177 protein-coding genes and 1 riboswitch (2 of these 178 only partly in view) are annotated in these 230,686 nt (G+C 47.0%); of the genes, 152 read left to right on the top strand and 25 right to left on the bottom strand.

The genetic code is table 11. The annotated features are described in order from the left end of the window. From C170_RS18635 to C170_RS18545, 19 genes are all read left to right on the top strand, one after another. Positions 1-393, top strand: the 3' end of a protein-coding gene (locus C170_RS18635; protein WP_036612804.1) for a winged helix-turn-helix transcriptional regulator. The gene continues 414 nt to the left of window position 1, outside the view; only the last 393 of its 807 coding nucleotides appear in the window; the start codon falls outside the window, past its left edge; its stop codon occupies positions 391-393. A 288-nt stretch (positions 394-681) separates the two neighbouring features. Next, positions 682-2,145 carry a catalase gene (locus C170_RS18630; RefSeq protein ID WP_036612802.1) on the top strand — a complete coding sequence of 488 codons (1,464 nt, stop codon included), beginning with the start codon at positions 682-684 and terminating at the stop codon, positions 2,143-2,145. A 208-nt stretch (positions 2,146-2,353) separates the two neighbouring features. Further along, positions 2,354-2,770: a BlaI/MecI/CopY family transcriptional regulator gene (locus tag C170_RS18625; protein ID WP_036612800.1), complete on the top strand. Its 417-nt coding sequence runs from the start codon at positions 2,354-2,356 to the stop codon at positions 2,768-2,770. A 1-nt stretch (position 2,771) separates the two neighbouring features. Beyond that, on the top strand, positions 2,772-3,632 hold the full coding sequence (locus tag C170_RS18620; RefSeq protein WP_036612798.1) for a M56 family metallopeptidase: 861 nt from the start codon (positions 2,772-2,774) through the stop codon (positions 3,630-3,632). A gap of 50 nt (positions 3,633-3,682) precedes the next feature. Continuing rightward, positions 3,683-4,096 (top strand): DoxX family protein, encoded by a 414-nt coding sequence (locus C170_RS18615; RefSeq protein WP_100528505.1) that lies wholly within the window; start codon positions 3,683-3,685, stop codon positions 4,094-4,096. A 296-nt stretch (positions 4,097-4,392) separates the two neighbouring features. Next, positions 4,393-5,094 carry a pirin family protein gene (locus C170_RS18610; protein WP_036612794.1) on the top strand — a complete coding sequence of 234 codons (702 nt, stop codon included), beginning with the start codon at positions 4,393-4,395 and terminating at the stop codon, positions 5,092-5,094. Between the two features lie 44 nt (positions 5,095-5,138). Then, positions 5,139-5,474 carry a hypothetical protein gene (locus C170_RS18605; RefSeq protein WP_036612792.1) on the top strand — a complete coding sequence of 112 codons (336 nt, stop codon included), beginning with the start codon at positions 5,139-5,141 and terminating at the stop codon, positions 5,472-5,474. 174 nt (positions 5,475-5,648) lie between these two features. Next, entirely contained in the window at positions 5,649-7,244 is a 1,596-nt protein-coding gene (locus tag C170_RS18600) for a spore germination protein (RefSeq protein ID WP_051447282.1), read from the top strand. A gap of 4 nt (positions 7,245-7,248) precedes the next feature. Continuing rightward, the gene (locus C170_RS18595) at positions 7,249-8,448 is read left to right on the top strand and encodes a Ger(x)C family spore germination protein (protein ID WP_051447281.1); all 1,200 of its coding nucleotides are present in this window, start codon (positions 7,249-7,251) and stop codon (positions 8,446-8,448) included. Beyond that, positions 8,441-8,662 (top strand): hypothetical protein, encoded by a 222-nt coding sequence (locus tag C170_RS30845; RefSeq protein WP_036612790.1) that lies wholly within the window; start codon positions 8,441-8,443, stop codon positions 8,660-8,662. The genes C170_RS18595 and C170_RS30845 overlap by 8 nt, the downstream gene beginning before the upstream one ends. Positions 8,663-8,718: 56 nt before the next feature. Beyond that, positions 8,719-9,921, top strand: coding sequence for a GerAB/ArcD/ProY family transporter (locus C170_RS18585; protein WP_051447280.1), 1,203 nt, complete (start codon positions 8,719-8,721; stop codon positions 9,919-9,921). 130 nt (positions 9,922-10,051) lie between these two features. Beyond that, positions 10,052-10,882: a uroporphyrinogen-III synthase gene (locus C170_RS18580; RefSeq protein ID WP_036612788.1), complete on the top strand. Its 831-nt coding sequence runs from the start codon at positions 10,052-10,054 to the stop codon at positions 10,880-10,882. A gap of 205 nt (positions 10,883-11,087) precedes the next feature. Beyond that, entirely contained in the window at positions 11,088-12,587 is a 1,500-nt protein-coding gene (locus C170_RS18575; RefSeq protein ID WP_036612785.1) for a cobyrinate a,c-diamide synthase, read from the top strand. Between the two features lie 178 nt (positions 12,588-12,765). Continuing rightward, positions 12,766-13,488 carry an SDR family oxidoreductase gene (locus tag C170_RS18570; RefSeq protein ID WP_235200797.1) on the top strand — a complete coding sequence of 241 codons (723 nt, stop codon included), beginning with the start codon at positions 12,766-12,768 and terminating at the stop codon, positions 13,486-13,488. A 43-nt stretch (positions 13,489-13,531) separates the two neighbouring features. Further along, a complete protein-coding gene (locus tag C170_RS18565) occupies positions 13,532-14,170 on the top strand; it encodes a ThuA domain-containing protein (RefSeq protein ID WP_036612782.1) in 639 nt (212 codons plus the stop codon). A gap of 72 nt (positions 14,171-14,242) precedes the next feature. Further along, positions 14,243-14,623 (top strand): phasin family protein, encoded by a 381-nt coding sequence (locus C170_RS18560; protein ID WP_036612779.1) that lies wholly within the window; start codon positions 14,243-14,245, stop codon positions 14,621-14,623. Beyond that, positions 14,624-16,294 carry an ABC1 kinase family protein gene (locus C170_RS18555; protein WP_036612776.1) on the top strand — a complete coding sequence of 557 codons (1,671 nt, stop codon included), beginning with the start codon at positions 14,624-14,626 and terminating at the stop codon, positions 16,292-16,294. A gap of 518 nt (positions 16,295-16,812) precedes the next feature. Next, positions 16,813-18,264 carry a SulP family inorganic anion transporter gene (locus tag C170_RS18550; protein ID WP_036612773.1) on the top strand — a complete coding sequence of 484 codons (1,452 nt, stop codon included), beginning with the start codon at positions 16,813-16,815 and terminating at the stop codon, positions 18,262-18,264. Between the two features lie 1,415 nt (positions 18,265-19,679). Further along, the gene (locus C170_RS18545) at positions 19,680-21,290 is read left to right on the top strand and encodes a DEAD/DEAH box helicase (protein ID WP_036612770.1); all 1,611 of its coding nucleotides are present in this window, start codon (positions 19,680-19,682) and stop codon (positions 21,288-21,290) included. Between the two features lie 492 nt (positions 21,291-21,782). Here C170_RS18545 and C170_RS18540 read toward each other — a convergent pair whose 3' ends face one another. After that, on the bottom strand, positions 21,783-22,715 hold the full coding sequence (locus C170_RS18540; protein ID WP_036612767.1) for a hypothetical protein: 933 nt from the start codon (positions 22,713-22,715) through the stop codon (positions 21,783-21,785). Positions 22,716-22,717: 2 nt separating this feature from the next. Further along, positions 22,718-22,861, bottom strand: a complete 144-nt coding sequence (locus C170_RS30840; protein WP_155985097.1) for a hypothetical protein — start codon at positions 22,859-22,861, stop codon at positions 22,718-22,720. Between the two features lie 262 nt (positions 22,862-23,123). Between C170_RS30840 and C170_RS18535 the strand changes: the two genes are divergently transcribed. The 24 genes from C170_RS18535 to C170_RS18425 all read left to right on the top strand — a co-directional run bounded on the left by C170_RS18535 (position 23,124) and on the right by C170_RS18425 (position 60,346). Next, the gene (locus C170_RS18535; RefSeq protein ID WP_036612764.1) at positions 23,124-24,917 is read left to right on the top strand and encodes a vWA domain-containing protein; all 1,794 of its coding nucleotides are present in this window, start codon (positions 23,124-23,126) and stop codon (positions 24,915-24,917) included. 299 nt (positions 24,918-25,216) lie between these two features. Further along, positions 25,217-28,606 carry a tubulin-like doman-containing protein gene (locus C170_RS18530; protein WP_036612761.1) on the top strand — a complete coding sequence of 1,130 codons (3,390 nt, stop codon included), beginning with the start codon at positions 25,217-25,219 and terminating at the stop codon, positions 28,604-28,606. Position 28,607: 1 nt separating this feature from the next. After that, on the top strand, positions 28,608-31,055 hold the full coding sequence (locus tag C170_RS18525) for a transcription initiation factor TFIID (protein WP_081745980.1): 2,448 nt from the start codon (positions 28,608-28,610) through the stop codon (positions 31,053-31,055). An 85-nt stretch (positions 31,056-31,140) separates the two neighbouring features. Continuing rightward, positions 31,141-32,424 carry a vWA domain-containing protein gene (locus C170_RS18520; protein ID WP_036612758.1) on the top strand — a complete coding sequence of 428 codons (1,284 nt, stop codon included), beginning with the start codon at positions 31,141-31,143 and terminating at the stop codon, positions 32,422-32,424. A 19-nt stretch (positions 32,425-32,443) separates the two neighbouring features. Next, positions 32,444-33,091, top strand: coding sequence for a hypothetical protein (locus C170_RS18515; protein WP_036612754.1), 648 nt, complete (start codon positions 32,444-32,446; stop codon positions 33,089-33,091). Positions 33,092-33,181: 90 nt separating this feature from the next. After that, entirely contained in the window at positions 33,182-34,441 is a 1,260-nt protein-coding gene (locus C170_RS18510) for a TRAFAC clade GTPase domain-containing protein (protein ID WP_024632789.1), read from the top strand. Then, the gene (locus tag C170_RS18505; RefSeq protein WP_051447278.1) at positions 34,438-37,644 is read left to right on the top strand and encodes a GAP1-N2 domain-containing protein; all 3,207 of its coding nucleotides are present in this window, start codon (positions 34,438-34,440) and stop codon (positions 37,642-37,644) included. The genes C170_RS18510 and C170_RS18505 overlap by 4 nt, the downstream gene beginning before the upstream one ends. Positions 37,645-38,132: 488 nt before the next feature. Further along, on the top strand, positions 38,133-39,017 hold the full coding sequence (locus tag C170_RS18500; RefSeq protein WP_036612750.1) for an ABC transporter ATP-binding protein: 885 nt from the start codon (positions 38,133-38,135) through the stop codon (positions 39,015-39,017). 239 nt (positions 39,018-39,256) lie between these two features. Then, positions 39,257-39,736 (top strand): glutathione peroxidase, encoded by a 480-nt coding sequence (locus tag C170_RS18495; RefSeq protein WP_036612747.1) that lies wholly within the window; start codon positions 39,257-39,259, stop codon positions 39,734-39,736. Between the two features lie 484 nt (positions 39,737-40,220). Beyond that, on the top strand, positions 40,221-41,582 hold the full coding sequence (locus tag C170_RS18490; RefSeq protein WP_036612744.1) for an FAD-dependent oxidoreductase: 1,362 nt from the start codon (positions 40,221-40,223) through the stop codon (positions 41,580-41,582). Between the two features lie 378 nt (positions 41,583-41,960). Then, positions 41,961-42,812 carry a formate/nitrite transporter family protein gene (locus C170_RS18485; RefSeq protein WP_036612741.1) on the top strand — a complete coding sequence of 284 codons (852 nt, stop codon included), beginning with the start codon at positions 41,961-41,963 and terminating at the stop codon, positions 42,810-42,812. Positions 42,813-43,237: 425 nt separating this feature from the next. Beyond that, the gene (locus tag C170_RS18480) at positions 43,238-45,301 is read left to right on the top strand and encodes a molybdopterin-containing oxidoreductase family protein (protein ID WP_155985096.1); all 2,064 of its coding nucleotides are present in this window, start codon (positions 43,238-43,240) and stop codon (positions 45,299-45,301) included. Between the two features lie 339 nt (positions 45,302-45,640). Continuing rightward, positions 45,641-46,516, top strand: coding sequence for a hypothetical protein (locus C170_RS18475; RefSeq protein ID WP_036612735.1), 876 nt, complete (start codon positions 45,641-45,643; stop codon positions 46,514-46,516). A 12-nt stretch (positions 46,517-46,528) separates the two neighbouring features. Then, positions 46,529-46,741, top strand: coding sequence for a hypothetical protein (locus tag C170_RS18470; RefSeq protein WP_036612733.1), 213 nt, complete (start codon positions 46,529-46,531; stop codon positions 46,739-46,741). 213 nt (positions 46,742-46,954) lie between these two features. Then, a complete protein-coding gene (locus C170_RS31175; protein ID WP_179086528.1) occupies positions 46,955-47,104 on the top strand; it encodes a hypothetical protein in 150 nt (49 codons plus the stop codon). A 192-nt stretch (positions 47,105-47,296) separates the two neighbouring features. Then, positions 47,297-48,520 (top strand): MFS transporter, encoded by a 1,224-nt coding sequence (locus C170_RS18465; protein WP_036613073.1) that lies wholly within the window; start codon positions 47,297-47,299, stop codon positions 48,518-48,520. A gap of 210 nt (positions 48,521-48,730) precedes the next feature. Next, positions 48,731-49,645, top strand: a complete 915-nt coding sequence (locus tag C170_RS18460; protein WP_036612732.1) for a class I SAM-dependent methyltransferase — start codon at positions 48,731-48,733, stop codon at positions 49,643-49,645. A 267-nt stretch (positions 49,646-49,912) separates the two neighbouring features. After that, a complete protein-coding gene (locus C170_RS18455; protein WP_036612729.1) occupies positions 49,913-51,460 on the top strand; it encodes a response regulator in 1,548 nt (515 codons plus the stop codon). Between the two features lie 441 nt (positions 51,461-51,901). Then, entirely contained in the window at positions 51,902-52,867 is a 966-nt protein-coding gene (locus C170_RS18450; protein WP_051447277.1) for an ABC transporter permease, read from the top strand. A 15-nt stretch (positions 52,868-52,882) separates the two neighbouring features. Further along, a complete protein-coding gene (locus C170_RS18445; RefSeq protein ID WP_036612724.1) occupies positions 52,883-53,752 on the top strand; it encodes a carbohydrate ABC transporter permease in 870 nt (289 codons plus the stop codon). Positions 53,753-53,779: 27 nt separating this feature from the next. Then, entirely contained in the window at positions 53,780-55,429 is a 1,650-nt protein-coding gene (locus tag C170_RS18440; protein ID WP_036612721.1) for an extracellular solute-binding protein, read from the top strand. 92 nt (positions 55,430-55,521) lie between these two features. Continuing rightward, the gene (locus C170_RS18435; protein ID WP_036612718.1) at positions 55,522-57,279 is read left to right on the top strand and encodes a sensor histidine kinase; all 1,758 of its coding nucleotides are present in this window, start codon (positions 55,522-55,524) and stop codon (positions 57,277-57,279) included. Continuing rightward, the gene (locus tag C170_RS18430) at positions 57,276-58,568 is read left to right on the top strand and encodes an ABC transporter substrate-binding protein (protein ID WP_036612715.1); all 1,293 of its coding nucleotides are present in this window, start codon (positions 57,276-57,278) and stop codon (positions 58,566-58,568) included. Before C170_RS18435 ends, C170_RS18430 begins: the two co-directional genes overlap by 4 nt. 197 nt (positions 58,569-58,765) lie before the next feature. Then, on the top strand, positions 58,766-60,346 hold the full coding sequence (locus tag C170_RS18425) for a hypothetical protein (protein ID WP_036612713.1): 1,581 nt from the start codon (positions 58,766-58,768) through the stop codon (positions 60,344-60,346). 52 nt (positions 60,347-60,398) lie between these two features. Here the strand turns inward: C170_RS18425 and C170_RS18420 are convergent, their stop codons facing one another. From C170_RS18420 to C170_RS18410, 3 genes are all read right to left on the bottom strand, one after another. Then, positions 60,399-62,111 (bottom strand): ABC transporter ATP-binding protein, encoded by a 1,713-nt coding sequence (locus C170_RS18420; protein WP_036612711.1) that lies wholly within the window; start codon positions 62,109-62,111, stop codon positions 60,399-60,401. Positions 62,112-62,189: 78 nt separating this feature from the next. After that, a complete protein-coding gene (locus tag C170_RS18415) occupies positions 62,190-63,218 on the bottom strand; it encodes an iron-hydroxamate ABC transporter substrate-binding protein (protein ID WP_036612709.1) in 1,029 nt (342 codons plus the stop codon). A 110-nt stretch (positions 63,219-63,328) separates the two neighbouring features. Beyond that, complete coding sequence (locus tag C170_RS18410; protein WP_036612707.1) at positions 63,329-64,975, bottom strand: AraC family transcriptional regulator; 1,647 nt, start codon at positions 64,973-64,975, stop codon at positions 63,329-63,331. A 529-nt stretch (positions 64,976-65,504) separates the two neighbouring features. Here C170_RS18410 and C170_RS18405 point away from each other — a divergent pair. Both C170_RS18405 and C170_RS18400 read left to right on the top strand, forming a co-directional pair. Then, on the top strand, positions 65,505-66,494 hold the full coding sequence (locus tag C170_RS18405; RefSeq protein ID WP_036612705.1) for a LacI family DNA-binding transcriptional regulator: 990 nt from the start codon (positions 65,505-65,507) through the stop codon (positions 66,492-66,494). 161 nt (positions 66,495-66,655) lie between these two features. Then, on the top strand, positions 66,656-70,048 hold the full coding sequence (locus tag C170_RS18400) for a GH36-type glycosyl hydrolase domain-containing protein (protein WP_036612703.1): 3,393 nt from the start codon (positions 66,656-66,658) through the stop codon (positions 70,046-70,048). 79 nt (positions 70,049-70,127) lie between these two features. On the opposite strand, the gene C170_RS18395 is transcribed toward C170_RS18400, so the two are convergent. After that, positions 70,128-71,327 (bottom strand): methyltransferase domain-containing protein, encoded by a 1,200-nt coding sequence (locus C170_RS18395; protein ID WP_051447276.1) that lies wholly within the window; start codon positions 71,325-71,327, stop codon positions 70,128-70,130. Positions 71,328-71,594: 267 nt separating this feature from the next. Between C170_RS18395 and C170_RS18390 the strand changes: the two genes are divergently transcribed. After that, positions 71,595-72,095, top strand: a complete 501-nt coding sequence (locus C170_RS18390; protein ID WP_036612701.1) for a GNAT family N-acetyltransferase — start codon at positions 71,595-71,597, stop codon at positions 72,093-72,095. Between the two features lie 26 nt (positions 72,096-72,121). Further along, a complete protein-coding gene (locus C170_RS18385; protein ID WP_036612699.1) occupies positions 72,122-72,910 on the top strand; it encodes an SDR family oxidoreductase in 789 nt (262 codons plus the stop codon). A 112-nt stretch (positions 72,911-73,022) separates the two neighbouring features. Here C170_RS18385 and C170_RS18380 read toward each other — a convergent pair whose 3' ends face one another. Together C170_RS18380 and C170_RS30475 are read right to left on the bottom strand one after the other, a co-directional pair. After that, positions 73,023-73,571: a GNAT family N-acetyltransferase gene (locus tag C170_RS18380; protein ID WP_036612698.1), complete on the bottom strand. Its 549-nt coding sequence runs from the start codon at positions 73,569-73,571 to the stop codon at positions 73,023-73,025. Between the two features lie 127 nt (positions 73,572-73,698). Then, on the bottom strand, positions 73,699-73,941 hold the full coding sequence (locus tag C170_RS30475; protein ID WP_244988428.1) for a DUF2164 domain-containing protein: 243 nt from the start codon (positions 73,939-73,941) through the stop codon (positions 73,699-73,701). Positions 73,942-74,221: 280 nt separating this feature from the next. Between C170_RS30475 and C170_RS18370 the strand changes: the two genes are divergently transcribed. Both C170_RS18370 and C170_RS18365 read left to right on the top strand, forming a co-directional pair. After that, positions 74,222-75,955 (top strand): glutamine--tRNA ligase/YqeY domain fusion protein, encoded by a 1,734-nt coding sequence (locus C170_RS18370; RefSeq protein WP_036612693.1) that lies wholly within the window; start codon positions 74,222-74,224, stop codon positions 75,953-75,955. Between the two features lie 261 nt (positions 75,956-76,216). Next, positions 76,217-76,774 (top strand): stalk domain-containing protein, encoded by a 558-nt coding sequence (locus C170_RS18365; protein ID WP_036612690.1) that lies wholly within the window; start codon positions 76,217-76,219, stop codon positions 76,772-76,774. 187 nt (positions 76,775-76,961) lie between these two features. Here the strand turns inward: C170_RS18365 and C170_RS18360 are convergent, their stop codons facing one another. Beyond that, positions 76,962-78,155, bottom strand: a complete 1,194-nt coding sequence (locus C170_RS18360; protein WP_036612688.1) for an MFS transporter — start codon at positions 78,153-78,155, stop codon at positions 76,962-76,964. Positions 78,156-78,318: 163 nt separating this feature from the next. Between C170_RS18360 and mobA the strand changes: the two genes are divergently transcribed. Next, complete coding sequence (gene mobA, locus C170_RS18355) at positions 78,319-78,948, top strand: molybdenum cofactor guanylyltransferase (RefSeq protein WP_051447275.1); 630 nt, start codon at positions 78,319-78,321, stop codon at positions 78,946-78,948. Here mobA and C170_RS18350 read toward each other — a convergent pair. Continuing rightward, positions 78,918-79,892 carry an AraC family transcriptional regulator gene (locus tag C170_RS18350; RefSeq protein WP_327196646.1) on the bottom strand — a complete coding sequence of 325 codons (975 nt, stop codon included), beginning with the start codon at positions 79,890-79,892 and terminating at the stop codon, positions 78,918-78,920. The two genes, mobA and C170_RS18350, sit on opposite strands and share 31 nt — an antisense overlap. A gap of 245 nt (positions 79,893-80,137) precedes the next feature. Between C170_RS18350 and C170_RS18345 the strand changes: the two genes are divergently transcribed. The 6 genes from C170_RS18345 to C170_RS18320 all read left to right on the top strand — a co-directional run bounded on the left by C170_RS18345 (position 80,138) and on the right by C170_RS18320 (position 88,644). Further along, on the top strand, positions 80,138-82,141 hold the full coding sequence (locus C170_RS18345; protein ID WP_036612686.1) for a beta-galactosidase: 2,004 nt from the start codon (positions 80,138-80,140) through the stop codon (positions 82,139-82,141). A gap of 290 nt (positions 82,142-82,431) precedes the next feature. Continuing rightward, positions 82,432-84,222 (top strand): sensor histidine kinase, encoded by a 1,791-nt coding sequence (locus C170_RS18340; protein WP_036612684.1) that lies wholly within the window; start codon positions 82,432-82,434, stop codon positions 84,220-84,222. Continuing rightward, on the top strand, positions 84,219-85,328 hold the full coding sequence (locus C170_RS18335; RefSeq protein ID WP_235200796.1) for a response regulator: 1,110 nt from the start codon (positions 84,219-84,221) through the stop codon (positions 85,326-85,328). Before C170_RS18340 ends, C170_RS18335 begins: the two co-directional genes overlap by 4 nt. 147 nt (positions 85,329-85,475) lie before the next feature. Further along, complete coding sequence (locus C170_RS18330; protein ID WP_036612682.1) at positions 85,476-86,756, top strand: ABC transporter substrate-binding protein; 1,281 nt, start codon at positions 85,476-85,478, stop codon at positions 86,754-86,756. A 179-nt stretch (positions 86,757-86,935) separates the two neighbouring features. Continuing rightward, a complete protein-coding gene (locus C170_RS18325) occupies positions 86,936-87,820 on the top strand; it encodes a carbohydrate ABC transporter permease (protein ID WP_036612679.1) in 885 nt (294 codons plus the stop codon). Beyond that, positions 87,817-88,644 (top strand): carbohydrate ABC transporter permease, encoded by an 828-nt coding sequence (locus C170_RS18320; RefSeq protein WP_036612676.1) that lies wholly within the window; start codon positions 87,817-87,819, stop codon positions 88,642-88,644. The genes C170_RS18325 and C170_RS18320 overlap by 4 nt, the downstream gene beginning before the upstream one ends. 156 nt (positions 88,645-88,800) lie before the next feature. Here the strand turns inward: C170_RS18320 and C170_RS18315 are convergent, their stop codons facing one another. Then, on the bottom strand, positions 88,801-90,294 hold the full coding sequence (locus C170_RS18315; protein WP_036612673.1) for an aminotransferase-like domain-containing protein: 1,494 nt from the start codon (positions 90,292-90,294) through the stop codon (positions 88,801-88,803). Between the two features lie 135 nt (positions 90,295-90,429). Between C170_RS18315 and C170_RS18310 the strand changes: the two genes are divergently transcribed. Next, entirely contained in the window at positions 90,430-91,038 is a 609-nt protein-coding gene (locus C170_RS18310) for a LysE/ArgO family amino acid transporter (RefSeq protein ID WP_036612671.1), read from the top strand. A gap of 212 nt (positions 91,039-91,250) precedes the next feature. Here the strand turns inward: C170_RS18310 and C170_RS31575 are convergent, their stop codons facing one another. The 3 genes from C170_RS31575 to C170_RS18295 form a co-directional block, all read right to left on the bottom strand. Further along, positions 91,251-92,087 carry a methyl-accepting chemotaxis protein gene (locus C170_RS31575; RefSeq protein WP_036612668.1) on the bottom strand — a complete coding sequence of 279 codons (837 nt, stop codon included), beginning with the start codon at positions 92,085-92,087 and terminating at the stop codon, positions 91,251-91,253. Positions 92,088-92,463: 376 nt separating this feature from the next. After that, positions 92,464-93,465 carry a GTP 3',8-cyclase MoaA gene (moaA, locus tag C170_RS18300; RefSeq protein ID WP_036612663.1) on the bottom strand — a complete coding sequence of 334 codons (1,002 nt, stop codon included), beginning with the start codon at positions 93,463-93,465 and terminating at the stop codon, positions 92,464-92,466. A 119-nt stretch (positions 93,466-93,584) separates the two neighbouring features. Continuing rightward, complete coding sequence (locus C170_RS18295; protein ID WP_327196645.1) at positions 93,585-95,810, bottom strand: methyl-accepting chemotaxis protein; 2,226 nt, start codon at positions 95,808-95,810, stop codon at positions 93,585-93,587. Between the two features lie 364 nt (positions 95,811-96,174). Between C170_RS18295 and C170_RS18290 the strand changes: the two genes are divergently transcribed. The 11 genes from C170_RS18290 (at position 96,175) to C170_RS18240 (ending at position 108,058) form a co-directional block, all read left to right on the top strand. After that, positions 96,175-96,999, top strand: a complete 825-nt coding sequence (locus C170_RS18290; RefSeq protein WP_051447273.1) for an ABC transporter ATP-binding protein — start codon at positions 96,175-96,177, stop codon at positions 96,997-96,999. Continuing rightward, positions 96,971-97,792 (top strand): ABC transporter permease, encoded by an 822-nt coding sequence (locus C170_RS18285; RefSeq protein WP_235200795.1) that lies wholly within the window; start codon positions 96,971-96,973, stop codon positions 97,790-97,792. Before C170_RS18290 ends, C170_RS18285 begins: the two co-directional genes overlap by 29 nt. Next, positions 97,789-98,727, top strand: a complete 939-nt coding sequence (locus C170_RS18280; RefSeq protein ID WP_051447272.1) for an ABC transporter permease — start codon at positions 97,789-97,791, stop codon at positions 98,725-98,727. Before C170_RS18285 ends, C170_RS18280 begins: the two co-directional genes overlap by 4 nt. A gap of 144 nt (positions 98,728-98,871) precedes the next feature. Then, positions 98,872-99,936, top strand: a complete 1,065-nt coding sequence (locus C170_RS18275; RefSeq protein ID WP_036612655.1) for an ABC transporter substrate-binding protein — start codon at positions 98,872-98,874, stop codon at positions 99,934-99,936. Positions 99,937-99,957: 21 nt separating this feature from the next. Beyond that, positions 99,958-101,331, top strand: coding sequence for an aspartate aminotransferase family protein (locus C170_RS18270; RefSeq protein WP_036612653.1), 1,374 nt, complete (start codon positions 99,958-99,960; stop codon positions 101,329-101,331). A 97-nt stretch (positions 101,332-101,428) separates the two neighbouring features. Then, entirely contained in the window at positions 101,429-102,718 is a 1,290-nt protein-coding gene (locus tag C170_RS18265) for a M20 family metallo-hydrolase (RefSeq protein WP_036612651.1), read from the top strand. A gap of 4 nt (positions 102,719-102,722) precedes the next feature. Next, positions 102,723-103,604 (top strand): nitrilase-related carbon-nitrogen hydrolase, encoded by an 882-nt coding sequence (locus C170_RS18260; RefSeq protein WP_036612648.1) that lies wholly within the window; start codon positions 102,723-102,725, stop codon positions 103,602-103,604. A gap of 49 nt (positions 103,605-103,653) precedes the next feature. Then, positions 103,654-105,021 carry an NAD(P)-dependent oxidoreductase gene (locus C170_RS18255; RefSeq protein ID WP_036612645.1) on the top strand — a complete coding sequence of 456 codons (1,368 nt, stop codon included), beginning with the start codon at positions 103,654-103,656 and terminating at the stop codon, positions 105,019-105,021. A gap of 72 nt (positions 105,022-105,093) precedes the next feature. After that, the gene (gene preA / locus C170_RS18250; RefSeq protein ID WP_036612641.1) at positions 105,094-106,389 is read left to right on the top strand and encodes an NAD-dependent dihydropyrimidine dehydrogenase subunit PreA; all 1,296 of its coding nucleotides are present in this window, start codon (positions 105,094-105,096) and stop codon (positions 106,387-106,389) included. After that, positions 106,386-107,831, top strand: a complete 1,446-nt coding sequence (gene hydA, locus C170_RS18245; protein WP_036612638.1) for a dihydropyrimidinase — start codon at positions 106,386-106,388, stop codon at positions 107,829-107,831. Before preA ends, hydA begins: the two co-directional genes overlap by 4 nt. After that, on the top strand, positions 107,831-108,058 hold the full coding sequence (locus tag C170_RS18240; RefSeq protein ID WP_036612635.1) for a hypothetical protein: 228 nt from the start codon (positions 107,831-107,833) through the stop codon (positions 108,056-108,058). Before hydA ends, C170_RS18240 begins: the two co-directional genes overlap by 1 nt. 16 nt (positions 108,059-108,074) lie before the next feature. Here C170_RS18240 and C170_RS18235 read toward each other — a convergent pair whose 3' ends face one another. The 8 genes from C170_RS18235 to C170_RS18205 all read right to left on the bottom strand — a co-directional run bounded on the left by C170_RS18235 (position 108,075) and on the right by C170_RS18205 (position 117,791). Then, positions 108,075-109,751: a PucR family transcriptional regulator gene (locus C170_RS18235; RefSeq protein WP_036612632.1), complete on the bottom strand. Its 1,677-nt coding sequence runs from the start codon at positions 109,749-109,751 to the stop codon at positions 108,075-108,077. 339 nt (positions 109,752-110,090) lie between these two features. Next, positions 110,091-113,315, bottom strand: a complete 3,225-nt coding sequence (locus C170_RS18230) for an efflux RND transporter permease subunit (RefSeq protein WP_036612629.1) — start codon at positions 113,313-113,315, stop codon at positions 110,091-110,093. Between the two features lie 33 nt (positions 113,316-113,348). Further along, the gene (locus C170_RS18225; RefSeq protein WP_036612627.1) at positions 113,349-114,296 is read right to left on the bottom strand and encodes a TetR/AcrR family transcriptional regulator; all 948 of its coding nucleotides are present in this window, start codon (positions 114,294-114,296) and stop codon (positions 113,349-113,351) included. A 214-nt stretch (positions 114,297-114,510) separates the two neighbouring features. After that, positions 114,511-114,642 (bottom strand): hypothetical protein, encoded by a 132-nt coding sequence (locus C170_RS31515; RefSeq protein WP_268748587.1) that lies wholly within the window; start codon positions 114,640-114,642, stop codon positions 114,511-114,513. Positions 114,643-114,913: 271 nt separating this feature from the next. After that, positions 114,914-115,228: a DMT family transporter gene (locus tag C170_RS18220; protein ID WP_017691901.1), complete on the bottom strand. Its 315-nt coding sequence runs from the start codon at positions 115,226-115,228 to the stop codon at positions 114,914-114,916. Continuing rightward, positions 115,228-115,569, bottom strand: a complete 342-nt coding sequence (locus C170_RS18215; RefSeq protein ID WP_036612625.1) for a DMT family transporter — start codon at positions 115,567-115,569, stop codon at positions 115,228-115,230. Before C170_RS18215 ends, C170_RS18220 begins: the two co-directional genes overlap by 1 nt. Further along, entirely contained in the window at positions 115,566-116,189 is a 624-nt protein-coding gene (locus C170_RS18210) for a TetR/AcrR family transcriptional regulator (protein WP_036612623.1), read from the bottom strand. Before C170_RS18210 ends, C170_RS18215 begins: the two co-directional genes overlap by 4 nt. A gap of 126 nt (positions 116,190-116,315) precedes the next feature. Beyond that, the gene (locus C170_RS18205; RefSeq protein WP_036612621.1) at positions 116,316-117,791 is read right to left on the bottom strand and encodes a phospholipase D family protein; all 1,476 of its coding nucleotides are present in this window, start codon (positions 117,789-117,791) and stop codon (positions 116,316-116,318) included. A 267-nt stretch (positions 117,792-118,058) separates the two neighbouring features. On the opposite strand from C170_RS18205, the gene C170_RS18200 reads away from it, so the two are divergent. The 10 genes from C170_RS18200 (at position 118,059) to C170_RS18155 (ending at position 132,607) form a co-directional block, all read left to right on the top strand. Next, positions 118,059-119,003, top strand: a complete 945-nt coding sequence (locus C170_RS18200; RefSeq protein ID WP_036612617.1) for a MerR family transcriptional regulator — start codon at positions 118,059-118,061, stop codon at positions 119,001-119,003. A gap of 264 nt (positions 119,004-119,267) precedes the next feature. Further along, positions 119,268-120,818, top strand: coding sequence for a phytoene desaturase family protein (locus C170_RS18195; RefSeq protein ID WP_036612615.1), 1,551 nt, complete (start codon positions 119,268-119,270; stop codon positions 120,816-120,818). Then, on the top strand, positions 120,815-122,278 hold the full coding sequence (locus tag C170_RS18190; RefSeq protein WP_017691907.1) for a phytoene desaturase family protein: 1,464 nt from the start codon (positions 120,815-120,817) through the stop codon (positions 122,276-122,278). Before C170_RS18195 ends, C170_RS18190 begins: the two co-directional genes overlap by 4 nt. Further along, on the top strand, positions 122,275-123,147 hold the full coding sequence (locus tag C170_RS18185; protein ID WP_036612612.1) for a phytoene/squalene synthase family protein: 873 nt from the start codon (positions 122,275-122,277) through the stop codon (positions 123,145-123,147). Before C170_RS18190 ends, C170_RS18185 begins: the two co-directional genes overlap by 4 nt. Then, complete coding sequence (locus C170_RS18180) at positions 123,147-123,914, top strand: carotenoid biosynthesis protein (protein ID WP_036612610.1); 768 nt, start codon at positions 123,147-123,149, stop codon at positions 123,912-123,914. The genes C170_RS18185 and C170_RS18180 overlap by 1 nt, the downstream gene beginning before the upstream one ends. Beyond that, entirely contained in the window at positions 123,883-124,644 is a 762-nt protein-coding gene (locus C170_RS18175) for a lysophospholipid acyltransferase family protein (RefSeq protein ID WP_036612609.1), read from the top strand. The genes C170_RS18180 and C170_RS18175 overlap by 32 nt, the downstream gene beginning before the upstream one ends. Before the next feature lies 1 nt (position 124,645). Next, complete coding sequence (locus C170_RS18170; RefSeq protein WP_036612608.1) at positions 124,646-125,794, top strand: glycosyltransferase; 1,149 nt, start codon at positions 124,646-124,648, stop codon at positions 125,792-125,794. Beyond that, positions 125,791-127,272 (top strand): phytoene desaturase family protein, encoded by a 1,482-nt coding sequence (locus tag C170_RS18165; RefSeq protein WP_036612606.1) that lies wholly within the window; start codon positions 125,791-125,793, stop codon positions 127,270-127,272. The genes C170_RS18170 and C170_RS18165 overlap by 4 nt, the downstream gene beginning before the upstream one ends. 334 nt (positions 127,273-127,606) lie before the next feature. Further along, on the top strand, positions 127,607-128,674 hold the full coding sequence (gene fni, locus C170_RS18160) for a type 2 isopentenyl-diphosphate Delta-isomerase (protein WP_036612604.1): 1,068 nt from the start codon (positions 127,607-127,609) through the stop codon (positions 128,672-128,674). Positions 128,675-129,358: 684 nt separating this feature from the next. After that, positions 129,359-132,607, top strand: coding sequence for an S-layer homology domain-containing protein (locus tag C170_RS18155; protein WP_036612601.1), 3,249 nt, complete (start codon positions 129,359-129,361; stop codon positions 132,605-132,607). Positions 132,608-132,735: 128 nt separating this feature from the next. Here the strand turns inward: C170_RS18155 and C170_RS18150 are convergent, their stop codons facing one another. Next, positions 132,736-133,170, bottom strand: a complete 435-nt coding sequence (locus C170_RS18150; RefSeq protein ID WP_036612598.1) for a hypothetical protein — start codon at positions 133,168-133,170, stop codon at positions 132,736-132,738. A gap of 213 nt (positions 133,171-133,383) precedes the next feature. Between C170_RS18150 and C170_RS18145 the strand changes: the two genes are divergently transcribed. Both C170_RS18145 and ychF read left to right on the top strand, forming a co-directional pair. Continuing rightward, positions 133,384-133,854 carry a GNAT family N-acetyltransferase gene (locus C170_RS18145; protein ID WP_036612595.1) on the top strand — a complete coding sequence of 157 codons (471 nt, stop codon included), beginning with the start codon at positions 133,384-133,386 and terminating at the stop codon, positions 133,852-133,854. Between the two features lie 192 nt (positions 133,855-134,046). Continuing rightward, positions 134,047-135,147, top strand: a complete 1,101-nt coding sequence (ychF, locus tag C170_RS18140) for a redox-regulated ATPase YchF (protein ID WP_017691917.1) — start codon at positions 134,047-134,049, stop codon at positions 135,145-135,147. Between the two features lie 139 nt (positions 135,148-135,286). Here the strand turns inward: ychF and C170_RS18135 are convergent, their stop codons facing one another. Further along, positions 135,287-136,141: a carbon-nitrogen hydrolase family protein gene (locus C170_RS18135; RefSeq protein WP_051447271.1), complete on the bottom strand. Its 855-nt coding sequence runs from the start codon at positions 136,139-136,141 to the stop codon at positions 135,287-135,289. A gap of 521 nt (positions 136,142-136,662) precedes the next feature. On the opposite strand from C170_RS18135, the gene prfA reads away from it, so the two are divergent. From prfA to C170_RS17780, 71 genes are all read left to right on the top strand, one after another. Continuing rightward, positions 136,663-137,730, top strand: coding sequence for a peptide chain release factor 1 (gene prfA / locus C170_RS18130; RefSeq protein ID WP_017691918.1), 1,068 nt, complete (start codon positions 136,663-136,665; stop codon positions 137,728-137,730). A 24-nt stretch (positions 137,731-137,754) separates the two neighbouring features. After that, positions 137,755-138,639, top strand: coding sequence for a peptide chain release factor N(5)-glutamine methyltransferase (prmC, locus tag C170_RS18125; RefSeq protein ID WP_081745989.1), 885 nt, complete (start codon positions 137,755-137,757; stop codon positions 138,637-138,639). A gap of 85 nt (positions 138,640-138,724) precedes the next feature. Next, positions 138,725-139,945: an FtsW/RodA/SpoVE family cell cycle protein gene (locus tag C170_RS18120; protein ID WP_036612586.1), complete on the top strand. Its 1,221-nt coding sequence runs from the start codon at positions 138,725-138,727 to the stop codon at positions 139,943-139,945. Between the two features lie 270 nt (positions 139,946-140,215). Further along, complete coding sequence (locus C170_RS18115; RefSeq protein WP_036612584.1) at positions 140,216-141,436, top strand: FtsW/RodA/SpoVE family cell cycle protein; 1,221 nt, start codon at positions 140,216-140,218, stop codon at positions 141,434-141,436. A gap of 256 nt (positions 141,437-141,692) precedes the next feature. Further along, positions 141,693-142,352: a stage II sporulation protein R gene (spoIIR, locus tag C170_RS18110; RefSeq protein WP_036612581.1), complete on the top strand. Its 660-nt coding sequence runs from the start codon at positions 141,693-141,695 to the stop codon at positions 142,350-142,352. Positions 142,353-142,821: 469 nt separating this feature from the next. After that, positions 142,822-143,994: an L-threonylcarbamoyladenylate synthase gene (locus tag C170_RS18105; RefSeq protein ID WP_442789464.1), complete on the top strand. Its 1,173-nt coding sequence runs from the start codon at positions 142,822-142,824 to the stop codon at positions 143,992-143,994. Positions 143,995-144,169: 175 nt separating this feature from the next. Further along, entirely contained in the window at positions 144,170-144,730 is a 561-nt protein-coding gene (locus tag C170_RS18100; protein WP_036612576.1) for a manganese efflux pump MntP, read from the top strand. 58 nt (positions 144,731-144,788) lie between these two features. Next, the gene (locus C170_RS18095; protein ID WP_036612575.1) at positions 144,789-145,361 is read left to right on the top strand and encodes a low molecular weight protein arginine phosphatase; all 573 of its coding nucleotides are present in this window, start codon (positions 144,789-144,791) and stop codon (positions 145,359-145,361) included. Between the two features lie 96 nt (positions 145,362-145,457). After that, positions 145,458-145,539, top strand: a riboswitch (ZMP/ZTP riboswitch). A 141-nt stretch (positions 145,540-145,680) separates the two neighbouring features. Beyond that, positions 145,681-146,274 carry a TIGR01440 family protein gene (locus C170_RS18090; RefSeq protein WP_036612573.1) on the top strand — a complete coding sequence of 198 codons (594 nt, stop codon included), beginning with the start codon at positions 145,681-145,683 and terminating at the stop codon, positions 146,272-146,274. A 217-nt stretch (positions 146,275-146,491) separates the two neighbouring features. Beyond that, the gene (glyA, locus tag C170_RS18085) at positions 146,492-147,739 is read left to right on the top strand and encodes a serine hydroxymethyltransferase (RefSeq protein ID WP_164783303.1); all 1,248 of its coding nucleotides are present in this window, start codon (positions 146,492-146,494) and stop codon (positions 147,737-147,739) included. 429 nt (positions 147,740-148,168) lie between these two features. After that, entirely contained in the window at positions 148,169-148,798 is a 630-nt protein-coding gene (upp, locus tag C170_RS18080) for a uracil phosphoribosyltransferase (RefSeq protein WP_017691929.1), read from the top strand. Between the two features lie 223 nt (positions 148,799-149,021). Further along, on the top strand, positions 149,022-150,179 hold the full coding sequence (wecB, locus tag C170_RS18075; RefSeq protein ID WP_036612570.1) for a non-hydrolyzing UDP-N-acetylglucosamine 2-epimerase: 1,158 nt from the start codon (positions 149,022-149,024) through the stop codon (positions 150,177-150,179). 185 nt (positions 150,180-150,364) lie between these two features. Continuing rightward, on the top strand, positions 150,365-150,619 hold the full coding sequence (locus C170_RS18070) for an AtpZ/AtpI family protein (RefSeq protein WP_017691931.1): 255 nt from the start codon (positions 150,365-150,367) through the stop codon (positions 150,617-150,619). Continuing rightward, positions 150,612-150,989 (top strand): ATP synthase subunit I, encoded by a 378-nt coding sequence (locus C170_RS18065; protein WP_017691932.1) that lies wholly within the window; start codon positions 150,612-150,614, stop codon positions 150,987-150,989. Before C170_RS18070 ends, C170_RS18065 begins: the two co-directional genes overlap by 8 nt. 45 nt (positions 150,990-151,034) lie before the next feature. Beyond that, the gene (gene atpB / locus C170_RS18060) at positions 151,035-151,853 is read left to right on the top strand and encodes a F0F1 ATP synthase subunit A (RefSeq protein ID WP_017691933.1); all 819 of its coding nucleotides are present in this window, start codon (positions 151,035-151,037) and stop codon (positions 151,851-151,853) included. A gap of 78 nt (positions 151,854-151,931) precedes the next feature. Then, positions 151,932-152,156, top strand: coding sequence for a F0F1 ATP synthase subunit C (atpE, locus tag C170_RS18055; RefSeq protein ID WP_017691934.1), 225 nt, complete (start codon positions 151,932-151,934; stop codon positions 152,154-152,156). Between the two features lie 113 nt (positions 152,157-152,269). Beyond that, the gene (gene atpF, locus C170_RS18050) at positions 152,270-152,758 is read left to right on the top strand and encodes a F0F1 ATP synthase subunit B (RefSeq protein WP_036612568.1); all 489 of its coding nucleotides are present in this window, start codon (positions 152,270-152,272) and stop codon (positions 152,756-152,758) included. Further along, a complete protein-coding gene (locus tag C170_RS18045; protein WP_036612565.1) occupies positions 152,755-153,303 on the top strand; it encodes a F0F1 ATP synthase subunit delta in 549 nt (182 codons plus the stop codon). The genes atpF and C170_RS18045 overlap by 4 nt, the downstream gene beginning before the upstream one ends. A gap of 16 nt (positions 153,304-153,319) precedes the next feature. Then, on the top strand, positions 153,320-154,834 hold the full coding sequence (atpA, locus tag C170_RS18040; protein WP_036612563.1) for a F0F1 ATP synthase subunit alpha: 1,515 nt from the start codon (positions 153,320-153,322) through the stop codon (positions 154,832-154,834). A gap of 169 nt (positions 154,835-155,003) precedes the next feature. Beyond that, positions 155,004-155,876, top strand: coding sequence for an ATP synthase F1 subunit gamma (atpG, locus tag C170_RS18035; protein ID WP_036612560.1), 873 nt, complete (start codon positions 155,004-155,006; stop codon positions 155,874-155,876). A 95-nt stretch (positions 155,877-155,971) separates the two neighbouring features. Beyond that, on the top strand, positions 155,972-157,375 hold the full coding sequence (gene atpD / locus C170_RS18030) for a F0F1 ATP synthase subunit beta (RefSeq protein ID WP_036612557.1): 1,404 nt from the start codon (positions 155,972-155,974) through the stop codon (positions 157,373-157,375). A gap of 60 nt (positions 157,376-157,435) precedes the next feature. Further along, complete coding sequence (locus tag C170_RS18025) at positions 157,436-157,840, top strand: F0F1 ATP synthase subunit epsilon (RefSeq protein WP_036612555.1); 405 nt, start codon at positions 157,436-157,438, stop codon at positions 157,838-157,840. Between the two features lie 606 nt (positions 157,841-158,446). Then, positions 158,447-158,704 carry a DUF1146 family protein gene (locus C170_RS18020; RefSeq protein WP_017691941.1) on the top strand — a complete coding sequence of 86 codons (258 nt, stop codon included), beginning with the start codon at positions 158,447-158,449 and terminating at the stop codon, positions 158,702-158,704. A gap of 522 nt (positions 158,705-159,226) precedes the next feature. Continuing rightward, a complete protein-coding gene (gene murA / locus C170_RS18015; RefSeq protein ID WP_017691942.1) occupies positions 159,227-160,573 on the top strand; it encodes a UDP-N-acetylglucosamine 1-carboxyvinyltransferase in 1,347 nt (448 codons plus the stop codon). 467 nt (positions 160,574-161,040) lie between these two features. After that, complete coding sequence (spoIID, locus tag C170_RS18010; protein ID WP_036612551.1) at positions 161,041-162,381, top strand: stage II sporulation protein D; 1,341 nt, start codon at positions 161,041-161,043, stop codon at positions 162,379-162,381. A gap of 1,038 nt (positions 162,382-163,419) precedes the next feature. Next, positions 163,420-164,160, top strand: a complete 741-nt coding sequence (locus C170_RS18005) for a M23 family metallopeptidase (protein WP_036612548.1) — start codon at positions 163,420-163,422, stop codon at positions 164,158-164,160. A gap of 170 nt (positions 164,161-164,330) precedes the next feature. Further along, positions 164,331-164,618, top strand: coding sequence for a sporulation transcriptional regulator SpoIIID (gene spoIIID / locus C170_RS18000; protein ID WP_024632710.1), 288 nt, complete (start codon positions 164,331-164,333; stop codon positions 164,616-164,618). Positions 164,619-164,837: 219 nt separating this feature from the next. Further along, on the top strand, positions 164,838-165,836 hold the full coding sequence (locus C170_RS17995) for a rod shape-determining protein (RefSeq protein WP_036612542.1): 999 nt from the start codon (positions 164,838-164,840) through the stop codon (positions 165,834-165,836). A gap of 102 nt (positions 165,837-165,938) precedes the next feature. Then, the gene (locus C170_RS17990) at positions 165,939-166,823 is read left to right on the top strand and encodes a flagellar hook-basal body protein (protein WP_036612540.1); all 885 of its coding nucleotides are present in this window, start codon (positions 165,939-165,941) and stop codon (positions 166,821-166,823) included. A 533-nt stretch (positions 166,824-167,356) separates the two neighbouring features. Next, a complete protein-coding gene (locus tag C170_RS17985; RefSeq protein ID WP_036612538.1) occupies positions 167,357-168,196 on the top strand; it encodes a flagellar hook-basal body protein in 840 nt (279 codons plus the stop codon). 12 nt (positions 168,197-168,208) lie between these two features. After that, on the top strand, positions 168,209-168,433 hold the full coding sequence (locus C170_RS17980; protein ID WP_017691949.1) for a DNA-directed RNA polymerase subunit beta: 225 nt from the start codon (positions 168,209-168,211) through the stop codon (positions 168,431-168,433). 484 nt (positions 168,434-168,917) lie between these two features. After that, positions 168,918-169,349 (top strand): 3-hydroxyacyl-ACP dehydratase FabZ, encoded by a 432-nt coding sequence (fabZ, locus tag C170_RS17975; RefSeq protein WP_036613058.1) that lies wholly within the window; start codon positions 168,918-168,920, stop codon positions 169,347-169,349. A 111-nt stretch (positions 169,350-169,460) separates the two neighbouring features. Then, positions 169,461-171,182, top strand: a complete 1,722-nt coding sequence (locus C170_RS17970; protein WP_036612532.1) for a phospho-sugar mutase — start codon at positions 169,461-169,463, stop codon at positions 171,180-171,182. A 217-nt stretch (positions 171,183-171,399) separates the two neighbouring features. Beyond that, positions 171,400-173,421 carry a DUF5693 family protein gene (locus C170_RS17965; protein WP_017691953.1) on the top strand — a complete coding sequence of 674 codons (2,022 nt, stop codon included), beginning with the start codon at positions 171,400-171,402 and terminating at the stop codon, positions 173,419-173,421. Further along, a complete protein-coding gene (gene csaB / locus C170_RS17960) occupies positions 173,397-174,578 on the top strand; it encodes a polysaccharide pyruvyl transferase CsaB (protein ID WP_036612527.1) in 1,182 nt (393 codons plus the stop codon). Before C170_RS17965 ends, csaB begins: the two co-directional genes overlap by 25 nt. A gap of 7 nt (positions 174,579-174,585) precedes the next feature. Continuing rightward, entirely contained in the window at positions 174,586-175,347 is a 762-nt protein-coding gene (locus C170_RS17955; protein WP_036612525.1) for a WecB/TagA/CpsF family glycosyltransferase, read from the top strand. Positions 175,348-175,764: 417 nt separating this feature from the next. Then, positions 175,765-176,892, top strand: a complete 1,128-nt coding sequence (locus C170_RS17950) for a glycosyltransferase family 4 protein (protein ID WP_036612523.1) — start codon at positions 175,765-175,767, stop codon at positions 176,890-176,892. Positions 176,893-177,057: 165 nt separating this feature from the next. Next, the gene (locus C170_RS17945; RefSeq protein WP_036612521.1) at positions 177,058-180,951 is read left to right on the top strand and encodes an S-layer homology domain-containing protein; all 3,894 of its coding nucleotides are present in this window, start codon (positions 177,058-177,060) and stop codon (positions 180,949-180,951) included. A 206-nt stretch (positions 180,952-181,157) separates the two neighbouring features. Next, positions 181,158-181,499 (top strand): hypothetical protein, encoded by a 342-nt coding sequence (locus C170_RS17940; RefSeq protein ID WP_036612519.1) that lies wholly within the window; start codon positions 181,158-181,160, stop codon positions 181,497-181,499. Positions 181,500-182,017: 518 nt separating this feature from the next. Next, the gene (locus tag C170_RS30165; RefSeq protein ID WP_051447270.1) at positions 182,018-185,587 is read left to right on the top strand and encodes an S-layer homology domain-containing protein; all 3,570 of its coding nucleotides are present in this window, start codon (positions 182,018-182,020) and stop codon (positions 185,585-185,587) included. Between the two features lie 131 nt (positions 185,588-185,718). After that, positions 185,719-188,367 carry a hypothetical protein gene (locus tag C170_RS17930; protein WP_036612516.1) on the top strand — a complete coding sequence of 883 codons (2,649 nt, stop codon included), beginning with the start codon at positions 185,719-185,721 and terminating at the stop codon, positions 188,365-188,367. Positions 188,368-188,502: 135 nt separating this feature from the next. Continuing rightward, complete coding sequence (locus C170_RS17925) at positions 188,503-189,096, top strand: hypothetical protein (protein WP_036612513.1); 594 nt, start codon at positions 188,503-188,505, stop codon at positions 189,094-189,096. Positions 189,097-189,244: 148 nt separating this feature from the next. Then, positions 189,245-189,517: an alpha/beta-type small acid-soluble spore protein gene (locus C170_RS17920; RefSeq protein WP_017691962.1), complete on the top strand. Its 273-nt coding sequence runs from the start codon at positions 189,245-189,247 to the stop codon at positions 189,515-189,517. 255 nt (positions 189,518-189,772) lie between these two features. Next, positions 189,773-190,975, top strand: coding sequence for a methionine adenosyltransferase (gene metK, locus C170_RS17915; protein WP_036612510.1), 1,203 nt, complete (start codon positions 189,773-189,775; stop codon positions 190,973-190,975). 209 nt (positions 190,976-191,184) lie between these two features. Further along, on the top strand, positions 191,185-194,976 hold the full coding sequence (locus C170_RS30160) for an S-layer homology domain-containing protein (RefSeq protein WP_051447269.1): 3,792 nt from the start codon (positions 191,185-191,187) through the stop codon (positions 194,974-194,976). Between the two features lie 116 nt (positions 194,977-195,092). Next, entirely contained in the window at positions 195,093-196,319 is a 1,227-nt protein-coding gene (locus C170_RS17905) for a stalk domain-containing protein (RefSeq protein WP_036612506.1), read from the top strand. A 231-nt stretch (positions 196,320-196,550) separates the two neighbouring features. Next, a complete protein-coding gene (locus C170_RS17900; protein ID WP_036612503.1) occupies positions 196,551-199,274 on the top strand; it encodes a stalk domain-containing protein in 2,724 nt (907 codons plus the stop codon). A gap of 47 nt (positions 199,275-199,321) precedes the next feature. Next, complete coding sequence (locus tag C170_RS17895; RefSeq protein ID WP_036612500.1) at positions 199,322-200,482, top strand: sensor histidine kinase; 1,161 nt, start codon at positions 199,322-199,324, stop codon at positions 200,480-200,482. A 7-nt stretch (positions 200,483-200,489) separates the two neighbouring features. Next, positions 200,490-201,212 carry a response regulator transcription factor gene (locus C170_RS17890; protein ID WP_026081439.1) on the top strand — a complete coding sequence of 241 codons (723 nt, stop codon included), beginning with the start codon at positions 200,490-200,492 and terminating at the stop codon, positions 201,210-201,212. 357 nt (positions 201,213-201,569) lie between these two features. Continuing rightward, complete coding sequence (locus C170_RS17885; RefSeq protein WP_036612497.1) at positions 201,570-201,947, top strand: hypothetical protein; 378 nt, start codon at positions 201,570-201,572, stop codon at positions 201,945-201,947. A gap of 456 nt (positions 201,948-202,403) precedes the next feature. Beyond that, entirely contained in the window at positions 202,404-204,293 is a 1,890-nt protein-coding gene (locus C170_RS17880; RefSeq protein WP_036612494.1) for a helicase-related protein, read from the top strand. A 66-nt stretch (positions 204,294-204,359) separates the two neighbouring features. Then, positions 204,360-205,256, top strand: coding sequence for a ComF family protein (locus C170_RS17875; protein ID WP_051447268.1), 897 nt, complete (start codon positions 204,360-204,362; stop codon positions 205,254-205,256). A gap of 317 nt (positions 205,257-205,573) precedes the next feature. Continuing rightward, positions 205,574-210,085, top strand: coding sequence for a fibronectin type III domain-containing protein (locus C170_RS17870; protein WP_036612489.1), 4,512 nt, complete (start codon positions 205,574-205,576; stop codon positions 210,083-210,085). A gap of 149 nt (positions 210,086-210,234) precedes the next feature. Next, positions 210,235-210,639 (top strand): TIGR03826 family flagellar region protein, encoded by a 405-nt coding sequence (locus tag C170_RS17865; protein WP_036612486.1) that lies wholly within the window; start codon positions 210,235-210,237, stop codon positions 210,637-210,639. Positions 210,640-210,815: 176 nt separating this feature from the next. Next, entirely contained in the window at positions 210,816-211,100 is a 285-nt protein-coding gene (flgM, locus tag C170_RS17860; protein WP_036612484.1) for a flagellar biosynthesis anti-sigma factor FlgM, read from the top strand. A gap of 11 nt (positions 211,101-211,111) precedes the next feature. Continuing rightward, on the top strand, positions 211,112-211,615 hold the full coding sequence (locus C170_RS17855; RefSeq protein WP_036612481.1) for a flagellar protein FlgN: 504 nt from the start codon (positions 211,112-211,114) through the stop codon (positions 211,613-211,615). A 19-nt stretch (positions 211,616-211,634) separates the two neighbouring features. Further along, positions 211,635-213,188, top strand: coding sequence for a flagellar hook-associated protein FlgK (gene flgK, locus C170_RS17850; protein ID WP_036612479.1), 1,554 nt, complete (start codon positions 211,635-211,637; stop codon positions 213,186-213,188). Positions 213,189-213,207: 19 nt separating this feature from the next. Continuing rightward, entirely contained in the window at positions 213,208-214,128 is a 921-nt protein-coding gene (gene flgL / locus C170_RS17845) for a flagellar hook-associated protein FlgL (RefSeq protein ID WP_036612477.1), read from the top strand. A gap of 17 nt (positions 214,129-214,145) precedes the next feature. Next, complete coding sequence (locus C170_RS17840) at positions 214,146-214,715, top strand: DUF6470 family protein (RefSeq protein ID WP_036612475.1); 570 nt, start codon at positions 214,146-214,148, stop codon at positions 214,713-214,715. Positions 214,716-214,820: 105 nt separating this feature from the next. Then, entirely contained in the window at positions 214,821-215,249 is a 429-nt protein-coding gene (fliW, locus tag C170_RS17835; RefSeq protein WP_036612473.1) for a flagellar assembly protein FliW, read from the top strand. After that, a complete protein-coding gene (csrA, locus tag C170_RS17830; RefSeq protein WP_036612471.1) occupies positions 215,250-215,495 on the top strand; it encodes a carbon storage regulator CsrA in 246 nt (81 codons plus the stop codon). Positions 215,496-215,639: 144 nt separating this feature from the next. Next, entirely contained in the window at positions 215,640-217,277 is a 1,638-nt protein-coding gene (locus C170_RS17825; RefSeq protein WP_036612468.1) for a flagellin N-terminal helical domain-containing protein, read from the top strand. A gap of 130 nt (positions 217,278-217,407) precedes the next feature. After that, complete coding sequence (locus tag C170_RS17820) at positions 217,408-217,797, top strand: flagellar protein FlaG (RefSeq protein WP_036612465.1); 390 nt, start codon at positions 217,408-217,410, stop codon at positions 217,795-217,797. 15 nt (positions 217,798-217,812) lie between these two features. Continuing rightward, on the top strand, positions 217,813-219,387 hold the full coding sequence (gene fliD / locus C170_RS17815) for a flagellar filament capping protein FliD (RefSeq protein WP_036612463.1): 1,575 nt from the start codon (positions 217,813-217,815) through the stop codon (positions 219,385-219,387). 28 nt (positions 219,388-219,415) lie between these two features. Next, positions 219,416-219,808, top strand: coding sequence for a flagellar export chaperone FliS (gene fliS, locus C170_RS17810; RefSeq protein ID WP_036612461.1), 393 nt, complete (start codon positions 219,416-219,418; stop codon positions 219,806-219,808). After that, on the top strand, positions 219,801-220,136 hold the full coding sequence (locus C170_RS17805; protein ID WP_036612458.1) for a flagellar protein FliT: 336 nt from the start codon (positions 219,801-219,803) through the stop codon (positions 220,134-220,136). Before fliS ends, C170_RS17805 begins: the two co-directional genes overlap by 8 nt. A 523-nt stretch (positions 220,137-220,659) precedes the next feature. Next, positions 220,660-220,857 carry a cold shock domain-containing protein gene (locus C170_RS17800; protein WP_024631599.1) on the top strand — a complete coding sequence of 66 codons (198 nt, stop codon included), beginning with the start codon at positions 220,660-220,662 and terminating at the stop codon, positions 220,855-220,857. A 420-nt stretch (positions 220,858-221,277) separates the two neighbouring features. Beyond that, entirely contained in the window at positions 221,278-221,841 is a 564-nt protein-coding gene (hpf, locus tag C170_RS17795) for a ribosome hibernation-promoting factor, HPF/YfiA family (RefSeq protein WP_017691993.1), read from the top strand. A 981-nt stretch (positions 221,842-222,822) separates the two neighbouring features. After that, entirely contained in the window at positions 222,823-225,327 is a 2,505-nt protein-coding gene (gene secA / locus C170_RS17790) for a preprotein translocase subunit SecA (protein ID WP_036612455.1), read from the top strand. Between the two features lie 242 nt (positions 225,328-225,569). Further along, a protein-coding gene (gene prfB / locus C170_RS17785; protein ID WP_155985092.1) for a peptide chain release factor 2 occupies positions 225,570-226,683 on the top strand; the annotation gives its coding sequence in 2 pieces (ribosomal slippage) (positions 225,570-225,641 and positions 225,643-226,683; 1,113 coding nt in all). 132 nt (positions 226,684-226,815) lie between these two features. After that, the gene (locus C170_RS17780) at positions 226,816-227,724 is read left to right on the top strand and encodes a YitT family protein (RefSeq protein WP_036612451.1); all 909 of its coding nucleotides are present in this window, start codon (positions 226,816-226,818) and stop codon (positions 227,722-227,724) included. A 280-nt stretch (positions 227,725-228,004) separates the two neighbouring features. Here C170_RS17780 and cls read toward each other — a convergent pair whose 3' ends face one another. Next, positions 228,005-229,453, bottom strand: a complete 1,449-nt coding sequence (gene cls / locus C170_RS17775) for a cardiolipin synthase (protein ID WP_036612449.1) — start codon at positions 229,451-229,453, stop codon at positions 228,005-228,007. 330 nt (positions 229,454-229,783) lie between these two features. Between cls and argC the strand changes: the two genes are divergently transcribed. Next, positions 229,784-230,686 carry the 5' portion of an N-acetyl-gamma-glutamyl-phosphate reductase gene (argC, locus tag C170_RS17770; protein WP_036612448.1) on the top strand. It continues 147 nt past the right edge of the window, so the window shows 903 of its 1,050 coding nt (coding positions 1-903); the start codon lies at positions 229,784-229,786; its stop codon lies beyond the right edge, outside the window.

Raw genomic sequence — 230,686 nt, 5'->3', positions numbered from 1 at the left:
CCTGCACGCCCGCAGGAAGCACTTTACCGAGTGCAGCGCATGATTGGCAACAGCCCTGCTCTGCCCAACCGTGGTTTTTTGCCTGAGGAAGGGCACCGTATCGGATTCAAAGATCTGTGGCTCGATCGTGAACGGATGAGTGTACAGCGCGATAATAACCGGATTCATCTAACCAAGACCGAATATGATCTGTTACTCAAGCTGATTGATGCCAAAGGTGCAGTCATTTCCCGTGAGGAAATGCTCAGCGATATCTGGGAGACGGACTTTACGGGTGGAAGTAATGTGGTCGATGTTCATATCAAAAGCTTGCGCAAAAAATTGGGCGATAATGCGTCTTCGCCGCAATATATTGTAACAGTAAGAGGAGTGGGCTACCGCCTGGCGGATTAGTCCGCTTTTTTTTGCCCAAATTTTATCTTTCACTTCATGCTTTTTCGGGTACTACCTAATAGAGAGGCAGATCAGAATCATTCCCTTAAAACATGTTCATAGTTCATTCATGAATGTTGAAGAACCTCATCTTAATCTCATGTGAACCTCATGCAAGAGTAGAGTGGGACATGTTAGAATCAATTTAACAGTTAGATCAAGTCTAAATGTATATTTAAACCGAAGCCGAATATGATTTTAATAGTAGATATATAACAGCCGTGAGACCCATTAGAGGAGGACGACATGATGACAGAACGTATGACAACGAATCAGGGAGCACCTGTAGGTGACAACCAGAATTCCCGCACAGCAGGCAGAAGAGGGCCGACACTGCTTGAAGACTACCATCTCATTGAGAAAATAGCCCACTTTGACCGTGAACGTATTCCCGAAAGAGTCGTACATGCGAGAGGTGCCGGAGCTCATGGTGTATTCACGCTGGAGCAGAGTATGAAGGCTTATACAACAGCTGACTTCCTACAAGATCCAGGTACGGAGACGGATGTGCTGGTTCGTTTTTCAACCGTTATTCATGGTACGGGATCACCAGAGACTGCACGAGATCCACGTGGATTTTCCGTCAAATTTTACACACGGGAAGGCAACTATGATATTGTCGGTAATCATCTGCCCGTTTTCTTCATTCGTGATGCGATGAAGTTCCCTGATATGGTGCATTCCTTGAAGCCGGCTCCGGATACAAACATTCAGGAACCTGCCCGATATTGGGACTTTATGACCCTCTCACCGGAATCAACACATATGATGACCTGGTTGTTCTCTGATCTGGGCACACCAGCAAGTTATCGGGAGATGGATGGTTTCAGCGTACATGCTTTCAAATGGATTAATGCACAGGGACAGGTCCACTATGTGAAATACAAATGGGAGTCTGCACAAGGCGTGCGAGGCTTCTCTCGTCAGGAAGCTGCCGAGGTACAAGGACAGGACTTTAATCATGCTACCCGGGACCTGCATGAACATATCAAGAACGGGCAATACCCGCAGTGGAAGCTTCAGGTACAGCTCTTGAAGCCGGAGCAAATGGATGATTTTTCTTTTGATCCTCTCGATCCAACCAAAACATGGCCTGAAGATGTATTGCCGTTCCATACGGTAGGAACCATGACCCTGAATCGGAATCCACAAAACTTCTTTGCTGAAGTGGAGCAGGCGGCCTTTTCTCCTAGTGCGCTTGTACCCGGAATTGAGCCTTCCGAAGACAAATTGTTGCAAGGACGCCTATTCTCCTATCCAGATACACAGCGTCACCGGCTTGGACCGAACTATTTGCAAATTCCGGTGAATTGCCCGTACGCACCCGTTCGTAATCATCAGCGTGATGGACTCATGAATGTGAATCAGGACCCAACTCCGGTGAACTATGAACCCAACAGTTCAGGAAACAGCCCGCAAGAAGATCCGGCATACCGGGACAGTCAGGTTCCGTTGCAAGGGCATGTTACAAGAGAGAAAATCGAGAAGACGGATGATTATACGCAGTCAGGGGAGCTTTTCCGTTCATTTACTCCTGTAGAGCAACAACATTTGCTTGATAATCTGATCAATGACCTTAAGGGCGTATCTGTTGATATTCAAATGCGTGCCCTGTGCCACTTCTTCCGAGCGGATGGACAGCTTGGCGGACGTTTGGCTCATGGACTCGGCGTGGATATTTCTGCACATATGCCGTCACAGGATGGAAAATAAAGTACAGTTTGACCATGTTCTACAACATCATACGGACTAATATTCGTTGAAGACCGGGCAGAGCCGCGAACGTGCGGAACTCCCGGTCTTTGGCCTTTTTTACTGAAATGGAAAACAAATTTACAAATCATTTACATAAAATAGCTGACATAGAGGTTGACTTCTCATTTGATGGCACTACAATGGGTAGTGTGAGGGGTGTCAGAAAATGAGAATACACAATTTCAAAGTGGGTGAGCGTGGGCTCAACCGATTTTTCGGTCCGCTGGAAGCCAAGATTATGGACATTTTATGGGCTCATCCTGGCAGTAGCATCCGTGAAGTGCAGACCGCACTTGAACAAGACAAAGACGTCAATTTTAATACAGTCATGACCGTGATGAACCGGCTCGTAGACAAGGGACTTCTCGGAAAGTCACAAAAGGGCAGAACATCTTTGTACCAACCGGTACAGAGCAAGGAGGAGTTTATGAACGACCAATCCAAGGAACTGTCACATGAGTTGGTGGATGAATTCGGAGCTTTGGCATTGAATCATATGCTGGATGCGCTGGACGAAGCAGATGCGGGTCTGATTGAACGCTTGGAACAGAAGATCAAACAATGGAAAAAGGATAGCGATTAAGATGTGGAAGACCCGCTCGAAACTTTTGTTTACCGTCGGGTTTGGCATTCCGTTACTCGTGTTCATACAGATGTTCATGTACGCGATGTACAAAATTTTTGGCTGGGATATCCCGTTTAACCTGCTCTGGCTCTGCAATCATTGGATGAGTCGACTGGGATGGTTATCCGTGGGACATTTCCTGCTGGCACTGGTATTGCTGACATTTGCGGGAACAGGTTGGTTGTTAATGGTGCGTATGATGAAAACCAGAGCAGCCGTACGTAAGCTTCGCTCCATGGAGGTGCGTGCATTGTCTCGCGAACTGGAGTCCAAGTATCACCATCTCGGACAGCCGGGATTCATTGTGGTGGACAAGCATTCTCCGGTTGCATTTACAATTGGTTTATGGAGACCTTGCATCGTACTCTCCACGGGACTTCTGACGATGCTGGATGCAGAAGAGGAGACTGCAGTTGTGTACCACGAAGTCCATCATCTGTGGCACCGTGACCCACTGAAGACAACACTGTTATCGGTATTTGCAATCATGATGCCGTACATTCCCGTATTGAAGCATACTTCGAAACATTACAATATTGTGAGAGAAATTCTGGCAGACAATGAGGCCATTGAGCGTACAGGCAATGTGGCAGGCATTGGCAGTGCTTTGCTCAAGTTGCTCCGTGCTTGTCCTGAACCTTGGGGGGCGAAAGAACTGACCGTTCAATCCTCATTTGCGGATACGTCGGTGAATGTCCGAATTTCACGTCTGCTGGACCCGGAACAGGACGTGACGCTGAGGTTGCCACGTTATGCTGTTCTGATGTCGGCTACTGTTTTTCTATTGCTGTCTATCTTGTTTGTTTGGTCCATCGGATAGATTAATTGGGCTACATGTGAAGTCGAATATAATGAGGAAGGAAGATGAACATGAATAATAAAAGTGTAGAGATTGGATTACTTTTCTCAAGGATTATGATCGGTTTGATCTTTGTATTGCACGGCTGGAGTAAATTCGAAGGTGGAATCAGCGGTACGGTAGGTTTTTTCGAAAGCATTGGTATTCCCGGATTTCTTGCATCCGTTGTAGCCATCATTGAGTTGGTAGGTGGTGCAGCGATGATTCTGGGTCTGGGAACACGTGTGTTTGCTGCCCTGTTTGCCATCGTGATGGTTGGCGTTCTGTTTACAGCCAAAGTGGGTGAGCCGTTCCTGAGTGGTACCGAGTTAGATTACCTGCTGCTGGCGGGTTCCCTGACACTGCTATTCACAGGAAGCCGCCTCCTGGCCGTGGATTATCTGTTCTCCAGACAGGGGAACGCTCGCCAGAATGTGAGTGCTTGAATTGACTAACGATCGCTAAAAAATAATGAAGTGCAGGATGAGTCCTGTAACGAGGTTCTTTATTGGCCAGGCCGGTTCGGGAATTGATTTGCGAACCGGGCTGATCAGTAGAGAACTTTTTTCGAAATATAGGGAGTTATGTTATTTCACCATCCTTCTCTATATTTCTTCGGAATGAAACACGCTGAGCCGCTAGAGGACGCGACAGCCGTTTCACCTTGTTTGGACGACATGCCTATGGTTTGTTACAATGAGAATAAGTATGCTACTAAGAAAAAATAAGGAGGATGCATTTTATGATTAACGTCATTCCATCCGATGCCCGCTCCAGCTTCGATCGAGGCTGGCTCCGTGGTAGTCACAGCTTTTCTTTCGGAGAATACCAAGACCCGGAGAATACGGCGTTTGGACCGATGCGGGTAGCGAACGACGATGTGATTGCGCCTGGTCGCGGTTTTGGAGCTCACCCGCATAGTGATATGGAGATTGTATCGATCGTACTGAACGGCAAGTTGCGACATGAAGATAATCTGGGCAATGTAGCCGTTACAGGCTTTGGTGGTATCCAGCGGATGTCAGCAGGCAGTGGCATGATTCATACCGAACATAATGCATCCGATACCGAAGAAGTACGTTTGCTTCAGCTCTGGTTCATGCCACAGACAAAAGGGTTGGAGCCCTCCTATGAGACGACATCATTTGATCCAGCGGCATTGGCAGGAGCACTCGTGCCGATTGTATCCCCAGATGGGGGACCAAGAGTTGCGACCATTCATCAGGATATGACGATCTACCTTGGCCGATTAGCCAAAGACGAAACGTTAACCTTTAATCAGGATGCAGGCCGCCGAATGTACATTTTCTCCATCGAAGGCAAGCTGGGATTGGATGGAGAGTACCTGTTGAACGAAGGCGACACGGCTCGTGTGGAACAGCGGGATTCAATCGAACTGCAAGGAAACGAAGATACGTTCTATATGATTATTGATTTGCCGTAGATGGCTGATGAAATGAACTCCAAGATGAAGGAGGATATACACGTATGGCGCAACAGGAATGGTTTATGGTTAAACATGCGGTGACCGGACGAGGATTAGCTAATAGCAAAACAGATTCCCTGTCCTATCGGTTCCAACAGGAGGGTACAAGTTTCATATTTACCGTTACGGGTCTGGACGAGCAGATTGTGGAACAGATTATGGAGCTTAGACAGGAACTGAATGTATTCCGTTTTGTCCAACGCAAGGATCAGCCCCTTTTGAAACACTGGTACTACGTAGATGGTGAACGGGTAGTATACGACAGGGAGAGTCACACGCTAAGCATCTATGCGAAGTCGGAGATTCGTTATGTGCCTGAAGATTATTTTGCGGATTAACTTATAAGTACCTATAGAACTTGGAACATCTCAGAGGTCTCTGTTAAATACAGAGGCCTTTTTGCTGTCTAAAAACTCAGAGAATTTAATCGTAATTTTGCAAAAAAGACCACATAATTCCCTGCTGTCTGGCACAAGCTACCTTGTATAAAAACAAGAACGGAGGGGCGGCATATGGCAGACAAAACATCTGGGAAAGACAAGTCCGGACAACCGGGACGAGCTTCAGAAGAAAAAAAACATATTCCTTTGGGACTGCCGTCCCCGCCTTTTCTTCGGCAGCCAATTAGTGCAGTACATGAAACTCAGATTAAGGCGGTAAAGGAGATATTCTCCGATTGTTCTGATGTGGTTTTTCGCAACGTCATGATTACGCCTGAAGTGAAAGGACTTCTCGTCTATATTGAAGGTATTGTCAATTCGGCTGATATCCAGGAACACATGCTGCGACCGATTATTCGAGGGCTGGTGCAGCAGCGAACAGATGAACCTGATGTTCCACTGGATGATACAACCGTTGAGCTAACACAGGTGAAGCGAGTGGATACCTGGGCTGCTGCGACAGAAGGGGTGCTGGCATCCTCTGCCCTTCTGGTGGTCGACGGAAGTAACAAAGCCTGGATGTTCAATGTCAAAGGTGGAGTCAGACGTGGTGTGGAGGAACCGCAGACAGAATCCGTGATTCGGGGACCGCGGGAGGGATTTACGGAAACGCTCCGTGTGAATACGGCCTTATTGCGGTTCAAGCTGAAAACACCTGCTCTCAAGATGGTGAGTATGACCCTTGGAACAGACACCAAGACAGATATTGTGCTGACCTACCTGGAAGGTATTGCCGATCCAAAAACGATTCAAGATGTTAAGAAACGTCTGGAAAAAATCAATATTGATGGCATCCTGGAGACGGGTTATATCGAGGAATTGATTGAAGATCATCCGTATTCCCCTTTTCCTCAGATGCACTACTCGGAGCGGCCGGATACCGTTGCAGGCAATCTGTTGGAAGGACGCTTTGCCATTATGGTAGATGGAACCCCATTCTCGCTGATTGCTCCAGTCACGATGTGGCAGATGCTGCAAGCCAGCGAGGATTATTACGAGCGATTCTTCATCAGTAATCTGGTGCGGTGGATTCGCTTCCTATTCGTAGCCATCGCTCTGTTCCTGCCAGCCTTGTATATTTCTATTACAACATTTCATCAGGACATGCTGCCAACTACGCTGATTCTAAGTATCGCAGGTGCCCGGGAAGCCATTCCTTTTCCAGCTTTGGTTGAGGCGCTCATTATGGAGCTGTCGTTCGAAGCTCTCCGGGAAGCGGGGGTCAGGTTACCCAAAACAGTGGGTCAGGCTGTCAGTATCCTCGGTGCACTTGTGATCGGACAGGCCGCAGTTCAAGCGGGGATTGTATCCGCACCGATGGTTATTATCGTATCCATGACAGGAATAGCTTCCTTCACGATCCCGCGATTTAACTTCGCGATTACGGTGCGTCTACTCCGATTTCCGATCATGTTACTGGCAGGTATGCTTGGACTATATGGCATCGTCATCGGCTTGGTTCTGATCTCGGTACATCTGACACAGATGACTTCGTTCGGTGTCCCATATCTCTCCGGTCTTAGCCCGTACAGTAAAACAGATACCAAAGACATTCTCATTCGTGTGCCATGGTGGAAAATGATCAATCGTCCTTCTACGGTACATCGGGATCAGAAACGGATGACCGAAAAGATCAACGGTTCCCCTGAAGCTGAGGAAGGGTGGTGAACCCATGCAGTTCATATATAAGTACCGGGCAGTGATAGCGCTGTTGTTATGTACCACTTTTATTTCAGGTTGCTGGGATCGTAAGGAGATTAACGATGTTGCCTTTGTGATTGGTATTGCTGTCGATAAGGAGGGGGACAATTACAGATCCAGTCTTCAGATTGCTCTGCCGGGACAATCCGGTTCTTCCGGTAGTGAGGGAGGCGGAGGCGGCACGAGTGGGGATAAATCCTGGTTCATGTTATCCAATACAGCCAAATCATTGCATGGTACGTCTATTGAAGGTCAAAAGGAACTCTCACGAACAATCTATTATGCGCATCGCCGTACGATGCTTATTGGTGAGGAGCTTGCCCGGGATGGCGTGGCCTCCATGCTTGATCTGTTTACGCGGTATCCGCTGAACCGATTCTCTGCATTGCCAGTGGTCACAAAAGGTGCAGCATATGAGGTCATGGATACGGATGCACCTATAGAGAAGTTTCCATCCGAGATGGTGCGGGAACTGTGCTTCCTCAATATGCGTAATCCACGTTCACTTAAAACGTTTATAGATGCCATTCTGAGTGAAGGTGTCGATCCATTCCTGCCGGTCGCTTCGAAAGTGAGCAATGTTCCAAAAGGGTGGAAGGACGCCAAAACAAACATCAAGCTGGATGGATTGGCCATCTTCAAGAAAGATAAGTTGGTTGGCATGATTGACAAAGCTCCAGCTGATGCGCTCATTCTTGCTATGGGCGAAGCCAATGCGCCGGAGATTATGGTTAAAGCTCCTGGCGGAGATGGAGATATGTTCATCAAGTTGAACGAGAACAACGCTTCACTACATCCCAGTATCAAGGCTGATAAGGTCACCGTGAATATTGAATTATATGCCAAGGGAGTTCTCGTAGATAACGAATCCAATTATGGTGACCGACGTGAGAATGAGATTCAGAAGATAAATGAAGCCATTCACGAGAAAATAAAATTGGATATCGAGGAAGGTGTCCGGTTGGTTCAGGGAAAATATCATGCGGACATTCTTGGAATCGGTCGATCCATTCATCAACATCTGCCGGCCAAGTGGGACACGATGAAGGATCGCTGGGATGACATATACCCTGAAGTCGAGGTGACGGTTACTCCCCATGTCATTATTGAAAACGTTGGGGTGAGCAATAAACCAATTGGCGTCGGAGAGGATGAAGTTGTACATGATTAAACCACTCTTATTTACCTTCCTGGCCATGGTAATCGTGGTCATTTTGATGGATTTCAGACATTTAAAACAGGCAGCTGCCATTAATCGCTGGCTATCCTATAGTTTGATAGCAGTGGCTACAGGCATTTGGTTCTATGTGACTAATCTAAGCAAAACCTTATTTGTGTCGGTATGGATAAGCCACGTTATCCAGCGCTTACTGCCACTGCCCTAGGTTGTGGACAGGATGCATTAAGTTTGCGAGATCGCGAGAGGGAAAGGAGGTATATCATGAATCAGAGAGTGACACACCGTCAGATGATCCTGCTCGTGCTGCTGCTCAGTATTTCAGGAACGTTAATTCAGCCTCACGCGCAAGCTATCTACTATGCGGAACAACACGCTTATCTCTCGTATATACCTGTAGTCGTAGTGATGCTTGCATCCATGTGGATGTTAAGTCGGGTCCAGCGGAGATTTCCGGATCAGGATCTATTTCAAGCCCTTGCTGGGCGATTCCCCTTTTTGGGAAGGCTCGCAGGATTGATGTACATTTTGTTTTTTTTCTTTGTGTTTGCGAGGGATATCCGGTTAACGGGGGATTATATCAGCATAACTTTGTTAGAGACCACGCCCATCTCCATCATTGTGTTATCTCTGATCGTTATGGGAGTTTTTATCGTTAGAGGTGGGCTCGGCTCCTTAATCGGTATGTCGGAGTTGTATGTGACATTGTTTCTCTTAAACTCCGTGATTGTGCCTTTCATGCTCATTCAACAGATCAATATGGATAATTTGATGCCGTATTTTCACGTTGATGTTACGGGAGTGGGCAAGGGGAGTTGGTACATATTTTCGTTTTACGGAGAGATGATTGCATTACCTTTTGTTATCAAGGGCAGTGATTTTCGATATAAATCGGTTGTGTCAGGTATTATCCTCTCTGCACTCCTGATGATGTTAATCCTTGTGGAGACTATTACCTCCATTGGAGTTCCTATCGCTTCAAGGTTGGTGTATCCCTCCTATGAACTGGCAAGACAATTGCAAATCAGTGATTTCTTGGATCGGTTTGACCTTGCGCTGGCAGCGGCAACCTTGCCTACTATGATTACGAAGATTGCATTTGACCTGTACTTTGTCTGCTGGGGATTGAAGCGAATCATTCCGAACGTATCGGGGAAGGTATTGACAGGCCCGATTGCCCTTGTCGGATTTGTCTGTGCATTCTGGTTCTTCCGAAATGCCATTCAGCTCAATCGTTTTACTCGAGAATGGACATGGATTGCCATTGTTTTTGAAGTACTGTTCCCTATCGTGCTGTTTCTTTTCCTTCGTCCTCGCAAAAAGGATAAAAAAGAATCTACCCAACAGAGAGCGGGAGACCAGCCAAAGAAAGAGAAGCATGAGCCGGAACAAAAATCGGCTGATTCGGAGAAGGACGGAGAGAAAAGACGGAAAGATTCTCATGGCGGAGAACTCCAGCCTTCCTGATACATCCCATCAAAAATCCTTATAGATGAACGGGCAAAAAGAGGGAGAGTACAGTTTCCCTCCACAGAAGTACCCTGTATACTGTAGTCAGACTGATGAACATTCGGCTGAACTAACGGGGGGAACATGAATGGCTCAACATTTGGCAGGTGTGCGTGTAGCATTGACAGGACCACGAAAATCGAAAGAAATGTCCATACTGGTTGAAAAAATGGGTGGAATCCCGCTTGTGCGACCGGCACAGGGGACCGTATTCCTGGATGATCGGAGTATCAGGGATGGGCTGGTATCTTGGATCTCAGACCCGCCAGACTGGGCGGTGTTAACTACGGGTATGGGATTGGATGCATTATTTGAAATGGCTGAGGATATGGAAGTGGCGGGAAAATTACTGGATGTATTATCGGAATCCTCAATTGCGGCAAGGGGATACAAGACGGTGAATGCGCTCAAAAAGCGCAAGTTAACACCGCTGGTACGAGATGATGACGGTAGCACGGACGGGCTCATTCGAGAATTCACCCCACATGATCTCGCAGGGAAAAAGGTTATGTTGCAACTTCATGGGGAGACAGCTCCCAAGCTCGTTGCATGGTTGGAAGAACAAGGTGCCATCGTCAGACAAGTGCTTCCTTACCGCCATGTACCGCCAGAAGAGGCAGAGTTGGAACAGTTATTAAATGAAATTCTAAATTTCGAAGTAGATGCTGTTGCGTTCACAAGTGGACCGCAGGTTAGGTTTCTGACGCAATATGCGGCCTCCCAGGACAAGCTTGAGCCGATGCTTGCAGCCTTCAGACGAGGTGTAATTCCTGCGTCTGTAGGTAAAGTTACCGCAAACTCCATGCGTGAAGAAGGCATTGAGGCACTGGTCATTCCGGAGGAAGAGAAGATGGGAGCACTCATCGTTGAGCTTGGACGTTACTTTGCAGCAGGGCGTGCGGCCAAGATTAGAGATTAGTGGCCTACTTTTAGATCAGTTCGACAAAAGCTTTTGGCGTCGCTTCATGAATAAAGAGTGTGCATTAAGCTTAACCGCATCGCTATATGATGCGGTTTTGTTTAGATTATAGAATTTATACGTTACAACTAAAACACGAATGTACATCCTTGATAGTGCTTCGATCAGAGGCTTTTGTTATCTCGAAGAAAAGGTGGAAATGACGATGACCATTTCAATCCGTAACGCCAGACCCCGACTGATCATTGCAGGCAACGGAAGTGGTGCAGGGAAAACGACAGTAACCTTAGGGCTAATGAGAGCACTCGCTCAGCGTGGCTTGAGTGTACAAGGGTTCAAATGCGGCCCGGACTATATTGATCCGACATATCATACCGCCGTCACGGGCAGACCGTCACGTAATCTGGATGCATGGATGACATCGCCTGAGTATGTGAGAGATACGTTCGAGAAGGCATCGGCGGGGCATGATATTTCTATTATAGAAGGCGTTATGGGCCTCTACGATGGCAAAGATCCGCTCAGCAATACAGGCTCAACTGCAGAGATTGCTCTAGTGACCCAGACTCCTGTGATCCTGGTTGTGGACGTACGCAGCATGGCTCGCAGTGCGGCCGCGATTGTACTGGGTTTTCAACAGCTGGAGCCTGAATTACATATTGCCGGAGTGATCGTCAACCGTTGTGGAAGTGCGGGTCATTATACCATTGTGAAAAAAGCCATTGAGCAGATGTGCGGCATTCCGGTGGTTGGCTGGCTGAAGCGGGACGAGGACATGTCCATCCCTGAGAGACATCTTGGACTTTTACCTGCCATTGAGCGGGGTGAATTGAAACCATTATTTCAGCGGGCTGCCGATGTGCTGATGGAAGGCACCGATCTGGATCTTCTTCTGGAGCTGGCGACAAGCGCCCCACCTTTGAATGAAGAAGAAGTGATTCCTGCAACTACTGCCCAAGCTGATTCGGCTAATGCTGAATCAGGCTCGAATTACGATCCACTTTCCAATTCAGTGATCCATGTTAATAATCGACATGTATCATATGTGATGCAGCCTGTCATTGCCGTTGCGCGCGATGCGGCATTTAATTTCTATTATCCCGATAATCTGGAATTGCTCGAAGCGGCCGGGGCTCGATTACATTACTTCAGTCCACTCGCTGGCGAAAGTATTCCAACAGATGTGGATGGCATCTATTTGGGTGGCGGGTTTCCAGAGGAGTTTGCAGCAGAGATTGCCGGTAACCAAGATTTATTGGAAGGACTTCGACGCGCAGCACAATCCAACATGCCTTTATTTGCCGAGTGTGGTGGTTACATGGTGCTTGGAGAAACGTTGACCGACCGAGAGGGAGTTACTTTCGACATGGCGGGCATTATCCCCGCACAGGTGCAGATGCAGAAGAAGCGCGCTGCGCTTGGCTACCGTGAAGCGAGTAGCGTTCAGGATTCCTTTTTACTGAAAAAGGGTGAAGTACTTCGAGGTCATGAATTTCATTATTCGACAATGACCTATCGTGATGAAGAAACGATTCCTTATGCGTATGAGACCAAGGGGATGCGTGGCTTGAAGCAAGAGGGATATGCCGCAGGCAACATCGTGGCGGGGTATACGCACGTTCATCTGGGCTCTTATCCGGCAGCTGCTCGAAGATGGGTGGAACATTGTTTAGCCTATCGGCAGGAGCGAGATATGCAGAGATAATAACAGCTATTTATAGCTCAAATAGATAGCTGAATTCAATAAGCAAAATGGCTCTAATCTCGCTTTTACCTCCTGAGTCTTTGGTCGTGAAGTTGGCAATCCTATTCTGAATTAAAGGTTTTCAGATGAATATGTGGAATGAATAAAAGACAGAATCATTATGCGAGGGAGGGACATCATGATGAGAACCGTATGTGTAACGGGAGCTGCTCGGGGATTGGGATTGGCTTTGACGGCACAGATGCTGAAGAGAGGGTATCTCGTGTATGCGGCCGGTCTGGACGTGGAAGATTCCGAGGGGATTCGTATGCTTGCAGAAGGATATCCTGACCATCTGCGCGCCATCGAACTGGATATCGCGGACGACCTGTCGGTAGCTCTGTTCACGGAGACATTGAAGCTGGATACGAATCATTTGGATATGCTGATCAATAATGCGGCTATACTAGGAAGTATTACGGATCATATCCGCGGGCCGTTGAATATGGCGGAGATGGCTGAAGTATTTAATGTGAACACCTTAGGTTCACTGCGTGTGACTCATTCCCTGTTACCCCTCCTTCTTCAAGGACAGGTCAAGCTGATTGTTGATATCTCTTCCGAGGCTGGAAGTATAGAGCAATGCAGTCGGGATGGGTGGTATGCCTATTGTATGTCCAAAGCTGCTTTGAACATGCAGGCCCGTCTTGTGCACAATGGTCTGAAGGATGAAGGCGGACAAGTGATGCTTGTGCATCCCGGTTGGGTACAGAGTTATATGAGGGGCGAATTGGATGTTGCTGCGGATCTCACGCCCGAGCAATCTGCACAGCATATCGCAGTACTTATCGACCGCCATAAACAGTTTAAAGGAGATCAGCCCGCATATGTGGACTACAAGGGAGAGAAGCTCCCCTGGTAGTTGGTTTTATACAGTGAGGTGAACAAGAAAGGAGATTAATTGAATGGATCATCGTAAAAAAGCATTACTACTTGGCGATTATACACATCCGGATTGGCACCCGCTTCAGGGGGTGGATGCGGAGATAAGCCGAATTTTCCATGATACTATGACTGTGCAGTGCAGTGAGAATCGGAATATGCTGCTGCAAGAAAATATAACCGGGTTTGATGTATGTATCTCATACATGGACGATTGGAAGGGTAAAGTCTCTCCACAGCAGACAGCAGGTTTGTTGTCCTATGTAAGTAATGGGGGGGGACTGGTCATTATACATAACGGCATTTCGCTCCAAAATCGTTATGAGCTCAAACAGATGATCGGTGCCAAGTTCCTGCATCATCCGGCGTATACACCGCTTGAATTCACTGTAACGGCGGAAAGCCATCCCGTGACGGAGGGCATCTCGAATTTCACAATGGAAGAAGAGCCTTATCAGTTCGAATTTGGTTCTTTTGCCGAAACGAAAATATTGCTTGAATATCAATCCGAAGAAGGACCAAAGCCTGCGGTTTGGGCTCATCGATATGGTGTTGGGCGTATTGTTTATCTGATGCCGGGTCACCATGTGCCGTCTTTTGCACACGAAACGTACCGCAAGTTACTTCTGCAAGCAGGCAAATGGGCTGCGCGTTACGTCTGATCGGACTGACATTTTTGCGTGCAGAGTATAAGGGGTATAATATAGAGATCAACGAAGAGGAGGATGACAAAAATGAGCGATTTGTTCAAAAAGGCGATCTCGTTAGGGCTTGGTCTTACTGTCGTAAGCAAAGAAAAAATTGAGAAAACCGTGGATGATTTGGTCAAGCGCGGGGAACTTGCGCCCGGTGAATCCAAAGCTTTGGTTGAACGTCTACTGGAACGGGGCGATGAAGAGCAAGGCCAGTTCAAGAGAGTGATTCAAGAACAGGTCAAGCGTGTGCTTCAGGAAGCTGGTGTGGCATCCGAAAGTGATGTAACCAGTCTGGAACAGCGCGTTGCCGTTCTGGAGAAAAAACTTGCCGAACTGGGCCACTCACCACAGCTTCAACCTGATGAATCCCCAGCTCCACTTGAAGTTCCTCCTCCTCTCAAAGGAAACGAGATCGAGTAGATGGCAGTGCGAATCAAACATGTCGGCAGATACCGTGAAATTGCCATGGCGCTAGTGCGTCATGGCTTCGGTTATATGGTCGAGGAGCTGGGTTTGTTCCAGTTGCTGGCTCTGCCCAGACGGTGGATGTCGCGTGAAGCACACACCACCAAAACGCTGAGTGAACGTATTAGGCTTGTGCTGCAGGAGCTGGGGCCAGCTTTCGTTAAGCTGGGGCAACTCGCAAGCACAAGGGCAGATCTGTTGCCTGAGTCTGTCATTCGTGAGCTGGTGAAGTTACAGGATCAGGTCCCGCCGTTCTCTTCCGAGACGGCACGGGGTATTTTGGAACAGGAATTGGATACACCGCTGGAGGAGATCTTTTCCCGGTTCGAGGATACCCCTGTAGCTGCGGCCAGCATTGGACAGGTGCATCTGGGCAAACTTCAAAGCGGTGAATTGGTAGCCATCAAGATTCAGCGGCCGGGCATATCGCGTATTGTGCAGCGTGACCTGGATATTTTGCGTGAGCTGACAGCCATGGCCGAGAAGCGCTGGGACTGGGTGAAGCAATATCAGATTCCGCAAATGGTCGAAGAATATGCTCAGGCGTTGATGGCCGAGCTGGATTATACGGTCGAAGGCCGAAATACGGAAAAGATTGCACAGCAGTACCAACAGGACAACAAGGTGAAAATCCCGGCAATTTACTGGGATCAGACTTCGTCCCGTGTGCTCACTATGGAGTATATCGAAGGTATCAAACTCAATGATCGTGAAGAACTGGTCAGACGCGGTCATGATCTGAATAACATTGCCGAGCGACTGGTGGATTCATTATTGAATCAGATCTTTATTCAGGGTTTCTTTCACGCTGACCCACATCCAGGCAATCTGATGGTATTAAAGGATGGACGTCTTGCTTTTATAGACTTCGGTATGGTGGGCAGTCTGAGTGATGAGATGAAACAACAGCTCGCTTCGCTTATTATTGGGTTAATGCGCAAAGATACCGACAGTATGATCCGGGCGATTGAGAAACTCGGCATGATGCCAGATGACATGGACCTGCGTGGTCTTCATGTGGATTTGGACAAGTTGCGTACCAAATATTACGATATTCCCTTTTCCAAGATTAGTGTGGGTCAGGCGTTGAATGATTTGTTCGGCGTAGCTCAGAGGCACCGGGTTGTCATGCCTGCGGATATTCTGCTGCTCGGTAAATCGTTGCTAACGATGGAAGGTGTAATCGAACATCTCGATCCTACCCTGAGCATTGTAGATATGGCCGAGCCTTTTGGGCGGAAGCTGATCAAGGAACGTTTTAGCGCAGGAAGAATCAAGAATCGGTTGTTCCGCAGTGCGGCTGATATGGCAGAGAGTGTCATTGGTCTGCCAGGGCAGTTAAGGCAATTATCATCCATTATTAGCAAAGGCAAGCTGAGGCTGGAGATTAGTGTCCCTGAACTGGATGCACTCATGCGCAGAATGGATCAGATTAGTAATCGGCTGTCTTTCAGTATTGTGTTACTTGCCTTCTGTATCATTATGGTGGGCCTGATTATCGGTTCGTCGATCAGTCATCAGTCCACGATGCTGTGGGATATTCCGGTCATTGAGATTGGTTTCCTGGTGGCGATTCTAATGGTGGCTTTCCTGCTCTATTCGATATTCAAATCGGGAAGGTTCTAGCAACGGCATTACATCACAAGAATACCCGTAAAGAGACTTTCTTCAAAGGATCTTTGCGGGTTATTTTTTGTGAATAGAGAATTGGTGAGTAAATTATAGAAAGATTAAGATAATAGAAGAAAAGGTTCTGTTTTTTCGCCTTAACTGTATTAGTACATATCCGGTCCTGTGACTATAATAATAGGTCAGTACATTAACGGACCCGGTTTTTCTGAGAGGGGAAAACCTATTGGCATCAGGATCAGCTCCTGATGTCGCACGAGTAAGACAACTGAGGCAGTAATGGAACACCAGCGGTACACACTGGAACGGAAAAGACATGAGTGCATATTAACCCTTCAAAGCAATATGGATGGTAAATAATGATGCAACTCAGGGATGAGCATAGGTGAATGACGCGGAGAGGAATCCGTTGTTTTGTGCTGTCCTGGGTAGATGGTTAGTGTGAACGGCTTCCGTTACTGTTCAGCGGGATTGTCCATTATAAGGAATACACGTAGGAGGAACGGCAAGAACATATGAATACTTTAAAACAACAATGGTTTGGCAACATTCGCGGAGACGTGCTGGCAGGCATTACGGTAGCGCTGGCGTTAATTCCGGAAGCCATTGCGTTCTCCATCATTGCGGGTGTTGATCCGATGGTCGGATTATACGCTTCGATTACGATTGCGATTGTGATCTCGATTGCTGGTGGAAGACCAGGCATGATCTCGGCGGCAACCGGTGCCATGGCGGTACTGATGGTTGGACTCGTCAAGGATTATGGCGTGGAATATCTTTTTGCGGCGACGATTTTGACGGGCATTATCCAGTTTCTACTGGGCATATTTAAGGTTGGACGGTTTATTACGTTTGTGCCTCATTCGGTACTGACCGGATTCGTTAACGCACTGGCTATACTCATCTTTATGGCGCAGTTAACCCACTTCACGGGAGCGAACTGGATTATGTATGCGATGGTAGCGGGCACGCTGGCGATCGTTTATATTTTGCCACGGTTTTTCAAAGGCATTCCAGCTCCACTGATTGCAATCGTCGTGATGACGATTATTACCGTGGTGTTCCATCTGGACGTAAGAACGGTAGGCAATATGGGAAATATAACGAGCACTCTGCCGATGTTCCACTTGCCAAATATTGCGTGGACTTGGGACACGCTGATTATTCTGTTGCCTTATTCATTCACCATGGCACTGGTTGGTTTGCTGGAATCCCTGCTGACTGCAACCATCGTGGATGAGATGACCGAGACCAAGAGCAGCAAGAATCGTGAAGTGCGTGGTCAGGGTATTGCGAATTTTGTTAACGGTTTGTTTGGCGGCATGGGCGGCTGTGCGATGATTGGGCAGTCGGTCATTAATGTGAAATCTGGTGGACGTGGAAGATTATCCACGTTTACTGCGGGTGCGTTTCTCGCGATTCTGTTGCTGCTGTTTAGCGGTGTGGTGAAACAGGTACCGATGGGTGCGCTCGTTGGTGTGATGTTTATGGTGTGTATCGGAACATTCGACTGGAGTTCTATCAAAAATATAACTCGCGTGCCGCGCGCGGAAGCCTTTGTCATGATCGTGACGGTGGCAATTGTGGTCTATACCCACGATCTGTCGATCGGGGTTATGGTCGGCGTTGTGCTCAGTGTGCTGCATTTTGGCTGGAAACAGACCAAGATTCGCGTACAGGCGAGCCAGGAACAAGGGCAGAAAGTATATCGGGTTCACGGACCATTCTTCTTTGGCTCTTCGTCCCGCTTTGTAGATGAGTTCGATGCAGAGGCCGATCCGAAGGAAATCACGATTGATTTCGGAGGTTCACATATCTGGGATAACACTGCGGTTGTGGCTATCGGCAAATTGAAGTTCAAATACGCGAAGCTAGGCAAAACCGTGCACCTGCGCGGGTTAAACGAGGAAAGCTCCCGTATTCTTGAACGGAGTGGATTTGCTACAGCTGGAGGGCACGGTTCGTAACTTGGTTGCAACGAAGGTTGTTGTCCAAAGGTGCAATGTCTGACTATAGTTACGCGGACAAGGTGAAAAATGAACGGTTTAGTAAATCTGGAATTAAGGATCTAAACAAGTAATGAAGTTATGAGGGCTACTGTCCTAAAGTAGTGGTGAGCAGACATGTGACAGCCCTGTGTAGTAGATAACATAAAAAGATACTTTCTATCAACGGCGCACTTTTTCCTAAAATAAATTGGGGAGAGGGCGTCGTTGTTTTTATTAGAGTGTGTGGTGTGTACAGTGAAGAAGAGAACAGAAAAAGAACGAAGAAGAAGAAGAAGAAGAAATAGTTCTAATGGTGGTAGTGGTAGTTCTAGTAGAAGTTGTAGTAGTAGTTCTAGTAGAAGTATAGGTAGTGCTTGTTGTTGTTGTTGTTCCTAGTTCTAGTATTTGTAGTTGGTGTTCTGGTTCTAGTATATGTTGTTATTGCTGTAGCTGATGTTACTGTGTTGATGCTTGTGTCCTCCCTATGTGTAAACTCTAACGAACCTGGCGCGTCTTATATGGAACTATTTCATGTTTTCGTTATTCTAACGAATCTTAGACATCTTATTTTGCTGATTCCACCTATACTGATGCCGTTTCCCCGGTATTTCCGAGTAATAAGGTGACTGGAGTTCGTTAAAAAATCCAAACGGCTTTAATTGGCGTAATAGGGTGTCCTGGATTCGTTAGAATTAGTGGTAAGTGGGGGGCGATCGTTGGAGCTATTTTCGAACCGCGAGAGATCTTGATCTCAATGTACGGAGTTATGTGAGGTACTCTTTCAATTCCTGAAACTTTTGCAAAATAGCTTCCTTTTGATCTGTTTCAGAATATCCTGTACAACAATTTATAGAATCATAGCAGCTATCTCAATCTCAACGAAATCTCTAAACTATCCAAGGATTATGAACATAACGATCCAATACATCTTTCTCAAGGAGCGCCATCAGACACTGTAGCCCGCATAACCTCCGCCTGACCATGTGCAGTTCAATCCTCAACCCCATTCTACAGAGTCAGGGTCATACTTCGAGCTAGCGCTTTAGCTTACTCCACTCATCATCATTCTCAGAGGGGCTCCTATAGTTACTCTCAAAACCAACCTCACACACTCTCTCATAACCGTCCTCAAACTCACTTGGTCGATACAAGTTACGCTGATCTTGGGGTTTTGTGCTACAAGTTGGGGGTGTAACGCTGTATCCCCTTTTGTTTTGCTTGACTAACGTGTAAACTACAGGGTATGGAGAAGAAGAGCAACGAGTGGATTGCTTTTTAAAAAATTCATTTCATAATCATGATTGATATAAGGAAAACTAGTCTTGATGGCAGATACTGATACTAAGGTCATTATGAAATGGACTTATCTAAATGAATATACAGAGGTGTAACGATTGGCAAACTTTGAACAACTGGGCATTCGCCCGGAATGGTGCGAGATCCTGAAACATCAGGGCATCGCCGTGCCGACTCCGGTACAGGAGCGTTCGATTCCGGTACTGTTGGGTGGACGCGATATTATCGCTGAGGCACAGACAGGGACAGGGAAAACGCTGGCATTTTTGCTGCCGATTATTCAGAAAATTAACGTATCCGACCGTTCTCCGCAAGCGCTGATTATCGCGCCTACGCGTGAGCTTGCGCTGCAAATTACGGAAGAAGCGAAGAAGCTCACGGCAAATGACGATAAACTGCACGTGCTTGCCGTATACGGTGGGCAGGATGTGGATAAACAACTGCGTAAATTGCAGAACGGTACCCAGATCGTTATTGGTACACCGGGTCGTCTGCTGGATCACCTGCGCCGTGGCACGTTGAAGCTGGATAATGTGAAAAAACTGGTGCTGGATGAAGCCGACCAAATGTTGCACATGGGCTTCCTGGACGATGTGGAGACGATTCTTAGTGAGCTGCCACACAAACGTCAGACCATGCTGTTCTCAGCAACGATGCCAAAGGGCATACGCAACCTGGCGAAGACCTACATGAAAGATCCGGAAGATGTGAAGGTATCTTCCCAATCTGTTATCCCGATCAAACAGATTCGCCAGCAGGTGCTGGAATGTACGGATCGCGGCAAGCTTGAAGCGCTTCGCGGCATGATTGATACGTATCGCCCATACTTGGCGATTATTTTCTGCCGGACCAAGCGTCGTGCATCCAAGCTGAACCAAGATCTGCGTGAAGCAGGTTATGCAAGTGATGAACTTCATGGAGATCTGTCCCAATCCAAGCGTGAGAACGTTATGAAAGCGTTCCGCGATGCCAAACTGCAAGTACTCGTTGCTACAGATGTAGCTGCACGTGGACTTGATGTTGAAGGCGTTACGCATGTATTTAACTACGATATGCCGCATGATGCGGAAAGTTATATTCACCGGATTGGTCGTACGGGCCGTGCAGGCGGTACAGGTCTTGCTGTAACGTTTGCAACAGAGCACGACAGACCGGAACTTGCACGTATTGAACAAGGGATCGACCAGAAGCTGTCCCGTATCCAGTGGACGAGCGAAGGTCCAATTGCTTCAACTGGAGCAGCTAGACGTTCAATCAACGGTCAAGGGGATGACGAACGTTCAGGTGGACGCTCTTCCGGAACTGGCAGTGCTCGTCGCGGTGCAGGCCGTAACGATCGCAGAGATGGCGGACGTGGTTCCCGCGGCGGCGAAGGTGGTCGTAGCGGTGGCCGCAGTGGTGACGAGCGCAGCGCAGGCCGTGGTTCCGCACGCACCAGCGACAGCAGTCGCGGTGCAGCAGGCCAAGGTGGACGCGGTGCGGGTCGCAGTGGCGACGAGCGTAGCGCAGGGCGTGGTTCCGCGCGCAGCAGCGACAGCAGTCGCGGTGCAGTGGGCCAAGGCGGACGCGGTGCAGCTAGCAGCGGCTGGGCTGGCCGTAGTGCCGACAAGCGCACCTCCGGGCGCAGCAGCGAAGGCTCTCGCCGTCCGGAATCCGCAGGACGCGGACCGGCGAAGGGCGACCGTCGCGATTCTCGTCGCGGACGGTAAAGCCTTGGCGCAAGCGGCGATGCAGCCGCACTTGCGCAGGCACCATGCCATGCCACAGGGTTTGGCATGGCACATATGAGAGGATTCGGGTACACATGTACCGAACCCTCAGATCAAGGGTCGCGACGGAACCACGTCGCGGCCCTTTTTCACCAGGACAGATGCTCATTTCCGCTTATTCTTTTTGTCATCTGTGAGTGCCTGTTTGCGTGCCTACTTGATCCATGGAAGATGCCATTTAGGTATTCCCCATGTAGTTTTTCCTTTTTTTCGTGTACTGCGTTTAGCACGTGGCAGACTGCCATAAAATTCAAAACACCTCATCCTAGACCTAAGGATGGGGTGTTTTTGGATTAATTCTTATATCATTAGAAGCATAACCTTCGATCTGTGGTGCTGACGCGCATGCAGGGATGGATGAAATTGCATTCGTCTATATTACAGGGAGTGAGTTTGCACTAAACTACGTTTTTCTTTCTCAATATATCATCCCTACAGCTGAACATCTGCATATTGATCCCGATATTTCTCGTTATAAACCCGACCTACCGACTCTGCCAATCCCCCTCGTGCCTTGCTCGGATAGCGTTCAATCGTGTGATAAAGTCTCATGAAGCGATCCTTGGGCATAAAGCGGGCGTAGCGGGTAATAAGACTAGGGAATAACTCAATATATTTGCTCTTGCGCACGGCAGCAGCAGCTACGGCTGTAAGTATCTGAATTCCATTGTGGAGCTGTAAAATGTTCACTTCATAGGTCGCGATATAACGAATCGCATCTTCACGGATCAAATCCGGCTTAAGCCGAGCAATCTCACCAATATATTCAGCCAGCAGCCGCTCGAAGCTGCGTAAGAGCAAGGGCTTGAGCTGCAGATCCATATCACTGCGTAGGACAAAGGATTGTAACAGCGCAACCTGCTGCAGTCGAATCCGGTCATTGTAGACGAGTGAGCCGATCTCGCGGAGCATCTCATAGGCAAGTGCTTCATCCTGTTTTCGAGCTTCGGCGACCAGAGCCCAATTGCGGTTAATACCCTGGCGGATGAGTTCCTCATCCTGTTGTAACGTGCGCTTCAACTCGCGCTGCTGCTCTACCTCGAATGAACGTTTCTGCATGAAGATCAGTAAGGCCAGAAGCAGCAGGGAAACGCTGGCTGCCGCCATGGTCTGATCTATGGTCTCACCGAAATAGGTAGCAGCTACACCGAACAATATCGTAATGAACAAGTCGCGTGCAATCCGGCGTTTTACACGGGAAGTTGCCTTCGCTTGAACGGAATTCAAGGTACCCCGGCCACAGGCCGTGCACTCCTCTTCCCACAGGCAGGTGTACTGTCCACAACGTGAGCAGACTTGCAACTTTTCATAGGCATAGGTCGTTCGATGAAATGGTCTTATGGATACAACTAGTTTAGTACTCATGCTCAATCACGCTCACCATTCAGAATAGTGTAGAGGGTACGATCCATGTCTTCGCGGGAGATTGGTTTCCGCCGATGAAGCTGGAGTGCAGTTACCTTTATAATGACAAAAAGAAACAATATGGCGAGGCATCCGTATGTAACCATAATCCGTTCCCTTCTATGGCTTGGTGAACAAGCGCTGTTATATTGCAGTTTGCTGGCAATAACTATATCATATTTCCATAGTTGGTACTTTTGTGCCAGTTCAAGGCATGAAATCGTCGATTTTTGTCAGTCATTACAAAACTGTAACTCAAGATAGGGGTGCTTTTCAGAATTTGTTAGTAGACTGTTAAGATTTCCTTAAGGCTTGACGCCTATAATAAACTATTCCCATTTTAATCTCAAACGTGAAGGAGTACACCCAATGCTGCGGACACGCAAAATACGCTGGCTCAGCGGAACGATGGTTCTGCTGGCAATTCTAACGCTACTGTTACCTCAAGCGTTGCTGCCACAAGCTGCAGCGGCTCAGGCACAGACGAGCGGAATCGATGCGGTACTTGTAGCCGATGTAAGTAATTCGATGAATACAAGTGACCGTGACAAGATCAGTAATGAAGCCATGAAAATGTTTATTGATATGCTGCCCGTCCAGGGGGACAAGGTAGGGATTGTCGCTTATACCGATCAGGTGGAGCGGGAAAAGGCTATGCTGGAGATTCAGTCCGATGCGGACAAGAGCAGCCTGAAAGATTTTATTGATCAGCTCGGCCGGGGGCCATATACCGATGTCTCAGTTGGTGTCGCCGAAGCCGTCAACATACTGAATCATGGTGCAGACCCATCCCACTCGCCGATGATCGTGCTGCTGGCGGATGGCAACAATGACTTTAACAAAACCAAAGGCCGTACACAGGCACAATCCGACGCTGATCTGGCGAAATCCGTGAAGGAAGCACAGGATCAGGGTATCCCGGTATATACGATTGGACTTAACGCCGATGGCAAGCTGAACAAGGATGCACTCGCAGACCTGGCCAAGCAGACCGGAGGCAAGTCATTCATTACCGATACGCCGGATGATCTGCCACAGATTCTGAGTGAGATTTTCGCCGATCATGCCAAACTGAATGTCGTGAAGCTACCCTCTGTAACGGGAAACGGCAGTTATCAGGAAGTTACCGTGAACGTGCCAAACGACAGTGTATTGGAAGCAAACATTTCGATCATGTCTTCGAAGCCGGTGGAAGTGCAATTGACGGACCCTTCCGGACAAGCCGTGGATCTGAACTCGGATGCAGCCAAGCTCTCGACGTCGAAGAGTTATTCACTCGTGAAGCTGTTGAAACCCCAAGAAGGAGACTGGAAACTTCGGGTAAAAGGGGCTCCGAAAGACAGCATCGATATCAACCTGTTGTTCAACTATGATCTTCAGCTCGTTGTGGACCCAATTAAGACCAAGTCCTATACCAAAGGGGATAAGGTTGATCTTGCAGCCAAACTGGAGAATGGAGGTCAGCCGCTTCAGGATAATGACCTGTATAAGGATATGAAGGCGACGCTGGTTGTGAAAGATGTGGATACAGGTAAAAGCGAGGAACAACCGCTGGAAAACACAGGTTCTGGTTTTGCCGGAACGTTTGAAGTACCAGACAATCATAACTATGAATTAGTATTCCGTGCGGAAGAAGACAGCTTCTACCGTGAAAGTGAGCCAATCACGATCAACGCGAGTGGAGCAGCCGGAAGTGGATCTCAACCAACAACGTCAGTCGGTGAACAGGACAAGCCGTTTCCTTGGTTGCCTGTCATCCTGGGTGTTATAGCTCTGATTGTGGTTGGTGTTGGTGCCTGGTTCCTGATGGGCTGGCTGAAACGAAAAAATCGGGGATTTGTAGGTCAGATGGTCGTGGAGATTCGTGATGAGAACACGGGAGACAAGTCCTATCCACAATATAAAAAGTTGGTATCCTTCCGGGGCAGATTCCATCTGCATCAGTTGTTGCAACTGGACCCTGAGCTGAAGGAAACCGAAAAATATGTATTTACGCCCAGCAATGGGGATCGAATTATAATCCGTAACACCGCAGGCGGTACGCTGGAGAAATCCGGTCGTGCAGTCGATGCAAGCTCAGGCGTTGAACTGAAGAACGGTGACCGACTGAGCATCCCGCTGCAACAGGCGGACAAGACCATTTTAATTGAGTATCTGGTGTAAGATGATTGTTTGGTTTAAAAGGAATGAAAATTTGAGTTGGATATAATTGTTTACACGAGAACGGAGAGGACAGAAAAAAGCTGGAGAAGCGAAGCGTTCGCCTAAAAGCTTTCTGAAAGAAAGCTACATCGGAAGCATACGCTATACCCAGATGTTCACCTTTGGAAAATAGAATCAAAAAATCTGGGTATAACAGCGATCGGAAGGTTGTTCTGTCAACGGAGTGGCAAGTGTAAATATTCTTTAGTTTGAATTATATAGATTGAAGCATACGTGCGTTAATCTAAGGAGGACATGGAATGAAACCGATTGTTAGAGAACATATTCAGCAACTGGATGTATCACTTGGCGGAGGTATTGTCAGTGAGAAGATCAGAGTTGATACGATTGATAACCCCATTTTGATTATCGGTCTGGGAGGAACGGGAATTGACGCGCTGCTGCGCCTCAAATATCAGATCAACCGTCGTTTCAAGCTGCCACAGGACCCGGTATCCAAGAAAAAAATGGACAAGCCGGACAATGTGGAGTTTCTGGCTTTTGAGACAAACGAACAGGATCGTGCCAAAAAGTATAAAGGGATCGGACTTGATCCGATCAATGAATTCGTTTTGCTGTCCAATGCCGAGATTGGCGGACTTCTACAAAACCGCAGCGTGCTGGAGCCTTATATTACGGACTGGCTGTCTCCCGAACTGAGCATTACGGACGGCATGAACGGCGCCGCAGGTGTGCGTCAGGCTGGACGTCTGCTCCTGTTCACCAAGATTAATCAGGTCGTACAGGCTATCGACAAAAAGATCAAAACCTTATCCGTAGGCACCAACAAAAAACTGATGGTGTTCCTGCTGACAGGTCTGTCCGGCGGTACAGGCAGCGGCTGTTTCCTCGATATTTCCTATATCGTGCGCGGTATTATCGAACGGGATCACGGCTCTGCCGGGATTGACCGCGTCAATACACTTGGATACCTGTTCACGCCAGACGTGAACCTGTCCAACAAAAGCTTAAGCGAACACACTCGCGAATACATTCGCAAGAATGGATATGCTGCGCTCAAAGAGCTGGATTATTGGATGAACGTGGATAGCCGCGGTGAGCGATTTACACAGAAGTACGGCAATATTTTAACAGTTAACTCACCACTGCCGCCATTTAACCTGTGTCATCTGATCTCTGCGACGAACACCGAAGGCAAACTGCTGGAGAACGCCTACGATTACTGCATGAACGTCACGGCCGAGAACATTACCAACTTCATGGCAAGTGAGGAGAAGCAGTCTGGTGAGGAGTTTGCGATCCATGACTATATCAGCAACATTCGCACAAACATTGCACAGATGAACAAGGTGTACCCGGCTAACTATGATTACAACATCATCGGTGCATCTTCGGCTGTCCTGCCGATTGAAGAGATGACCACTTATCTGGCGTATCGGATGTTCGATAAAATGAACACCATGTTCTCCAAAGCACCAAACCAGGAGGATACCGAGAAGTTTGCCCGCAAGCTGGGTATTGATCTCGAAAGTGTGGTCAAGTCCTTTGAAGCACGCGTGCCAGAGCCGCTACCTGGTTATCAGAACAGCGAGCGTTTATCCTATGGCAACGTGGTGAAATCACAGGTCGTGAATATGGATACCGAGCTGGAGCAGAACTTCCTGGCTCGTGCTCGTGAAGAATATATCAAGGCGAAGAAACAACTGCCTGGTGAGATTGCGGGTCAGTTCACCGAACAGATCCGGCGTATGTTTTTGCATCCCGAACAAGGTCCGTTTTATGTCTCTCGTCTGATTTATACGGAAAAAGGTTTCTGTGTACTGAAGATGATTCAGTCGTACATCGAAACGCTGCGTGAGAATGCCTTCCGCATTCCTCGTGATATTGAAGCAGCTCAGGAGCAGTCCGAAGAGAAACTGGGCGATGCGAAGAGTGCTTTTGTCTCCAAAGAGAAGAAAAAGAATGCTTATATTGAAGCAAAAATTCATGAGTACTGGCTACACGCCGACGTGGAACGCAACGATCAGATGATCGAGTTCTATGAAGATCTGTATGAGTTGCTGAACCATGAGAACAGCCGCATTTATAACGTATTTACCGAAACGCTGAATGCCCTTAGCTCGATATTCGCCAAGAACGGTGATCTGCTGACACGTGGCGAAGAACAAGCCGATCACAAAGGCAACAAAACATATTACTGGAACGTTGTAAGTGTACCCGATATCGTCAGTGTGGTGGACGGGCTGTTGGATAAGCGTGATACAGATGATCTGATCCGTGACTTCTCTCGTGAATTGCTGGAAAACTCCAGCCAATGGGTGAAAGAAAACGAGATTGATATCGTCAGCTCCATCTCCGACTTCCTGAGTGAGAAATTCGGTGATCTGATTACCCGTTCCATGGAAGATTTCCTGGTAATCAAATATGGTCAGGATGAGTCGGTTGAGAAATTCGTGGAACGTTTCATTGCTGGCAAGCTGGATGATGAGGCCGTTCCGGTGTTTAATCTGAGCAACAGTACGGGCAGTCTGCATTTCCCTTCATGGGGATTTGTATCGGTGCCGGCACAGGCGCCAGGCATTCTGAAAGGGATTCGCAATTATCAGAACAATGCCGTAGGCAAGTCTCATTTTACCGTGAAGGAAAGTGAAGTGCGTAACCGGATCTTCTGGCTGAATACCCGCAACGGGGTACCGCTCTTTGTGTATACTCCGCTCAAGGTATATGAGGAAAGCTATGAACGTACCATTTTGGACAAAGAAGGCATTGGTCGACACTTGGTACAAACGGAGAAAAACAACTGGACCTATCTGCCGTCTCCGATTCCGGAGAAATCATGGGGAGATGTGTACGAGAACGCCCGCGTGAAGCAGTATAACGCCCGTGTGCGTAACGAATTTGAGCAGGCGCTTGGATACAACATTGTGACAGCCAAATCGATTGATGAGAATACAAGCAATCGGTATGCGATTGTGACAACAGAAGCGTTTGATTTGTCTGCCAAACTGGGAGCCTACGACATGCGTCTCACGTCCACCACGCCGAACCTCGGCGAAGTGAAGCGGGCGGTGATCGAGCTAAAACGACTGCAATCCGAAGGGTTGCCACGTGTGGGAGTTAAGGATATTTTCGGCAGTATTAATGAAGATATGGCCAAAGAAAACCTGGTACGCTCTCCGCAGCTGATCGCGCGCGTACGTGAGGAACTGGCAAAGATGAATGCCATCTCGGCAAAAGTCGCCGAACTCGAAGGCATTCTTGCCCAGTACCAGGACGAAGAGCAATGGTATGACCGCTTCATCGAAGCGTTATATACCGATACCATCGTCAAAAAAGGTGCCCTCTACGTCTATGACCGTGACCCGGAAGAAGACGCATGGGAGCCGTTCGCAAACCTGATGAAGAGCCGTAACTTTGCCGAGTATGAAGTGTTTGGCAACTTCCGCGGTCTGGCGGAGAAGGATCGCAGTACATTGCTGCGCAAAGCCTCCCGCCGCGATAACGATCTCACGGCTTCAGAAGATATCACCCCACTGCTGACAAAGCTGGATGATCTGGCTGCGCTGTTCATGGAATCACGTGATCGTCTGGAATATGAGCGGGTAGAACTGGCTAACGGAGAAGACATCTATCAGTTCTACAGAACGATGTCGTCCAAGCTGAACGACATTCGCAGAAGGCTGAAGTAAGATGGCGGCCGGGATGGAGTTCAATTCGAACAATACCCTGAAGCGTGATCTGGAGAAGTATGCAGCGCAGTATGCAATAGAGCAGGAGCGTCAAGGCAGCCTGGGTGATGGACGCAGCAGTATCCATTACCCGGCGCTGTTCCTGTTTGTGGGTGATCTGGTTGCACCTGCAGTGTCTGCTGTGCAGGAGATCAATCGGCTGAAATGGGATAACGGAGACGGTGTGGTCTACGTTCAGATTGGTACAGAAGATCAGAAAGAGCATCCAGGTGAAAAGAGGAATATTGGCTCGTCCGATGATGGGCAGGTGACTTGTCACCGCTTGCCTCTGTCCGCTGGGCAGACGGAGCGACCGTCCAAAACACGGCGCAAGGATGTACACCGCAGTTTCCACGAATCGGATCAGGCGCTCTACGATCTGAATCGTACGCTTCGTCGGGTCAGTAACCGAATTGCCGAATATGGACGGTTATACTCGTCATTTGATCGGATTTACGTTACGGTGGTAACCAGAGCGGATGATCCGTTGAATGTATTGTTGCCAGAGCTCACCAAGCTGACGGAGACCATTTTGTCCCAAGCCTTCAAGTCGGTGCAGACGGATCTGCATGTATTGGTCAGCGAGATGGAACAGGTGAATTCCTTCGGGTATGCCAGCGCAGCAGGCCTCGCTTTTCTGCGGGAACTGGATTATATGCAGTCCTTGGACTACAGGTTCAGCGGTAAACTGTTGGTGACGGAGGATGGGATCTCCATTCCGGTTACACATCCCGCGTCACCGTTGTTTGATCTGGTATATCTGTTGTCCGACAAAAATGAGCGTGGAACCGGCGTTCCCGGTGGCTGGATCGAAAATGCCGAGATCATCTGCCGTATCTGCCTGCTGAAGAACAGGAAGCAGGATGTGGATCACTCGGGTAGCGTTTCAAGCACGGGAGCGAACACGTACAACAATACATCTTTTAAAAACAATATTCGTACCACCTCTGATCAGCATGGTTATGCCAGCGCGGGTTTTGCCGAGATCAGGCGGCCAAACAAGCCGATTGCCCTGACGGTGTTATATCACCTGTATCGATATCTGCTCGCACGCATGCGGCAAGAGCCGGATTGGAGCATTAAGGACAAGCTCGCTTTCTTTGGACTGGACGCGGCTTCGGTGGAACGCAAAGTCGAAGGCTTGCTGCCCAATGAAGATCTGGTTAGTGGCATGAGTGGCATCATGACGCATAACGTCAGTTTCTCTGATCTGAAGCCGCTCTCCCTACGTGAAGCGGAGAGAGCGTTGTTTGGACAAGGAGCTGAAGCGTACTTCCGCGATAACGTTGTCCGTCTTGTCGAAGAGCGTGTGCGCGAGCGCAGCTCTAACGGTTCCCTGCGCCGTCAGGCTGAACATTCCCGCGCGGAGCATCCAGAGGTTGGTTACTTCCAGTGGGCGGCCTGGAGTGACAGTGAGCCTGGTAGTGTACGTGAAGCGCTGCTCGGACTGATTCGGGATAAATCGATGCAGCTTGAATCGGCACGTGCTCTGCTGGAGCAACGTCAGCAAGAGCGAGTGGAAGATCAGTCGTTCAAACGAGCGTTGTTCCGTGATAAACAGAATGTACGCAATCTGATTGACTGCATGCTGGAGCGAGTGTATGTACCAAAGGTAGAATTACTGCGACTGGAAAATGAATTACATCTGCTGCGCATCTACGATACGGAGATGGAAGAACTTCATCGTTTTAGTCGCCACGTCACAGCAACACTTGAAGCGCTGGAACGCACACTGCGAGAGACAGCTGCCCAAAGTATCGCCGCTGCGGATGAATACATCGGCCAGAACGTGATGGAGTACTACGGCAAAGTGACGGAAGAGCTAATCATCGACCTGGAAGCCAAGCGCGGACGGGATGTATGGTTTGAGGACCGTTACATGGGAGACATGAACCGGCTTGCCACGGAAGGGGATGACCATCTGCTGAAACGGCTGATGGAGGTATGTCACTCGTTGCTGCTTACGGCAGAGCCGTTGCAATTGCCATTTGAAGAAGAGCTGTTGCAGCGTGCTAACGTTACGATTGCCTACGGAGATAAAGATGTATTAACCCGCGATGATCTGTTCCGCAGGTTGTACCACACGCTGGAGGATCAGGCGGTTGTTCGGGTCCGGGTATTCGATTATACGCAGGAACATCGATATGAAGAGAAGTATTTCTTTGGTGACCATCATAGTGCTTTCATGGACTACGCGGCACATGCCGAAGAGACGTCACGTATCTACAAGTTGGGTGTGGTGTACGAAGAACGCAGTAGTGGCGTGGAGAAGCTGAATCTGATGGGCGGTTTCCATCTGGAGGATCTCATGGTGTATCGGAACGGCAAGGTATATTATGACTCGTACACGGAGAATGGCTATGAACTTCACCCTGCTGGTCTGGTGGAAAAGTTGTCACCCATTCGTTAAGACGCCGGCGGTGTCCTGACACCCCGCACCAATCTTGTATTAACTCAGCCTGTTTACGGCTGGTATGGAAAGGATGCATGTAGACATGCAGCGAAAAATCAATCTTCTCCTGGTCCTGTTCAGCCTGATTGGCGGGGCAGTGGGCTTTGCGGTAGGAGAAATCATGCTGCGTCAATGGCTTGGAGAGATGCCACGTCTGTTGCTGATGGGATTATACTTTGGCGTACTGGCGCTGAGCGTTGGATTGTTCTGTTTGATCGCAGAGATGATCTCACCCAAGCTGAATGGCGCTTCATGGAAGCTCCGGTATCTGGGACTGTCGTGGAAATTGCTTGTTCCGGCAACACTGGCTCTGTTATTTGTTGTTGGACTCGCCCTGCAATTGTTGTATCAGATCAATCCGGGCGGTGTGAAGCAAGTGAAGGACATCGTACTGATGATCGATAACTCGGGCAGCATGAGCGAGACAGATCCGGATAACGGACGCTTTGAAGCAGCCAAGACACTGATCAGCCAAATGGAGAGTGACAAACAGGTAGCTGTCATTACGTTTGATGACCAACCGCAGTTGTTACAGCCGTTTATTGCGCTGGATAGTGAAGCGGCCAAGAATGAGGTTTATAGCAAAATCGATGGCATTGTCACAACTTCGGGCGGCACCAATTTTGATGCCGTGCTGCGGGAAGGCATGGAACAGATTCAGGGCAAACAGGACACGAAACGCGGTACAGTGGTCATCTTGTTATCTGATGGCTTCAGTGAAGCGGATACGGCAGATATTTTGTCCCAATATACCAGTGAACAGATTTCTATTAATACAGTTGGCCTAAGCCTGGTGGACCCATCAGGTACGGATTTGCTACGTAATATTGCCCAGCAAACGGGTGGCATGTACTATGATGTACCGGATTCCGGTGGTCTGAATCTGGCATTCCAGCAGATCTACGATACGATTGATGAACGGACGCTGGTAACGGAGCGTACAGGCATGATGGAGCATAGCGTTTATCTGGCGATTTTCCGTGTAGCAGCAGTGTTACTGATTGGGGTGGCGCTGGGTGTGTCACTCGGACTCGTGTTTGATAACCGTCATCTCGCGCTCAGCTTTGGTATAGGCGGTGCGGTGTCGGGTCTACTGGCAGGGCTTCTGCTGGAGTGGGGACTCGACGGTTCGAACGTGGGGGATACATTCGTACGTCTTGGTGCGATGCTCATTTTGTCTGGCGTATTGACCCTCTTCTCCTGGATTGTTCCGATTAAGGAGAACACGCCGCGGAAGAGCAGGGGTCGTCGTGAAGCTGGTGGCGGAACTTCTTCAGCTGAAGGATTCGGTCAGAGACCAAGAGATACACGCAGCAAAGGATTCTAACGTCGGGAGGTCAATGGAAATGCGGTTTATGGATGCAGACCCTTCGACACCCTTGATTCGAAAACTGACACTTGCGGTGGACGAAGGGCGTTGTACACTTCGCTGGCTCTGGCCGGAACGGGTAGAAGCTGTGTATGTGGAACGGCTGGAGCTGGATATGATGAGCGATGATCGTACCGGGGAAGAGCCTGCACAGGGCAAGCTGAAGCTGTACACGAGAGAGGAATATAAGGCGAGCAATGGTTACACGGATCGGATTACAGGTTTTGGTGCCATCAAGTACACCGTGTATGTGTGTCAGATGGAGGAAGAGGGACCTGTACTGATCCGTCAACGAGACGAGGACAACATGGTGATTGCAAGCGCAGGGAAGGCGGATATCCGCTTTTCCATTCGCTACAAGAGCGGTTTTTTTCAGAAACGAAAAAGTGTATTGATCACCGTCACAGCGGAAGTACCTGTTCCAAAGGAAGCCCTCTGTTATGTTCGCAAACAGGGCGGGGTTCCGCTGAATAAGGAAGATGGTACGGTGTACCCTTTTGTGAGTGATTTTGCTCCCGGAAGAAATGAGATGCCGCCCGTTGAAGTTGCCAAGGATGATTATGTGCGATTATTCTTCACGGACGGACCGAAATATGGAGCCGCCTATCGGCTTATATCAGACTAGATAGTTGGACTAGCGATTGGGAGGTTACTCTGTCATCGTAGTGCAAGTGTAAATCACCTTAGTCTGACTGATCAGGGGAGGGGAGTGGCTATGAGCTTTTTTAGTCGGTTTTTGAAGAGACAACAGCCGGAGGAACGTCCGCTGTTTTACGATATTGTATGCCCTTATTGTTTCAGCAAGTTTTCACCGGAAGAGGTGGTGTTCCGCGCCGCCCATCACCGCGATGATGATGAGGACTACGCACTCGGGGAAGATGCGAAGTTGAATCGGTATCGTGAAAGGTTCGGACTCGACACGGTATTTGATATGGAGGCCGTATTGGCACCTCATGATGTACCGGAGGAACATCGTATTTATTCCGATAACATCGTGATGGGTCTGAACGATCGATACGGTGTCGTTACACGCCGCCGGTTGTGTCCGCAATGTCATAACGAGCTACCTGTTACGGCTGGTAAAGCACCGAGCAACATCATTTCCATTATTGGTGCGTCCCAGGTGGGGAAATCCGTCTACATGACTTCATTAATTCATACATTGCAGCATTATACAGCGGATCATTTTGACGCGGCTTGCATGCCATTGAATGCGGAGATTAGCCGCCGGTTCCGTGCGGATTATGAAGAACCGTTGTTCGAACGGGGCGATCTGCTGGATTCCACACAGAAGGAAAAGTTGCAGGAGCCGTTTATCTTCCAGTTTGTGTTCAAGGACGAAGATAAAGCGCCGCTGACTCTAGTTTTCTTTGACGTTGCAGGTGAAGGTATGGTGGAGCAGGACTATCTCGGACTTCATGGGCAGCACATCAAGAACTCGGCAGGTATCCTGTTTATGGTGGACCCGCTTCAAATTCGTTCGATTCGGGACAAAATCCGCATTAACCTGGGCAACGAGCCAGGAGAGTGGACACCACGATACGATGAGCCACGTGACGTGGTACTGACGATGTTTGGAGATTTTATCGCGTATCAGGATAAAGCCAAGACCAATATTCCAACGGCCGTTGTGCTCACCAAAAGCGACATGCTGCATTCCCTCAAGGATGAAGAGGGCGATTATATCAAATCCAACAGTAATGTCTTCCGCAACATGGTGCACCGCGATTGGTTCGACTTAACCGAGTTCGAGAATATCGATGGAGAGATCCGGCGTTTTATCGAGAAGGTGGATCGTCCGTTCAAGGGCACGATGGATGTGTACTTCAAGGATACAGCCTATTTCGCAGTCTCTGCGCTGGGCAGCAATCCGGTGGATATGAAATTGCAGGGTGTGGTTAGCCCCATCCGCGTGGATGAACCCTTCCTGTGGCTGCTGTACAAGCTGAAGTACATTGAGGGGAGAGTGGGATGATGCGTTCTTCCGTAACCCCGCCCATTGAACAACAGTTGTATACCCGAGAGCGGCGCGGGGTGTTTCGCACAACGGAGGGGTTTGATACGGTTGCGGCATCGCCGGGACTAGACCCTTCTTTTATCAAAAAAGTGCTTCACCCCTACTGTGTCTATGACGCTCCAGCGGAGCTAACAGGCCGTAGCGAGAAGGACGAGACGAAGTTTCCGGCTGCCATTCACCTGCTTCATCTGGAGAGTGGGGAGACAATCCTTGGGCAAAATGTGTACCAGTCTGCGGATTTCACCGGGCTGCGCAGTGCCTTTTTTGCACATAATTACGTCTTGTCTCCCGAACGCTCGGAAGAGCAGATGAAACAAGGCGGCTGGCTGGATGCCGTGTTCGCCACGTCCTATGACATCGAACAAGGTACAGTTCTGCCAGCACTTGCTGAATTGCCTATATCACCTAGGAGCGGACAGGGTGGGGTGACCGATGCTGGCGTAGGATCACCCACCCAAGTGCTGAGCACCTTGAAGATGAACGAAGTGCTGTTCAAGCGCCTGCTCTATGCGGTAATGCAGTCTGTAGCGACACGCAGAAAAGTATACATTGCTCTGGACCTTCCCGCAGAGGAAGTGACCGCAGGGGCCAAAGGATTGTTACGTTTGCTGTACACGGCTTTACCATACGCATTCCGGCGGCAGCTGGGATTCATGACGTTTGCCAAGGAGCCACAGGCCAAGAAGGGCATCCACGTCCAGTTTGTTGAGCGAGGAACGTTACGTCCGAAAGACCGGAATACGGAGAAGGATTTCACCTTTGATCTCGTATCAGGCAGAGTGACACATGCGGATGCATCTGTGGCGAAGTTACCTTATGCAGAGTTCGCTTGGGCCTTATTGCAGGAACCTGCGGCGGCGGATGCGTTCTATACGTTTGCGGATGAAATGTTGTCCGGCATGGAACCTGGGCGGGAACTTTCCATTGAAGCCTATGGCGAACTTGCGGTGTTCTACGGTCTTGAACAAGGCATGGAAGACCTGTATCTGGATAACAAAAGTCATGTCCTGAGTGGCTTGCTGACCTATTTGAAGCCGGATGGTGGATTACAGCAACGTTCCCGTCTGAACGAGCTGTTCCTGACCTTGCTCAGCAGGGAACTGGACAGCGTGAAGCGTGAGAACGTACCCGAAGAAGACGTCGCAGCTCGCATTGGCGAATATTTCAGTGTTGCCGCGCCCGTGGTGCAATCCCGGATAGTGGACTATTTTATCTACGGTGTGAATAATGCCCGCGCCCAGAAGCGTATGCGTGCTGTGCAGGAATTGTATGCTGTGCTGGATCGGGATCCGCAGCTGAATCGGGCTTTCTTTGATAAAGTGCTGGCCAATGAATCGCTCACTAAGCTGTTGTTCGAGCCTTATCTGGACAATCAGCTGAAACGCACGGAATCGGCAGCGAACGTTGTGGAAGTGATCCGAAGATGGGTTACGTCCCATCCATCTGCGATCCACTACAGCTTCTTGCAGGAGCGGACAGCCAATGAGCTGCGTGAACGGTTATGTTCTGCGCCTAATCCGGTACAGTCTGCGAATGAAGCCCTCCAGCGTGTTAACATACTGGATCGGGTATCCGCTGATGTCACCTATGATACAGGCATTACGGCACGAATTGGTCAATCTGAAGCTACATCCCGTCCTAATCACAAAGGGGGATCTCCGTCTGCCAGTCAAGATCCGGCATATCAGGAGGAGTTAACCCGCCTTGCAGACAAGCTTGCTTATGTCATTAACCTGTTTATGATTCAGGATCTGGATCTGGAACGGGTTAACCGTGAACAGCTATTAAGCATTGATATTTTGCAGCATGGCAATGAGGTTCGGGATTGGGCGGCACGTCAGGGTTCTGATGTATCTGCTCGAACGAACATGATGCTGGCTGCGAGAGTGTGGCTTAGTGGCGAGGGGAATGAAGAAGAGGCATTGGAGGCACTTTCCCTGGCAGAACGCAATGAACTTCAACGCTGGACGCGTCGCTGGCTTGGAGGAGAGCTGCAGGCTCATCCGGGGATTGCGGCATATGAAGCTTTGCCGATGGCTTTTTATCGGGGAGGAAGCGGCAGTAACCGACTGGATTATCCTGGCCTGATTGAATTCATCCGCACCAATGCAAGTCGTGCTGAAGGGCTGTATCCATTCTTCGAATGGTCAGGAGATCATCGGATGTTTGTCCGGGGTTCCAATGCGCATAAAGGATATGCGGATGCCATCGTGGCGTATTTCAAAGCCCATGACCGTGAAGCTTTCAAGTCGAAGTCAGCTTTCAAACCGTATTACGTGAGAGCCAGCAAGACAATGAAGCCGGTCTATGACCGTGCGAAGACGGAATTGTCCTCTCCACTGGTGCGGATGCTAACGGGTAAAAGGAAAAATCTGTTTGGATTAATCCTCTTGATCCTGGTTCTTGGTATTGCTGGCGGTACATATGCATGGATGAAAGATTCTGTAGAGCCGCCAGCGGCATCCCCTCCATCTACCCAGGAGCCTGTCATACCGGCTGAACCTGAGGTACAGCTCGCGGAGCAGATTGCTTATATGATTCCTGCGAGTGACCAGGAGGGTACGCAATCACAGGCTCAACTGGTGATCCGTTTCAGGAATGATACGGGAAGCACTGAGTTTGAGCAAGGCAAACTTCAATTGACGCTGAAGGATGATAGCACTCAGGAGTTGGATGCTACAGGTAAGTGGGAGAGCTTTAATCGGAATGAGGAGCCAGATAACCAAGTTCCTTCCGATGGTGGTTCAGGAAGTACTTCCGAAGGAAGCACGGATGGTTCTTCAGCGGGAAACATAGAGCAGACGGAGGATGGCGATCAGCAGGCCGATCCTTCAACATCGGGTGATTCCACTTCAGATCCTGCTACTGATACAACAACGGATACAGGGACGAATGCACCGTCTAATGCTGGGAGTGGAGACACGGATCAAGGTACGGATGCCGATCAAGCTACTGGTTCCACATCGCCTGACACATCTGTATCCAATGAACAGGATGCGAACACTCCTGCACAGATGTCTATTGGAGAGGTAGATCGTCTCTATCCGTATGGATTGCAGATCGATCTTCCAGCTAATATGGATGCCGACAGCATTGTCAGTGTGAAGAGTACGCAGGGCAGTATGACGGTGATCCAATTGATGCCTCAGCCGAAGCTGTAAGTTATTTTATATGAGCATGTTGCATAGATTCATTAAGTGTCTTTTGATCCAATAATGAAAAAAGCTGACTTCATACCTTATTAAACGAGCGTATGTGAGATGACCTTGAACTTTAGATTTCAAGGTCATCTTTTTTTTATTTGATATGGCGGATATAGCAAACACATTAAAAAAACTCGCACATTCACAATTCAGACACAAAATTTGCGATTCAAGAGTTTGAAAGACAGTCAGAAGTGATAAAGTGCGCGGAATGAATGAGAAAAGATCTCATGTGTACTTGGGAAAAGAGCAGGATTTCTGCTACAGAAAGACCAAATAAAGCACGAAAAGAGAAGAAAATTTGGTTTTTTATGTTGACAAATGATAATGATTATCAGTATCTTTAGTGTAGAAGATATTTGCGTCGGAAATCACAGAATTACAATTTCGTTTTTGTTGTCATAGCCGGATTACATAACCGGGATAAATGAGAGAGGGATGATCGCATGTTTCGTCTGGAGACGACCAAGCTGGATATCGCTTATGAGGAAAGACTAATTGTAGAGGATCTGAATATTCAGATTCCCCAAGGAAAAATTACAGCACTTGTTGGAGCCAATGGTTCAGGGAAGTCAACCATCCTGAAAACGATGGCACGTATTATGGCTCCAAAAGCAGGTAATGTATTGCTCGACGGGAAGTCCATCCATAAACAGTCCACGCGTGAAGTTGCCAAGCAACTTGCGATTTTGCCACAGAATCCAACAGCCCCTGAAGGTCTTACCGTTACTGAATTGGTATCGTATGGTCGCTTTCCTTATCAAAAAGGATTTGGCTCCATGCGTGCGGAAGACAAACGTATGATTGAATGGGCTATCGAAGTGACAGCCATGACTGAATTCCATGATCGTCCGATTGATCAACTGTCCGGTGGACAGCGTCAACGTGCCTGGATTGCCATGGCACTTGCACAAGAAACAGATATCCTTTTCCTGGACGAGCCGACTACATTCCTGGATATGGCTCACCAGCTCGAAGTATTGCAATTACTGGAGCAACTGAATGCGACAGCCAACCGTACCATTGTTATGGTTGTGCATGACTTGAATCATGCTTCCCGCTACGCACATCACATGATTGGTATCAAAAAAGGTAAAGCCATCGCTCATGGTTCACCTGTGGAAGTTATGAACTCAGATGTACTTCGTGAAGTATTCAACATTGAAGCAGATATCGTGATTGATCCGCGTTCCGGTGTACCGCTCTGCTTGCCTTACGCTCTTGCAGGCGAACGCCAGCAATCGAAGACGCCAGAGCAGCTGGTCATGAACAGTGCGATGGTTCATGCTGGAGGACGGGCAGAACCACGTGTTCAAGCGACAGGAAGTTAACGAAATGGACCATATGTGGTCCTTACATTATAGAATGAAGCCGCTGTGCGCTATCGCACGCGGCTCTTTTGCATTCATGGGGGATTTGCAATGCATGGGAGCAAAGGGGACGGGTAGACCCTGGATTTGGTAATCGCATCGGATCAGGTCTATAATAATAAGACAGGCTGTGAGTTCATTGGTTATGCCAACATGCTCGCAACAGCCCAAACCAACATATGTCATGGGAGGAATCAGTCATGTCCGTATATTCATATCAGGCGGTAACCACCGCGAACCAAGAAGTCTCACTGGATCTGTATCAAGGTAAGGTATTGGTCATTGCCAATACAGCCAGCAAGTGTGGGCTGACCCCGCAATACGGTGAATTGCAAAAGCTTTATGATCGTTATCGTGATCAAGGCTTGGTTGTACTGGGTTTCCCTTGTAACCAGTTTGGAGGGCAGGAGCCAGGTACAAGTGAGGAAGCGGAATCATTTTGCCAGATTAACTATGGTGTGAATTTCCCGGTGTTTGCCAAGGTAGATGTGAATGGTGAGGGCACTCATCCCCTGTTCCAATACCTGAAGGAGCAACAACCAGGCATAGGCGAAACAAGCGACATCCAATGGAACTTCACCAAGTTCCTTGTTAACCGTGAAGGTGAAGTGGTAGGTCGTGTTGAACCGAAAGAATCTCCGGAGACAATGATTGCAGATATCGAGAAATTGCTCGGTTAATACAAGAACGTTTGAGAAGCCTGTCCTTGCATAAGCAAGGATGGGCTTCTTTGATTATTTTATATACGCAGATTTATTCTCTTCACAGGTAGGAGTTGGATCCATGAAATCAACTCTGTAATGAAAATTGAAGCCATTTATTCTTTGTATAAGTCAAACATGAAGGCAGGAGACGCCTCTACTTTATACGTCCACACTGCGTTCATACAGGGATCACGGAAGCCATTACATAGCATAAACCCGCCCAAATCCGGGGACAATGAAATCAATACAATGAAGGGAAGAAAGGCTTAAATACAGGGAAATGACCTCCTTCGACAAATTTTTTTTGCTCAACCTATTGCAATGTGAAAAATATCACATTATAATGAATGTATAAAGTGAAATAAATCACATACACAGTTTCGAACAAGAAGTGAAATGTTTCACAACCATAACAACCTTATATTCAAACTCATTTATATATTTCGAGGAGGAACTTTTAATGAAAATCGCAGTTATCGGATGTACACACGCAGGAACCGCAGCCATCGTAAATACCGCCAAATTGTACCCGGATGCTACCATCACGGTGTATGAGCGCAATGACAATATCTCCTTCCTATCTTGTGGCATTGCGCTCTACGTAGGTGGGGTTGTGAAAGACCCTGACGGTTTGTTCTATTCTTCGCCTAATCAACTGGCAGAGCTTGGTGTTGAAACCAAGATGCTTCATGAAGTAACAGCAGTAGATGCCAAGGGCCATACCCTTCAGGCTAAAAACCTGCAAACCGGGGAAGAATTTGAAGATACGTTTGACAAACTGATCGTGACAACGGGGTCATGGCCTGTCGTTCCGAAGCTTGAAGGCATCGAGATGGACAACATTTTACTTTGCAAAAACTACAATCATTCCAACACGATTATTGAAAAAGCCAAAGATGCCAAACGTGTTACCGTTGTAGGTGCAGGATATATCGGCGTAGAACTGGTTGAGGCTTTCCAGATGAACGGCAAGGAAGTTACCCTGATCGACAGTGTGGACCGTATTTTGAACAAATACTTGGACCCTGAATTCACGGATGCGATTGAAGATACGTTGACTGGACGCGGCATCAAGCTGGCTCTTGGTCAAACGGTACAGAAGTTTACTGGTGAAGATGGCAAAGTAACTAAGGTGATCACGTCCAAAGGAGAGTTCGAAACCGATCTGGTTATTCTGTGCATTGGTTTCCGTCCAAATACAGAGCTGCTCAAAGGCCAAGTGGATATGCTGCCAAACGGCGCAATCATCGTGGATAAATATATGCAAACGAGTCAAAAAGACGTCTTCGCTGCGGGTGACAGCTGTGCTATTCATTACAACCCAACAGGCAAAGCAGCGTACATTCCACTGGCAACCAACGCCGTGCGGATGGGTACACTTGTAGCCCGTAACCTAGTTCGTCCTACAACACCGTATATGGGTACACAAGGCACATCGGGTATCAAAATTTATGAGCAAAATATCGCGGGTACAGGGATGACGGAAATGTCTGCGGCTGACGAAGGCCTGATTGTTGAATCTGTCGTACTGGAAGACAGCTACCGTCCGGAGTTTATGCCAACGGCTGAGAAACTGTTGCTTAAAGTGGTATATGAGCAGGCTACTCGTCGGATCGTTGGAGCACAGGTGATGTCTCAGGTTGATCTGACCCAATCGATTAATACGATCTCGGTCTGCATCCAAAATAACATGACCGTAGATGAGCTGGCCTTCATCGACTTCTTCTTCCAGCCACATTACAACAAACCATGGAACTTCCTGAACACGGCTGGTCTGCAAGCACTGCCTCCAATAGAAGTAAAAGCACCAGCAATGGTGTAAGGAAGCAGAATAGATGGTTGAACAGAGGGCATGATAAACGCCATACAAAGATAAGTCATGCTTGTCCGTAAATAAGAGGAGTACAATAACTGCCAAGATTACGAAACAAGGCGGACGATTATAAAGGAAAGAGAAGACTGGCGAGTATATCGTCAGTCTTCTTTTTTTTTTGTTTTAGCTACAAAAGGGCTTACTACACTCTTGCTGTCATAACTATTCCAAGACACTCTTAAAGTATCTTTTTAAGTAACATTGTGATAATTTGCACAAAGTTATGTTTAGGACCGAGATACAATTAGGATGTGGTATTCAACGCATAACTAATGAATTTCAGATGGTTTTATCCAATGATGAACAATGAAGGAGAGGATGAATGATATGGCAGCAAAAACACCTCTTGAGGTTGCACAATATACGGCGCAAACAGGCAAGAAGAAGGCTCAATATCCGGTGTCTTCTGTACTGGTGCTTAGTTTTCTGGCAGGGGCTTTTATTGCGCTGGGTTTTCTATTGGATATTCGGGTAATTGCTTCTGCACCAGCAGAGTGGGGGAGTCTGGTCAATCTGATTGGAGCAGCAGTGTTCCCGGTTGGATTAATCTTGGTACTCATAGGTGGTGGCGAGCTGCTGACGGGCAACATGATGGCAGTTCCACTTGCAACGATTGCACGAAAATTATCTGTGGGTAGTATGTTGAAAAATCTAACCTTAGTGACGATTGGTAATTTTGTTGGAGCTTTGTTTGTCGCGTACGCGTTTGGACATGTGCTTGGTCTGACCGGAGAGGGTGTATATCTGGCAAAAGTAGTGGATATGGCTGGGCATAAGCTGCATGACGGCTTCCTGCAAGCTTTCATCTCTGGCATCGGCTGTAACTGGCTGGTCGCGCTGGCCGTGTGGTTATCTTATGCTTCGGATACGATGAGTGGCAAGGTACTGGGCATTTGGTTTCCAACGATGGCATTTGTGGCGATTGGATTCCAGCACGTTGTGGCCAATATGTTCCTCATCCCGGCGGCAATCTTTGAAGGACATTATTCATGGGGTCAATATGTGATGAATTTCATTCCGGTATGGCTCGGGAATCTTACTGGAGGTGCTCTGTTTGTTGCTGCAGCCTATTGGGTGGTGTACCTGCGCCAAGCTGAGCCAAAAGTGAAACCGGAGGTAGCAACGTCGATCGAACCTATGGAGACGGAGGCTAGAGTGATGTTGAGCAAACAAGCATAGCGGGCACAGCGAGGCATGTATACACGTATATTAGAAGTGAAGACGATTCTGATCTTGCTCGGATCATGGCGAATATGCTGTGACGGAGCAGGGCGGGATCGTTTTTTTGTATGGGGTCTTTGTTGGAGTTTAACGCAAAATAAATTCGCCATGACAAGGTTCGGGGGAACGAAACCTGTTCATGGCGAATTTCGGGAGTGGTCCATGATATGGCATGAGGAGGAAGTGGGGAAACACTAGCCTAATGCCTTATTTTTAATTTACCCCTGAATTCTGAAGTTGAATCAAACTCAAAAACATTTTTTTGAAAATAATTTAAAGCCGCTATAGCGGCGAATATGAAGCAAAAACATACTGTTCTCTTTACGCGATAACCTCGAAGAAGATATGATATAGGGATAGCTTTTAAAGAGGGGAGCCTTACGATGATCGATCAGGAGAATGGTATATTTGCGGCGGTGTGCCCGCTCGACTGTCCGGATACTTGTGGTCTGTTATTACATAAAGAGAACGGCAAAATTGTGAAGGTGGCAGGCAATCCGGATCATCCCATAACCAAGGGTGCCATCTGTAATAAAGTTAGAAATATGACTGAGCGGGTGTATCACCCCGAGCGTCTACAATATCCGATGAGACGTGTAGGAGCCAAAGGTGAAGGCAAGTTTGAACGAATCAGTTGGGATGAAGCGATTCGTGAGATTACGACCAAATTCACTGCATTGTCCGAAACCTACGGCCCGGAGAGCATCCTGCCCTACAGCTTTTACGGTAACATGGGCATTCTCGGCGTAGACGGCATGGACCGACGTTTCTTCAATGCGCTTGGTGCGAGTGTACTGGAGCAGACGATCTGTAACTCTGCTGGAAATACGGGCTGGAAATATACGATGGGTGCCAACCGGGGAACGGTGCCGGAAGATACGGAGCATGCGGATCTCATCCTGGTGTGGGGCGGCAATATCGTCAGTACAAATATGCACCAGGTCGTTTTGGCGGAGAAAGCCCGTAAGAAAGGCGCCAAGATTGTCGTCATCGACGTTCATCGCAATCGTACCGCCCAATGGGGCGACTGGTTTATTCCGCTGTATCCGGGCACGGACAGCGCACTGGCGCTGGGTTTGATGCATGTGCTATTCGAACGGGGACTAACGGATGAAGCGTTTATGCAAAAGTATACGGTGGGTCATGAGGCACTGCGTGATCATGTCCGCAGTTACACCCCTGAACGTGTTGCACGCATTACGGGCGTGCCGGAGGAAACCATTGTGGAGCTGGCCGAACTATACGGCAACGCACAGGCAGCCCATATTCACATCGGCAATGGCCTCCAGCACCATGATAATGGGGGAATGAACGTGCGTAGCGTTGCATGTCTGCCTGCTATTACAGGGCAATGGCTGAAGCAAGGCGGCGGTGCCGTTCGCACCAACAGCTACGCGAGCACAAATAGCGATGCGCTCGAACGTCCGGAGCTGCGGCAGAATCCGGAGCCGCGAGTGGTGAACATGAACCGGATTGGTGAAGCGTTGCTGGAAGCAGAGCAGCCAATCCGGGCGATGATGGTCTACTGCAGCAATCCACTGGTGGTGGCACCGGATACCGAGCGGGTGGAGCGAGGTTTTGCACGGGAAGATCTATTCACGGTTGTGCATGATCTGTTCATGACGGATACGGCGAAATATGCAGATATCGTCTTGCCAGCCACATCTTCATTTGAAGCGACGGACCTGTACACCTCTTATTGGCATCAGTACGTTCATCTGCAAGAGCCGGTGATTGCACCGATTGGGGAGAGCAAGAGCAATGTGGAACTGTTCTCACTGCTTGGGCAGGCTATGGGGTACGATCCTGCAATCTTCGGAGAAACGCCGGAACAGATGATTGAGGACGCACTTCAGGGCACAGGCAACCCCTACATGAATGGGGTCACGTTGGAAGGACTGAAGGAACATCGATTCGTGAAGCTGGATATGACGCCATATGCTGCATATCTGGATCAGCTGCCCACACCTTCAGGCAAAATTGAATTGTATTCCGAGACGATGGAACAGAGAGGGCTTCCGCCGCTCCCTACCTATAGTGCTCTGGTTGAAGGATATGATGGGGAGCATCCGGCTGGACCTGCCGATACGTATCCATTGATGTTCCTGTCGCCGCCAAACCATAATTTCCTGAACTCCACCTTTGGCAATTCAGCCAAACATCAGCGTTTGGAGAAGATGCCTCTATTGCAAATGCACCCGGAGGACGCCGCTCGCAGACAGGTGGAAGACGGCGATGCCGTGATCGTATGGAATGATCGTGGACGCATCGAACTTACCGCCAAGGTAAGTGAAGCTATGTTGCCGGGAACCGTCATCAGCCAAGGCTTATGGTGGGATGGTGACGGGAAGAAGCAGCGGGCGAATTCACTGACGTCCAATCGGTTGTCGGACATGGGTAACGGTGCTACCTTCTTCTCGGCCACTGTTGAAGTGAAGCGTCAATGAGTGTGCTTGCAGCGTGATTTTTTTGAGGTAAGATGAACAACTCCAATGGCCTTTGCACTGACTGTTATGCTGTCAGAGTAAAGGCCTATTTTTATAAGAAGCTGTACTTTAAATGTGTTAAAAATAGTATACGATAGGGCGATAGGTTCTTTGTCAGGTGTATTAATTTATTAGTGCCTAAAGTTAAATATAAGTAAATAGACCTAATCTCCCGAAATAATGTAGTTAATTTGTATTAATATTCTAAAAAAGGGTTCCATTATATCCTCTGTATGTCATACTTGAACCAGTAAATGGATTATTTCTTGTTATCTATTTAACTTAATAAGGAGGTATATAATGAAAAGAATTGCTTTAATTACTTCTCTGACACTGATGTTAACATTAGTACTTTCAACCTTTTCTGCTAACACTTACGCTGATAATGGTGGGGTAGAAGATGATCAAATTAAAGAATTGAACTATAATTATTCTGATCAGGACGGGTTAATTGATATTGACGCGAGCTATGAAGAGACTAAAACAGGAGAGGTAATAGATTTTAATATAAAAGAAGAAAACGGAATACGTACTGTTAAGCATTTTATAGACAATAAACTCGTAGCTGAAGCCATTTACGATATAAGTTCTGACGAAATAGTAACTACTACGGCGGATGGTGAGGTCGTTACACAAAAAGCAAGTGAAATGATTAGTGAGTCAGATGGTAATGCACTTTCTAATGAATATGATAATCAAATCACAGGAGCGGTAGAAACACAAAGCGCTGTTTTGAATGCTTCTCCAGGTTTTAACTTTGTTAAGCAAAAGTATAATACGGCTTGGAAGCAATACGGTTCTATATATCAAAAGCAATCTGTTCTGCAAGATAAGCATTATAAGCTGAATATATCCGCTGGGACTGCTATAGCAACGGTAATTACAATAATAGATATTTATTATACTAAGGGTAAGTTCACTACCTTCTTGAAGGCAATGGGGATCACGATTCTAGGAGTTACAGTTGATTCAATGATTGGTGCCATGGATGCAACTAGATATTTAACACAAGTGGAAGTCTATTCTCAGGGTATGCTAGGATTGGCCTCAGAGAGATATATAGTAAAAGCTACGTTTAATGGCAAAACAGCACAGGTGAATGATGGCGGGGATGAAAGAACTTATGATGAATTAATTGATATCGGGGTATATAATGTAGTACTCCAGAAGCTATAAAGGAATGATGATATGAAGCAATTAACCGAATACGAGGCAGCGAAGAGAGATATCATTATGTCCATTGTTTATATTATTGGTGTCTTAATATTATTTTATATGGCGTTAGAGGCCTCTTTAGTGGTGGCAATTATCATTTGTATGCCTCTTGAAATTGCTTTTATAATTAGATTAATTCATGAAGTCAAAAAGTTTAAAAAGTTAAAAAAAAATGATGCACCTTAGTGGGATTTCTGTGGGATGTATGTTAAAAATAATAAAAAATTTCTTAATGAACTAGTTATACCCTGTTGAGTAGAATTTAAGTTAAAACCTTTGCTTCCAGCGCGTATCGATATTCAGTCGGTGCGCGTTGTTTGAGTTAGGCCTAAAATTCAAATCTACGTTTCTGACATGAATATTAAATACAAGGTCATTTAATGATTTTTTTGTGAAGCCATGTTGCCGGGAACTGTCATCAGCCAAGGCTTATGGTGGGATGGTGACGGGAAGAAGCAACGGGCGAATTCACTGACGTCCAATCGGTTGTCGGACATGGGTAACGGTGCTACCTTCTTCTCGACCACTGTTGAAGTGAAGCGTCAATGAGTGTGCTTGCAGCATGATTTTTTTGAGGTAAGATGAACAAAGGCTAGAATTTGAGCAGGATTATAGTGCAATAGATGTAACACTTCATAAAACCTTCGCTCTGGCTGGTTATGGTTATGCCGTCAGGGCAAAGGTCTATTTTTTATGGCTATTTGTATGTGCAGAGGTACTAAGGAGAATGAACTAGAGATGATGAGATGGCTGGATAACTATCCAAAAGAAGTGAGAATATTTTTATTAGCAAGTCTGGTTAACGCAACCGGCAGTGCACTGATGTGGCCGCTGACCACCATGTATGTGTTTGATGAACTTGAACGAACGATGGCCAACGCCGGTTTTGTGATCCTCATTCAGTCCCTGGGTGGCATCTTTGGACAATTGCTTGGTGGTTCGTTGTACCATCGGGTGGGCGTGAAGAAGCTGATCATTGGTTCACTGGCGCTTAATGCGTTAGGTTTGTTTGCGTTGCCGTGGATTAGTGCGTATTGGGTCGTATTTATATGTGCCATGGGCTGGATTGGGCTGTTCAGTTCATTGTCGCTGCCAGCGATTCAAGCCTTTATTGGCTTCCGGTTTGCGGAGCGACGCGGTGAATTATTCAATATTATCTATGTGGCGAACAATATCGGGGTGGCGATTGGTACGGCGCTGAGTGGTTTCCTGGCTGACTTTTCCTATCACCTCAGCTTTGTACTGAACGGAGTGACCTCAGCCGGGTTTGCGATTTTCTTCTGGTATTATCTATCGCGGGTTGAACCAGATCAGGGGGAAGTGCATCTGACGAAACGCAAAACCGTTCCCGATGGGCCGGGCGTCTGGGCATTGCTGGGTAATACCCGATTATATCTGTTTATGAGCTTGGGCGTGCTCTTCCTGTTATTTGGCAACTCCATCTGGAACACAGGTGTGTCCCCGTATATCATTTCTGAGGGTATGGAAAAAAGAATGTACGGTCTGCTCTGGACCCTGAACGGGGTGCTGATCTTTGTGGGCCAACCTTTTACCAGCTGGGTGAAACGGACCATGGCCCGTACCTCCACTGCCCAGATGACGGCGAGTGCGGTATTCTATGGCATGGCCTACATTGTGATGATTACCATGTACAGCTATCCAGGCATGGTGCTTGCAATGGTACTTGCCACGTTTGGAGAGATGTTGATCTCCCCTGCAACGCCTGCCTTCATATCGGAGCATGCTGGCAGGGCGGCACCTTTTTACATCGGGATATCGGGTGGAATCGGTGCGGTTGGACGGGTTATCGGGCCCTATGCGATGGGGGTCATGTATGACAAACAGGGACTTATTCCTGTAGCGTGGCTGGCAACAGGCACAGCAGCTATTGCGGTACTTGGTTTTGTACTGCACGCAGTGTTGAACCGTAATCGCGAAGTAAAGGAGTATGGGATGGACGCCTAGCCTTTTTGGGCTGAGTCGTATGATGAAGGGAGAGGACAGGTTAGAGTGGAGGAGAAAAGAAAGCTACTTTAACCTGTCAGATTATCCCTTAGATTTATATTGACAAAAAAATCTTTTTATGCTATAATTTACATATAAAAACATTCTGTATATAATAAGGTTCTCCTGGCCAGGGAGAATCTTATTTTTGTTTGTACGGGAGGATGAAATATGAAGCAAAATGAGTCTAGCATCACATCCTTGATTTCAGCTTTTGGTCGAGCCTATCACTGTCAGTACGACACACCTCTTATTTTCGATGACTATATAGCCAAAGAGCTTATCACTCCTCAAGAGTTTGCGGATATCCGTGAGAATATGATTCAAGGCATCCATTTTTTTAACCCGGAGATGGCTCATCTGATCAAGGACGAACCGGATGAAATACTGAGGTGGATTGTACAGACCCAACTTTCCCCAACTCCCTTGGCTCGTGCCGCATATTGCGAACGGGTGCTGCTTCATGAAGTGGCATTGGGTAGCACACAATATGTAATTCTTGGGGCCGGTCTGGATACGTTTGCGTTTAGGTATCCGGAATTAAAGGATAGACTGAACATCATTGAAGTGGATATCCCAGCCACACAGCAATTCAAACGTAGTCGGCTGTCGTCCGCGAAACTACCTATTCCATCCAATCTGCACTTTGTAGCTATGGATTTGACCGATAAGGATTCCCTTATAACGCTCGTGACTGAAGAGTTAAGCAGCGAGAAATCCTTTGTGAGTTTACTTGGCGTCTCTTTTTACTTGACCAAAGAAGACTTGTCCCGGTTGTTACAAGTGTTGTTTACGAAACTGCCTTCCGGGAGTTCAATTGTTTTTGACTACGCTGACGAACATCTTTTTGATACAAAGGGCATATCTAATCGAGTGGACCATATGATCCAGATGGCTGCGGCTGGCGGTGAGCCGATGAAATCCGGGTACACATATGTGGAGATGGAGGCCTTGCTTGATGAAGCGGGGTTGCTGATCTATGAGCATCTGACTCCAGAGGCGATTCAGGAACAGTTTTTCCAGGATCGAACCGATCATCTAAGGGCATTTGAAACGATACATTTTATTCACGCGGTAAAAAAATAAATCGATCCGGGTATGTATGGTCACTTATATAGCCCACATTTGCAAACCAAACAACCTTCATCCTGAGTCAGGGTGAGGGTTGTTTGGTTAGAACGAAGGATCAACATAGACCATGATTCGGTAGTCAATATTTTCGCATATGATACAACTGTTCAGATATCCGACTTGTTATGCTTCAATTCCATGTCATTCAACGTTCTTCCCTCTATTTGTGCATAATGCCCATATAATAGAATGGAACTGGTTAAAGGCAGGGGGATGCATACGATGTACAAGGTTTTGTTGGTCGATGATGAATTTATGATCTCGGACGGGATCTCCAGTGTCGTGAACTGGTCCCGATTAGGAACAGAACTGATCGGCATTGCTCAAGATGGGTTGGAAGCGCTTGCTTCAATTGAGCGGCAACGTCCGAATATCATCATCTCGGACATTCGCATGCCGGGCATGGATGGATTACAGCTGGTTGAAGCTGTGGCGGAAAAGTATCAGGATATCTCGTTTATCATGCTCACGGGTTTTACGGAATTTGAATATGCGAAGACGGCTATGCATTATGGGGTAAAGCACTATTTGCTCAAACCCTGTAGTGAAGAGCATCTTGTACAGGCTATTAGTGAATTGGTCAGTGAGAAGCGGGATTTGACCGATCAGGAGCGTTTTGTACAGTCAATCCAATATAATCTGGAGCGTGTACTGCCCCATGCCAAGGAATATTTTCTGAAAGAGCTGGTGACCAACAGAACGTATGGGGCCAAGGAGTGGAAATATTTCGAGGAATTGTTCGATGTACAATTTCAGGATCAACGTGTGCGATTGCTGTTGGTAGAGATTGAGGGGGATCATGAGTATTTGCACTTGTTCGCCGTGAAGAACATTGCCGAGGATATTTTTCATAATCCGATTTTAAGCACCACGGTTGGAGGTCATGTGTTACTGATGATGGAGGACAAGTTGTCTGAAACACAGTTGTTCCATAATATTGATGAGATTCGCGCCACATTTACCCGATATTATCATGATGATCTCACGATTGCGCTGAGCGAACCAGGGGATCTTCCACAGGCACGACAATTGTACATGCAGACGCTGGTGTATCTCAATTACCGCTTTTACCTGGGTGAGGGCAGTCTCATTATGGAGCGGGATGTCTACTCTCCCGGGGAGCGCACTCTTCCCGAATTTGAATATGATCCAGAGCGGATAGCTACTGCAATCAAGGCTGGACACTGGCAGGAAGTTGGAACAGAACTGAACCGGATGTTTCAGTTGCTTGCCAGCTTACGATATGATATATCCCAAACGAAGTCCTATCTTATTCAGATGTTTATGGAAATCATTCGGCTCAGCGGCTCTGCCGAGATGAAAAGGTATATGGACCAATTGCCAGGCATGATTGAATCCAGCACCTTACATTCTTTTCAACAGTTTCTGCTGGCCGTCGCCAAGGAAATCACGCTGCGTCGCTACGAACAACATCGCTCCAGACAATCGCAGATGGTAGGCAGTGTGAAGCAGATCGTGGAGAAGCGCTACAGGGACGAAACACTGACACTTCAGTCCATCGCCGGGGAAATATACATGAACCCGGATTACATTGGCAAAATGTTCAAAAAAGAAACTGGAGAGAAATTTACGAACTATGTGTTAAGTTACCGCATCCGTAGAGCATTGGAGCTTCTGGAGCAGGATGGGAGCTACACCGTATCTTCGATTGCCGAACAGACAGGGTTTGGCTCCAACTGGCCGTATTTCAGTAAAATGTTCAAGAAATACACGGGATTCTCTCCTTCCGAGTATAAAAAAGTACCTTAGGACAGCGCTGCTGTCGCTTCTACAGCATTGAACTGAACATTTACACGAAAACGGAGAGGACAGAAATAACACGAAGAAGCGGAGCGTTCGCCTAAAAGCTTTCTAAAAGAAAGCTACATCGTAAGCATATGCTATCCCCGGATTTTCCCTTTAGAAAAGGGAATCATAAAAATCTGGGGATAACAGCGATCAGAGGGTTGTTCTGTCATCGGAGTGGCAAGTGTAAATATTCTTTAGCTCGATTGATATAGATAGCAACCTCTACATCTAATCTGTGATCGGGCCCTGTACGCCATTCATCGGCAGCAGGGTCTTTTTTTGTCGGACGAAACTCGGTTTTGAACATCCATTTAACGGAAATGAGCATGGGAAGAAATGGCGCTCGATTCTATCATTAGAAGTGTCATGTTAAGTAATGAACATCGAGTGGAGGTTGAGTGAATGGAGCTGAATCGAAGCCGGGGGATCGAACCTGGGCGTTTGAAGCCAGCTGGCAAATGGAGTTCGGTGAGAAAGGAGCTTGTCCGCAACAGATACGTGTATCTGATGCTCGTTCCTGTTGTAGCCTATTATCTGATCTTCAGCTATGGGCCGATGTACGGGCTGCTGATGGCATTTCAGGAATCCTACAGCCCGGTCAAAGGAATATTGGCAGGCGAATGGGTCGGTTTTGACAATTTCACCATGTTTTTTGAAAGTTATTATTTCTGGCGCCTGATTAAGAACACACTGATTTTGAGTTTTTACAGTATTGTGTTTGGTTTCCCGGCTCCGATTATTCTGGCCCTGTTACTGAATGAAGTACGGAAAAAGTGGTTCAGAAGCACGGTGCAGACGATCAGTTACATGCCCCATTTCATCTCGGTTGTTGTCGTGGTAGGAATGTTGAAAACGTTCTCATCTCTGGACGGTGGGTTATTTAATGTCATTCGTGACTTTTTCGATCTGCAGCCGATTATGTTTTTGGCGGAAAAAGATATGTTCCGTCCGATGTACATCCTGTCGAACATATGGCAGGGCGCAGGCTGGGCCTCGATTATCTTTTTGGCAGCGCTCAGCGGGATTGATCCTCAGTTGTATGAGGCTTCCAAAATTGACGGTGCAGGCCGCTGGAGACAGCTGTTACATATTACACTACCGGGCATTATGCCAACCATTGTGATCATGTTAATTCTGCGTATGGGGGCGGTGATGAACGCTGATTTTCAGAAAATATTGCTGATGCAAACGGCCCCGACCTATGAGACATCGGATGTCATCTCCACCTTTGTCTATCGATCCGGTATTTTGGAGGGCAACTATACGTATTCAACCGCTATCGGACTATTTAACGGCGTCATTAATTTCGCGCTACTTATTATCGCGAACGCGATCAGCAGAAAGCTTAACTCAACCAGTCTCTGGTAATTGGAAGGTGAAGCGATGAAACAGTCTATAGGGGAACGACTTTTTGATGTATTCAATACACTGCTACTCGTGGTGATCATGATTTTATGTTTTTACCCGATGCTGTACGTGTTCAATTCTTCAATCAGTGATCCGGATCAGATGCTGCGTTCCCGGTCACTCATGCTCATTCCTGAAGGCTTCCAGCTGGGAGCGTACAAGTCGGTATTTCAGGATACTCGCATCTATACAGGATATATGAACACCTTGTTCTATGTTGTGGTGGGTACAGCCATCAATCTGCTCATGACTTCGCTGGCTGCCTATGGGTTATCACGGAGTGATCTGATGGGCAGAAAAACGTTGATGAAATTAATTACGTTCACGATGTTTTTTGGCGGGGGCATGATCCCGACGTTCCTGCTGATTCAGAATCTGGGAATGGTGGATACTCGTTTCGCGCTTATTATTCCGGGTGCCATCAGTACGTTCTATTTCCTCATTATGAAAACAAACTTTGAGGGCATTCCCATCAGTCTGATCGAATCGGCGAAGCTTGATGGCGCCAATGACTTTCTGATTCTGTTCCGAATTGTACTGCCTTTGTCAAAGCCAATCCTGGCGGTCATGATGCTGTATTATGCGGTTGACCATTGGAATGATTATGTCGGACCGATGCTCTACCTGCGCAGTCAGGAGCTATATCCGATCCAGATTATTATGCGTGATATTCTGATCAGCAGCAGTACAGAGGCCATGGGCGCTGGCGCCGATACAGGCTTCGCCATTGGGGAGAACATCAAATATGCGACGATTATTATCTCTACGCTGCCAATTATGCTGGTATATCCGTTCATCCAACGTTATTTTGTTCAGGGCGCTCTAATCGGTGCTGTGAAACAATAAAAAATGTATCCTATGGAGGCGAATTACGTGAAAAAAAGAATGGGGTCCATCCTGTTATCATCGCTACTTACCATGTCTTTACTGGCGGGTTGTACGGGTGATAACGAACCAGGTAACGCAGAGCCAGCGGAGGGAACAGAACCTGCGGTTCAGGCGTTGACCGAGATTCCGCTACCGATTACAAGTGAGCCCTTTACCATTAACTACTGGCGCGCCAATGATGCCAAACTGACAGCTTCCTTGAACAATTTTGGCGATATGGCGGCTTATAAGGAAAAGGAGAAGCTGACGGGCATCCAAGTGAAGTTCACACATCCTCCGCTTGGACAACAGCGTGACCAGTTCAATCTGCTGATCTCCACGAAGGAGCTTCCGGACGTCATTTATTATAACTGGGCGGATGCGGTTGGCGGACCGGAAAAAATGATCAAGGATGGTCGAATCATTCGATTGAACGAACTGATCGACAGTTATGCACCGAACTTAAAGCGGATTATTGAATCCGATCCGGATGTGAAGAAGCAGATTGCACTCGACGATGGCACGATCTATATGTTCCCGCTGCTGAAGCTGGATGCACTGAAGCTGAATGCCACTTCCGGTTTAATTATGCGCCAGGATTGGCTTGATAAATTAAATCTCCAAGTGCCTACCAACATCGATGAGTGGTATACGGTGCTTAAGGCATTTAAGGAACAGGACCCTAACGGCAACGGCAAGCCAGATGAGCTACCATTCACCGGAAACTGGGGACCGGGTAACCTGACCAAGCTCCATGATTTTGCCGCGGCATTTGGTGTAATTGGTGGTTTCCAGATGAATGGAGACAAGGTGGAGTTTGGACCGATTCAGCCGGGCTACCGTGATTTCTTGGAGACCATGGCCAAGTGGTACAAAGAAGGGCTGATTGATCCCGAGATCATGACCAATGACGGTAAAGCTTTCGATTACAAGGTCACCAGCAATCTGGCAGGCGCATATCAGGGTGGTGTGTTCAGCGGCATGGGGAAATACTTCAATCTGATGAGAGATACGGATCCGAACTTTAACGTGACGGGTGTACCATGGCCTGTATCTCCGGATGGAACTTCGTATGCGACATTTAATCTGGACGCTAAAGTGTTGTCTTATGGTGAGGCTATTACGGCTTCCGCAGACGAAGACAAATTGAAATATATTGTTCAGTGGATGGACTACAACTATAGCGAAGAGGGTAGTGATCTGTTCAACTTTGGTATCGAAAATGACAGCTATGTTCGTGACGGGGAAGGTGTCAAATTCACAGATACCATCATTGATAATCCGAACGGTCTAACGTATGACCAGGCACTGGCTTCCTATGCCTTATCCATTATGGACGGTCCAATCAATCAGGATAGTCGTTATCTGGATGCATTATTATTTGACGATGGACAGCGTGCGGCAAATGCGGAATGGATGAAAGCAAGCTCAGCATTAACGCTTCCTCCAATTCGTTTGTCAACAGATGAGGTGACCACAAGTACATCCATCATGAGTCAGGTGAATACGTATTTGAATGAGACGATGACTGCCATTATTAGCGGACAGAAGCCGATCACCGAATTTGACAAGATGGCCGAAACAATCAAGAGCATGGATATTGACCGGGCGATTGAGGTTCATCAGGCTGCGTATGATCGATATCAGTCCAAATAATACGTGAGAAATCGAGCGCTAAAACTTTGGGGAAACCTTTCTGTATGTGATATACCTAGTAGTATCACGTGGTTCAAAGGAGCGCTTTGGTCATGACAGCCTACCGCAAACTCAGCATCAAAATGAAAATGTTTCTGATGATTATGTTCATGATGGCGTTTATCATCATCCTGGCGTTTGGGTCCTTGTACTATACGTACTCGGTGTATGACAAACAGCTGTTTGATAAGTCGTCCCGACTTCTGAACCTTTCTTCGTCTACAGTGGATGTTGAACTTCAGAAGTTGGAAGCGTTATCATTAAACATGATCTCCGATACGCAGATTCAAAGAGCTTTGAAGTCGTTGTTGGATGACAATAGCGCATATTCAAGTTTTATTGAACGAAAAAAGATCACGGATCGGTTATGGGAGCATATCAGTGGGGCTGCACGATATGTGCAGTCCGTTCATCTGATTGATTCCAGGGGAAGAGTGAATAAATATGGCGAGACACTAACCGTATCCCAGGAAAAATATGATCGGATGATTGCGGCTGCGGAGCAGGCCAATGGTGCAGTGCGCTGGTTATACCCGGATGACGATGACCCGATGCTGGTTATGGTCCGTCAGGTGCGAGCCTACGAACCGATGACTCTGGAACCGGTAGGCATACTGTTTCTGCGTATTAATATCGAGCGACTCGTTGAGGAGTATGCGGGCATCGATAGCCAGGACAGTGACATTATTTTAAAAGCAGGCAGTGATGTGGTGTATCCTTATCGCCAGCTTCCAGAAGCGGTGTCCGCCGGACTGAATCCACTTCCAGGCAGTGGGGGATATGAGATCAAGAATCTGGATGGGAGGGAGATATTTCTTTCCCAGAAGAAATCCGCATACACCGGCTGGGTTTACTACAATATGGCCTCTTATGATGAAATTTTTGAGCGTATTATATGGTTGAAAAATATACTGATCGTCGTTTATCTTATCGCCATTCTGGTTGTTCTCGCGCTTGGTATGGTGTTCGCACGCAGTCTGACAAGGCCGATTAGGCAGCTCATCAGTCAGATGAAGGAAGTGCAGTATGGGGATCTGGAGAACATAGACGCCAATCTGTCCATTCCAACGCACCAGCACATGGATGAACTGGGATTGTTACAACGTACGTACCGACTGATGATTACACATATTAATACATTGATCAAAGAAAATTATGCAAGCCAGCTGGTCATTAAAGAAACGGAGTTTAAGGCGCTGCAGGCGCAGATCAATCCCCACTTTTTGTATAATGCACTGGATTCGATCCATTGGCTGGCCAAAAAGAACAGACAGGAGCAAATCTCCAGTATGGTGCTATCACTTGGGTATTTGCTGCGTTCCTCCATCAGCTTCAAGCAAAATATCATTACTATTGCCGAAGAGCTGGAGATCGTCAATCATTATATCACCATTCAAACCTACCGTTTCCGGCAGCGGCTGGATTTCCGTATGGATGTGCCTGCTTCTTATCTGGGGTGTGCCATTCCCAAGTTAACCCTACAGCCATTACTGGAGAATGCCATTCAATATGGTCTGGAACCACAGGTTGGATCATGTCTGATTCGAGTGTATGCCGAGATATCAGGTGGCAAGCTGGCCCTTATCGTGGAGGATCACGGTCCCGGCATGGAACCTGAATATGTGGAACAAGTGCTGCGCGGAGAAGTGAAAACCAGAGGTACAGGTATTGGTCTGCTGAATATCAGGGAGCGGGTACGTCTGGCTTTTGGCGAAGAATATGATGTTTTGCTGGAGAGCAAGCCGGGGCTTGGAACGAGAGTAACGGTGCTGCTGCCACCCCCATCACCAGGTAAGGAGGAGAGGCTATGAGAAGATTATGGCGAACCATAGGCATGATCTGTCTTATGCTGACTCTTCCTGGCTGCGTGAACCAGTTGGATCAAAGGCCAGGCATGATTGTGGACGAAGAGCCGATAACGCTGCGAATCGCATGGTGGGGCGGGGAGTTCCGCAACAATGCAACGATAGCTGTTATTAACCTGTATGAGAAGTTGAATCCACATGTAAACATTGAATACGAATATAGCAGTTTCAACGAATACTGGAGAAAACTTGCCCCACATGCAGCAGGCAATGCGTTGCCCGACATTATCCAGATGGACATCTCCTATCTGTCCCAGTACAGTTCGCTGCAACTGTTGGAGGATATGACACCGTACATGCAGAGTGGGCTAATCGACACGACATATATTGAGAAGGAACAGCTGGAGAGTGGTAGCCTGAATGGAAAAACCTATGGTCTCAGTTTGGGGGTTAACGCCATGCTCAGTATCTATGATCCGGAAGTGTTGAAGGCCAATGATATTGAATTGCCAACGGATACGTGGACATGGGCGGATTTTGACCGGATGGGCGAGCAATTGCTGGGGAAAGGCATCTATTTGGGAACCTATTTCACGCCGGAACAGTTTTTCGCGTATTACTTGAGACAGTACGGTTCCAAGCTGTACGCCGAGGATGGCGAGAGGTTGGGTTATGAGGATGATGGACTGTTTATTGATTACTTTGGCAGGATGCAGCAGCTCGCGGAGAAAAAGCTTATTTTTGCACCGGATATCTGGACATCCGACATTGGCAAACCCGACAACGACCCGTTTTATCTGGGAGAGGCTTTGTTTAGCTGGGGGTATTCCAACCAATTTATCAGTACCGCTCAGCGTTATGGCAAACCCTTAACCATATCCCCGATGCCTGGGCCAAATAGCCAGGATGGGTTGTACTTGAAACCAGGCATGTTTTTCTCCATGGCGGGCAATTCCAGGCATAAGGAGGAAGCTGCCAAGTTCATCAACTTTTTTGTGAATGATTTGGATGCCAATCTGCTGCTCAAAGGAGAGCGGGGGGTGCCTGTCTCATCCAGTGTCAAAGAGCGGATGAAACTGGTGGTTGAACCGGAACTGGCGCAGGTGTTTGACTATATTGATTGGGTTGCGGATAACAGCACTCAGATGGACCCGCCTGATCCTGTAGGTGCGCCAGAGGTCACTGCGGTGTTACGTGAGTTGTACGATCTCTTGTTGTTTGGCAAAATTACGCCTGAGCAGGCGGCGAAGGATTTCCGTGAGCGGGCGAACGCCATTCTGGGTGGGAAGTTATAAGAATGGACTAGATCATATATGTATTTAATGGACTTGGGGCTGTTGTCGTTCACAAGCTCAACCTTCATTCTACTCGGGTGAGGGTTTTTGTTATGGAATGGTGTATATTTCCTCTAGTATAATGAAAATGGGTAGTTGTCCTATCTGTAGATTAGATAGATTCTATCCATATATTAATGGATGAGGAGTGTCAGGACATGTCCATACATCAGATAGGTCACAAGGTGTCTTTTGCCGATATGAAAACGAAGTTGCCTCAGGAGAGCTGGATGTACACTCAGAATGAAGCGCACAACGGTGAATTTGAAGCCGAGGAAGTATGGTTACATTCTGGTGATCTTCATATCAGTGAACTGTTGTTGGATGAAGGACCTTTTTTGATCTTGGTTGAAGGAAATCTGACAGTGGATCGTTATATTGGAAATACAAGTTCCGACGCGGCCAGTTCAAATCTGGTTGTACTTGGGAATCTCATAACGCCCTATATGATCGTGGGTGGGCAGGAAATATATATTACAGGTAATCTCTATGTGGAGGATATGTTCTGGGGGGATTATAACCATGGAGAATTGACAGTGAGAGGGAATGTAGAAGGTGGATTGCTGGTAAGTACCGATCAATATACGATTCAGGTTCAAGGACAGCGTAATGTGAAGCGTCAGCTTGAAGAATGGGAGGATCTCGGACCATGGCGGGGCTTTGACATGTTGGCGTTATTGGTTCCTGAATGTGTGATTGATGAAGATACAGAGCCGTTTCCTTGGCGAGAAGAAATGTTAAAGAGGCTGCAGCAAGGACAACCTGTAATCAACCGAAAGTACATTCATGCTGATGAATCAGAGCCAGATGTGCCGGATTGGTTCGAAGATCATCGAATTACCGCTGAGAACATAGAGCGTCTTACTCATCCATCTTTGTTGCCTGTAAGAGAGGAGGATGAGTTACTGAACAGCTATGAATTTTGGTTGGACGAGCAATTTTGCCGAGTATCGGTCTATGGAGATGAGTATACGGAGGGGTATTTCCGCAGTCTGTATTTTCAGGATGACCACAATTGTGCATTGTTGCTTAAGATGGAGCCATCAGATCAAGGTTCCAACTCTCCTGATAAACATCTCGTACAACCGGGTGAACCTGTCTGGATGATCTCAGGAGCATATCGTTATCTAAACAATGAGAAGTCGGAATGGAACGTATTTTCGGAGAACTCACCTGCTGATATTCAGCAGTTAAGCGAGCAAGGATGGAGCACCTTGTTGCAGTCTGTATCGAATTATCAGTATGCCCGTTCCTTAATTTCGCACCAACTGATCCACGATTTATTAGCACTGCCTGTCGTGGAGCCATATGACGATTATTATGATGATGATCGGCACGGGCTGTGGATTGGAGAGTTATATTATGCATTTCGACAAGCAGGTCAGATGTCTGATGGTGTTCCCCAGCCAGCTATGCTACGTATTGGAAGAGAGTATGTGGATGCTCAAGGGGAGACGCAGGTGGAGAAATACTATTATACCCTGCACCAACATGCGGACGGCTCGGAAAGTGTGTTGATCGAATACTCGGCTCAGAAGGACGAGGATGAGGAAGAAGAATCGGTGTTGCTTGAACTTCATTATATAGGCGGCTCTCAATTACTACATGCCGTTCAATTGCTCGAACGTGGACGCCAAGTGCTCATTCAAGCAAATGAGGACTTACTGAATGGGGAGCCGCCGTACGCTGCTGAATCATTTGCGAAGCGATTCTGGAAATCAAAAGGATACCTGAAATGAATAAAACAACCTTCACCTCTAGTTTTGAGGGAAGGTTGTTTTGTCGTTGTATTTACCCAAACTGGGCTTGATGTAGTCGGCTGTACGAGCCTTTACGTGCGAGCAGTTCTTCATGGCTTCCTTGTTCAGCGACACTGCCGTTCTCCACCACCACGATACGATCGGCGTGTCTAATGGTCGCCAGTCGATGGGCAATCACCAATGTCGTACGGCCTTGAGCCAGCTCGGACAACGCCAGTTGAATGGCAGCTTCCGTCTCGGTATCAAGGGCAGAAGTGGCTTCATCCAGAATGAGAATGGGCGGGTTTTTCAGGATCATTCTTGCGATGGATAAACGTTGCTTCTGTCCGCCGGACAATTTCACGCCACGTTCACCGATCATGGTATCGAGTCCATCTGGCTGGGACTGTACCAGCTCTTCCAGTTGGGCCCTGCGAATGGCTTGCCAGATTTCTTCATCGGAAGCATTCAGTTTGCCGTATGCAATATTTTCTCGAATCGTTCCATCAAACAGGAAAATATCCTGCTGCACAATCCCAATATGGGAGCGCAGTGATTCCAGTGTCATGTCCTTCACCGGAATGCCATCAATGGAGATATGTCCTGCATCCACATCGTAGAAACGTGGGATCAGACTGCATAACGTCGTTTTACCTCCGCCCGAAGGTCCAACCAAAGCAACCGTCTGGCCTGCTTGAATATCCAGATTAACCTGAGACAGCGTAGGTTTGTGTTCTCCATAAGAAAAGGTAACGTTATGGAAAGCAATATCACCTTTGACATCCGGAATCGGTTTTGCCTGGGGTGTATCTTCTACATCCGGTACGGCCTCAAGCAACTCCAGGTAACGTCTGAATCCGGCGATGCCTTTGGGGTACGTCTCGATGACGGAGTTAATCTTCTCGATCGGTCCAAGGAATACATTGGATAACATCACAAAAGCGATGAATTCCCCGTAGGTCATACTGCCTTGAATGACAAACCAGGTTCCACATACCAGTACAAACAGGGATACAAATTTCATCAGAATGAAGCTAAGTGAAGAGTTCCAAGCCATAATGCGGTAGGTGATCAGTTTAGTGAGTCTGAAACGTTCGTTGTTCTCGACGAAACGTCCTACTTCATGTTTTTCATTGGCAAAAGCTTGTACCACACGGATGCCGCTCACATTGTTCTCGACCCGTGCATTATAATCGGCGATATCCGCAAACATGCGCTTGAACGCCTTGGACATTTTGCGACTGAAATACAGCGACAGATAGATCATCAGCGGCACAATGATGAACGTCATCACAGCGAGCTGCCAGTTGATCCCCAACATAATCCCGAAAGCTCCGGCGAGTGTCATGAGGGCAATGAACAGGTCCTCGGGTCCATGATGCGCAATCTCACCAATATCCATCAGATCGTTGGTCATGCGGGAGACCAGATGCCCGGTCTTATTGTTATCGAAGAAGCGGAAGGACTGCTTCTGAACACGCTGGAACAGTTCACGCCGCATATCGGATTCGATGTTAATGCCGAGCTTGTGGCCCCAATAGGTCACTGCATAATGGAAAAAGGAACTGAGCAGGTAGATGCCGAGCAACCCGACACACGCCGCTAAGATCATGGACCAATTGCCAGCCGGAAGCAGTTGATCGACCACCCGGTTCACGGCAAGTGGAAAGGCCAGCTCCAGCAGAGCGGCAGCGATGGCACAGGAGAAGTCCAAGATAAAGAGTCTTTTGTAAGGACGATAATAAGACATAAAACGGCGAAGCATATGTAAGTCCTCCTCGATATCACACAAATGCCCGAGCAGGATCATTAGCCTGTCCGGACACCTGTATTCATGCTTATGTTATTTGCGGTTTTGCTCTGCACGTTCTACGATCATATCGGCGAATTCCTCAGCCTGACCTTGAATCGCAATCGGGTCGAAGTACCAGTAACGGTCTTCCAACAATTCGTACACCTGATTGTTTTTCACAGCCGGCAGGGATTGCCAGATGGAATCACCTTGGTAATTTTTAGTGTTCTCTCCAACGGTTAAGAAGATATGATCCCCTGCATAATCACCAACAACTTCACGCGAAATTTCTTTCCATTGGGTATCACCCATCAGTTCTTTTTTGGTGATTTCGAGTGGGGCAAGTTGCAAAGCACTGTAAACCGCTTGTCCTCCTCGACCAAAATTGTCTCCATATCCATAATAACTCTTGTCGGATACTTCAAGGATGGAGAAGGTTTCCTCCGGTTTAATGACTGTTTTCACCTTAGCGCGAGCGGCTTCAATCCGTTCATCGTACGTTTTCAGCCATGCTTCGGCTTCTTCGGATTTGTTCATCAGCTCCCCGAATCCCCGGATTTCATCATATACATTGGTGAATGTACCATAAGGAATCACTACGGTAGGTGCGATTTTTTGATAACTCTCAATTTCGCTGGCCTGATCAGAGTAGGTAATGATCAGATCCGGGTTCATGGCAATGACTTTCTCCATGGATACCGCCGCTCGATCACCGATACTTTCGATGCCCTCCACCTGATCTGCATAGAACGGGTTTTCCAAATAATATTGAACAGCACCAACGGGTTTCACACCCAGTGCGAGCAGATCACTTACGTACATATCGGTAACGATTCGTTTCGGTTCAGCCGGAATCTCAACATCCCCGCTTAATGACTTGTAGATCCGTGTAGCGTTTGAATTGTCTGAACCGGACGACGTGTCTGTGTTCGTCTCGGAAGAGGCTGTTGTTGTTTCGGTTCCCGCTGCCGATGTCTGTTCAGTGGCAGTCGAGCCTGTTCTGCTGCTACATGCAGCCAGAATCATAATGATGGCGAGCATAAGCAGCAAGCCGGAAAAGCGTTTTTTTGCAGCAAACATATTTGTGTTCCCCCTGTGTATAATCAATAATGATTATTATTCTCATTAATAACATAGAGGAAGATGTGATATTTGTACATGGACAACTATGATCACTACTGCATGGACAATTATGATGTGAGATGACGCATGATATGCTGCAACTGCTCCATAACGGACAAGGGATCAAATCCATAGAACATGTCGGCATCAATCTCGTATACACGTCCTTCACGAACGGCGGAGAGGGTACCCCAAGATTCCTGATTTAGCAAGTTATCCAGCATTTCTCGTTCGGCAGGTTCCTCAGGGAAGGCGACAAACATGTGATCTGCGGCATACAAGTGAATCTCGGACAACGGAACATGAACGTACCCCGTAAGTAACTGTCCATCCTGCTCCATACGTGAGGGTGGAGTGAAGCCCAGCGATTGATACAGTACATGAGAAGCTCTGCCCCAGCCATGACCATAGATATAAGCCCCTTCATCTCCAATCATAAACATGCAAACGGCGGACCCTCGTGTTCCTTCCATCTGTTGGTCCAACGTATGATTGGCTTCTTGCTCAAGTTGATGATATTGATCTAACAACGCTTGTGCATTGGACTCAAGCCCGGTAATTCGACCCAAAAGAAGAAGCTGCTCCTGCCAATCGAGTTCCTCAAAAGGCATCAGAATGGTCGGTGCGATCAGACGTAGTTCATCGGAAGCGGGATGCGGTGCATACCCGATAATGACATCAGGCTGAGCGTGTGCAATCAGATCCGTATGTCTAACCAGCTCATATTCGGAATGTCGCTCAAATGGTTCATGACCATCATGATCATGTTCCCCCAGTTTTTCTTCCATCCAGCTGGCGACGGCGCCCATGTGGGGAGTATGGCCCAGTGCCAGAAGTGAGGCTGTATAATTGTAAGTCAAAGATACAATCTTCTTGGGCATTTTTCGGTAGTGTGTTGGTGCTGATCCAACCATCTGTTTGAATTTGCGGCTCAGATAGAAGGTGTCCCTGTAGCCTGTCAGTTGTGCAATTTCCTGTAGCGTAGGGTTCGCGAACAACAGATGTTCTTGAGCCATCCTGATTCTGAGACGGGTCACATATTCAACAAACGTAAGACCTGTATGTTTCTTGAACTCCCGTGAAAAATGCTCAGGACTCACATTTGCATCCCTAGCCAATTGTTCGCGGGTCAGCGGATGGGTATACATCTGATGGATATGTCTAAGCACGGCATCAAGCCAGGAGTGATCTTCATGAGCATAATGAGTCACATGATCCCGCAAAATATCCAGTAACTCATAGAAAAGCATATGTGGCCTAAAGGGGCTGGAATCACGGCCTGCCGTACTGGCTTGAACCAGCTCTACTGCCCTGTCGGTGAGAGTACGACTCGCAATGGGAACTGGTATCCCGAACGGCCAGAACAGCTGTTCATTTTCAGTGGAATCAAAAGCAATAGCAATGCCCTGTACTGGCGACAGGGAGCCGCGTTTGTTCTCGTGCTGAAGCAGGGTTCCAGCTTGTCGAACGACTGCAGAGCCTGCATTTAATGTCAGTTTACCCTCTGCACTGATCAGCCTGGCCTGGCCAGCAGTAATGACGTATAACACATGAAGAGTGCTCCACATCTCATCTATGCGGGAGAATGCCTCGCGGTCGTGAAGCTGCACCAGATGGCACAGCTTGAAGAGGGCAACAGGTACGGACTGAATCTTCTGCAAGGAAATGGGACGGGACAGCGATTTTTTATGGTAAATAGGCTTGGAAATATTCATTTGATAACTGTCTCCTTACATAAGTCAGCAGGGACAGTATTCGTCTCATGCCCCTGGTGTACTGGCGTAATTCTCGGATCTCGACTATTATGCAGTATATACTATAAACGGAGTGACGTGGATGGACAGATTGAACAAATCAACTTTTTATTTGAAAAATAGATAAAGTGGTTGAAATCGCTATCAACACCGACTATAATGAAAATGTCGAAACGTTTCAATCTGGCGTTTACTGCCAGTTTCATTGTATTAGGCACGAACTGTTTATAGAGCGCCAGATTGAAAGACGTGTCATGACCATCACTAATGGTATGGATTGGAACGGGACGCATTCAACCGTGGCCCCATAAGGATGGGAACGAGGATTTTTTTTGAGAACACCTCGAAACGTTTCGATTGACATCCATCGCTATGATATGTATAAAGATTAATAAACGATAATGAAGGATTTAGTGGTTGTTCTAACCATGTATCGTATAGAATGTAGATAACCTTGAATTTGTTTTAGTTTAGAAGGAGCGAACGTGGAATGGCAACGATTAAGGATGTGGCAAAGCTGGCAGGTGTAGCACTCTCGACTGCTTCCTATGCGCTGAGCGGGGATAGCAAGGTTAGTGCCAAGACCAAGGCTAAAGTGCTTGAGGCAGCACGAGAACTGAATTACCGCAAGAACGGCTTTGCCATGGACCTGAAACGGAGCCGGACAAACACGATAGCTTTGATCTTGACCGATCTGTCGGGCCCATATTACTCGGAATTGATCCGTAGTGTACAGGATGTAGCCCTCGCGAACGGGTATGACCTGATTGCGTGCAGCTCCATGGGTGGACGGGATTCAACGGCAGTGCGATTTTTGCGTGAAAAAAGAGTAGATGGAGCCATCATTCTGGCGCATAACATCCATGATGATATTCTGGTGGAATCTGCCGGTCATCGTTTTCCGATCATTGTGATGGATCGTCAACTGTCGAGCGACCACCTGGTCAACGTGCTGGTGGATGGAGAGCAGGGCGGTTACCTTGCTACCCGCCACCTGATTCAGGCAGGACATCAGAAGATTGCTTATATCAGTGGTCCATCCAACTCGTATGACAACGCGCTCCGTTACCAAGGGTATCTGCGAGCGATGCGGGAAGCGGGGCTTGAAGAAAAGTCCAAATGGCGTCTGAACGGTAATTTTGTACGTGAGGGCGGATACAGTGCAACCAAAATGATGATCATGCAGGGCGAGCTTCCCTCAGCGGTATTTTACGGTAACGATGAGATGGCGATTGGTGGCTTGAAAGCATTGGAAGAGCGTGGTGTATCGGTGCCGAATGATATTTCTGTGATCGGTTTTGATGATATTCAGTTGTCCGAATATGTGCATCCACCGCTGACAACGATACGCCAGCCGAAGCATGAAGCCGGGTCGCTCGCCGGACATCTGTTATTCCAGATGCTCAATGGCGAAGCGGTTGACCCTTCATATACGTTAACGATTAATATGATCGAGCGAAGCTCTGTACGTTCGGTTTAGACCGAGTCTGAACAACAAAGAACTGCCTGCATGCTGAAGTGAAAGTTTAATGATGGGGTTATCGTCCGGACGGGCTGTAAAAAGCCGGTTTGAAGAGGCCCCTATTCTTTTTCAGATTTATCGAAACGTTTCGATTTTAACTAATTCAAGGAGTGAACCTTATGACAACGATGATTAATGAACCGATCCGGTTAAGTGCCGGAGAGTTATCCTTTACCTTTTTGAACAGTGGCGACCTATACCAGGCTACATCCGGTACAACGATGTTAAACCAGTTGCTCAGCAACCAGATTGATGGATCATTGAACAACCTGTATCTGCGTGTACATGAGGGAGAGAATATCAGCTCGTTCCCGTTGCTCGGTGTACATTCGAACAGCAAGGTGATTACAAGCAAGGCACAATCCAGCAACCAGTTGATCTGGGAGGGAACAGTCCAGCTGGAAGGTAGCGAAAAAGGCATTGGCTATCAGGTCGTATTTACGGCTACACCTCAAGGTGTATGGTTCTGGGATGTGAAGCTCACAGGACAACAACATAACGTAGACGTGGTATACGGACAGGATGTTGGGCTTGCAGATCCAGGTGCGGTACGCAGCAATGAAGCTTATCTGTCACAATACATTGACCATACGGTGTTTGAAGATGAAGCGAAAGGTTATGTGGTGTGTTCCCGTCAAAACCAGCCTCAGGGCGGCGTATTTCCTTATATGCAACAAGGTTCCATGACCAAAGCAGTCGGTTACTCCACAGATGGATTCCAATTCTTCGGTCTGTCGTACAAGGAAACGAATCAACCAGAGAGCTTGAATCGCCCAACGCTGGCGAATGAGACGTATCAGTATGAATTTGCCTACACGGCGCTGCAATCTGAACTGCTGAATCTGAACGGAGAAGCACAGGTAGTCTTTTATGGACTAGCGAAGCCTAATCATGCCGAAGGAATCTCTGCACTGGAATTCGGAGATGAAGTTACAGCAGCATGGAATGAAGTACAGGCTCTGACTGTGGAAAACGGCGATACGTTGGAACAGGTGAAACTGTCCTCCTTCCTGGGTGAACCACTGGTTACGCTTGATCTGACACAAGATGAGATTCATGATCTGTTCCCTGATCGTCATCAGGAAGAGCACAGCGGTGAGAAACTGTTATCCTTCTTCACAGGCAGCTATGAACATATCGTTCTGAAAGCAAAAGAATTGCTCGTAGAGCGTCCGCACGGTCACATATTGATGAGTGGTGGCAACGTGCAACTTGGAGCACAGGTTATTACGACAACATCGTATATGTACGGTATTTTTAACTCACAACTCGTTATTGGTAACACCAATTTTAATAAAATGATCAGTAATGCTCGCAATGCATTAAACGTGCCGAAAACGGCGGGACAACGCATTTATGTGGAAATGGACGGACAATATCGTCTGCTGACGATGCCTTCCCTGTTCGAGATTGGCTTCAACTATGTACGTTGGATCTACAAAACGGAATCCGATACGATCATCGTGACGAACTATACAGGGGCACATACTACCGAAGTGAGCATGAACGTACGCTCCACAAGTGGCACAGCATACCGTTACCTGGTAACAAACCAGATTACGATGAATGTGAATGAATACGAGTATCCACTGCATATGACGCAGGATGGCGATACTTTGATCTTCAAGGCTGATCCACAAGCGATTAGTGCAGGGACGTACCCAGATCTGCAATACCGCATGTTGGTGGATGGCGCAGCTGTGAATGTAGGGGACGAAACGTTGCTGGCAAGTGGTATCCGCAGTGGTTCCGCATCACTGGTTACGCTTAGTCTGGAAGCAAGTGCTGAATGGACGCTGAAGGTACAAGGGGTATTGGAAGGCCAAGCGGACAGCGGAGTGGTAGCAGGTTCAAGTCTTACGTTTGAAGAGGAAGTGCAGGCATACCGCGAGTTCTTCGCAGGTGTGATGAACGGGTTCCGTTTGTCCCGTGGCGAAGGTCAGAGTGCAGAGGATCTGTTCAAAGTAAATGCGCTGGCTTGGTGGTACACCCACAACATGCTGGTTCACTACTCCGTGCCTCACGGTTTGGAGCAGTATGGCGGCGCGGCTTGGGGTACACGGGATGTGTGCCAAGGTCCGGTGGAGTACTTTATGGCTACGCAAAAATATGAGCAAGTTCGCGATATCATCAAAATGGTCTACACTCACCAATACGAAGATGATGGCAACTGGCCGCAATGGTTCATGTTTGATAAATACTTTGCGATTCAACAGGAAGAGAGCCATGGCGATATCATCGTATGGCCGTTGAAAGTATTGGCGGACTACCTGACAGCGACTCGCGACTATGCAATCCTGGATGAGAAAGTACCTTATACCGTCAAGCATAGCTTCGGGTTCACGGAAGAGACGGCAACTGTACTGGATCACGCGAAAAAAGAGATTGAATATATCCGTTCGCACTTCCTGCACGATACGTTCCTGTCTTCCTACGGCGATGGTGACTGGGATGATACGCTCCAACCAGCCAATGCACAGTTGAAGCAATACATGGTGAGCAGTTGGACGGTGGCATTGACGTATCAGTCCGTGAATGTGCTCTCGCAAGCGCTGAAATTCAAGGATGCGGACTTTGCACAGGAGCTTGACATGCTGGCTCAAGGCATCCGTGAGGACTTTAACCGTTACATGCTGGGCACAGATGTGATTCCAGGTTTTGTATACATGGAAGAAGCGGACCAAGCGAAGCTGATGCTTCATCCAACAGACACAGAGACAGGCATTCAATATCGACTGTTGCCAATGACGCGCAGCATGATCGGTGAATTGCTGAATGCGGAGCAAGCAGAATCGCATTATGCCTTGATCCGTGAGCAGTTCCTATGCCCGGATGGCGTGCGTCTGATGAATCGTCCAGCTCAATATGCTGGTGGTGTAAGCACACACTTCAAACGTGCAGAGCAAGCGTCCAACTTCGGACGTGAGATTGGTTTGCAATATGTGCACGCCCATATCCGTTACGTGGAAGCGATGGCGAAGCTGGGTAAGACAGATCAGGTGTGGAATGGTCTCGCGATGATCAACCCGGTTGGTATCGGCGAGGTTGTACCTAACGCGGAGATTCGCCAAGCGAACTCATACTTCAGTAGTTCGGACGGTAAGTTTAATACGCGTTACGAGGCACAGGAGCATTTTGACCAGCTTCGTAAAGGGACTGTACAAGTGAAAGGCGGATGGAGAATCTACTCCAGCGGCCCTGGAATCTACATGAACCAGCTGATCTCCAATGCGCTTGGCATTCGTCAAGAGGGCGGCGATCTGGTCATTGACCCGGTATTGCCAGCTGAGCTGAACGGCATGCAATTCGAATTCGAGTATGCGGGTGAGCCAGTGACGTTCATTTATCACTTGAACGAAGGTGCTGTGAGCCGTGTAGCGGTGAATGGCAAAGACATTCGTACTGAGCGTACAGCGAACCGTTACCGTCAAGGCGGAGTAAGCATCTCACTGGATGAGTTCAGACAAGCACGCAGTGCAACTGAGCGTACGGTTGTTGATATCTATATGTAATTTCATAGCATGATGTACACCAAGGTCATCCTCCTTTAATCAAGGCGGGATGGCCTTTTTGGCATATGCTCATAATCCACTAGCGCAGCGGGACCGCCAGCAACGTGTACAACAGCTCATTATGCCGCACATGCTTGGTTACATAGCCCTGTTGTTCCAGCCAGCTGCATAGCTCACCCAGCAGAGGGAAGTGACGCTCGCGTAAGGCGCGCAGCTGTTCCTCGTGTCCTGTGGTTTCTGCCTGCCGAATATAGGAATCACGGTGAGTCGCATCAACAAACATCAGATCCGTTAGACCGATACGTCCACGCGAGGTTAATACCCGCTGCATCTCCTGTAAAGCCAATAGTTGCTGATCTGGACTTAGATGATGGAAAGCAAAGCTGGATACAACAAAGTCGAAGGAATGATCGGTAAAAGGCAACGCCAGAAAATTACCAAGTTTCACATGCATCTCAGGATATTTGGTACGACATCTGCGTAGCATCTCCCGGGATTGGTCGATTGCAGTCATGTCTGCGCCGTGCTGTAGCAGTTTCCCAGCCAGATTACCTGTGCCTGTACCAATATCAAGTCCTTTCTCACCAAGGGCGGGAGAGATCCAATGAGCTGTCTGTTCGAGCGCTTCGTCATAGTTGTGATACAGATAAAAGGAAGACTGTACCGTATCATTGGAATCGCCCGGCGTGGAATGACCTGCATTATGGTTTGGATGTGAAACTTCATTCTCATCGCTTATAGGCGAGGGGTTGGCCGAATGATGCCTGTCCTCTGAATTGGGGTGTTCAGTACTGACTCTGCCTTCTGCCTGCACTCGCTGATCATGGATGGCTGCCTGCATGTCATAATTCCACCGATCATGCCAGTTCTGCCGTGCTTCACGCAGGCGACGGGCACTGTCTGCGAGATCGTGCAGATGGCTGACATCCAACGGGCCGTCCTGACGATTCAGGTCAATCATGCGCTGGGTTGTATCCATCATACGTTTGAGCTCAATCCACTGGGCATACATGACGGCCTGTTGCAGCTCCAGATATTCTTCCAGCCGCTGCTGATTCCCTTGATCAATCTCTCCGAGCGCATGTGTAATATCCTGTAGCGACATGCCAATCTCACGCAGCGCAGCAATGGTCTGAAGCCGCCAGATATCATTCTCCGTATAGGTACGATACCCGTTACTGGACTGTTTGGCGGGGAGAATTAATCCTTTTTCCTCATAAAAACGAATGGCTCTCGCCGATATACCAAGCCTGCTTGCTGCCTCTTTGATGTTCATCATGCATCCCCCTCCTTATCGAATCAGTATAAACCATGACGTTACGGCAAGGTTAAGTGTTTATTTCATTTTGCGAAAAGGTTCAATACCGAGTGGAATTTTAGTCAAAGCTGAGGCTATGCTACAATATATAGAACAAAAAACTTAAATAGTGGAGTAAACGAACAATGTCTTCCTATTCCTAAGTTTCTCAACGTTCTGAACTCTCTTAACTTTCCCGACGTTGTAACGCACAGCGTTGTCGACTATAGCACGAAAGGTTGAATCATTATGCTTACCAGCCATACATTTACGATTCGTCCATCCGAGATTAAAGATGCATCCCAGCTAATGGAGTTGGATGCCCTGGTATGGGACAAATACACCTCTCCTGCACCGATGCAATGGCGTTCCAGACAACAATATCTGCAGCATTGCCCGCCAGGCAGTCAATTGATTGCGGTGCAGGGAGAGCGGGTATGTGGTTATGTGGGCTTTAATCCAGCCACAGGTATGCCCGTCAACCGTCATGTCTACGAGATTCATATTGCGGTTCATCCTCATGATCGGCGTTGTGGCATTGCCACAGCTTTAATGGATGCCATTAAGCAGCATGCGGCCCAACAAGGCGTTCGCAAGCTCAGGCTGCGTGTACTTTCCAGCAATCCGGGAGCGATTACGTTTTATACACAGTGTGGATTTGTGACGGAAGGCAGGCTGGTGTCCGAGTTTTATATTGGAGACAAGTATGTGGACGATATTCTTATGGGTTATTTTATCCAGACCAAATAGAAACTAGCTGAGGAGGAGGAACAACGATGGACATGGGACTTCAAGGTAAAAAAGCACTGGTGCTGGCTTCCAGTCGCGGGCTGGGCAAAGCCGTAGCCGCTCAATTGGCAGCAGAAGGTGCTGACGTCATGCTTGCCAGCCGGAGCGAAGAAAAGCTCGCAGCAGTGAAGCAGGAGCTTCTGGCGCTTGGTGTTGGCGGACGTGTGGAATATTGTGCAACCGATGTGACACGCAAGGAAGATATTGAGGCTCTGATTCACAAGACAGCAGAAATGTTTGGACAGATTGATATTCTGGTGAACAATTCGGGTGGCCCGCCATCGGGTTCATTTGAGTCACTGACGGATGAAGATTGGGAACGTGCATTTGAATTAAATGTGCTCAGTTATGTAAGGCTGATTCGCGGTGCTCTTCCTTATATGAAAGAAAGCGGAGGACACATTGTGAATATCGCTTCAACTTCGGTGAAACAGCCCATACCGGGTCTGATGCTGTCCAATACGTTCCGTACCGGCGTGTTTGGATTGGCGAAGACCTTGTCTCAAGAGCTTGCTCCATACGGAATTTTGATCAACACGGTGGCGCCAGGACGTATTGCAACAGACCGTATACGTGAGCTGGATGCAGCACGGGCTGAGCAGAATGGAATCAGTGAGGAAGAGGTATCTGACCAATTCCGTAAAGAGATTCCACTGGGCCGTTATGGTCAACCAGAGGAGTTTGCCAAAGCGGTGGTGTTCCTGTTATCCGGGGCCAATACGTACATTACCGGAACCTCATTGATTGTGGATGGTGGCATGGTCCGAGCACTCTAAAAGTCATGGATGCAATAAAATACCCTCTGTCACCACATTACGTGGAGATCGAGGGTATTCGTGTTGATCCATTATGTTGGGAGAGATCACTCCGATTTATTATGTAGGCGAATTAGCGCAAGAGTTCCCATTCATGCTGAAGCATGCCGTACACCGCATGATTCACGTAACCTTTAGGCAGTTTCTCTGCCTGACGAATGACACCCTCGAGAACAAATCCGAGTCTTTCAGGGATAGCACGACTCCGTTTGTTATTCGTTGCCGAGCGAATCTCGACGCGATTCAGATCCAGGGTCACCAGAGCATAATCAACCAGAACGCGACAAGCGCTTGTCATCAAGCCCTGACCCTCAAAGCCTTTTCCAAGCCAATATCCGATGCTTACCGAGCGGTTGGTCCAGTTAATCTCGTGGAATCCAATGACGCCGGCTAGATCCCCTTTTGACCATACTCCGGCGGTGAATCCGCCATTCTCGGCACCTTGTTTTAACGCGTTGGTAATGAAGTTCGAGGTGTGTTCCACTTCTGTCACATGGTCCACCCACGGCAACCAATGTCTCAGCTGATCCCGCGAGCGATCCGTCAGTTCGAACAGCGGTTTGGTATGTTCCATGGCTAGTGGCCGGAGTTCGGTATATTCATCCAATGAATAGGTAAACATGAATGCAACCTTCTTTCTTTGTATAGTGTTGTTCAAAAAAGTCCACTTTTGATTACGAATTATGCCTAGCGGCATTATTAGCATCGAATATGAAAACCAGATTTTTTGAACACGTATTTGTAGTGGATTAACGGGAAGTCTTGGGTAACTTTTGCTCCAGTGCAAACAGGTCTTCTTCCATTGAGGCCATGCGTTGATTAACCGTTGTGCGTGCGTCACGGAGTGCCTGATTATATATGTAGGGAGCGAGCTGCGTCATGAACAGGTCGAGGACACCCCAAGCGGCCAGATCGCCGAGTTCTTCGCCACGTTCCTCTTCGAAATACGACTGGATGGTGCGAATGGCTTCATCCTGCTGTTCTTTGGTCAGTTTAAGCGAGTTCGATGGAATGGGAAACCCTCCCTTTAATTTGTTTTTACTATTATGCTACATGATTCGAGCGAACCCGTCAAAATGGTTTAGGGCCTATTTATGCACGGCTTATCCTGACTTTGGTGCCGTTCTTTATTGAACTCCTCCCCCGTTAAAGGTATATTTAAATGAAACGCGTACGAAACTTTCCAAGAAAATAGTTTTTTTCAGGAAATGACTTCGTTATTAAGGAATTATAGCCGGAATTGCTGCAATTCCCTAAGGCTCCAATCCATTCATGAAAGGTTTGATACCTGTGGACAATCGTACAACCCCACCTAACTTTATCAAAAATATTATTACCGAAGATCTCCGGTCTGGGAAAGTCCAGGAAGTTATTACCCGTTTTCCTCCGGAACCGAACGGTTATCTGCATATCGGCCATGCCAAGGCGATCTGGATTAACTTTACGCTGGGCGGCGAATTTGGCGGCAAAACGAATCTGCGCTTTGATGACACGAATCCGGTCAAGGAAGATGTAGAGTATGTTCAATCGATTCAGGAAGACGTGAAATGGCTCGGATACGAGTGGAACGAGAAACGTTTTGCCTCGGATTATTTTGACGAGATGTACAACCGTGCTGTCTTGTTGATTAAAAAAGGTAAAGCCTACATCGACGACCAAAGCGCCGACGAAATCCGTGAAATGCGCGGAACGCTGACGGAGCCGGGTAAGAACAGCCCGTACCGTGATCGTTCAGTGGAAGAGAATCTCGACTTGTTCACACGTATGCGTGCAGGTGAATTCAAGAACGGAGAGAAAGTGCTGCGTGCCAAGATCGATATGTCTGCACCAAATATCAATCTGCGCGATCCGGTTATTTACCGGATTTCTCATGCACATCATCATAACACGGGCGACAAATGGTGTATCTATCCAATGTACGCCTTTGCTCACCCGCTTGAAGATGCAATTGAAGGTGTAACGCATTCCCTCTGCTCTCTGGAGTTCGAGGATCAACGTCCATTCTACGATTGGGTTATTGCCGAGTGTGAGATGGAGAACCAACCGCATCAATATGAATTTGGTCGCCTGAATCTGTCCCAGATGGTAACAAGCAAGCGGAAGCTGAAGCTGCTCGTAGATGAAGGACATGTGGATGGATGGGATGATCCACGTATGCCAACGATTTCCGGTCTGCGCCGCCGGGGTTATACACCGGAAGCTATTCGTGATTTTGTATATGAGACAGGCATCTCCAAAAACTATGGAGTTATCGACCTGCAAACGCTGGAGCACTTTGTACGTGAAGACTTGAAACTGAAAGCTCCGCGTACGATGGCTGTCCTGCATCCGCTCAAAGTGGTCATTACCAACTACCCTGAAGGGCAAGTGGAATGGCTTGAAGCAGAGAACAATGTGGAGAACCCAGAGATGGGTAATCGCCAAATTCCGTTCTCCCGTGAGATTTATATCGAACAAGACGATTTCATGGAAAATCCGCCGAACAAATATTTCCGTTTGTTCCCTGGCAACGAAGTTCGTCTGAAACATGCATACTTCATCAAATGTAACGATGTGATCAAAGATGCAGAAGGCAATGTGACTGAGATTCATTGTACCTATGATGTGGAGACAAAGAGCGGCAGTGGCTTCACTGGCCGTAAAGTCAAAGGAACAATCCACTGGGTAGAAGCGACTCAAGCGGTACCTGCTGAATTCCGTCTGTATGAGCCGTTGATCCTGGATGAAGCACCAGAAGCAGAGGTCGAAGTGACAGTAGCTGGGGCTGAAGCTGAGGTTGTGGAAGAGCAACCGGAGAAAACGTTCCTGGATCAACTGAACCCGAACTCACTTGAGATTGTTAATGGGTATGTGGAACAAGAGATGAAGGAAGCAAACGCTCAGGATAAATTCCAATTCTTCCGTCACGGTTACTTTAGTGTAGATCCAAAACATTCCGAGCCAGGACGTCCGGTATTTAACCGGGTCGTATCCCTGAAAAGCTCATTCCAACTGCCGAAGGCGTAATGTGAAGCGCATAGGTAGGACGATAGGTTAGCAGTAAACTTAAATCTATGAACGTAAAAGGCGTCTCCAGGGCAATAAGCCAATGGAGACGCCTTTTTCTTGTGCACCTGAAATTGCTAAAGAAGATTGTACTGGTACAAGTCCTGGTTATGCGTGGATACACAAAAAATAATTATTAATACAACGGGATACTTAAATGAACATTTTTCCAACTTTCGACGTTTAAGTTAATGTGAACAATAATTTCAAGGAGGAATCAAGATGAAGCGATTTGTTTCTTTATTGTTGATGTTAACTTTAGCTGTCTGTGTAGGCTCTGTTGCCTCTGCTGCTTTGGACCAATCCCTAATGGATCTACCTTTTAAGGAACGTGCGGCGAATGTGTACAATTCATCACTAAAAAAAGTTGAACTAAGTGTCATAAAGGATGGAAAGGCAACAAAAACAACTTATAAATCCATTTATATCCCAGTGAAAGATGTTTTTAAACGATCTGGAGCAACGTTTAAATGGGATGGAAAGAAAAAAATCACCACGATTAAAAATGAAGGACAAGAACTGATTCTTAATTTCTCTGGCAAAGAAATCACAGCGGGTAACAATCAAGTTGTGCTCCCTCAAGAGTGGGTACAATTGAAAAACGGGGTCTCGAGTATGGATGCATTTGTCTTAGCATATATTTTTGAACTCTCGACTGATGACTCCGATCAAGAAAGAGTAGACTGGAAAGAGAAACTGAATTTCTTGGATATCAAAGGTACAACCGGTTTTCCAGGATTAGATAAGTATATGCATGTGTTTGTTCAGTTTAATGATTAGTTAAAATCTATAGAGAAACTAGCATCATATTCATATTATGATAGAACGAACTACAGCTCCGCTTTATCCCCGGATTTTACCCTTTGAAAAGGGAATCAAAAAAATCCGGGGATAACAGCGATCGAAAGATTCTTCTGTCCTCGTAGTGCTCCAGTGGAAATCTTTTTCAACTTTTTCTAACAAAAGATTATCTGTCCTCATCCATATTGCCCATCTCCGTCAACACAACCGGCTGATAGCCGTTACGTCGATTCGATAACCACATGATGCTAAATCCAACAGCGCCGATGAGCGAGAAGAATACGCCAATGCTATACATGATTTCTGCACCGAAGCTCTGGAACAACCAGCCGCCGAACAGACCGGCAATCACGCCGGAGAGACCTCCCCAGGCCATCGTATAGACCGCTTGACCGGAAGAACGATAAGGTCTTGGAATGAACAGCATGGTCAGTTGCGTACCCACATAGAAGTACCCACCAAACGTAATGGAGTGCATCAACTGAATGAATACAATCTCCAGTGGGTTGTTAGCCATTGCCATGAGCTGCCAGCGAAGTGCAAACAGCACACTGATCAGAATGAGAGATGCCAGGAGCATGCTCATTTTGCGTTTGAGTAAACGGTCGAGCAGCAGGAATACGCCGACTTCGAGAATGGATGAGGTGAAGATGGCCCAGCCGACCATCTGTTTATCGCCACCCATCTCTACTATGTATAGTGACATAAAAGTACTGTTCATGGCATTAGGCACCGATACGAGTACACCCAGGCCGATAAATGCCATAAAATACGGATTGAACATGACTTTGCCAAACCGCCGAAAAGTAACCACCGGTGTATCCGAAGCGATCGGCTGTCTGGGTAGAAATACGGATAATACAAAGGCGGTGGCAATCATGCACGCAAATATAATGGATACACTGCCGATGCCAAAACGGTCAATGAGCGGTCCGGCTGCGACGGCAGTCAGCGCCCAACCGAGTGAACCCCAGAGCCGGAATGATCCGAATTTCTGGGTTGTACCATCGATATATCCAAGAATCAGACTGTTCGTTTGAGCAAATAATGGACTTTGAAAAAAATAAAAGAAAATCATGGCTACATAGATCCATGTATAAGTGGGCGCATAGAATACACCCTGGGCGAGCACAAATGTGCCTCCCATCATAATCATCAGAATGATGCGAATGTTGCGAGATTTATCGCTCCAGAAACCCCAGAACGGGTTGGCAAACAAGGATACAAAGGGTCCAATCGCCATGAGACTGCCAATCTCCAGTTTGGTCATACCAATCTCTTGCAGATACAACTGCAGGAATCCGGCGAAGATGGAGATGGCTCCATATATGAAAAAGTTATATAGTTTCAGAGAAACCAATGAGGGATTGCCTCTTGAAGGTGCAGGTCTGTCCAATTAAGCCATTCCTTTCAAATGCATATTGTTCAATGTATCATTTGTTGAAAGGGGATTCAATGCATAGCGAACGTTTTGAAATTGATGTAGTCAAACACATATCGTTACCAGGAGGGAGGATAACAACATGAACACGCGTGAATGGACAGGCATCATATTGGCAGGAGGATTATCCAGCCGCATGGGGACCAACAAAGCCATGTTGGAACTGAACGGTTCCGTTGTACTGCAACATGTCACAAAGGCCATGAGACCCGCCGTATCCCGTATCATCGTGGCTGCCGGACCCAATGTGACAACTTACGGTGCAATGGGCTACGACTGCGTTCAGGATCACTATCCGGGGAAGGGGCCACTCGCCGGTCTTCACGCAGCGCTGGAAGCTTCCGATACAGACTGGAATCTGGTATGCGCCTGCGATATGCCGCTCCTGCAAACGTCCTTTTTTGATGGGATAAAAAAGCTGGCCGAGTCGCATGACTCTTATTCTGCTATCGTTCCACGCGTGGATGGACATGTCCACCCTCTTGCAGGGGCTTACCACATACGAGTGCTCCCTGATCTGGAGCAGCGTCTGATACAGGATCATCTTCGAGTCATGCGATGGCTTGAAGAGATCGGTTGCTGTTATGTCGAAGCGGAAGAGCTTGAAAGAGCGGGCGTTCATCAAGTAGCGATGCAAATGAGTAATATGAACACGCCGGAAGAGTACGAGCGTATCCGTAATCAAGATTCTGGACTCGATTCCGATCTGTAGGATACAGGAGCGCCTGATGTATCTGCATGATGATTGCGATATTGAAGTGGGCTTTGGCCTGTCCAACGTTTGAATTGTCTGCTGAAATGGGACAGATGGGTGTAACCGAGCTTCCACGCAATTTCACCGAGCGACAGCTCTGGCTGTTCGATCAGTACTTTGGCCTCCTGCAACTTCAAGCTGGACAGGTAAGCCCTGGGCGATCGCCCGTACACCTTGCGAAAGACCTGTAGACCATATCCGGGGCTGATGCCAAACGAAGATATAATCTGCTCTACTTTGACCGTGGATACACTGCTTTCCTTGGTTCGAAGCTGGGCATGGAATGCCTGCTTGATCGCCTCCGCTATAGCTCCCGCATAATGCATGGCTGTTGGAGCTGGTGCATGTGAAGCAGCAACGGAAGTGGTGGACTCCGGTTCATTGTCAGCGGCTTGGGACAACAGGGCGAACAGTTCAAACATGCGGGCCTGCATGATCATTTTATCAGTGGACGTGTAGGCTTCAGATACGTTAATCATCCCCATCCAACTCTCCAGCACAACGCGCATCTTCTTATTATCAGCCGTACCTGCTGCGTAGATTCGGCTGTGCTGTGACATCAGCTTCAGGGTGAAGACCGGATCATCCACATTAAAGTGAGCGCTAAAATAAGTCATGCCTTCCGTGGATACACATTGATTTGTATGTTTGAACCCGGGAGGAATGAGAAGAATGGAACCTTCCTCCACGGTATAGGTATAACCATGAATCACACTCTCCTGCGTACCTTCGATGATCAACATAATCTCAAAGCCCGGATGTGATTCCTCCGGCATCGCCCATCCATAGGGTACTTGTTGGCTGTGCGCACCATAGAATTTGATGTTACTGTCGATAATAGGCAGCCAGTGGGCCAGCGTATGGTGAGGCATTTCTCGGAGCTGTGATCGGATATCCATCATATTCACCTCGGAAAAGGGTAAAAACAACTTGCCTTATACAATCGGCACCCGTAGTATACTTCATTATAATCAGTTTAACGCAAGCATGGATAATCCATTGAATACATCAGCGTTTGAAGTGGTTGCTGAACAATCCAAGTTCTTCAACCGACATTAATGTAAACGCTACCATTATGGATTGGAATATGTCAACTCTTGCACACGTCAAGATCATTATATTTTCCACCTAAAAAGGAGATTAAATCATGGACAAATTATTATATGGCGTAGCTTACTATGATGAATATATGCCTTACGAAAGATTGGACAAAGACATTCAGATGATGAAGGATGCAGGGATTAACGTGGTCCGCATTGCAGAATCAACCTGGAGTACCCATGAACCGCAGAATGGTGTATTTGACTTCTCTTCCGTAGACCGCGTGTTGGATGCCATGCATGAGGCAGGGATTCAGGTTATCGTTGGCACACCAACGTATGCTGTTCCAACGTGGATGGTCAAGGAACATCCGGACGTTCTGGCTACAACCTCACAGGGACCTGGCAAATATGGCGCAAGACAGATCATGGACATTACACATCCAACCTATCTATTCTATGCCGAGCGGATCATCCGCAAGCTGATCTCTCGGGTAAGCACACATCCAGCGGTCATCGGTTATCAGACAGATAACGAGACGAAGCATTACAATACGGCCGGAGATAATGTACAACTGCAATTCGTCAAATACATGCGGAACAAGTTCAGTTCTCTGGATGAACTCAACAAGGAATTTGGCCTCGACTACTGGAGCAATCGAATCAATAGCTGGGAAGACTTCCCGTCTGTTGTAGGAACGATTAACGGCAGTCTGGGCGCTGAGTTTGCCAAGTTCCAGCGTCTGCTGGTAACCAATTTTTTGGCTTGGCAAGTGGGGATCGTGAATGAATACAAACAGGAAGGACAGTTTGTTACCCAGAATTTTGACTTCGATTGGCGTGGATATTCCTACGGCATTCAAGGGGATGTGGACCATTTTGCCGCATCGAAACCTTTTGACATCACCAGTGTGGACATCTACCATCCTTCCCAGGATGATCTGACCGGCATTGAGATTTCATTCGGCGGGGATGTGGCGCGTTCGACCAAACAATCGAATTATCTGGTACTGGAGACCGAAGCGCAGGCGTTCTGGCATTGGGTTCCCTATCCGGGACAGCTGCGTTTGCAGGCATTCAGTCATCTGGCATCAGGAGCGAACATGGTCGCTTACTGGCACTGGCACTCGTTGCACAATTCGTTTGAGACGTACTGGAAAGGATTGCTCAGTCATGACTTTGAACCGAATCCGGTGTATAACGAAGCGAAGACCATTGGCAGGGATTTCGCCCGGCTTAGTCCGCAGCTCGTGAATCTGAAGAAAAAGAATCGAGTGGCTGTGCTGTTCAGCAATGAGGCACTGACATCCATCAAGTGGTTTGGTTTTAACTTCACCAGTGACAAGAACTACAATGACGTGGTGCGCTGGATGTACGATGAATTGTATAAAATGAACATTGGCTGTGACCTCATCGACCCATCGGTTGAGAGTTATGCGGAGTATGACGTACTCGTTGTACCTGCTCTGTATGCTGCTTCGGATGCACTGTTGGAAAAATTAAATCAATTCGTACAGGATGGCGGACATATCGTCTACTCGTTCAAAAGTGGATTTGCAAATGAGCATATCAAGGTACGCTCTACCCGCCAGCCCGGGCTAATTAGTGAGGCATGCGGGATCAGCTATAACCTTTTTGTAGAGCCGAAACATGTGTCACTGCGCGATGATCCATTCAAGGTTGGTGAGGAGCAGAACCAGGTTCACACCTGGATGGAACTGATTACGCCGACAACGGCTGAAGTACTCGCTTGGTATGATCATCCACATTGGGGTGAATATGCGGCAATTACCCAGAATGCCTATGGAAAAGGGAAAGCAACCTATGTCGGATGTTATACCAGTTCTGCGGTGATCCGTAAGGTGTTGGAACGTGTCATGAAGGAAGCGGGCGTATGGGGAGCGGATCAGGAGCTGGCTTTTCCGATCATTGTGAAGACAGGTGTGAACGATCAAGGGAACACGATTCGCTATTATTTCAATTATGCAGGTGAGGCAACATCCTTCGTAAATGCTTATGGAAAAGGGACGGAACTTCTGGCAGGAACCCCGATTGCTGCTGGAGAGAAGATCGAACTGGAGCCATGGGGCATACGGATTGTCGAACAATAATAGAAAATAATAGAGTAGGCAATGGATGTTGAACTATAAATTTACACAAAAACGGAGATGACAGAAATAACCTAACGAAGCGAAGCGTGCGCCTTTATCCCCGGATTTTCCCTTTTCAAAAAGGGAATCAGAAAAAATCTGGGGATAACAGCGATCGAAGGTTGTTCTGTCATCGAAGTATCCATGTAAATAGCATTAGTTGTAACATTTCCAAACGAATATAAAGACCAAAGCGCCCTCAGCTTCCATGCTGGGGCGTTTGTCTATTTTAGCTTAGGAGTGGATGCGCTGTGTTTACCGAATGTTATCGGAAGCTGATAGATCCTTTCAAACGCAGCATTCGCAATAAATTGATTCTTACCATGACGCTGCTGGCCGTTCTGCCCGTCATTGCCATGACCGCTATGGCTGCTGAGAATACCCGCTCTTCCATGGAAGAGGAGATTATGGAGACCAACCGAGCCAATATGAACTGGGCCTCCATCTATCTGGGTGAACAGTTCGCGCGCATGAACAACATTATCTATTCGATTCAGATCAGTGACGAATTGCATCAATATCTGGCGTTGAACGAGGAAGCGCCGGCGGCCAGCCGATTCGATGAACAGAAGGCCATGTTCAATATGCTGAACAGTGTATACTATTCTGCTGGCAATTATGTATTTGGCGTTGAACTGTACCTGAAGGAATTGGACACCTTGTTCACCTTCAACTCGATGGATTCTCGCATCAAAGCGGTATCGGAAATACCGGAAGGATATCATGAGCTTTTTGCACAACATAAAGATTTTACGATTATCAATGATCCGGACGATCCGCAAAAGTTTCACATGACCCGCAGCATGAACCGCTTCGAGGATCAGGCACAGATCGGGGCCATCAGTCTGGAGGTCAAGTGGGCTGAGTTCAACCAGACCTTGGAGCTGCTGGATAGCCGGGGTGACTATGCGGTATACATTGCTGACAGCACGGGGAGTCCGGTCTATCAGCCAAACCAAGATATTCAGCCTTCAGCGGAAGCACTGGAGAAATTGGCAAGCACAAAAGAAAGTTCGGGTTTCATTCGTACAGCCAAGGAATACGTATTTTTTCATTCCATTGAGCCGTCAGGACTGCGTGTGATCAAGATTGTACCTGCCCACGTCATTAATGAAAGTGCCTTGGAAACGATGAAATATGGACTGGTTGTGGGTGGCCTGGCAACCGTCATTTCTGTGGGAATAGCTGGGTTCGTGGCCTGGCGTACATCAAAGCCCATTGTCAGACTGGCAAATTCCATGAAGGGTATCCAGCTGATCAAGGACAGGGAAGTGGTACGAAGCGGTCGGGTAGATGAGATTGGTCTGCTGGAGAAAAATCTGCACGGCATGGCTAGTCGTATTCGGGAACATATTCGCGACAACTACCTGATGAATCTGGAGAAGCAGACGGCCGAGCTCAAAGCACTGCAATCCCAGATCCATCCGCATTTCCTGCAAAATACACTGCAGATGATTGGCGGCATGGTCTACTCGCAAAAACCGGCAGACAGTTACAAGGTCATTCGAGCCTTAAGCGAGATGTTTCGTTATATTGTGCGAGCGCCGGATGGACTGGTGCCCCTGCAGTCTGAACTCGATCAGTTGGAGCATTATATGCTGATTCAGAAGCAACGTTTTGCCGGCAGGCTTGAATATACACTGGAAATCACCGGAGAACTTCGGGCGTGTTATATCCCCAAGTTGTCTTTGCAACCCATTGTGGAGAATGCATTTTTGCATGGTCTGGAGAAGAAACAGGGCGAGTGGAAGCTGGGTATTAAGGTCGTCTGTGAACCTACAGATGTAACCATTCGAATTTGTGATAACGGCGTGGGTATGGATGCTGAGAGACTAACGGAGATGCGGTCCAGACTGGAGCGGCTTACCCGGCAGGCAGATCGGGTGTGGAGTTCAGGTACAAGTATTGGACTGGTCAATGCGGCCTCACGAATGGTAATGCATTTTGGACCTGAATATGGGATGAGCATGGAAAGTGAATACGGACAGGGGACAAGCGTTACGGTACGAATCCCCTGCAATACAGGAGGCGAAGCCTTGTGAACAAGGAACTGTACCGAGTGCTGTTGGTGGATGATGAACCGTGGAACCGGGATATTTTGCGTAACCTGGGAGATTGGAATGAACTTGGCATGACCGTTGCAGGTGAGGCAGAGGATGGCGAGCAGGCCATTCAACTGGTCAAGCAGCATCAGCCTCACATTATCATTACGGACATGCGCATGCCCGGCACAGACGGTGTGGAGCTGCTACATACGCTGAGCGGACAATACCCACAGATCAAGGTGATCGTGGTGAGCGGATATGATGACTTCAATTATGCAAAACATGCGATCCGGCATCGGGCTGCAGATTATCTGCTCAAACCGGTGAATCCGGATGAACTGAATGGTGTACTTGCTAAATGTGCAAAGGAATTGGAAAAGGTTGAATCAGCACCTGAATCATGGGAATCGTACCCATCTTCGTTCGCAGGTGAGTTCTCCCTGTTTCAGCAGCAGGCTCGCCTGCGGTTTAATGACCTGAACGGTCAGAGTCTGCGTGAGTGGTTCCAGCAATTACAGCAGAAGCTGGAACGATGCGAGATTAACAGACCTCGGCAGCTTGGAAGGGTGGCTCATGAATTACAGGCTTTGCTGGATGAGTTGTGCGTCTCCAATGGCTTGTACGAGCGGCCCGAAGCAACGGCGCTACCTCCTGCGGCTGCACTGGCTTCCATTGAATCCACGATCGCATGGATTTCGACTCCATACTACCAGGCTTTGGAGCAGCTGATTGCGCAGCGTAAATTCAAGAACAAGCTGAACCTGAATGAGGTGAAGCAATACATTGAGCAGCACTGTATGGAGATGATTACGCTGGAGCAGCTCGCCCAGATCTTTTTTGTCAGCAAGGAATATCTCAGCAAGGTATTCAAGAAAGAGTATGAGGTGAACGTAACCGACTATGTTATCCAATTACGTATGACGAGAGCGAAAGAATGGGTGATGGATGAACAGATTCCGTTCAAGCATGTTGCCGAGATGGCGGGTTATGAAGATGTGTCCTACTTCTATCGTGTTTTCAAGAAGCATTTCGGAGTTTCCCCAGGGGAGATGCGTAAGGGACAGCCTCGTATGTCAGGCAATTCAGCCAGTAGGACGGAATGAGTCGTTTGATAGAGCATTTTCGGCAGGATTAAGGTTTAAAATAATCCAATACACAAGTCTAATTTTGTCCAATGAAGCGCTTTCATTTACTGATATATAATGAGCCTATGAAAGACAAACCAGTTACACACCGGGAGGTCATAAGAGATGAAAGTATGGAAAAGCGTAGCAAGTGCGGTACTGGTCAGTGTTCTGCTCGCAGGTTGCGGCTCCAATGCAGGAACGGAAAATGGGCAGGAGGAATCGGCGTCAGGCAGCACGGTATCACTCAAAGTATTCGTTGCACAACCTCGGCTGAAAGAACATTACGATAAATATATAGAACAGTTCAAAGCCAAGGAGAAAGCAGAGAAAAACATTGAGGTGAACGTGCAACTGGAGATGCCGCCAGCGGACAATGCGCCTCAGATTCTGAAGACACGACTCGCCTCCAATGATGCACCGGATGTGTTCGCCCTACATGCAGTCAATGAGATTCCACCATTCAGCAAAGCTGGATATCTGGAAGACCTCTCGGGCCAACCTTTTGTCGATAAGCTGCTGGATTCGGTTAAACCTTCCATAACGGATGCGGAGGGTAAAATCGTAGCTATTCCATTGGAAACAGTATCATGGGGCTATCTGTACAATAAAGATATTTTTGAAGAGCAAGGGCTGGAAGTGCCAACGACGTTAACAGAAATGAAAGCGGTCGTGGAGAAACTCAAAGCAGCCAACATTACACCGTTTGAACTGTCCTACAAAGAAGCCTGGATTCCGCAATTATTCCTGCCACTTACCGTGGGTGCATTAACTCAGTCTGAGCACAAAGACTTCGTGGAGAAGATGAATCAGGATCAGGGCTCCTTCTCCGATATGAAAGCATTGTTTGATATCTTTGATCTCGTCAATGCCAATGGAACGGACAAAGCGCTGGAAGTGGGCGGTGATGATGGTTCAGCAGCCTTCGCATCAGGAAGCGCCGCGATGTGGATTCAGGGACCCTGGTTTGCCGAGACCATTCTGAAGTCCAACCCGGACTTGAACTTTGGTGTAGCACCAATGCCGATCAATGACAATCCGGATGATACCAAAATCAATCTGAGCACCTCCACTTCACTGGCAGTATCGTCATCTAGCAAAAACAAAGAAGTGGCACTCGATTTTGTGAACTACATTCTCGATGACAAGGATTCAAGTGCATTCTTCGAAGCACTCAAGTTCAATCCGATTGCCAAAATCCATGACTTCAAGAGCTTCCCGTGGGTAGACGATGCCCAGAAATATGTAAGTGAAGGTAAAGCTTATGAGGACCCATCCCTCCCTCAAGCGGTGAAAGACGAGTCAGGCAAAGCGTTGCAAGGCTACTACTCTGGGCAATTAAATCAACAGCAGGTTATCGATGCGCTCGACAAGGCGTGGAAATCCTACAACAAAGTCAACAAGTAAGGAGCTGTGAGGAATGGAGTATCCGCTTTTGTTGGCAAATCTCAACGGTCTGAGAGTTTTGACAACAAATGAGCGGTACTTTGTTTCGTCAGAGTCTTCAAGCAGATGATACGGCAGGCAGAACGTTCTTTGTTCCCTCGTTTACAATCATCCGCTTCGAGTGAAAAGGGGGAGAACCAATGGCTACGAATGTGTTCAAGAAGTATCTGTCACTGCTCGCGTTCACTGCGCCTGCCTTTGTCATCTATGCGATTTTCCTGCTGTATCCCACGTTTAGTGGCATGTTCTATAGCCTGACGGATTGGAACGGACTTAATCGGGATTATAGCTTTATCGGTCTGGGCAACTTTGTGGAATTGTTCAAAGAAGATCCTGACTTTCTGAACTCTCTGTGGTTCACGATGAAATATGTAATATGTATGCTGATTCTGCAAAATGGAATTGCCTTGCTGCTCGCCGTGTTGATTGAGTCACGAACGCGCAGCAAAGGGCTCTTCCGGACCCTGTTCTTCATGCCTAACATGATCAGTACAATCATCAGTGCTTTCATGTGGACATTCATCTTCTCTCAGGTGTTGCCACAGCTCGCACAGAAATTGGCTTTTTCGTTCCTGGATCAGCAATGGCTGGGTGATCCGAAGTTTTCATTTTACTCCATTCTGATCGTATCGCTCTGGAACGGTGTAGGGTATATGATGATCATCTATCTGGCTGCTCTCCAGGGTGTGCCGAAAAGTCTCAAAGAAGCGGCTGTTATTGATGGGGCTAACGCATTCCAGGTACTGCGTAATGTGGTGTTGCCAATGATTACTCATGCCGTGACCATCTGTTTCTTCCTGACGCTGAACGGAGCATTCAAAGTGTTCGAAGTGGTGTATGGACTGACTGGTGGCGGACCGGGTCGGGCCACGCAGGTGATCACGATGAACATCTATGAAGAAGCATTCTCCAACAACTTCAGATATGGCTATGCGAGTGCCAAATCGGTTGTGCTGTTCATCATCGTACTCATCTTTACACTCATCCAGATCACCGTCATGAAGAAGAAAGAGGTGGAAGCATGAGGATGCAACGACTGAACAGTTATCTGATTCGAGTGCTGCTGATTCTGGGCTCTCTCGTCGCCATGCTGCCGATCTACATGGCGGTGGTGAACTCTTTCAAAACACAGGGTGAGATGTTCCAATCTTTTCTCGCGCTGCCAACAACGTTGCACTGGGAGAATTATTCGGACGCGTTTAACAAAATCAATCTGTTGGGCAGTTCCATGAACTCGGCAATTGTATCCTTTCTGGGGATCGGGGGAATTGTCTTCTGTGCCTCACTTGCGGGATACAAGCTGTCACGTACCTCAGGCCGTTTGAGCAACCTGATCTTCTTCCTGTTTGTTGCGTCCATGCTGGTACCGTTCCACTCGATCATGATTCCGCTGACACGGGTAGCCAAAGGCATGGGTGTACAGGGAAGCACGTACGGATTGGCCCTGATCTATATCGGACTTGGCGTGAACATGGCAATCTTCCTCTATCACGGGTTTGTGAAGTCCATTCCGCGTGAATTGGAAGAATCAGCTCAGATGGACGGATGTAATGAGTTCCAGACATTCTTCCAGATTATCTTCCCACTCTTGCTGCCGATCACAGTCACCATCGCGATTCTGGACTTCCTGTGGATCTGGAATGACTTCTTGTTGCCACTGCTCATGCTGACCGATGTGAATCGTTATACGCTGATACTGTCCACGAACATGCTGTTTGGTGAATATAACAAGGAATGGCCATTGATTCTGTCCTCCCTGGTACTGACTGCGATTCCGGTTATTCTGATCTATGCGTTCTTCCAGAAGTTCATCATGGAGGGTATTGCGGAGGGTGCGGTCAAAGGATAGAACGTTCAAAGGAATCCCGCAGCGCATCTGGTGTTTGCCCGTTGTGTTATTCGGCCAAACTTTCGAAACTTACGCAAATAGCCTTGATCTGAAGGACATGGTCCTTCCAGGTCAAGGCTGTTTTTTGGTTGTGAAATCAGGAACCAACATTCGAAGTCAGGAGCCAGAATCCATGAGCCTGTGGACAGCTTCTGCGAGGCATTTTAACCCATGTTCCATCTCATCAGGTGAAGCATACGCGTAAGAGAGCCGGATGTGACTCGCATCTAACCGGTCATACAGATAACCCGGGTGTATAAGTACCTTTTGCTCCAGACAGGTATGGAACAATTGGCGGATAGAGAGAGGGGATACGGTGAATTGCAGCCAGATGTAAAATCCACCAGCGGGTATTTCCCAATCCGCAATCCCATGGAAGTGACGTTGAAGCAACTCCAGCATGATATCTCTGCGTCTGCGTAGTTCAGGGCGAAGGCGTTCCATATGTCCAGCGTGATGTCCTTCTGCGAACCACAGGGCAGCAGCTTCTTGGGCGAGTGAACTGGTACCATAATCGGTCTGCATCTTGATATCTGCCAGACGGCGAATGACCGGCTCTGGCCCAACCAGCCATCCGAGGCGCAGTCCAGGACTGACTGCCTTTGACAGAGTACCCATATGCAGCACCCGTCCTTCCTGGTCACGCGCCTTCAGCGATGACGGAGGAGGTTTATCCAACCACAAATCACTGTAGGCGGCATCCTCCAGTATGGAGATGCCTATTGTTCGAGCGGTGGTCATGAGTTCTTCCCGGCGGTGATCACTCATCACAGAGCCGGTGGGATTATGGAAGCTCGGGATCGTATAGAGAAGCGAGATGTGGTCTTGATCTTTGACATGCTGCGCAGCATCCTCCAGACGTGCAATATGCAATCCTTCGTCATCCATAGGGATGCCACTCATTTTCAACCCTGCCGATTGAAAGGCGTGAATCGAATAGAGATACGACGGTTTTTCCAGCAGAACTGCTGATCCGCGAGGGAGCAGTCCGACCGAAATCAAGTGCAGCGCCTGAAGAGAGCCCGACACGATCAGTATGGAATCTGGAGAGGCCTGAATGCCGGTAGTCTGCAAATGAACGGATAAAGCCTCACGAAGCTCCAGGCTTCCCTGAGGTTCCAGATAGTTGAGTGTACGAGAACGATGGGACAGGGAGTGTAGAATATCGCTAAAAGCATCATGAGGCATCAGCTCTGGGGCAAGCTCCCCTGTACCAAGACGTATGATGCCAGGCCGGAATTCAGCCTGATTAATCTGCTGGATCTCGGGCAAGTTGGGATAATACCAGCCCTCCTCGATGGCCTCATTCCAGTTGGGCATCGCTTCGTGAGCCATACCATGCCAACCGGAGCCGGAAATATAGGTTCCCCCGCCATGTCTGCCTTCAAGTAGCCCCCCGGCGGCCAGATTATCCAGGGCGGTGACCAATGTACTGCGGTTTACGCCCATGGACCTAGCCCATAATCGCTGTGAGGGGAGACGATATCCTGCGGACCATTCGCCCGTTGTGATTTTCTGCCGGATATAGGCTTCAATCTGGCGATATAAGGGCAAGTCGAGAGAAGGGTTCGGCTTCCACCCCATGCTTAGCCGAGAATCAGAACGTTCCATAACTGGCAGAATCACCTCCGTTTTTCTTTGTAACGAACACTATATCATTTGGTTGGGTCTGATGCCATCCAAGTGGTTGGTTACGTCAGCCATCATCTGCCCTACTATGGAATACAGAGATAAGGGGGAAGCGCGATGGAGGTTGTTATTCACGCAGTGGTTCTGGCATTTGGCCTGATCTTGCCACTGGGTGTGCAGAATGTATTTATTTTTAACCAAGGTATGAGCCAGAGGCGTTATATACATGCCCTGCCTGCTGTAATAACGGCAGGGGTCAGTGATACGTTGTTGATCGGGGCAGCCGTTGGAGGGGTGTCGCTCATTTTGCTGCAATGGCCATTGCTGGCGAATGTGTTGTATGCAGTAGGAAGCCTGTTTCTGCTATATATGGCATGGAGTATTTGGAGGTCGTCCGAATCTGTGGAAGGTTCGCAAACGGTAATGTCAGCAGGGCGACAGATTGCGTTTGCCGCATCGGTATCTTTACTCAATCCTCATGCTCTGCTGGATACGGTTGCCGTGATTGGCACCAGTTCACTTCAGTATGAAGGGGTGGAGCGCATTTATTTTGCCCTAACAGCCGCGGCTGTATCGTGGATATGGTTCTTGGGACTTGCAGGCGCAGGCAGGGTGATTGGCAGAACGGATCGAACTGGACGCATCAGTCTGGTGTTTAACCGGTTGTCCGCTGTGGTCATGGTTGGTTTGGCGGTTATGATGCTGTGGAAGCTCATCTATGCATAGAAGGACCGTGATGTAGCGGGCGCATTTTATTTAAAATAAAAAAACTCCCCGTGACGTCTATCGCGCAGGGAGTTCAATGTGGATGCTGAATGTGATTATCAGCATGCCTGGTGATCAAGTTATTGAGTTGGAACTGTAGTGCTCGATAACGCTTTGGTGTTGTGTCTCTTATATATGGTTGGTCATTTGAATTAGGGTCATCGTAATCGGATCTATTCTGCCTTCAGCAGCATGGATTCAATAAACACTTTCAGATCACGGCTTACACTGTTCAACTGATCAATGACCTCGCTGAACTCGGTTACCAGCACCGCTTGTTGGTTGCTAGACTGTGAGATGGATGTGATCTCCTGCTCCATCTGCTGAATGGAATGCTGAACATCTTTCAAGGAACGTTCGATATTCACCGTAGCTTCTTTGGTACCTGTAGAAAGTTTACGCACTTCAGATGCAACGACGCTGAATCCGGCGCCTGCTTCACCTGCTCGGGCCGCTTCGATGGCTGCATTCAGGCCGAGCAGATTGGTCTGTTCTGAGATTTCACGGATGAATGCGGCGACTTTGTTGACTTCGCCTGAGTTCTGCACAGCCATGCGGGTATTATCCAAAATCTGCGTGGAAGATGCCGTCAATTGCTCGGATTGGGCGGCTACCGTCTGCACCATATCTGTTAATTTTCCGCTGATACCGCCGATCAATTCAGTGAAGTACTCCAGTTTTTCCTCGTTCTGAAGAGAGAAACCAATGGCAAGTGTGCCCACGATATTTCCTTGTTCATCCCGAAGTGGGGTGGCCGCCGAGTTGATTGATGTGCCATAGAATTTCGCATCAATACGGTTCGCTGAAGTTTCCCCATGTATAAGTGCCCGGCGTAGTGTAGGGTCATCGAGGGAAACGGGGTCTCCAGCCTTGATGCCCAGATCGAGTTCATTGCTCGGTACATAATACCAGAACTTCTCGGTATCGGTTACTGCAATCATGATATCGTGTTCTTTCAGCATAATTTTAAAATATGGACTTGCTGCAACGAGTGCTTCAACGATGTTCAATAAGGTTCAGCTCCTATAATGTATGTGTATCATCTAGATGTATTGTATACATCGTCAGAATGAGGTTAATCTTGAAGGCCTGATAAGGGCATAACGTATATTAATTAAATTTTTAACAAATGAAACAGGGGAATTGATGATTTTCAGAAATTTATGAAAATATAACGAAAAAGCAGACAAGAACATCATGTTCTTGTCTGCTTTGGCTATCCACCTATGCCTTATGACACGCTCCACTTCACGTTATGAAAGCTGATTTACGTAAGGGGTCACCGCGCCAGCGTTACCTCATCCGTTGTGTGAAGAGGTCATCCTGACGGTAAAGATATATATCGATATGCAGGAATACGCGGTTGAGTTATATTGCGTACTGTTGTTATCCGCCAATCTGGGACATGCGGCGTACCGTCGGCGTGTGCGATTGCATTTTTTGTTCCAAAGCCAGAGCCATCTCATGATTCTTTGGTTTCGTACCCAGCGCTTTGAGGAAAAGTGCCGCCATAGCGTCCGGATCATCCACAAAGCGGCGAACATTATACTCATCGGACCAGTAGAGGCAGGCTTTGATATGTCCGTCAGCGGTCAGCCGAAGTCGGTTGCAATTGTCACAGAAGTGATCGCTTACGGGATGAATCAATCCAAATGTGCCTTCGGAGCCCACAATTTTCATATTTCGTGATGGGCCATTGCCCGCAGGGCCTTTTGTATTTTCTACCGTCCAGCCTGCTTCAGCACATACATCAGTCACGGCTTCCAGTGGCAAATAAGATTTGCGCCATGAATCCGAAGCCTGTCCAATCGGCATATATTCAATAAAACGCACATGAAGAGGTTGATCAATCGTCATTGCAATAAAATCTTTGATTTCATCATCGTTGATACCCTTCATCAGCACAACATTCAGCTTGATCGGAGCAAGGCCAGCAGCTGTTGCAGCTTCAATGCCTTTCAGCACCTTGTTCACATCTCCGCCGCGGGTAATCATGGAGAAGCGATCAGCGCGCAGGGAATCCAGACTGATGTTAATCCGGTTCAACCCAGCATCTTTCAACGCCTGAGCTTGTTTGTCCAGCAGAAGAGCGTTGGTAGTCAGGGCAATATCGTCAATCCCGTCAATTGCCGAGATCATGCTGACGAGCTTGTGCAGATCCTTGCGTACCAATGGTTCGCCCCCGGTGAGTCGGACTTTGCGCATGCCCATCGGGGCAAGTACCTTCAGCACCTGTGCTATTTCTTCGTAGCTCATAATCTCATCATGTGGAGCAAACTCCATGCCCTCTGCAGGCATGCAGTACACACAGCGTAAATTACAGCGGTCCGTAACAGAAATACGGATGTAGTCATGTATCCGGCCAAATGAATCCTGAAGCAGTTCCATGCAGACCACCCTTTCATCGGTTCAGATTGGAAATCTTCTATTATAAATGATACGACAATTTCAAAAGGAACAGTTGCATCAAATTTTAGCTATTTCTCCAATCCGCGTCAACGATGACGTCAGATGACAGCATTTTTGGCGGGGTGATTCAGATGGAATTGTCCCACGAGTTGTTGCAGAAAAACCGTAATGGCTTCCACGTTATGCGAAGAATGCTGAACCTGCAACATATCCCGGATCAGCTCCATCATCTCTGCTTCTACCTCGGCGGAAGTCGCCCGATTCTGATGGCTGATTGCAGCAATATTCTCCATCAACATGACCACTTGATCCACGACTTGAGTGCGTTCAGGTTCTTCGGCGGTAGCATTTTGCAGAAGTTGCGAAGCGGCCTGAACCAGTGTTGTTCCTTCAGCCAGCACCTGATCACCCTCTGTGATTAATTGGGATGCAGCTCCTGCTGCCGTTGAGATTCGGTCCAGAATCTGATGAATATTTTCAGTTGAAGAGCGGGATAACTCGGCTAGCTTGCGGATTTCCCCTGCCACGACCGAGAAGCCTTGGCCATGTTCGCCCACGCGTGCGGCTTCAATTGTAGCATTCAGAGCCAGCAGGTTGGTCTGAGCTGAAATTTCATCAATGACAGCCAGTGCACGGTAAATCTCTTTCATGGTATCCATGAAGGACAGGATGGTACGGTTAGTATCGGATACCGCTCCTGAGATTTGGGTCATTTTATCGCCGATTCGTTCCACTTCCTGCTGGGCCACGCTGATCTGTTCGGTAGCAGAGGTCTCCAGTTGTTGCAGCGTTATGCGCATGTGATCAGCAGCGATCTTGGCCTGGTCGAGATCTTCCAGTTGGGTGCGAATGGCCTGAATCATCGAACCAAGCTTGTAGTTCACACGTTCAGTCGTGCCTTGGGTTGTCTCTGTTGAGGTTCGCATCTGATACTGGTTGTCCATAACGTCTACCGTGGCAAGTTGTACCTTCAGCATAATGCCTTCGAGAGAATCAATCATGTTGTTGATCCACTTCGCCAGTTCACCTGATTCATCTTGGGCAAAAGCAGACGTGTTCAGGCGCTGGGTCAGATCACCCCTGCCTTCGGCGTTAATTCGAATAAATCGGCTGATGCGACGCAAGTCTTCATGAACTCGTTGATATTGGCTACGATGCAGCTGTAATGCAGAGAAGAATCCGAATAACACGTTAAAAGCGGCCATTGCTACCGCGCTCCAACCACTACCAGTGAAGGCATAGACAAGAGCTGCTCCTGCAACGCCTGACAAAAGCATGAAGAGACTGTGTTGCTTGAACTGGCGCCAGCCGATGCTTCGTATCCGATACACTTCCTCCAGATCCCCTTCACACATCATGCCCCAGCGATCAGGACAGTGTGGCAGCTGGAAGGTGATGCCTTTGCCGATCACAGAAATATGGCGATAATCCGAGTAGCCGGGAAAAGCTACAAACAGATTGGAACCATTCTGAATGGTGTTTGCTACTCCGGGGTGTAGTTCTCCGGTCGACGGATCAGTGAACATGAGTTCCAGTTCGGTATGCTCCTTGACGGAAACGATACCCCATTCGGTGGTGACGCCATCTTTGAGATTTTCCCCATGTGTAAAGGTACGGTCTTCGAATCGACTTCGGGATAAGGCGGTGCCGGGTTGCAGATGGGGCCGTAATATCGACTCAGCCATAAAGAGGTAATTGTCACCGGAATCGGGATAGATATGACCTGATTCTCGTTGGATCAGGTCACCGAGTACATCCCCGGGAACACGGCTGCATAATGAACCGACATATCGACCTTCCTGCAGGATTGGGGAGATAAACAGCAAGGTGACATCATCGTGAAAAGCGGACGAGCGTGGACCAATATCCAACGTCAGTGGATCAGAATATGGACCATACAAGCATTTTTTGCCATGACGATCTGCTCTGGAGTACTTCAATCCTGGTCCAATCAAAGCTTCGTAATCTGCATAGATCTGTCCAATATGTTTCTTATATGTAGAGAATGCCACCTGATTCTGTTCGTTCAGCATGAATAGCTCCGTACTGTCTACGGCTCGAATATAACTGGATTGAAACCATGCATCTAGTTTGCTAAGTTGCTGTGAACCTTGTAATACATCCTCTAATTGGACCGACTGTATCTGTTGAAGCAAACGATCCAGGTGGTTCCATTGTTCATCTGCCCAGTCCATCATAAGCTGCCGTCTCGTTTCGGCAATTCCCTCAAAAATCTGTTCCACATCTTCCTTCATATGTGCGTTCAACCGATACGATCGCCACAGTGGCAATCCTTTTCTCCATCCCAGCCAATCAAACATCATGACCACCCCGATTTCTGGATTCTCTATTCAATCTTTATACAAGAAAATGAGCAAGAATACGAGGGGATATGTCATATTTTCCGAATATTTAATCAATAAATACAAATGATCGTGCGCTTGTTGTTAGGTGAAATGTATGTTAGCTATCTACGAAGAAAACTCACATGTATGTATCTGAGAATCCGTCTCATTTTACATTGTGTAACATGAACAGGCCCATACTCAAAACACACTGTATAATGTAATCCCCGCCCAAAGCGATATAGTATTATCTAACAAGCAAAACCTGTTACGTTTGTGTATATAAATCTCCCATTCAGCCTTGGTGTGCAATGAAAACAACTTCCCACAAAGGAGAATGCCCATGTCCTCCATATCCTCAGCCACAGTCCCCGAAGCCTGCCATATTGATGTAGATCATGTGTCCGTTGTTTTTGGAACAGGTACACAGCAAGTCACTGCCTTGTCGGATGTTACATTCCAGATCCAGTCCAATGAGTTTGTCTCTCTGCTGGGCCCTTCCGGCTGTGGCAAGTCGACCTTGCTCCGGCTGGTGGGTGATCTACTTCAACCTACCTCAGGCACCGTACGCATTGCAGGTCAGGAGCCTGAGCGGGCTCGACTACAGCGACAGTTCGGCATCGTTTTCCAGACACCAGCCCTGTTCGATTGGCGCACCGTTCGTCACAATGTGGAATTGCCCTTGGAACTGCTGGGTACCCGCCGTAAGGAGTGCCGCCGCATTAGCAGTGAACTGCTTGAAATGGTGGGGTTAACCCGCTTCGCAGACCATTATCCATGGCAGCTTAGTGGCGGGATGCAGCAACGTGTATCCATTGCACGTGCACTTGCACTTGATCCACCATTGCTGCTCATGGATGAACCCTTTTCCGCCTTAGACGAATTCACGAAAGAAAAGCTTCAATTGGAGCTGCTTGAGATCAAGCGCTCAACAGGCAAGACCTTCCTCTTTGTCACACACAGCATCCCCGAAGCCGTATTTCTGTCCGACCGGATCATCGTGCTCTCGGCACATCCGGGGCAAGTACATTCCATTCATTCCGTCAATCTGTCTTCCGAACGTCATAGTGAACTGAGAGAAACGGAAGCCTTCTACCACATGATTACAACCATCCGCAATTGCTTCTACGAGGAGCGTGATGAATCTCATGTCCCTGCGATTCTTTAAACCGGGTTATCGTTCCTGGGTTGTCATCTGGATTATGGCCGTATTGGTGCTGTGGGAAGGAATCGCCTGGATACTCCAACTGTTCTTGTCACCCCAGCAGGCGGCGTCTCGCCTTCCTTATCTCCACGAAGTCCTTGCAGCCTTGTTTCGCTACTCGGGAACGCTGGCAGAACAGGGGGCTGTCACCTTTGGCAATGCCGCCATTGGTTTTGCAGGGGGAACGCTGCTGGGTCTGGGTTTGGCGCTGCTCATGAGCGCAGCTGTCTGGCTGGAGCGCACGTTATCGCCATATGTAGTCTCCTCACAGATGGTTCCGGTTATTGGTCTCGCACCAATCGTGTATGGCATCATCCACAACGCGGAGTGGGCTCGAATTGTTATGGCGGCGTATGTTACTTTCTTCCCGATCATCATCCATACGTTGAAAGGATTGAAAAGTGCAGCACCAGAGCATTTGGAGCTTATGCGTTCCTGTGGAGCTTCATTGACTGCACGATATATCAAATGCCTGCTGCCCTCAGCACTGCCGGGACTATTTTCTGGTATGAAAATAGCCGCTCCGCTGGCGGTGACCTCCTCCATCGTTGTGGAATTGATGGGGGCCCCCGATGGGCTCGGCGTCCTGATGGTCAGTTCGTTATATTACGGCCATGCCCAAGTTGGCATGTTCTGGGCAACCATCATGCTTAGCATTGGCATTGGCTTGATCTCGTATCTGGCCATCAGTCTGGCTGAACGTTGGCTGACCCCCTGGCAGCCTGAATTCAGGGCCAAAGGAGGTCAAGCCACATGAGTGAAGGTAGAGTTTTGCAACGGAAGCGTGATGAAGGTGTGGCAATTGCTGCTGTAACTGGAACAGCTACGCCCCTCACGGGTTCACAGATGACATCTGCTCCCGGATCGGAAATTCATGGACTACAGGGACAAGCCGAAAAGGCCAGATTAGGCCCTGGCGTTCGCGGACGATCGGTTGCACTGAGTATGCTTCCTTGGGGTGCGGGTGTGTTGTTTCTCACCCTCTGGCAGCTCAGGTTGTTTCATTGGATATTCTCGCTGGAAAGCTACCAACTGCCCGTGCCTTCCGCGATTGCGGCATCCATTCAGGAAAATGCCAATATGCTCTTTCGATATGCGATCTACAGCGGAACCGAAATGCTGGGAGGCTTTTTGCTCGGTTCATTGTTGGGTGCTCTGGCAGCGGCAGGTGCAACGTTCTTTCCAACAAGCGGCAGGGCTGCGGTTACGGTTCTGTCTGCACTGAACGCCGTTCCGATCGTGGCTCTTGCCCCAATTATGAACAATTGGTTTGGAGACGGGATCTGGTCCCGTATTGCTGTTGTCACGGTGATTACGATGGCAGCAATGGCTGTCAGCCTGTTCAAAGGGCTGACTTCCATTCAGCCGCAGTACAGTGATCTGCTGAGTGGCCTAGCCGCGAGCAGGATGCAGTTTTTTTGGAAGTTGAGACTGCCTCATGCGCTGCCTTCCCTCTTCGCTGGTCTGAAGATCAATATGTCGACCAGTATTATCGGGGCCATTGTGGGTGAATTCTTCATCGCCTCCCAGGGGCTCGGGTACTTGCTCTCGGATCAGATTCGACTGGCGAACATGCCTTTGGCTTGGTCCTGCATTGTCATCGCAGCCGCGCTCGGCATTGTGTTGTATGAAGCGGTTGTCCTGGCAGAAAAGCGACTCATTCCATGGAATCGTGCACGCACAGATCAATAACGTTCATCAGGGTAACAATCATCCATCCATAGATCTTAATACCTGATAGAGGTTGTTCAAAAAGTCCACGGTACTGAAAAGCAGAATTTTTGAACACGGACTGATGCTTGATAAATCCTATATAAACAGGGGGTTGTTCTGTACATGTACAAAACGTTGAAGCCGGGTTTGCTGGTATTGGTCCTGTTGGTGGTTACGATGCTGAGCGCATGTTCTACGAAGTCCGAGCCGGCGGCTGAGCCTGTCGCTGCGAGTTCAGGAGGGACGGGAGAAGCAGATCAACCCTTAACCAAAGTGAAAATTCAGCTGAAATGGGTGCCGCAGGCGCAATTTGCCGGGATCTATGCAGCGAAGGAAAGAGGTTTTTTTGCAGATGAAGGCATTGATGCCGAGATTATTCCGGGTGGCCCGGATATCGTGATTGAGCAGCAGGTGGTTAATGGCGCGGCCGATGTGGGCATTACAGGTGTAGACAGTTTGCTGGTCAGCCGGGATAACGGTCTGCCGCTTGTCTCGCTCGCCCAGATATCACAGAAGAGTAGCTATCGCTTGATTGCCAAGAAGTCCCTAGGTATTACTGATCCGGCTCAGATGAAAGGCAAGAAGGTCAGTACCTGGTTTGGCAGTCAGCAGTTTCAGGTGCTCGCGTTCATGGAGAAGAATGGCCTAGATCCGAAGAAAGATATTGAACTGGTGAAGCAAGGGTTCACAATGGATCAGTTTTTCAACGATCAGGTGGATGTAGCTACGGCGACGATCTATAACGAATACCACGTTGTGCTGGAAAGTGGAACGAAAGAATCCGATCTGGATGTGTTCAACATTGAAGATGCCGGTGTTGGCATGCTAGAGGATACGCTGATTGCCAAGAAAGATTGGGTAGACAGCAACCGTGAGCTTGCGGTCAAAGTGACCCGTGCCATTTTGAAAGGCTGGAACTACGCCATTGATCAACAGGATGAGACGGTGGATATCGTGATGAGTAATGTGACGGATGGCAGCACCACCCGTGAACATCAGGTCACGATGCTGGAAGAGATTGCAAAGCTGATTCGCCCGGAAGGATTTACGGAGCAGCAAGTTGGCAGCTTTGTGGATGAGTCATTTACCCGAACTGCGGATATTGCACTGAACTATGGCTTGATCAAAAAAGCCGCAAATCTGGATGAAGCGCTGGAGAAGAGTATCTATGAAGAAGCTGTGAAATAAGCGTGTGGAGGAGGATGACGAATGAGTTCTGTAGATCAGCAGCCTCAGCCGCTTGGTGGTACGAAGGAAGAATGGCTGGAGAAGGATCGCAAATACGTGTGGCATCACATCTCGCCTCATAACGATCATCCGATGATTGCAGTAAGCGGGGAGGGCAGTTGGATCACCGATCAGGATGGTACGCGTTATTTGGATGCGATGTCGGGACTGTGGTGTGTGAATGTGGGGCATGGGCGTGAGGAGATTGCGCGGAGTGCCTACGAACAGATGAAAGCACTCGCTTATGTACCGATGACGCAGAGTCACGAACCGGCGATTTTGCTGGCGGAGAAGCTGAATGAATGGCTGGAAGGGGAGTATCGAATATTCTTCTCCAACTCAGGTTCAGATGCGAATGAGGTGGCTTTCAAAATAGCCCGTCAGTACCACCATCAGAATGGTGAGCCTACTCGGCACAAATTCATCTCCCGTCACCGTGCCTATCACGGTAACTCCATGGGAGCGCTGGGCGCCACTGGGCAAGCCGCACGCAAGATCAAATACGAGCCACTCGGCGTAGGTTTCTCTCATGTTCCACCACCGTATTGTTACCGCTGTCCGTTTGGACGAAACAAGGATGGATGCGGACTCGAATGTGCAACCATCTATGAAGAGGTGATTCGTTGGGAAGGTCCTGAGACGGTTGCCGCAGTAATTATGGAGCCGGTGATCACAGGGGGCGGCATGATTGTACCCCCACCGGATTATATGCGTACCGTGCAAGAGATCTGTCAGCGCTATGGCGTGCTGCTCATTGTAGATGAGGTAATCTGCGGCTTTGGCCGATCTGGGCAGAAGTTTGGTCATCAGAACTATGGCGTACAGCCAGATATTGTGACGATGGCAAAAGGCATGACCAGTGCGTATTCGCCGCTATCAGCAACGGCGGTGCGAGCCGATCTGTACGACACGTTCCGGGAACCCGGCCCGGATACCCATTTTCGCCATGTGAATACGTTTGGCGGGAATCCGGTATCCTGCCGGGTGGCACTGGCAAATCTGGAGATTCTGGAACGAGAGAATCTGGTCAGCCGGGCGGAGGAACTGGGAAACCTGCTTCGTGAGAAGCTGGAACCTTTGCTGGAGTTGTCCATTGTGGGGGATATCCGTTCATTCGGATTCGCCTGTGGCATTGAATTGATTGAAGCAGACGGATCTCCTGCGGAGGCGGATAAAGTAATGAAGGTACTCGCCAGTTGTAAAAGGGATGGCATCCTGATTGGCAAGAACGGCGATACCGTACCGGGGTTTGCAAACATTTTGACGATCTCTCCACCGTTTGTTACCACCGAGGATGAGTTGGATCTGATCGCTGGAAGTTTACTCGTTGCGCTACGTAGTCTGGACGCAGGTTAGTTGCCATACACAGGTACGACAGACGTTTACGGTTTAGCAAGCGAGATGAAAATTTTCATATCATTACGCGAAAATAAGCGCAAGGAGGCGAGGAAGGATGCAGACCACAACAGGCAAACTCATTAATCAGCTTCGGCTGAATGAGCGCATTGAGCAGTTGTCACAGATTGGCCGAATCGCGGAGACGGGTGTTTGCCGACTTGCCCTGACCCCGGAAGATATGGATGGCATCATACAAGTTCGTCTCTGGATGGAAAATGCCGGTCTGACGACGCGACTTGATCCGTTTGGCAATCTGATTGGTCGTCTGGAGGGTGCGGATCAGGCGCTGCCAATCCTCATGATTGGTTCCCACATCGACTCTCAGCCTTATGGCGGTCGATATGATGGAGCGATTGGTGTGCTAGGCGCGCTCGAAGCAGTGCAATGCCTGATCGAAAATGGCATTCAGCCCCTAATGTCAATTGAGATAATTGCCTTTTGCGACGAAGAGGGTTCCCGTTTTAACAAAGGCCTTTTCGGCTCACGTGGCATAACGGGTCAGTTGGAAGAAGGCGAACTGGAGCGGCAGGATAAAAATGGAGTGACCCGCCGGGAGGCACTGGAAGCCTTTGGCTGTTCTCCTTCGGATTTTGAAGAGGCGATCTATCCGCCAGGTTCCATAGGCAGTTATCTGGAGTTGCACATTGAGCAGGGGCCGGTGCTGGAAGCGATGAATGCACCAGTAGGTCTGGTGACGGGCATCTCGGGTCCGTTGTGGCTTACGGTGACGATGAAAGGCATGGCGGGTCATGCCGGCTCCGTTCCGATGGGAATGCGGCATGATGCTCTGGTAGGCAGCGCCAAAGTCATTGCGGCTTTTGACGATATGGTGAGAGAAGACCCGGAAGCCCCAACCGTAGGTACGGTGGGAAGTTTGAGGGTGTTTCCAGACTCACGGAACATCATTCCGGAGGAAGTCAGCTTCACGGTTGATTTACGAGACATGGAGATGGAGCGCAGGAACCGGCTTGAAGCCCGATTAATGAACATTTTGGATGACGTGAGTTTCCGATATGGTCTAACCTACTCGCTGACAGAGGATACGAATAGTGAGCCGAGGTATTGTGCAGAGTCAATCAAGTCGGTGATTCGTTCATCCGCGGAAGAGATCGGGGTTACTTTGCCAGAACTGATGAGTGGTCCGTTCCATGATGCGTTGGCCCTTTCGCTTGTGTGTGATTATGGCATGATCTTTGTCCGCAGCAAAGACGGCATCAGTCATCATCCCAGCGAATATTCCTCCCCGGAGGATATTGGACTCGGCACGGAAGTGTTATATCGCACCATTCGGAGGATGTGTAGTGGAATGAACCAACCAATCATTTTACCTGAGGAGGCGTTGTGACGTTATGAGCAAAATCAGCATCGGATTAATCCAGGCTTCCCATGAGATTGAAGGTTCGGCTCCCGTTGAGGTACATAAGGAGGCTGCGGTTCAGAAACACATTGCGCTGGTCCGTGAAGCGGCTGCAAGAGGGGCCAAGATCATCGGGTTGCAGGAAGTATTCTATGGGCCGTACTTTTGCACAGAGCAGAATCCCAAATGGTATGCATCCGCTGAACCGGTGCCGGAAGGACCGACGACCAGACGTTTTCAGGAGCTGGCAAAGGAGCTTGCGGTGGTGATTATTTTACCTGTATACGAGGTGGAGGGCATTGCTTCGTATTACAATACGGCAGCCGTTATAGATGCGGATGGTACGTATCTGGGCAAATACCGCAAACATCATATCCCGCATGTGGAAGCAGGTGAGGGCACGAATGGTTTCTGGGAAAAGTATTATTTCAAACCAGGTAACCTTGGGTTTCCGGTTTTTGATACAGCCTACGCCAGAGTGGGTGTGTACATCTGTTATGATCGTCATTTTCCGGAAGGGGCACGATTGCTCGGGCTGGCGGGGGCAGAGATAGTGTTCAATCCATCCGCTACGGTTGCGGGTACATCGGAATATCTGTGGAAACTGGAACAGCCTGCTCACGCGGTAGCTAACGGCTATTATGTTGCAGCCATCAACCGGGTCGGTGTAGAAGCGCCGTGGAATATGGGTGAATTTTATGGACAGTCGTACCTGGTCGACCCGCGAGGCAGAATGGTAGCGATCGGCAGCCGGGACCAGGATGAGGTCGTCATTGGCGAGATGGATACGGAGATGATTCGTGAGGTGCGTAATGTGTGGCAGTTCTACCGCGATCGCAGGCCGGAAACGTACGAACATCTGGTTAGTCTGTAAAAGTAGCTGGAAGCTGCGCGGATCAAACTTCAGGAGGTGCATGACATTGATGAACAGCTCAGGAACAACGTTATCCGATTATGGGTGGGAGAGTCGTTTTGCCGAGATGAAACCCGCCATGACAGGCAAGGAAGCGATGGAGGAGTCAAACCGCTGTCTGTACTGTTACGATGCACCTTGTATCAAAGCCTGTCCAACCGACATTAATATCCCTTCTTTTATTAGCAAAATATCCACAGGGCACCTGAAAGGATCGGCCCGCACCATCATGGATGCAAATCCGGTTGGAGCCAGCTGCGCACGTGTCTGTCCCACAGAGGAATTGTGTGAAGGTGCATGTGTTCTGAACGAATCGTCGAAGCCGATTCGCATTGGTGACTTGCAGCGTTACGCCACCGACTGGGCGCGGGCGAAGAATGAGCCGTTATTCCAGGCAGCACCTGCCAATGGGAGAACCGTTGCTGTTGTGGGAGCCGGGCCTGCGGGATTGTCGGCGGCACGTGAACTGGGGCGTGCAGGGTATGAGGTGACGATCTATGAAGCCAAACCCAAAGGCGGCGGGCTGAATACGTATGGCATCGTATCTTTCCGTTTGCCCGAATCGGTTGCGCTATGGGAAGTGGAGCAGGTGGAGGCACTTGGTGTGCAGATCCGTTATGGGGTGCGCATCGGTGTGGATATTCCTGCTTCGCAGTTGCTGGAGCAGCATGAAGCGGTCATTCTGGCCTGTGGCATGGGTTCAGTACCTAAGCTGGGCATTGAAGGGGAGACATTGGAAGGTGTCTATGATGCGATTGAACTGGTGGAGTCTACCAAGCAAGGTGTTCCGCCCGCGCTGAATGGTCTGAAGGTTGCCGTTATTGGCGCGGGCAATACGGCGGTAGATGCAGCGACCTGTTCGGTACGTCTTGGTGCCGAGCGGGTGCAGATGTTATATCGGCGCGGGGAAAGCCAGATGACGGCTTATGCGTTTGAATATACGTTTGCCAAGCAGGAGGGTGTGGAGTTCCGCTGGTTTACGATGCCGCAGCGAATCATTGGAGACAAGAACGGTCGGGTTCAAGCTGTGGAATGTGTGAAAATGGAGCTAATTACCCCGCCTGGTGGTGGGCGTGCGTTGCCCGTGCCTGTGGAGGGATCGGAGTTCATGATTGAATGTGATACGGTCATCCGGGCGATTGGGCAGCATCGGTTATTACCATTAATCGAAGCGTTTGGGCTGCGTCACCAATGGGGCGTCGTTGAGATCGAACCGCATACGTACCGTACCTCGCATCCTCAGATCTATGCGGCAGGAGATGTCATTTTTGGTCAGGGCCAGGGTGAGGCGATGGTTGTCTCGGCTGCACAGCAGGGTAAGCTGGCTGCCGGCGCAGTCATGAAGGCATTACCTGGACAGGTGGAAGAGACGGCGTGAGTTGTGAGCGAGACAAGGTACGGAGTGTCCAGTGTAACTAATATGTTCAAACAACACCAAGGAGGGATCGTTATGGCTGACTTATCCATTAATCTGGCAGGTATTCGATCACCCAATCCATTCTGGCTGGCTTCTGCACCACCGACCAATACGGGATATCAGGTTCAGCGTGCGTTCGAAGCGGGCTGGGGTGGCGCGGTGTGGAAGACACTGGGTGAGCCAATTATCAATACATCCTCGCGTTTCGCGGCGGTCCATTTTGGTGGGCAACGGGTGGCGGGGTTTAATAATATTGAATTGATATCCGATCGTCCGCTGGAAGTGAATCTGCGGGAGATTGCCGAGACCAAGAAACGCTTCCCGGATCGTGCGGTTGTCGCTTCACTGATGGTGGAACCTACGCGGGAGAAGTGGCATGAGATTGTGAAAAAGGTGGAGGCTGTCGGTGTGGACGGCCTGGAGCTGAACTTTGGCTGCCCACATGGCATGGCCGAACGAGGTATGGGAGCTGCCTCCGGTCAGCAACCTGACCTGGTCGAACTCCAGACGATGTGGGTGAAGGAAGTGGCGACCACACCGGTGATTGTAAAGCTCACGCCGAATATCACGGATATTACGGCAACTGCCCGGGCAGCTGTACGAGGTGGCGCGGATGCGATCTCTCTGATCAATACGATTAACTCCCTGGCAGGTGTGGATCTGGATTCGTGGAATACCGTGCCGCATGTGGGCGGCAAAGGAGCACACGGCGGATACTGTGGCCCAGCGGTAAAGCCCATCGCACTGAACATGGTTGCCGAGTGTGCGCGTAATCCTGAAGTTGGTGTACCGATCTCAGGGATTGGTGGCATATCCGACTGGCGGGATACCGCAGAGTTTCTGCTCATGGGCGCTACAGGGGTTCAGGTATGTACCGCAGCGATGCATCATGGATTCCGTATTGTGGAGGAAATGATTGATGGGCTGAACGATTATCTGGATGAAAAGGGTCTGAGCAGTGTAGCAGAACTGGTAGGTCAGACGGTTCCACGTTACTCGGATTGGGGCAATCTTGATCTGAACTACAAAGTCGTCGCCCGCATCAACCGCGATATCTGCATCAATTGCAACAAATGCCATATTGCTTGTGAGGACACCTCGCATCAATGTATTGATATGTTGACCGACCCGTCCGGCTCCTATCTGGAAGTGGTGGAAGAGGACTGTGTTGGCTGTAATCTGTGTTCGATCGTTTGCCCGGTGGATGGGGCGATTGAGATGGTTGAACTTGTACCTGAGCAGGAACCTGTAACCTGGAATGAACGGCAGTCTGCGATTGCGATGTTGCAATCGGTTAGAGATCAATCAACCAAGGAGGCGATATCATGAGTACTCGCAAATTGATTCGTAATGGTGTGTTGGTTACGGCGTCAGATACCTTTGAAGCAGATATTTTGATCGAAAAGGGTAAAATCACACAGATTGGCATCGGACTGGTGCCAGACGAACGAATGGAGGTTGTAGATGCAGCGGGCTGTTACGTCATTCCGGGCGGGATCGACCCGCATACGCATCTGGATATGCCCTTCGGTGGAACGGTAACGGCGGATGATTTTGCGACGGGAACGACAGCAGCGGCTTTTGGCGGTACAACAACGATCATTGATTTTTGTCTGACACAAAAAGGCCGTCCATTAATCGAATCTCTCCAGGAGTGGCATGCCAAAGCCGAGGGTAAAGCTGCCATCGACTACGGTTTCCATCTCATGATTGGCGAGATGAATGATCAGGTGCTAGAAGAGCTGCCGCAGATCATTGAAGAAGAGGGTGTGTCATCCTTCAAGGTGTTCATGGCGTATAAAAACCAGTTTCAGGCCGATGACGGGATTCTCTTCCAGACGTTGCAAAAGGCAAAAGAGTACGGCGCACTCGTCATGGTTCATGCCGAGAACGGGGATGTCATTGACCTGCTGGTTCGACAGGCGCTCGCCGAAGGGCGCACGGAGCCGATTCATCATGCGCTGACTCGTCCATCCATGCTGGAGGGAGAAGCAACAGGGCGTGCGGCGCGTCTGGCTGCACTTGCGGATTCACAGCTGTATGTGGTGCACGTGACCTGTGCCGAAGCAGTGGAGCAAATTGCGCGTATGCGTGAAATGGGCTACCGGATCTGGGGGGAGACCTGTCCTCAGTATTTGATACTGGATCAATCGATCATGGATCAGCCGGACTTTGAGGGTGCAAAGTATGTTTGGTCACCTCCGCTGCGGGAAGTAGCGCATCAGGAAGTGTTGTGGAATGCATTGAAAAGTGGTCAGTTGCAGACGATTGGCTCCGATCATTGCTCGTTTAATTTCAAAGGGCAGAAGGACTTGGGCAAGGATGATTTTAGCAAAATTCCTAACGGGGGGCCTGTCATCGAAGATCGTCTCAGCATTCTGTATTCCGAAGGTGTAGTCAAAGGAAGGATCACACTGAATCAGTGGGTTGATCTATGTTCGACAAGAGCGAGCAAGTTATTTGGACTATTTCCGCAGAAAGGGACTCTCGCTGTCGGGACAGACGCGGATATCGTTATTTTTGACCCCTCTGTAAACAGGGTGATCTCGGCAGATACGCATCATATGAACGTGGATTACAGTGCATTTGAAGGTATGCAGGTACAGGGATGTCCGGTGACGGTGTTGTGCCGCGGGGAGTATGTCATTCGAGATCGGCAGTATACCGGAACAGCAGGGGCAGGCCAATATGTGAAGCGCAACAAGTATGATGCAGGCGCGCCCATACCGATGAAACATCCTGTGACGGCAGTGAATGGAGGGAGAAGCTGATGTTGGATCATGATGTGTTTGAGACCGAGAGGATCGCCATAGAGCGAATGGTTGCACAGGGTTATCGGATCTATGCGGTACGGGAACATCTGGAGGGTGCTCACGTCATATGGGGGCACCCGGATCTTCCCGAAGAGAAACAAGAGCAATACGTAGGCACGGCGTCTGGACGGAAGTGGTTCAGTCACATCCTGATTCGCCAGCTTCAGGAGCAACGGGGAGCGTAGACCATACTGAAGCTCTTCATGCGATCGGGCCGTGTACGTACTCATAAGCGTAGATGGCAAGTTCGATCGCGACCCTTTTCTCGGGGAGGATATAGTCTTCTCCCAAAAGGGCTTCGATTTTGTCCAAACGGTGATACAGTGTCTGTCTGACGATATATAGAGCGGTGGCCGTCTCTTGCTTGGAGCAGCACAGGACCAAATATTGCTTGAGGGTCCGCAGCAGCTGACCTCCTTTCTCCACATCGTAACGAATGAGCGGCCCCAAATATTCTTCGATGAAATCATCCAGATTGCCACTCTGCTTCATACTAGCGATGATGCGGTAACAATGAAGATTACTGTAAAAGGGCTGCTGCATCACACCGATGTCCTTCTGAATTCGCAGTGTCTCCTTCGCGGATTCCAGACTATCCTTGAGACGGGAGAGGTCTGTGCAGTTATGACTGATACCGATCAAGCCTGAGAAGAGGCAGTGGGTCTGTTCCTGCTCGTGCTGCTGCAGCTGCTCGATGCAGCGCCAGAGACTGCTTTTACGCTGAGATCCAGGTAGTGGGTCGAGAATGATAAGGATGATCTGGTGGTTCAGAACGGTGCTGTAGAGGGTGAAGTTCTCCCGAGAAAATACCGACCGGGCGACGATGTTACGTTGGATCAACAACTTCTGAAGTCTGAGGCTATCTGTGTATGCTGGATTGCTGTCGAATAAAATAATAGTGGCTTTGCTCGTTGCGAGAAGGGGATTAACGGTAGATATATATTCATGGATTTCCTTCGTGGAGTGGTGTCCGTTAAGCCAATCAATGACCCACATATCTTCTTTGTAGCGGCGTTTCTCTTCCATGTATTTGGTTCGCATCCAGTCCTGCGCAATCGCGGCCGCGCATCGTTCTAGTGCCTGAATGACGAATTCATCCGAAGGTTTGATCGGTATGCTTGAATCTTGATCCGTCAGCTTTTGATGCCTCAGCACAAGGTCGGCAAAGGTGTAGTCCAACGCCTGAACAGGCATGCTGATCACATCCAATGTGTTATCTGACAGCTGCATTAAATTCGAAATATCCTCCCCCGCCAAATGTTCCCGCTGCAAAAACCAATCCTGCCGTCGCTTCTCCAGCTGCTCTGGAGAGCAGTAGGGAACGCTACTTGCTTCCCCTTCAAGTGGATATAACGCCACGGCATATCCGGTTGTTCGTGACAATAATCGAAGCAGAGGTTGTACGCCATCTCCATTCAGAAGAAGTTGGTTAAATGAGGTGGTGAGACTATCGAGTTCAGCGATCATCCGCTGATGACTGCGAATCAGGGTGAAATGCAGGTCTTGCGTAATATCGATATAACGGACTTGTTCGTGAAACCAGATCAACGGAAAATCCGCTGCTACTGCAATTTCTTTCATAGCCCTGAGTTGCGACTTGGTGTGATCCCCCAGTTCCATACAGAGTCCGGCAGCCCCGCGTGCAATTAACTGACGCAAAAAAGACAGGCCTTGCTGCTCACCCTCCTGCCAGCCAATGCCTGTTGTCAGCACCAATTCCCCGCCATTGAGCAAGTCCCCCACCTCGGGAACCTCCATGATATGAACCCAGCGAACATACCGCTCCAGCGCACGATCACTGGCCAGGACTTCTGCCTTGCGAAACACAGGACGTTTTAACATGTCTCTGACTTGAATATGAAGCGTTGTCTCCCCCACACAACCACCATCCTTCCCAAATCACATGTGATCTATCTGGAGTCTGGAATCCGTCAACTTACATAATTAATCCATATTATAATTCTATTTACAGCCAATGGGCTGAAATCTAACGTTCATTTGTTTCAAATGACAAATGGGACTGTTCTTTTTGTGATTTTGATTAAAATAAATAATTTATATGTCAGTCTATGTCTCGTGTGAATTACATAAAAAAAAGCCCCTTAACATCACATCGGAATTCAATCATTCCAATATGCGCTAAGGGGCGAGAAGCTAATATTATAGTCTACATTTAAGTTGTACTCGAACCGTTACATGAGTACAATCAACGACTTCTTAATCTTCGATTCTTTTCTTTTTAAATTTCATCAGGAACTCATACACAATCGGTACGATAACCAGCGTGAGCAGCGTGGAGCTGATCAGACCACCGATTACGGTAATTCCTAATCCTTTCGAGATGATCCCCGCACTTTCTTCGAGGCCCGTAACCAGTGGCAACAGGGCACCGATAGTTGCGAGAGCGGTCATCAGGATTGGACGCAGACGAGTTGCACCGGCTTCCAGCAAGGCTTCACGGGTAGGCATACCCTCTTTTTCCTTGTGAATAACACGGTCGATCAACACGATAGCGTTGGTGACCACGATACCGATGAGCATCAGTCCACCCATCATGGCGGAGACGTCGAGCGTACCACCAGCGATGAACAGACCTACCATAATACCAATGACCGTAAATGGCAGGGAGAACAGGATTGCGAATGGTGCCAATCCGCCGCCGAATGTAACAACGAGCACGAAGTATACAATGGCGATGGCCGCCAGCATGGCGAGACCCAGTTGAGTAAAGGTATCATTAATCTGTTCGGTTGTACCGCCGAACTTCACTTCAACGCCATCAGGCAGATCCAGTTTGTCGATCTCAGCCTGTAGGTTACTCGAAGCTTTCGTTACATCCGAAGCCAGGATGTTGGCTGTAACTTGTACAACAACTTTACCATCAATTTGCATAATGGAGTTCGGGGACGTACCTTCTTCCACTTTGGCAACATCTTTGATTGGTACTTCAATGCCAAGCGGTGAAGTGACGGTTTCATCCTCAATCTCTTTAATGCTGCTGAATGATTTGTTGTCTGTCTCTACATATACTTTGTACGTTTTGTTATCAATATCGACTTCCGTAAGCACAGGACGTTCCCGTGCCGGGCTCAGCGTCATCGCCAGTTGGCCTGCAGTCAGGCCCAGGGAACTTAATTTCTCCTGATCCGCCACGAGCGTATACTGCCCGTAGGTGTCAGCAAGTGTTGTATCTGCTTTTTCAAAATTATCCTTATCCGCTTCAACCAGTTTCAGAATTTCATCCGATACAGGTTTGAGTTGCTCTACATTATCGCCATAGATGGAGAGACTCAGGCCGCTACCACCCAGACCGCCGGACATGTCGAGCTCATTCCAGGTACCTACGGTAACTTCTTTCTTCAGACCTTCTACAAGCTGTTCCTTCACTTTGGTAAAGTCTTTCGTGTCTTCGTTATATTCAATATAGAATAGAGCCGAGTTGGAACCACCGCCACCCATGCTGCTCAGTGGATTACTTCCGCCGATGGAATATTGCATTTTCTCCAGACCTGGTTGTTCCAGCAACCACTTCTCGGCAACGAGTGCTTCTTTTTCGACATCTTCACGCAAAGCTCCGGTTTGTGGGCTGTACGTAATAGTCACGTATTTATCCTGTTGTTCTGGCAAGAAGCTTGCACCGATGAACGGGTACAGGAACAAACTGCCGACCAGCAAGATCACTGCAATACTGACTGTGATGAGTTTGTGTGACAGGGTCCAGTTCAGCAGGCGTTTGTAACCTTCCGCCATTTTGCCTGGTTTTTCTTCGTGATTCTGTTTGTTCTTCAACCCTCCACGGAACAGGGTGTGCGCAAGCATCGGCACAATGGTAATGGCAACGATCAGGGATGCCAGCAAAGCGAATACCATGGTCAGTGCAAATGGCGTGAATAACTCACCGACCATACCGCTTACCAATGCCAGTGGCAGGAATACCGCAATAGTTACGATCGTGGAAGAAAGGATTGGCACAAACATCTCGCGAGTTGCTTCGCGGACTAGTTCACGGCCTTTTAATCTCTCACCTTTGAGTGTTAATCTGCGGTAGATGTTCTCGATAACAACGATGGAGTCATCGACAACCCGTCCGATGGCAACCGTCATCGCACCCAGCGTCATCATGTTCAAAGTAATATCCATCATATTGAGAGCAGTCAATGCCATGAGCAAGGAGAGCGGGATCGAGATAATGGAGATAATGGTTGAACGAATATTACGCAGGAAGAGCAGGATGATCAGGATGGCAAACAAGGCGCCAAAAACGGCTTTGCCCAACATCGTGTTCACCGAGTCCTGAATCGGCTTACCTTGGTCAAGCAATACAGTCAAATCAGCATTTTTGAACTGCGATTGCAACTCTTCAGCTTTATCTTTGACTGCGTTAACGACATCAACCGTGTTGGCATCGTTGGATTTTACAATGGAAATACCAATCGATTCCTTGCCGTCTGTCCGGGAAATGGATTCCGCTTGACCGATGACTTCGATCTTGGCAATTTCACTTAATTTTACTGTCGGGATACCAGCTGCGTTGGCAGCAGCTGAAGGGCTACCTACACCGGCATTACCACCAGCGGCTTGGTCCGTTCCTTGTGAAGCACCTGGAGCGGTACCTTGACCAGCTTCACCAGTTGGTGCTCCAGAGCCTTGTGGGGCTGCGTTTGAACCATTGCCTGCGGAAGCACCGGCACCGCCGGGTACAACTGGAATGGCAAGGTTTTTCAGATCATCGATGTCGATGATGTTGCCATCTACAACAACGGCTTTCTGGGATTTATCCAGTTCAAACAGTCCAAGGGGCACACGAATGGATGAACCTTGAACAATGCCGTTTACCGTATCTTCCGTTAGGCCCAGCTCGGCCATTTTGGCTTGGTCAAACTTCAATTGAACTTCTTTTACATATTGACCGGACACCTGAACCTGAGCTACACCGTCAATGTCTTCGAGTGCAGGCTGAATATCCGATTCAACCAGTCGTGTCAATTGTTCCAGGTCACCGCCGTCCTTGTCGGACAGGCTCAGAGATACAACCGGGAAAGAGTTAATGCTGAACTTGGAAATGGTCGGCTTCTGCACACTGTCAGGCAGTTGAACTTCATTCAGTGCCTCACGAACGGTTGCAGTTGCGTTGGTCAGATCTGTTCCATAATCAAATTCGAGTGTGATCGATGCTGCGTTCTCCATAGAAGTGGAGGTCACCGTCTTCACGCCATCTACATTGCGTAGTTTTACTTCCAGCGGCTTCGTGACATCCTCAACAATTCCCTCCGGTGCAGCCCCCGGATCAATGGCAGTGACATTCAGAAACGGTACGTTGATGTTCGGGATTGTCTCTTGTTTCATCGTCAATCCGCTGTACAAACCTGCGAAAGAGATGATAATCGTCAGAATCCAAATCGCAAACTTGTTGTTCAGTGAAAAATTAATAATACCTTTCATACGATGGTTTCTTCTCCTCTCTGTTTCTCCTGTTTATGTGTGTGACGAGTCAGCTTGGATGAACCGGCTATACATGGCATCCAGAATATGCTGAAGCTCGGAGTGCAAAGATTGAATGGCAGTTACGTTCTCCAGATTGTGCATCATGCCCAGAATAATGGCACGCCGCGGTGTGAATTCCATCATCTCCTGCCGGAGAATGGCAATGGTCTCAAGTACATCATTCTTTGGTTGCCCAGCAGGCAATTCGGAGGCAGCAATATCCTGCATTTGCTTGATAATATGAATAGGATGCCGCATCACCGTGGAATCCGGATGGGGTTCGGTAATCCATGCAGGCCAGTCCTCCAAAGGAATCAAAGGCAAAGGTCGCTGCTTAAGGAATCCGTGCGCTGCATAGTCCATCATTTGCAGTAAATTTGTTGCCATCTTGGTAACAGTAAGGGAAGGCATCTCCGTAAACCAGATCTTGACGTAGGAGAGGAACAGTCCCTGTGTCAGCAAAATAAGGTCAATCGTATAAGGTTCAATCTCCGATCCGTACTGCTCCTCCAGCTTATCCTTAAACCAATGTAAGGTACGTACCTCCAGATCTCTTTGCAGCGGATGGCATTGTTCCTTGCGTTGCTGTTCATCATCCATCATCATGCTGCGCATCTGTACTCGCAAAAACTCCTTAAGTTCGGCAACATGGATGAGCAGTGTCTCAATCTGCTTGTGCAGACGTTCACGTGAGGTAAGGCTGGTTTCATGCTCGATCTGTGTCATCTCGTCCATGAGCGTGTACATGCAGTACTCCAGAGTACTGGCTTCTAATTCCTCTTTGGATTTGAACATGATGTAGAGGCTGCCTTTGGACATCCCGCATAATTCTGCAATCTCTTGCATGGATGTTGCAGCACTGCCTTTGGATGAGAATAACTTGAGTGCTGTAGTAATGATGAGCTTTTTCTTCTCATTCATCTCATGTATAGGGTTCATTAACGATGCATTCACCTCATCAGGGAACTTGTGAGTTCTTGAATTGACTTTAAGGTCAAAATAAGTATAAACGATCTGGTTAAAGGAATTCAAATGGGAGTAAATTGGGAAAATGTATATGGGGAAAAGTGGCTGATCAAAGGGAAGGAGAGACGGCAAGTAACAAGGTGCAGCTTGTATGTACGATAGGGATAAGGTATCAAGAACGTTTAAGTTAGTTTCCTCCAGTGAAGGCGTACAAGGCGAGTATAATAATAGCGATTAGAGCGATGAGATAGAAAATGGCCATGGCGATCAGAAGGGTATACCCGGTAAAAGAGCCCATGTGTGCCAATAATTTTCTCATGAATACGACATCCTTTCTTACGTGGCAAAGTATAAAGAGGTTCCCTATTTATATCATTCCCCAAAAAAGACGACTTCCTGATCGAAGTCGTCTTTTTTATATTACAGAATTTAATAGATATCATAATGGAAGCTAAGAATTACACGATAACGGAGATTGCAGAACCAACTTGAAGAGACGAAATGTTCGCCTTAAAGCTTTCTGTAAGAAAGCTTCTTCGGAAGCATATGCTATCACCGGAGATATAAAGTATAACTTCATTTCACTTTCGTTACGTGATCAGTTTCAGACCAACGGCTGCCACCAAAATCATCGCGATAAACAGGATACGCTTCGCTTCTTTCCGTTCACCGAACAGGAACATGCCTGTTAACGTACTGCCGACCGTCCCGATCCCCGTCCACACGGCATACGCTGTGCCCATGGGAATGGACGTCATGGCATAGGACAACAGCGAGAAGCTGAACACAAACGACACCAGCATAAGTACGATGTATGGCCATCCTTTCTTGGTGGAAGCACCATTAATACCGATTACGCCGAAAATTTCACATATCCCTGCACCTACAATTGCCATCCAAGCCATTATACTGCACCTCCTTTGGCTTCTTGCTGATCCGTAACCAGCTTCAGTCCAATTACGCCGCAGAGCAGCAGCCCGATGAGCAATACTTTGGCCAAGCGGAACGGTTCACCGAACAATACCATTTCCGTAAGGACGGTACCCGCCGTACCAATTCCCGTAAAGACGGCATACACCGTACCCACAGGCAATCTTTTAGAAGCGGCAATGATCAGTCCAAAGCTGATCACGATGGCAATCCCCGTTAAAGTCCACTCCCAGGCATTCGAGGCATGTTTCAGCCCGCTTACCCAGACAATCTCAATAACTCCACCGATAAATACATATAACCAGTTGCGGTTCATGTTGTTAAATCTCCTTCCGGCACAACGCTGTGTGCCTCGTCGTTCAGATGATGAATGCCATGCCAAAATACAGGCCAGGCTGCTTCCAACCGTCTCTTGTACCGACGGGAACTTCCATAGATAATTTCCACGGTAATACCGTCGAGAAACGTCATAAATGCAATGGCGGCTTGTTCCGCGGGAAGGGGCGGTATATCTTCATTACGCATTGCCCTTTGCAGCAGACGAGTCAGTGCACGTTCCATACCATCGATAAACGGATACACTTGATCCATCACTTCGCCATACAGAGAAAGTGGGGGGTAAAAACAATTACGCAACATCAAACGAGCCGAAGCATGGGCATTGTATTCTTGTTCGAACCAGATCAACAAGCCTTTCAGCCTCTGCTCCAATGGCAGATCCGCATGATCACGGAAATATTCCAGTGTGTGCCGTGTTACCTCGTGAAATGCAAAGTCCAGTGTGTGTAAAAACAAGTCATCCTTGCAGCTGAAATGCGCATATATGGACGGTTTTTTAATCCCGACTTCATCAGCAATAGCTCTTAGAGAAGCTCCCTCATATCCATCTCTGGCAAAATGGAACAGGGCTGCATCCCGAATGGATTGTGCAGTCATTCAATCACCTTCCTAACGGTCGTTAGGTAATTATATTTCCATACTTTACATCACCTGTCAAGATGAAAATATCCGCCTGCACAGTAGAGTACAGGCGGATATAACAGGTATGGATGTGGTTTCTGATCAAAAGGTCGTAAGACCCAGAATCAGTTGCAACTTATATAGGATACCTTTCAAAAACGTAGTCTTCTCCTGGAACTCATCCAGGTCTAACGTGAACTCGGCATCATTATTATTCCAAATACGCTCAAAATAATTCGCGATATCAAGCGTGAACTTATTGTCTGGAGGTGCAGCAACCCATAGATCATTCTCCAGATTGTAGTCATTCATGTTTCGTGGTGTAAAGTTGGTTGAACCCCCTAGGACAATATGATCTCCGGTTGCTTTGGCAAGATAGATCATCTTGGTATGGTATTGCTCCTTGGTGGTGTTATACCAGCGGATCTGTATTTTACCGTCGGATTTATCATGCAATTCAGCGGCGACAGGACGGTTCGGAATCCCGATCTTTTCCTGACCAAAAGCATTTTCATTTGGATCTAGTACAAGCCGGATCTCGGTTCCTCGTTTTGCCGCTTCCAGCAGGGCTTCCAATACTTTCGGAGAGGCCACATAGAACATGCCCATCCATAAGGTGTCACCTTTGCCAGCTTGATTGATCTCATGGAGTACAGCGTCATTCACTTTGCCTTCAGTTAAATAGCGTATTCGCAAATCTCCCGTGTTTGAATTGGAGGAAGGAGCTGTGTAGGCAGGAACCTTGCCTCCGCCTGAGATGTCGAGAACAGCTTGCTCGGACTGAAGAATATCGCCAATGATTGGACCTGTTACTTCAAATGCAATATTCGAGTGGTAGGCACTCGCATCATGGATATTGCCAGAAGAGACAATCGCTGTCTTCTCACTAACAACAACTTTACGATGATTGGCCTTCACATTGAGCAGCTTGAGATAGGAACGCACAGTGACATCCGGACCATCCGTGGCCATCAGGTTCTTGATCCAGCCATCTCCAGATTGGCCAAACCATTGGAAGAAGGTCCGCCAGACCGCAGAGTATACTGGAGTTGAATCACGCAAAGGGTCCACATCCGTGATGACCACATGAATGCCTGCTTGTTTCATTTGTTCCAGCAACGGATTGGGTGCTGAGTTATAGTTGGTATTTACTTCATCTGTAATGAACCAAATGTCCATGTCCGGGTGCTGATTTTTTTTGGCGACCAGCGCTTCGGTGAATTCAGTACTAACGGGAGGAAAGTTTTGTCCCTTGTGCTGATAATTATTGAACAGGAACATATCCACCAGGACAAACTGCTCTGCTTCCTCCACAATCTGCATCATGCGCTGGAAAATCTGCTGCTCGTGCTCCATCTGTCCGTCGGAGGAAGGATAAGTGAGGTCATGCAGGAACTCGACTTGATCCACACGATACTCCGGACTTTCGTAGGAAATGCCCGTTGGTAATGGTTTGTAGGTCTGATAGAGCATGACGGCGATGAGCCATAGGACCAATAGGACGAGTCCTGTTCGTATGTATGGAAATTTGCCGCGTGAAGACTTGCGGTCTGATGTATGGCGGCGTAATGAGGCCAACGGTGGACTCCCCCTTCTGTACTTGCTGACTTCTATTACCACACGGATGATAACGTTGACGCAGAAGAACCCGCTAGCATAACGAATGTAGTGGTAAAATGCATATGGCAAAATTGGCAGTATGCAATCGACAGGTGTCTGAGCGTTGTGTATAATGAGTGTATTATTTTTGTAGAATGTTAGGGTTTTCATATGCCTGACAAGGACGGGGAACCAATGATATAACCTTTGAAATCTGGACATTTAGGAAAGAAAGTGGGTAATAAGGTGTATTCCATCAAACAAGTCGCTGCCATGCTCGGTATCCCGACGGTGACGCTCCGGGCTTGGGAGAATCGATATAGTGCGGTCACCCCTGAGCGGACGGAATCGGGTTATCGAATGTATACCGAAGAGAATGTTGCGGATCTGCGCTGGTTGAAAGAACAGGTTGAGCTACATCAGACCAATATTTCGGAAGCGGTACGGATGTTGAAAGTAAACAAATTAAATCCGCCCGAGGCTGTGCCCACGCCGATCATGGCTCCGGTGCCTACGATGGAAGAAGCCTACGCACGCATGGCAGATCAGATCTATGACTCGCTCTACAACTTTCAGGGTGAACGTGCCAATGGTTTGATTGATTTTGGGTTCACCATGTATGGGTATGACTCGATGTTCTATCATGTGTTGGTGCCCATTCTGGTTCGGGTTGGAGATGCATGGGAGCAAGGCAGGGCTTCGGTGGCTCAGGAACACTTCATGACACAGCTGATATCACAGCGCTTTTATCAGTTTTTCCATCTGTTCCCGATCTATCCGCATCTGCCCAAAGTTCTGGCGTTGTGTCCGGAAGGGGAGCACCATCAGGTCGGATTGCTGCTGTTCTCTCTTTTTATGCGCAAAAATGGAGCGGAAGTACTGTATCTCGGTGCGAACACGCCAGAAGAAGGTATCTTCCCGATTATCCGGGAGCAGAAGATCAAGTTGGTCTGCCTGTCGATCACAAGTCCAGGGCTTCTTGTTAAATGTGATCAACTCGTCGAGCGGATTAAAAACGAGTTCCCGCATATTCGCTTTGTACTTGGTGGAAAGGGCTATGAGCGTGCAGAGCATGCGCGTTATCCGCAATGGATTATGCCGGAGAGTTCTGCGGACTGGCAGTCGTGGATGGAGCGTGAATATCTCTCCGAGCGGTCACCTGGTGCACGGTTTGGACAGGCCAATAATTAAACATAATCTCAAATGATATGAATAGGTTAGTGTATAAAGGACATCCTTTGACGAAAGTGATCAAAGGGTGTTTTTTGTGTTTATAAATGGATTACCAGGTATTTTGACCGACGGGTCATTTTTTGGTTTACAAGCTCGTATAATATTTGTATTATATTTGTATAATGTTTTTGCTAGTTACCGCTTAAAGTGTTCTTGGGCGGTTTAATAATAGGTTAGGGGCTAGAGAACTATAGGAATTCCCTACATAGAAAGGTGAGTGGCATGATACCGAATCAACAACGCAAACGTGCAGCTGTCATTGGCGCAGGTCCGGGTGGACTTGCAGCAGCGATGTTATTGTCCGGTCAGGGGTACGAGGTAGATGTGTATGAGAAACAGCCAGTCATCGGGGGGCGTTCTGCCAGATTGGAACTGGGTGAATATCGATTCGACCGGGGTGCTACATTTTTGATGATGCCACAGCTGATCGAAGAGATGTTCGATGTGGTGGGACGCAAATTATCCGATTATGTGGATATGAAAGAGCTAACTCCGCTGTACGCACTGAACTTTGGTGATAAGGTGTTCACGCCTTCTCGTAATCGGGAAGATACAGCTGCACAGATTAAGGAATTGTTTCCGGGCAATGAAGACAATTACCTTCGGTTCATGCAAGAAGAAGAAGTGAAGTTTGGCAAAGTCATGCCTCTGCTCCGTCGTCCTTTTGGCAAGCTGACCGACTATCTACGCAAGGATGCGGTAACAGCTCTACCTAAGCTTGATGTCCACAATACAGTCTATGGAATCTTGTCCCGCTATTTTACAGACGAGCGTCTGCGCTGGGCATTTACATTTCAATCCAAATACCTTGGCATGTCTGCCTGGGATTGTCCGGGTACCTTTACCATATTATCGTTTATTGAGCATCACTACGGATTGTTCCACCCCATTGGCGGCGTGAATCGGATCTTCCAAGCCATGGCCGATGTCGTGGAAGAATACGGAGGACGCATACATACTTCCACCCCGGTGAAACAGGTCATCGTTCGCAATGGTCGTGCAGAAGGTGTGTTGCTTGAGAACGGTGAACGCATCGAAGCAGACCATGTGGTGGTGAACGCCGACTTTGCACATGCGGTTAACCATCTGTTTGAACCAGGCGTGCTTAAGAAGTATACCCCGGAGAAAATGAAACGCAAAAAGTATTCCTGCTCTACAGCAATGCTGTATCTGGGCGTGGATGGTGATGTGGACCTGCCGCATCACTCGATCTATTTTCCCGAGGACTACCGGTTAAACGTTGATGAGATTACAAAGCATAAAATGTTATCAGCCGATCCATCTCTATATATTCATAACCCTTCCAGACTTGATTCGACGCTGGCACCGGAAGGGAAATCCGCTTTGTATGTTCTTATGCCTACGCCTAACCTTACCGCAGACATTGATTGGGAGGCAGAACGGGAGAATGTGCAGGAGGCCATGATGAAACGCATGGAAGGCATTCCTGAGCTGGCAGACATACGCAGCCGTATTGAAGAATGTATGCTGTTCACTCCACTTGATTGGGAGACTGAACTGGATGTGTATCGCGGAGCAACGTTTAATATGGCACACAATCTGGGTCAGATGATGTATCTGCGTCCCCATAACCAGTTTGAAGAGTTGAAAAGTGTATGGCTGGTAGGCGGCGGAACACATCCGGGCAGCGGGTTGCCCACGATTTTCGAATCGGCACGGATCAGTGTCAGACTGATTCAGGAAGAGGACGCACGCACACGTTCCAAGCCATCCTCTTATGTGAAGACGGCAGAAGCCAGAGGGCATTCATGAAGCGGGCCGCTATTGTAGGCGCAGGGATTGGCGGACTCACTTCGGCACTGTTATTGAACCGTCAAGGCTGGGATGTCACCGTGTATGAACGGGGTTCCCGCGTTGGCGGACGCATTGGATATGAGCAGGAAGGCGAGTATCGGATCGATCAGGGGCCAACGATCGTACTGCTGCCGGAGATGTTACTTGGCATCATGGAGGAGGCAGGCGTAGATCGTTCGAAGATTGAGTTACTTCGCTGTGATCCGTTATACAGAGTGCATTACCACAGTGGTCGTGTCATGACCAAGATGACCTCACGTGAAGAGCAGACGGCGGAGATTGAACGTTTGTTCCCGGGAGAGAGCCGGGGATTCACACGATTCATGAAAGATATGGACACGTTGTTTCCGGCAGGCCGGGCAGCTTTTCTGGAAAGGGCTTTTCCACGCAAAAGGGATTTCTTCACCCCTTCGCTCATGTCCCTCATGGGCAGATTGCGTGCACACAAAAGTGTCCGGAAAGCGGTAGGCGATTATTTTGAGCATGAGGAACTGCTCGATGCATACTCACTGCAAAGTTTATACATTGGTGGATCACCGTTTGGGACGCCAGGTATCTATTCCCTTTTACCTTACGCAGAGCATGAATATGGCATCTGGATGGTCAAAGGTGGATATGCAGCATTGCCGGCCATTCTGGAACAGGAACTGATATCACGTGGTGGACGTGTCGTGCTGAATTCGGAAGTGACCGGACTCAAGATTAAAAATGGTGTGTGTGAAGGTATAGAAACGGCAGCAGGCGCAGAAAATGTGGATGCAGTTATCTACAATGGTGATTTCCCCCATCTATCAGGTTTGCTTGGGCAATCACCAGAGGTAGCACGTAAAAGAAAACCGTATCGTCCCTCTTCCGGATGTGTATTGCTCTATGTGGGCGTGGACAAAACCTGGGAAGATGCAACGACGCACCAGTTCTTCCTGCCACCGAGTCTTGAAGGCAGTTTGCAGGAAGTGTTCAATCAGCGACGCATTCCGGCAAAGTCCTCATTTTACGTATTTAATCCGGTCGCATTGGATGAAACTGCAGCGCCTCAAGGACAGAGTGTATTATATTTCCTCATTCCCGTACCAGATGCCGAAGGTGTCGACTGGGATCAGGAGAGTGAAGCATTGGCAGAACGGGTACTGGAAGAAGCGGAGCAACGTGGATTCCCGGGACTTCGTGCAGCGATCAAGTGGAAAAAGGTACGTACACCCGCTGACGCAGAGCGAGACGGGCTCTATGGGGGCGGAAGCTTTGGTATAGCACCTGTATTGTTCCAGTCCGGTGTATACCGACCGCAACCCAAACCATTCCCTAATATAAAGGGATTATATGCCGCAGGAGCATCTGTACATCCAGGTGGCGGAGTGCCGATTGTAATGCAGAGTGCACGGATGGCCGTCAATCAACTCATGAAGGAGATGGGAACATGAATGAAGCGATTTTGAGCAGGTGTGAAGAGTTGATGCAAAAGGGTTCTTCCTCTTTTTATCAGGCCTTTAGAGGGCTGCCAAGTCCACGTCGGGAAGCGGTATATGTCATTTATGCCTTCTGCCGCATGATTGATGACAGTGTAGACGAGCCGGAACATTCGCCCTATACGATTCACGAGATCCATGATTTGTTTGATCAGTTGGACGACGCGGAAGGACATTTTATCTGGCCAGCACTGAGATGGTTGTTCAACAGTTTTCCTCATCTGGATAAGGGGCCATTTTTCCGTCAGATGGAAGGGCAACTCACGGATCTTAAAGTAACACATTATACAACGATGCAGGAACTGGAGCATTATTGTTATCTGGTGGCCGGAACCGTAGGCGAGATGTTGTTGCCTGTATTGAGAGATGATAACGGCGCAGAAGTAGCGATGAACGGGATTGCTTTGGGTAAAGGGATGCAGATCGTTAATATTATTCGGGATGTTGGTGAAGATCGGGCCAGAGTGCGTCGGTATGTTCCGCTGGAAATCATGGAGAAGCATGGTTACACCGAGCAGGACTTTGAAGACGGGGTTGTGGACGAACGTTTTATTGCCATTGTTCATGAATTAAAAGCTGCAGCATTGAACTGGTTCCGTATTGGCATGGATCGTCTGGATACGTACCCAACGGAAAGTGCGTTTTCCATCGAGCTGGCAGCAGCCTTTTACTCCACCATTCTACACGCCGTTGAACGCAACGACTATGACGTATATACCAAGCGGGCATATGTTAGCGATGAATTGAAACTGGAGATGCTGGGTGCGATTGTGAAACGTTACCCGATGCTGGCCTATCAAGCCTCCCGAACGGCGGTATCCTGATGATCCAGTGGCTTTACTGGGCGTGGTATGTCATTGGAGCAACCTTGATGCTAACGATCGGTGTGCCTGACGTATTATCTTTTTCAAATGGTTTATTTCTAATCTTCTACGCATTGTATGTGCTGGATCTGATCTATCAAGGGCGTAATCGGACAGGCCTGTCCGACCAGTCAGTCATCTGGCTGAAACCCGGACTCTGGATATCCTCTGTGATTATCTGGCTTGGAGGTATGGGCGTAGAGTGGGTAGGCGTTCATACGCATTGGCCCTTTGGTGAGTATGCTTACTCAGACTTCTTCGGGATTCATCTGTTCAGTGTGCCAGTTACGCTGGGTTTCGCCTGGATCGCAGTGGTGGGTAACTCGGCGCTGTTAAGTGGCGGTGGTTCAACGTGGACTGGCAAATTTCTTCGAGCAGTGAAGACCGGGTTCTGGGCGATTGTACTTGATCTGGTGCTCGACCCTGTTGCGCATGCAAGAGGATTCTGGGAGTGGCAAGCCCCAGGTGGATTCTACGGTGTTCCGTGGACCAATTACATAAGCTGGTTTATCATGGGTGCATTCTTATCCCTTTTCCTTCCGGCCATGCCTAATGACCGTAGCTCATTGCTGCGTGCAAAATGGTTGTATCAGCTGTTTATTCTTCTGTTCGGCCTGCTTGCTCTAAAGGAAGGGATTACGGGCAGCTTTATCATCGCCATTGCTGGTGTGCTTCTTGCCGAAGGGAGCTGGCTCTATGATTCGCGCCGTAAAATCAAAACCGTTTAATCGTATTTTTGCCTTATACAATCACTATTATCTGCTACGTCGGCGCTTCCGCTCCTTCACGCTCACAGGGTCACTGGACCCACAGGTGGACATCAGGGACAACTCCCCGATTGAAGCGACTCGTCCGGTGATCTATTTCATGAATCACAGCTCATGGTGGGATGGTCTGCTGCTCTATCATGCGGCCAGGCAGACATCGCGGGGTGATCATTATGTGATGATGGAGGAGCAACAGCTTCAGCAATATGCTTTTTTTCGTAAATTGGGTGCGTATTCGATCAATAAGGAGAGTGCGTCCGGTATTCGGACCTCTCTACAGTACACCAGTGAATTATTGGATTCAGGTAAAAGGGTCTGGATTTTTCCCCAAGGAGAAATATTGCATCAGGAGGCCAGACCAATTCAGTTCCGTCCAGGCATCGGATTGTTGCTTCGTCGTTCTCCAAATGCCATCGCCGTACCGGTAACCTTGTGTCATGGGATGGTCCAGCATGATTTACCGGAAATATCGATGCAGGCGGGCCCAGCTGTGATGGAAGACTGGAAGGCATTGAAGAGTGAAGAGATTGCCGCCAGACTCGGCCATGTGCTGGAACAGCAGTTAGACGATCATAGATCAGAGCTTATACGGATGGGGCAGGGAAGTTTGCCAGATGCGATTCCACTGATTCGTCATGTACGTTCGACAAGTGAAAAATACGATGCGGCACGAAAGCGGGTGAACCGTTAGCATGAATGCATCTGAAATCTTCTGGATTGTGCTTACCTGCATATTGGGCGTACAGTTGCTGTTCGCTCTATGGAATGTCTCCTGTCTGCCCAAAGTACGTTCATTCCGAACAGACAAGATACAACCACCAGACCTGCTGGTCTCGGTGCTGATTCCAGCCAGAAATGAAAGACTACATATCGAAGGATGTCTGGAAAGTGTGCTCGCGAGCGATACAACGGGATTCCGGATGGAAGTAATGGTGCTGGATGATCGCTCCGAAGATGAGACAGCGGCCATGGTACAAGCGATTGCGGATCGGGATGCACGTGTGCGTTTGCTGCATGGCGTTGATCTTCCCGAAGGCTGGATGGGGAAATCCCATGCGTGTCACAGGCTGGTTCAGGAGGCCAAGGGAGAATGGTATATGTTCGTGGATGCGGATGTGCGTCTGGAGCCAAGTGCCATTCGGCAGACGCTTGCGGCAGGGTGTGAGCAGAGCGGGGGGCTTATAACCGGTTTTCCTTATCAGGTAACAAAGACGTGGATGGAAAAGCTTGTTGTGCCCATGATGGTCTTCACCATCATCAGTCATCTGCCCATTTTCATGATACGCAGATCATCCAGTCCGATGTTTGTGGCCGCTACGGGGGCTTTTTTGCTGATTCATCGCTCCAGTTACGAGGCTTCCGGTGGTCATGCTGCCATTCAGGCACATCTGGTGGATGATATGAGTCTCGCCAAAGCAGTCAAGCGTGCAGGTCATCCGGTGATGCTGACCGACGTGCATGACGTAACGAATACCCGCATGTATCAGAACGGTGCAGAAGTATGGAACGGATATAAGAAAAACATGTACGAAGGTATGGGGCGCAAAGACGTGCTCCTGCTTGGCACGATGTTAATGTATACACTGATGTATATTGTGCCCCCGCTAGGCTTGATTTTTGGACTCCTTATGGGCAGTTCGATGTCCATTCTGTATGGATTGTTAGGAACATTATTAGGTATGGCTGTGAAAAGAGTAGCGGATCATGCTGGCGGACAACCCTGGTGGCTTGCCCTTCTGCAACCGGTCAGCATGGCCTGTGTCATTGCCATCGGATTCGCTTCCTGGCAGGCAGGCCGCTCCGGCAAGGGGTATGTATGGAAAGGTAGGCGGTACAGTTGAGAGGTAACGTCATTATAATCGGTGCAGGATTTGGAGGTCTGTCGTGTGCAATACGACTGGCTTCACAAGATGTGCAGGTGACCATTCTGGAACGGCAGCAACACGTAGGTGGCAAGCTACAGCATTTTGTGCGGGACGGGTATCATTTTGACCGGGGACCGAGCACAATCACGATGCCATCGACCTTTCGTTCAGTCTTCGACCATGCGGGTGTAGCAATGGAAGATTACGTACAGTTATATGAGCTAGAGCCGCGCACGCGTAATGTATTTGCAGATGGCACAGTGGTAGATTTGTCAGGCAATCGCGGGTGGATGAAGGAGCAGATCGCAGCGTACAGTCCGGAGGATGCGGCTCGTTATGATGCATTTATGGATGAGTCTGCTGCACTGTATGCGGAAGCCAATCGTCATTTTCTGGGTAAGTTGCTGCTGTCTCCTTTTGACAAATACAATCTCCAAATGCTGCGCAGCCTGCTCCGCGTGCGGCCAACGGTGAAGCTGGATAAGTTGCTGCGCTCGTATTTCCGACATCCGCATACGCTGGCTATGTTCGGACGGTACGCGACCTATGTGGGATCATCGCCGTATCAATCGCCTTCGATCTTTGCCATGATGGGGCATGTGGAAGCAGAAGTCGGCATCTACGGGGTCAAAGGTGGAACCTATCAACTGATCGAAGGAATGACCCGGCTGGCTCGGGAAAAAGGTGTACAGATCATTACCGGCACAGAGGTCCGGCAGATTGTTGTTCGGAATGGTAAAGTGGCAGGTGTAGACACGGATCAAGGCTTTCGGGAAGCCGATCAGGTCGTTGCCAATGGAGATGTGCTTAGCGTGAATCGACTGCTGCTCGCACCGGAACATCGGAAAGAGATGAACAATGCGCGCATACAGAAATATGAACCATCCATCTCGGGATTTGTGACGCTGGCAGGTGTGCGAAGGCAATATGATGCACTGCTGCATCATACGGTTTTTTTCCCGGAACGGTATGAACCGGAGTTCGACCATATTTTCCGTGACCGTAAAATGCCCGAAGATCCGACGATCTACATCTGTTATTCCGGTTATTCGGAAGCGGGCATGGCTCCGGCGGGAGCCAGTAACCTGTTCATTCTGGTCAATGCTCCCTACTTGTCGGATTCATGGAATTGGGAGCAACAGACGGAACGTTATGGAGCGTTTGTGCTGGAACAGTTGGCAGGACGGGGAATCACCGGGTTGAATGAATCTGATGTGCTGATCCGGTACACACCGCGAGATATTGAACGGGATACCTTGGCGCATCAAGGGTCGATCTACGGCATCTCGTCCAACTCGGTGAAGCAGACCTTTATGCGACCAGGCAACCGAAGCAAAGATGTACAAGGACTCTGGTACGTCGGCGGAACGACACATCCAGGCGGCGGAACCCCGATAGTGACGTTGTCCGGACAGCTTGTTGGTGAGCAATTGGCATCGGAAATCTTGAGATAAGTTTGTTGTGCAGATGATGGAGTGAAAATGTGTTTTGTTGATCCATGTGCGTGTGTATCGTCTCTGCTAATTAACTTTGAAGCTGCTACGGATGATCCGTGCTGTTGAGTAGGTATGAGATAGTGGTGCTCCGGGATTTAAGTGAGACATTTGGTGTCGGGGCATCCTTTCAATAGCCGGTTTGGAACGTTATACTGGATAGAGTTAAACTGCTGAGCTGTAATGCTTATAGGATTAATGTTTTTGTCTTTTGCAAAAGACGTATATACATAGAAGTAAGGAACGGGCAGGTTATCCTGTCGATCCGCACGATTCTCACATAGGAGGTCTCATCATGAATGAACAAGAGCGAGCCGGCGAACGGCTGCTTCCCGAAGTGGCTACGGGAGAACGGAAGCTAGAGCACGTGCGCCTCTGTCTTGAGGAGAATGTGGCAGGAGAAGGGGTAACCAGCGGTATGGAGCGGTTTGCGTTTCGTCATCACCCACTGCCGGAACTGGATTTTGAAGAGGTGCATCTGGAGACTTCGTTTATTGGTAAAAAAGTACGTACACCCTTGCTCATCAGTTCGATGACGGGTGGAAGCAAAACAACGGGCGCCATCAATGAGCGCCTCGCTCGAGTAGCAAACGCCAGAGGCTGGGCGCTCGGCGTAGGTTCAATCCGGGCTGCCGTGGAGCAGCCGGAACTGGCAAGTACCTTCGATGTGCGGCGCTGGGCACCGGACATCCCGGTCATTGCCAACCTGGGCGCGGTGCAGCTGAACTATGGGTTCACCACGGCTGATTTCCAGCGTGCTGTAGATATTGCGGGTGCGGACATGCTCGTGCTTCACCTGAACACCTTGCAGGAAGTTTTCCAGCCGGAAGGTAACACCAACTTCAGTGGATTATTTCAACGGATTGAAAACTTGTGTCGTGAGCTAGACGTACCTGTTGGTGTGAAAGAAGTAGGTTTTGGCATCGATGGTGTGACGGCTCAACGCCTATATGAAGCAGGTGTCGCGTTTATCGATGTGGCCGGGGCTGGAGGTACAAGCTGGGTACAGGTGGAGAAGTACCGCAACAATAACCCGGTACGCCGAGCCGCAGCTGAAGCTTTTGCCGACTGGGGTATTCCGACAGCGGAATGTATTCAGGAAGTACGAGCGCTGAATCCTACTGGTTCCCTGATTGGCAGCGGTGGACTGTACACTGGCGTGGATGCGGCCAAAGCCCTCGCGCTCGGTGCAGATCTCGCTGGTTTCGGTCGATCTCTGCTCGAATCCGCAGTAGCTTCCGATGATGCGCTGAATGAGCGGCTGGAACAGGTTGAGTTTGAACTTCGTACTGTCATGTTTGGCATTGGTGCAGGTCGGATTGAGGATCTGAAGCAGACATCACGTCTGGTGGAACGGCGTTAGATAAAACCAGAGGTGAAGTCTTGCTGAACAGTTTTGACTTGTGAGAGCATGCGCTGGGCCCGATGGAGCAACTTCCGCTAACGAACCTGCAACACCTTATTTGGCAATATAGGCGTTAGTTGGGAATCTAACGAATCTCACACACGCTAATGGGTTAGAAAACTGCGATTTGCAGCGGATGACGCCAAAGAAAGAGTAAATAACGAGTCTATAGTTCGTTAGATTTTCAAAACGCAGGAAAAATGCTGAATAGTGTCTCTCGGGTTCGTTAGAATGTGAGGGAAACGTGGAACGGTTCATGGACCGAACTTGGCACTTCAACTGTAGACTGCGACAAGTCAATTGATTAATATTGGTGTATTACTTTTAGCATGTCGATAATCAACGGCATGCTTTTTTGTAATGTATAACAAGATGAAGATTTAATTCAAAGTAAAATTTTTTATTGTTTGTTAATACATTACACTTTATGATTGATGAGTCTTAAGGAATGGTTTTTAATAATTTTATAGGCACGAAGACTCACTTGAAATTAAGGAAAGGATGGATTGATTCAAGACTAGAAGTTAAAATTTTGAAATTATAAGTATATATTTAAGTTTTAGATATCCAAAGTAATAATGCAGGTTTTTTAAGATCATACATATGAGGCATTAAACACAATTTCTAAGAGGTGATACATACATGAAGTTCAAGAACGTATTAATTTTCATGCTAGTTATTAATTTATTGTTGGTTAATCTACTGATTTCAGGAGCAGGGACAGAAGTAGCTCATGCAAATTATGAGCCTCGTACAGATAAAATAACTACGGAGTCTTCCAAGTCGAGTGATAACTTTATAGACTCGTATAATACCAACACGACTAATACGTCTGCATCAATTGAAACAATAAGTGACACTATTACTACGTCATATTTGCCGAAACCTAACGTAACGGTAACGACAACGGAAAACTCCATAACGGTGTCTTGGGATGAAGTTCCCGGAGCAACTAAATATGCTGTTACTGTCAATCGAGAAGTTGCTATGGATAAAAATATAAGAACGTACACAATAACAAGAGTTGCACCAGATGAAACATATAGGATCGGAGTTCTCGCTTATGACGGGGAAAAATACGGAGAACAAGAGTTACTCTTCGTTAGATTGAAGGGACCTGCGCCAATCTACGATGATACGGGTAGAATTGATTTTACGGGGAAAATTTCAGGTGAATTAGAGATTGTTAATGGTGGCTTCGCTTATGTAAACTGGGGGCTTGTGAATGGCAATGCGATCAGTCTGTTTTACAAGCAAGATGCCAATGTACTGGCTGAGGTGTACGTCAATGACGTGAAAAATACTGATCTGAACAGCCAATCCAGCTCAAGTGCTCTCATTAATGGTTTGAAACAAGGTGAGAAAAATGTGATCAAGTTAGCTTGGACGAATTCTACAGACTCCACTCAAGACTCAGTCGAGTTTATTATTACGCCTCCTGCAAAGGATGCTTATACTTTAGGAGTTTCCAAGGCGGGGTTTGGATCAGTCGTTGATCTTAAGCAATACGGTAAATGGTACCTCGTGGATAATCAAACCTTAATCTCTCAGAATACCGTTTCTAAATACATTGATACACAAGGTGATAGTGCTAGATGGAGAGTAGACCTGTATTCCAAGTTCGCAGATAGTGTGGGCTATGAACTAAATAAAATTAAAGAAGACAAGCAGTCTCCTTTTAACACGCTATGGTGGAATGTCAATGCGTTTGATACAGGGGAGTACGTTCATGGCTATTCATCTCCTGTAGGGATCGTTACCAAGGAGGATTTAGAGAAATATACAGGGGTTGTTCTAAATGATCCTAATCGTCCGAATCAGATGATATCCAGTCTGGCTTTGGCTAATCCTAATACATATGAAAATGCAAAACATGGTAATAAGGGGCCTGTTTTTACGGAGATAGCCACTGGATCTGATGCATTCCCAAATAATCATATAAACTCTGTTGCAGCAGGCAGCGCGGTACAAAACTTCAAATATAAAGCCTTCTTAAAAAATAATGTGGAATTTAAAGGACAGGGGACTCCTGAAGATCCTTACGTTATTCCGACGCTAGCTGATGGGGAACCTGTGATCACGAAACTAGATAGTCCTAGATACTCCCAGTCGAGTGCTGTGGGTAATAATGCGATTCGGTTGCAGTGGCATGCAGTGGAAGGTGCTGAACAATATATTCTCAAGAGTGGTTCTGAAATTCTATATGAGGGTCCGCTTTTAGAATATGTGCATGAAGGTGTGAATTTTAATTCGATCACTAAGTATACATTAGTAGCTCGCAAAGGCGATGTTTACAGTGAAGAAGCGAAATTTACAATCGGAATTAGAAATTTTATTACATATCCACCAGATTTCCGAGCTGAAGCGCTGGATTCCACCAAAGTTAGACTTACGTGGAGCAAGGTAGACCATGCAGTAGAGTATGTGATCACCCGTAATGATCAGCCTTTGGCGGTAACCAAGTCAACTTTATACGAGGATGTAAATGTAACACCTGACACCACATACATCTATAAAGTGTTTGGCAGGGACGGAGACAACGAAGGTTCAGCTGCAGTTAAAAGTGTGAAAATTCCTAAATTGACTGAGGACGAGGCACCGAAAGGCCAAATTAACATAAGAGTCAATCGAGTGTACGATAATAGAGTGGACCTACAATGGAATCTGGTGGAGGGAGCAACCCATTATGAGATTTACCAGGATCAAGTGAGTAAAGTATGGTCAGGTCATTCAAATACGATGATAGCGTACACGCTCCAGCCAGGAAGAACATATACCTATCGGGTTGTAGCGAGTAACAAATACGGAAAGGTTGAATCTAGTACAATCGAAGTGCAGACGGCGGGCATACCTCAACCAATGAATGTGGCTCCAATGAATGCCTCGAACGCAACGATTGCCTTTGAATATCAACCTATTGAAGGAGCAGTTCATTACGTTGAACGTAATCCACAAACGAAGTACGAACCTCTAGGAAACGGTGTTTATCGTAAGACGTATTTGAATACTGCCACTGGAGAAACACGTGATGAGGGTATGGTGACTGCTGTGAACGGTAAGTTGCAGTTTAGTGAAGTGGGCGTCGAACGAAATAAATATTATGAGTATAATGTCATCGCTGTTCGTGTCAGACCTGATGGATCAGAAGAGGTCATTGGCAAGCAGACGGTTGCTGTAACAACTCCAGCAGATGGAAGTGGTGCAACGGTATATGGATATAATTATCCTATTCCTCCTTACCATAATGTTAATAATATCCCTTTCCCTAGTGCGGTTACGGGGAAAAACGACAGCATTACAATTGATACTCAAGTTGTGGGTTCAAATGGAGAAGTGAAAAATCCAGCAAGTGTTACTTTTAGAGATATAGAAAAGAGTTATGCGAAGGAGGCTATTATCTACTTGGCACAGAAGGGAATTGTCAAAGGCTATTCCGATGGTTCGTTTGGTGGACATCAAAAAGTGACGAGAGCCGAATTTGCAATCTTCTTAAAACGAGCCCTTGGATATAATTCTGTGGTTCCTTATATTAATGAATTCAACGATGTTCAATCTAACTCTTGGTACTATTCGGAGATAACTCCTGCATTACAACAAGGTATACTTAAAGGATTCAGTGATGGTTCGCTTAGACCGAATGTGGACGTTACGAGAGAAGAAGCATCAAGTATGATTGAGAACGTAATGAAAAAACAAGGTTATGTATTATCATCATTCACACTTTACGATGACAACCAAATGATCTCCAATTGGGCTAGAAATAGTATCAGTCTTGTAACTCAAGAATCTGTTATGAAAGGATACCCCGATCGGAAGTTTATGCCTAAAAAGCAGCTAACCCGACAGGAGGCTGCAATGATAATCTATAACCTATTGCATAGCAAGAAGTAAAAGGCCCGTAAAGTTCTTTTTACTAACTTTTAACGGTGATAAACGATGTTGAAATAAAATAGGACCCTAACATGCAATCTTCCTAAAGGGAGATTGCATGTTTATTTGATGATTGACTGATCTACCTTTTACATACATTCTTCTTTCACGGTGACATTCTCATTGGTTACAGTGACGTAGGAATTGCCGGACAAGTATTCCGTATAACCGCAAACCGTTTTGTTATAGGTTTTTCCGCGACTGTCCGTGAACGCCAAGGAGACGACCCCCTCCCCGGAACGTTTCAGTTGCGGGGCGAATTTCACGTTTGCTCCGCTGGGAATATCCTTGTCGAATATGTAGGTGGAGCCACTCTCGTTGTTGTTAAACGAGTTGTCGCCTTGAACCAGGCTGGCCTGAATATGGGTGAGGTCATAGTCGGACTGATTGTGGATCGTGATTCTTAAGTGGCGAAAGGGATCCATTGCATTCAGAAAGCTCATAAAAGCGACTATGGCGATTCCGAGTATGATAGCGGATAAGATAATCATTTTCTTTTTGGAGAATCGGCGACGTGTGTTCAATAAGATCCACTCCTTTCCTATGAGGTATAAACGATGGGATGAGATCAAAAGTTTTGATTAAAATGGATAAATATGAAAATTGAAAACCGAATCGTCAGAATAACTTTATGCGCTAAGCGGAAGAACAGGATACAATAAGATACTAGTAGTGCAAAAAGGACTGCACAGAGATGATACATAATTAAGATCACTCGAAATAAGGAGGTAAACAACATGGAACTTTCTCCAATGAATCAGGAAGATTATTCGAGTTTTTGCATTCGATCGATTAAGGATTTTGCACAGGAAAAAGTAGAAGCGGGTACCTGGGCTGAGGAAGAGGCGCAGCGACTGGCGGAGGAATCTTATGAACGTTATCTGCCAGAAGGCTTGAACACACCCGGAGCATATCTCTACAATCTGGTGCATCCTGTGGACGGAAATGTAGGGTATATCTGGTTTAATATCACGGATAATCGTCGTGGAAAAGATGCTTTTTTGCTGGATATCGTGGTTGAAGAAGTGCACCGTGGTAAGGGATACGGAACAGAGACAATGCAGGCGCTTGAACAGACGGCCTTGAGTCTTGGCGTGGATCGCATTGGTTTGCATGTCTTTGGACATAATGTGCGGGCGAGCAGCCTATATCGCAAGATGGGATATGAGGTAACGGATCTAACCATGTACAAGGAAATAAAAGGGTAAACCTAATAGCGGATATTCTAGGCAAAACTTAAGATCTGCGCAAAACGAATTATCCGCAGTAACCGGGGATTTCGGGAAGCGTATGGGACTCTGGTCGAATTGGCGAAGTTCCTTGATGCCTTGAGGTTTGTCATATATAATGTATAGGATTATCCATACCGAACAAGTAATCAATGAGGAGTTGTCATATACATGGCTTTGAAAGCTGGAATCGTGGGTTTGCCTAACGTTGGTAAATCTACATTGTTTAACGCAATTACACAAGCAGGTGCCGAATCGGCAAACTATCCGTTCTGTACAATTGACCCTAACGTGGGGATTGTTGAAGTACCGGATGAGCGTCTGGACAAACTGACAGAACTCGTTGTACCTAAGAAAACAGTACCAACGGCGTTTGAGTTTGTAGATATCGCTGGTCTTGTTCGCGGTGCGAGCAAAGGCGAAGGTCTTGGTAACAAGTTCCTTGCTCACATTCGTGAAGTAGATGCAATTGTACACGTGGTACGTTGCTTTGTAGATGAGAACATCACACACGTCGACGGTAAAATTGACCCGGTGAGCGACATCCAGACGATCAATCTGGAGCTGATCCTGGCCGATATCGAGAGTGTTGAGAAGAAAATCGATCGCTCCAAGAAAAACATGAAGGGCGGCAACAAGACTGCCTCTCAAGAAGTAGAAGTATTGGAGAGAGTGAAGGCTGTTCTGTACGATGACAAGCCGGCACGCAGCATGGAACTTACGGATGATGAGCTTCTGATCGTGCGCGATCTGCACTTGCTTACCTTGAAGCCTGTTCTGTACGCAGCCAATGTAGCTGAGGACGAAATCGGCGACGTGGCGAACAATGCTTACGTGCAAAAAGTAAGAGAATTCGCAGCTGCTGAGAACGCAGAAGTGGTGCCGATCAGTGCGAAGGTTGAAGAAGAGATTTCTGAGCTGGAAGGCGAAGATAAACAAATGTTCCTGGAAGAACTCGGTATCGAGGATTCCGGTCTGAACCTGTTGATCAAAGCGGCTTACAAATTGCTCGGTCTGTACACATACTTCACAGCAGGTGTACAGGAAGTTCGTGCGTGGACAATCCGCAAAGGTACCAAAGCGCCTGGCGCAGCGGGTGTCATTCACACCGACTTCGAACGTGGATTCATCCGTGCAGAAGTGGTTTCCTACGACGATCTGGTTGCAGCGGGTTCCATGAACGGTGCCAAAGAGCGCGGACAACTTCGTCTTGAAGGTAAAGAGTACGTTGTAAATGACGGCGACGTTATGCACTTCCGTTTCAACGTATAAGTTGTTACTCGTTTATATTTAGATTCAATAACCAAAACCCTACGATCTTCTTGTGAAGATTGTAGGGTTTTTAGTATCGATGTAAGGGGCCACCTCAATCGTAATGTACTTATGTACGCTCAATTCATACGAGGTTTGCTTAGTTACCAACAATAGTCTTGAAAGAATAGTGTTCTTTATTTATATCAAACGAATCCGCAAGCATTCTTTCGCCATTTCTAGCTTGATTAAGAAGATCGGGGTCTAATTCAGCTATGAGCAACTCAACGTTGTCTTGCGAGGCATCAATTATATTATCACCTAGAGGGTTCCATACACCGCTATGTCCACACGTATCCCAGACTCCGGTTGTTCCAACGTGATTACACATCGCTGTAAATATCGTATTATCCAGAGCGCGGGCAGGAAACCATACTCGTGACTCTTTGTACCCCATTCCTTTACTAAAAAGAGAGCTACCCATATATAAATGACAGCCATTTTGTGCTAAAAGACGAGAATGTTCAGGGAAACCTGCGTCATAACAGATGGCCATCCCAATATTCCAGCCCTTTAATTTAATGATGACCTGCTCATTATTGGTTGAGAACATTTCTTTCTCCGTTTGAAATAAATGAGACTTGTCATAAACACCCACTTCATGTCCATTGGAATCTATTATAACTGAAGAGATGAACACATCCTCGCCTCTTATTACAGGGGTTCCGATGATTGACCAAATGCCGTACTTTTTGCATGCTTGACGCAACTTATCAATCCTCGCATCATTAATGGAGAGTGTATATTCAGTTACATTGGATTCTACGATTTCTGGCACATATCCCGTCAGATATTTTTCTGGAAACATGATAATATCGGCGTGCTCTTTTCCAGCTTCTTCAATCATCTCATAAGCCCTATTAACGTTCTCTTCAATATTTCCGTCGATCGAAGAACATTGTGCCAAAGCAATCTTTAATTTTTCTGTTGGAAAAACAGCTGGTGTTAAGTTCATAGCATCCATTCCCTCCTAAACTAAAATATCAAAACTATGAATTATAGAGCCCTTGTATATATTTTACAACATCAGAAATAAACTTGAATGATCTATTTGTTACAAACATTCTCGGTAGGCGAATCCATCAGCGGAATGACAACGAGTGAAAGTTGAGAAAATTGAATTATAAAAATTAGTTCATCCGCATGCGGAACAGTTACTATTCAGAACCATAAGAATATGCTATAATTAAGAGTCGTATACCACGTTAAAATTCGCGCTTGAACAGATGAGCTTAAGCGAGTTTCATACAGGGTACGCGATTTCTTGATTTCACTTTAAAAGTAAAGGATTTGATGACGTTGTAGCGATGTTATACGTCGATCATACAGGAATGTGAATACATGCTGCGGTCAGGGGATTCGGTGTGAATCCTGTGCGTTGTGGAATATAGATTATAGATGTTATGAATAATGAAACCGAAATAATTATTAAAAACGATATTTGCATGGACAAAATAATGTGTGAGGTGACTATACATGTTGGATAAATTACAGGCGTTAGCCGACCGTTATGACAAGTTGAGCGAACTTTTGTGTGACCCGGATGTGGCAAGTGACAACAAAAAGTTGCGGGAATACTCCAAAGAACAATCCGATCTGCAACCAACTTATGAAGCGTACAATGAATACAAACAGGTAAGTCAGGATCTCGAAGCTGCAAAGGAAATGCAGGGTGAGAAACTGGATGATGAGATGCGCGAAATGGTCAAAATGGAAATTGACGAACTGAGCACTCGCCAGAAGGAACTGGACGAATTGATTCGTGTACTCATGCTGCCAAAAGATCCGAATGACGACAAAAACGTTATTGTTGAGATTCGCGGAGCAGCTGGTGGAGATGAGGCAGCGTTGTTTGCAGCAGATCTGTATCGGATGTACACACGTTATGCAGATGCACAAGGCTGGCGTGTAGAGCTGATGGATGTTAACACAAATGATCTCGGTGGGTTCAAAGAGGTTGTTTTCCTGATCAACGGACGCGGCGCTTATAGCAAAATGAAATACGAAAGCGGCGCACACCGTGTGCAGCGTATTCCAACAACTGAGTCAGGCGGACGTATTCATACGTCAACTTCAACGGTTGCGGTTATGCCTGAAGCCGAAGATTTTGATATCGAAATTCATGATAAAGACATCCGTGTTGATACGTTCTGTTCCAGTGGTGCAGGTGGACAATCGGTTAATACCACGAAATCCGCAGTACGGGTAACGCACGTTCCAACGGGAATCGTGGCGACATGTCAGGATGGAAAATCACAGAACTCCAACAAGGAAAAAGCGTTGCAGGTTCTGCGTACACGTATCTTCGATATGAAACGTATGGAAGAGGAAGCAAAGATCTCTGTCGAGCGGAAGAGCAAAGTGGGAACGGGCGACCGCAGTGAGCGTATTCGTACGTACAACTTCCCGCAAAGCCGTGTGACGGATCACCGTATCGGCCTGACGATGCACAAGCTGGATCAGATCATGAACGGGGAGATTGAAGATATCTTGTCTGCACTGACGATTGCTCAGCAGACCGAGTTGATGGATAGAGGAGAATAATCTGTGACCCGCGCGCAGTTTGTCATGACGCCGGAACAGAGCTGTCGGGAAGCCTTCGTGGAGGCTTCCTCTTTTTTGGAGAAGTGCGGCGTGTACGAGCCGCAAAACAATGCCCGGCTGCTGTTGGAACATGTACTCGGCGTTTATGGCGCCTCGTATTACATGATGCAGCCGGAGCCTTTTCCCAGCGAGCATCGCAGCCGCTGGGAGGACGCCGTCACGCGCAAGGCTGCGGGTGAGCCGGCGCAATACATTATCGGCAGCCAGGAATTCTATGGGCTGCCGTTCGAGGTCACGCCGGCCGTGCTGATTCCACGGCCGGAGACCGAGCTGTTGGTCGAGGCTGTGCTGCGCGAAGCCGACCGCGTGTTTCCCGACGGCGCTCCGCTCGCCGTCGATATCGGCACGGGCAGTGGCGCCATCGCGGTGACGATGGCTTCACTGCGCCCGCGCTGGCAGGTTGGCGCCGGGGATCTCTCGGCGGCTGCCCTGCAAGTGGCCGCGCGGAACGCGGCCGCGAACGGGGTACAGATCGACTTCCGTGAAGGCGATCTCCTGGCCCCGTTCGCCGGGGCACGGGTGGACATCCTTGTGTCCAACCCGCCATACATCCCGGCGGCTGATATCGCCGGGTTACAGCAAGAGGTGCGCGATCATGAGCCGCGCATGGCATTGGACGGCGGTCCGGACGGGCTTGCACCGTACCGTATCATGCTGGAGCAGTTGGCGCTGTTGCCTGCGCCGCCGCAGATCATTGGTTTTGAGCTGGGCCAAGGGCAGGCTCGCGACATTGCAGCTTTGCTTGAAACGGCGGGACATTGGCCGGAAATTATCATTGTACCGGACCTTGCCGGAATCGAGCGGCATGTCCTGGGTGTTCGTACTTCGGAACAGGTGACGAAAATGTAAGGTTCTGCGGGTTTTCTTTTTGCCGTGAAATCCTCTACAATGAGATATACCGAAGATTTCTGAATGCTTGGGGGAACATAATTACATGCTGCACAAATTTAAAAAGATAGACTATTCTATTGTCTTTATACTCGTTATTCTGATGGGTATCAGTATTTTATCGATTTACAGTACAACGTTTGGTCGTCCAAAGCTGGAGGGACTCCCGAAAAGCGCAGTGATCTTTTATATTTTGGGCTTCGTAGTCTTTTTTGGGATGTCGATGATCAACTATAAATTCATAATCAAAAATTATTTATATATCTATGGCGTGGGGATGCTCCTGCTCATATTCGTTATGTTCTTTGGTAAGGAGTATTATGGTGCAAAAGGTTGGTTGTCCATCTTCGGGGTCAGTTTGCAGCCTGCTGAATTGTTCAAGTTATGCCTGATTGTGTTTTTATCGGCCTTTTTGGCCCGAAAGAAGAACCGTCCGCTCTATTTTGGACGTGACGTTATCCCGATTACACTCTGTGTTCTGCCGCCGTTACTACTCGTATTGCTTCAAAATGACTTGGGAAATGCGTTAAGCTATATAGTCATTCTTGTGGGCCTACTTTGGATTGGTAACATTAAATTTACGCATGCCCTCATTGGCTTTATGATCGCAGTGGCTGCTTTTATCGGTGGTACACAGGCGTATATTCATTACCATGATGAGATTGTTAAATTTCTGAATGACATTGGACGTTCGCACTGGGCGGATCGTTTTGACCCTTGGCTTGTACCAGAGCTGACCTCAAGAGATGTACTCTGGCAGACGTATAATGCAAAGCTTGCGATTGGTTCTGGTGGGATTACAGGCAAAGGTTATATGGAAGGCACAACGATTCAGTCGAATCGGGTGCCGCTGGCCTATGCTGACTCCATCTTTGTGCAGATTGGGGAAGAATTTGGTTTCATCGGTGCCTCGGTACTGCTTCTCCTGTACTTTATCCTGATTCACAGGCTGGTGCTGATTGCACTGGAGTGTAAGGATCGCGCGGGGCCTTATCTCATTGTTGGGATCATAGCGATGCTGCTTTACCAGATCTTTGTTAATATTGGTCCATTCATTGGTCTGATGCCGTTGACAGGAATTACGCTGCCGTTTATCAGTTCGGGTGGTACCTCCATTATGATCAACATGATCAGCATGGGTCTTGTGATGAGTATTAAGGTCCACACGGAAGAGAATGAGGATATTCTTGGCTCTGCGGAACAACCGAGTATTACGGATCTGGTGAGGAAATTGCTAAGACGCAAGCCATCCCAGCAGGAGCAATAACGTTTCTGAGTCAAACCGTGAAATAGCACGTCAGATTTATGTATATAAGCTAGATAACTATAGAACCCTGGAACAGACCAACCCAAGTTACATTGGGTGGATGTTTTGGGGTTTTTATTGTTTTTACGGCGTAATTCAGGCCGTTGAATAGTTCGTTTTTTAACCTGAAACGACCCTGATTTCCATTTTATTATCCAATTATATACAATGGTAATATTGAGTTCAATTGGAAATCATAGAATGCTAGATTTCAGGGGGATGGACAGAGTCATGTTGAGAATGTTGAAAAAGATAGACGGTGTGATTCTTTTTGTAATGCTGTTGCTCATGATTATTAGTGTATTTGCGATTTATAGCGGAACGCAGACAGATGCCAACCTGGCGAATCATCATGTCAAAACGATGTATTTCTATGTGGCCGGGTTCATTGCGGTGCTTGTGATCGGGCTTGTGAATTACAAGTTATACGTGAAATATGCGTTTTATTTGTATGGCTTGGGGATCATATTACTGATCCTGGCCAATGTCCTGGGAAGTTCAATCAATAACGCCAACGGTTGGCTGAAGCTGGGCGAGAACTTTTCTTTTCAACCGGCAGAGCTGTTCAAGATGATTCTGATTCTGTTTCTCGCCCATTTGATCGTGAAGAGACAACGAGGCACGCTGAAATTTTGGAGAGATATTGTGCCGATTGGCTGTTGGGCGTTTATTCCGTTTGCCCTTGTTATGGCTCAGAATGATTTGGGGAATGCGCTGGGGTATGTGGTGATTTTGGCTGCGGTATTCTGGATCGGAAATATGAGGCTGAAGCACGCATTGATTGCACTGGCGATTGTGGGAGTGGCGTTCTTTGGTTTTGTCAAAGCCTATACCTTCTACCATGGTGAAGTTTTCACTTTTCTTGAAAAGATAAAACGTGAGCATTGGGCGGAGCGGATTGATCCCTGGCTTGTACCGGAAAAGGCTACCTCAAAGGCTTCCTGGCATACGAAAAATGCAGGTTTAGCCATCGGTTCTGGGGGCATCATCGGCAAAGGTTATTTGCAAGGAACATCCGTTCAGAGTGGACGAGTCCCCTATACGTATTCTGATTCCATTTTTGTTGTGATCGCAGAGGAGTTTGGGTTTGTTGGTGCATCCGTACTGATTCTGTTGTACTTTATCCTGATCCACCGTATGGTGCTGATTGCTCTGGCATGCAGAGATCGCGCGGGACCTGTCATCATTGTAGGTATTATCGGAATGTTGTTGTATCAGGTGTTTGAGAACGTAGGGGCGTTCCTTGGACTGATGCCACTCACAGGTATTACGTTACCGTTCATCAGTTACGGCGGCACCTCTTTGCTTATTAATATGGCTTGCATCGGTGTAGTCATGAGCATTAAGTTGTACGGGCAAGAAGAGGAGGATGAACTTCTGATGGGAGAGCAGCAACCTCGGTTGTCGGAACGTTTATGGAATATGCTCAAGAAAGAGAAAAGTGCTGTGTAACTGTTGAGTCGGTGTAGGTTAAAAGTAAAGCGGTGAGACGTATAACGTGATCGTTTATAGGAATGAAGAGGTTGATTTGCCCTGTAACCAGGTGCGGATCAGCCTTTTTAACATGATGGGTGAGAAAGTGTAAATCATAGAAACGATTTAGTAGATTTATTGCAAATGCTAGGTTTACTTCCGTCTCTACCGGGCATACTGATAGACATGAGAGAGTTGCAGGTAGCGTGATCAGAGAGCCGAGGGGGAGAACGGAATGAGCAGACGAATTGTAAAGCAAATTGGACTTATTATTGTATGTCTTATGATGATTATCATGATGTGGGAAGGTCAGAAAACGGATGCAGCTGTGGCGGCCACAGCAATTCCAGAACAATCGATTCGCTTGCGTATTCTAGCAAACTCGGATGCACCGGGAGATCAATTGGTGAAACGCGAGATTCGGGATGCTGTCGTTGCTCAGATGGGCGAGTGGGTAGCCGAACTGGAGAATCCGCAAAGTCTGGATGAAGCGCGCAAGGTTATTCGTGAGCATTTGTCCGAGATTGAGAATAGAGTAGGAGAAGAGTTGGCCAGTCGCGGTTTAAATTATGAGTATCAGGTGGAGCTGGGTTCCGTTCCGTTCCCGACCAAGCTGTATGGGGGTACCGTCTATCCTGCCGGAGATTATGAAGCGGTTCGGATCACGCTGGGCGAAGGCAAAGGTCAGAACTGGTGGTGTGTGTTGTTCCCGCCGTTGTGCTTCATTGATGCAGGGACCGGGGATGCACTGGCGAAACCTTCAACCGTATCAGCCGCAGCGGCTGAACCAAGAGATGCAGAAGCATCTGTGCAGGGAGACACACCGGAAGCAAGATTCTTTCTGTGGGATATGGCTGTGAAACTGTGGAGTTGGGTAACTGGATTATTCGCATAACAACCAGTTTATACTATGATAAAGGGCGACTTCGATTATGGGAGCTGCCCTTTTGATATGAATTAGTGGTGAATTTCCGGGCGAAGTTTGAAGGGCATCCGAGTTGGGACAGGTATGTTATAATTACTTATAGTGCGTGTTCAAAAAGTCTGGTTTTCAGTACCAAGAAGATGGAATGAAGCTAGAAATGGAGTGGCGGAGCGTAGGCAAACTACGTGAGTAACCAAAATGTTTCCTTCGGAAACATACTTCGTAAGCCTCCCGCTTATTTCGGCTGAATTTCATATTCGACGTTGATGATGCCGCTAGGCATCTATCGTAATCAAAAGCGTACTTTTTGAACAACCTCTTATATTGAATATGGATATGAACTAACCTACTTGAAGTTTAGGAATGATGATATATGAGCAGAGAAAACGAACCATTGCAACACACCTCTGATATGAGGGATGGTAGAGAAGAACGTGATATGAAAGCTCCGGGAGAGCTGGTCACCGAGATGTGGGATGTACGCGTCTTGGTGAGCGCTGAAAATGATCACGGAATGGGTAATATTGAAATGTTGGATGTGAAAAAGGGGAGCGCCGATCAACAGGCGCTCGCCGACTTGCAGGCTGCCGCAGCCTGCATTCGTCAAGGTCAGACGGTGGCCTTTCCGACCGAGACGGTCTATGGCTTGGGTGCTGATGCGCGTAGCACAGCAGCCGTGGAGGCTGTATTTGTCGCCAAAGGCCGACCTTCCGACAATCCACTGATTGTGCATATCGCGCACCGTGACCAGTTGGATGCGCTGGTCACGGAAGTGAATGAAACGGCGGAAGCGCTGATGGCGGCCTTCTGGCCGGGACCACTGACGCTGGTGCTGCCGGTTAGGCCGGGTGCGGTGTCCCCGCGTGTCACCGCCGGTCTGGACACGGTGGCCGTGCGCATGCCGGACCACCCGGTGGCCTTGCAGTTAATCGCGGCGGCGGCATGCCCTGTAGCTGCGCCAAGCGCCAACCGCTCCGGGCGGCCAAGCCCGACACTCGCGTGTCATGTACGAGAGGATCTGGATGGCCGCATCGGCGGCATTGTGGACGGCGGCCCCACCGGGGTGGGCGTCGAGTCCACGGTTGTGCAGGTCGGTGACGACGGTACCGTCACCATCCTGCGCCCTGGCGGCATTACGGCGGAACAACTGTCCGCCGTTGCCGCCCGTGTCGCCACGGACCCCGCGCTACTCGCGGAGGGGGCCGATGGCGTGGGCAGCCCGGCGCCACGCTCGCCGGGCATGAAGTACACGCACTACGCACCCGCAGGGGCGCTGTGCGTGGTGGAGGGGCCGCCCGCAGCGGTGGCGGCCTGGATCAGCGCCGCCCTCGCAGAGGCGGCGCAGCGCGGAGAGCGCACCGCTGTGCTGGCGTTCGCCGAGCACGCGGAGCAGTACCGCGCCGATGCCGTGTTCTCGCTGGGCGATGCCAGCGAGCTGGAAGAAGCAGCGCGCCGGCTATACGCCGCGCTGCGCAGCTGCGATGAGCAAGGCGCCACATATATTGTGGCTGAAGCCTGCTCACGCGAAGGGCTGGGAGCAGCCGTCATGAATCGGCTGCTCAAGGCTGCGGGGAACCAACTCATACAAGTTGGCAACCAGCGCCCCTTATAACCTCTCCTGATCATACAGTCAGGAGAGTAATCACTCTTTTTCCAAAACAAAATCAAGATTCTATAAAGCCAGCATCTGACCAGAGATCCGTCGCCGTTTGCCTTTCATCGGTCATGTTTAGGTCCTTGTCCGCATATCGTGTACAAGAACCTTTACGTGACTTGGGGGTATGGGGATGTGGGATGTGTCTGCCCATGTAGGGCAGTTGGTAACCATTTTGGTCATGGCTGTTGCGCTTGGCCTCGATGCGTTCTCACTCGGAATCGGAATTGGCATGAAGGGCATTCGGCTGCGGGATGTATTGCGAATCAGTATTGTAACGGCGCTATTTCATATCATCATGCCGCTCATCGGCATGTATATGGGCAAATACGTCAGCTCCCTGCTCGGTGACATTACGACGTATGCGGCAGGTGGATTGCTTGTTTTGCTGGGTGCTCATATGATTCTTAATGCATTCCGTGAAGGCGATACAAAGCTGGTGGACCACCGTTCCCTGCTCGGCGTTGTTTTGTTCTCCCTCAGCGTAAGTGTGGATTCATTCTCCGTTGGCGTATCCTTAGGGATGTTCAGCAGTGATCTGATCTTAACTGTACTTGCTTTCGGTGTGTGTGGCGGGGTGATGTCGGTTATGGGTCTGCTATTAGGCCGTCGGGTAAGCCAGAATCTCGGGGATTACGGCGAAGCTATTGGTGGCGCAATCTTGCTTGCGTTTGGACTTTTGTTTATATTTTAGAATAAAACTTGAGATATCATATCATTCGCATCATATGTAAAATGGGGAGGCTAACACAATGAAACATATTTTATTCGTGTGTACAGGAAATACGTGCCGCAGCCCCATGGCAGAGGGGCTTTTGCGAAAACTGGCATCGGAGCGTGGCATTCAGGTAGAAGTTCGTTCCGCAGGTGTGGCAGCAACGTCGGGTATGCCGATCTCTCGTCATGCTGAAGCGGTTTTGAGAGATCATAACGTTGAAGGTCCACCTCATTCCACACAGCTTAGCTCTAACCTGGTAGGTTGGGCCGATCTGGTTCTTACATTAACACGGAGTCATAAGCAGCATGTCATGCAGGTTTTTCCCGATTCAGTCCACAAAACCTATACATTGAAAGAATATGTGGAGGATGATGAACAGGTATTAAGTGATGTTCAGGAGTTGGACAGCCTGTTTGCAACGCTGGAGATGAAACGTGCCCTTGGCCAAGAGATCCTGGCATCGGAGCGTGAGCGAGCCATTGAGATTAGACAACGAATTCCAAGTTTCGACATCTCCGATCCGTTTGGGGGAAGTCGTGATGATTACAATATAGCTGCAGCTGAGATTCGGACGGCATTGGACCGGCTTTTGGATAAGCTGGGATAATTCTGATCCTGCGAGGCAGGTTATAGAAATAGGACACGTGATGTAAATTAACCGTTGATTTTAGCCGCGGGTTGTTTTATGATGAAGGGGAAAACAGGGATCCGGTGTAACTGGCGACGAAGTGGGCATAACCACGATGGAGCACCGGAACAAACGGCCGGTCGCCTGGGCAAAAGAGCAATTCTGCGTTACCCGCAGACTGCTCTTTTTTTCGTCTTTCATCTGATTATTCGCTATAATAGTACCTGAGATGCCGTGCAAGAATACGAAGGACAACCAAGAGACAGCGGGCATGATTTTATCGGGAGGCGATAATAGGATGACTATAGAGTTAGATTCGGAACAACCCGGATTGCAGGAACAGACCGCGTCTATTTTGCATGAACTGGCGCTTACCGGACAGCTTGGGCCTGGACAGATCGTTGTGATTGGTACAAGCACAAGTGAAGTCGCAGGCGCTCGGATTGGTACGAGTGGTGCCATTGAAGTGGCGCAGCAGCTTCTTGCGGGTATACGCGAGGTGCAGGAAGAGTTCGGTTTTGACACGGTATTCCAATGTTGTGAGCATCTGAACCGTGCGCTGGTAATGGAACGTTCTGTGCTTACTCGACTTGGATTGACCGAGGTTGGTGCAGTACCCGTGCCCAAGGCCGGAGGTTCAATGGCATCCGCAGCATATCGTTCGCTGACCGATCCATGCCTGGCTGAACATGTGCAGGCCCATGCGGGACTGGACATTGGGGAGACGATGATTGGGATGCATCTCCGGCATGTAGCCGTACCCTATCGTACAGCGCTTCGCTATGTTGGAGATGCTCGTGTAACCACAGCGTTGACTCGTCCGAAGTTGATTGGCGGCGAACGCGCGGTGTATCGTATGGAAGAACAACCAGATTCGACATTTTGTGACTAACATATAAAGCGAGATTAATTGGTTACACTTCTGACTTTGATTGCATCACCATCTTCCGATCGCTGTTATCCCCAGATTTTTTTATTCCCTATTTAAAGGGGAAATCCGGTGATAAAGGCGACCACTTCGTTTCTTCAGATTGGTGTTGCACTCGCCGTTTTCGTGTAAACATTAGTTTCACTTTATAACTTCACTTATACCTGGGAGGAATTTAATCATGGAACAATTGCGCAAGAATGACCCGGCAGTACTGGAAGCGATGAATCTTGAACTGAAACGTCAACAGAACAACATCGAACTGATCGCATCCGAGAACATCGTAAGTGAAGCAGTAATCGAAGCAATGGGATCTGTTCTGACCAACAAGTACGCTGAAGGATATCCAGGTAAACGTTACTATGGCGGTTGTGAGCATGTGGACATCGTTGAAGACATCGCGCGTGATCGTGCAAAAGAATTGTTCGGAGCAGAACACGTGAATGTTCAACCTCACTCCGGTGCACAAGCGAACATGGCAGTTTATCTTGCAGCGTTGAAACCTGGTGATACTGTACTTGGTATGAACCTTGCCCATGGTGGACACCTCACACACGGTAGCCCGGTTAACGCATCTGGTTTGCTGTACAACTTTGTGGCATACGGCGTACAGGAAGATACATTCCTGATTGATTATGATGAAGTACGCAAAGCGGCTTTCAAACACCGTCCTCGTCTGATCGTTGCAGGTGCAAGTGCATATCCGCGTACCATTGATTTTGAAAAGCTGGCTTCCATCGCCAATGATGTTGGCGCTTTGTTCATGGTGGACATGGCTCACATCGCAGGACTGGTTGCTGCTGGTTTGCATCCAAACCCGGTTCCACATGCGCATTTCGTAACAACAACTACACACAAAACGCTGCGTGGACCTCGTGGTGGTATGATTCTGTGCCGCAAAGCGTGGGCAGCAGCGATTGATAAAGCCGTATTCCCAGGTTCCCAAGGTGGACCTTTGATGCACGTGATCGCTTCCAAAGCGGTAGCATTCGGTGAAGCTTTGCAACCTTCGTTCAAAACGTATGCAGAGAATGTCGTGAAAAACGCACAGGTTCTTGCTGAAACGCTGATCGCTGAAGGATTGAACATCGTATCTGGTGGTACAGATAACCACTTGATGCTGATCGACACACGCAGTGTGAACATCACAGGTAAGGAAGCTGAGCATGTGCTTGATTCCATCGGTATTACCGTGAACAAAAATGCCATTCCATTCGACCCTACAAGCCCGTTTGTAACGAGTGGTATTCGAATTGGTACACCTGCTGCAACTTCCCGTGGCATGAACGAAGAAGCGATGGTCGCTATTGGTAAGATCATTGCTAAAACGCTGAAAAATCCAAAAGATACAGCGAAGCTGGATGAAGCCCGTGCAGAAGTGACTGCACTGACAGACCAATTCCCGCTCTATACCGATCTTAAATACTAAAAAACTTTGCTCATGCTGTTTGTATTTGAGATGTTCTTAAAATGGGATACAAAAAAACGAAGCAGACAGAATGAGACCGCAGAAGCGAAGCGTTCGCCTTTATCCCCGGATTTTTCCCTTGTTAAAAGGAGAATAAAAAAAATCTGGGGATAACAGCGATCGAAGGATCATTCTGTAGGCGGAGTGCCATTGTATTCATCATTTTCATTTTCTTAACGACATAACAGCAGGAGCAAAACAGGACCGGATGGATCATTTTCCGGTCCTGTTTTTTATAGGATTCGGTAATCTGTAATGATTGGGTGCCCTTTGATGGTGTAATTCGTTGTTGGTGATGATATAATATACAGGATTTATCGAGCCCATGAATGGTGGCTAGGTATATTTGGAAATGCTGAACATGAAGAACTTACCGGAGGGACAAATTAGATGGGAAAATTAGTAATATGTGATCACCCTTTGATTCAACACAAACTGACGTTTATACGCGACATGCGTACGAATACGAAAGATTTTCGTGAATTGGTGGATGAAGTAGCAACGTTGATGGCTTATGAGATTACAAGAGATGTTGAACTGGAAACGATTGATGTACAGACACCTGTAGCTGCAACACAAGGTAAAGTCATCTCTGGACGTATGCTCGGACTGGTGCCGATTCTGCGCGCAGGACTCGGAATGCTGGATGGCGTTGTGAAATTGTTGCCGGCGGCAAAAGTTGGACATGTTGGTCTTTTCCGTGACCCGGAAACACTGCAACCGGTAGAATACTACACCAAACTGCCTACAGACGTAACAGAGCGTCAATTGATTGTAATTGATCCGATGCTGGCAACCGGTGGTTCGGCAATTGCAGCTATTGACGTGCTCAAAAAACGTGGCTGTACCCAAATCAAGATGATGAACTTGGTTGCGGCACCGGAAGGCGTAAAAGCTGTGCAAGATGCACATCCCGATGTGGACATCTATGTAGCAGCATTGGACGACCGTCTGGACGATCATGGTTATATCGTTCCAGGGCTTGGAGATGCAGGAGACCGTCTATACGGCACTAAATAAGCATATCGCATGCTTTGTAAGAGGTTGTTCAAAAAGTCCAATTTTGATTACGAAGGATGCCCAAGGGCATCATCGGCATCGAATATGAAATTCAGCCGAAATGTCCGTTGCTCACGTAGTTTTCCCTACGCTCCGCTACTCCATTTCTACCTTCATTCCATATTCTTGGTACTGAAAACCGGACTTTTTGAACATGAACTTATAGAAAAGGGGCTTTGCTCGAATGTCCAACAAAATTAAAGTTATGACGATCTTCGGGGTGCGTCCGGAAGCCATCAAGATGGCTCCGCTTATTTTGGAATTGCAGAAACACCCTGAGTCTATTGAATCTATTGTTTGCGTAACTGCGCAGCATCGCCAGATGTTGGATCAGGTACTTGAAGTTTTCGACATTCATCCCGATTATGATCTGGATGTGATGAAGGACCGTCAGACATTGAATGAAATTACAATTCGTGTGCTTGGTGGTCTGGAGCCGGTGTTAGCTGAAGCTAAGCCGGATATTGTACTGGTTCACGGGGATACATTAACTACCTTTGTAGCGAGCTATGCAGCATTCTTGCAACAGATTCAGGTAGGACATGTGGAAGCGGGGCTGCGGACGTGGAACAAGCTGTCTCCATATCCGGAAGAGATGAACCGTCAGCTGACGGGAGTACTGGCTGATCTACACTTTGCGCCTACGGATTGGTCTTCTTCCAATCTTGCCAAAGAAAATAAATCGGAGTCTAGTACGTACGTCACAGGCAACACGGTAACAGATGTGTTTCAATATACTGTACGGGAGGACTACACACACCCGGTACTTGATTGGGCCCAAGGCAAACGCCTTGTGCTGATGACAGCTCATCGCCGTGAATCTCAAGGCGAGCCTCACCGCAACATTTTCCAGGCCGTCAAACGGATTGCCGACGAATTTGAAGATATTGCCATCGTGTACCCGGTGCATCCAAGTCCTGCTGTGAAGGAGCCGGCTCACGCGATCTTGGGGAATCATCCCCGTATTCAATTAATTGATCCACTAGACGTGGTGGATTTGCATAACTTTTATCCGCACACTCACTTGATTTTGACCGATTCAGGCGGTTTGCAGGAAGAAGCTCCTTCGTTTGGTGTGCCTGTGCTCGTATTGCGCGATACAACAGAACGCCCGGAAGGTATTGAAGCCGGAACGCTGGAATTGGTAGGTACCGAAGAGGAACTTGTGTATGAACGGACCAAAGCTCTGCTTACAGACAAAACCCTGTATGAAAGCATGAGTCAGGCTGCCAATCCATACGGTGATGGACATGCTTCGGAAAGAATTGTCAATGCGATTTTGCATCATTTCGGTGTAAATAGTGAGCGTCCGGAATCATTTCACAGAAAATTCAAAAAATAATACATTTTTTCTGACGGATTTATAAAGGGCAAGCATACAGTTAAACTGTACGGTTTACGCGGGTTTATGGGCTTTGAGGGTCTGTATTCCCGTCGTTTCCCCCTTTAAAACGCTAAAATCATTCAATTGACAAAGGCTCTCATCATTCAGTAAAATTAACTGGGATTGCAAGGGTGGCGTGGAAAATGGCCGATTCGAACAAACCAAATTCATCCCGTAACCATGACGATAATGTATGGAAAGCGATGGGACTCGTGACAGCTTTTGGGATCGAGATTGCCATTCTCGCTGTTGCCGGATATTACGCTGGCTCCTGGTTGGACAAGACCATCGGAGGTAACGGAATATGGATCGCCGTAAGCGTTCTCTTTTTTCTTGCGGCAGGCGGTGTAAGCATCTACTTTATCGCGAAAAAAATCATGGGGGAAAGTGATGAGTGAACTAACCAGATACCGCAGATCGATGACTGTTTTCGTCATGTACTTTCTTATGATTTGTTTTCTCGCAGCGGCCTTTATGCCACGTGTGGAGACAATTGCTTTGGGACTGGCCCTGGGTACAGGAGTTAGCTGGATCAATGCATTTTACCTGGGCTACAAAGTAAGGAAAATGTCTGATGATGCGGCAGAAGGTAACTTGAAGCGTGTCAACTTGGGATTTTTGACAAGAGCGGCATTCGCTGTGCTCGGTATATTCATATCGATGCGCTTTCCGCAGTACTTCAATACATATGCGGTTGCAGGCGGTCTCGTCATTGCACAATATTCCTTATTGATTATAGGGATTGTCTATTCCCGCAGAGCAGAATGATGTTAAGGGCTGCAGCTTTCAAGTCGAGAAAGGGGTGAGAAAAATATGCATGAAGCTCCAATTATTATGCTTGGCGGATTTCGACTGGATCTATCTGTTCTGTTGATGCTGGTAGTTACAGGTGCAATTGTTTTTATTTTTGCTGTACTGGCAACACGGAGATTATCCGTTGAAAATCCCGGCAAGCTGCAAAATTTTATGGAGTGGGCAGTAGAATTCGTCCGCAATCTGATTTCCAGTACAATGGATATGAAGAAAGGTAAACATTTTATCTCTCTCGCTCTTTCCATGATTATGTTCATTTTTGTAGGGAACATGCTCGGCCTTCCGCTCGTGGCTGTATCTGAGGTAACAGATGTTAATCAGGCACAGGTATTCGGTAAGCCGATTGTTACAGCGGTGGAGGCGTTTGAAAAAGCGCATGCCAAGGACCCTGAAGCACACCCACACGTTGAACTGGCTTGGTGGAAATCACCAACAGCCGACTTGTCTGTAACGATGGGACTTGCTCTCGTAGCGTTCCTTGTATCTCATGGACTTGGATTGTTCCGTAACACCAAAGGGTATCTCCAGCATTACTTCAAGCCATTCGCCTTGTTCTTGCCAATCAACTTGATTGAGACGGCATCCAAGCTGTTGACACACGGTATGCGTTTATTCGCGAATATCTTTGCAGGTGAGGTACTGATCGCAACGATCCTGAAACTGACCACATTCAAAGTGTTTGGTGCTATTGCAGCGATTCCGCTACTTATGGTGTGGCAAGGCTTTAGTATCTTTATCGGCGCGATTCAGGCATTTGTGTTTGTTATCTTGATGATGGTATACATTTCACAGAGCATCGAGACGCATGACGAGCATTAAGTTTCAAGCCCTACGAAGATTTCTTCACCAGGCTGAACAATAAAAAATTCGATTTATCATTTTAAGGAGGATATACAAATGGGAGCAATGGCATTAATCGCAGCAGCAATTGTTGCAGGACTGGGCGCGTTTGGCGCAGGTATTGGTAACGGTATGGTAATCAGCAAAACGGTGGAAGGTATTGCCCGTCAACCGGAAGCAAAATCCACTCTTCAAACAACAATGTTTATCGGTGTAGGTTTGATCGAGGTATTGCCGATCATCGGTGTGGTACTCGCGTTCATGTTCTACGGTATGGCTTAATCAAATTTTAAAGGTTTGGCGGGGAAGGCCATAGCCATCCGCGCCTTCTTTTTAGGTAATGTCCGTTCTAACGGATGACGTTTCAAGGATACCTCCAGGAAGGAGTGAACAGATTGAGTTTCATATGGGAAAATACGCTTCTTGCGATTGTTGCATTTGCAATTTTATATTGGCTGCTTAGCCGTTATGCCTTCGGGCCTTTGTTCTCCATTATGGAAAAACGTCGTGAACTCGTGATGACGCAGATGAATGAGGCTGCACAGACTCGGGAACAGGCCATTGCCTATGTGGAGGAACAAAAACAAGCTCTTGAGCAAGCACGTCAAGATGCTTATGACATCATTGAACAGTCCAAACAAACAGGTGGCAAACAAGCTGAATCGATTTTGGCTGATGCAAAAGCTGAAGCTAATCGTCTGAAAGACGATGCAGTACGCGAAATCGAGAGCGAGAAGAACAAAGCAGTCGCAGCACTTCGCAGCGAACTGGGTACAGCTTCCGTTCAGATTGCATCCAAGTTGATCAAAAAAGAAGTTGAGAACGGTCCTGCACAAGAAGAGCTTGTGAACCAATACCTCAATGAGGTAGGAGGCCGACAATGAGCCGCGATACGATAGTTGCCAAGCGTTATGCGAAAGCATTGTTCGAAGTTGCTCTTCAGCAACAGCAGGTGCTTGAGGTTGAACAGGAACTGGTTGCAGTAGTCAGTGCATTGACCGGAGATGCAGATATCGAGAAGTTTATCGTATCCCCTAACATTTCTGATGAAGCCAAGCAGAACGTAATTCACTCAAGTCTTGATGGCAAGGTATCCGATTCAGTCCTTCGTACAGTCTTGTTGTTGATTGAGCGCGGACGCGTTGAATTGCTGGGAGACTTGCTGAATGATTATCGGAAGATCCAAGGTGAGTCGCTGGGCATCGCTGATGCGCGTGTCTACTCGACTTATGCGTTGAATGATGAAGAAAAAGAAGCGGTAGCCCGTGAATTCGGTGGCCGTGTGAATAAAAAGATTCGTATCGAGAACATTGTTGATCCGACTCTGCTGGGCGGATTGAAAGTCGCCATTGGCGATACGATCTATGACGGCAGCTTGGCTGGCAAGCTCGAACGTCTTGAGCAGTCTTTTAACAGACGAGTACAGTAGATTGGGGTGAGGACACTTGAGTATCAAACCAGAAGAAATCAGTACATTAATTAAGAGCCAAATCGAACAATACAAGACCGATATCGATGTAGTCGAAGTCGGAACGGTAATCGAGGTTGGTGATGGTATCGCTCGTGTTTACGGACTTGAGAACGTCATGTCCAACGAGTTGGTTGAATTCCCAAGCGGTGTTATGGGACTCGCCATGAACGTCGAAGAAAGCAATGTCGGTGTCGTTATCCTGGGACCTTACTACGATATTCGTGAAGGTGACCAAGTGAAACGTACTGGTCAAATCATGCAAGTGCCTGTAGGCGAAGCATTGATTGGACGCGTTGTGAACCCGCTCGGTATTCCTGTAGATGGCAAAGGGCCAATCGCTACAACGGAATTCCGTCCGGTTGAAGGTAAAGCACCAGGCGTAATGGATCGTAAATCGGTTCATGAGCCGATGCAAACAGGGATCAAAGCCATTGATGCAATGGTTCCAATCGGTCGTGGACAACGTGAGTTGATCATCGGTGACCGTCAAACAGGTAAAACATCCATCGCGATTGATGCGATCCTGAACCAAAAAGGTAGCGGCATGAAGTGTATCTACGTGGCTATTGGTCAGAAACAGTCTACGGTTGCTCAAGTTGTGGAAACTCTTCGTCGTAAAGGCGCAATGGAGTACACAATCGTTGTAACTGCAGCAGCTTCCGATCCATCACCACTCTTGTACATCGCACCGTATTCCGGTTGTTCGATGGGTGAGTACTTCATGTACAAAGGCGAGCACGTTCTGGTTATCTATGATGACTTGACCAAACAAGCCTCTGCATATCGTGAGCTTTCCTTGTTGCTTCGTCGTCCACCGGGCCGTGAGGCTTATCCGGGTGACGTCTTCTACCTGCACTCCCGTTTGCTGGAGCGTGCTGCGAAGCTGAATGATGAACTGGGTGGTGGTTCTTTAACCGCACTGCCGTTCATTGAAACACAAGCCTCCGACGTATCAGCATACATTCCAACGAACGTAATCTCCATCACGGACGGACAAATCTTCCTGGAAGCTGACTTGTTCAATGCTGGACAACGCCCGGCAATCAACGTAGGTATTTCCGTATCTCGTGTCGGTGGTTCTGCTCAGATCAAAGCGATGAAAAAGGTTGCAGGTTCCCTGCGTCTCGACCTCGCTCAATATCGTGAGCTTCAAGCGTTCTCCCAGTTTGGTTCCGATCTGGACAAAGCGACTCAGGCTCGCCTGAATCGTGGTGCACGTATGATGGAAATCCTGAAGCAAGGTGTAAACCAGCCTCTGGCCGTAGAACAACAGGTGGTCAGCTTGTACACAGCCGTTAAAGGATTCCTGGATGAAATTCCTACAGGTGATGTGACTCGTTTCGAAGGTGAGTTCCTTGCCTTCATGGAGAGCAGTCATCCGGAAATTCTTGCATCCATCCGTGATACTAAAGAATTGACTGCAGACAACGAAAATGCACTGAAAGGTGCAATTGAGAAGTTCAGAAAGAGCTTTGCTGTCTCTGTCTAAATAAATGACTGCAGGTGCGGAGTTGTCTAACCGATTCCGCATGTCTGCATGTAATACTTTGACTCTGTCAAAAAAAGATGATGCTTACGAAGTAACTTTGACCCCGTCAAAGTAGGGTTGTGCTTACGATGTAGTTTTGACTTTGTCAAAACTTTAAGGTGGTGAAATCATGGCAAAAGGCATGCGCGAAATTAAGCGGCAAATTAAAAGCGTACAAAGCACCAAGCAGATCACCAAAGCAATGGAGATGGTAGCTGCTGCAAAACTGCGTAAAGCGCAGGAAAAAGCGGAAGCAGCCCGTCCTTATTCGGAGAAACTGAAAGAAGTTGTAGCTAGTATTGCATCAAGCACGCAAGGTATACAGCATCCGATGCTGGAGAGCCGTCCGGTCAAAAAGACAGCTTACCTGATCATTACATCGGACCGTGGTCTTGCAGGTGGATACAATGCGAACGTTTTGCGTCAGGTTAATCAGACGCTCAAAGAGCGCCACAACTCCCAGGATGACTACGAATTGTTCGTCATTGGACGTAAAGGACGCGATTACTTCAGACGTCGTGAAATTGCGATGGCATCCACAACAACGGATCTGTCGGATTCGCCTTCATTTGCAGACATCAAATCCATCGCACACGAAGCTGTTCATGGGTTTGAACTGGCTGAATTTGATGAATTGTACATTTGTTATAACCGCTTTGTGAATGCGTTGACCCAGATTCCTACGGTAGAAAAACTTCTTCCGATGGAAACACCTGAGGTAACTGCTGCGGAAGGACCAACGGCAAGCTACGAATACGAGCCGTCTGCTGAAGCTGTACTGGAGGTTCTGCTTCCGCGTTACGCGGAAACGCTGATCTATGGTGCACTTCTGAACGGTAAGGCAAGTGAGCTCGGCGCGAAAATGACGGCAATGGGTAATGCAACCAAAAATGCATCTAAACTCATTAACGACTTGTCATTGACCTATAACCGTGCCCGTCAAGCGGCGATTACGCAGGAGATTACGGAAATTGTGGCAGGTGCCAACGCAGCACAAGGCTAACCGTTTTTTTATTAATGAAGGCTTGCAGAGCAAAGATAAACGAACGGTACATTATTTTTGCAAAAGTAGCAGGCTTGTAGGAGGGGAACGTTAAGATGAACAAAGGACGCGTTGTGAGCATCATGGGTCCGGTTGTTGACGTCGAGTTTGATCGCGGCGGTCTGCCGGAAATCCTCAATGCCATTACGATCACTACAGTAAGTGAGAGCGGCGTAAGTGTGAACCTTACACTCGAAGCTTCGAGACATCTGGGTGACAACCGAGTACGTTGTATTGCGATGTCCTCCACGGATGGACTTGTTCGTGGTATGGAAGCTTTAGATACAGGAGCACCAATCTCTGTACCCGTCGGAGAAGCAACACTGGGTCGTGTATTTAACGTACTCGGCGAAGCAATTGATACTGGCGGTGCCGTAGCTGCTGAGCACAAGAACCCGATTCACCGTTCAGCACCTGCATTTGATGAACTGACTACCCAAGCAGAAATGCTGGAGACAGGAATCAAAGTTATCGACTTGCTTGCTCCTTACGCTAAAGGTGGTAAAATCGGTCTCTTCGGTGGTGCCGGTGTAGGTAAGACGGTAACCATTCAGGAATTGATCAACAACATCGCACAAGAGCACGGCGGTATCTCCGTATTTGCGGGTGTTGGTGAGCGTACACGTGAAGGTAATGACTTGTATCACGAGATGAGTGATTCCGGCGTTATCAACAAAACAGCAATGGTCTTCGGACAAATGAACGAGCCTCCAGGCGCACGTCTTCGTGTAGCCCTCACAGGTCTGACGATGGCGGAATACTTCCGTGATGAAGAAGGCCGTGACGTGTTGCTCTTTATCGATAATATCTTCCGTTTCACCCAAGCGGGTTCAGAAGTATCTGCCTTGCTTGGACGTATGCCTTCCGCGGTAGGTTACCAACCTACGCTGGCAACAGAAATGGGTCAACTGCAAGAACGTATCACATCAACGAAAAAAGGTTCTGTAACATCCATCCAGGCCATCTACGTGCCTGCGGATGACTACACTGACCCGGCTCCTGCAACGACGTTTGCCCACTTGGATGCAACGACGAACTTGGAGCGTAAAATTTCCGAGATGGGTATCTACCCTGCGGTAGATCCACTGGCTTCCAGCTCCCGGATCTTGTCCCCTGAAGTTGTAGGTGAAGAACACTACAGCGTAGCTCAAGGCGTTAAACGTATCTTGGCACGTTACAATGAATTGCAAGATATCATTGCAATCCTGGGTATGGACGAGTTGAGTGAAGAAGATAGAGCGCTTGTATACCGTGCTCGTAAAATCCAACGTTTCTTGTCCCAGCCTTTCCACGTTGCTGAAGCATTTAACGGTATTCCAGGTAAATACGTTCCGGTTAAAGAAACGGTGCGCAGCTTTAAAGAGATTCTCGAAGGTAAGTATGATGATCTTCCGGAAGCAGCTTTCCTCTTTGTTGGTACAATTGAAGAGGCAGTGGAGAAAGCCAAAACACTGGTTTAGTCTGAATCCAGGATTGTCCTTATGTGGGCTATCCTTCGGATAGTTTCAGGAGGGATGGAATTGAGCACCTTTTTGTTGGAAATCGTAACACCCGAGCGTTTGGTCTATTCAGAACAGGTGAATAGCATTACGGCTCGTGGTATTGAAGGGGAACTGGGCATTCTGCCAGGTCATATTCCTATGGTTACACCTTTGCAGATTGCACCAATCTATATCCATAACGGAAAAGAAAATAAACGAGTTGCTATCGGTGGCGGGTTTATCGAAGTTCGTAAAGATAAGGTTGTTGTACTCGCAGAGAGTGCTGAATTCCCGGAAAGCATTGATGTGGATCGTGCGCGTGCGGCGAAAGAGCGGGCAGAACGTCGGCTTGCAAGCCAAAGCAATCAGGACCACTTTGATCACCGTCGTGCAGAGATTGCGCTGCAAAAAGCGGTTAACCGGATTAATGTGTTCGGCAAATAAACGATTCTTTGAAGCCTGGCGGCTTAGTCTGCCGGGCTTTTTTGAGTTTGTTTAATAGAATTGTTTTATCGAATATATCAAAAGGGCTGACCACAAATCCATCCTATCCCTTCAGTAAACAGAAGTATTTTAAGCAAAATATTCACCGATTATGATTATTTGAATAGAATGTAGGACTAAAGTAGTGGGCGCATTTACCACTAAGAGAACCATTTTTTTCATGAGTAAATTTAAATTATTTCCGAGGAAATGACAGAATCGATATCGAAATAGCGCTCTTTTATGTCGTTTTAGTCACAAAATCCCGGCATTTTAAAATTAAAATATTTTAGAAGTGGAAATCAATGTAATTGACAATGTATGATGAAAGAGCCTATATTCCATAGAGTCAGCAGAAGCAGGAAGCTGCGTAGTAGATTCCATAGTCATGCACAGCCGCATTGTTGCTGCTCGGTGATTGGGCATCAGGAGATTCCTGCCTGGCAGGAGTAAATCTGACAGTACGCTCAGTATGTTGTGCTTAAGACATTCCAGTATACTAACAAGTTATGGGTGCCGGGCATATGATATGCTGATCGCTGCAACAAATGTGGAGGTAAAGAATATATGGATACTGATCTGACGAATCAGGTGAACCAAGCATTAAGCACCAATGGCTTGGTCTCAATCATCGTCTCCCTGTTATGTATTGCGTTGTCTTGGTGGGCTTTGACAAATCTCAAACTGGATTTAATCATCAGGCAGCCACGAGGTGCTCAGGGAAGACTGTTGCATTTGTTGCTCGCCATCATTTTGGGGCATGCCGTTGCTGGCTTTGTCATTGACTACTTGTCCTGGACTCAAATGTTGCGTAATTTGTTTTAATGTTGAGATGGTTGGTTAATCATCTGTTAGGTTCTTCAAGCTGCTCATTGTCGAATAACATCGATTAATTGTGTTAACAATTAGAGTATGAGTTGTCGGTAAAGAAATTAAGAAAAAAATGTGACGTAAAATTGGATGAATTTGAGATGTTTTATGTAAAAATGCTTGTATCGTACAATTCAACAATGTTATGATGGAAGTTAGGGAATTCACAATTGTTCACTTATTTTGTAGTTATAAACGGGATATCCGGTTCATGCCGGCTAATAACCATCCCACTCTGTCTGTTCTGATGCTCTGCTGGCTTGTAAGACACTGATTTTTACATGCTGAATAGCAAGATGCACGGCACATGGTATCATTGATATGGATTATAAAAACCAATTCTTTTCTGAACAGACATCTGTGGCAATATGCCAGAATATGTCGAAATTCCACACACAGCAACAGTCCTTTCTAGCATAGTGGGGCTTACGTATTCCGGAATGAAGAAAAGGGAATAAAAGCGCGGAGGGAACCATGATGAGCAAATTTATCGTCCGCGGTGGCAAAAGGTTGACCGGAAGTGTCAAAGTTAGCGGCGCTAAAAATTCTGTTCTTCCGATCATCGCTGCCTCTCTCTTAGGGGAAGAAGGACAAAGCGTTATTATTGACGCGCCTCCTCTAGACGATGTGATGACGATTAACAAGGTGTTGGAATCGCTGGGAGCGGGAGTTACATACCGGGACGAAGTGATTACCGTAAATGCGGAGAAACTTACTTCCTGTGAAGCCCCGTATGAATGGGTAAGTAAAATGCGGGCGTCTTTCCTGGTCATGGGGCCTTTGTTGACTCGAATGGGTCATACAAGAATCTCACTTCCTGGTGGATGTGCCATCGGTACACGGCCTATTGATCAGCATTTGAAAGGTTTTGAAGCCATGGGCGCAGAGATCAGCTTGGGCCAAGGTTATATCGAAGCTCGTAGCCAAGGTCGGTTGCGTGGCGCGAAAATTTATCTGGATGTGGCTTCCGTAGGTGCCACTCAAAATATTATGATGGCTGCAACATTGGCCGAAGGTGTAACTGTTCTGGAGAACGCGGCAAAAGAACCTGAGATTGTGGATCTTGCCAACTTCCTGAATGGGATGGGTGCCATCGTACGTGGTGCTGGTACTGGAGTGATCCGCATTGAAGGTGTGGAGAAACTGACAGGTGTTACACACACCGTTATTCCGGATCGGGTAGAAGCTGGTACGTATATGGCTGCTGCTGCAATTTCGGGCGGTGACGTGTACATTGAAGGTGCAATCTCTGATCATTTAGGCTCCGTTATCGCGAAGCTTGAAGAGATGGGTGTTACAATCCAACCGGATGAGAATGGCGTGCGTGTAATCGCAGATCGCCCTCTTAAGGCTGTGGATGTGAAAACATTACCATACCCAGGATTCCCGACCGATATGCAATCCCAGATGATGGCACTTTTGCTTGCATCTGAAGGAACAAGTGTCGTGACAGAGACTGTTTTTGAAAACCGATTCATGCATGTGGATGAATTCCAATTGATGAATGCGGAGATCAAAGTTGAAGGACGTTCGTCCATCGTCACAGGTAATGCCAAACTGAAGGGTGCCAAAGTAACGGCTACCGATCTGCGTGCGGGTGCCGCACTCATTATTGCAGGTCTTGTTGCTGAAGGTACAACGGAAGTGGGCGGTGTTCATCACATCGACCGTGGCTATGTACATCTCGCTGAGAAGCTTAACGGACTTGGCGCTGACATCTATCGGATCTCGGTTGATGAGCCTAAGCTGGAAGCAACCAAAGCACCTAGTGAAAAAGTGGAGAAAGAAGTACCGATGTTTAAGGTACAACCAACTTTGGCTTAACACTGGATTGAATAGAAAAAATATGGCCCTCTATTATGAGTCACACGGTTGTGTGGATTATGAATGCGATGGAACGTATATTGTAAAAAATGATAAAGCTAAGCCATCTGGCTTGGCTTTTTTTGTGTTTACTTTTAAGAAGACAACGAGATATTTGATACCTGATTCTATTAATAGCTGGTCCTAACTTGTATAGCATAACATCGTATTCTGTATCGATTCTGAACCAAATGAAAGAGCATACTTTATATGGGTGTCGGATCCAGCTAAACACCGGTATACAGCGACAGATCAACGTTTCTATGATGTACATAGCAAAAGAAAACAAGAAATTGAACAGAACGAAAAGGGCCTCGTTTCTCTCAAATCAGGTTCTATCAGATCAAGCCAGCTCATAACCTAAACTATGGATTTGAACAACACGACCGGCACATGACCGGCCATAGATAACGGAGGGTTATATTCGAATGAAAGAAGCTCGTGTACAGGTAAAGGTACCCCTTGTCCCTCGTCCAGGTATGCAAGAGCCGGAGGGAAATACCGTTTCTGGAGTGGAAAAAGACAAGCCTGCCCCATTGAACCTGAGGACTGTTCCATCACAGCCTGCAAGATTATCCAATCCAGGACGGGTGTCGGCAGATGAACTGAACCGAAAGACAACCGAGCATATTCATATACCTGTTATTGAGCTGGACCAGTTCCGCCGAGTGAAGCGTCGCCGAATGCGGACGTTTGGACGAAAACCCCGATGGGGACGTAATACGACGCGATGGCAACCTGCTGCCGCTGTATCTGCCTTATTGGCAATGGCGTTACTGATTCCGGTAATTCTGGTATGGCCGCGGACAAGCGAATCACCAAAGCCGATCCCTGCTCCAACAGATTCAAGCAGTACAAGAACCCCAGCTCCTGCGCCAGCCGTTCCTGTTACGTACCCTGAACCTAAAGTGCGCGTATACCTGTCTGCAACGGGCACAACGATGAATCTGCAACTGGAAGACTATGTTACCGGGGTGGTGGCAGCTGAGATGCCTGCGGAATTCAGACTGGAGGCGTTAAAGGCGCAGGCAATAGCTGCTCGTACATTTATCGTGCGTAGGTTAGCTGCGAGTGATACAAGCGGTGTTCCATCAGGTGCGGCGGATGTGACGGATACGGTCAACCATCAGGTGTTTATTCCGCCAGATCAGGTGAAAGCGGATTGGACGCGTCTAGGGAAGGCGAAGGAATGGGAGAAGCTGCAACAGGCTGTACGCGAAAGTCGAGATACGGTGATGACATATCAGGGCAAGGCAATCACCGCATCCTTTTTTTCCACAAGTAATGGGTATACCGAGAATGCGGAGGATGTATGGGGGAACGCTGTGCCGTATCTGCAAAGTGTAGACAGTCCGTGGGACAAAAATTTGGCACCAGGATTCAAGCAGACCGTCACCATGAAGCGTAATGATATTCTGCAGAAGTTAAACCTGGATGCCATTCCGGTTACCGCCGAGAAGGGTGGATCGTGGATGGAAGTATTGTCTACAACCAAAGGGCATCGGATTAAGGAAATGCAGATTGCAGGTGAGACATTCAGCGGACCCGAAGTTCGCAAGCTGCTTGGATTAAGATCCAGCCAGTTCAGTTGGAAGACCACAGGTGACGAGGTCCAAATTACAACGTTCGGGTATGGGCATGGGGTTGGCATGAGCCAATGGGGAGCAAACGGCATGGCGCAGGAGGGACACACGGCCACCCAAATTCTCAAACACTACTATACCGGCATTTCATTCGGACAGGCATCTAAGATGCTTGCGTCGAAGTAGGAGGGAATTAACAAGGATGGGTAAAGCGAAATAATTCGAATGAGTAGGAGTATGTGCGAATGTATACAAATGTATGTGAATGAGAGCAATTTAGGTTTGGAACTCATCAGACTTCCCACATACCATTGGCGCGCTAACGAATCTGAGAGACCTTATTGGGCGTTATCACAACGAATGGAAATTCTAAAAAATCTCGGACACGTTATATCACGACATACCACCGAACTGATCCGATAATAGCGCCCAAAAGAGTAATTAGCGTGTCTACGGTTCGTTAGAATTCCTAAGCCACGGTTTCCCTGCCAATAAGGCGGCCTGAGGTCGTTAGAAATATATTATTATCTAATCATTAGCAAAATTGAGGGTGCTGTCATTCACCACATGTTCATTCGCAATAAGCAGCCAAACCAAAAATAAAATCAGAACGTTGAAATCAAGTTTCCAAGCTCTAAGGTTAAAAAATTGATTTATGTTCCCCGCCTACCAAGCAACTTCTAACTATACTGTAACCATTCATGATCGAGCTTCTTTTAAATCTAGATGTTGTATTGAACAGTTATTATTGATGTGGCATCGCCAAATCTCTAATCTCACATCTCACTTTAACGAACCTAGAGCACCTTACATCTGTATTATCCAGTCACATCCTATATCATTTCGCTCTCACCGATAAATGCACTTCATAGAAGGATTGGCCTCTACAGCCAATCCGGACCAGTCTACCAACACCCATTCCGGAGCTTTCGAGATTCGGCTATATATGAGGAGAGTGCTAGCGTATGGGGAGCGCAGGGGACAGAAAAGACCTGTAGAAACAAAGTGTCCGCCTTTACTACCGGATTTCACCTTTGAAGAAGGTGATAGAAGAAATCTGGTAGTAACCAGCGGTCGAAAGGTTTTCTGGCCCCGAAGCGGCGCACGCACTAACCACTCACCCTTCACATATATAGCACTCTCTGAAACCTCCGTGAAAATAATTAGAGTCGCGCGTGTATAAAAGAGTTGCACCCGGTAACACTTGTTACTGAGGTGATTAACATGAATGAACAAAACAAAAAAACAAACCAAGAAGAAACTCCTAAAACAACTCAAGGAGTACCGGCTAGTCAGCCCTCTTCATGGAAAAGAGCAATGTCCAAACGCTGGGTCTTCCCGGCAGCCTACATCGCAGCAGCAGGCATTATACTAACCTTAGTGTGGGTCTATCAGGGCACAGGCGACAAAACGCTGAACTCGGACCCTGCTAGCGGGGTAGTAGAAACAGGCGCATCGGCGGGTACAGAAGGAACAGCAGTAGGCGGAGAAGAAGAAAGTGTGGAAGTTGTTGCAAAGTCGGAGAATTTTGGTTGGCCGGTAGCGGTACCGTCTGAAATTTCGGTAGTAAAACCTTTCTATGATAGCGAAGCTTCAACCGAGGAACATGAAGCGGCAATGGTGCAGTACAATGATACATTCATCCCGAACACGGGTGTGGATCTGGCACGTGGGGATAACAAAACGTTTGAAGTCAAAGCAGCACTCGCCGGTAAAGTTACCCGGGTTGAGCAAAATCCGCTCACAGGTCAAGTTGTGGAAATCACACATAGCGATAACCTGAAGACGGTGTACCAAAGCTTGGCAGACGTCAAAGTGAAACAGGACGACGAAGTGAAACAGGGAGATGCGATTGCATCCGCTGGCGTCAATGAATTGGGTAAAACGCTTGGCAACCATCTTCACTTTGAAGTGTACGAAGACGGACAGCCGGTTAACCCTCAAGGATATCTTCCGGAAAAATAAATGAATTTTACCGCAGCAACATGACGGGCAGGGGGTTAAACCTCTGCTCTTTTTGTGCTTTTCAGAAAATAATGGGACCTTCGAAGCTTGTCACACCTCTAAACCGCGAATATATAGGCATGCTCCTCATATAATGTACCAAACTATCCACACAGTAGGGAGGCGGGAGCGTGCACGATTACATCAAGGAACGGACCATCAAAATTGGTCGCTGCATTGTTGAGACGAGGAATACGGTCCGTACCATAGCCAAAGAATTCGGCGTGTCAAAGAGTACTGTGCATAAGGATCTGACGGAGCGTCTGCCGGAAATCAACCCTGATCTTGCTGACCAGGTGAAACACATTTTGGAGTATCACAAGTCGATCCGCCATTTGCGGGGCGGTGAAGCGACCAAAATTAAATACAAAAAAACGAGTGGCAAGAAACGTGAGGTGTTGGCTTCCGCCAAATCGTAAGCATCTTCACAAAGACGTAGGCCAAAAAGCTCACACATGCATTGAATCCCTCCCCTGAAGTATGATATGTTAAATGCTGGTACAGGATCGAATTATGACATCTTATCAGCCCGATTTTTACATATATATGTTGCACTTTGTCGAACGAGCGGTGACGTGATAAGGGACTCTTTTTCACAGGATACGCTGACCAAATAATATCACTTTGGGGGCTCTTTTATGTTTAGCAAGGATATCGGTATTGATCTTGGCACGGCCAACGTGCTTATTCACGTGAAAGGAAGTGGGGTTGTCCTCGATGAACCTTCCGTCGTGACCATTGAAAGAGATACGAAGCGTGTCCTTGCTGTTGGGGAAGAAGCGCGTCGTATGGTGGGGCGTACTCCAGGTAACATTGTTGCCATTAGACCGCTGCGTGACGGCGTTATTGCGGACTTCGAGATTACAGAAGCGATGCTCAGACATTTCATTAATCGTGTGGGTGCAAGAAGCTGGTACAGCCACCCTCGGATTTTGATTTGTGCACCAACGAACATTACTTCCGTGGAGCAGAAGGCCATCCGTGAGGCGGCAGAACGCAGCGGTGCCAAAGAAGTGTTTCTGGAAGAAGAGCCGAAAGCGGCAGCGATCGGTGCGGGAATGGATATTTTTCAGCCGAGCGGCAATATGGTCGTGGATATCGGCGGCGGTACGACTGACGTTGCAGTCCTTTCTATGGGCGACGTGGTCACCGCCTCTTCTATTAAAGTCGCAGGGGACAAGTTCGACGAAGCCATTATCAAGTTTATCAAAGCCAAGTACAAGCTCATGATCGGTGAACGGACCGCTGAAGATATCAAAATTGCGATTGGTACCGTACATCCGGGTGGACATCAAACGGAGATGGACATTCGCGGACGCGATATGGTATCCGGTCTTCCTGTTACCGTAACGATATCGGGAAATGAAGTACAGGAAGCACTTTGGGATTCCGTACAATCCATCATCGTGGCAGCCAAATCGGTATTGGAACGTACACCGCCTGAATTGTCAGCGGACATTATCGACCGTGGTGTTGTATTGACTGGCGGAGGTGCGTTGCTGAACGGACTGGACGAGCTTTTGTCCAATGAATTGCATGTACCGGTATGGGTTGCGGAAGATCCGATGCACTGTGTCGTGAAGGGGACAGGCATAATGCTTAATAATTTGGATCAGGTGGTTAAGAAAAAGTTCTAATCTGCCGATATAAATAGCAAAGGTTCGCCATGCTCGGAAAGCAGAACGGACAAGCAGCCAACCTGTGATGCAGGTCAAGCGCTTGAGGAGAGGGGTTAATTCATGTTAAGAGGTCTGTACACCGCTACTGCGGGAATGATTACGCAACAACGCCGCCATGACACAGCAACACAGAATATCGTAAATATGAACACCACGGGATATAAACAGGTGAACAGCGTAAGCCGTTCCTTCCCGGAAATGCTCATTACTTTGGTAGGCGGAGATGCAAATCTTCCAACAAAGCGGCTGGGCAAGCTGAACACGGGGGTGTTCGCGGAAGAGAGTTTGTCCATGAATTTGCAGGGGACCATTATGGAGACTGGGCAGAAAAATGATTTTTCCATTTCATCCAATATGACTGTCAATGATCCGCAGACTGGACAACCTGTCCCGTTTGACGCATCAGGCAAATTTGTACGGGCCGACGGCACGGTGACTTACCAGCCTCAGGCGTATTTTACAGTTCAGGATGCAGAAGGTAACACCGGATATACACGCGATGGTCACTTCGAGATCACTGGAACGGGACAATTGCTGAGTTCAACAGGTTCACAAGTGTTGGATAATAATGGACAACCTGTAGTGTTGACAGGTCCTGTGGAGCAATTTAAAGTGGATGAGCAAGGCCGTTTGGTAGATGCAGCAACGGGTGCACCAACAGGGGTTACTCTTGGCATTAGTGTCATTGACCAGCCGAATCAACTGGTTCGTCAAGGTAATGGCAATTTCAGTCTCAGCGATGCAAACGGGGCAACGTCCCGGATGATGGCTGCCGGTGATAATGTGCAGATCCGTCAGGGATACCTGGAAGGTTCCAATGTGGATGCCTCACAGGCAACGGTTGATATGAACGCCGCATTCCGTGCGTATGAAGCAAACCAGAAGATCGTACAATTCTACGACCGCAGTCTGGATAAAGCCGTCAATGAAGTCGGGCGTGTATAACGCCGACGTTTAAATATAACCGCTCAGCGGAGAGCCAAACGCCCTTTGCGCAGCAAAGCAGAGAGGCTCACGCGAAGCGCAAGAGACTAGACGCAGCCGAGCCTATGCGAGGATTGCGTGGCAGTACCTGAGCGAAGCGACGGTCTCGACAGCCCTTTGCGAAGCAAAGCAAGGAAGAGACCCCGCGGAGCGCAAGAGCGTAGACGCAGCCGAGCCTATGCGAGGAATGCGTGGCAGTACCTGAGCGAAGCGATGGTCTCGACAGTCCTTTGCGGAGCAAAGCAGGGAAGAGACCACGCGGAGCTACACGCCGCATAAAGAGCGTGCCCGACTATGATTCAGCCATGTGAAACGATGGCGGGAATCATAGTCGGGCAGTCGCGGCGCACACACACCACCGTCACTTAGCAAGATCGTACCCCACTTACCTAATCCGCCTGTTTCGGGAGTCCAGAGGGCAGCGCCATCTGGGGCCCTCCCTACTAGGGAGGGTTTGGGAGGGTGGACAGGACACAAGGGAGGGTATACCACCAATGAATAATTCCATGATTAGTGCCAAGGTTTCCATGACTGCCATACAGCAGCGTCTGGATGTCATTTCCGATAATATTGCCAACGTGAATACGGCAGGCTATAAGAGCAAGCAGGCGGCATTCGAGGATGTGCTGACCCGGGTTCAACAACAACCGGACAAGTACAAACTGGATGGACGTTCCACACCGATGGGATATAACCTCGGTTTCGGTGCTCGCTTGGCAGATGTAACGAAGGATATGTCTCAAGGCCCCATGAACGAGACTGGCCTTCCGACCGATCTGGCCATTGAGGGAAATGCGATGTTTGCAGTTGAAGCGAATGGGGAGAAAATGTGGACACGTCAGGGTGCATTTCATTTTGTACCTGATACAAGACCTAAGCCTACTCCGAATTCACCTGATATGATGGTGATGGTCAATGGCGAAGGCCACTTTGCCCTGGATCGTCAAGGCAATCGTATTACGGCACCAAATAATAGCAAAGTTGCTTTTGATGAAAATGGCAACCTGTTAATCCGACGCGGTAATGCGGCAAACGCAACCATTGGAGCACAGCTGCAAGTGGTAGACATTGAACGTCCTGAGGGGCTGGTGCAGTTTGCGGATAACCTGTTTGGTCTGGATGCGGGATTAACCGAAGATGATGTATTTGGCGCTAATGCAGCTACACGTCAAGCAGCGGCCTTGATCCGTCCAGGATTTCTGGAGCAATCCAATGTTGATCTGACACAGGAGATGTCTTTGCTTATGCAAGGACAGCGGACATATCAGCTGGCGGCAAAGGCGCTAACTTCAAGTGATTCCATGTTGGGTCTTGCCAACAATATGAGAGCGTAAAAGGTGAATGTGATGACAGAAACACAGCAGCAGAACAGTAAGCCGGAGAAAAAGGAAGTCAAGAAGAAGAAGAGTGGATGGCGCATCGCAAGATGGTTCCTGGTTCCGGTCCTGCTTGTTCTTGCCCTCGCTGGCGGAATGGTAGCTGGATATGTGGTACTGGGCAAACAAGATATCGGTTCCGTATGGCAATGGAGTACATGGGAACATGTATATAATCTGGTATTCGCTCCATAATGTAACGAGTTAAGCGAAAACTCCTGCGCAGGCAGGAGTTTTCTTTTTGACGTTGAAAACAGTATAATGATGGATGACGTTTGACGTCACAAAAGAGGCCTCCCCTGCGAAAGACATTCGTCATCGCGAAGAGAGACCCCTTATCTTAACCTTCACTACTGCAGTCATGAAGGATATAACTAGTGTTAACCGAAAATATGCTTTCCATACAAAATTTAAATTAAAAACCTTTTATATGAGCTTCGACTTGATCATGTGGGGGTTGACCTTGCAGCACCGAAGTAAGTGGAGGGAACGGAATCGTTCAGAAGAAGCGAAGCGCTCGCCTTTGTCACCGAATTTTGACCTCTCTGAGGTTGATCAAAAAAATTCGGAGACAACAGCGATCAGAGGGACGATCCGTAACCGTAACGACCACCGTAACGCTAAGAGTCAATCCATGATGAAGAACGCTCATATAAACATCCCGAGAGGAGATTACACTGTGCTCGATATCAAACAGATTCAAGAAATCATCCCGCACCGCCCCCCGTTTCTGCTGGTGGACAAGATTCTAGAGATTGAGGATGGCAAACGTGCCGTTGGTTTGAAAAACGTAACCATTAACGAACCTTTCTTCATTGGTCATTTCCCAGAGTATCCGGTAATGCCGGGTGTACTGATTACAGAAGCGCTGGCGCAAGTTGGTGCAGTAGCCATTCTGAATTTGGAAGGCAACAAAGGAAAAATCGGCTTTTTGGCGGGACTGGACAACTTCCGATTCCGTGGACAAGTTGTGCCCGGAGATACGTTGATTCTGGAAGTGGAGATTACACGTCTCAAGGGTTCTATTGGTAAAGGTAAAGCAACTGCCCGAGTGAACGACAAAGTGGTCGCTGAAGGCGAGATCATGTTTGCACTGTCTGACCCAAGCTGATTACATACGTGAGCATTGACATCATGCAGGAACGTAGACGGACCGAATGATGCAAGATGCTGAAGTAACTCAGCACACCTGAATTTATATAGACGGAAGGGGTTTATCGGAATGGAACAGTTAAGCACAGCAGCAGCAGAGACGTTGCAGCAATGGTTGGAGGATGCTTCGATTGATGAAGCAACGAAACAGGAGCTTCGTGACTTGCAGGATCAGCCGAAAGAGCTGGAGGAACGTTTTTACAGAAACCTGGAGTTTGGTACAGGGGGATTGCGCGGAGTCATTGGTGCCGGAAGCAACCGGATGAACCGTTACACCGTAGGTCGGGCAACGCAAGGATTTGCGCGTTATTTGCTTGAGCAACATGGTGACCAAGAAGGCAAACCTTCTGTTGTCATTGCTCATGATTCCCGTCATTTCTCACCTGAATTCACACTGGATGCTGCGCTTGTACTGGCTGGAAACGGCATTGTAGCCAAGCTGTTCCCATCCCTTCGTTCAACTCCTGAGTTATCATTCGCAGTGCGTCACCAGAAGGCAACTGGAGGGATCGTTGTAACAGCGAGCCATAACCCACCGGAATATAACGGATATAAAGTCTACAATCATGAGGGCGGTCAATTGGTACCGAATGAAGCGGAAAAGGTCATTCAGTACATTCAGGAAGTGCCTTCCCTTGCTGACGTGAAGAAACTGACGCAGGAAGAAGCAGAAGCTCAGGGGCTCCTGATCTGGTTGGGTGAAGACCAAGATCAAGCGTTTGTGGATACCGTAGCGAGTCGCAGCTTGAGCCGCGAACTGATTCAATCCGGCATAGGCCGTGATTTCAAAATCGTTTACACACCACTTCACGGGACAGGTAACATTCCTGTACGTCGCGTGCTGGAGCAGATCGGATTCGAGCAAGTGCATATTGTAGCCGAACAAGAACAGCCGGATGCTGAGTTCTCTACAGTGAAATCCCCTAACCCGGAAGAACGCGAAGCGTTTACGCTTGCAATGAAGCTGGGAGAATCCGTGGGCGCTGATATTCTGATCGGAACAGATCCGGATGCAGACCGTATGGGTGCTGTGGTGAAAGACAACGATGGCAAATATTTCGTCTTGTCCGGTAACCAGTCTGGTGCCATTATGGTACATTACCTGCTCAGTCGCCTGCAAGAGACAGGTACACTGCCAAGCAATGGTGCGGTTGTCAAAACAATCGTAACAAGTGAGATGGGTGCTGTTATTGCTGAACATTACGGTGCAGAAGTGATGAACACACTGACGGGCTTCAAATATATTGGTGAAAAAATGAACCAGTTCGAAGCAACAGGCAGTCATACATTCTTGTTCGGATATGAAGAGAGTTACGGCTACCTTTCCGGTAACTATGCCCGTGACAAGGATGCTGTCCTTGCCTCGATGCTGATTGCTGAAGCAGCTGCGTATTATAAGAGCCAAGGCAAGACGTTGTATGATGTCTTGCAAGAGCTGTACAACCAATTCGGATATTTCCTGGAGAAGCTGGAGTCCCGTACGCTGAAAGGCAAAGACGGCGTGGCTCAGATTCAAGCCAAAATGACGGACTGGCGCTCCAATCCGCCACAAGAAGTAGCGGGAATTGCTGTACAAGATGTACTGGACTACTCCCTTGGTCTGGACGGTCTTCCGAAGGCGGACGTACTGAAGTTCATTTTGGCAGACGGTTCATGGTTCTGCTTGCGCCCTTCAGGAACAGAACCGAAGATCAAAGTATACTTCGCCGTGCGTGGAGAGAATTTGGAAGATGCGGAAAGCTGGATCGAGCGTCTGGTGACTACAGTGATGTCGCGTGTAGACGCACAATAATACGAATGCAACAATGAGCAAGAACATGAGAAGGCCTCTCCGCACCGTAAGGTTGGTTGGCGGAGGGGTTTTTCTTTGAAATAAAAGTGTAGATGGTTCTAGCATATAAGGGGGCTTGTTGACACAAGCTGTTTGTAACCTATTGTATGAATGTTAAATGAACGAATTACTTGAGCTGAACGTGCATTTGGTTCCAACACTTGAGGAGGTACATGTAGTGCGTCAAAAATGGCTTTATTGGAATAACGCTTCTCGGAAGTGGTTGTGGCTCGTCGTTATCATCGGTCTGGTTGCGTCCATCCCTGTAATCAGTGATCGGGTGCAGACAGAATCTTCTGCCAAAAAGGTGGAACTTGTTTTCAACTATCGAGGACTGCTGGATATCTCAGCGTATCAGGCACATCCGCAAGATTTCATGAATGAACAATTGACTCGTCTAAAAGACGCAGGCGTAACAACGATGGCTGTGTTCGAAAGTACATTGGACGAGCTGAGAAAGACACGCCGACTAATGGTATATAACGGCCAGGATCTCGCGAACCTGACTAAAGATGTGATCCCTTCTAATGCAAATTACACGTATGTGTTATTTACATCGGAGGAAAACGCACAGACGTATACCCCTATTATTGAACAAACGTTCGCTGATCGGCAGATTCCGGTAGTACCATGGGAATATGAAGGTCGTAGCGGCTTAATATTGCAGACTCCTCCGGAGAATGCCAACATGCAGCCTTTGCAGCCCGATCCGGTTGCCGTGAAGATGCTGCGTGATAAAGGTTTCTACATTTTGCCGCGGATCTCGGACAGTGTGCCATACAGCCAGGAATCGATGGAGCGCTTGCTTACCTTCTTCGAAGAGAATGGCGTAAAGCGTATCTTGTTTGATGGTGATGCTGTGAAAGGGTACAATGATAATGCAGACATGAAAAGTCTCGACCAATTCGCACAGTTGCTGAACAAGCACAATATTGGTCTTGCAGCCATCGAGAACTTGAAGAAACCGCAATCTGGATTCCAGACCCTTGCGTATAAAACGGATTACAACGTTACGCGTCTGTACTCGCTTAGTGATGGCGATGCCAATCTGGACGTAGACACGATTGCTGACCGTTTTGTTCTCGCAACCAAGGATCGCAACATTCGTATGCTCTATATGAATGCATCACCAAGCCGGAATACAGCAAAGGCCATGATTACAGATCCAATTGAGAATCTGATCAACAGCCTGGGTGAGCCGGGTCATGCCGTAGAACGCATGGCGAAGCATGGATTCGAGTTAGGACAAGCTGAGGCATTTACAGTTAAGGATTCTTCGATTCAGCGTTATGCCAAACTGGTTGCTCTTGTTGGTGCAATTGCGATGATTGCACTTATGGTTTCTTATTTCATCCCACTACTGACCTTGATCGCATTTGTGGTTGCTTTGGTGGGTAGTGCAGGATTGTTCCTCTTGAAACCAACGCTGCTGGAGCAAGGAATTGCCTTGCTTGTGGCAATCGCCGCGCCGACCATAGCGATGGTGCTGGCCGTTCGTACAGTGAACTATCAGCAACAGCGTCAACCCGACGCATCTGCGGGTCGTCGTTTGAAACAAACGTTGGTGTTATATGTAAGAACTTCGATTCTGTCATTCCTGGCGGTACCTTTTGTCATCGCGTTGCTTAACAGCATTACGTACAGTCTGGTCATTAACCAGTTCCGCGGCGTGAGTCTGTTGCACTTTGCACCTATGGCACTGGTAGCGATCTATATTGTGTTTTATCGTGGCTCGGGTTCATTCTCTATTAAGAAAATTAAAGAAATGCTTCGTATGCCAATTAATGTGTTAATGGTTGTTTTGGCGCTTGTTGCTGCCGTTGTTGGGTACTATTACTTGAGCCGTACAGGCAACTCGGGTTCAGTAACACCATTAGAGATGTTCCTTCGTACCACGTTGGAAGATACGTTCGGTGTACGTCCGAGATTCAAAGAATTTATGCTGGGACACCCGCTGTTTATCGTCGGCGTGTTCGCCGCTTTAAAATATCGTAAAGTCATCTTTGTGCTCATTATTGCAGCGATTGGACAGTTGTCCATGGTGGATACGTTCGCGCATATCCATACGCCGGCTGTATTGTCACTCATTCGTGGAGTGATGGGATTGGGACTTGGCTTAATCTTCGGTATCATTGCTGTGGGTGTGTGGCAAGTAGCGGAAGGATGTTGGAAAAAATGGTCACCACTTCTCAAAAGTTAGTCATCTCGGGGTATTACGGATTCCGCAATAGCGGAGACGAAGCGGTGCTAAAGTCGATTTTGACAGCGCTGGAAGAGGAAAGCCAAAGGTCGAACATAACGATTGAACCTATTGTTCTCTCGGGTGATCCCGAGTCGACAACCGCCATGTACGGTGTGCGCTCCGTGCATCGTATGAAATTGAAGGAAGTCCGTGAAGCACTCAAGGAGAGCGACGGGTTAATCAGTGGCGGGGGAAGTCTATTACAGGATGCAACTGGACTGAAATCCATTCCTTATTATCTGGGTGTAATCAAGCTGGCCCAGTGGCTGAAAAAACCAACGTTTATCTATGCACAGGGGATTGGCCCTGTGAATCGTAAAATTTTTAATCCGATGATCAAATCAGTCTTCAAGACCTGCACCTATGTATCCGTTCGGGATGAACAATCTGCAGACTACCTGCGTGGGCTCGGGTTACAGTGGAATCAGATCCATGTTGTACCCGACCCCGTAATGGGTTTGCCATTACCTGAAACAAAAGTTGAGAGGGGCGCAGGTGCTGTCTCAGCAAATGCTGCTACTCAAGCTAATCGAGTGGAACCTTCAACTGGAGGACATACCAAGCTTCCTGTGATCGGCGTATCGGTACGTTTCTGGGAGTCAGACCGGAAGGAACTTACGGCTATTGCCGCCGGATTGAAAAAGCTGTGCTCCAAAAGAGCCGTGCACTTGCGTTTTCTACCATTTCATCTGCCAGTGGATGAACAGGCATCACGATTCCTTATGGAAATGCTAGGTGATGTGACCAGCAAAGGCAGCGAGATTAGCATCACAGAAGATCTGACCGACCCTCAGCTTATGCTGGAGGAAGTCAGCAAGTGTGATCTTGTCATCGGTATGCGTCTGCACAGTCTGATCTATGCGGCTTCGCAATATGTGCCTCCGGTGGGTATCTCGTATGATCCGAAAATTGATCAATTCCTGCTTCGTCTGGACAGTGAACCAGCAGGCAATACGGATACACTCGATGGGAACAAACTCGCTAAGACTGTTGTTGGACTGCTGGATCAACGTTCACAGTGGTTGAAGGAACATGAAGAAGGCATCACCCAACTGAAGCAGGAAGCCAGAGTGCCTGCACAGCAGATTATTAACTATTTAGGCCGCAAAGGATGAGATAAAGATGAGTCAGACCGGATCAATACCTACCGTTTCGATCTACGGCATTCCTTTTTCCAAACTGACGATGAAAGAAACGGTAAAGGTTCTCCAGGAAGCTGTGCTATCCAAGCAGACACCACATCAGGTCATTACAGCCAATCCAATTATGGTTATGGCCGCATTGGAAAATCCCGCAATCATGGAAGTCATGCAAGCTGCGGAATTGATTGTTCCTGATGGAACAGGTGTCGTATGGGCTGCAAACTATTGTGGAGATCCTGTAGCTGAGCGAGTGCCGGGTTTTGAGCTTTTACATGAATTGCTGCGTGTTGGAGAAAACTATCGATGGGGCGTATATCTGCTTGGTTCCACCCCTGAGGTGATTCAAGAAACGGCAGTTCGGTTACAACAGCAATATCCGGCGATTCGAATTGTGGGTTATCGCGACGGTTATTTTGGTCCGGCTGAGGATGAACAGGTCATCGCTTCTATTCGGGAAGCGGCACCTGATCTGTTGTTTGTAGCACGTGGGGCGGACACCCAAGAACCGTGGATTCACAAGCACAAAGATGCACTACAGGTTCCTGTAACCATGGGCGTTGGCGGCAGCTTTGATGTGATTTCGGGCAAAACCAAACGTGCGCCTATGCTGTTCCAAAAGTTAAGACTGGAGTGGTTCTATCGCTTATTGCGTGAACCAAGCCGGGCTGGACGGATGCTTGCGCTTCCGAAATTCGCTGTTAAGGTGATACGTGACAAAGAAAACGTGACGAAAGTCCGTTAAAAACAGGTAATTGCGAGATAAATGCGTGTTTTTGCTAGAAATTGAGGATGGCTTTTCGGGTGTGATGAGCGTATAATTCATTCCGGATTACATGTGTGCCACTCCATGAAAAACGGAAGTTGTTGCATACGGCCACTTCGATGTCAGAATAACCTTTTGATCGCTGTTATCTCTGGATTTCTTTTATCCACCTTTACAAGGTTGAAATCCCGCGATAGCATATGCTTACGATGTAGCTTTCTTTCAGAAAGCTTGTAGGCGAACGCTTCGCTTCTACAGGTTATTTCTGCCCTCTCCGTTCTGGTGCAAATTGCATTTTTCATCAAAAGTGACTAACAAATAATTTTTTATATATAAAAAGAGATCAGGGGATTTATAATTTCGTACAGGTATTATAATTGGGGGTCGAATGTTCAAATGGTAGCGATCTTTATCATTGGATTTATCGTGTCAATGGGACTGGCTCTTGCCCTGACACCACTTGTCAAAAAGTTCGCAGTCCGCATTGGCGCAATGGATACGCCGAATGCACGTAAAGTACACACACGGATCATGCCACGTCTTGGTGGTCTGGGGATATTCCTGGCCTTTATTATTACAGTTGCTGCATTGCTTCCTTTTGTATCGGCATGGTTCACAACTCGGGATATGAGTTTTGTCAGTGCGTTTCTCATTGGTGGAACAATTATCGTGCTGATCGGAGCACTCGATGATCGGTTTGAACTGTCGGCCAAAGTGAAGTTGCTTGGTCAGATCGTTGCTGCTTCTGTCGTTGTATTTGGATTTAATATCCGGGTAGATTTCGTTAACATTCCTTTTCAGGATTCCTATTCTTCACTCGAAGCTTGGGTATCCATTCCTCTGACGATCTTATGGATCGTTGGTGTAACCAATGCGATTAATCTGATTGATGGTCTGGATGGTCTGGCTGCCGGTGTATCTGGTATTGCAATTGGTACCATTGCCGTGATGTCCTTCCTGATGGGTAACATGATGATTGCCTTGATGTGTCTTGTATTGCTGGGTAGTATTATCGGATTCCTATTCTTCAACTTCCACCCTGCCAAGATCTTCATGGGGGATACCGGATCACTATTCCTTGGTTTCTCTCTGGCGATGCTGTCCATGCTGGGATTCAAACAAATTGCTATCGTGTCCTTTATTACACCGCTTATCATTATCGGTGTGCCGCTCTCGGATACCTTCTTCGCGATTATCCGTCGTGCGGTACAACGGAAACCGATTTTCGCACCGGACAAAGGTCACCTTCATCACTGCTTGCGTGAACTTGGATTCAGTCACCGTCAGACGGTACTGATCATATACGGAATTGCCGCGTTCTTCGGAGTTCTGGCGATTATCCAATCTTCCGCTGCCATGTTTGAAGCGAACTGGGTAACGTTTGTGGTCATCTGTATCATGATGTTCTTCCTCCAAGTGGGAGCAGAAGTTATCGGGCTTGTTAGCAAAACGAGAAGACCGGTTATTAACTTCCTGATGCGTATGCGCGTCAAGTTGAATCCGGAGACCCGTTCGAAATCATAAATAGATAAATGTAATGGTTACAGCTATTCTTGAATATTATTCCAGACCCAACCTTATCCCTAGTGGATAAGGTTTTTTGTTTATTTTGAGATTTTTACTAAATAATTGGTACCTTTTGCCGATATATAAAGGTAACTGACTTAAAAAGAGGAGAGATGATATTTAATGCTGCGTATGAAAAAGCCAATTGTTTGGCTAATGCTGATAGCGCTGGTAGTAACTCTGATTCCCGCTGGCTATGCACCAGTTGCATCGGCCGCGGGACAGACAAGTTACTTTACTCCTGACAATGCTGGGAATGTCCAATTGAAAGATACAGTAGGACTGAAGTTGAGCGGAAACAGTGCCAATGCGGATGTGTTGTCTCGTACATCAGCTTTTGTTGTTACAGGAAAGGAACAGGTTTTAACAGGAACATTCACCAATGTTACAGGTTCAACACTCGGAGTGAATGTTCAGCTGATGAATCTCAAAGGTGACACTTGGACTCCTGATAGTACACGTGTTGCACCAGGGGTAGTAACTGTTGATCCTAATCGACCGGATAATCGGTTTAGATCAACCATTACACTGTTCCCAGGGATGAATAAAATTACGTTTACAGGTTCCCAAGGACCAAGTGAACGCTCTGAGAGTTTTTATATTTTATACGATTCCGTCCCATACATTGAGAAGTTGCAAGTCCTTGGTGGAGCGGATAACCTCAACTTGAATGAGGGATCTCAGGTTGTGGTTAACACCGGCGAAGTTACAATTCAAGGTGTTGCGCAGAACTCATCCAAAGTAACGATATCGTTGAATGGTGGCTCGGAGCTGCCTACATCACTATTGCAGGATGGTACATTCTTCTCTCCGGTACTGACACTAAAATCAGGTGAGAATACCCTAAGAATGACGATTGAGAGTGGCGTCGATAAGAAAGTATTTAATTATTCTTTGTTATATTATGATGAAACAAAACCATTCACTCAGTTGGATTTAATTGAAGGTGCAAACGGGCTGCCGCAGAGTATGCTTTCATCAGCTAGACCGACCTATGGAGGCACTCCTGCTAGTGCCAATGTGAAAGCACAGTTATTGCTTCCGGGAGCTGATGTTACTGAAGTTCCGGTCATTGATGTCGATGGAAATGGGAACACGGGTGTAAGTAATGTAAATGTGGAACATATCCCTAGCGTGGGACAAAACACACCGGCTTATGTCCTAATTTCCTTTGATATTAACCCGATCACATTCAACGGAGCTCCTGACCGATTACAGAATCATAGTCTATCGGTAGACTATGGGGATAAAAAAGTTACAACAAGTATGAATTTTGAATATGTACAAGATGCAGTTGTAATTACAGGATTGAAGTATCTTAGAGACTACAATGGGTCTGGTACTGTTCCAGATGGAATACCACTTGATGGTGCCAGCGTAAGTGGATCTAACTTTTATATTTTAGTGGAGACTAGCAGAGCACCGAGTGATCCAAAAACTTTGGTTGCGGACTATCTGCCTAGAGGAACAAGCACAATTACCGTGAACCATGTAGGTCCGCTTAGTGCGACAGATACTACAAAAAATATTTACGAGATTAAAGGGTTCAAAACGGGAAATCAAGTTGTTCAATTTAAGTATTCCGGATCGAGCACAGGTCGGAATGCAACGATTTCATTCGCTTCAAAGAGCTTTATCTCTGTAGAAAATCTTACTGATGGTCAAACTCATGATTTGAAAGACAATGCCACAGGCGTTCCAATTCTGGGTCAGTACATTGGATTTGATACGCTTAGCAGTCCATATTTTGTAGCTGAAATTTTTGCCAACGGTACAAAAGCATATTCTACTGAGGGTAGCGGAAATACGGATTTCCCACGCAAGTTGAACCTGGGGGCAGATGGAACAATTAATAGCGTGATCATTCCTATTGGAGAACCCGATGGCTTGTTATTTTTCGGTGAGAACCGAATTGTGCTGACAGGAACAACTAAGGATGAGAACGGACAACTTAAAGAGGTATCTAAGGAACTTCGAATCTATATTAATGATAATAATATTTCGAACATTCGAAACTTCCAACCTGCAATTACGAAAGGTCGACCAGAATTTATTGAACCATTAGACCAGGATGCACAATGGGTCAAAGATGCTTTCAATATGTCACCAGAGTTTGTGTATTCTGATAATAAAATCACCACCAGCTTGAAGAACTTTGATATTGTCATTCGCGGAGCAGGTGCGACACGGATGAGTTTGAGCATGGGGACTCAGAAGATATTCGATCAGGACATTCCAGATGGAAACACGGCAACTTGGGACAATGCAAAGATTGATCCTCAGTATGCACTGGATAATGGTACTGTTACAGTTGACAGAGCAGGTCGCCAACAGGACTTTGTTATTCGTCTGCGTAATCTGAAAATGGATACACCAGGAACGTATATCTATACACTAGACCTCTTCAATCGGACGGGAGCGAAGACCAGTCAGAAACTTGAAATTGTTAAAGAAGTAACTGGATACCGTATTTTATCACCTAAACCGACTTCAGGTGATCGTGTAGTTGTAAATAAGAACTTTGTTCATTTTGACATCGAAGCAGAAGGTGCAACAGGGGTTATCATTGATAAAGAACCTGCACAGAAGCTGCAAGGTGTAGAGACAGATCGCTTTGTCCTGGATTATGTAGGGTTGAAGCCGGACAAATCTAATAAAATTAAACTAACCATTAACCGTGATGGTGTAACAACCACTGACACTATTGATGTATTCTACACAACAAGTCCAGGTATAGATTCCCAATACATGGCTCCGAAAGTAGCTAATAAGTATTCAGCCTTTAATAAAAAGCTGGAATTGAGTTTCCCGAAAGGTACAGTTATGGAAAGTACTGATATTCGCGGAATCAAGAAATTTTATCCAGACAATAAACTTCTCTTTGGTATCGCAGATCCCAATAATGGTATTGTAGAGCGTCGCAATGATTATGGCACTGTCATGGGCGTAGGTGCAGAGAGAGGTGAGGGTGACCCAGTAAACTTCGATGTACAAGAAGAATACTTCAGAAGATTTTCTGCCATTGTAGGAGATACATTGAACTTCAGTCCAATTTCTGATATTTATTGGGTCAGCGGTGGTCTCGGAGAATATGGTTCAAGAGATTCAACAACGTATAAAGCGCCGACAAATGGTATCGGACCGTATACACCTGACGCTCTATACGGAGATGTTAAAGTACCAGCGGAGCGTACAATCAAGCCTTCACAGCGTGGAACATTGACACTGACCTATGATTCAAATGTAGTAGATGATGCTGGAACGACTATTTCCGTCTTCTATTACACACCAGGACGCGAGTGGAAACGAATTGGTGGAGAAGTGGATTCCAAGAAACACACAGTTACTGTGCCATTTGATCAGTTCGGATATTATAAAGTCATGAAATTAAGAAGAAGTTACAACGACATCACGAATCATGGATGGGCTAGAAATATTCTGAATGCGTTATATGCTAAAGGTTTCATGCAACCGATTCGTTTCGAACAATTCGGAACAGATGATCGTGCATCCCGTGGCGAATTTGCTACCATTCTCGTCAAAGGATTGAACTTGCCGATTACTGCTGATAATAAACCTACATTTACAGATGTAGGAGCAGGGACAAGTTCATTTACATGGGACTACGCAAGTATTGAAACGGCAGCCAGAGCGGGTATTGTATCAGGACTTACGGATGGAAACTTTGGTCCGGATCAACCTCTTACAAGAGAGCAAGCAGCTGTAATGATCGCAAGAGCCCTTGAATTAAAGTTAGCCAGCAATGATAGCAAGTTAACTAGTGCATTGGCCAAATCCTTTATTGACTCAGGAAGCATGGAAGCTTATTCAAGACCAGCGATACAAGCGGTGACGAAGGCTAAAATTATGGAGGGATCTCCAGTCACAGTTGCAGGTCAGAAGAAGCCACAGTTCGCTTTTAATCCAAAAGGTAATCTGACACGTGCAGAAGCGGGTAAAATTGCAGTAGAATTGCTCAAGAAGAGCACAAAAGTATTCCCTAAAACCTTGAGTTAATTCATTTGATACATCGATGCAATTTAGGAAGGACCTGTCCCTTACTCTAAAGGGGCAGGTCCTTTTCATGGCTGTCAATGAATGGACATAGAATACTTTTATAATAGAAGAAACAGAATTATTACCAATAACTATTTTTGTAATTTGCTAGAGTTTAAGATACAATAACGGTAAATACACAATGATCTAGAGGGTGAAGTTAGCTAATGAAACCGATTTATTCGAAAGCCCAGCTGGGCTACATGAAGGCAAAGACACAGTTTGAGAAGCAGGCAGTCATTCTGGAGAAAAAGTTGGAAGATACACGCAAGACTCAGGAGATCTCTCAGGAAGTTATGGAAGGGCTTGTACAGTCCACTGGCTTCCATGATGCGTATAACAATCTGGTTCTGGCTGAGAATGAGTTGATTGAATGGTCTCACACGACGATGAAGCATGAGAAAACGTACCGTGAGAACAGACAACCAATTGATGATATGTATCTGAGATTGAACAGTGATCCAAATATGCGTGCTCAAATTATTGAACTCGCGATGAAGATTAAATAACTTATATTTCCAGAACTGCACTAGAAGCATCCCAATAGGGGTGCTTTTTTATTTTATTTTTTGTGAATTTTGTCGCTTCATAGGTTGAAGTTGCGGGTATAGATAAACGTTGGTAGCACAGACAAAACAGAGATCACAATTCCAGATTCACTGCTGTATCAACGGTTTGAAAAGGTTTTGAATGGCTTCAATACCCGCACTGTACCTATACATAAAAAAAATCAAAACTTTTTTTGTGCAATCCGCAACTTTTTGAAATCTACTGCGTTTAAAGTGTAGAGTCGAAAACATTGGGCCTGTTACCAAGAATGACCTCGTGAAGAATCTTGTCTATTTTTTAGAAAAAATTGCTTTACGGCACGAGAGACCCATTGTATAATACGTAAGGTAGGATTAGGAAACTACTCTATTTACGTGTGATTCTGCTTTACAAACTAGTTTACAAGTTTCTGTGATATGCTCACAGACATCATTTATATTAACTTGCTCACAACTCTGGAAAGGGGGTGCAACAATATATGAGGAATACGAGCGACCCTATTAAAAAAGAAAATTCAAATGTTATGAACGCCCAAGGAGGAGAAAAAAAGGTTATGAAGAAAATTTTATCCGTAGCATTGTCTACAGCAATGGCATTCTCAATGTTTGCATCTGTAGCATTCGGTGACACAGCAGTTTCCCCGCAACAACAGTTTGATGCATTGAAAGCAAAAGGTATCTTCAACGGTTATCCGGATGGTACAGCAGGTCTTGACAAAGACATGACTCGCGCTGAGTTTGCAAAAGTTATCACTAAATTGCTGGGTCTGAAAGAGATCACTGGAACTCTTTCTTACACTGACAAAAACTACACAGCTAAAAACTGGGCTGTACCTTACATCGAAGCAGTAACTGCTGCTGGTATCATGGAAGGTAAAAACGTTGAGAAGAAAATCTTCGACTTCAACGGTAAAGTGACTGTGTCCGAGATGGCTACAATCCTGACTCGTGCATTGGATCTTGAAATCCCAGCTGAAACAAACAACATTGCTCCAGCTTGGGCTAAAGGTTATGTTCAAGCAGCAATCAACGCTGGTTTGGTTGATGCAAACACTAACTTCACAGCTAACGCTTCCCGTGAATTGCTTGTAGGCGCTGCTTACGCAATTGACGAAGCACAAAGCTTGAAAGTAACTTCTTACACAGTAACTGAAGGTGGAAAAGTTGTTGAATTCAAAATCAGCGACGGCGAAACTGTAAAAGTTACTTTGGATAAAGCTCTTGAAGCTAACAAAGAAACTGAAGTGAAATTTACTTACAAAGAAAAATCTTTCACTGAAAAAGTTACTTATGTTGTAGAAGCTGCAACTAAAGTACAATCCGCTTCTTCTGTTAACTTGAAAGAAGTTGACGTTGCTTTTGACGGTAAAGTAGATAAAGCTACTGCAACTGACAAAAACAACTACTCTGTGGACAGCAATTCCAAAGGAATCAAATCCATCACTTTGTTGGCTGACGGTAAAACAGCTCGCCTGTTGTTGAACGAATCCAGCAAATTCACGCAAGGAACAACTTACAAAGTAGTTGTTAAAAACGTGAAATCTTCTACTGGTACTGTATTGCCACAAGGTGAAGTTTCCTTCACATCTTCTGACAATGTACTGCCTACAGTAGCAGAAGTTAAAGCTCTGGGAACTAAAGTTATCAAAGTAACTTTCTCCGAGCCAGTTGTAGCTCCAACAAGCAGCAACTTCCAATTGGATGACAAAGCTTTTGTTGGTTCTGTAACTCAAGGTGCTAACCAACGCGAAGTAATTCTGCGTGACTTCACTGGTTCTATCTCTGAAGGTGCTCACAAATTGACTACTTCCCTGGTTGAAGACTTCGCTGGTCTGAAATCTTTGGCTGCAACAACTGACTTCACTGTAGCAGCTGATACTGAAGGTCCTAAAGTATCTGAAATCTCTGCTACATTGGAAAAAGTAACAGTTACTTTCGATGAAGAAATCGATCCTAACTCCGTTACTAATGATAGCTTCTACTGGAAATCAGGCGACACTAAGAAAACTGGTAAAGTAACACAAGTTGCTTCCAATGTTTACGAAGTTGAGTTTGATCAAGCTAACCGCCTGCCAGGTTATGAGTCCACTTTGTTCGTAGAAGTAAAAGACTACTCTGGTAACGCTAATGCTGTGAAAGAACACAAAATCAACGCTACAGTTGACTTGGTTCGTCCACAAGTAGTTGAAACTACTTTCGGTGATCGTACAAACACTTTGACTGTACGTTTTGATAAAGCTGTAAGTGCAGCTGATAAAAAGTATTTCACAGTGAAAAAAGGCAGTGATAACGTTCCAGTAAATAACGTTACTGCAGCTGATAGCTCTAACAAAATCTTCTATGTTACATTCTTCAGCGAACTGAAAACAGGAACTTATAACCTTAAAGTTGCAGATGTGCAGGACACTACTGCATTGAGAAATACTTTGGTTGAGTACAATGGAACATTTATCGCTAATGATAGCGTAAGTCCATCTGTTCAATTCGTAGATTACAATGAATCTACACGTAAGGTTACACTGAACTTCGGTAGAGAAATGGATCTGTCTACTTTGAATAACAAAGGAAACTACTACATTTCCTTCGTTAAAAATGGTGGAAACGCGCAAAGTATTGCATTGCCAACAGAAGCAACTGTAAATGCTGTAAACGGTGGTAAATCTGTTGTTATTCAGTTCCCTGAAAACATCGATGCTACACGCGTTACATTTGGTCCTGCTGGAACTGTTAAGAGCATTACTGCAGCTGGTTTGAAATCTAAAACTGGTCAAATCGTTTCTATTAATACTAAAGAATTGAATGACGCTACTAACAATCGTCTTCAATGGACTGGTGCAGTTCAAAAAGATGCTAGAACTTTCGAACTGGAATTCAACCAAGTAATTGCTAATGCAAGCTCTAGTGATTTCCGTATTGCTGGTCAATATCCTGTCTCTGTAACTGTTGATGAGAACAAAGTTACTTTGAAAACAGATCGTGACTATGTAGGTGGAAGCACTAATATCACATTGGTTTCTAACAACAACATTGAAACTTACTCTAACAACAGAACGAATTTGACTAACGATCAAACTTCACCTGTTAACAGTAATGTTTCTCCTAAAGTACAGAGCGTAGGTATCCCTGTTAATGGTGCTGTTGTTGCACAAAGAAATTCTGATGATGAGTTCTACGTAACTTTCTCTTCTAATTTGGCTGGAGAAGCAACACAAATCGGAAATGACTTCATCGTAACTAATGAAGCAACTGAAAAAGAACTTGTTCTGGGTGAAGGTTTTGAAGCAGAAATTGCTAACGGCAATCAAGTAATGATCACTATTAAAGGTGCTACTGCTACTGAGAAACAACCAGTTACTGTGCAAGTTAGAAAAGGTGCTAAGTATCTGAAAGCAGCTGGAACTAACGGTCCATTGGTTGCAGAATCCAGCAAATATACTGTAGTTGCTAGTTCTACATCTACAAATAACGATGTGACTGGTACTGCAACATATAATGCTGCTACAGCAGCAACTATTGCTAAAGTCAATGAAAATGGATTGAGCTTTACTGCAGTTCCTTCTAAAGCAGGAGAAGCTGGTAACATTACTGTAGCTCTTACTGTAGTACCTGCTGCACCTGGAACAGAACAAGTTGTGTTCAGTGCAGACGGAAAAACTATCACAGTTGATACCACTGCTACAGCATCTGATATTGCTTTGGTAGCTCAAGGTAAAGCAGACCTTCCTTATACGGTTGTTGGTGGTACTGGTACATTACCTACTACTGGAACTACTGATTATGAACTTGAAGGTGGAGTTGATGCTAAACAAGCAACAGTAAGAGTTGCACTTAGCAAAGCTGCAAGTGGAGTTGTGAACCAAGTTGCTATCACTAATTCCGAAGCAACTAAAAACTATTCTGCTGAATTGCAATTTGCTCAAGGTGCTACTACAAGCCAAGTGCTCGTAGTTAAACTGGGAGCTGATACAATTAAAGCAGGTAGCACATTGTCTGGTAAACTTATCGTAAACAACGAACAAGTTAACCTTACTACAGGTGCAATCAACTAATTTTTTATCACTAAACCAGAGAACTTCGGTTCTCTGGTTTTTTTGTATCCAAAACCAACAACATCGTAACTTTCTCGCCCCCCCAAACGTTTATACTATATAGCAACAAGCAACTTATGGGAGGTTTGGAAGTGGATCATAAAAAGGTCATAACGACTTTGATAACTAGTATGTTATTCATCAGTTCAAGTGGAGGTTTAGTAGCTGCCGCAAGTACACCAGCTAACTCAGGTAAACCTGCTACAAATAACAGCGCAACAACAAAGAAGCAACAGACAACAACCACGAACAAAGTCGTACATACCCTGGCTAAGGTGCCTGCGGTTAAAGTAACCGCACGGAGTACCGTGAAATTAACCGACGTCAATATCTTGTCGCAAGACGACGGGAATACGGTGACGTATACACTGACGTATAAAAATAATGACAGCACACAGATGATGATGCTCGATTATTGGAGCAAAGTGAAAACAAAAGGTGGAACAAGCTTCTCTCCAAAGCTGATCGCCAAGGATCAGGAGAAAAAGACGGTATCACCGGGTTCCACGGTGGATCTCACATATGTTATGAAGGTTGGACGTGAAGTGAAATTGAGTGATCTGAACTTCCTGATTGTAAAATGGGATTTCAGTAAACCGAATTATGAAAGCACGCTGGGGAAATTCAATGTTCCCACATCATATAGCATCACTACACCTGTAGGTAAAACGAAGACGGTTCGTCTGAGTGATTCAGCCGTCAAGGTTAAAGTCTCTGGGATTAAAGTGTATCCAAGTGAGAATAAGAAACAATACGTCAAAGTTGGCGTGAACCTGAATAATATCAGTTATAAGCTATTGGATAATCCAAACATCAAGTGGATTCTACGTACACCAGGTGGTACGAATTATCCGTTGACCCCGGATAAGGATAGTACAGGTGTCAGCATTCAGGCACAGGCCAATAAAACGTTAAATTTAATGGCTTCTTTGCCTACAGCATTGAAACTGGAAAAGTCTGAATTACTTCTTGTGGAAGAACAAGGTGAAGAGAAGACTGCTCTGCCAGTGGCTGCATTACAGCTTCCTGAAGCTAGCCAAACGAATGTAAACGTAGTAGCGAATCAACCGAATATCATCTCGATTGATGGACAACCTGTATCGACTCTATTGGAATCTGCTCGTGTCCGTGGTGAGGATGAAGAGTTTGATCTAACGATGCAGTGGGTCATTAAGAACCAAGGGAAAAAAGAAGTTAAGGTTCCCAAATACGCATTAGAGATCCGTACAGAAGATGGAACTTCCTATCCGATCGAGACGAAGGCATTAGATGATCTGAAGTTGAAGCCAGGTGCGACTAAAACGATCAAGCTGATCACTACGATCCAAGGGGATGGGGATACCAGCAAGATCAAACTATATGCGATGACACCTACAACCAAAGATGAGAGCAAAGAAGGGGAGACGTCTGGCGGAGGCACGAGTGGTTTTGAGTTCTCCTATCCGGTTGGCATCTATGCTATTCCTGAATCCGTAACAAGTGGAGATGGACTTACGACAGAAACGGTAATTAAGAATAGTAAAGGCACATTCGGTGTATCTGTAGGCTCATTACAACGTCTCCCTTGGACAGACAGTGATATTATTGCTGCCAAGGTCACTATTCGTAATGCATCAGCCAAAACGGTCCAATTGCCTGAGCTGGAAGCGATGTTCACAATCGATTCCGCGCGCATTGATGGAGATACGAAGCTGATTAGCGCGCAAGGCGGCAAGTTGCTCGGTTCGGGTATGGTCACTGAAGCTTATCTTCTTACGAAGATTCCATCTGAACTTAACATGAGCCGTTTGGAATTAACTTTGCTGGAGAAAGTAAGTGAGGAAGAAAAGAATGATTGGATTACCCTGAGTACGTCCGGGTTAATTCAGCCCCTCTCTTATGTAGGCGAAGGGAAGACTTATACCCAAGGAACTGCAGATAAAGAAACAGAGCTGGGCATACGCAGAACATATGTATATCCAGGATCTTCGTCCGATATTGTATACACTGAATTCGAGATGACGAATAAGTCTCTACGTCAGAGTGGCCTTGCGAAGTTGGTAGGATACTACAAAACAGCAGATGGTCAATACTACAAAGCAACAGCTAAGCAGGCAAACCGTGTACCGGGACCAGGTCAGAAGAGTATCGTTACGTTCTGGGCCAAAGTGCCGAAGAGTGTGAAAACATTATCTGATATGCGTCTGATTGTAGGTGAAGGGGTTGCTGACAACAAATTTGTAACCGGTGAAGGTGATGCAACGGCTTATGTTAATGCCATGTCATTTGAAGTACAGCCGAAATCATTATCTGTTCTATCTTCTCTGAATGATATCGACTTGTATCCGTTCAAATTCTCGGGCAGCAATATTAAAGCTTACCTTACAGGTGGAACGGCAGTACAGATCGAGATGATCTACTCCTTAACACAGGAGGAAGCTGTGGATAGTGGAGAGTACGGACACAAGCTGATTCTATCTATAACTGATGGGTCAGGAAAAGTGTTTGATAAAGAGCTCACACCAGGAACTGATCTGAAGACAGGTATTAATCAGACGCTTAACTGGAGTATTGATGATACGGTATTTGATAAAATACGTGGTGGCTCATATCGTGTTGCCTTGTATGATGTTTTCGAAGGTCAACGAATTCGTCTTGCAGAACAAGGCTATAGTTACGATGTATCCAAACTGCCTAAAGAAGAACCGATCATCCCGGAGTTCCCGGAAGAGGGTTCTAATAATCCCAATAATAATCGGTAATTTGTACGAAAATTAAGATATTTTAAAGCTAAGACCTCGCTTCCACATCTACGGAAGTGAGGTTTTGCTTGTCGCATGTCTATTTATTCTCTATAGTTAAAGCTAATAGATTACCAGAGGAGGAAAATGATTCACATGAAACCTTATATGAAAGTATCCCTTGCTGCGCTCGCGATTGGTGTTGGCGTCTGGGTTGGGTCGGTATACAGTAATACAGCCATCGGTGCAGGTACAAGCCAGCCAGGAACAGCAGATGATCCGGTTGTAACAAAGAGTTATGTAGATCAGCAGATCCAACAAGCTTTGGGCGGTAAGATTCCGACTGGAAACGGCAGTACCAATACAGGAACAGACAGCAATGCAGGAAATGGTAACAACACCGGCTCTGCAGGAACCGGGAACTCCGGTAGCACAGGTGGAGACACATCCCTTCCTCCACTGGTCTCAAGCGCTTCTGATGCCGTTGAGATTGTAACGGTGAAGCCGGGTCAACAGCTGATCGGTAAGTCTGGCGCGGAGTTCATTGTACGTAGTGGCAAAGCTGTGATTGTCAGTGAGGGTACGAATGGTGTAGCTGATCTGACGGACGGGATTGACCTGACGAATGGACAGGCAGCGCCCACCAATCACCTGCTCTCTTTTCCAAGGGATGGACGGGGGATCACGGTTTTGGAAGGAAACAAATATAGCCTGACTGTAATGGTTCGTGGTGGATATACTCTGAAATAGGATTTGTAGCTGTTAAAGGAATTATTCATTAGTCATACATTTCATTTGCTCAGATTACCCAGTTCTAACAAACATTAATACGGCTAACCAGCCTTGTTCCTGCTCACTCTATAACTGTTGACAATCAATTAATGGAGGTGCAGGAATCATGGCTAGAAGCAATCGCAAAGTGGTGCCCGAAAGTCGTCAAATGCTGGATCAAATGAAGTATGAGATTGCTGCAGAGTTTGGTCTCAATGTAGGTTATGGTGGCAGAGGTTTAGCTGGTGCGGATACAGAATTTGGATCTGAACTGGGTGAAGTAAGTGATCATTCTTATGGGCAATACAAAGGGTGGGGACATCTGACTTCCCGCGAGAATGGATCGGTTGGTGGAGAGATCACCAAAAGGCTAATTCGCCAGGCAGAACAGCACTTATAGGGCATTTTCCTTACCCCATTTCGTTTGACACGTCTTGACAAATACGTTAAGATGGCACTTGAGGTATGCAACCTTTTCCACTAGGGAAAGGTTGATTTTCGTTTGAGGCAATTACCTGAAAAATCCTTATCTTCGGTACTGCGGACCCTGCGTCCTTATTCCATTTTGGAAAGCTTCGAGGGTACAGTGAACGAATCGCTGTCATGTTTTGTTCGGGCAATCGCCATACTACTAGTTATGGGAGGTTGAAACTTCATGTCTGTTAAAGGCCGGCATCTATTTACATCGGAGTCTGTAACTGAAGGACATCCGGATAAAATCTGCGATCAGATCTCAGACGCCGTATTGGATGCGTTCCTGGCGAACGATCCCAATGCTCGCGTAGCTTGCGAAGTTTCCGTAGCCACAGGCTTAGTGCTTGTCATCGGTGAAATCAGTTCAGCTTCTGAATACGTGGACATTCCGTCCATCGTTCGTAATACAATTAAGGATATTGGCTATACACGTGCCAAGTTCGGTTTTGATTATAACACTTGTGCAGTTCTGACTTCTTTGAATGAGCAGTCTGCTGATATTGCTCAAGGCGTTAACGCAGCGCTTGAGAACCGTGACCCGGAACAAGTCGCTCGTGAAACAGAAAACATTGGTGCAGGTGACCAAGGTCTGATGTTCGGTTTTGCAACGAACGAAACACCAGAACTCATGCCTTTGCCAATCGCTCTGTCCCACCGTATCGCACGCCGTCTGGCGGAAGTGCGTAAGAACGGTACATTGGAATATCTTCGTCCGGATGGTAAAACTCAAGTAACGATTGAATACGACGGTGACAAACCGGTACGTGTGGATACAATCGTTGTGTCTACTCAGCACGCTGAGGAGACTACGCTGGAGCAGATCCAAAAAGACATCAAAGAACATGTAATCTTGCCTGTTGTTCCAGCTGGATTGCTGGATGAGCAGACTAAATATTTCATCAACCCAACAGGACGCTTCGTTATTGGCGGACCTCAGGGAGATGCAGGCCTTACTGGACGTAAAATCATCGTAGATACTTACGGCGGTTATGCACGTCATGGCGGTGGTGCGTTCTCTGGTAAAGATCCGACAAAAGTGGACCGCTCCGCAGCATATGCGGCACGTTACGTAGCGAAAAACCTTGTAGCTGCAGGTCTTGCAGACAAAGTGGAAATCCAGCTCGCTTACGCGATTGGTGTAGCCAACCCGGTATCGATCAACGTGGATACATACGGAACTGGCAAAGTCAGCGAAGAGAAATTGGTTGAGCTTGTGCGTAACAACTTTGATCTTCGTCCGGCTGGCATTATTCGTATGCTGGATCTGCGTCGCCCAATCTACAAACAAACGGCTGCTTATGGTCACTTCGGCCGTACAGATCTGGATGTACCTTGGGAACAAGTGGATAAAGTAGACCTTTTGAAAACTCAAGCAGGTCTGTAATTTAGGTGTAATAGTAATGAAGCCCTTGATTCCGTTAAGGAATTAAGGGCTTTTTTGTGCTTCCATCGATTTAACTGCCTTGTCATGGACAAAGGAAAAATTATGGAATAAATCCCCAAATAACTAAATGAAATCCCTTCTCTAACCGAAATACATAATGAGGTCTGTACATCAGACAGGAGAAGAAATGCAGATAAGGGGGAAGATCAGTGGAATTGAAGAGAATTGCAAGAAAAGGCATGCTCGGAATCTTAATTGTTATGCTGACGGCTCAAGGTTGGCTTACGGGTTGGAGTGGAGTCGAGCAGGGAGCATATGCGGCCAATGAATTAAGTGCAAATGGAATAACGAACACTGTTCCTGCCGTGAAAGGAACGAATGTGGATAGTTCAGTACCATTCGTTATTGATTTTGATAAATCTGTTCAGAAGGCACCGGGTACACAAAGTTCAATCTTGATTAAGCGTTTGGATGATAATACAACGATGGGTTCGGTGCTGGTATCCAGTGACCAAGTTGTAATTGATCCCACACCACCGATTACAGACCCAACGACACCGGATGCGGGAGACAGTACGCCTGCGCTAGATAGTGGCCTACGAGTGACTATTACACTAGGCAAGGACAAGGTTCTACCGGGAGCAACATACTACGTAGAGATAGATAATAAATCATTTGTTTACGCGGACAATACTCCATTTCCGGGACTGACTAACAAAGAGTGGACCTTCAGCACTCTGGGACTAGGCTCAACTTCCCTTGTGAGTAGAATTCCTGATAACGCAGCAATGGTATCTCCTTCAACTAAGGTAGTGATGACTTTCGATAAGCCGGTAACCGCAGGTAGAGGGAATCTCATTATTTATCAGGGAAGAGTTGGTGGTACTGTATTTGAGCAGATTCCAGTAAACGCAGGAACACCTCGAATTACAGGTTTTGGAACAAATACGATTACGATCGTTCCCACGAATAACTGGAACAACAACACTACATATTACATCGTAATGCCAGAAGGTTTTTTGAGGGATAGAAATGAGAATGATATCAGTGCAATTAGTGGGAATGTTTGGGGATTCAATGTCATATCCGATCCGACGTCCCTTATGGTATCTACTGTATCTCCCGCAAACGGTACTACCAATGCACCATTAACGGGAAATTTAACAGTTACGTTCAACAAAGAACTTGATCCGAATTACATTCAGAATGTAACGCTCAAAAAATCAAATGGAGCAACCGTTGCATCTAAGACAGTCATTAATAGTGCAAACAATAGACAATTGCTTATTACACCTACGAACGCATTGGATAGCAACACAAATTACGTGGTAGATATTCCAGCCAATACGTTTCGTGATAAAGCAGGAAATACATTTACAGGTCTTAATGGGTCTACATCATGGGCCTTTAAAACATTAAGTGCAGATACAACTGCACCTGTGTTGAAAAATGCTAAGATGCATAGCAATAACACCATTCGCCTGACTTATGATGAGTGGCTGTACAGCACTAATTCGCTGAGTAGTACTTATGCTGTAACTGTAAATGGTGAAAAGAGGAATGTTAGCTCCACTTATATCTCAGGTGACAGTGTATATGTTGTCTTGGATACGGGTGTAGCGGTAGGACAAGTTGTGCGGATTTCATATACACCCGGTACTACAGGTAATCGTCTTACAGATCAATCTTCCAATGCTGCGGCTGCTTTTGGCGCAAGAGATGTGGAGAACGGTTTAGATTCTGTCATGTCCAAGCCACGAGAAGGTAACGTGTATTACAGTACTATTACGTTGTACTACCCTGAGACGGTATATATCACTTCAAGTGATGCAGCAAGACAATTCAGTGTAACTGCGGATCAATATGCTGTAGGCATCAATAGCATATCGATCAATGGCAGCTCTGTGGTGACGTTGAATCTTAGTCGATCCATTACGGATGGTGAAGTCGTGCGGGTCGCATACACGCCAGGTTCATGGCCTGTAAAAGATACACGTGGACAGGCTCTTGCTGGATTCAGCGGCTTCTATGTCCGCAATTCAATTGATACCAAACCACCTGAGTTTAAGAGTGCTGAGGTGAGTGGTAACAAGTTATGGATGCGTTACAATGAACCACTGAACACGACGAATAAACCGCTCAACAGCCAATATTCTGTTCTGGTCGATGGTAAGCCAGTCTTCGTTAATGATTCTGAGATCGAAAATGATCTGGTCACGTTAACGCTGGCTTCAGCGGTGAAGGATACACAAAATATATCGTTATCATATGTACCTGGAGCATTGCGATTAACGGATCTGAACAATAACCCAGCAGGATATCTCAATCTGACTCCAGTAACGTACACATATGGAAATGGCAAAATCCTGTCGGCTACGCTTCAGGGAGACACGGTTCAAATTAATTTCCGTGATTCAATCCAGTCCCAGGCTGCACTAACAGCATCTCAGTTCAGTGTAGTGATTGGTAATTCAACCACAACTGTATTGTCTGCTTCAGCTTCTGGCTCTGTGGTGACGTTGAAAGTGGATACTTCAGCAGTAACATCGACAGCTACTCAGACGGGAACGGTGAGTTATGTACCTGGGGCAGTGCCGTTACGTGATGCGTCGAATGTCACGATAACAGCATTTGGTCCACTTACGTTGCAACAGACGAATAATAGTTCCAACAACAATAATCAGTCGGGAAACCGTCCTTCCTGGTTGTCGGAATTGGATGCAACGAGCTATGGTCAGTCTTTACTTGTGATGAATAACACTACGGCTTCTGCTGTATCTGCGATGTCCCACTATAATCGCCCGACTCGTCAATTCAACGTGGATGCAACCAAGTTGATTCAGTCCTTTGAATACGCTGGAGCAAACGGGAAATTGACTCAGCCGGTGGTATTTGAGATTCCGGACAGTGAATCGGCTGCGTATGTTGGATTCCCATTAGATGCACTGACTCAGATTGCTGCAAGTTATCGAACAGGTACTATTGGTGTGAAATATGGCGATCTTCTCTGGACGGTGCCACTGTCTAATTTAGATATGGCGGCTATGAGTCGGAGTGTAGGAACGTCAAACACAAGTACTACGACAGGAGCAGCGGTTCCATCCTTATACGTTCAGTTAGAGACGGTACCTGTGTCTTCATCGGGGACGATGGAAGGCTTGATTGCAGGTGCAGGAGCGCAGAAACTTGCGAATTATACGGATGTGTACCTGTTTGCCAGTAATGGTACGACCGATCAACGTGTGGAGCAGAAAGTGAAAAGTCAGTTATCCATGCAATTACCAGTAGGTACTTCTACAGTAACATCTGGATTCACTTATATTGATCCGGTTACCTTCATGTTATCAAACGTACCTAGCTCGTTTAAAAATACACCAGGAAGTGTAGTTGTCCAAGGACAACTGAATGGGAATCAATCGGTAGTTCCGGTCAACCATATTGTTAATTATCCGGACACCACATCACACTGGGCTAGTGCAGTTATTAAGGAACTCTCTGCCAAATGGATTATTAATGCACCAAATGGTTCTTACTATCGACCAAATGAGAATATATCACGTGCAGAATTCGCTGAATTGGTCGCCAGAGGTCTGGGTTTAAATGGAGAACCAACTGCAGCGAGTCGTTTCAGGGACGTTCGCAGTGGAAGTATGACAAGTGCCTATATCGGGGCTGCCGCTGAAGCGGGGATCATTACGGGGAATACCGATGGTACGTTTAAGCCGGATCGCCCTATTACGCGTGAGCAGATGGCACTTATGATGGTACGTGCGATGAACTACGGTGGGAAAACAGTCTCTCTTCAATCTTCGGCTGCTACCACTCTATCCAAGTTCAAGGACAGCAACAAAATCCAGTCCAAGGATTCTGTTGCCAAAGCTGTGCAGGAGGGAATCATTCAAGGCATGACAGCCAGAACATTTGAACCTCAGGGAAATGCAACTCGTGCACAGGCAGCAGTGATGTTGAAGCGGGTTTTGGACAAATTAGGATATCTATAATAGTAATTAGCTCTTTATCTTAGTGAAGCGAAATCGATCAGGGGAATAAGTTCAACTGGTTGGTTTCGCTTCTTTATATTATAAAGTCATAAATTTCATGGATAGAGGGTGTAAATTTGCTTAAAAAAATGCTAGTTTTTGTCCTCGTTCTGGGGTTAATATCTATACCATCACTGGCGTATGCTCAAGATAATAAAGAATCCATACAACTGTACGTAAATGAAAAGCCAACAAATATTAAACTGATGACAAAATCAGGAACGGTGTATGTTCCATTTCGAGAGTTTATTCAACTAATGGGGTACCAAGCGGATTACTCAGTGGTAGATCGAGAGATTTCAGTTAAGATCGGGATATCAAAATTTATCTTTCTACCGGACGATGGTTACATTAGTGGATCGGGAGATTACTACGAATTACAAAGGCCAGGTATTCAGATTGATGGAAAATTCTTTTTACCTATCCGTTATGCCGCCTGGTTAACCAAGCATGCGGTTAAGTATGATCAAAAGTCAAATACGGCGTGGATGGTGCAGTATGGGTATGGTCAAGAGAAAGAGATACTTGATTTGATAACAACATATGATAGAGCTTTCACTGTAGAACTACTAGCTTCAGATCATATGCAGAGATCCTATCTGACGGATAGTAAGATTGCACCCCAAGTGAGCGAAATCCCTGATCGAATTTACAGTATAGATATAACAAGCATTACATACGAATCTGCGAACCAGGCATTATTGTATGTTACATATATCCATAATAATCAGGTAATAAATGACCAACATGAGGTCGTGTTTCGAATTATAAAGGAGAACAATCGGTGGAAAATACTTCAGGATCGATATCTTTCCAGTAATACTACGCTTCCAGAAGATATCGATAAATCTGTACATATGATAAAAGAGAATTTTAATGAGAAGCAACAAAATATCCTATCTGACCTGAGGCAATATTATAGAGCGTTTAATCAGAAAGACTTTGATTTAACGTATAAATATACTTCGCCATTTGATATTGAACGAATGAACGCAAATGCAGTTGATGAATGGAGAACATGGGAGCACATTACAAGAGCTTCCTTTGAGTATGGAGACACTACGTATCATATGTCTAATGAACGAGTCGTGTTTCTTGGGGAGAACCAAGCTGTTGTTCATGCAACCTTGGAATGGAGCTACATCTCAGAGAACATAGAGCAGAACCATTCTATATATGAGGCGCTGATCTACCTCGATTACGCCAATGGGCACTGGAATTATAGTTATGATCATGACATTAGTGAGAACGAAGAGGACCCCAATCGAATGTTACCCGAAATTCATTTCCCAGAGTTAAATTGAAAATATAACGAATATCAGTATACAGATAAATTCCCATGTATGAGTAGCTAATTGCATACATGGGTTTCTTTTTGCCAAGAATCCCCTCAAAGTTAGCTGGGGGCGTAACTTTTTCCACAAAAAGCAGTCTATTAATAGAAGAGTATACTAGAGATCTCGCTATCGGCTGCCTACTTGGCAGTGTTCGTGATGTCTAAGATTGATATACAAGATGGGAGAGACGTTTCAGACATGCTGGGGAAACATGGGAAACAGCTGGAAGACGTTAAGGGCAGTAAGGTGAAGAAATGGGCGATTGTGACGCTGGCGGGTGTGATCTGGATTGCACCGGTGATGAGTGCAGGTGGACAGATGTGGTCAGGCACTTCGTGGCAATCGGTGGCTGCAGCGGCATCTACAAATACAAGCAAGTTGAGTGAGGAAATTCTGACTTCGGGTGCGAAGCTCATGAAATACAGATATACAACAACACGTTCCGGTTCCAAGGTCAACGTACTGGCGGATGTAGTTCAGGTGGATCTGCAGAACCCGTATGTGAAGCTGGATGTAATGACAGGCAAGGGCGGTAATCTGAACAGTAAACAGAGCACAGGTGCCATGGCCAAGGAAAACGGTGCAGTAGCTGCTGTAAATGGCGATTACTTCAATGTATCCGGGGAACTCTCGCCAATTGGTGGACAGGTCTCCGATGGCGTTCTGGTCTCCACACCATCCGAACTGTCGGGCATGTATGCCCTCACGGTGACCAAGGATGGCAAACCGATGATCGATGAGTATTCTTTTGAAGGAACAGTGAAGGCACAGGATGGTTCAACCTTTGCTTTGCGTGGGATAAATAAAGAGGATTATACAGTAGAGTCGGGTGCGGTGAAGTATAGTCATGCCAACTCGATGTATATTTATACACCTGCATGGACATCCACCAAACGTCCAAATGACCCTTCCACAACGCCGACAGAGGTACTCGTGCAGAACGGAGTAGTTACCCAAATCTCGGATAAAAAAGCGTTAAACATGACGGTGCCGAAGGATGGGTACATTTTGCGTGCGCATGGAACAGCGGCGACATGGATCATGAGCCATCTATCCGTTGGGCAAACCTTGGATGCGGATTACAAGTTAAAAGCCAAAACAACCGGACAATCGGTTGATCCGAGTAATCTGGAGATGATGATTGGCGGTCACACCATTTTGGTAAACGGTGGCAAGGCAGCTTCCTTTTCCCGTGATATCGCATCTTCCGGCATCGGTGGCATTCGTGCAAGAACGGCAGTAGGATACTCTCAGGATGGTCGGTATGTCTATATCATTGCAGCGGAGAAAAACAGTAACAGCAGTGGGATGTCGCTGACGGAACTACAATCCTTTATGACCAGTGTAGGTGTCTGGAAAGGCATGAACCTGGACGGAGGAGGCTCCACAACAATGGTAACCCGTCCGTTGGGTGAGCAAAACGCCGGTCTGACGTTCAACACAGAGTATGGCACCGAGCAACGTCAGGTTGTAAACACGCTGGGTGTGTTCTCTACGGCTCCTGTAGGTAAACTGAAGGGCTTTGCCGTGAGTGGCAGCCAAACGTTGCTGGTGGGGCAAGAGGGCAAGTACACAGCCAAAGGATATGACACCTACTACAACCCGATTGCAACAGGCGATATCAGCATGTCCTGGAAGTCCAGCAACAACGGTATCGTGAGTGTTAGCAACGGAACGATCAAAGGCGTGAAGCCAGGCACAGCAACACTGACGGCAACGAGCAATGGAGCTTCATCTTCCATTAAAGTATCGGTACTGGGTGGAAGTGAATTGGCTTCCCTGACAGCAGGATCAGGTCTCGGTTCGCTCAAAGCAGGCACAACGATGTCCATTCCTGTAACGGCAACAACGAAGAGCGGACAAAGTGTTACGGTTCCGGCAGACTCGCTGACATGGGAATTTATCGGATTCAAAGGTAAAGTTTCTGCTGACCAATTAACCGTATCTTCTGTCAATTCTGGTGCACAAGTAGGATATGCGATTGGTCGTTATGATGGTTACAGCACGGTTGTTGTACTCTCGGCTTCTGCCAGCGAAACGATCTGGGAGAACTTCGAGAATGTGAATTATCCGATTAACTTCACAACGAACGCAGCGGGTGTAACTGGTACAGCAACCGTTACAGCAGGAACTGGTGAAAAAGCCGGCTCCAATGTACTGCAACTCGGTTATGATATGACTGCTGGAACAGGCAAAATGTACGCTTATGCACAACTGAATGGCTCTACCGGTAGAGAGGTATCTGCTGCAGCTACATCAATGTCGATGGATGTTATGGGAGATAAAAGCCTGAACTGGTTACGTGCCGAATTCACGGATGCCAATGGCAAAACGGTATATGCCGATCTCGCCAAGGCGATTGACTGGAACGGGTGGAAGAAGCTGAGCGTGGACCTGAATGGACTGAACATCGCCTATCCGGCGAAGCTGAAGCGGGTCTATGTGGTGAACGTGGAGGAAGGTCAGGATGAGCGTGCGAAATCAGGTACGGTTGCTTTTGACAACATCGCATTCACGATGCCTTCCAAGTCCAGTGAAGTCGGATTGCCTATGGGGACTGCCTCACTTGTACTTGGACAGAAGTCGATGACAGTGAATGGAACGAAAAAAGCCATTGATGCAGCACCGGTCCTGAAAAATGGTACAACGTATGTGCCAATCAAACATGTTTTGGACGCTTTTGGTGGTCAGGCAGGCTGGGATAGCAAAAATCAGCGGATCACGGTATTACGTGGTGGCAAGCTGATTGATCTGGTTGTAGGGCAGAAAGAATTCATTCTGAATGGTAAAAGACAGAGCGCAACTGTTGCACCATACGTAACGGGTGGTAGGACTTTAGTCCCACTCAGACTCGTTTCCGAGCAACTTGGTCTCACTGTAAAATGGGAACAGAAAACGAAGACCGTTACCATCTCATCGTGATATGGTATGATATATACCGGAAACGATAGAAATGGAGTCGAACAAACGTGGATTTACAAGCCGATGCCATAGACCGCGTCATTAAAAACGCCATACAAGTCATGGAAAACAGCAAATATCAAATGTTCGAAATCATGGACTCGACTCGCGATGAGCTGAAAACGCTCAACGAGGAGTTGAAGTCGGTGTTGAAGGAGACGGCGGAAACGATCGAGAAAGTAGATCAGTTGGAGCTGAACTACCGCCGTTCCCGGATCCGGCTGACTGAGGTTAGCCGCGACTTTGTCCGTTATTCCGAGCATGATATCAAGCAGGCATATGAGAAAGCAACACAGCTGCAGCTGGATCTGATGATTTATCGTGAGAAGGAAATGTATCTGAAGGCCCGTCGGGATGACCTACAGAAGCGTGCCAAAAATGTGGAAGCTTCTGTGGAGCGTGCCGAGACCATCGGTTCGCAGATGGGTGTTGTACTCGAATACCTGTCAGGTGAACTGGGTCAAGTGACCCGGATCATTGAAAATGCCAAAAATCGACAAATGATTGGTTTGAAAATAATTTTGGCCCAGGAAGAAGAGCGGAAACGTATTGCTCGTGAAATTCATGACGGGCCTGCCCAGATGCTCGCCAATCTAGTGCTTAGGACGGAAATTGTAGAAAGAATGCTCATTAAGCAGGATTTTAAGATGGTCCAGGCCGAAATAGTAGATTTGAAAGGCCAGGTTCGTTCCAGTCTTGAAGAAATGAGAAAAGTTATTTTCAATCTGCGTCCTATGGCACTGGATGATCTGGGACTGATTCCAACGCTTCGGAAGTACGTGCAGGATTTTGAGGTAAAAACGAAAATCCGGTCGCTTTTTGAAACAAGAGGTAAGGAACATCGTTTATCTTCAGCCATGGAGGCTGCAATCTACCGCCTCGTGCAGGAAGGTCTGTCGAATGCTGCAAAGCATGCTTATCCCACATATGTTGTAGTGGAAATTACATACCAGGCTCAGCTCGTCAAAATTGTCGTTCAGGACAATGGGCTTGGGTTCAAACCGGAGCTTCTTGCGAAGAAAAGCAAGGATCATACCCACTTCGGTCTGATTGGGATGAGAGAACGGGTTGAACTGTTAGAAGGAAGAATAGAGATTGAATCCGGAGAAAATCAAGGAACCAAAATAGTGATTCATATCCCAACAAACGTGGATAAGGGAAAGGAGTAGCAGGATGATGGAAAACCGTGATACTGGTAAAGCATCGATTAAAGTTCTTTTGGCTGATGATCATCAGCTGTTCCGTGAGGGACTGAAACGCATTTTAAATATGGAGGACGACATTGAGGTCATCGGCGAATGCGGCGATGGAATTCAAGTGCTCGAATTCTGCAATCAGGATAAACCTGATATCGTATTGATGGATATCAACATGCCAATCGAAAATGGGGTTGAAGCAACGGAGAAATTGCGTGAGCTGTTCCCTGATGTCAAAGTAATTATCCTGTCCATTCATGATGATGAAAGTTATGTATTTGAGACGCTTCGTAAAGGGGCTAACGGATACTTGCTGAAGGATATGGAGGCCGAGTCTCTGATCAATGCGATTCGTTCCGTGCATGAAGGACATGCGTTCATACACCCGAAAGTAACAGGCAAACTGATCATGCAGCTGCGTCGTATGACGTATCTTAATGAAACAGGGGCAATGAGTGAAGGAGCTTCGAAGGAAGCAGGTGTTAAATTTGTTGCTGGCGACAATAACCCGCTTACACGTCGTGAGGCTGAAGTGCTTCGCTTGATGGCAGAAGGTAAGAGCAACAAAATGATTGGTGAATTCCTGTTCATCAGTGAAAAAACAGTAAAAAACCATGTCAGCAGTATTCTGCAGAAGATGGAAGTGGACGACCGTACTCAAGCTGTTATCAATTCGATCAAATATGGTTGGGTTACGCTCTAATACCTTATGTTTTTCGTGAAGCAGTATTCTTACGGTAAGTCAGTCCATTGGTTGATTCAACCTAGATGAAGTATAGATTGGTGTTCACTCGCGCCCTTTCCAGAATGTTGGATTGGTCTGCGGGTTAATGGACTTTATCACTGCAAATGAGCAAAGTGTAAGGTTGTGCGGAACATATGTTCAAGCTTAGGCGTGAATGAATGACCTGGCCTGTCTTTCTTCGTCCGGTGTCGATCAGCGTGGAATATGAGTGATAGGAAATGCAAGTGTAACCCTTCAGGAAGTACAGCATATACTTGTTGTATACAGGGATGTTCGCCATGGGTGAGCATGACCTTCCGAGGAGGTGCAGTTGCCATGGTTGCTCATCTGACTATGATTCTGCTCATATACTTCCTGGCGGCAATGGCCGTTCATGCCATGCACCAGCGCCATCTTTCCCGTCCGGAATCTGAAGGTTTCGAGCAGATTCTGCTCATCCCTTCCAATCAGGCAGGGCGGATCGAAGGCATTGTAAGAGAACTTTGCCGGGAATTGTTATACCGTGGTAAGAGCTTCAGATTAACCGTTGTTGCTGATCGGACAGAAGCGGAAACGATTACGATTATTGAAAAGCTTATGCAAAGGCAAGGCATGGAGACATCTTATCTGCCTGCTGTCCCTGCTGATATTGAACGGGTAGCACAGACCGATCACACGTTTCGCCTGATTGATTTGCGTGAGTCAGAGCAATAAATCATCATGTGAACGGAAATGGGATTAGCATTTCGCAGATCTACAGTGAAAAGATTACAGCAGAAGCTGTAGTCTTTTTTTGTAATTGTAGCCAAGTCTGCTTTTAAATTAAAAATGGGTTTTTATGCAATCTATGGTTATTGTCTGGGTTTTGACGAGTTCATGAGTATTAAAATAAACTTTTCGAAGTCAGAACTCTTAATTTAAAAGTATAGACGATTCAGATTGGAAAAAGTTTCGCAATTTTAGAGAAAGATTCTGGTTATTAGCAGAATTTTATGATGGATCATGTTGTGTGACTAATGTTGTGATGTAGAGATTCAATTGGTATAGTGATAAGTAAGATTAATCATACGAAGATGGAATATGGACATGAAGCACATGCTCCGGCGAACAGCCGGGTTGGCATGTGCTTTTTTTGCGTTTAGGAGAAAGTACGATGGGGGAGGAGAGTAAATGAAGGTTGCTTTGTATGTGTGCCGTGTAGGGGAAGGGTGGAGCATGTTGTTATCACTCGATATTCGAGTGGATGTGGCTTGGTGGCTGGAGGGAGGAAGTGGGCGACATGTGCTGCGCTGGTTGCTGTTAGACAAGGCGTTACCGTTAAGTCAGGCATCCTGGTTGGTTGAACATTATGAGATGGAGCGAGGTATGGATCAGTGGGGCCAGCGCGAATGGCAGAGTTATCTTGCACGGAAGCTGGATGTGTATGAATTGGCCTCTGGGGAAACAGAGGCCAGAAAAGGCATAGCGGGCAAAGCGGGAAGTACCGCTGTGCGTGGCAATCAGGTAGGCGGGATGCCAGAGCCGTATCCCGCCGGGCAGTGGGCTCAGCTGGAGCGGGACGCGGCCCTGCTGGCTGAGCGGATCAGCGGCCGCCAATTACTGGCGGCCGAGGCGGAGGCGTTGCTGGCGGATACCGCCCAGCCGCCAGAGGATTGGCGCGCGGCTGCGCAGCTCGCGCGCTTGCACGGGCGGCTGAGTATCACAGCCGCCCTCGAAGGGCCTGCCACGCGCCGTCGGCACGCGTGGCTTGGACGCGCGCGGAGCGCGCCCCGCTGCCACCGTTGTGGCAGCAAAGCCAGGCAGCGCGTGCCCTGCGCTGCCTGCGGATTGGCGGCGTGCGCCTACTGCGAGGCTTGCCTCGCGCTAGGGCGCAGCCGTGCTTGTGCGCTGCTGCTACGCAGTGCAGCGCAAGGGGCCGTGCCACGACGCGGCGAAGCACCGCGTGGCACGGTTTTGGCCCCCACCGGCGGCGGGCTCGCCCGGTGGGGGCTAAGCGCAGCGCAGAGCGCGGCAGCAGCCGCGGCGCTTGCGTTTTTGGCCCGCCCACCCGCAGGGGATGGGCCGGGTCGGTTTTTGCTGTGGGCCGTGACCGGGGCCGGCAAGACCGAGATGATATTCCCACTGCTCCAACATACATTGGATCGTGGCGGACGAGCTTTGGTCGCTACGCCGCGCAGGGATGTGGTGCTGGAACTAGCTCCGCGTCTGGCCAAAGCTTTTCCGGACACCTCGCTCGCTACCCTTTACGGAGGCAGTGACGAACGCTGGAAAGACGCTCAGCTCACGCTTGCGACCACACACCAACTGATGCGTTTTTATCAGGGATTTGATCTCGTCATCATCGACGAACTAGATGCTTTCCCTTATCACAACGATCCCATGCTCGCTCACGCGGCGGCATCCTCCTGTAAACCAGACGGGAATTTCGTATATCTATCTGCTACACCGCCAGCTCGGCTGCAGAGGGAAGCAGCGCAGGGAAAACTCACTCATGCCAAAGTTCCAGTACGTTTCCACCGACATCCTTTGCCTGTCCCGCGCTTAGTCAAAATGGTTACCGTTGCTGAATGTATTAAGAAACGAAATCTTCCTTCTGCCTTGAGGACTAACATCCAAATCTCATTGGAGCGTGACGCCCAGGTATTTTTGTTTGTGACACGCATTGCCCAGATTGAGACGTTTGTTAACCTGATGCGTCGTACTTTTCCCGGAATCCATATTGAAGGAACTTCATCTCAAGACCCCGATCGCGCTAGCAAAGTTACAGCCTTTCGTGATCGCGACATTCGTCTGCTCGTAACGACAACGATTTTAGAGCGTGGCGTGACCATTCCGCGCAGTGATGTTTTTATATTGGATGCAGACAATAGTCTCTTTGATGAAGCGTCACTGGTCCAGATGGCGGGTAGAGCAGGGCGTTCCATGGATGACCCGGCGGGTAGAGTGGTTTTTGCATCATCTCGTCGGACACGCTCTCAGGTGAAGGCCGTTGCACAAATTCGGAAAATGAACGCCATCGCTCGTCGCAAAGGTTACCTGCATCCACCATCCCAAACCTAATTGCCATCTGCCATGTTCGTATCCACACTTCACAATACATTCCCAAGACTGGAGGTTTGCTCATCCATGTTCAACTGGCTCAGTAACTTAACCGATTATGCGCAGCACATGACCGGGCGTCTTCATCACCTGCTCGCCCCGCCGGGAGCGACTTGTCTGACATGTGGGACTCGAGCGATTCTGTCTTCTACCTATCCAGGCATATGCCAACGTTGTGTGAAGCAGATTCCATGGATTCGTTCTATCCGCTGTCTGCGTTGTGGTCGGGATGTTGGGTGCCCGGACTGTGCTCGTCCACATATGCAAAACCGTTCTTTTATCGCCAACCGCAGCGCCGTACAGTACAACGCTCTTATGAGAGAATGGATTGGAATGTACAAATTTCGAGGTCATGAACGATACGCGCCGCTCCTAACCGCGCTGTTGATTCAAGCCTTTCAAGCGATGAGAGAGGAGCAGAATTCTGCTTTGGCAAAAGAACCCCTAGCTCCCGTGGCTCATTCAGCCACACATGCTCAACAAACGAAGCCACAATGGCGGCCTGACGCGGTCACCTATGTCCCGGTGAGCAGCGAGCGTCTGGCCGAGCGTGGCTTCAATCAGGCGGAGCGGCTGGCTGCTGGACTCGCCAGCGCCTGCCGCCTACCCATCGTGGATCTGTTGCAGCGCCAGATCAACACCACCAAACAAAGCTTCAAATCACGTGGTGAGCGTATTGAAACGATGAAGAACGCTTTTTCCATCAACCCGAATGGCACGAAGTTAATTGAAGAGCTATACAAGGGATCTCATCTGCCAACACATATGGGCATATCTCATGCCAAACCCATACAGCTACTGCTGATTGATGATATCTATACAACAGGCAGCACCTTGGACGCTTGTGGGCGGGTTATTCTAAATGCTGGCTTCCATATGGAGATTCCGGTCGAGATTTACACGCTGACACTGGCAAGATCCTAGAAAGTAAATCCAAGTAATAAATGACGGCCCAGCATTCTTCAGCCACTTTAGGTGGGTGATCTATACTGTATAATTAAAAGTAGACAGGAAAATATGTTCCTTTATTAATCATTGGTACGTTAATGCGTGTCTCCATTCCATTTATACCGTTTGAAGTATAGTTGTTTGATGAAATTATAAATGAAAGCGTAATAAGAAATTTTTTACATGTAAAAAAGAGGAATTGGTTTTCTCGCGCAGAATAGATAGTTTTGCCGTTCACCACAGGTGACAGCATAGGGAGTGGCACAACATATCTGTTGAAGGGGAGAACAAAAGTGGTCGCAGGAAAAAGAAAAAATGGATTTTACTTATGGACTGTCCGTCTACTAGTATTCATGCTGGTATTCGGACAGTTTGGCGTGTACGGGGGGAACCGGGCACATGCAGCCGTAGGAAGTGGGATAGTCTCATCAAGTAATGATTATCAATATGTAATGACCAACGACAACGGCCAACTACAAGTGAACCAAAAATCAGTTAAACTGAGTTGGGCGAGATCCTACAATATTTCATCAACAGGTTATTCGTTCACCAGAATGCAGTCTATCCTGGGTTTCACAAGTGATATTACTAATATAAGTTTTGGATCGTATACTTCAAAATATTCTGGACAGATCGACAATGCTTTTCTTATCGATCTGAGCAAAATTCGTGAGATTGCTACTGAGATGACGTACAGACAACCGTATAACCAAGTTGGCGAGTGGACGATCAGACACTATAATGTGCTAGGTCAACTAACGCCAATTGATGTACACGATTATGATGTTAGACAATTGAGTCTGGTTGTGAACGCAGATACGGGAGAAGTTGTAGACTTTTACTCTGAACTTAATCCGTATTATACACGTAAAGCTGAACCCGCTTCTTTTACCAAACAGGAGGTAAATCCGTTACCGATTAATAACGTACCCTCTGTGCCTTCGAATATAACGGGTAACTCAAGTGAAAACACGACTCATATTCGCTGGGATCATGCACAGGAAGCTGTACAGTATGAAATTGAGCGTGATGGTATTTTAATGGGGCCTTATTATGGTACGAGCTTGGATGATGCCGTACTCATTCCTAACAAAAATTACTCTTACAAAATACGTGCTATAAATTCTATAGGGAAAAGTGAATGGAGTAGTGTCTTTAATATCAAAACACTTCTTAACGAGCCTGTTATCTCCACGAGCTCTGAGCAAGGGAAAAATATAATAGAGTGGGCTGCAATTAATCATGCCGATGGATATCAACTACAGATTGATGGTGGAGCCCCAATTGATCTGGGTAATGTAACTAATTACGAACACGTTGGTTTGGAGGCCAATTCCAGTCATACCTATGCGTTAAAAGCAGTATCTTCAGATAATGAGAGCAACTGGAGTAGAACGGCTACGCAACTTGTCGTACCTGACTCAGCAAGTGGTTTAAAAATTACAGAAAATACATTCAATAAAATCTCTTTAAGCTGGACTGCAATTAAAGGTTCTAGTGGATATGACCTGGAGGTTGATGGGGTCGTTGTTCCGGTCTCTGGTACAACATACAGCAAGACGGCTCTTACGCCCAATACCGAGCACACATTTCGATTGAGATCTAAAAATGCAGGCGGCGTAGGTAAGTGGACTGACATGCTAACTGTTTCGACACTTCTAAATTCGCCTGTTATTAAAGCGATTTCTTCGCAAGAAGATATGTTTTTGGCGTGGCCTGCAATTGAGGGGGCTACCTCTTATGAGGTTGAAGCTGATGGAGTTAACGTAGGAATTGTTGCAGATCCGGCTTACACACACACAGATCTATCACCAGGGACACTTCATAAATATCGTGTACGAGCTTTGAATGATACGAATACAAGTGCATGGACTACAATGTTGTCCCAAAGTACACTCCCTGGTCCTGTTTCGAATCTCGCTATAAACTCGGTCACTAATGCAGCTATTGGTCTGAAATGGACAGCAGTGACAGGGGCGACAGGATATGATTTGGAGATTGACGGTGCAATTGTACCTGTCACTGGCGTAGCCTATACAAAGAGCAGCCTTATAGCAAATACAGAACACACCTTCCGTATTCGTTCAAAAAATGCTGCAGGTGTGGGTGAATGGAGTGATCCGCTCAGTACAACGACATTACTGAATACACCTGTATTAAAGGCGGCATCAGAAGAAACGAATATCAACCTGACTTGGGCAGATGTACCAGATGCGACTACATACGAGATTGAAGCCGATGGTACTGTTATGACAACATCCAGCGAACTAACATTTGTACACAGCGATCTATTGCCGGGAACGGCACATAAGTATCGTATTCGTGCTTTGACAGAAAACAATACAAGTGCATGGACAACAATGTTGACGCAAAGCACGATACCTGCTTCGGTTACAGGGTTGAATATTAGCTCTGCGACGAACGTGGCCATTGCCTTGAAATGGATAGCAGTAACTGGAGCGACGGGATATGATATAGAGATTGACGGAACGGTTGTCCCAGTAACGGGAGTAGCCTATACGAAAAGCGGTCTTGCAGCAAATACAGACCATACTTTCCGTATTCGTTCGAAGAATGCGGCAGGCGTAGGTGCCTGGAGCGATCTGATTAGCGGAACAACACTACTCAATACACCCGTATTAAAAGCAACATCAGAAGAAACGGCAATTAACCTAACTTGGGCAGCTGTTGCAGACGCTGCTCTTTATGAGATTGAAGCCGATGGTGCAGTAATTGCAACAATTAGTGATCCGGCGTATGAACATGTTGATCTGTTACCAGGGACTGCGCATAAGTATCGAATCCGTGCTCTTACGGATATCAATACAAGTGCATGGACAACGATGTTGACGCAAAGTACAATACCTGCTTCGGTTACAGGGTTGAGTATTAGCTCTGCGACGAACGTGGCCATTGCCTTGAAATGGATAGCAGTAACTGGAGCGACGGGATATGATATAGAGATTGACGGAACGGTTGTCCCAGTAACGGGAGTAGCCTATACGAAAAGCGGTCTTGCAGCAAATACAGACCATACTTTCCGTATTCGTTCGAAGAATGCGGCAGGCGTAGGTGCCTGGAGTGATCTGATTAGCGGAACAACACTACTGAATACACCCGTATTAAAAGCAACATCAGAAGAAACTTCAATTAACTTAACTTGGGTAGCGGTCTCAGATGCAGTTACTTATGAAATTGAAGCTGATGGTGCAGTGATTGCCACAGTTAGTGATCCGACATATTCACATCATGGTTTGATGCCAGGAACAGCCCATAAATATCGCATTCGTGCGTTGACGGATACTAATACGAGTTCATGGACTGCTGTGCTGACGCAGAGTACGATACCTGCTTCAGTTGCAGGACTTAATATTAGTTCTGTTACGAATGTGGGCATCACTCTAAAATGGACAGCAGTGACCGGGGCAACGGGGTATGACCTAGAAATTGATGGCACCATTGTCCCGGTAACGGGAGTAACCTATACGAAGAGTGGTCTTGCTGCGAACACTGAGCATACCTTCCGTATTCGTTCAAAGAACGCCGCAGGAGTAGGTGCTTGGAGCGATCTAATCAGTGGTATGACTCTTTTAAATACACCTGTATTAAAGGCAACATCGAACGAAACAACAATCAATCTGTCATGGGCGGATGTAGAAGATATGACCGCGTATGAAGTTGAAGCCGATGGAACAATTGTTGGAATAGTTAGTGAGCCAGTATACACACACGATGGTTTATTGCCTGGAACGGCACACAAGTATAGAATTCGCGCGTTAAAGGGTGAAAACACAAGTGCATGGACAGCAGTGCTGACGCAAAATACCATCCCTGCTTCCGTTAACGGTTTCATGTTAAATACCGCTACACCTGTTGCTATCTCATTGAAATGGAGCCCTGTTACAGGCGCCACCGCTTACGATTTGGAAATTGACGGTGTTGTAATTTCTGTAAGTGGATCTGCTTATACAAAAAGTGGTCTTCTAGCCAATACAGACCATACCTTCCGTATTCGTGCCAAAAATGCTGCTGGCATTGGTAGCTGGAGTGAGATTGTAACCGCCTCGACCCAATTAAATGTACCAACAACGTTGAAAGCTGTACCTGAAGAAACCGCAGTTACGCTGACATGGAATGAAGTTGTTGGTGCAACCAAATATGAGATTGAGGCAGATGGCATAGTGGTTGCTACTGTAAGTGATCTCTTGCATGTCCATAATGGAGTACTTGGTGGAACAATTCATAAATATCGTATTCGTGCCCTGACCGACACTAATGTGAGTGCATGGACAGCACTATTGTCCCAAACTACGTTACCTGCAAGTGTCTCAGGCTTGAGTATTAACTCTGCAACCACAGCGGCTATTGCGCTGAGATGGAGTGCTGTAACTGGAGCTACCGGGTATGATCTGGAGATTGATGGTACGGTGGTTGCCGTGAGTGGAGTTGCTTATACGAAGAGCGGACTTGCACCAAATACGGAGCATACCTTCCGAATTCGTGCCAAAAATGCTTCTGGTGCGGGAGCTTGGAGTGAGATCATAGCGGGAATGACTCAATTAACTACACCTGTGCTGAAGGGAACTTCGGACAAAACAAACGTTTTTCTGACTTGGGACTCGGTTGGGGGAGCTTCGTCTTACGAAATTGAAGCCGATGGGCAAATTGTGGCGACTGTCAGTGATACAACGTTTATTCATTCTGACCTGTTACCGTCCGGTTTGCATAAATATCGCATTCGGGCATTCAATGATCAGAACACAAGCGTATGGTCTCCTGTATTAAGTATTAGAACATTGAATTAGTGATGTATAATAGGGATCGGGGTTGCGTATATATGCATCCTGCTCCCTTCTTTTGTTTTGCAAATAGACTATGGCTTCATCAGAGAAAATAAGGTAATCTATAGTTATTATCTATTCGGAAATGGAAGTTTGAGAGGGGCGTTTTAGCGATGAATCTGGGTAATTGTCCTCGCTGTGGTAAATTATATGCGTTGAATTTTCGAGATGTATGCTCGAATTGTATTAAAGAAATGGAACAGGAATATCAGATCTGTGTAGATTATTTGCGCGAAAACAAGGGCACCAATATCCAGGAACTATCTGATGCAACAGAAGTTTCGATCAAAACCATTACCAAGTTCATCCGTGAGGGACGGATTTCCATCGAAAATGCCCCGAATATGATGTATCCTTGTGAAGTATGCGGAACATTGATTCGTGAAGGTCATATGTGTGACTCTTGTCGTCATCGCTTGACGAAAGACTTAGCTAGTGCAGCTCGTGATGTAGGTCAGAAGGATAACGGCAATATAGGCGGACGAACCTACAATGCTCTCGACAAACTACGCGATTAATAGGAGTCAGGGCTCAAATACATGTTTTGCTATAACAAATGTTTTGAAACGTACCGATAAACTTATTAAAGATTATCGGTTTTTTTTATTATCCTAATCATTTCGATAACATAAAGATAAAGTAAGAAAAACGTATATCAATGTAAAATTCTAACGTGGAAGGAAGTGTAGTTCATATGAAAATCAATGAACCGAGTAGAATTGGAGCAATCAATTCATATCAAAGGAACGTTGAATCCAATCAGCAGGCTGATGCCAAGAAGAGCCGCCGTAAGGACGAAGTATCCATTTCTCCGGAGGCGATGAAGATGCTTGAGGAACAAAGTCGTACACAAGATGCAGGACGCTTACAGCGGATACAGGAACTGAAGGAACAGGTTAGTTCGGGAACGTATCAGGTAGACAGCAGCAAGCTTGCTGACAAATTACTACCGTATTTTAAGTCTTTTGATAAGGAATAGGTGATCACGTAATGGCAGCACTGGACAGATTAATTGCAGTTTTGCAGCAAATGGAACAAAGTCACCGCGATATGCTGGCACTCAGCGAGGTCAAGAGACAGGTCATTGTCAAAAACGATGTGGATGAACTCATTGCCGTTCTGAACAAAGAATCCCGTTTCATGAAACAACAGGAGCCATTGGAGATTGAACGGCAGAGCGCAGTTCACGAATTGCTTCAGGAGCGTGGTATCAAGTCCATGCTAAACCTGAACATTACGGAGATCTCGAAGCTGATTTTTGATCCGGCTGACAAACTGCGATTGCTTGAAGTCCAGAAGAACCTGGCGGGAACACTGCAGGAATTAAAAGAAATTAATCAACTGAATCAAAAGCTGATCGAGCAATCGTTGATGTTTATTGATCTTTCAATGGATATCTTTGCTTCTCGGCCAGAACAGGATGCCACATATCAGCATCCTGCTGATAAGAACGGCAATCCAGGGCGAATCGGTCTGTTTGACACGCGTGCCTGATTAATTAGGGGGAAACCAGGTGACATCTACATTTCATTCAATCGAAACGGCTAAACGCAGTTTGTTCACACAGACGACAGCTCTTAGCACAACAGGCCATAACGTAGCCAATGCCAACACAGAAGGGTACTCACGCCAAAAGGTAAACATGCAGGCATCCATTCCAATGGAGCCATTTGCATTTCTGCATAGCACAACACCAGGACAGCTCGGTACAGGGGTGGAGTTCGACTCCATTACCCGTGTGCGCGAGAAATTCTTGGACGACCAATATCGTAATGAAAATACCAACTTCGGGAGTTGGTCCATTCAACGAGACACACTTGAGAAACTCGAAGCTATTGTAAATGAACCATCGGACACCGGATTCCGAACCGTTATGGATAATTTCTACAAATCATGGTCAGATCTGAGTAAGAATCCTGAGGACGTTACGGCACGCCGGATTGTCAAAGAAACAACTCTAGCTCTTACGGATGCGATGAATCAGATTAGCCGCCAATTGGATGCGCTTAGTCAGGATTTGGATAGTAACATCGCTGTGAAAAGTAATGAGATCCAGGGTTACCTGGGTAACATTGCAAACCTCAATAGTGCCATTGTGAAAGTAGAGTCTCTTGGCGACAATGCCAACGATTTGCGTGACCAACGTGATCTGATGACGGATAAGCTCTCCAAAATCATGAATATTACGGTCACTGATTCTCAACAAGGCTACCAGATTCAGATGAACGGACAGGCACTCGTTACAGGCGGGGCAGTACAAGTGGCGGTAGATTCTGCTTTTCTGAATGATGCATATACTGCGGGCACACTCACCAATGGTGAAGTTCATGGCATGATTAAGTCCAGAGATACATTGGTAAGTGATTACCGGAAACAAATGGATGACTTAGCTAATACGCTTGCCAACGGTGATATTGAGATTACTCTTCCTGCGGGTTCTGTCTTGCCGGATAATACTATCCTGGATGGTGTTACATACACGGGTGCAGCACGGACACTAGCTACAGATCTCAAGGTTACAGTCAAAGGTCTGAACGGACTACATCAGCTTGGATACAGCATGGATGGAACTAATTCTGGAGGAGTCCCATTCTTTACAGCAGCGGGTGGTGGAACAGCCATTACAGCTGGCAATATTTCATTGAACGCAGAGATCCTGGCTGATCCTAATAAGATTGCGACTTCGCTCCGTACATCCGATGCTTCTGGAACAGAGACTGTAATCAAAGGTAATAATACGCTTGCTATTTTGCTTGCGAATCTGAAAGATACACCGATGAAATCAGCGGACGGTTTACGTAATGCAACGATCGGTGCACAATTCAGTGCCATTGTGGGACAACTGGGGGTACAATCTCAGGAAGCTGCACGTCAGACATCCAACTCGGAGTTCCTGGTTGAGCAGGTGGACACCCGTCGTCAATCCGTAAGTGGCGTATCTTTGGATGAAGAGATGTCCAATATGATCAAGTTCCAGCATGCATATAATGCATCTGCTCGATTTATGACCACATATGATGAATTACTTGATAAGTTGATTAACTCCACTGGGACAGTAGGCAGATAATAGAAAGGAGTGACAGACCATGAGAATAACGAATAACATGCTCAGTTCACAACTGCTTTTGAACTTAAACCGGAATGCACAGCAGATGAACAACACCCAGACCCAACTGGCAACAGGTCGCAAGATCAACAAACCTTCGGACGATCCGGTAGGGATCACTTACTCCCTTCGTTATCGTGCAGAACTTTCATCGAACGATCAATATCAGAAAAACGTAGATAGTGCTATATCATGGCTTGAGTTTAATGATACGGTTATGAATCAGGCGGGTAACGCCATACAGCGCCTGCGCGAGTTAACGGTACAAGCTTCGACAGGAACGAATCCGCAGTCAGCGCTGGACAGTATCAATGAAGAGGTCAAACAGTTGAAAGAGCAGCTGGTTGATATCTCAAACAGTAAACTTAACGGAAAATATATTTTTAATGGCGAGACGTATGATGTTAAACCGTATGATTTCCCGTCTAATCCAGACGGTACTTTAGATACAACGAATGCTACTTCTGTTGTGACGGATAAAGGGAAGATTAACTTCATCGTAGGTGAAAGTGTTCAGTTGCCTATTAATGTGAGTGGTAATGAAGTGTTTGGCACAGAGACGGAAGATGATAACTTGTTCAACCTCGTGAACAACATCATGAAAGCTCTCACAGAGGGAAATCAAAAAGAGTTATCCAATCAGTTGGACAATATTGATAGCCGTACCGACAAGATGCTTGCGATCCGTTCTGAGATTGGTGCCAAAACGAACCGGGTTGATCTGATGATGGGACGTTTGGATGATCTCGGCATTAACCTGACAGATCTTCAATCCAAAGTCGAGGATGCGGATTATGCGGAACTGGCGATGCAATCCAAGATTCAGGAAAATATCTATAACGCTTCCTTGTCTGCAGGTGCCAAAATTATTTCGCCATCTTTGGTGGACTTCTTAAGATAAAAAGGAGGAGTTAACTTTTGAGTACTCTTCCCGTTCTTCAGATTAGGACAACGCCTACTCTATTAAGTATTGATGCTGATCCAGGACAGTTCTCCATTCGTCAACCCAAAGCTGAGGTTCAGTTGAATACCAGACCTGCCAAGCTAACGGTGGAGAGTCATCCGATGAGACTGAGTGTAGATCAGAGCAAAGCATTCTCTGCTTACACGGGCGGCAACATGATTGATATGAATGCACGGATCTATTCAGGCATTCAACAGATATTTCTGCAAAATATGGCTGAACGAGTTCAGCAGGGTAATGAATTGGCTGCAATTCATAAGCCAGGAAATACTATTGCGAATATTATTGGCTCAAACTGGCAGGCGAGGCCATTCCCGGAAACGCGGACACCCGCTTCTTCTGGGAATGTTGAGACTCGTGTCTATGCACAGGCGCCGGATATTAACTTTACTCCAGCCGTCTCGGAAATGAATGTTATTGTGAATAGACCGGAGATTGAGTATAATCGGGGCAAGCTTGATATCTATGTGAAGCAGTATGCATCGATTCAGTACACGCCACCTGCCATAGATATCGGATTCTAGTTATTATAAAGTTGAGCTATAGACGGTCTTGATCTTAGACATCTATGGCTCTTTTTGCATAAAACTTTCGCCAGGGAGGCGTTTATTATTCATATTCAGACAAGCATGTGGGGATCATTAGAGGTTAAAACAGAAGATGTATATCAATTTCCTAAAGGTTTACCTGGATTTGAAGAGGAAACCGAGTTTGCATTGGTTCCTTGGGAAGATACACCTTTTAGTTATTTGCAATCTACAAGAGAGCCAGGACTGGCATTCCTCTTGGTAAGTCCGTTTACTTTCGTACCGGATTATAGTTTTGAATTGGGAGAGGTAGATAAAGAAGAACTGGAGATTGAAGAGCAAGTGTCCGTATATTCTATGGTCACCATTCATTCACAGGCAAATAAATCAACAATGAACCTGCTTGCACCCGTAGTTCTTAATCCCGAGCAACATTTAGGTAAGCAAGTCGTGCTCCATCAGTCTTCTTACGATACACGCCATCTGATCTGGGCAGAAGAAGACGCCAAATCAGTGAAAGGTGGAGTGTAAATGCTGGTATTATCACGTAAAAAAGGAGAGTCTATTATCATTCAGGATCAGATTGAGGTGACTGTACTCGCTGTAGAGGGAGATACAGTACGTATTGGAATCTCCGCACCCAAGCATATTGATATATTCCGTCAGGAAATATATGCATCCATTCAAGAGGCTAATCGGGAGTCTGCAACGCCGCTAGCAGCCAATATTGAAGCCTTTATGGAACGTCTGCGAAACACAGATATCAAAAAAGATTAAAAATATTCCAATTTGCTATAAACAGTTGCTCACCTTCCGTCGATATATAATTTAGACGCTGCTTCGGCAGGGCGGCCGACCTTAATGTCGCGGCGTTTACCACAAGGATGTGGAACTAATTTATCTTCAGGGAGGAAATATCAAATGATTATCAACCATAATATTACGGCGTTGAACACTCACCGCCAACTGTCCACTAACTCTGCTGCAACTAGCAAAAACATCGAGAAATTGTCTTCCGGTCTTCGTATCAACCGTGCTGGTGACGATGCTGCAGGCTTGGCAATCTCCGAAAAAATGCGCGGTCAAATTCGCGGTTTGGATATGGCTTCCAAAAATGCTCAAGATGGTATCTCTTTGATCCAAACAGCTGAGGGCGCATTGAGCGAAACTCACTCCATCCTGCAACGTGTACGTGAACTTTCCGTTCAATCCGCTAACGGTACGAACACTGAAGAAGATCGTAAAGCATTGCAAAGCGAAGTTTCCCAATTGAAATCAGAAATCGACCGTATCGGTGATACTACGGAGTTCAATACTAAGAAATTGTTGAACGGCGCTTTGAAAACGGATGGCGCAGTGGTAGGAACTGATTCTACTAACGGTGCTAAAGTTCTGAACCAAACTGCTGCTAAAGTTGTTGGTGCAACAAACTTTAACGCTGTTGATGGTAGTGGGTTGGATTTAACTGTAAAAGACAAAATTAAAGTTGATACAGTTGAAGTAGAAATTGATTGGGATAAAGGTTTGTCCGATGCCGAGAAAACCCTAATTAAGGGCAACTATGGCACAACAAATATGACAGATTCCCAAAAATCTGACATCAAATCAGCAATGGAACGCGTTATCAACCAAGCAATTACAGATCACAATGCTGCTAATGGAACAAATGTGGCTAACGTTAAATTGTTTGAAGCTGGTGGTAAATTGACAGCTGAAAGTGGTACTGCTGGACAAAAATCCGGTTTAGATATCTCTGGAGCTGCTGTTCTTGCTAATTTTGTTGACGCTGCGGCACCAGCGGATGCAAGCACAGGACAAGATCAACTTGCTAAAGCAGTTACTGCTGACACCCTTTCTTTCGAAATTGGCGGAGTTAAATTGCAAACTGCAGCTTTGGCTACAGCAACTGCTAACTCTGATGCAACTGTAGTTGCGACAGATATGCAAACAAAAATTAGAGCAGCTATTGACACATACAACACTAGTGCTGGACTTACAAAAGGACAAGATGGATTTATTGACAAAGATGCTGTATTTGTTGAAGCGAAAGATGGACGTTTCTCTATCACAAGTGCAAACGGACCGGTAACTTTCAAAGAAGCTGAAGGTAAATCTCTTGTTAAAGATTTGGGTCTGAGCCAAGCTCAAACTGATGCTTCAGGCAACGGTGGAATGACATTCCAAATTGGTGCCAACAAAGGTCAAAGCATCACTTTCGGTGTGAATGACATGCGTTCATCTGCACTGGGAATCTCTAGCGTAGATATTTCTACAACAGCTGGTGCTTCTGCTTCCATCACTTCTTTGGATAAAGCGATCAGCTCCGTTTCCAGCGAGCGCGCTAAATTGGGTGCGGTTCAAAACCGTTTGGAACACACAATCAACAACTTGAACACATCTTCCGAGAACCTGACTGCAGCTGAGTCCCGTGTACGTGACGTAGACATGGCTAAAGAAATGATGGAACAAACGAAGAACAATATCCTTGCACAAGCTGCACAAGCGATGTTGGCTCAAGCGAACCAACAACCACAAGGCGTTCTGCAATTGCTTCGTTAAGATTCACTTCAATACCGAAAGCTCCGGATTATTCCGGGGCTTTTTTTTGTTTTGCTAGGAATTCCCTAAAATAACGATGACCAATGACCGATATATATAATAAATCAAGCGTTCTTGGAGGATAGAGCACATGAATGTACAGTTTTCCTTCTCGGCATCCGGCGCATCTAACGGACAGCCCCGATCAGAAGTAGCTCCTGTTCAAAGTGCAAGTGAATCAATATCTTCAGCATCAGCTATTAAAAATTATAAAGATTTAAGTACAAAAGAAATTCAAGGTGCCAAAATTTCGATTGCAGACGAACATTTGATTAAAACCATTGAACGTGCGGTGCAATCTTTGCAAGGCCCCGAAACTACGTTGGAAATCAGTGTACATGAGAAGACCCATGATATTATGGTGAAGGTGATGAACAAAGATACGGGGGAACTTATTCGTGAGATTCCACCAGAGAAAACATTAGATTTGGTCGCCAAAATGATGGAGATTGCAGGAATATTGGTAGACGAGAAAATTTAATTTAGGAGGGATTTAATGGTTACTCGCATTAACGGCTTCTCAGGTATGGACGTAGACAGTATGGTTAAGAGCATGATGACAGCCAAGCGTATTCCGCTGGATAAACTGAATCAGGAAAAGCAAATCCTTGAATGGAAACGTGATAGTTATAGAGAAATCAATAGTAAACTCGTAGACTTTCGTACGAACAAACTCATTGATAAGTACGGTAAGAGTGCAGCATTAAATACACAAAAAGCTGTAGTGAGTGGTAACACAGATGCCCTTAAAGCAGAAGCTTCAGCTACTGCCAATGGAATCGATATGAAAGTTAGTGTCACTCAAGTAGCTACCAAAAAGACAGTAGAGACCTTTGGTCTTGCTGCACCTGTAGCTAGTAATAAAACCTTGGCTGATTTGCAGATTATGAGAGATGGTACAGATCCAGCTACACTGACAGAGGCAGATCGGACTGCCCTCAACGCTGAAGAGTTTAAATTTACGATTAATGGTGTTAGCTTTACAGATAGTAATGGTAAGTCATTATTCACCGGATCTACGTCTATCGCTACGATGGTCGCTACGATTAATGGTAATACCAATGCTAATGTTACTGCAAAGTATGATGAGATAAGCGGGAAATTGATTGTCAGCTCAAAAACAAGTGGTACGGATGGTAAGGCAGACCTTGTGGCAACTGATGATAATAGTTTGCTTGATCTTTTTAACCCTCAAAATAGTACTGATCAGTATAAAACCACTGATGCCAAAAATGCTTTTATATTCGTTAATGACAGAATGTATGAGAGTCAAAGTAACACGATTACAATAAATGGTATACAGTTAACTGTCGAGAAAACAACGGTAAACCAGACAGACCCTAAAGTGAATCCTACCACTGGTGATACCCCGGTAACAATTAAGACATCGAGTGATACTGAAACTGCTTTGCAAACCATTAAGAGCTTCGTAGAGGACTATAACTCGTTAATAACGTTGTTGAATACCAAGTTAGACGAGAATAAGTATCGTGACTTCAAACCGTTGACCGACGAACAAAAGACTGCAATGAAAGATACGGATATTACTAACTGGACTGACAAGGCCAAGAGTGGTCTATTAAAGAATGATGATTTGTTGAGATCAGCACTTTCTAACATGAGAGGAATTATATCGGGTCAAGTCGTCGCTTTGTCTGAGATGGGAATTACAATGGGATCCTACAACTCAGGCGGCAAAATTGTTCTGGATGAAGTCGTCTTGAAAAAAGCATTGACTGAGAATCCTCAAAAAGCGGTCGATCTGTTCCAGGGCACAGGCAGTGAGGCGAATAATGGTATTTTTGACAAGTTGGCAGACAAAATATCAGGTTCGTTGGATAGTCTCGTTACACGTGTCGGAACCAGTAAATTCTCAGCTGATCTCACAGTCAGTTACAAAGAAGAAAGTGCTATGGGTAGAAAACTCAAAGAGTACAATAATCGAATTACCAATATGCTTACAATTTTGGAAAACACAGAGACTCGTTATTATAAACAGTTCACTGCGATGGAAACAGCAATGAACAAACTCAGTTCACAGTCGTCCAGTCTATTCTCTACCACAAGCTAAGAGAAATTTTATATAGAGGGTGACCTAATTGATTAAATCTCCTTATGAAAAATATCGTCAATCTTCTGTTCAGACTTCAACGCCAGCTCAATTGGTTATTATGCTGTATGATGGGGCAATCCGATTTGTAAAAGTTGGACTTGAGGGCCTGAATAACCAGGATATTGAGAAAGCAAATCTTAATCTGGGTAAAGCTCAGACTATTATTAGTGAACTTATGTCTACATTGGACCAATCATATGATGTATCCAAAAACTTATTTGCTCTGTATGAGTATACGAATTATCTTTTAATCGAAGCTAACATTCGTAAAAGTCCAGAAAAAGCGGAAGAAGCCATTGGATATTTGACTGACTTGCGGGAAACTTGGATGCAAGCCTCTAAACTAGCCTCTACGCAGACTGAAAGTGCTCATGGATAATCTTATTGAACGCTTGTCTACTATGACTCAGGTAGTTATTGAACGGATTGAGGAGACCTCCTATGAGGAACTGGAAACCTTCATAGAAGATCGACAACATATTGTTGATGCTATAATTAAAGAGAGTGAGAGTTTTCCTCTGGATGTAAAACAAAAAGGGGAAGTTCATCGGATTTTGGCCTATGATAAAACTTTACTTGATCGCATGAACACACTTCGGATTGAGGCTCAAGATTGGTTGCATAAGCGCAATCAAGCAAAAATGCAGCGGAATGTATATGAGACTACCTATGCGTCGGATAGTATGCTAATGGATAGAAGAAAATGATATATTAAAAACAGGGTAGATCTAAGATCTACCCTGTTTTATTTTAAGCTTAGTCTGTTAGCTCGTCTTATCTATGAAAATGAAGATTGTTTTACTAAATAATTTGATTGCTCATATAAATATGAGTTAATAAATTTAAGCAACAGTGATGTTTTTAGTGATCTACTACTTTTTAGTACAGGTCAATTTTCTGTAATCCTAAAATAAACCCTTATACTAATTAACTATAATAGTAAAATTATAAAATGTTTAACTTTCGAAAATTTTGGCATTCACTCGTTATCTAAACAATAGGCTCTCTATCATCAATACATCAAAATATACTTATTAACCCGCCAATTACCTGATATATTCAAGTTATCCCACCTTTCAACACAATCCCCAATTAATCTACAAAAAATTCCAAGAAAACATTTACGTTTCCAATTGACAATGGATAACTTTGGATGGTATTATCTGAATTGTGGGCAGAGGTTAAGGCCGAAAGCTTCACTTCATTTGATGACGAAGGGAATGTTAGTGCATGCAAGGTAAAGTAAAATGGTTCAACGCAGAAAAAGGTTACGGTTTCATTGAGACTGAAGACGGCGGCGACGTATTCGTACATTTCTCCGCAATTCAATCCGAAGGATTCAAAACTTTGGAAGAAGGTCAATCCGTAGAATTCGACATCGTCGAAGGCGCGCGTGGACCGCAAGCAGCTAACGTAATCAAATTATAATCATCCGGACAATCCGACCTACATATATGGTTAGATGGTTACCAAATTGAATTATCGCTAGCATCAGACTCCGGCGTTTCCGGGGTCTTTTTTTGTTTTAATAGATTCGAGATTTGAGAATCATCCGAGGAACAATATTCTAGTGGATTCAAGAGATTTAAGAGATAGATTGAAGTTCATTTTACATATTAGATTGAGCAGGCCCAAAAACGGTTAAATACATCATCAAGCGCCTAATAAGACATACCAAGTAAATATTCGATTATGGCTGAATATGATGAAATATCGCGAAATATGGCGTTATGCCTACGTTGGCAGATGTGGCTTGAACAGATGTCATTATTCGGTCACCGGGAGTTTTTACATGGCGCTTACATTCGTGTTATAATGAAGTGGCAAAGGAAAAAGGAGGAGTGCCCTATGAATTTAAGTATTCGAGGTCAACAAATCGAGGTTACTGATGCTTTGAAGGATTATGTCGACAAAAAGTTGAGTAGACTCGAGAAGTATTTCGATGCACCCCTTAACTCTGACGGTGCTGTTACATTGAGCACGACGAGAGGTTTGCATACGGTAGAGGTGACGATCCCTTTGAAAGGCATTGTGCTCCGCGCCGAGGATGAGAGCGACGATATGTACGCATCCATTGACTCCGTGGTGGACAAGCTGGAACGTCAGATCCGCAAACACAAAACAAAAATTAACCGTAAGTTCCGCCAGGAAGGTAGCCTGAAAACGCTCTTCGTTGAAGATCCAACAGGTACTGTAGCTACAGCTGAACTGGATGCGGATACGGATGACGATGATTTTGAAGTCGTACGGACGAAACGCTTTATGTTGAAACCAATGGACGTGGAAGAGGCCATCCTCCAAATGAACATGGTTGGTCACAATTTCTTCGTATTCTCCAACATTGACAGTGAAGAAGTTAGCGTTGTTTACAAACGGAACGATGGTAAGTACGGATTGATCGAACAAGGTTAATCTTAACGTACAGGATCATCGGAACGGACATGCGTATGAATATCTAATAATAATGAAGACAGGGACTGTAGTTTCCTGGATTGGACTTAACAAGAGCTTCCATCCTTTAGGGGATGGGGCTCTTTTGTGCGTAGAGGAGCTGGGAAATCACCTTTGGAAATAAAATGGTGAAACTATTCCCTATGCTGCTGCGTCTAATAGATAGTAAGAATAATCATAATTGGTACAAGTTTATCACCAGATTCCGATGCTTACGAAAATATTCGTATACCTACATTCGAGAACTGGATATTGAGATTTCCATCCAAATTTACCATCAAAATTCGTTGACAGAGCTGTCTATCCTGCAAAACGAAACATGACAATCGGACGCTTCCGCTAACGACTATGATTTTTTGCACTTAAACTCGGTTTGATATGTCTCAGAAGTTCAAAGAAGTGTGCCGTGGCGTGTTGCGGCGGCTCTTACAAACTGTTACAATTTATGCAAAGAGAATCATTGTCCTGATGAGGAATTGTCAACGAATGATCGCTAATCATAATCAATGACAGGCACAGCACCATGAACATGATTCGCAAGGCTCGGGCTTCGGCTACTTTTTAATAACCGAATCCGTTTGAATACCGAATCAGCTTCATGAGGAACCCTTGGCAAGCCTGGAGTTGATTCATCATATTACTTATTAGCATATGATTTGAATTTGATTTTTACACGGATGACGAAGAGGGCGGAAATGATCTGTAGAAGCGAAGCGTTCGCCTTTATCCCCGGATTTCCCCCTCTGAGAAGAGAGTTTAAAAGAAATCAGGGGATAACAGCGATCGAAAGGACATTCTGGCAACTGAGTTGACGAAGTGTAACCTTCATTAAGCTCAAATCATATTGTTTGTCACCCCCGGGCAAGTGGATGCATATCCATCCGATGGTGTCGCGTGGCGGCAACAGGGGGTCTATTCTGTTTTGCACGAAAGGGGTATACCATGCTAGGACTTGTCAAAAAGATCTTCGGCGACATGAATGAACGTGATGTTAAACGTCTGATGAAGACGGTCGATGTGATCAATAAACTGGAACCACAATTTCAGGCGTTGTCTGATGAACAACTGAAAGGTAAAACGGACGAATACCGTGCTCGTATTGAAAAGGGAGAAACAACAGATGAGCTTCTTCCAGAGGCATTTGCAACCGTACGTGAGGCATCACGCCGTGTACTGGGCAAACGCCACTACGATGTACAGATGCTGGGTGGTATCGCTCTGCATGAAGGCCGTATTTCCGAGATGAAAACCGGTGAAGGTAAAACGCTGGTAGGAACACTTCCGGTATATCTGAACGCGTTGATGTCCAAAGGTGTTCACGTGGTCACGGTCAATGACTACTTGGCACAGCGGGATAGCCAGGAAATGGGACAAATCTATGAATTCATGGGCATGTCGGTAGGGGTTAACCTGAGCGGTATGGACCATGCTTTGAAACAACATGCATATGCATGTGATATTACGTACGGAACGAACAACGAGTTTGGATTTGACTATCTGCGTGACAACATGGTTCTGTACAAAGAGCAAATGGTACAACGTCCATTGTTCTTCTGTATCATTGATGAAGTAGACTCCATCCTGGTCGATGAGGCGCGTACGCCACTCATTATCTCTGGACAAGCTCAGAAGTCGACGGATATGTACTATGCAGCAGATCGTTTTGTGAAACGTTTGGTGCCAGAAGAAGACTTTACGGTAGACATTAAGGTGAAATCCGTAGCGTTGACTGAGGCGGGCGTGGCAAAAGCAGAGAAAGCATTTGGTATCGAGAACTTGTATGACCATGCCAATGTAACTCTCAACCATCACATTGTACAGGGCTTGAAAGCTAATGCAATCATGCGTCGTGACGTGGATTATGTTGTCAGTGATGAGGAAGTCATGATCGTCGATGAATTCACAGGTCGTCTGATGTCTGGACGTCGTTACAGTGATGGATTGCACCAGGCGATTGAAGCCAAAGAAGGCATTGAAGTACAAAACGAGAGCATGACGCTTGCTACGATTACCTTCCAGAACTATTTCCGGATGTACCGTAAACTTGCGGGTATGACGGGTACAGCGAAAACCGAGGAAGAAGAGTTTAAAAAAATCTACGGTCTCGAAGTACTGCAAATTCCAACCAACCGCCCAAACAAGCGGGATGACATGGCAGATGTCGTGTACAAGAGCATCGATGGCAAGTTCAATGCCGTTGTAGAAGAGATCGTGGCGCGTCACAGCAAGAATCAGCCGATTCTGGTAGGTACAGTGTCCATTGAGAACTCTGAACGCCTGTCTGACATGCTTAAGCGCCGTGGTGTCAAACACCAGGTACTGAACGCCAAGTACCACGCGGAAGAAGCAGAGATCATCACAGGAGCTGGACAAGCGGGTGCAGTAACGATTGCAACCAACATGGCTGGACGGGGTACGGACATTATCTTGGGTGAAGGTGTAGCTGAAGTAGGCGGCCTTCATATCATCGGTACTGAGCGTCACGAATCACGCCGGATTGATAATCAGCTGCGTGGTCGTGCGGGACGTCAAGGTGACCCGGGTTCAACACAATTCTACCTGTCACTGGGCGATGAATTGATGAGACGTTTCGGTGCAGACAATGTATTGAACATGATGGAGCGCCTTGGTTTTGAAGAAGACCAACCGATCGAGAGCCGGATGATTACCCGTGCAGTAGAATCAGCGCAGAAGCGTGTTGAAGGTAACAACTTTGACGTGCGTAAAGTCGTTCTGCAATATGATGATGTTATGAACCAACAACGTGAAATTATATATAAACAGCGCCGTGAGGTACTGGAGTCCGAAAATATCAAACAAATCGTTATGGATATGATCAAACCTTCCATTGAACGTATCGTTGAAGCACATTGCAGTGATGATATTCCAGAGAACTGGGAGCTGCAGGAAGTTGCCGATTACATGAACAGCAAATTGCTGGATGATGGTTCGGTTACAAAAGATGATCTGTGGGGCAAGGAAGCAGAAGAGATCATCGAGTTCCTGTTCACGAAAGTTCAGAACAAGTACAATGCACGTGAAGAGCGAATTGGCGAAGAGATGGTTCGTGAGTTCGAAAAAGTCGTTGTGCTCCGTGCAGTAGACAGCAAGTGGATGGATCATATTGATGCAATGGATCAATTGCGTCAAGGTATCCACCTTCGCGCCTACGGTGGTACAGATCCACTGCGTGAGTACCAGTTCGAAGGCTTCGAGATGTTCCATCAGATGATTGCTTCGATCCAGGAAGAAGTAGCCACTTATGTGATGAGAGCACAGATCGAAAGCAATCAGGAGCGTCAAGCGGTTGTTGAGGAAAGTCAGATCTCGACAAGCGGTGAACCTGCTGAGAAACGTCCAGTGAAGGTTTCTGACCAAATCGGACGTAACGATCCATGCCCATGCGGTAGTGGCAAGAAGTTCAAACACTGCCACGGTCAAGAGTAGTTAGAGGTTTTTTCTATACACGAATGACATGAATGGCTCCTTGCAGCCGGGTATTCCATAGGATGAAGTGAAGGATGCAAAACCGATTAATGGTGCATAGTTATAATAATATGACCATGATCACGGGGAAGAGATATACTGATACAACAGTATTCTCAACACCAGGGTAACGCATCGGATACTTGATCTGGAGGAATGCCCTGGATGCGGGGAGCTTATCTTAATGAAAAGAGGAATTGCACATGATCGATCCAAACGTGAAGCATGACCTGCGTGAAATAGGCAAGAAACTAACCAACCTTAGGGGGTCTCTTTGACTTAGATCTGAAGCAAGAGATGATCGGCAACTTCGAAGTGAAGATGTCTGCTCCGGATTTCTGGGATGATAGTGACAAGGCGCAATCCGTAATCGCTGAGCTAAATGCGGTGAAGGGATCTGTGGATCAATACACCAAACTCCAACAGGACTATGATGATGCGGTGATGATGGTAGAACTGGCTGACGAGGAAGGCGACGAAGACCTCGCTGCAGAGATCGCTAGAAGCGTCACAGCGATCGTGAGCAAGGTGGCAGAGTTCGAACTTCAGCTGCTCCTGAACCAGCCGTATGATAAGATGGATGCCATTCTAGAGCTTCATCCGGGCGCAGGTGGTACCGAGTCACAGGACTGGGGACAAATGTTACTGCGGATGTACACACGTTGGTCCGAGAAGCGTGGCTTCAAGGTTGAGGTGCTGGATTATCTGCCAGGAGATGAGGCGGGGATCAAGAGCGTCACGCTATCGATCAAGGGGCACAATGCTTATGGTTATCTGAAAGCCGAGAAGGGTGTACACCGACTGGTGCGGATCTCTCCTTTTGACTCATCGGGCCGTAGACATACGTCCTTCGTATCATGTGATGTGGTTCCTGAGATTGATGATACGATTGAATTGGACATTCGAACAGAGGATCTCAAGATTGATACCTACCGTGCGAGTGGCGCGGGTGGACAGCATATCAATACCACCGACTCAGCCGTGCGGATTACCCACCTTCCGACAGGTGTAGTTGTAACGTGTCAGAATGAACGTTCACAGATCAAGAACCGTGAGCGGGCGATGAAGATGCTTCGTTCGAAATTGTATGAGCGTAAAATTGAAGAGCAAAAACAACAGCTGGATGAAATCCGAGGAGATCAGTCGGATATTTCATGGGGTAGCCAGATTCGCTCCTATGTGTTCCATCCCTATAGTATGGTAAAGGATCACCGTACAAGCGTAGAGACTGGAAACACAGGGGCAGTAATGGACGGCGACCTCGATGCATTCATCGATGGTTATTTGCGTAGCCAGATTAAAGTAGAAACCGATTAATATAAGTTCCTGTATGGACCCATACGTGTAGGCGTATGCTGGTGTATACGGGAGCTTTTTTTTGAATAATTTTATAGGATAGAAAAAATGAGCGAACAACTGATCAGTCACATAAAAGGAGAGCACGAGAACATGCAACAACGATCACAACTTCACAATAATCGCAAAAAGAGGATAACTAGCCTCATTCCACTCAATGGTCCATGGAGAAACGTCGTGGATACGGTATCTATCATTGTAGGTTCGTTTTTAATTGCAGTGGCCTTTAATTTATTTTTATTACCAAATCAGATCGCTTCGGGTGGGGTGTCCGGGTTATCAATTCTGGGCAAGGAATGGCTTAATTGGGAGCCGGCATATACCCAATGGGCAATTAATATCCCACTTTTGATTGCGGGTTTCCTGCTCATTGGCAAGCAGTATGGTGTTCGCTCGGTATTGGGCAGTATTGTCCTGCCACTGTTAGTCTATCTCACGAAGGATTGGGCCATTCCAACAACGAATCCGCTACTTGGTTCACTGTATGGTGGGATTGGCGTTGGTTTAGGGATTGGAATTGTATACCGAGGTAGAGGATCAACAGGTGGAATGAGCATTCTTGCCAGAATCGTACAGAAATACAGTGGACTGAGTTACTCATTGTGTGTAGTCATCATGGATGCTACCGTTATTATTATGGCTGCATTTGTGTTGTCATTGGAGCAGTCTCTCTATGCACTAATTGGGTTGTATGTTACTGGTAAAGTGATCGATGCTGTTGAGATGGGGCTGGGCTTTTCCAAGGTGGCTTATATTATCTCCAACCAGACCGAAGCGATTAGCAAAGTGATTCTGGATGACTTGGATCGTGGATTAACAAAGCTGGAGGCAAAAGGCGGTTACACCGACGACCAACGAACCGTACTGATGGTAGTGGTTGGGCAAAATGAAGTGCCAAGACTCAAGGCATTGATCCGGTCTGTGGACCCGGGAGCTTTTGTCATTATCAGTAACGCGCATGAAGTGCTTGGTGAAGGTTTTAAGCGGGGAGAGCATGTGTGAACTGGTTGGAAATATAATGAGTGAGCCAATATAGGCTCATAAGTTTGAAAATTTAAGAAAAAAAGCAGGTACGCCCTCCTCTGAAATAACGGAGAGGGAGTACCTGCTTTTCTATTATTAAAAGTTCAACTTAACATTTCACATAACGGAGAGGACAGAAATATCCTGAAGAAGTGGAACGTTCGCCTTTATCCCCGGATTTTCCCCTTTAGAATAGGGAATCAAAAAAATCTGGGGATAACAGCGATCGGAAGGATGTTCTGTCATCGGAGTGCCACCACTACAAAATCGGAGATAGCAGACGGGAAATGGCTTCTTTGAAGCGGATAATGAGACTACGTTTTTGGTATTCATCGAGCGTCATTTCCCGCGATACATGCAGGTCGTGCTCAAAGGTTTGTACAAGTGCTGTCGCAATCGCTTCATCATACATAAAGGCGTTAACCTCAAAGTTTAACCGGAAACTGCGGTAGTCAATATTGGCGGTTCCCACGGATGCAACCAAACTGTCAATGATAAGTGTTTTGGCATGAATGAAGCCATTATCATATATAAATACTTTGGCGCCCACTTTTAGCAACTCACCAATATAAGATAACGTAGCCCAATATACAAAGGCGTGGTCGGGTTTATTTGGAATCATGATGCGAACATCTATGCCGGACAGACACGCGAGACGAATAGCTTCGAATACACTGGCATCCGGGATAAAATAAGGCGTTTGAATCAGAATCGATTGTTTGGCCCCGTTAATCATCTTAAGATAACTGTTCTTGATATGTTCAGTCTCTGCATCCGGTCCACTGGAGACAATCTGCATGGCAATCTTTCCTGTACCCTCAATATGAGGGAAATGCGCCGGAACATAAGGTGTGTCGTGTTGCTTGGACGCTTCATTCCAATCCAAGAGAAAACGGGTCTGCAGCGCATGAACGGCATTCCCCTGAATACGCAGATGTGTGTCACGCCAGTAACCGAATTTCGAGTTCAAGCCAAGATACTCATCTCCAACGTTAAATCCGCCCGTGTACCCCAAGTTACCATCGATGATGACAATCTTACGGTGGTTCCGGTAGTTCATACGTAAGTTGATCAGACTGAATTTGGATGGGAAAAAGACTTCAACCAAACCGCCTGCTTCGCGCAATTCTTTGAAAAAGCGTTTTGATACCCGCCGTGATCCGAGCGCGTCATACAGTAAACGAACTTTGATGCCTTCCCGCGCTTTGCGGATGAGTGCATCTCGAATTCTTTTGCCCAGACGGTCGCCTCTATAAATGTAGTATTGTACGTGCACGTGATCCTGAGCCGCTTCGATGTCGTCCAAGAGCCGCTGGAATTTATCTGTTCCATCCGTAATGATCTCGACCGCATTATCTTCCGTCACCAGAGCTCCGTTCTGCTTCAGGTTCATATAGATCATATCCTGGCTAGTCTCGGTTGCTTGGTTGCGGAAAGGGGTGCGATTATCGTGTAGCTGCATGAGCTGGGCTTCAATACGTTCCTCAAGACCGAGCTTCTTACGTTCTTTCCACTGGAAAAGCCGATATCGGGTCAGGTTCTGACCGGTTAAAAGATAAAGTACAAACCCAAACACCGGAATAAAGTTCAAGACGAGCAGCCAAGCCCAGGAAGCGCTGGCATCCTTCCGTTCGAAGAAAACGACTGCTGCGGCAAAAATAATATTCAGGCCAAGGAGTACAATAAGTAAAATGGATTCGATATGCACTATAGTCCCCCACGTCTCATAATGACCATCATGAATCTATTCATATGTCCTTGATAGCAGGTTAGTTATGAATGAGACCCTGATTGTAATGTTTCCTACTAATACGTATTTTAACAGATGTATACCTATTCGTCCCGGATGAGAAAAAAAGATATGTTCGGATTGGATGAAAATCCATGTGAAATTGATGATAGAGTGTTGTATTTATATAACCAGAGTCGTATAATAATACACAAATATGCATATAAGCGACGGAATTGCTGTGTTCAAGTATCCTTCAGGCAAGGACATAGCACAAGTAGCGCATACATCGAGATTGGGGGAGCGAGAGTGAATAACAAATTAAAAGTAGCAATCGTCGGTTCCACCGGCTACGGCGGGGTGGAGCTGATTCGTTTTTTCCAGAACCATCCGCTGGTTGAAATCACATCGGTGATCTCATCATCGAGCAGTGGTGAGTCCATCGCAGATGGATTTCCGCATTTGACGGGCGTGATTCACAGGCCACTCGACGGTGTAGATCCGGCTGAAATTGCGAGTCGTGCGGATCTGGTATTCACAGCGACCCCGTCCGGCGTAAGTGCTAAGCTCGTACCAAGCCTGCTGGCAGCAGGACTTAAGGTGATTGACCTGTCTGGCGATTTCAGACTTAAGGATGGAACAGTGTACGAAGAGTGGTACAAACATCCGGCGCCTCCAGCTGATTTGCTGGAACAAGCGGTATACGGCATGGCTGAGGTGTATGGCGAAGAAGTGAAGGGGCAGAATTTTATATCCAACCCAGGTTGTTATCCAACGGCTACACTTCTTGGACTGATCCCTGCAGTAGAGGCAGGCTGGATTGATCCTTCAACTATTATTATTGATGCCAAATCGGGCGTATCCGGTGCAGGACGTGGAACCCATCTGTCGTACCATTATGCAGAGATGAACGAGAATCTCAAAGCCTATAAACTGAATAAACATCAACATATTCCCGAGATCGAACAAGTGCTTGGCAATATAACGGGAACGCCTGTTACAGTTACCTTCACAACACATCTGGTGCCAATGACACGTGGAATTATGAGTACGATGTATGCAAACCTCGTTGGGGAACACAGCGACCGGGAGATCGTGGATTTGTACCGCAAATATTATGAGAACCGACCTTTCGTACGTGTACGTGAACCGGGCATCTGGCCTTCTACCAAAGAAGTGTACGGATCCAACTATTGTGATATCGGATTTGCG

Source organism: Paenibacillus sp. FSL H7-689 (assembly GCF_000517905.1).
In the GTDB taxonomy this organism is placed as follows: domain Bacteria; phylum Bacillota; class Bacilli; order Paenibacillales; family Paenibacillaceae; genus Paenibacillus; species Paenibacillus amylolyticus.
Note: the sequence above shows the minus strand (reverse complement) of the source record. Positions and strands in the feature narration are given on the sequence as shown.

Excerpts from the sequence above, each read along its gene's own strand:
- C170_RS18560 (WP_036612779.1), top strand. The coding sequence starts at position 14,243 with ATGAGCGATTTGTTCAAAAAGGCGATCTCGTTAGGGCTTGGTCTTACT.
- C170_RS18260 (WP_036612648.1), top strand. The coding sequence starts at position 102,723 with ATGAGCAAAATCAGCATCGGATTAATCCAGGCTTCCCATGAGATTGAA.
- C170_RS18550 (WP_036612773.1), top strand. The coding sequence starts at position 16,813 with ATGAATACTTTAAAACAACAATGGTTTGGCAACATTCGCGGAGACGTG.
- csaB (WP_036612527.1), top strand. The coding sequence starts at position 173,397 with ATGGTCACCACTTCTCAAAAGTTAGTCATCTCGGGGTATTACGGATTC.
- C170_RS18510 (WP_024632789.1), top strand. The coding sequence starts at position 33,182 with ATGAGCTTTTTTAGTCGGTTTTTGAAGAGACAACAGCCGGAGGAACGT.
- C170_RS18385 (WP_036612699.1), top strand. The coding sequence starts at position 72,122 with ATGGACATGGGACTTCAAGGTAAAAAAGCACTGGTGCTGGCTTCCAGT.
- metK (WP_036612510.1), top strand. The coding sequence starts at position 189,773 with ATGTCTGTTAAAGGCCGGCATCTATTTACATCGGAGTCTGTAACTGAA.
- C170_RS18195 (WP_036612615.1), top strand. The coding sequence starts at position 119,268 with ATGATACCGAATCAACAACGCAAACGTGCAGCTGTCATTGGCGCAGGT.
- C170_RS18395 (WP_051447276.1), bottom strand. The coding sequence starts at position 71,327 with ATGATGAACATCAAAGAGGCAGCAAGCAGGCTTGGTATATCGGCGAGA.
- C170_RS18115 (WP_036612584.1), top strand. The coding sequence starts at position 140,216 with ATGTTGAGAATGTTGAAAAAGATAGACGGTGTGATTCTTTTTGTAATG.
- C170_RS18570 (WP_235200797.1), top strand. The coding sequence starts at position 12,766 with ATGATGAGAACCGTATGTGTAACGGGAGCTGCTCGGGGATTGGGATTG.
- C170_RS18490 (WP_036612744.1), top strand. The coding sequence starts at position 40,221 with ATGAAAATCGCAGTTATCGGATGTACACACGCAGGAACCGCAGCCATC.
- fliW (WP_036612473.1), top strand. The coding sequence starts at position 214,821 with ATGTGGGGATCATTAGAGGTTAAAACAGAAGATGTATATCAATTTCCT.
- C170_RS18505 (WP_051447278.1), top strand. The coding sequence starts at position 34,438 with ATGATGCGTTCTTCCGTAACCCCGCCCATTGAACAACAGTTGTATACC.
- C170_RS18610 (WP_036612794.1), top strand. The coding sequence starts at position 4,393 with ATGATTAACGTCATTCCATCCGATGCCCGCTCCAGCTTCGATCGAGGC.
- C170_RS18535 (WP_036612764.1), top strand. The coding sequence starts at position 23,124 with ATGCTGCGGACACGCAAAATACGCTGGCTCAGCGGAACGATGGTTCTG.
- C170_RS18320 (WP_036612676.1), top strand. The coding sequence starts at position 87,817 with ATGAGGATGCAACGACTGAACAGTTATCTGATTCGAGTGCTGCTGATT.
- C170_RS18455 (WP_036612729.1), top strand. The coding sequence starts at position 49,913 with ATGTACAAGGTTTTGTTGGTCGATGATGAATTTATGATCTCGGACGGG.
- C170_RS18595 (WP_051447281.1), top strand. The coding sequence starts at position 7,249 with ATGCAGTTCATATATAAGTACCGGGCAGTGATAGCGCTGTTGTTATGT.
- spoIIR (WP_036612581.1), top strand. The coding sequence starts at position 141,693 with ATGAGCAGACGAATTGTAAAGCAAATTGGACTTATTATTGTATGTCTT.
- secA (WP_036612455.1), top strand. The coding sequence starts at position 222,823 with ATGCTAGGACTTGTCAAAAAGATCTTCGGCGACATGAATGAACGTGAT.
- C170_RS18315 (WP_036612673.1), bottom strand. The coding sequence starts at position 90,294 with ATGGAACGTTCTGATTCTCGGCTAAGCATGGGGTGGAAGCCGAACCCT.
- C170_RS18495 (WP_036612747.1), top strand. The coding sequence starts at position 39,257 with ATGTCCGTATATTCATATCAGGCGGTAACCACCGCGAACCAAGAAGTC.
- C170_RS30840 (WP_155985097.1), bottom strand. The coding sequence starts at position 22,861 with ATGGTTACATACGGATGCCTCGCCATATTGTTTCTTTTTGTCATTATA.
- C170_RS17875 (WP_051447268.1), top strand. The coding sequence starts at position 204,360 with ATGTTCAACTGGCTCAGTAACTTAACCGATTATGCGCAGCACATGACC.
- C170_RS18460 (WP_036612732.1), top strand. The coding sequence starts at position 48,731 with ATGAAGCAAAATGAGTCTAGCATCACATCCTTGATTTCAGCTTTTGGT.
- C170_RS18540 (WP_036612767.1), bottom strand. The coding sequence starts at position 22,715 with ATGAGTACTAAACTAGTTGTATCCATAAGACCATTTCATCGAACGACC.
- C170_RS18215 (WP_036612625.1), bottom strand. The coding sequence starts at position 115,569 with ATGAACCGCAACTGGTTATATGTATTTATCGGTGGAGTTATTGAGATT.
- fliD (WP_036612463.1), top strand. The coding sequence starts at position 217,813 with ATGGTTACTCGCATTAACGGCTTCTCAGGTATGGACGTAGACAGTATG.
- atpG (WP_036612560.1), top strand. The coding sequence starts at position 155,004 with ATGGCAAAAGGCATGCGCGAAATTAAGCGGCAAATTAAAAGCGTACAA.
- C170_RS18185 (WP_036612612.1), top strand. The coding sequence starts at position 122,275 with ATGAATGAAGCGATTTTGAGCAGGTGTGAAGAGTTGATGCAAAAGGGT.
- C170_RS17880 (WP_036612494.1), top strand. The coding sequence starts at position 202,404 with ATGAAGGTTGCTTTGTATGTGTGCCGTGTAGGGGAAGGGTGGAGCATG.
- C170_RS18430 (WP_036612715.1), top strand. The coding sequence starts at position 57,276 with ATGAGAAGATTATGGCGAACCATAGGCATGATCTGTCTTATGCTGACT.
- C170_RS18485 (WP_036612741.1), top strand. The coding sequence starts at position 41,961 with ATGGCAGCAAAAACACCTCTTGAGGTTGCACAATATACGGCGCAAACA.
- C170_RS18600 (WP_051447282.1), top strand. The coding sequence starts at position 5,649 with ATGGCAGACAAAACATCTGGGAAAGACAAGTCCGGACAACCGGGACGA.
- C170_RS31515 (WP_268748587.1), bottom strand. The coding sequence starts at position 114,642 with ATGAGAAAATTATTGGCACACATGGGCTCTTTTACCGGGTATACCCTT.
- C170_RS17995 (WP_036612542.1), top strand. The coding sequence starts at position 164,838 with ATGTTTAGCAAGGATATCGGTATTGATCTTGGCACGGCCAACGTGCTT.
- C170_RS17945 (WP_036612521.1), top strand. The coding sequence starts at position 177,058 with ATGCTGCGTATGAAAAAGCCAATTGTTTGGCTAATGCTGATAGCGCTG.
- C170_RS17885 (WP_036612497.1), top strand. The coding sequence starts at position 201,570 with ATGGTTGCTCATCTGACTATGATTCTGCTCATATACTTCCTGGCGGCA.
- ychF (WP_017691917.1), top strand. The coding sequence starts at position 134,047 with ATGGCTTTGAAAGCTGGAATCGTGGGTTTGCCTAACGTTGGTAAATCT.
- C170_RS18525 (WP_081745980.1), top strand. The coding sequence starts at position 28,608 with ATGGCGGCCGGGATGGAGTTCAATTCGAACAATACCCTGAAGCGTGAT.
- C170_RS18310 (WP_036612671.1), top strand. The coding sequence starts at position 90,430 with ATGGAGGTTGTTATTCACGCAGTGGTTCTGGCATTTGGCCTGATCTTG.
- preA (WP_036612641.1), top strand. The coding sequence starts at position 105,094 with ATGGCTGACTTATCCATTAATCTGGCAGGTATTCGATCACCCAATCCA.
- C170_RS17940 (WP_036612519.1), top strand. The coding sequence starts at position 181,158 with ATGAAACCGATTTATTCGAAAGCCCAGCTGGGCTACATGAAGGCAAAG.
- C170_RS18170 (WP_036612608.1), top strand. The coding sequence starts at position 124,646 with ATGAATGCATCTGAAATCTTCTGGATTGTGCTTACCTGCATATTGGGC.
- C170_RS18105 (WP_442789464.1), top strand. The coding sequence starts at position 142,822 with ATGAAAGCTCCGGGAGAGCTGGTCACCGAGATGTGGGATGTACGCGTC.
- C170_RS18370 (WP_036612693.1), top strand. The coding sequence starts at position 74,222 with ATGAAAGGTTTGATACCTGTGGACAATCGTACAACCCCACCTAACTTT.
- spoIID (WP_036612551.1), top strand. The coding sequence starts at position 161,041 with ATGAAAGAAGCTCGTGTACAGGTAAAGGTACCCCTTGTCCCTCGTCCA.
- C170_RS18145 (WP_036612595.1), top strand. The coding sequence starts at position 133,384 with ATGGAACTTTCTCCAATGAATCAGGAAGATTATTCGAGTTTTTGCATT.
- C170_RS17990 (WP_036612540.1), top strand. The coding sequence starts at position 165,939 with ATGTTAAGAGGTCTGTACACCGCTACTGCGGGAATGATTACGCAACAA.
- C170_RS18100 (WP_036612576.1), top strand. The coding sequence starts at position 144,170 with ATGTGGGATGTGTCTGCCCATGTAGGGCAGTTGGTAACCATTTTGGTC.
- C170_RS18285 (WP_235200795.1), top strand. The coding sequence starts at position 96,971 with ATGAATCTCATGTCCCTGCGATTCTTTAAACCGGGTTATCGTTCCTGG.
- C170_RS17780 (WP_036612451.1), top strand. The coding sequence starts at position 226,816 with ATGCAACAACGATCACAACTTCACAATAATCGCAAAAAGAGGATAACT.
- C170_RS18445 (WP_036612724.1), top strand. The coding sequence starts at position 52,883 with ATGAAACAGTCTATAGGGGAACGACTTTTTGATGTATTCAATACACTG.
- C170_RS18575 (WP_036612785.1), top strand. The coding sequence starts at position 11,088 with ATGACCATTTCAATCCGTAACGCCAGACCCCGACTGATCATTGCAGGC.
- upp (WP_017691929.1), top strand. The coding sequence starts at position 148,169 with ATGGGAAAATTAGTAATATGTGATCACCCTTTGATTCAACACAAACTG.
- atpE (WP_017691934.1), top strand. The coding sequence starts at position 151,932 with ATGGGAGCAATGGCATTAATCGCAGCAGCAATTGTTGCAGGACTGGGC.
- C170_RS17920 (WP_017691962.1), top strand. The coding sequence starts at position 189,245 with ATGGCTAGAAGCAATCGCAAAGTGGTGCCCGAAAGTCGTCAAATGCTG.
- C170_RS18425 (WP_036612713.1), top strand. The coding sequence starts at position 58,766 with ATGTCCATACATCAGATAGGTCACAAGGTGTCTTTTGCCGATATGAAA.
- C170_RS18630 (WP_036612802.1), top strand. The coding sequence starts at position 682 with ATGACAGAACGTATGACAACGAATCAGGGAGCACCTGTAGGTGACAAC.
- C170_RS30165 (WP_051447270.1), top strand. The coding sequence starts at position 182,018 with ATGAGGAATACGAGCGACCCTATTAAAAAAGAAAATTCAAATGTTATG.
- hydA (WP_036612638.1), top strand. The coding sequence starts at position 106,386 with ATGAGTACTCGCAAATTGATTCGTAATGGTGTGTTGGTTACGGCGTCA.
- moaA (WP_036612663.1), bottom strand. The coding sequence starts at position 93,465 with ATGGAACTGCTTCAGGATTCATTTGGCCGGATACATGACTACATCCGT.
- C170_RS18625 (WP_036612800.1), top strand. The coding sequence starts at position 2,354 with ATGAGAATACACAATTTCAAAGTGGGTGAGCGTGGGCTCAACCGATTT.
- C170_RS18410 (WP_036612707.1), bottom strand. The coding sequence starts at position 64,975 with ATGAATATTTCCAAGCCTATTTACCATAAAAAATCGCTGTCCCGTCCC.
- C170_RS18345 (WP_036612686.1), top strand. The coding sequence starts at position 80,138 with ATGGACAAATTATTATATGGCGTAGCTTACTATGATGAATATATGCCT.
- C170_RS18070 (WP_017691931.1), top strand. The coding sequence starts at position 150,365 with ATGGCCGATTCGAACAAACCAAATTCATCCCGTAACCATGACGATAAT.
- C170_RS18465 (WP_036613073.1), top strand. The coding sequence starts at position 47,297 with ATGAGATGGCTGGATAACTATCCAAAAGAAGTGAGAATATTTTTATTA.
- csrA (WP_036612471.1), top strand. The coding sequence starts at position 215,250 with ATGCTGGTATTATCACGTAAAAAAGGAGAGTCTATTATCATTCAGGAT.
- mobA (WP_051447275.1), top strand. The coding sequence starts at position 78,319 with ATGAACACGCGTGAATGGACAGGCATCATATTGGCAGGAGGATTATCC.
- flgL (WP_036612477.1), top strand. The coding sequence starts at position 213,208 with ATGAGAATAACGAATAACATGCTCAGTTCACAACTGCTTTTGAACTTA.
- C170_RS18175 (WP_036612609.1), top strand. The coding sequence starts at position 123,883 with ATGATTCGCGCCGTAAAATCAAAACCGTTTAATCGTATTTTTGCCTTA.
- C170_RS18270 (WP_036612653.1), top strand. The coding sequence starts at position 99,958 with ATGAGTTCTGTAGATCAGCAGCCTCAGCCGCTTGGTGGTACGAAGGAA.
- C170_RS30845 (WP_036612790.1), top strand. The coding sequence starts at position 8,441 with ATGATTAAACCACTCTTATTTACCTTCCTGGCCATGGTAATCGTGGTC.
- C170_RS18180 (WP_036612610.1), top strand. The coding sequence starts at position 123,147 with ATGATCCAGTGGCTTTACTGGGCGTGGTATGTCATTGGAGCAACCTTG.
- C170_RS18515 (WP_036612754.1), top strand. The coding sequence starts at position 32,444 with ATGCGGTTTATGGATGCAGACCCTTCGACACCCTTGATTCGAAAACTG.
- C170_RS18090 (WP_036612573.1), top strand. The coding sequence starts at position 145,681 with ATGACTATAGAGTTAGATTCGGAACAACCCGGATTGCAGGAACAGACC.
- C170_RS18295 (WP_327196645.1), bottom strand. The coding sequence starts at position 95,810 with ATGATGTTTGATTGGCTGGGATGGAGAAAAGGATTGCCACTGTGGCGA.
- C170_RS18500 (WP_036612750.1), top strand. The coding sequence starts at position 38,133 with ATGTTTCGTCTGGAGACGACCAAGCTGGATATCGCTTATGAGGAAAGA.
- C170_RS18435 (WP_036612718.1), top strand. The coding sequence starts at position 55,522 with ATGACAGCCTACCGCAAACTCAGCATCAAAATGAAAATGTTTCTGATG.
- C170_RS18400 (WP_036612703.1), top strand. The coding sequence starts at position 66,656 with ATGACAACGATGATTAATGAACCGATCCGGTTAAGTGCCGGAGAGTTA.
- C170_RS18045 (WP_036612565.1), top strand. The coding sequence starts at position 152,755 with ATGAGCCGCGATACGATAGTTGCCAAGCGTTATGCGAAAGCATTGTTC.
- atpB (WP_017691933.1), top strand. The coding sequence starts at position 151,035 with ATGCATGAAGCTCCAATTATTATGCTTGGCGGATTTCGACTGGATCTA.
- C170_RS18095 (WP_036612575.1), top strand. The coding sequence starts at position 144,789 with ATGAAACATATTTTATTCGTGTGTACAGGAAATACGTGCCGCAGCCCC.
- C170_RS18240 (WP_036612635.1), top strand. The coding sequence starts at position 107,831 with ATGTTGGATCATGATGTGTTTGAGACCGAGAGGATCGCCATAGAGCGA.
- wecB (WP_036612570.1), top strand. The coding sequence starts at position 149,022 with ATGTCCAACAAAATTAAAGTTATGACGATCTTCGGGGTGCGTCCGGAA.
- C170_RS18615 (WP_100528505.1), top strand. The coding sequence starts at position 3,683 with ATGAATAATAAAAGTGTAGAGATTGGATTACTTTTCTCAAGGATTATG.
- C170_RS17865 (WP_036612486.1), top strand. The coding sequence starts at position 210,235 with ATGAATCTGGGTAATTGTCCTCGCTGTGGTAAATTATATGCGTTGAAT.
- C170_RS18415 (WP_036612709.1), bottom strand. The coding sequence starts at position 63,218 with ATGTTTGCTGCAAAAAAACGCTTTTCCGGCTTGCTGCTTATGCTCGCC.
- glyA (WP_164783303.1), top strand. The coding sequence starts at position 146,492 with ATGGAACAATTGCGCAAGAATGACCCGGCAGTACTGGAAGCGATGAAT.
- C170_RS18520 (WP_036612758.1), top strand. The coding sequence starts at position 31,141 with ATGCAGCGAAAAATCAATCTTCTCCTGGTCCTGTTCAGCCTGATTGGC.
- C170_RS18255 (WP_036612645.1), top strand. The coding sequence starts at position 103,654 with ATGAACAGCTCAGGAACAACGTTATCCGATTATGGGTGGGAGAGTCGT.
- flgM (WP_036612484.1), top strand. The coding sequence starts at position 210,816 with ATGAAAATCAATGAACCGAGTAGAATTGGAGCAATCAATTCATATCAA.
- C170_RS18475 (WP_036612735.1), top strand. The coding sequence starts at position 45,641 with ATGAAAAGAATTGCTTTAATTACTTCTCTGACACTGATGTTAACATTA.
- C170_RS17800 (WP_024631599.1), top strand. The coding sequence starts at position 220,660 with ATGCAAGGTAAAGTAAAATGGTTCAACGCAGAAAAAGGTTACGGTTTC.
- C170_RS18620 (WP_036612798.1), top strand. The coding sequence starts at position 2,772 with ATGTGGAAGACCCGCTCGAAACTTTTGTTTACCGTCGGGTTTGGCATT.
- C170_RS18220 (WP_017691901.1), bottom strand. The coding sequence starts at position 115,228 with ATGGCTTGGATGGCAATTGTAGGTGCAGGGATATGTGAAATTTTCGGC.
- prfA (WP_017691918.1), top strand. The coding sequence starts at position 136,663 with ATGTTGGATAAATTACAGGCGTTAGCCGACCGTTATGACAAGTTGAGC.
- C170_RS18275 (WP_036612655.1), top strand. The coding sequence starts at position 98,872 with ATGTACAAAACGTTGAAGCCGGGTTTGCTGGTATTGGTCCTGTTGGTG.
- C170_RS31175 (WP_179086528.1), top strand. The coding sequence starts at position 46,955 with ATGTTGCCGGGAACTGTCATCAGCCAAGGCTTATGGTGGGATGGTGAC.
- C170_RS17900 (WP_036612503.1), top strand. The coding sequence starts at position 196,551 with ATGCTGGGGAAACATGGGAAACAGCTGGAAGACGTTAAGGGCAGTAAG.
- C170_RS18330 (WP_036612682.1), top strand. The coding sequence starts at position 85,476 with ATGAAAGTATGGAAAAGCGTAGCAAGTGCGGTACTGGTCAGTGTTCTG.
- hpf (WP_017691993.1), top strand. The coding sequence starts at position 221,278 with ATGAATTTAAGTATTCGAGGTCAACAAATCGAGGTTACTGATGCTTTG.
- C170_RS17890 (WP_026081439.1), top strand. The coding sequence starts at position 200,490 with ATGGAAAACCGTGATACTGGTAAAGCATCGATTAAAGTTCTTTTGGCT.
- atpD (WP_036612557.1), top strand. The coding sequence starts at position 155,972 with ATGAACAAAGGACGCGTTGTGAGCATCATGGGTCCGGTTGTTGACGTC.
- C170_RS17955 (WP_036612525.1), top strand. The coding sequence starts at position 174,586 with ATGAGTCAGACCGGATCAATACCTACCGTTTCGATCTACGGCATTCCT.
- murA (WP_017691942.1), top strand. The coding sequence starts at position 159,227 with ATGAGCAAATTTATCGTCCGCGGTGGCAAAAGGTTGACCGGAAGTGTC.
- C170_RS18390 (WP_036612701.1), top strand. The coding sequence starts at position 71,595 with ATGCTTACCAGCCATACATTTACGATTCGTCCATCCGAGATTAAAGAT.
- C170_RS17985 (WP_036612538.1), top strand. The coding sequence starts at position 167,357 with ATGAATAATTCCATGATTAGTGCCAAGGTTTCCATGACTGCCATACAG.
- C170_RS18350 (WP_327196646.1), bottom strand. The coding sequence starts at position 79,892 with ATGATGGATATCCGATCACAGCTCCGAGAAATGCCTCACCATACGCTG.
- C170_RS17855 (WP_036612481.1), top strand. The coding sequence starts at position 211,112 with ATGGCAGCACTGGACAGATTAATTGCAGTTTTGCAGCAAATGGAACAA.
- C170_RS18325 (WP_036612679.1), top strand. The coding sequence starts at position 86,936 with ATGGCTACGAATGTGTTCAAGAAGTATCTGTCACTGCTCGCGTTCACT.
- C170_RS18065 (WP_017691932.1), top strand. The coding sequence starts at position 150,612 with ATGAGTGAACTAACCAGATACCGCAGATCGATGACTGTTTTCGTCATG.
- C170_RS17925 (WP_036612513.1), top strand. The coding sequence starts at position 188,503 with ATGAAACCTTATATGAAAGTATCCCTTGCTGCGCTCGCGATTGGTGTT.
- C170_RS18565 (WP_036612782.1), top strand. The coding sequence starts at position 13,532 with ATGGATCATCGTAAAAAAGCATTACTACTTGGCGATTATACACATCCG.
- C170_RS18190 (WP_017691907.1), top strand. The coding sequence starts at position 120,815 with ATGAAGCGGGCCGCTATTGTAGGCGCAGGGATTGGCGGACTCACTTCG.
- C170_RS17820 (WP_036612465.1), top strand. The coding sequence starts at position 217,408 with ATGAATGTACAGTTTTCCTTCTCGGCATCCGGCGCATCTAACGGACAG.
- C170_RS18365 (WP_036612690.1), top strand. The coding sequence starts at position 76,217 with ATGAAGCGATTTGTTTCTTTATTGTTGATGTTAACTTTAGCTGTCTGT.
- C170_RS18530 (WP_036612761.1), top strand. The coding sequence starts at position 25,217 with ATGAAACCGATTGTTAGAGAACATATTCAGCAACTGGATGTATCACTT.
- C170_RS18135 (WP_051447271.1), bottom strand. The coding sequence starts at position 136,141 with ATGAACTTAACACCAGCTGTTTTTCCAACAGAAAAATTAAAGATTGCT.
- C170_RS18405 (WP_036612705.1), top strand. The coding sequence starts at position 65,505 with ATGGCAACGATTAAGGATGTGGCAAAGCTGGCAGGTGTAGCACTCTCG.
- C170_RS18605 (WP_036612792.1), top strand. The coding sequence starts at position 5,139 with ATGGCGCAACAGGAATGGTTTATGGTTAAACATGCGGTGACCGGACGA.
- C170_RS18580 (WP_036612788.1), top strand. The coding sequence starts at position 10,052 with ATGGCTCAACATTTGGCAGGTGTGCGTGTAGCATTGACAGGACCACGA.
- C170_RS17950 (WP_036612523.1), top strand. The coding sequence starts at position 175,765 with ATGGTAGCGATCTTTATCATTGGATTTATCGTGTCAATGGGACTGGCT.
- fni (WP_036612604.1), top strand. The coding sequence starts at position 127,607 with ATGAATGAACAAGAGCGAGCCGGCGAACGGCTGCTTCCCGAAGTGGCT.
- C170_RS18555 (WP_036612776.1), top strand. The coding sequence starts at position 14,624 with ATGGCAGTGCGAATCAAACATGTCGGCAGATACCGTGAAATTGCCATG.
- C170_RS17970 (WP_036612532.1), top strand. The coding sequence starts at position 169,461 with ATGGAACAGTTAAGCACAGCAGCAGCAGAGACGTTGCAGCAATGGTTG.
- C170_RS18420 (WP_036612711.1), bottom strand. The coding sequence starts at position 62,111 with ATGCTTCGCCGTTTTATGTCTTATTATCGTCCTTACAAAAGACTCTTT.
- C170_RS18210 (WP_036612623.1), bottom strand. The coding sequence starts at position 116,189 with ATGACTGCACAATCCATTCGGGATGCAGCCCTGTTCCATTTTGCCAGA.
- C170_RS18480 (WP_155985096.1), top strand. The coding sequence starts at position 43,238 with ATGATCGATCAGGAGAATGGTATATTTGCGGCGGTGTGCCCGCTCGAC.
- C170_RS18225 (WP_036612627.1), bottom strand. The coding sequence starts at position 114,296 with ATGAACCCTATACATGAGATGAATGAGAAGAAAAAGCTCATCATTACT.
- C170_RS18470 (WP_036612733.1), top strand. The coding sequence starts at position 46,529 with ATGAAGCAATTAACCGAATACGAGGCAGCGAAGAGAGATATCATTATG.
- C170_RS17980 (WP_017691949.1), top strand. The coding sequence starts at position 168,209 with ATGACAGAAACACAGCAGCAGAACAGTAAGCCGGAGAAAAAGGAAGTC.
- C170_RS17805 (WP_036612458.1), top strand. The coding sequence starts at position 219,801 with ATGGATAATCTTATTGAACGCTTGTCTACTATGACTCAGGTAGTTATT.
- C170_RS18020 (WP_017691941.1), top strand. The coding sequence starts at position 158,447 with ATGGATACTGATCTGACGAATCAGGTGAACCAAGCATTAAGCACCAAT.
- C170_RS18120 (WP_036612586.1), top strand. The coding sequence starts at position 138,725 with ATGCTGCACAAATTTAAAAAGATAGACTATTCTATTGTCTTTATACTC.
- C170_RS18230 (WP_036612629.1), bottom strand. The coding sequence starts at position 113,315 with ATGAAAGGTATTATTAATTTTTCACTGAACAACAAGTTTGCGATTTGG.
- C170_RS18290 (WP_051447273.1), top strand. The coding sequence starts at position 96,175 with ATGTCCTCCATATCCTCAGCCACAGTCCCCGAAGCCTGCCATATTGAT.
- C170_RS18585 (WP_051447280.1), top strand. The coding sequence starts at position 8,719 with ATGAATCAGAGAGTGACACACCGTCAGATGATCCTGCTCGTGCTGCTG.
- C170_RS18450 (WP_051447277.1), top strand. The coding sequence starts at position 51,902 with ATGGAGCTGAATCGAAGCCGGGGGATCGAACCTGGGCGTTTGAAGCCA.
- prmC (WP_081745989.1), top strand. The coding sequence starts at position 137,755 with ATGACGCCGGAACAGAGCTGTCGGGAAGCCTTCGTGGAGGCTTCCTCT.
- C170_RS17825 (WP_036612468.1), top strand. The coding sequence starts at position 215,640 with ATGATTATCAACCATAATATTACGGCGTTGAACACTCACCGCCAACTG.
- C170_RS18155 (WP_036612601.1), top strand. The coding sequence starts at position 129,359 with ATGAAGTTCAAGAACGTATTAATTTTCATGCTAGTTATTAATTTATTG.
- C170_RS18005 (WP_036612548.1), top strand. The coding sequence starts at position 163,420 with ATGAATGAACAAAACAAAAAAACAAACCAAGAAGAAACTCCTAAAACA.
- C170_RS18280 (WP_051447272.1), top strand. The coding sequence starts at position 97,789 with ATGAGTGAAGGTAGAGTTTTGCAACGGAAGCGTGATGAAGGTGTGGCA.
- C170_RS18265 (WP_036612651.1), top strand. The coding sequence starts at position 101,429 with ATGCAGACCACAACAGGCAAACTCATTAATCAGCTTCGGCTGAATGAG.
- C170_RS18380 (WP_036612698.1), bottom strand. The coding sequence starts at position 73,571 with ATGTTTACCTATTCATTGGATGAATATACCGAACTCCGGCCACTAGCC.